The following is a 230340-nucleotide window of genomic DNA, read 5'->3' as shown; positions in this document are numbered from 1 at the left end:
GCTAACATCCAAGAGCGTCAACTGATCAACGCAATTGATAAAACGACACCAGACGTGGATAACAAACCAGGCCCGGATGTGGATAATAAACCAGGCCCAGACGTGGACATCGATGCTCCTCGTGATGTTTACTTAGTTAGTCACGGTGACACCGCGCATATGTTTGTTAATGGAGAAGAAGTTCGCACTGCAACTCTCGATGTAACCTCTGAAGGTAACTACACAATTACTGGCTCAGAGGGCGCTACGTTCCACGTAGTTGGTAACGACGTTTTAGTAACAATGGTGAACGGTGAAAGTGTTAAACTTCATAATGTGAATCGTACAGACGATCGCAATATTTCATTCTCTGTCAACGGTGAAAATTACAACCTGCACCGTACTTACAATGGTGAAGTTTGGGTTCAGAAAGAGCAAGGTAACGGTACTGGTAACTGGGCAACAGTTAAGACTGGTGCAGATGTATTGGCTAACATCCAAGAGCGTCAACTGATCAACGCAATTGATAAAACGACACCAGACGTGGATAACAAACCAGGCCCGGACGTAGATAATGGTCCGATCTTGCCTGAAATTAGCGGTGGCGAAGGTGCGCAAGAGTTAAAAATTGTAGATGGGGGCATTTTCTTTGGTGGAGAAAAAATTGGTTTTATTGCATCTGACGGCAACGTAAATCTATACAAACACGGTAAGGTCGGGACGGCGGTATATAATGGTGAAGGTACATTGACGGCTATCAAAGGTGACAATGGTCGTGAATTAGCACTCCGTGATGATCGTGTGACTCTGGTTGGTGAACGCGGCTCAGTAACGATGATTCGTGAGGATGGTTCAATTCGTATCGACCATAACTACACTAATCTAGTAGAAGATGGTGCAGATGTGAAACAACTCGCAAAGAATATTGACCGTTCTAAGCTACAAAACATCAAAACTAAAGTTATGAGCAAACTAGCTAAGTAATAGCTCAATCACTTTTGATATTAGAACGCAGGCTGCCTCATGGTAGCCTGTTTCTAAATTGAATGTTTAAAAAACTGATCTAAAGAGTTCATGTAGGGCAAAGGATTGTCCACCCCTTTTTAAGCCTATTAAGTCTGCCTTAATAGGCTTTTTCGTATTGCTCAATATTCCAATTCTTTCGCTGCTTATATCATTACTATCAATACATAACAGCTCTCATGGATTGAGATCTAAATACGGTTTCAACATGAATAAAATATACTCTCTCGCACTTATTTGTTTCCCTTTTTCTGTACAAGCTGATTGGCAAGATGTTGTTGATTACGTGGGGGACACTTTTAATATCTCCATTAGCAAGCAAAACTATATCGAACAGAGTATTGATAACGAACTGACCTACACACTATATGGTTCACATAACTTTAATGAGACTTGGCGTGTATTCGGACAGTACGATAGCGATCACTTTGGAGAGTTAGGGATTGGCTATTCCTTTATTCTTGCTGATTTAATCTACAATGAGGTGACCGTTGCCGCTGGTGGTAACTTGGACAACGTAGAGGTTTACAACTCTGGGTTGTTTAGCGCTTTTGCTTGGGAGGATGCTATTTTTTACTCCGACTTTACCATCCAGTATATAGATCAGGATTGGACGAAGAACTTAAGATCCGAAAGCATTTCCTTAGACAAAACTCTTGGCAGCTTTTATGAAGTGAATGACTGGTTATCCCTCTCTCTTTCTTATACGCATCAAATGACTCACTACGAAAAGTTTACCGTTAGCCAATTTAGTTGGTACACAGACCGCGGTTACTCTCACTACTTGAGCCCTGGTGTCACCATCTCTGTATTTGGGGTCAAACCAACGGTTTCATATAACTATTACGTTGATGAACCAGATCGTAATAGTATTGATTTCAGCCTAACATTTGACTTTTAGTTGCTCAACAGTCGGTAGAACTTCTGTAATCGAAGCTAAAGCCTAAGCAAGACAGATATTGAAAAGCGAGCCCAAGTGGCTCGCTTTTTTGTGTCTGGTTAAGGTGCGTCTGAACGTTTTAACTGGGCGGATAGCCTACAAGGCCATCGTTAAACAGTTTTAGAACAGAGTTTCAATTACGACTCATCGGGTACTCTGGAAGAACTAAGGTTATTTAGTCCCTGAGCGGTAGTTTGGATCTGTCCAGCATCGAGGTAACTCTTCCCCTGACATAAACATCAGTTCGGACTTTTTAAACATCTCAGGGTCTTGCTGTTCTTCGCCAGCTTGAAACCGACCTTCGATACTGTCCTGAAATAAGTTGGTTAATTTGGTCATTTCAGTTACATCTACGAGGTCACCGCTCTTTTTCTCTTTTAGAAACATTTTTTTGCCCTCAATCTAATCGGTCACCCCTAATTATAATTGCTATTTGGAAAATGAGAGTCTTTTCAATTCCGCCACTCCTTGACTAAGCAGACCTCAGAGCTACGCTTATGATCATCGACAGATCAATCGATCAACAAACTCATCCTCAACAAATAAATGGAGTCGCGATGTCATCTGCCCACATTGCAAACAATCTTAGTGAACTCATCGGCGATACCGATCTTGTTAGAATCAACAGCCTTTCAGAGATATCAGGTTGTGAGATTCTTATTAAGTGCGAACACCAGAACCCGGGTGGTTCGATTAAAGACAGAGCGGCACTTCAGTTGGTTATGGATGCAGTAGAAGCCGGTAAGCTTAAGCCGGGAATGACAATCGTTGAAGGTACCGCAGGAAATACGGGGATCGGCCTTGCTCTAGTCGCTAAATCCCTTGGTTACAAAATGTTAGTGGTGATGCCAAAAGGGCAGGCACAAGAGAAAGAGCGCATGATCTCGCTTTATAATGCTGAACTGTTATTGGTCGACCCTTGTCCTTTTGCAAACCCTGAACATTTTTACCACACGGCTAAGCGGATTGGTGTCGAAAATGAGAATTATTGGTGGGCAGATCAGTTTGAAAATCTCAGTAATTATCGAGCGCACTATTTAAATACTGGACCTGAGATCTGGCAGCAAACACAGGGGAATGTTGATGCTCTAGTTTCAGTGGTGGGGACGGGTGGGACCATTGCCGGAAACTCACACTATCTATCTGAGCAGCAACCCAATCTCGAAACTTGGTTAGTTGACCCAAATGGGTCCGGCATTTATTCGTTTCTACGTAATGGACACTATCAATCAACGGGAAGTTCGTTCACGGAAGGCATAGGGATCATGCGAACGGTTGAAAATTTCAGGCAGGCAAAAATCAATCGTGCAATCACGCTTCCCGATCAGGATTTGGTGACGATATCCCGCCTTGTTGCGGAACATGACGGTATTCTTCTAGGAAGCAGTTCGTCGTTGAACGTAGCAGGTGCGCTATACGCTGCAGCTAGAATGGGGAAAGGGAAAACCATCGTTACATTTAGCTGTGACCTTGCTGAGCGCTCGTATTCGAAGCTGCATAACGAAGCGTTTCTGAAAGAAAAAGAGATACAGCTTAATAAAGAAAACCTTTCTCAACTATGGGCGCGTTATCAAGCCGAAGATGGCAGCATGGTCGTCAACGTATAGTCGCTTTAAGTTAGTAACAGCCAGTGGTCTGCCAGCTCTTTCGTTAGCACTAAACATCCGGTTAGAGCTAAACATACGTTAGCGCCAAATCCGGCACTATTGCTTGTTATTAGGGTAGTGAATCACATTATGAAATACGGCGTTTCCTTCACCGATATTTTTGTAGCCATGGCTCTGGTTAGCATTGAAGCGAACGGCTTGCCCTGCGCGTAACGTATGCCACTCATCATCAAACATTACGGCCATCTCTCCGGAAATACATAAGATGTGCTCAGTGACGCCAGCGTTATGTGGGGCGGATTCATGCTGATAATCGGGTGCTAGGGTGAGTTCGAATATTTCAAACCCTAGTGCTTCCTCAAAAGGAAACAACAAACTGACGAAAAAGCCAATGTTGTATTCCTCGTGTCTTAGTTCGTTTGCGTCTCTGAATAAACTCGTCAGTTCACTGTTTGGACTAGCTGCGATAAAGCTCGAAAGTGACACCTCGAATCCAGAAGCTATCTGCCAAAGCTTAGCGACTGTCGGGCTGGATTCTCCACGTTCAATTTGTCCTAGCATTGCTTTGCTCACGCCAGTTTCTTTCGCTGTTTTGTCTAAGCTCCAGCCTTTTTCTTGGCGAAGGCGTTTCAAGTTAACACCAACTTTAATTTCTGTTTGCATATTTTCTCTACAAGTTTTTTACAAATAAGTTGTGCGTTATAGCGCACAGTGCTAGGTTTGGTCTATGGACGTTATAACGCACGCAGGAATAAATTAACATGACTAAGCTAAAATTTTCTCACGTCAGTACCGGCTTTATCGCTGTTTTCATTGGTTATGCGAGCGCCGCGGCGATTATTTTCCAAGCGGCAATGAGTGCTGGAGCAACCGAAGAACAAGTGGCGTCATGGTTTTGGGCGTTGGGGATTGGCATGGGCGTAACCACAATACTGCTCTCGTTTTACTATAAGAAGCCTGTGGTTACAGCGTGGTCGACGCCTGGAGCAGCGTTGTTAATCACATCTCTTGAAGGGCTGACAATGAATCAGGCTGTAGCCGTGTTTTTGTTCAGTTCGATGTTGATCACGTTAGTTGGATTAGCGGGGATATTTGAGAAAGTCCTAAAACAGATCCCAACATCGATTGCCTCTGCGATGCTCGCGGGGATTTTATTGCAATTCGGTTTGGGTTTGTTCACGTCGCTAATGGAAGAAGCTCAAGTCGTAGCGGTCATGCTCGCTGTATTTATTCTGGCGAAAGCGCGGTTAGGAAATTTACTGATCCCAAGCATTTTCATTATCGCACTGGTTATGTGTGTGGGTTTTGGCAAACTCGATGTCAGTCAGGTGACTATGGTATTAACGACCCCAGTGTTCATCACGCCCGATTTTGAGTTCTTTTCATTGTTCAGTGTCGGTATCCCACTGTTTATAGTGACGATGGCTTCACAGAACTTACCGGGATTTGCGGTTCTAAAAGCGAATGGATACCAAGTCGATTCATCGAAGATCATTACCACCACCGGGGTGACAGGTTTGATCTTCGCGCCGTTTGGTGGCTTTGCGTATAACCTTGCAGCGATTACGGGCGCTATTTGCATGGGCCCGAATGCGGATAGTAATCCAAAGACACGTTACATGGCGGGGATCTGTATGGGCGGGTTTTACTTGTTAGCTGGCGTGATGGGGATGTCATTTGTGTCGCTGTTTAGCGCCGTGCCCTCCGAGATTGTCATTGCGGTTGCTGGCTTAGCGGTGATGCCGACCTTGATGAATTGTTTAGCTGTTTCGATGGCAGACAACCACTATCGAGAGCCTGCACTGCTTACTTTCTTATTCACTGCTTCTGGCACCAATTTACTGGGGATCGGCAGTGCATTTTGGGGTTTGTGCATCGGGTTGTTTTGTTGCTGGTTACACAATTACAAAGCTAAGTCGCGTGGAGCAAGCAAGACTTCGCAAACTTCGTCGTAATGAAACGACCCAAGATTAGGATCAGGTTCGCTGTGAATTAGAAACACCAGCAAGTTGTTTGAGTAGCAAGCCCAGTCATACTCGTGACTGGGCTTGCTTACAAAGGAATAAAGCTACTTAACTTCGTATCTCAGTAGCACTTCATTATCGAGAACGACATTTGTCGACCAGATAAAGCTTGCGCCAGCACCACTGAATTTTTCGATAAAGTTCATGTACGCTTTTTTATTGTTCACGCCAATATCGTCTTCTGAATATACCGATGCTTGAGGCCAAGATGTTGAATCGAACTCTTGGTTCATCCAGTTGTTTGGTGTTTCCCAATGAGCGGCGTAGGCATCTTGACCTTGGTCAGTTCCTTCCGTGGTGCAGCTTTCAGAAAGACGCTTCCAGTCCACTTCACTCAAACAAGTCAGGTCATAAATCGGTGAGGTATAAAAGGTTTGTGCTTGCCAGTCTTGACCTGTCACGGTTCCGTCACTAAAGCTCGCGATAAAGCCACCATCACCAGCGTGGTATGCCTTTCCGCGGTTATCTTCGCTGCCAAGACCTAGGTTTTCTTCCCAATCAATCACTTTCACGGCAATCGTGTAAGGCTTCTTCACCTTAAATTTGACGATGTTTGAGTTAAACGGTGTGAAAGGAACGGTGTCTACCGCGATTAACTTGCCGTTGATATAAAGTTCGAAATAGTTATCGGCAAAAATATAGCCTGTTATTTCTTCTCCGTCTTGATCCACTATCGCTACAGGTACAGAGCTTTGATCGACTTCGGCTAGGCTGCTTGGCGTGGTGTTTGAGCACTCTTCATAAAGACCAAAGGCTTTTGGCCCTGTCGCAAAGTTGTTCTTGGCTGGAACCGTCCAAACCTTTCCTTCGGAGTCCGTAATTTCCCCGACGCCCGCCACTCGGCTACGTCCGTTTGCACACTCAAAGAGATTCGATTCAACGGTGGTCGCCAACCCTTGAGTAATACTCGCTGAGCCTTGGTAATCACTGATGTTGCTGACCGAAGGCGTATCTGATGATGGTGAGCAGCCTGTTGCGAGCAAAGCAACCGATGAAAGGGCAAGGGCTTGATATTTTGTGATGATCATTGATTGGGTATCCGAGACGGGGTGATTTAAATAAGCGTGGTTCAAAATAAGCCAAGTGCAAGTAAGTTAATTGAAAACAAAGCTATTTCAAACAAATCCGAGCTAAGTAGCCAAGTAAGCCGTGAACTCAAAGCTGATAGCTGGAACGACGAAACTAAGCAAGAGCCAAAGCAATTGTGAGGTACCACGCTTATTGTTTGATGAGGCATATATTACCCGTACGAATGTAAACAAGCGTAAAGCTGAGTAAGCATGGGTAAAACAGCGCTTTTATCGAATGATCACATCAGCTTGCGCGGCGCTGGTAAAAATACTCAGCATGAAGCGGTTTCAGGTTGTGATTGAGATAGTATTTTGCTACAAAACGCGCATAATCTCGCTATACAACATTTAAAGAAGAATTTACCTATGACTACCTTTCAATACTACTTTCACCAACTGCCTTGCTTCGACTGTAAAAAAACGACAGTAAGTACTGATCTTGGTTGGTTAACGCCTGCGATGAAAGACGATGCTATCGCACAAGTGACAGCGACACTTGCACAAGGCGAGGTTACTCCTGATCTTTCTGCAGACGTGGTTTGCACGAAAGAAGAAGCTCGCGAGTACTTACTGCTTAACTTCTTTGGTTATTCAGAAGAAGAATTAGAAAGCGGAATCGAAGCGGATGATGAAAAAGAAGTGGCAGACGAAATCGCAGAGCTAGTAGAAGATGGTAAAGACACTATCACCTTCGAACATGAGATTGCTCTTCAGTGCTGTGCAGACTGCGATGTTGAAGACGAGTCAAACTAAGCTTTTGTATTAAGAGTATTAAACTAAGTACTCTTATTAAGGTTCATCATGCAGCTATGATGTTCTAATGATGAAAGGCGTTAGCGGATTGAAGTTCGCTAACGCCTTTTTTGTCTCTCTGTTTCTTATCTTTAAGTGGCATTCAATCTTAAGATGTTGTGCTTTCTATAATGCCTTGTTTGCTCAGTTGCGAAAGGATCTCTGCGGTCTTCTCTCTGAATAAATCTCTCAGTAGACGCACAGTCGGGGTGATGGATTGACGACTTGGACACACTAACCACAGCTCGGTAGGGGTCGGCTTAAATTCAGGCATAACTTTAATCACTTCGCCTGAAAGCAGATGAGGTGACATGTCTAGACAAGATTTTATTGCCACTCCTTTACCTGCGATACACCAACGTCTTACAAGGTCTGCGTCGTTCGAAGCGCGATTTCCTTTTAGTTTCACTTTATGATCTTGAGTACCATCGTTAAACACCCACTCGTCTTGCAACATGTCATGGAGTTGGTAAAGCAAACCATTGTGCTGAACTAAGTCACTCGGGTGTTTTGGTGTGCCCATTTCAGCCAAGTAGTCAGGAGCTGCACACAATATCCTCGGCACATCGCATATCTTGAAACCATACATGTTGGCATCGGTCGGGGAACCGTAACGCAGCGCCATATCGACGGAATCTCGGTAGAAGTCGATATTGCTATCGCTGATGCTAGTACGAAGCGTCGCCTTTGGATATTCAAGCAAGAACTCATCAAGCCAAGGTGTGATTAGGTTGCGCCCTAGATCCGATGAAAGCGCAATTCGAATTTCACCATCAAGAATACCGAGCTCTTCGCGCATGTTGAGCTTTGCTTGCTCCAACATCTTTAAGGCTTGTTCGCATTCCGGTAAATAACGTTCGCCTGCTGAAGAGAGCCTTAGGTGACGCGTGGTTCTTACAAATAACTCCGCACCGAGTGCTGCTTCAACACGTTTTACTGCTGCACTCGCTGTTGCTGTACGCATATCAAGGTTGGTGGCTGCAGCGGTGATACTGCGAAACTCCGCCACTTTCAAAATGACCTGTAAGTCTTCAAGAAGCATGTTATCTACCTGTATTGAATTATGTTCTAAACATGGCGTTGGGATATTTCCCCATCACAATCTGCAGATGGGTTATCTCTGCTTATCGCTTCTAAGTTAGCTTCAAACACTTAATTGTCCAAACTAATTTGATAATAATTCAAATGTGAGGCTGTTTTTCATTAGTAATTTTCTCACTATCATTTTCCCAAATCGACAACGTAGCGCAGTACGCACTGTATGGACGAAGCCTACGATCTAGGGGGATAAGATGACTAAGAAAATCACAATGGGTGTAACGGATTTGTCGTTCCACCGTACGACCGCATCATTGGTTGCCAATGTATTGAAAGCCATGGGTTTTGAGGTAGAGCGTATTTTCTCTCCACATCAAGAGAACTTTGAAAAGCTGAAAATAGGCCAAGTGGATATGCTTTCTTCGGCGTGGCTGCCATCAAGTCACGGTATCTACAAAGCGGGCGTTGAAGAAGTTGAGCCACTTATCGAGCTTGGACTTCATTATGAACCTTATGCTTTGTGGGGCGTACCAGACTATGTGCCTCAAGCGGAGGTTTCTGAAGTCTCTGATTTATTAAAAGCTGAAGTGATCGAGAAAATGAACTCGACCATCCAAGGCATCAACCCCGGCGCTGGTATTACACGCTTCTCTATCCAGATGATGAAAGATTATGGCCTGAGCGATGCCGGCTACCAGTTCTTTCCTGGCAGTGAAGACGATTGTTTCAGTGCCTTTGAAAGTGCAGTCGCAAATAAAGAGTGGGTGGTAGTGCCACTGTGGAAACCTCAGTTTTTGCACTATCGTTACGATATTCGTGAACTCAAAGAGCCAAAAGGCCTACTCGGAATTGTGGACAGAGCAGTGCTTCTTTTGAGAAACGACAAGCAGCATATGTTTAGCGAACAACAGATTCAGACGTTGGATTCCCTACGCTTCTCGAACGACATCATCGCAGAACTGGATTACAAAGTTTGCCGTGAAGGTAAACCACAAGATCAAGTCACACATGAGTGGTTGATTGAGAAAGGGATTGTTTAACCTCTAAGCCGTTGGTAATGCAGTTAGATGTCTGCATTACCCAGATAACGGCAACACCATTATCAAAAATTATTTGAGAATCATTCAAATATTAGGCGGTTTATCTAGAGTGAGAATTGACTAAGATTAACTCGTCTAATTCAAGGAGAAAGCACCATGTCAGTACCATCAAAAATGAAAGCGATCGGATTTACTCAATCACTTGCGATTACAGAGCAAAACAGTTTATTTGAGTTTGAAACGAGTCTGCCAGAACTAAAAAATAATGACTTGCTGGTAAAAGTGAGCGCGACTTCTATCAACCCTGCTGACGCAAAAATTCGTATTCGTAATGCCAAAGATAAAACTCTTGAGCAGCCAAAAGTGCTGGGCTATGACGCAGTCGGCGAAGTTGTTGGCAAAGGTGCTGACGTTGAAGGGTTCGAAGTCGGTGACCGTGTGTACTATGCGGGTGACGTAACACGTATGGGTGCTAACGCAGAATACCAAGCTGTGGACTACCGTATCACCGCTAAAGCGCCTAAGAGCCTTTCTGATGAAGCTGCAGCTGTTATGCCACTAGCAACACTGACCGCTTGGGAAGCGTTGTTTGATCGTCTGCGTGTTCGTCCTGAAGAGAAAAAGTCTATCCTGATCATTGGTGGAGCGGGCGGCGTTGGTTCAATTACGATTCAACTGGCTAAGCAACTGACCAACCTAAATGTTATCGCAACAGCTTCAAGACCTGAAACGGAGCAGTGGGTAAGAGATATGGGAGCGGACTATGTGGTGAACCACCGTAACCTTGTTGAGTCTGTCCGAGAGCAAGGCATTCAACATGTCGACTACATCTTCAATGTTGCTGATACAAAAGGGCACTGGGATGCGATGGTTGAGTTGATCGCACCGCAAGGCATGATCAGTTCGATTGTTGAATTTGACGGTGGAATTGACTTATCAGCGCTGCAAGGCAAATCAGCGGGCTTTGTTTGGGAGCTGATGTTCACACGTTCACTGTTCAATACAGAGGATATCCAGAAGCAGCAAGACATCCTGTTCCAAGCAGCGAATCTGATTGATGCGGGCCGTATTAAAACGACCCTAACCACGACCCTAAATGGCTTTAGTGTGGATATAATCAAAGATGCACACCAACGTATTGAAAGCAGTGCCTCGATTGGTAAAACAGCCATCAAATACTAATTGCTGATGTATTAATCCGCTGTTGTTTTGAATCGTTGACGGTTTAAATAGAAGAAGCCCCTGATATCTGATTGTTAGTCAAAAGGTATCAGGGGCTTTTGTTTTTTGTTTGTTTTCAGTTTAGTCAGCTTCTGGTGACCTGATAGGTTTCGATGTTTTGAAGTGAAGCTGTATTAGGTCTAGCTCAAAAGGCGATGCCTGTTTGTCTGCAATCAAAAAGCCGACTTGTTTGATGTCTTGCGCCTTAAGTTCCGGCGCATCGCTCAGCAGCCGACCTCTGAACACCGCTTGAAAATCATTGAAGTGGAACACCTTGTTAAGCCGTACTCCCTTTATCGTATCGAAATCGTGTTTGTATTGAACTCGATTACCATCTTTCGATGTTGTGAGCCTCAGTTGGTAAGTGCGACCATCACCAACGAATACTAGCTCTGCGCTATCTATTTCATGGGCTGGTGATTCAATGGAGCGCTTTACAGAACTGAAACCACCATTATTTTCTAACGATAGCTCGCCCTTAAATCGACTCATATCATCAAGATAAATGAGCTCGCCTGTTGAGATGCCACCCATTACATCGTCGTTGGTCACTGTCCAGTTTTGATGCTCACTCGCTTGTGTAAAGTCGATCATGTTTATCCCTGTTGCATCTGCCTTAAGACTTAACGAATGTAGGCTGAGTAGAAGGAGTAAAGGTGTGGTTAACCTAAGGGATAACCGCGTTTTACAATGGGTTCCGTTCATCATTTTCTCCACTGCTTCCCATAGGCTTTGCGTGGTTTATTTATTAGCGATGGATAGTTTATGGAGAGGGTTCAGTTTCAAGCATAGCTAAACATCGCTTGATGAAGTCTTCATAGTTCGAGGTTTTGTCGTATTCGATCTTCAATGAGCCGTGGAACATTAGGGTCACGGTAACGTCTCGGTAGCTCAACCAACAGGTGTAACCATCGTAATCATGCCACGCTACCATCTCGCCCAATTGATATTTGCTATCCGATTGCTTGCCCGAGGAGCGAATGCAGTCGAACACTCTGAGAAACTCTAAAATGGTGATTCTGTTGTCCATGTACCACTCCCGCTGGGCAGTCGATGAAAAATGCTAAGTGCTTGTATTCGAATTAACTACGGTTTGGTTCTGCATTGCGATCACTGTGGGGAGTCGAGCACTCAATCGCTGTGGCTGTTTGGTCAAAGGGTTAAGATAAACAGAAGAAAGGCGTTAGTAGACCTGAGTTTACTAACGCCTTTTTATTTAGTGTTTTTTAGATTAAGTGTCTTTAGCTGGCTCTATAGATTTTTGACTCAAACCGTCAGTTAGAAATCATAGAGCACAGCGGGGTGCCTAGAAATAATGAAACACCGGAGGCTCATGCATTAAGAAGTTTTGATGCGAGATGTTCCAAGCATAAGCGCCTGCTAGAGTGAACACCACATAGTCACCGATATCGACCTGCTCGATATGTTGATTTCGTGCCATAACATCTTTTGGCGTGCAAAGTTGTCCAACTAGTGTGGCGGTAGCATGGCTTATCGGATGTGAAATGGTGGGTTGTTGATTACTTTTTACGATAACAAAAGGGTGATCATGGTTTTGTGCAGCCGGTGTACGGAAATGATGTGTTCCACCACGTGCAATCACGAAGTTCTCACCAAGGTTTTGCTTAATATCCAGTACCTCCATCACGTAATAGCCGCACGGTGCCGAGATATAGCGGCCACATTCAAAACGTAGCTTCCAGTCTTGCATATGTTCTTTAGCAATCAAGAACTCCAACTTGTCGCAGAACTCCATCCAAGGAAAGTGTTGCTGCGGGTTTTGGTAATTGATTCCCATCCCTCCACCAAGGTTGATGATCAGCTCATCGAGTGAGAACGTCTTTTGCCACTCTTTGACGACTTGGAAATAACGTTGCATCAAGGCGAGGTGGCGATCGACTTCAAGTTGATGCGACATTAAGTGGAAGTGGAAGCCTTTTAGCTTGATCAAGGGAAAGTCGCGCAGATACATCAAGGCGTTATTGAGTTCACCCTCATCGAGTCCAAACGGAGTGGGCTTTCCCCCCATGGCTAACTTGCTAAGTGTGATGTCACCAATGTCTATGTTCATACGCAAGAAGATCGAAGCAGGTCGATTTAACCTCTGAGTTAAAGCACCAATGCGTTGTAACTCAGTGAGGCTTTCGACATGAATAGCATCGACATCGAGTTCAATTGCTTGCTCCAGTTCACTTAGCATTTTCCCTGGGCCACCAAAGATCAGTGGTTTATTGAGTTGTTGCTGGTGGAGGTGTGTAAGCTCTCCGCCTGATGCCGCTTCAAAACCATCAACATAAGGGGCTAAAGTGCGCAGTATCGGCGCTGAAGGGTTCGCTTTCGCGGCGTAAAATAGTTCAACGTTTTTCGGCAATACATGGCGCATCTGCTTAATGTGCTGCTCCAATGCATCGAGATCATAAAGATAAGCACATAATGGTTGCGTTTGTTGCTTGGCCAATTGCTGAATTTCTTGGTGGATGCTCGCAGGAAGTTGAGGTGAATTAAGCATGGTGAACTCCTTTTGAATGAGTAGGCCAAGGCGCGACTACTTGGGTGTACCCAGACTCTTTATCAGCATTTTTCATCAAACGGGTTGTGAAGTTATTTTTGCTAGGGAAATGACCATCGTTGAGCAACGACATAAGTTCGGGTTGCTGACCATTGATCGATTGCCAGCGGACGATAGCGTCTTTTAAAGTACCCCATAACGTATTCTCTAGTGCCGAGTTACCTTCAGCGATAAAGAAAATGGCCTCGCTGATATTGTTTATGAAGGTGCAATAGCCAATACGGTTCCAACCTTGCTCACGGCTGTAGTAAACCGATTGACGAGCACGTTCTGAAAGTTGCTGAAGTGTTTCTGATGGCCAAAAGTCGGGTAGCAGCTTGGTGCCTTCTAAGTCTCGAATCCACACACAACACGGCATGCCTTTTTCAAATCCAATCAATGTATTTTGTAAGTGCGGTTCAAACGCAACTCCGTGTTTGAAGTAGTAGTTAAAGACACCAGGAATCAAACAATGCAGATAGCGTTCAAACCACAGCGTGGCGACATTTGCATATTGGGATTGTGTTGTTTGTGCTTTTTGTTTGAGTTGAGTGGCGATGCAACTGTTCCCGTCAGTGTCGTAAGCAAAGAGCGCACCCGCTAACGTTGGCTGCAAAATATCGGTTTCACTTAAACTGAAATTCTCTCGATATAAAATACCAAATGATTCTCGAGCCTTAATAACATCCGCATGTTCTTGTTCAGCCACAGATTCTAGATTCAATGTGGTGGCGTAAGGTTCTGTCATTACCTTGAATACTGGATTGCGTAGCTGCTCACTCTCTTTGATTGGATGAAGAATTGAGGTTAATTGAACGGCACTATCGAGTTCATACCATGCGTTTTTACGTACACAGTTGGTTAAACGTACATTGATAGAGAACTTAGCAAACCAATCCATATCTGGGTGATACAGAGTGCGCACGGATGAAGTAGGTAAGAGTTTTTTACCCCCTAATCCAAGGGGGATGATTTTGCCTTGTTCAATGGCCGTTTTGACCACCGGGTTTTGCAAAAGTGTGTAACTTTCCCAAGGGTGGCAAGGATAAAGCATGGTAGTTGCTGAATTGTTCTCGTCTGGCGCAAGTTGTTCAAGCATGGTCGTTGGTGAAGTTCGGTCATCTGAACTTAAGATATCAAGCAATTCTGTGTCGATCTTAAACCAATAGAGAGGAACCTTAGCGCCAACCTCAGGGGAACACGCGAGCAGATCATCGATACTGACACCTGATCGACTCTTTGGCGTTGGATGAAAAGTATGTCCCCAAAGTAACGATTGTTCTGATGCGATAAACGCATTGTGATACTGAGGTGAGCTGTCTGAGTTTAGGAACTGTTCGGTGATCAACAAACTGTTTTCCATTTGCTCGATCAATTCGTGATTGAATGGAATCGTCAGCACTTGTTTTAGGTAACTGAGTAGAAGCGTCAGGGTTTGCGTTGCGTCCAGTTTACACCAAGCTGTGCCGGGCATTTTGACCCAAGGTGTATCGTAGAGCTTCACTTTTCCCAGTTTGCTGGTGTATTCAACAGGTAAAACCATCAAGCCATTTTTCTGAGGCTGACTTTGGTGAGGTAGGTGAATGGCCACGCGCTGGTGAGCGTTGTAGTTTCTTTTCAAAGTTTGAGGCAGAGAGGCTGAACTGTAGCGCCAATCAACCTGCTCATTGGGTATCGCGTATTCACGTAAGTAACAGTTCACCACGCCCATGATGGTATTGAGTTGGGCTTTTTCTCGGTTTAGCAGTACTTTTTTACTATTTTGAAGAACTTGGTCTTCAGCGTAATACTCACTTGGAGATAATTGTTTCTGTAACATGTTGATGTCCAAATTTTGAATGGATGATCAGCGCGATAGCAGCAATGCCACTGACCAACATAGAAAGTATGAAAGGAACCTCAAGCCAGCCCTGGCTTGATATGAAAGACGCGCTCAATCCAGCCGCAACGCCACCCCATTTAGACATAGCGTCAAAGCGCGAAAATACTTTTCCGCTTTGTCGTCGATCAATTTGGTTTGCTAACGCTTGATGCAAGCCGTGATAACAGCAAACCATGCCAAGTCCGAAAACGATACGAGCAATAATCAACACTTCTTGAGAAGGAGTGAGATGCATTGCGGCACTGAGTGAAAGCAAACCAAAGCCCAGCCATAAAGTACGCTGCGCTTGATTGCGTTCAAGCTGGTGGCGATCAATCCATTCTGAGAACAGATGAACTTTCCCTGCAAAGAGCAGATAAACACCATGTGGGAGGGCATACAAAACCCCAACCCACGCTTGATTCGTCACGCCATATTGCTGCACATAAGGCGAGAAATAGGGGAACGTGACGACCATGGCGAAAGCAAAACTGAACTGCGCGCCAAACACCCAATAAAGAGTATTTAACGAATTGGCTTGGCTGCATTGAGCTTTATTCGATGCCTGACCTTTTATAATTCCCTTAGAGCTCGTTAAGTCATCAATGGGTAATGTTAAGGTGATCACTAGCGCGAATAGCGGCAAAGCAGACAGCCACAGATACGCGTTCAACGGGTTTGTTTCCGATAAACTCCAGCCAAGCCCTATCGGAGCAATAATTAGCGCCAGACGGGCAGAAAGCTGAGTTTTATTAAGTGACTTACCGAGTGTTTTCGCATCGTTAATTTGACTGGATAAGTAGCTGTTTGAGGCGGCCATGGTGCCACCAAAGGTTCCTTGAACGATAAGACCAAACACAAACATTGCGAGGTTATCGGCTAAGCCACACAGCGCGAAGCCTGCTGCAAGCCCGAGTTGAGCACGCAATAGAGATCGACGTCTGCCATATTTATCAGCAAACTGACCCCAAAAGCGCGCCGCAACGGCAGTGCAAAAGGTCGGCAAAATAAACAGTACCCCCGCCCAATCCGAAGTAATGTTTGCATCCAGTGTTGGCAATACCATCGGCAAAAACAGCGGCATTCCTAAGGCTGCAAACGCGGCGATAAAGTGGCTTAAAAGCACGCAATAGATGAGTTTGGTCATGATGGGTTAACTCACGCTCTGCTTGATGTTTTCAAGGTAAGCGTGTTGTGCTTCTTCGCTGGTTAGCCATAAAAAGTTCGGTGCTGACAAGCCATAAAATTTATTGATATCGCTTGCGCCAGATGCCTCTTTAGACAACAAGCTCCCCGAGCTCAATAGATACTTAGCGTATAGGTTGGGTGATTCAAACAACATCTCGTTTGCGAGCTTGGTGTTGTGTCCTTGTTTGTCCAACTGGCTAAGCTGTTGGGAGAGGCTATTGGCGACCATTTCATACAGATAAGCTGACGTGGCGATTCCTTTCGTCGCCATTGCTTCCACAATCGCGGCAATGTCTAACTGCAAAGTAATGGTGGTAAACATCTGACCAAGAGCAAGCTCGCTGTCTACTGTGATGCGTTGATCTAAAAGGTGATCGCATTTTACAGGCGATTGTTGCTCAAACGTTTGGAAACGCTCTGGCCAAATACGCGCTGCATCGTTGTCTTTCATGGCTAAGGTCATCTTACCTTGCTCATCGAATGCGATGATGGCGTTCTGTTGGTTAGACTCCAAAGCGATACCGTAACGAATCCACAATGTAAGGTGCACTTTGCATAGCAGATCAACGTAATCTTTAAACCAAGTCAGCGTATCTTGCTGATAATACTGCTCGGCGAGATGTTCCAAGAACAAACGTCCATCAGGCATTGGACTAGCAAGGGCAGCCACAGGCACCAGTGCTTTGTCTTGGAAGTAGCTCTGCGGGTATTCACGCACAATATAAGCAAAGGTCTTATCGTCTCCAACATGGCCGCCATGCTTCTCATTACAATGGAAAAGTGTGCCGTGTAAGTCTTGATCTGTTTGTTCTAAATGCGTCAATAAACGTTCAAACCAATGCCCATCATAAAGTGTGGATGGTTTAATTAGGCGAATGTTTTTAGTACCTAAAGACCGCATGATCAGCGGCACCTTGATGTGGATCTGTGGTGCTTGATTCACGACCACAGTACGTACTGATAAAGTTGGAGTCACCTCTAGATATGCAACCGGAGCTTTGATAACACCGTCAGGAAGTCCATCAAGACTCCTTAGTGTCAATGGATGTGCGGGGAATAACTCATGGCTAAGAGCAAAGTCGGCGGGCAGACCCACTTGCTCCATCGTTGGCCAACATTCAGGTGGTGGACTGGTCAATGTAACCAGTGACTTTTCGATTGCGAGCCAACGAAGTTCAAAGCTTTGTGCAAATTCTGGCGCAAATTGTTCTAGATCGTGATCGCTTAAACCGAACTTAGCACGTGCTGTCGGGTAGTAAGGGTGGTCAAGATAGGATGCGATTTGATCGGCACGCAATAGCTTTTGCTCCCAACGCTCTAGTTGAGAAATCGGCAGCATGAGTGATTCGGATTGCTGACTGAAGGCGCTATCACACAATTCCTTGTGTTTTTCTGCGCATTCGAGTTCTTGTAAATAACCATCTAATAACGAATGCGAGCTTTCGTGAGCACCTGCTTTCAATAATTCGATCCAATCTTGATAGTGCAGCTGTGCTTCAACGACACCATTTCTCTCGATGAGCCAACCATCACCTTTCGAACCATCTGTTTGGCCGTATACCCAACGCTGCATGTAATAGCTCGGAGTAACGGGCAAGTAGAGTGTAAAGTCTGAACCCGCAAAAATAGCCCAAATTTGATTACGAGGATAAGAAGATAACTTGAGTGAACTCGGGAGCTGAGATTTAAATTGGCTTTGAGAAACTAATCCGAACAAATCTTCACGTAAGCAAGTATCGACTAAGCGTTGAGTGAGGTATAACGCGTTTTCATTCATGCTGTTACCTCGTTTTTTGATGTTAGATTGAAGTGAGAGATTGTCTGTTGTAGTGCGGGTTCTAGAGTTTGACCAGAAGGGGAAACGACCGAAATTCTCGCTAAGTAATCCTTGTTGGAATAACTTTGTTGGAACGTCTCACCAACCTTTTTAAGCACTTGCTGCTGAATGACAATATCGCCCTCTTGGTGAATGAAAGAGGCTGATGAGCCTTCAATTAAACCGCTTTGTTTGGCCACTACATAGTGCACATGGGCACTGCCATCAATACGAAATGTAGGGTCAAGCTTGTGACCCAAGTGAAGATTTAAGATGGTATTGAACCAATTCCCGCCACTGAGGTTATCAAGCAAAAATTCCCGGCCATCACCAATACTTCGATAGTTGATCTCGACCAGTACCGGCCCCGAATCTGTGATGATGAACTCGCTATGACAGACACCAAACCCCACCCCGAACTCTTGAAGCTGACGTATACATTCATCACGGTAGTGCACGCTGTTAATACCATTCCAACTCGCCGCTGTTTCGATGAAGTAAGGTGGCGCAGAGAGTTCTACATCGAACCCACCAAGTGCGATCAAATTTTCCCCGTCGCCGATGGTTTCGACAGTGATAAGCGGACCTTGTAAAAACGCCTCAACTAAAATGGGAGTAGTAGGGTACTTTTGCCAAAACGCATCGCAATAGTTATCCAGCTCAGCCGCAGAATCGCAGCGCTGCACGTCTAAACTAGCCACGCCTTCCTTGGGCTTCGCAACGACAGGAAAATCGAAATCGAATATAGGAGCGCTCTCTCGACTTAACAAAACACTTCGAGTATTAGGTAACGATTTTTCGTTGAGAACCTGACGAGTTAAGTATTTGTTTTTCGCCTTAATCGTCACGTTCCAATCTTTAGCGGGTAAACCAAAGAACTGTGCACAGATTGCAGTGGAAGTTTGTAGGTGGTCGCTGTTACTGAAAACAGCATTAGGCGCTAGATTTTTCTCGGTGATGATTTCGATGAGTTCAAGAGGGTTGAACACATCGCACTCTAGAATTTCATCTGGATTGAAGCGGTCATCTTCATTCGCCAGTTTTAAGTGGTTGAGCTTTTGGTCTGTGACTAAAACGACGTGGTGACCCATCGCTTTTGCTGTCGGCACGAAGCCATGAGTGACTGCGTCATTCACGACATGACTCACGATAATAATCGTAGATTTCATGGGCTTTTCCTAATTTTCTAACGTTGTTGTTACCTACTCACACATGACTTCCAAGCGGTCTCTTTCAAGGTTTAAGGAAAGAGTGTTTTGTTATAGCTTTGTTTTTATTGATTATTTTATCACTACGCTTGTTGCATAAGGGAAACAAATATAGATCATAAAATTTATATTGCAAACACAAATGATATTTGTTTTCATTCGCACTGTTGTGATTTTATAAACTAAAACGGAATTAGAAAATGAACATTAGATTGGCCTTGTCCCCGCTCGCTTTGGCAATTGGAGGCGCATTAACCGCAATGACCACTATGTCAAATGTAATGGCAGCAGAAGACGTCGCGGTAGACGAAACTCTGCAAGTTATTGGTCACCAGTACGAAGGTTACGCGGAGCATATGCCGCAGTCGGGTACCAAAACGGATGTTGAATGGTTGGATGTACCGCAGGCAGTATCAGTGGTCACAAAGACGGAAATGCAAGACCGCGGTGCTGTACGTTTGGTGGATGCTCTTGATGGTGTTGCCGGAGTTAACAATACCCTGGGTGAGGGGAGCCGAGACCAATTTGTGATTCGTGGTTTTGATGCTCTTAACGACATGTACCGTGACGGCATGCGTGATGACGGAACGCTTCAATCGTACCGAAGCCTAGCGAATATCGAACGTGTCGAAGTGGTAAAAGGCCCTGCGGGCGCACTTTATGGCCGAGGTTCAGCAGGCGGTATCATCAACTTGGTCACCAAGCGTGCTAACGGAGATAACTTCACTCACGTTAATGGCAGTGTTGGCAGCAACAATCTGTTTGTTGGTCAGGTTGACAGTTCGATGGCGTTGAGTGACAAAGTCAGCGGTCGTATCAACGTGGAAAGTCGACAATCGGATTCCTATGTAGACCACGTCGACTCGAATGACTTCTTTATCGCACCCACCATTCGTGTATTACCAGCGGATGGTCACACGATTGATCTCGATGTCGAATATGCTCACCAGGAGTTGGTGCCATATCGTGGTGTTCCATCAAAGAATGGTAAGCCTGTCGATGTCTCTGAAAGCACATTTTACGGTGGCACGAATGACTATCAAGAGTCAGACAGCATTCGTGTTGGCGTTAATTATGAATGGCTTTTGAATAGTGAATGGGCATGGACAAACCGCGCAGCATACAACCATATCGAACTTGAACAAAAAGGCACGCGTCAAGGCACGGTAACAGGGGATCAAGTATCTCAAACCGTGAACAACTTCGGTTATGATCCTCGTACCACGACAACACTACAGTCTGAGTTGGTTTGGGAAACGGACTCTAACCAAATGATGATTGGTGCCGATTACAACCAGATTAATATCGATCTCACTCTCGCAAGCGACAAAACCTTACCTTCGAAAGATATCTATAATCCTGTTGCAGGTCCAACACCTGATCCGGGTTTCAAACCTTTCCGTGATAACACTACCACGACCACTGGCGTCTACATTCAAGACGTTTACACCTTTGGTGATCTTTCAGTGATCGGTAATGTGCGTTACGACTCGATGGAGCTTGAACAGCAAAAAGCGGGCTCAGCAAAAGAGAACCTCGACGATGACAAAGTGAGCTACCGAGGTGGTTTGGTCTACCGAATCAACAACGATATGTCCGTGTACGCAAGCTTAGCTCGTTCATGGCAATTGCCTTACTCAGGTATCTACATCAACCCTAAATTAGCAGAATTCTTCCACACCGATCTAAAAGAAATTGGCGCAAAAGCTTACCTATTAGATAACGCTTTGATGCTGAATGCCGCGGTCTTCCAAATCGATCAAGAACAACCTGAAACCAATATAGACGGAGACGTTGTTAACAAGATCGAAGCGCGTCACCAAGGTATTGAATTAGAAGCTCGCGGTCAGATAACAGAGCAGTGGGACATTTCGGTTGGATATAGCTATCTCGATGCGGAAGACAAAGAGACAGGCAAAAAGCCAAATGATGTGTCTGACCACCTGTTCTCACTTTGGAGTACTTACCAGCTAGACGACAACTGGCGTTTAGGTGGTGGTGTGAAATATGTTGGCGACCGTTACGCAGGTAATGATGAAGCGGTAGCTCTGGGTGACTACACCACGGTTGACTTGATGGCAGCGTACACCACGGGTCGTCACAAAGTTCAAGCGAATGCTTACAACGTGCTTAATGAGAAATACATTCTGGGCGCAACCAACGGCACGTCGGGTACTAACCAGATTGGTTACGGAGCGCCAGCCGAATTTATGCTCAGTTACGGCTATCAGTTTTAAAAGCTAATTATGTTCTAAGAGCTAGTTCAGTTCTAGGAGTTAGCTCATTTCTAAGAGCTATTTTAACTCCAAAAACGATTGATTTATTCGCTACGAATGAATGAACAGTTGGCTTCATTTTGAGGCCGTTTAGCCCATAGGAGCAAAGCGCCCAATCGTAAACATGGCCTTTGATCCTAACTTGCCTATTTAGGAGATTTTCATGCCTTACCAGAATTTGGATGGTAAACCCTGTACTCAATCACATCAAAAGTTGCGTCTAAGTGCCCTTGCGATGGCCATCGCTTCAGTGACTTCCATGGGCGCATTTGCCGCGTCTGATCCTCAAACGACAACAATGGAAACGGTTGTCGTGACGGGCAGTTTGATCGGTAATTCAGAGCTTGAGGATGTGAAAGAATATCCGGGAGCTCGTACCGTCCTGACTAATGATCAAATTAAAAAGACCGCAGCACTCTCGATTGATTCGGCATTTCAAAGCGTGCCGGGCATTAAGGTTCAAGACGAAACGGGCACCGGTGTTTTGCCTAACATCTCAGTGCGTGGTTTGAAAGCGAGTCGCAGTGGCCACGCTCAATTCCTCATGGATGGTGTTCCTCTTACACTGGCACCGTATGGTCACACAGGACAATCAATTTTCCCTGCAACGCTGTCGATGCTTGATCGTATTGATATTGTGCGAGGCGGTGCGGCGGTTCAGTACGGACCAAACAACGTCGGTGGTGTGATCAACTTGGTGACCAAGCCTATTCCACAGGAGTGGCAAACGGAAATCAGTAATCGCTTTACTGTATTCGAGGATGGCGATACGCCGCTCAACGACTTTTACCTGCGAACGGGTGGTTGGTTAACCGATACGCTGGCACTTCAAGTCGAGGGGAACTTCTTAAAAGGTGAAAGCTTCCGTGAGCACTCCGACACAGATGTCAAAAACTTCCAGGCGAAGTTGCAGTGGTTACTGAGTGATACTCAAGAGCTACAAGCTTTCGTGCAGCGTTATGATGCAGACACCCAAATGCCCGGTGCTTTATCGCCGGATGATTATGGCAAAGATCGTACTCAGTCGAAGCGCCCATACGATGAATATCAAGGCACTTCAACGCGTTGGAGCTTGAAGTATTTGCATGATTTGAATCTTGCAGATAGCGCCGAATTAGAAATACTGACGTTTGGCCACCGTTCTGAGCGTTTCTTCCAATGGGGCTTTAATAGCGCTGGCGGTCACTGGGCGGACCCTGCATTACCATCAACCGACATTCGTACATCACCACGTGAATTTGCTGTTTATGGTGTTGAACCTAAACTCGCGATGTACTTTGACGGAAATACCGTAACGCAAAACGTGATTGTGGGTGCGCGCTATGTTAACGAAGACATTGACTACAAGCTGACCCAAACACCAATTGCTGGTGGTGCTACAACAACCCCACGTGATTGGCACTTAGATACTGACGCTTTTGCTGGTTACATCAGCAATGAAATCGGCCTGTTCAATGATGTACTGAAAGTTACGCCGGGTATTCGTTATGAATCGATTGATATGACGTTTGATGATCTGGGCACAGCACAGAGCACAGACAACAAAGTGACGGAGTGGCTGCCGGGCTTAACCGTGGCATACCATCTGACTGAACAATGGGTTGGGTACAGTAATGCACAGAAATCTTTGCGTGCACCACAAATTGCTTACATCCGTGGTAAAGGTGAAGAGGGCAGTGAGCTAGCGTGGAACTACGAGTTGGGTGCCCGCTACAACCAAGATTCAACCAGCTTTAATATCGCACTTTACCGCATTGATTTTGAAGATCAGCTGCAATGGCAAAGTGCTACCCAAACTTTCGATAACATTGGTAAAACCCTTCACCAAGGTGTTGAGCTCTCTGGTCGTTATATTCCTCAAGCGATGCAAGCTTTGAGCCTTGGCGCTGGTTATAACTACTTAGATGCAACGTTAGAGGAAGAGGGTGCAAACAAAGGTAATCAACTTCCTTATACGTCTAAACATCAATTTAGTTGGGATGCGACTTACGCCTTCAGCAAGGTAGATACGACTTTATCTGGTTACTACTTTAGCGAATCTTATTCTGACAATGCGAATACAAGTGCCGAAGATGCAACGGGCGCGACAGGTAAAGTGCCTGCCTACATGGTCTGGAACTTTAACCTAGGTTCGGATTTGTACAAGGATGAAAACAGTAAGCTGCGCATGAACCTTGCGGTGAACAACTTGTTTGATGAGGACTATTACTTCCGCGGTATTGATACCAGTCCAGTTGGTCGTTATCCAGCCCCAGGACGTTCTTACACTTTGGATCTGAATTATCAGTTCTAATACGTAATTTATTGAAAGTAATAACGAATAAAAGTCGCCAATACTCTTGGCGACTTTCACGGTTCTAGCGTTTAAGGAAAATTAAATATGGAAAACAGCTCTCGCCTTTTGTTTTCGAATCCATTACTGCTGTCGAACGGACTGCTGTCATTCAATAAGCAGTGTTTATTCAGCAGGATAGCGATAACCTTAACTTTGCTGATTTTAAGCTTGTTCTCACTCTCCAGTTCAGCACAAACCAGGATCATACAAGATGAGCAAGGTCAGTTTGAGATAGCGACTACCCCACAACGTATTGTGGTGTTGGAGTTCTCATTTGTAGATGCGTTAGCTGCGGTGGGTGTTTCTCCTGTTGGTGTTGCGGATGACAATGATGCTTCGCGAGTGATTCCGGCGGTACGCGAATTGGTTCAACCATGGGAATCGGTTGGCATGCGTTCTCAGCCTAGCCTAGAAGCCATTGCGATATTAAAGCCCGACCTGATCATTGCAGATGCAGAGCGTCATCGTACGGTCTATCAAGATCTACAACGCATCGCACCAACTCTGCTGCTCAAAAGCCGTGGTGAGAATTATCAAGAGAATTTGGAGTCTGCGCTCAAGATTGGCATCGTTCTCGACAAGCAATCGTCAATGGAACAACGAATTCAACAACATCAACACGCCATGGCTGAATTCAAAAGTCATTTCTCGCTCAAACAAACTGTCCAATTCGCTGTCGTGTCGGATAAAGGTATGTGGTTACATAGCCCAGCGTCTTACGCAGGAGGCGTGCTCACCACATTAGGCATTGCGAGCCCTATTGTGAAACCAACAGAGAAGGCATATTTACCAACCAGCTTTGAGTTGTTGTTGAAAACCAATCCGGATTGGTTGCTCCTTGGCGCTTACTCTCATCCAAATATTGTTGATGATTGGCAGAAAAATCCGCTATTCAATGTACTAACCTCTGCTAAAAATCAGCAAGTTGTAGAAGTGTCACCGGCACTTTGGTCATTGAATCGAGGCATGTTAGCGGCAGAACAAATGGCGAAAAATCTTGAGCAGATCTTGGATCCATCATGAGTACAATGTTGTTCTCTAAAAGTAAGCGATTCTGGCCAATACTGTCGTGGCGAGTCACGTTATTTACGGCATTCGTGTCGTGTTTGGCACTGTTTGGTTACGCGGCCTCTATGACCGGGTGGTCTAATTTCTCATTAACATTGAGTGACTTGATTGACTACTGGTTTGCGTTTGATGAAAGCAACATGACTCATCAAATATTGGCGACATTAAGAGCACCAAGAGCTTATGCGGGGCTATTGATTGGTGCGAGTTTGGCCGTCGCTGGGTTATTGATGCAGGGATTAACGCGTAATCCACTCGCGTCTCCGTCGATTCTTGGTATTAATGCTGGCGCAACCTGTTTTATGGCGTTAGCTGCGATAGGTATACCCGTGATCAGTGAGCTAAACCCAATCCTTAACGCGGTTCTTGGTGCATTGCTGAGCGGCGGTGCTGTGATGCTTCTAGGCGGTTTTTTCTCTGCACGTTCTCATCCGTTACGTTTGGTTCTCGCGGGTATCGCCATTACGGCGTTATTGCTCGGACTGACACGAGCGGCGCTGATTCTTGCTGACGATATGGCTTATAGCGTCTTGCATTGGCTTACTGGCTCACTCTCTAGTGTGGATGATGGGCAATGGCAACGGCTTTGGCCGCCTGTAGTGATTGGTTTGGTGTTGGCAATGAGCCTTGCTCGCAACCTCAACTTGTTGGCACTTGGCGAAGAAGTTGCTGTGGGTTTGGGCAGTAATATCAGGTTTACTCGCTTCGTGAGTGGACTGACGATCGTGTTGCTTGCCGGAGCAAGCGTCGCTATCGCAGGGCCAATTGGCTTTGTTGGATTGTTAGTACCTCATTTGGTTCGACCTATGGTTGGGCACAATTACCATTTACTGATTCCCATTTCAGCATTGGCTGGCGCAGCATTAGTGTCTTGGTCAGATGCGCTGTCGCGAGCGATTGCTTTCCCGACTGAAACACCCGTTGGCGTTATTACTGCTTTGCTCGGGACACCTTGTTTTATTTTGATTGCGACGAGGAGATCTTAATGCATCATCAAACTAAGATAGTTTTGTTATCTGGGATTCTCATATTAGTGGCATCCGCAGGTTTGTTTGTCGGTGCAGCTTCGCTTTCTGTTTCTCAAGTCATCGAACATTTGGTCGCGTTTTCCAGTGACGACTTTGTTATCCATCAGTATCGGCTACCACGTATGCTACTTGCAATAAGCGTGGGCGCAGGGTTAGGGCTTTCAGGGGTATTAGTGCAAGGCGTGATACGTAATCCGTTAGCATCGCCTGATCTTATGGGTATTAGCGCTGGGGCAGGACTTGCTGCGACAGCGAGTTTAGTTTGGTTCCCAAATGCACCAGTCAGTGTGCTTCCTGTGGTGGCGATGTTGGGTGGGGTATTGGCTGCTGGGTTGATTGCTGCATTGGCCTGGTGGTCAAGGCCAACACCCGCCAAATTGGCGCTGATTGGTATTGCGGTGAGTGCGTTTCTGGCCAGTTGTATCGACTTCTTGTTGGTCACCAACCCGATAGAGATCAACACGGCCATGGTGTGGCTAACAGGCAGTCTTTGGGGCAGAAATTGGCAGCAAGTCCCGTTTATTTGGAGTGCTCTGCTCTTGTTGTTACCCATGGCATTATGGTTGGCTTGGCGATTAGATGTGATGGGGCTTGGCGAGGAAAGTGCGACCACATTGGGTACTAAGCCAAAACAGATTCAGGCTCTCGCGTTATTTGCCGCTGTATTGCTTGCCAGTGTTAGCGTTTCTGTTGCGGGAACGATCAGTTTTGTGGGTTTATTGGCACCTCACTTAGCACGCTTGTTGTTTGGACATAATCATAAGTTGTTAATCCTAGCATCTGCACTGGTAGGGGCAATTCTGGTTACCGGCGCTGATGGGTTGGCCAGAGGTCTACAACCACCTATTGAATTGCCAGCAGGCGTTCTCACGTCTGTGATTGGCGCGCCATATTTCATCTTTCTTCTCTATCGTTATCGAGGTTGGTAACCATGCTTAAAACGCAGAATCTTTCCGTCGCGTACGGCAAACAAACGATCATACCGAACCTGTCGGTTTCTGTCCCTAAGGGAAAAATCACCGCATTGATAGGACCTAACGGGTGCGGTAAATCCACCTTATTAAAGACGTTAATAAGAATTAACAAGCCAGTGGCTGGAGAGGTGCTGTTTGAAGACAAACCGCTATCAAGCTATGGCGATAAAGCGCTCGCTCGTTCGTTGTCACTTCTTCCGCAAATCTTGGTCAGCCCAGAAGGGATTACGGTCAGAAAATTAGTCGAATATGGCCGTTCGCCCTATGTCTCTCATTGGGGAAGGTTAGGGCAGGACGACCAAAGAGTTGTCGAGCAAGCAATGCGAGATACAGGTGTGCTTGAGTTTGCTGATAAGCCTGTTGAGTCACTGTCTGGTGGCCAGCGTCAAAGAGCATGGATTGCGATGGTAATTGCACAAGATACGGACGTAGTGATGTTGGACGAACCGACCACATACCTTGATATGTCACACCAGGTAGAATTAATGAACCTGATGCAACAGATGAATGCCAAAGGAAAAACAGTGGTTGTTGTGTTGCATGACCTGAACCAAGCCAGTCGTTATTGCGACCATTTAGTGGTTTTGGAAAAGGGATGCTTAATCGCAGAGGGCTCGCCTGATGAGGTGATGACCGAAACTATGCTCAGTAACGTGTTTGATCTCAAAGCGAGCGTGTTTCGAGACCCTATTTCAAATACACCAATGTGTGTCGCGATTTAGGAGAATATACTGATTGTCATTTTCTTGAAATTGACTCAAACAACAACGCCTTTCACAAAGCTGCGAAAGGCGTTTTTAGTTTTACTTCACTTTAACTAGAGTGCTTGAATCTGTATGAGCAAATGCGCTGTCGTAGATCTCTAAACCTGTTGTTTGAGAGTACGTCAGCGTGTCGTCTGAAATGCTAATGTTCATCGTGAAGCCCGTGGTGGTTGCGTTGTCCGTCATGTATTCGGATTCAGCGATACCACGCTTAGACGCGACTAACGTCATTGTATCGCCAGCAGGGCCTTCTGCGGTGACACATGTGGTGCGTGGTACACAGTAAGAGTTGTAGACGATCTGATTTTTTTGATCGTAGATGAAGTAGCCACGTTGATCGTGGAATTTAGAGTCGTCGGCCTTTCTGAATACCTCTTGCTTGTAGTACAGAGCAACCAGGTATTGATCGCTGGCGTTGGTTGCATCTGCCGCAACCTCAAATGTCATCACTTCATAAAATGGTGTGACCGCGGGGCCACCTTTGCCCACTTCTGTGCCTTCTTGACCTGGAGAAATATCAACGCCGCCAGTTTCTACTGATTTCCATGTGCCGACTAACTTTGCGAGTGGACCAAAATCCATACCATTGATTGTGCTGTGGTCGGCTACTGCTGGAGCCGAGATTACTGCTGCGATACCAAGTGCTAATAATTTTTTCACTTTAACTTCCTTTTTATTAATTATCTGACTCCAATAAAAATAAGGTTATTGTGAAACCAGTTTATTAACCCAGATCAGTGTTGTTGGCTAATATGAAATCGAATTGTAACTTGATGTATCAGTCAATAAGGGGATGTTAATATGTATATATTGAGTAAAAAGGAGTGGTTGGCTCGTCTAATCTCAGTGATAAACCATGGGTTTGCTGACTCTTATGACTGAGTTCAGTCACATTGGAATAGGTCGTCTAAACTTAAAGCTTGTATCGCTGCAAATACGACAATTTGGGCTCTAAAAACGTTCTCGAAATAAATGCAAATTAGTGCTTTACCTCAACTTAACTTGAGGTATTAGGATATGCAACGTTGCTTACGAGAATACTTTAAGGAGAGAAGAATGATCCAACTTGAACATGTGAATTTAGTGGTAAAAGATATCCCAGAAATGCTGGTTTTCTATAAAGCGGCGTTCCCTCATTGGTATGTCCGTGATGAGGGAAAAGGAGAGTGGTCAGGTAAGCCACGTAACTGGCTGCATTTTGGCGACGAGTACCAATACATAGCAATAAGTGATCACGGTGAAGGTGAAAATAGAGATTTGGCTGGGCATTCTGTTGGCCTCGCGCACTTCGCTTATGTGACCAATAATATCGAAAGTGTCACTCAACGGCTTGTTGATGCGGGCTTCCCAATTGCCAAACCCGGCGCCGAAGAACCTTATCGAAAAAACGTCTATTTTGTGGATCCGGCAGGTTTTGAAATCGAGTTTGTTGAGTATCTGAGTGATGATCCCAAGTTACGAAATGCCACGAGTTAATCACGTAATACTGCCATGAAAACGCGCTAGAGAACATTTATAGACAAGGGCATTGTGGAATCATCCGCAATGCCCTTTTTAGATCTATTTGATCGCTGATTGGCTAACTGATATTGAGCTCTTTTAGCTGGTGTTTACTTAGCTTTAAACGGCACCAACAGTTGTTTACCAAACACATTGATTAGCGCGCCTGTTACGATTAGGCCACCACCTAGGTAAGTCCAAACTGATGGGATCTCATTGAAGATCCACACACCTAATAGCGCTGAGAATACGATTTGAACGTATGAGTAAGCCGAAGCCTTGCCTGCAGCTTGGGTTTGCATCGCTTTGGTCAAACCGTATTGGCCTATCTGAGTGAAAATACCGACTAACACGAGCATCACGGTAAGGAATAGACTTGGCCACACAAAGTCGTTCCAGATAAGGGCGGTTGAGATTGGTAGAGCAACCAGTGGGAAGTAGAAGATGATGACTGAACTGTCTTCCGTTTGGCTAAGCTTTCTCACAATTACATAAGCAATTGAGCTACCAAATGCGCCACATAACGCCACCATTATGCTAAATAGCGGTAACTCGCTGCTCGCGCCACTGTTCATGCTTGGCTGTACCATTACTAATAGTCCCGCTAGGCAGAACGCAATGCAGATCATGGTCGATTTTTGGACGCGCTCTTTCAGAAATAACACGCCAAGTAGGGCGGTAAATACAGGGTGAACGTATTGTAGAATGGTCGCTTCTGCTAATGGCAAGGTGGTCACAGCGTAGTAAACACACATTAAGGCTGCTGTGCCAACTGCGCCTCGAACAAACAACAAAGGTTTGTTATTTCCCCAGATCGAAATGCCTTTTCGCTTAACGTCGATATAACTGATGATCAAAGACACCAAAGCCCTTGCTGCAACAATTTCGAATACAGGTATGCCGTAGTTGCTGATGTATTTCACACACGCAGACATCAGTGCGAATCCAAAAGCGGAGAGGATCATGAATCGAACCCCAACAGGGATCATTGAAAAAGAGAAAGAGGGCATAAAAATATCAATCGGTTGAGGGAACAGGAATCATAACTTAGTTTAGAAGAGCCGACCAAAGTCTTTGTCTTGTTCTAGTCAACTTGATTCAATTAATTCTCATTTCCTAACGATTCGTTTTTATCCCACATAATATCGGCTATAACACAATTTTATAAAATCAACATCAACAGAAGGTGACGCTAATTCAACTCTGATTTATCGGTCGTTTTAATTATCTTTCTTAGTCATATCATTCTCGTGAATTTATAATAAGAGATATGTTCTATGAAACCAATAAACACCCTACTCATATCCACGCTCGCGCTTTGCTCTTTCAGTTCAGCTACTTATGCAGACACCATTTTGCATGCTTTCAATTGGAAGTATTCAGATGTGACAGCCAACGCCAATCAGATTGCGCAAGCCGGTTATAAAAAAGTACTGGTTGCTCCGGCAATGAAATCGAGCGGCAGCCAATGGTGGGCGCGTTACCAGCCTCAAGACCTTCGAACCATTGATTCTCCTCTCGGCAACAAACAAGATTTGACCGCAATGATTGCCGCACTCAAAGGTGTGGGTGTTGATGTCTATGCCGATGTGGTTCTGAATCATATGGCGAATGAAAGCTGGAAGCGAAGTGACCTAGATTACCCTGGTACTGAAGTGCTAAACGATTATGCGAGCCGTTCAAGCTACTATGCTGACCAGACTCTGTTTGGTAATTTAGCGCAAGGTTTTGTATCCGCTAACGATTTCCATGCCGCGGGCTGTATTTCAGATTGGAACGATCCTGGTCATGTTCAATATTGGCGCTTGTGTGGGGCTGAGGGTGATGTAGGTTTACCTGACCTTGATCCGAATAATTGGGTGGTTTCACAGCAGCGCTTATATCTGAAGGCATTAAAGGATATGGGTATCAAAGGTTTCCGAATTGATGCCGTCAAACACATGAGCCAGTACCAAATCGACCAAGTATTCACGCCTGAAATTACAGCGAACATGCATGTGTTCGGTGAAGTGATTACCAGTGGCGGGGCAGGGAACAGCGGCTATGAGTCGTTCTTAGCGCCTTACCTGAATAACACCAATCACTCCGCATATGATTTCCCGCTGTTTGCGTCGATTCGAGCTGCATTCTCGATGGGCGGTGGTTTGAATCAGTTGCATGATCCAAAAGCGTACGGCCAAGCACTCGATGACAACCGTTCGATTACTTTTGCGATCACACATGACATTCCAACCAATGACGGCTTCCGTTACCAAATTATGGATCCACAAGACGAGCAGCTTGCTTACGCTTACATCCTTGGCAAAGATGGCGGTACGCCGTTGATCTACAGTGATGATCTACCGGATTCTGAAGATAAGGATAACGGTCGTTGGGGTCATGTTTGGAATAGCTCGAACATGAAGAATATGCTGAGCTTCCATAACGCGATGCAAGGTAAATCAATGACGATGATTTCGAGCGACCAATGTACTTTGCTATTTAAGCGTGGCAAAGAAGGTGTTGTTGGAATTAACAAGTGTGGAGAAACGCGTGGCGTGACAGTTGATACCTACCAACATGAGTTCAATTGGCATGTTCAATACAAAGACGTATTAAGCAGCGCGACAGAAACCGTGACTTCTCGTTACCACACCTTCAACTTACCACCCCGCAGTGCGCGTATGTTTAAGCTTTAATGCTTATTCTCTAGAGCGAACACCACTGGTAAAAAGCATAAGCCGTAGCAAGTTCTGCGGCTTATTTGTATCTAAGCTTAAGGCTTATCGTTACTGTTGATCGCTAATAACACCAAACCAATGATTCTGATGAGACAGTACTTTCAGCAACTCGATCTCTTTCGTTGTCTCTTCTCTAAGCCATTCAATAAGGTCGTTGATGATAGGCGTGTGGCTACGCTGGTGGATAAAATAAGTCCAAGCACTGTGTTGGATCTTTGCATTCTTAGGGCAGTACAAGAAGCCTCGTTGGAGATCTTGTTGAACTAACAACAGATCCGTGACCGTAACGCCTTCACCTGATAAACAGGCACTGAGCGCCATATCTAAAGACAAGAAACTGGTATTCCTGACAGGCTTCTTTGGTGGGAATTCAACATCGGCCAACCACACTTTCCAGTCGTGATGATCTAAGGTTGGATGGAGTCTTGGCAAGGTTAAGATCGAATCAAGGTCGGTGTCTTTGGTGGTTAAGCTAGTAGAACAGACCGGCGCCATGAACTCTTCACGCAAGAAGGTGATGTCTGGTGCTTTGTCATAGCGTTTTTTGAAGCGCGTGTGGAAGATCAGTAGGTCATATTCGCTGCTATTGATTGATTCGTCTTCCTCAATTACAGGAACTATGACGATTTCATGATCTTGATAACGCTCGTTTAACTCCCTTACTTTGGAGATCAATACGCGCGTAGCGAAACTCAGAGTCGCTTTGATCACAATACGCTTCTGCTTGGGCTCACTCCAAGAGGCGATAACAGCTTCGATATTGGCGTAGCTTTCTCGTAAAGCCACATACAAATCATGACCTTGTACCGTTAATTCAATAGCTCGATGCTTACGAATAACCAGTGATGTGTTTAACTCATCTTCAAGCTGTTTAATCTGTCGGCTGATCGCACTTTGTGTCACATGCAGCTCTTCGGCAGCCAGAGTAAAGCTCATCAGCCTTGCGGCAGCTTCAAAGGCTTTTAAGCCATTATGTGATGATGGCAAGCTAGGATATGGGGTCATAATTCGTTCGCATGAGTTTATGGAATGTTAGAGTCGCAAATTTATCAATTGAACGCTAGCCTCATCGATCGTATTTTGGGCGAAATTAACTGAGGCGCTCATGAAAAAAATACTCACTCTTGCATTCCCTTTGATCATTTCACAGCTGATCTCCATGGCGTTAGTCCTTACTGATGTTTGGATGATGTCGCGTATCAGTGTGTCAGCCCTTGCGGCTGGTGGCTTAGGCGCCTCTATCTACTTTTTTATCTTCATTATTGCGAGCAGCACTGTAGGTTGTGTCGCGAACTTGATTGCGATCGCTTATGGACAGCGCGTCGCTCGCCCAGAGTTTGGTAATACTCAAATCAGATTGGCGGTGAAAGGCGCAACCATGCTGGCATTCGTGCTCAGCGTGACCTTAATGGCGAGCTTCTGGTTTGCTCCGTTGGTGTTAGAAGCCGCAAAACAGCCGCCAGAAGTGATCATTTTAGCCATGGAATATGTCCATGCTTTGAAATGGGTGATGTTGCCTTCGCTTATCTTGTTGGTACTGCGTGGCTTAACCAGTGCGTTTGGCAATGTGCGTTCTATTCTGGTGATGTCTATTATCACCGTAATTCTGAATGTGCCTGTGAGCTACTTCCTAACTTTCCAATTAGACATGGGACTAACAGGTTTGGGTTTAGGTACGGCTATCGCGGCATTTATCGTGATGGTCGGATACACGGTTTGGGTATTTAAGCGTGATGAATTCAAGCAGTTCGCCCCTTGGTTAAACACAGAAGAGTATTCAATCAAGTTGATGAGCCCGCTTTTAATGATGGGTTTACCTATCGGCTTGGCAGCACTACTTGAGCATGGCCTTATTTACGGTGGCACCTTGATGGCGGGCACGATCAGTATTGCTTCGTTAGCATTGCACCAAATTCTGCTGCAATGCTTAAGCTTTACTTGGAACTTCAATTTCGGCTTCTCACAAGCTGCGGCGATTTTGGTTGGTCGTGATTTTGGCGCGGGTAACTACGAAGGGATCAAAAGAACCTCGATTCAAAGCTTCATATTGGTGTCGGTGTTGAGCGTGGCGTTGTCCGCTGTGTTTATCATATGGCCTGAGATGATCGCCTCTATCTTCAAGTTAGACGATGGTACGGGTGCGATGACTTCACTATTGGCTTCAGTTATCTGGGTAGTGGCGTTGTGCTTTATTGTTGATGCTTGGCAGCTACTGGCGATTAACCTGCTAAGAGGTATGAAGATTGTCTCTATGCCAACCGTGATGACAGCTATTGGTTACTGGGTATTTGGCCTACCTGCCGCTTGGTATTTGATGCCAAAATTTGAATTGGCAGGGATTTGGGGCGGAATCGGTGTTGGTTTGGGCGTGACAGGGATTCTATTGCTGATTCATTTAATGGTCGTGCTTAACAAGAGCAGCAAGACACCAGACTTAGATTGTTCAGCTTACTCTTAAGCGAAATTGAAACGCAAAAAAGCCACAGCAATGTCTGTGGCTTTAGTTTATCTCATTTGATTCTTGGGGGGAGTGAATCAATATCAGGATGTAGCGAGTACCTATTGATTATAAGGTAGCTTTATTACCAGACTACTTGCCACCAGAGAGCGCAGATTTCATCATCGTTTTGAATTGCTCTTTTTGTTCTTCAGTTAACACGTTATAGATGTTGTTCTTTAGACGCATTTCTTGCATCACCATCGACTTCTCGGTTGCTTGAACCGTATCAATGATCTTTTCCATCTCGGCTTCGTTGAAATCAGGTTGAGTCACAAGGCTAATCTGTTTCTTCTTAAGCTCTATTGCGCTCTCCATATCAATCTCTGTTCGATCGGATTGATAATCTTCAACAAGAGAGAATACTTCCGCTTGTTGCTCTTCGGTTAGATTCAGAGAAGCAATAACCATTTGCAATGGGCTAAGCGCCGGCTGTGGCGGTTGTTGTGGTGATGAAGCACTCACAAAAGGAGCGGTAACGAGTAGAGCTGAAGCAGTTAATACACAAAGCGACTTTTTCAGTGATTTCATTGAGTTTCTCCTGTTAGTGGAAACATGAGTATAGGTGAGTAAGCTGAACTCGATATGAACATGTCGTTCAGTTTAATTCGCCGAGCTCATTTCGTTCACTTAGTTACCTTCATCTAAGCGTGGAAAGAGTTAGACCTTGGTCTTACAGAAACCGAGCTAAAAGGTGACTAGAATGACTTAAGTCGCTCACCGTTTTATCAAGGAATACACAAATGGAAGTTGGATTGTTCTGGGCTGAAAAAGGAATGCTAGTGCTTGGCGCACTGTTTGTTTTGACGAGTATGATGCAGTACGGAAGACGCAGTAGCGATTGGAAAGGCGTGATTACGATGTTCTACAAGCGTATCCCAATGAACATCGCCGAATACAAATGGTACCGTTTGGGTATCGCTCTGTTGGTATTTGCTGTGATCATACGTTTCGCATTGCTGATTTTATGGCCTTCATATCAGTTCTAGTTCTTCACACTATCTCTCTTATCATGGGCACATAAAGCCGATAAATGAATGAGTCAGCCGGGCCTTAATAAACCCGCTTGTTAAGGCTGCTGTTAAATAAAATAGTGCTATTACTCAACAGTAAGGAGTGGCTATTACCTTTGTAGCATATTGTTTTTCATGAAGAATAATGCGAAATAATAGCTTACCCACCTGTTTCATCATTCTTACTAATAATCTGCACATAAATCCATTCAGCCCGTACCTGATACCATAATGTTCTGTTACACTCGTTCGAATTAGCTTTAATTTGTCAGTGGTGCATTTATGTCGTTCCCAGTTCTTATATGTGATGATTCTGCGTTAGCAAGGAAGCAGATGGCTCGGTCACTGCCTAGTTCTCTAAATGCAGATATAACTTTTGCTGTTCATGGGCTTAATGCACTTGAAGAGCTCGCTAAAAACCAGTTCAAATTAATGTTCCTCGACCTCACCATGCCGGAATTAGACGGCTATGGCACATTGGAAGAGATGCAACGTTTAGGTGATACCACGCCTGTTGTCGTTGTTTCTGGTGACATACAACCAAAAGCGCAACAGAAGGTGCTGGATCTCGGCGCCAAAGCGTTTTTGCAAAAGCCGATCGATAAAGAAGCGCTAAAAGCGATTTTACGTGAGCATGTTGAGCCGCCAAAACAACCTCAAATCATTACCCCAACCGCTTTAGAACTGCCAATACTTCGCAGACGTGATGTCTATATGGAAGTCGCGAACGTAGCGATAGGCCGTGCCGCTGATGCGCTGGCTCGTCACTTTAATGTGTTTGTTCACCTACCGCTACCGAACGTCAACATCTTCGAAGTGAGTGAATTGCACATGGCACTTCGCGATCTAGCCGACAACGACCAAGTATCAGGTGTTTGCCAAGGCTTCAGTGGAGAAGGCATTGCAGGTGAAGCGCTAGTTTTGTTGAGTGACTCCAGTGTGAGCGACCTTAAGAAGCTTATGAAGGTGCCAACAGAAAGCGAGCAGCTAGAAGAACTAGAGTTACTGATGGATGTATCCAACATCTTAGTCGGCTCATTCTTGAATGGGTTAGGGGAGCAATCAGAAGTTCGTTTCTTCCAGAGCTCTCCTGTGCTGCTAGGGCAGCATATCTCGATCGACTCGGTCATCGAAAATACCAGTGGCTCATTTAAAAAGACCATGACGTTCGAAGTCAGCTACAACATCGATGGCACTTCCATCCGTTGTGACCTTTTGTTTATGTTTGTTGATGAGTCTCTGCCTCTTCTAGACAACAAATTGGCCTACCTAATGGAGGAGTTTTAATATGCTGAATCTTCCTGCTGAATTTGAACAGTTCCACTGGATGGTGGACATGGTTCAAAACGTTGATATGGGGCTGGTGGTTATTAACCGTGATTTTCAGGTGCAAGTCTGGAATGGCTTTATGACTCACCATAGCGGTAAGCAATCGCATGATGCGATTGGTAAGTCGATCTTTGAACTGTTCCCTGAAATCCCAGAAGAGTGGTTTAGGCTGAAAACCAAGCCAGTCTATGACTTAGGCTGCCGCAGCTTCATTACATGGCAACAAAGGCCTTATCTGTTTAAGTGTCGTAACGTTAGGCCAGTAACCCAACAAGCTGATTTCATGTATCAGAACGTGACGCTAAATCCGATGCGCTCACCAACAGGGCAAGTGACCTCATTGTTCCTGTCAATTCAAGATGCGACTGCAGAAGCGTTAGTCTCTCAAAAGAACTAGATAGCTCTATTCGCCAAACAACGCTTTTCTATACGCGTATTAGCATCAGTGTAATCAGCGAATAAAATGGCTAAGGTTAACCACCTTAGCCATTTTTTTGCTTTCTATTCTTCAAATCTTAACTTTTCCCCAGTTCTTAACGTCAACCAATCCTATTTTTCTGTGCGCTTTGCAGAGTCTTCTAGGTTAAATGAACGAAAGGGCTGGGACGAAACGTGCTTTTGGAACCGTAATGCTACGGGTTAAAAGAAATTGGATTTATAAAGTGCAGGCTGGAAAGGGGCATTTAATGGAGTGTGAAGGTCGAATTATCAAACCCAAGTGAATATTGGTCTCTAGATTGAGTCTTTATCACTCTACTTTTCTTAGTTGATGCTAACCAACAGCACCATGAGTTTGTCGAATTTGGTCGAAAAAAGAAAAAATTAGGAAAAAAATCGAATTTATTTAAGAAAAAAGGCATTTTTTTGTTGGAGAAAAGTGTGATTTTTATGTGATTTCGAGTCACTTTCTTCACATATTTGCATTATCAGGGCGATATTGTTTGAAAAGGGGAGGAAAACGATTGCGCAATAAACCGACAGCGTTTGCGTAATTGGTTAGCTAAGTTATTAATTAGTAAGAATTTAGTGGAAAAGTGTAGCTAGGGGAGTTTTAGCGGATATGGAATCTTTGAGAGGATAGCATAAAAAAAAGTGAAATATCAGACTTGCTGTTACTAAATCACGACCTATAATGCTGAAAACCGGAGCGTCTGCCAACGCTCCGGTTTTTTTGTGTCCGAAGAAAAGTAAACCCGTCTGCCAACGGTTTTACTACGCATTTCGCGAGAGACACATAATTTTATGAATCAAGGAAAACACCATGCGTATCGAACAAGAACTTAAGTTAGGTTTCAAAGATGTACTCTTCCGTCCGAAGCGTTCTACCCTTAAAAGCCGTTCTCAAGTTGAATTAACCCGCGATTTTACATTCAAGCATAGCGGTCGTCAATGGTCTGGTACTCCAGTAATTGCAGCGAACATGGATTCGGTAGCAAGCTTTGAAATGGCAGCTGCTCTAGCAGAGCACGGTGTTATGACTGCAGTACACAAGCACTACACAGTAGAGCAGTGGGCTGAGTTCGCTAAAACAGCAGACAAGAAAACACTGAACAACGTATTTGTATCAACGGGTACATCTGAAGCTGAGTTTGAGAAAACAAAGCAAATCATGGCGCTTAGCGAAGACTTCGTATTTATCTGTATTGATATCGCTAACGGCTACTCAGAGCACCTAGTTGAGTACGTACAAAAAGTACGTGCTGAATTCCCGGACAAAGTTATCTCTGCGGGTAACGTTGTAACAGGTGACATGGTTGAAGAGCTAATCCTAGCGGGTGCAGACATCGTTAAGGTTGGTATCGGCCCTGGTTCAGTTTGTACTACACGTGTTAAAACAGGCGTAGGTTACCCTCAACTTTCTGCAATCATCGAGTGTGGCGACGCGGCACACGGCCTTGGCGGCATGATCATCGGTGACGGTGGCTGTTCATGTGCGGGTGACGTATCTAAAGCGTTCGGCGGCGGTGCTGACTTCGTAATGCTAGGCGGCATGCTAGCAGGCCACTCAGAGTCAGGCGGTGAAGTAGTAGAGCAAGACGGTAAGCAATACATGAAATTTTATGGAATGTCATCTCAGTCAGCTATGGACAAGCACTCAGGTGGTGTTGCTAAGTACCGTGCTGCGGAAGGTAAAACTGTTTTACTTCCATACCGTGGTTCAGTTCACAACACAATTTCTGACATCCTTGGTGGTGTACGTTCAACTTGTACATACGTAGGCGCAGCAAAGCTTAAAGAGCTAACTAAGCGTACGACTTTCATCCGTGTACAAGAGCAAGAAAACAACGTATTCGGTAAAGAGTAATCTGAACGAATTCGAATAGTTTGAAAATCAAGAGCCGCTTTTTAGCGGCTCTTTTTGTGTGGGGACTTGCAAACACATTATTGCCCCATTATGTTTTAGTGACACTTTTAAGTGATAGATCTCGTTTCAAGTTTCCCCTACATTTTCTTATTAACAGGCCTATAGCGAATAATGAACTAAATTTCCCCAAACGTTATGAAACAGAGTTTTCAACCGTTAAATGTTAGTTACATCGTTACGCACTTTGCTGTAAGCAAATAAAGCCATTGGATAAAACTGAGTTATAGTGGTTCGGTATTATGCGATACGAGAAAACTTGAGGAGTAACCATGACGTTAACAATTGGGAAACTGGCAAATGCCGCAGGAGTTAATGTTGAAACCATTCGTTTTTACGAAAGGAAGGGGTTAATCACCCAGCCACAGAAACCTATTGAGGGCTTTCGTCAGTATTCTTCAGAAACCTTACAGAGATTATATTTCATCAAACGAGCACAGGATTTAGGTTTTACGTTAGATGAAATTTCTAGCCTTTTGAAACTTGGAGATTCGGACTGCGAAGAAGTTCAGGCTATCGCACAACAAAAGTTGGTATTGATAAGAAAAAAAATCATTGATCTTCAACATCTTGAATCTAACCTTAGCCACTTAATTGACCAATGCTCTAGTGCCTCTAACTCATCATGTCCCATTGTAGACTCTTTCAAGGAATAGCCAGCTGACTCCGTACCTAAGTACGGCTGCTACATTTAGTTAATGGTATGTAGCAACTGGAGAATTTCATGAATAAGAATCCATCCATTCCTTTGATTGGTGGAATAATTGCAGCTATTGGAGCCAGTCTATGCTGTGCTGGCCCTCTGATATTACTCTTGCTAGGAGTTAGTGGGTCATGGATCAGCAGCTTAACAATGCTAGAACCATATAGGCCTACCTTCATAGTTTCAGTCATTATTGCCTTTGTCTTAGCTGCGAGTCGTATCTACCGTCCAATAGATGAATGCAAAGAAGGTTCCTTATGCGCTATCCCTAAGGCTCGCAGGCGTCAAAAAATGATCTTGTGGGTAACTTCAACTGTCGCTTTAATCTTGGTAGTAAGCCCATACTGGATACCAGTGTTTGTTTAAAGGAGCTGATATGAAAAGATTCGTATTAACGCTACTCAGTGTTGTGGTTTTGAATCCTGTTACAGCAAAAGAGCAAGTTGTTGAGTTAGACATACCTAGTATGACATGCCCTGTCTGCCCAATAACGATAAAGGCTGCGTTAAATAAAGTTGATGGTGTATCAAGTGTTGAAACATCATTAACAGATAAGATCGCACGCGTTACTTTTGATGACGAGGTTACTGACATTGCTAGTTTAGTGATAACTACAACTGAAGCAGGATACCCCTCATCAACCAAAACGGAAAATAACAATGAATAAAGTTACCTTAGAGTCTGAGATAACTTGTCCATATTGTGGAAGCAAAAAAATAGAAACGATGCCAACCAACGCTTGTCAGTGGTTTTATGAGTGTGAGAAATGTCACAAGCTTCTAAAACCTAAACAAGGTGACTGCTGTGTATATTGTTCCTATGGTGCAGTCCCTTGCCCTCCAATACAGGAGAGTCTGTCAAAGAAGGGAAAACGCAATTGTCATTGTTGAGTTTACGAAAAGCAACGATTTATCATGGCTTTATTAAATAAGGAGTTTTCATGTCTGATTGCTGTTCACAACCCAATAGTTTAGATTCTTTTCCTAGAAAATCGATTTGTCCATTGAATGGTAAAGAATATGGTTTGGTATCTACCGATACAATTAAACATCATGTTAAAAGCCCTTGGATATTACAATCTAAGACACAAGGTTACTATTTCTGTACCGATCCTAATTGCTCTGTAGTTTACTTCGCTCAAGATAGTTCAGTAATCAAGCATGATGAGTTGCGAACTGTAGTTGGGATAAAGTCTAAATCTATTGATGCGCTTATCTGCTATTGCTACGGAATAACAAAGGCAGAGGCAATTAACGACCCTCTTACACGCCAGTTTGTAGTACGAGAAAAAAAGAGTGGTAATTGTGCATGTAAAGCGCGAAATCCATCGGGAAAATGTTGCTTAAGAGACTTCCCTAGAATTAGAAATTCATGAACCTGCCATTAAATTATTTAATGTAGTGGATGAGAGAATTTGACAGTTAGGCTTGAGGCTTTGCAATACCCTAGGTAATCCGTTCAATATTAATTAAGCAAACTGTATAACTCAGAAATGTCCAGAAGAGTGTTTGAGGTAAGTTGCTAATTACGAATATAGGATCTTGATATCAAAATATTAGAGATGGAATCGCGTCAGTAACTTTCTTGCCGCTAGCTTTATACTTTTTTGTATCAATGCACAAAATATCAACTGGTGACTTTTCAACATAAAGAGCCGCTTTTTAGCGGCTCTTTATGTTTGAGTTCTAGCTATCACTCAGTAGAGCGTTAACTTTCAATTTTTCTACTTCGCATAATTCGAAGGAAACAGTGCTCGTTTTGCTTCTTCATCACGTTCGGTTTTAAATTCAACATCCTTACCGGTTTCGCGAGCGCGCAGGGCGGCTGGGCGAGTGTTGATTGCGTTAAACCAACGCTTCAAATTCGGGTAAGGTTCTAGGCCTTCTTCACCAAGCACGAAAGGTGCTTTATCAATCCAACCCCATGCAGCGACATCGACAATGGTGTACTCATTTCCGACGATAAATTCACGACCTTCCATATGCTTTTCTAACACTTCGTAATGACGTTGTGCTTCACGTAGGTAACGGTTCACAGCGTAGTCTAGGCCTGCTGGCGCTGCATGACGGAAGTGTACCGATTGACCTGAATAAGGGCCAAGGCCGCTCGCGATAAACATCATCCAAGATAATAGTTCTGCTCTGTCTTCTGGCTGACCAGCTAGCTTGCCTGTTTTCTCAGATAGGTACAGCAGGATAGCGTTAGAATCGAACACGCGCTGTCCATCGTCTTCAATGGCTGGTGTTTTTCCGTTCGGGTTTATTAAGCGATATTCCGGCGTGTGTTGCTCGCCTTTTAAGGTATCGACAGGAACAAGTTCAAAATCTAGGCCTGTCTCTTCTAGAAACAGAGCGATCTTCATTGGGTTTGGTGTTTGGTGAAAATAGAACTTAAGCATGGGGTAACTCCTTGTTTTGGTCATTCATTAAAGCACCGCTTGAACGATCGTTCAATAATTGATTTTTGAATTTTCTGTGAATTGATCGATTTGATATCAAACTCTGTGCCTTTTGAACTTGGCTATGTGAGCGTGAACTAGCGTGGATTTGTAAGGGGGGTAGCGTTTTAAGTTACTGAAATACTGAACATAAAATGCTCATTTAGGTTTGATGTTGAGCTTCGAAATTTACGGGTTTAGATAGAATAGGCAGGTGAGATTCGAAGTTAAATATTCCAAAGACATCAAGGGCGCTCCTCATAACTCGAAGCTATCTGGATATTTGAGCTTACTCTGGCGCATAAAATCGTGATCTGCAGCCACACCTTATGCAACAAATGAATATCAACCTTGGAGAGTAAGGTTTGGTTCACGGTTTTTTAATCTTGGGGGCTTACATTGGTGAGCAAATCTGATGTGAACACTTAACGACACAGGATCTTTCCATGAAAAAGAACATTATCGCCCTCGCTCTTGGTGGCATGCTCGCTTTTGGCGCAACACCTTATTCTTTTGCTGCTAACGATGGCGCTGTACAGGCTTCTGCGGATTACGCGCAGTTGGTGACTAAGCGACAAGTTGTCGACCAACTACTTCTTGATGCGTTGCAGGCGTTTAAGTCTCCGGCAAGAATTTCACACGCGGGCTTCACGGCTAAAATGCCAAGCAACATGGAAATTGTGACCAACCGATTGTTAGAAGCGTACCAGTTAGAACCTTACCGTACTGACCTGTTGATCTCGGCAGCGAACGCTCAGATCTACAATAAGAATGCAGAGCGTGCGATTGAGTTGTTTGAACAAGCATTGACGGTTGCGCCAGATGATGTCGACTTGCACGCGTATCTTGCGGTTTGGCAGAGATTCGAAGGCAATGACAGTGAATCCAACAAGCACATGGAGAAACTGGAAAGCCTGAATAAGGGCAAAGCAGAAGACATCAAACGTATTTTTGCTACGGTAGACCGCGTGTTAGAAACACCACTTAAAGAGTCGGCGGACAAAGGTTTATTGGATGAACACGGTGCCATTGTTACTTTGGGCTACGCGCTTAACCCAGATGGTTCTATGCATCAAATCCTGATTGAACGCCTTGAAACCACATTAGCAATGTCGAAAGCGAACCCAGATGCGATGATCGTGTTAACGGGTGGCGTGCCAAAGAACCATAAGACTGAAGGCAAGTTAATGGCGGATTGGCTTATTGAAAAAGGGGTAAGCAAAGATCGCATCATTGAAGAGAACTACGCGACCAGCACGGTAGGTAATGCCTTATTCAGTAGCTATGCGCTTGCTCGTCATGATATTAAACATGCGACCATTATTAGTTCGGCAAGCCACGTTCGTCGTGGTCAAACTCTGTTTGAAATTGCGAGCTGGCAAACGGGTCCTCAGGGCATTACCTTCGATACGGTTTCTTACCCAGACAAGCCGCTAGAAGATCTTAAGAAAGCGAGCAGTGGTGAGCTATTAGGTATCTACCGTGACGCTCTCAGAACTTATGGCATGTGGAGCTACCGTTCTTACCCACTAGAATCTCGTTAAGCCCAAGCATTATTTGCGTTTGGGAAAAGTGCGGTTCGCGTTAAACCAAAGCGTCACTTGTTAGTACAATCGAGCACAGCTAGATGATATGCTGTGCTCCTATTTAATTTAGTGTTTCAAAGGCAAAAAAATGAACCCGATTTTAGCGATGTTGAAAGAGAACAATATTAGCGACGAGCAGATCAGTGAGCTATTTAAAACGCTGACAGAGAACCCTCTTGCAGCAATGGCGACGATCAGCCAACTTGGTTTACCTCAAGACAAACTTCAAATGCTGATGGGTCAGGTAATGCAAAACCCTGCACTAATCAAAGAAGCAGTTGAAGAGCTTGGCCTAGATTTTTCTAAGGTTGAAGCGGCCAAAGAGCAACTTCAAAAATAAGTGAATTTGAATGAGCTAATATCGAATTAGCTTTATCCACATTCAATAAAAAGGTCGTTTAAGTTCAGCAATAGGCTGTCTTAACGGCCTTTTTTGATCTTGGTGGCGATTTTTGACTTTGATTTGAGTGCTTTCAATCATCCTCTCCGACCCTATACATACCGACCATTCCAACACAATTGACAGCAACCTTGCCAAATATGTGCGACTACTGACAATTTACTTACTAGACTTAATTAACCTATGTGCGACCTGAGATGTGCACCTTGATGAACAGAGTTTTTGGATGAAGACAGCCCTAAATAATAGGGCTAGCCGATTTGGGCCATAAACGCGGTTTGTCTATGAGTCACATTAAGGAAAAGAATAAGAGGGCAACAAACTAAGCCCTTTATCGAGCAGTGATTTATAGGAAATTAGTTATGAAGTATTTAAAGGAAACCGCTTTAGCGAGCCTTGTGCTGGCTGGGCTTGTTGGTTGTGGCGGTGATTCAGGTTCATCAAGCAGCACGACACCAATTACTTTGAGCGTGAGTGATGCGCCCATTGATGATGTTAAAGACGTAACTGTGACATTCAGTAAGGTCGCTTTGCTTCCTCAAGGGGGAGGTTCGCCACTGATTTATGATGTGTATAAAACGGACGAAAACGGCGATTACGTTGATGAAAATGGCGATCCATTGCCAGATGGTGAGGATCCGATTCCATTAAGTGTGAATTTGCTGGATTACCAAGGCAGCGATGCGCTTCCTTTGATTGAAAATGAGGTCATTCCGGTAGGCAGCTATAAGTTGTGTGTGTTTGCCAATGATGGCGATCACCCAACAGATCCATCTTACGTGATAGAAAACGATGATATGACCCGTGAGTTAACAGTGAAAGGTGAAGGCGCGTGTCCGCAAGGTGTGGGTAAAGAAGACAACGCTGGCGTACTTTACTTTAATAACTCATTTAATGTGAACCAGCAAAGTAACGATTTTGTTGTCGAGTTCGATCTTCGACGCGGCCTAAAGAACAGTTCGACATATCCTGATTACACTATTCAAAGAACGTCTGTAAGCCTTATCAATACGGTTGAGACAGGAAACATTGAAGGTACCGTTGCGAAGCAAACCTTTGATGCTTGTAGGCTTACAACCGATAATACATTTGTTCAGGCGGTCTACTTGTATGAAGGCAACATCGACAAAGATGACATGACACCGATTGGTGGTAGTGAGGAAGTAAAACCAGTCACTTCAGCTTCCGTTGTGCTTGGTGAAGACCAAACTAATTTTGAATTCTCACTGGGCTTTATTGATCCAGGTACTTATTCATTGGGTTATACCTGTACTGCGCAGCATGACAGTGATGAAGACAATGCAGCGCCACTAGCCGCTGGGTTCGCAATATACGAAGCTCAAAATGGCGTGCAAGTAACTGTTGGTCAAGACAGCCAAGTGTCATTCTAAGCTTTATGTGAATGACGCTTTTTAATCAAAACGGCCTCTTGTTTGGAGGCCGTTTTTGATCATGTCACTTAGCTAGCATGAATTTGACGCGCATTGAGTGTGACTCTAGGGAAGTGATGATGTAACGTTGTGTCTCTTACTTTAACCTAGCGAAATGTACTCCGGCGTTGCTCATGAAATCTAGCTTAAGCATTCGATCTTACACCAAGCAATTTAATACCCATGCTCATGATGACCATCACCAATTGGTATTGCCAATCCAAGGCAGTATCAATATCGAGATGGTGGGGTATATCGGCAAAGTGGCCGTGGGCGAATGTGTGGTGATTCCGGTAACCACAGCGCATGCGTTTAAGGCGGATGAAGCCGCGCGGTTTATTGTCGCGGATATGGCGGAGTTGCCGCAGCACTTGTTGGAGCATGAGCTCTCGGTTTTCACGATAACACCACCTTTGATGAGCTTCTTGCTGTTTGTTGAGAAGCAGCTGGAGTATCAGGTCGATAGTGGTATTGAGTCATCAATCTTGGATGTGTTTTCACTGCTGTTAGAGCAACAACAAGTGAGTAAGAGCATCGACCCAAGAATCCGTGCCGTACAAAGGCTGATCGCGGATAACTACACCCAGCCGTTATCCATTTCACAACTTGCTGAAACGGCCTGTTTGAGTCCCACTCAATTCAAAAAACGCTTCAAAGAGTGCCTGGGGATCAGTGCCCTTAAATACATCACTCGATATCGCATGGAGAAAGCCCAAGCCTTGCTAACCCACACCGATTTACCGGTTCAGTTGATAGCCGAAAATGTGGGTTATAGTGATGTATCTGCTTTCAGTCGTCGCTTCTCTCAGCACTTTGGTATGTCCCCAAGGGCGTTTCTAGGCTCAATGAAAGAGAGTCTTTAGAAACAACAATAGCGTCCTTTCGGCAAACTAAACTTTACCAATCTTCACTATTATCTATTTCAGAACTGAAAATTGGGTAATAGAAATGAATCTTGCCATCAATCGCGTTAACGAATTCCAAACGGGCACTTTAGCCATCTTGTTTGCTTCTATTTTATGGGGCACGACAGGCACCGCCGCAAGCTTTGCTCCAGATCTAAGCCCATTGGCGATTGGTGCTTTCTCTATGGGCGTCGGTGGTCTAATGCAAGCGGGCTTGGCGTATCGAAAAATTCTATTCGCGTTTGACAAACTTTTGCAGAACAAGAAGCTGTTGGCAGCGAGCGCTTTGGCTTTGGCGGTCTATCCTTTAGCTTTCTATTCTTCAATGAAATTATCTGGCGTGGCGATTGGTACAGTGGTTTCGATTGCGACCGCACCTTTCTTTTCTGCATTGTTAGAGTGTCTGATTAGCAAAAATAATAATATCAACAAACGTTGGCTCACTAGCTTTTCGATTGGTGTGGTAGGTATTGGGTTGTTGGTGTTTTCAGAATCTTCATCTACGAATGAATCCGGTGATGATCTCAAGCTGTTGGGTATTGCTTTAGGTTTGCTCGCGGGGTTGTGTTACGCCATTTATTCTTGGGCGACAAAAGCACTGATCGATAAAGGGATTAAGTCGCAAGCGGCGATGGGCAGTATTTTCGGCCTCGGCGCGATGCTGTTGCTGCCAACGCTCTGGCTTACGGGTGAGAGCCTGTTTTCCTCGCAGACCAACGTATTAGTCATCAGTTATCTGACCTTAATCCCACAATGCTTGGGCTATGTCGCCTTCAGTTTTGGTTTACGCCATGTCACCGCGAGCAGTGCCAATCTGCTGACTCTGTTTGAACCGGTAGTTGCAGCGGTGCTTGCCGTCTGCGTTGTCGGTGAGCTGATACCTTTTACAGGTTGGCTAGGTATGTCTCTGATTGTGCTGTGCTTGTTTATACAGTCGAAGCCAGCTAAAAGAACGCTATAAGTATTTGTTTTGTTGTGTCTAATTGAAATTTATTCATGCGTAATTCTTATAATTGAATAAAATCAGTATCTCAGTTGTGAGAGTGCTGTTACTATCGCTATCAATAGTCGGGGGGCATATACCTTATTGGTGTTTGCTGAGATCGTTAATCGAGACCCGTTGAACCTGATTCAGTTAACACTGGCGTAGGGAACTATAAGCACTCGATCTACGTCTGCACTCATGAAGACAATTCATGAATCCAATGCGACTTCTCTTTCGATCGGTGTTCGTTCTCCTACGTCTTGTAAGATAGTAGGAGCGACAATGACACACAGTTCTATTTCAAAAGATTTAACGCCAAAAGCCTCAGCTTCACAGCATTCTGTGGATGGTTCGATTCGCACGAACACTCCGATTGTATTGACGATCGCTGGCTCAGACAGTGGCGGCGGTGCCGGTATTCAAGCTGATATTAAAGCCATGTCTGCGACAGGTAGTTTCGCTTGTTCGGTAATTACCGCGATCACATCTCAGAACACGCAAGGCGTTTCCGCCATTTTTCCTATTCCACTCGACCATGTTGCTAGCCAGTTAGATGCGGTTTTTACTGATCTGAATATCGTGGCTGTGAAAGTCGGTATGTTGGCCGATTCGCAAATCATCAAAGTCGTCGCGGACAAAATCAAACAATACCAACCTAAGCACTTAGTGATTGACCCTGTGATGGTCGCGACAAGTGGTGACCTTCTTCTAGAAAACTCAGCTATCACGACGCTAAAACAAGAGCTGATTCCGCTGGCAGACATCATTACTCCTAACTTGCCAGAAGGCGCGGCGCTAACAGGAAAAGCAGTACCTGAAAGCGAAGCCGAAATGCAGGGCATGATTGAAGATTTACGCGCACTGGGTGCTAAAGCCGTTCTTCTCAAAGGCGGTCATTTAGAGAAAGATGAAAACAGTAACGATCTACTGATTCTCCCGACGACGTCTGCATTGATTAGCGCGAAGCGTTTCCCGACTAAAAACACCCACGGCACGGGCTGTACGCTTTCATCTGCCATTGCTTCTTTCTTGGCTCAGGGCAACACGCTGGCAGAAGCTGTTGACCTAGGCAAACAATACATTTCTCGCGCGATTGCTCATGCTGATGAGTTGCAAGTTGGTCAAGGTCATGGCCCGGTAAATCACTTCTTCGCTGGACACGGTAATGTCCGTTAATACGGTTGGCGTTCAACTCAGCAACGCGACGTTACGTTACCGAGACAGCGAGCACGCAACCTTATCGGGATTGTCGCTTAGCCTAAACGCAGGTAAGTGGACGGTATTGCTAGGTCGAAGTGGCTGCGGAAAAACTACGGTATTGCGTTATCTGGCAGGCTTGCTGGACGACAAGGTGGAGTGGCAGGGCACATTGGCAACGTCTGATGAATTGCCTTTAACCGATCGCATCGCTTACATGGCGCAGCAAGATTTGTTACTGCCATGGCTATCGGTCATCGACAATGTTTGCCTGAGTCACCGTTTTCAAAATTCAGCTTCTGACAAAGCACTGCAAACCAATCAAGCACTCGAGTTGCTCGCTGCGGTTGGTTTGGCTGATCACGCGGATGCTATGCCGGATCAATTGTCTGGAGGTATGCGTCAGCGAGTTGCTTTGGCTCGCACCTTAATGCAAGACAAACCTGTTGTGCTGATGGACGAGCCGTTCTCTGCGCTGGATGCGGTAACAAGACACAAGTTACAGAGCTTAGCGTGTGAACTGTTAAGAGATAAAACCGTTGTGTTGATTACTCATGATCCACAAGAAGCGGTGCGTTTGGCGGATAACTTGTATGTGTTGCAAGGCACACCGGCGAGCGCTCAGTCTTTATCTGTGCCTAACACTGCTACACCACGAGTGTTAGATGGTGAATGTGCTGAGTTACAACAAGCGATCTTAGATCAGTTGGAGCGTGATTATGAATGATCTAACGCGAAGCGAAACTGTGGCTCATTCAACTAACGCACAGACTACCACTGCAAGCCCTCGTCAGATGAATCCTGTTGTTCGTTTACTGATCAGCAGTGCTGTGATTCTCGGTTTATGGCAGTTAGTTGTGGTTGTCTTCGAGATGCCGAGCTTCATTCTGCCAGCGCCTGCAGAAGTCTTTATTAAACTATTCGAACGCTACGATGTATTGCTCAAACACACTTGGGTGACTGCGCAAGAGATCTTACTTGGCTTGCTACTCGGTTTGTCGATGGGGCTATTTTTCGCCCTGCAGATGTTGATGTTCGAACCACTAAAACGTTGGCTATTGCCTATCTTAATTGCCAGCCAAGCCATCCCTGTGTTTGCGATCGCACCAGTGTTGATGTTGTGGCTGGGTTATGGCATCGCGTCAAAGGTCGTCATGGCGGCGATCATTATCTTCTTCCCCGTGACCACTTGTTGTTACGACGGTCTGCGAAATACTCCGACGGGTTATCTTGATCTTGCTAAGACGATGGGTGCATCGAAATGGCAACTGCTTCGCCATATCCAACTTCCTGCTGCACTGCCAACCTTAGCGTCTGGCATTCGTGTGGCGGTGGTGATTGCCCCAATTGGCGCAGTCGTCGGCGAGTGGGTGGGTTCGAGTGAAGGGCTGGGTTACCTAATGCTGCAAGCCAACGCACGCATGATTATCGATGAGATGTTTGCGGCCTTATTCATCTTGGCTGTGCTGTCCATCTCGCTCTACTTCATCACAGACAAGTTACTTAAAAAAGCTATCCCTTGGGAAAACCAGTAATGGTTCGATAACACTTGTTTAATAAAGCTTCGCTCACGCTATTTATCTAAACAAAACTTCGTTAAAAATTAGCTCTATAAACACAATAATAATATTCAAAAGGAAAGGTTAACTATGAAAAATACCAAATTGGTAGGTGCAGTGGCACTGCTTGCTTCGTTAGTTTCAGGTCATGCTCTAGCGGACTCTGAACAAAAGAAACTGACATTGATGTTGGATTGGTTTGTAAACCCGAACCACGGCCCGATTGTGATTGCTCAAGAGCGTGGTTACTTTGCTGACCAAGGCTTAGAGGTTGAAATCCAAGAACCAGCAGACCCAAGCACGCCAGCGAAACTTGTCGCAGCAGGTAAGGTCGATTTAGCGGTAACTTACCAACCAAGTTTAACCATGGATGTAGCGGCAGGTTTACCTCTGGTTCGTGCATCTACTCTTATCGCAACGCCACTGAATACGTTGATGGTTTTGGATAATGGCAAGAACGATTCGTTAGCGGATCTGAAAGGCAAAAAGATCGGTATTGCGATTGCGGGTAACGAAGAAGCGACTATCGGCACCATGCTAGCACAAGAAAATGTTGCGTTTACAGACGTGCAAACCATCAATGTCGGTTGGGCACTTTCATCTTCATTGGCATCAGGCAAGGTAGATGCAATCTGGGGTGGTCTACGTAACTTCGAAACCAACCAGTTAGCCCTTGAAGGCTTTAAAGCAAAAGCGTTCTTCCCAGAAGAGCACGGTGTGCCAGCTTACGATGAGCTTATTTTTGTTGCGAACGCAAAGCAGCACGACGATGAAGCGATCAAAGCGTTCAACAAAGCATTGGAACAAGCAACAACTTACATCGTGAACCACCCACAAGAGTCATGGAGCGAGTTTGTTGCGTATTCACCAGATACGTTGAACAACGAGCTTAACCAACGCGCATGGAACGACACGCTAACTCGTTTTGCACTTCGCCCTTCTGCTGTTGACCTGAAACGTTACGACGATTACGCACAGTTCATGTTTGACAAAGGCATTATCAAATCACTACCAAAAGCCGCTGACTACGTACCGACTTTTGACTAAGGAATCTCATGAAATACCAAGACTTAATCCAAGCCTGTCAACAAGATTGGCAAGACTACACTGAACATGATTTTGTTAAAACGTTGGCAAACGGCACTCTTGCTCAGCCGTGTTTTCTGCATTATTTGAAACAAGATTTTCTGTTCTTGAAGCAATATGCTCGAGCTTATGCGTTGGCGATTTACAAGGCGAAAACCTTGGCTGATATGCGTCGTGCGCTGCCAAGTGTTCATGCTCTGCTAGATTCTGAAATCTCTCACCACGTGACTTACTGTGGTCAGTGGGGTTTAACCGAATCTGACCTAGAAAACGAACCGGAAGATTTCGGTACAGTGGCTTACACGCGCTACGTTCTGGATGCAGGCATGACGGGTGATCTTGTCGATCTTTATGCGGCACTGGCTCCGTGTTCCATTGGTTACGCTGTGATCGGTAAAGCGTTGTTAGAAAGCAGCGATACTGTTTTAGAAGGCAACCCATACGCAAGCTGGCTACAGCTTTACGGCGGTGAAGAGTTCCAGTCTGGCGTAGCAACGGGCGCGGAATACTTCAATCAACTGCTTGCTGAAATTGATATCAACAGCGAGCGCGGTCAGAACATCGTTCATATCTTCAAAACCGCAACGCGTATGGAAGTGGCTTTTTGGCAGCAAGGTCTGAATGCACTTAATGACTCAACAGCGGTTTAGAGCGACTTTCACGAATAAGGATTCCCCCATGCTAACTGAACAAATTATTCAATCGCTGCGCGCAGTACGAGAGCAAAAGCCACTGGTTGTGAACATCACCAACTACGTCGTGATGAACAACACAGCCAATGCGTTATTGGCGATTGGCGCTTCGCCTATCATGGCGCACTCGCAACAAGAACTGGCTGAGATGATGTCTTTCTCTGGCGCGCTTGTGATTAACATTGGCACGCTCGACAGTGTTTGGACACCAAGAATGTGTTTTGCTGTTGAGCAAGCCAACGCGAACAACAAGGTTGTGGTTCTTGACCCTGTGGGTTGTGGCGCAAGTAGGCTGCGTACCGAAACTTCTCGTGAAATTGCACGCTTAGCCGAAAAGTTAATCATTCGTGGTAACGCGTCTGAGATTATTGCATTAGCGGGCGAGCAAGCGCAGAGCAAAGGTGTGGATGCGCTTGATAGCAGTGATGCTGCGTTAGGTGCTGCACAGTGCTTAGTGGCTGAATACGGTGCAAATGTGGTGATATCTGGTGAGACAGATTACGTTGTCACGAAAGACAGTGTTGTGACGTTAAACAATGGTCATCCAATGATGCCGTATGTGACAGGCATGGGTTGTACCTTAACTGCATTGACGGGGGCGTTTGCTGCTGTTGGTGATGACAGTGGTTTGGCTGCTGCGGCAGTTCTGGGTGTGGTTGGTGAAATAGCGGCTGAGAACTCTCGTGGCCCAGGTAGCTTGCAAATGAACTTGCTTGATGAGCTGTATCAACTCGATGAAGAGACACTGATTCAGCGTCTGAAGATTCAGTAGGCTTAATCTAGTTCTAAGCTCAAAACTGATTGTTCGAAGTTAATAGCTCTTAATTTAAAGCTTTTAACTAAAAGAAAGCCCCCGACACTTATGTGTTGGGGGCTTTTTATTCTTGGTTCGGAACCGTGTCAGCTGTGTTAAAGGCTGATTTCGTTAGGTTCTAAATCGATTTACTTGGCTCTCTAGATGGTGAGCAACCTCAGTTAAGTCGCTCGCTGCACCTGAAATGCTGCTGACCGATTCTTGGTTGCTTTGTGCGATGGTATTGGCACCTTGCGCATTTTCACCTAGTGACTTGGTTAAGCAATCTTGCTCATCAACGGATACTGCAATTTGGCTGTTGGCTTGATTCAAATCTTGGATGTGTTGGTTAATCACATGCAGGTTCTGAGAAGCTTGTTGTGCCTGAGTGGAAGCATCTGAAACCGTGCTGTGACTCTCTTTGATCGACTCTAACGCATCTTTAGCGCCACGCTGTAACGAGGTGATGAGTTCATCAATCTGGCTCGCAGAATCTTGAGTACGCTTAGCTAGCGTTCTCACTTCATCGGCTACCACGGCAAATCCACGACCTTGTTCACCCGCACGGGCGGCTTCAATGGCAGCGTTCAATGCCAGTAGGTTGGTTTGCTCAGAAACGCCCTTGATTACTTCGAGAATGGCACCAATGTTCATAGACTCTTTGTGTAGGTCCGTCACTTTCTGGCTACTGACCTGCATGCTTTCATCGGCACTGCCAATTTCATGCAGTGTTTTGTCTACTTCTTTGAGTCCCATCGCGACATTCTCGGTTGCTTGGTTGGCAACTTGAGAAGCGTGGTTAGCACTTGCAGCAATTTCTGATGTGCTGGAAGCCAATTGATCAACGGCAGAAGAGATGTTGATCATTTCACTGTTCAATTGTGTTGCGTTGGTCGAACTGTTATTTGTCACCTGATTGAGTGACTCCGACATCTCACCAATGCGCACACTAGAGCGGTTCACTTGGCCAACAATATCGCGCAGAGATTCAATGGTGATCTCCATATTAGTCAGCAGTTCGCCAATCTCATTCTTGCTCTCAATGTTCACTTCCACATTCAAGTTACCTTGAGAAAGCTCGTTGGTGATCTGTTTAACCTGCGCGATGCCTTTGGTAATAGAGCGAGTCACCAACACGGCGCTCGTCATACCAATAACTAAAGCCACACCCGTCAGCAAGATGATGATTTGAATCGAACGCTTTTCACTGGCTTGCAGTACTGGCGTGAGCGCTTGTTTCTGTTGCTCGAGAATACTTTGAGCATCCGCGACCGCAATCGCTAAGCTGTCACCAATAGAGGCGAGGGTAGCGGTTCTTTGGGTGTTCTCAATCATCTGTTGATGAACTTGCTCAAAGCCTTTTGCATACGCTTCGCGTTGGTTCGAGAAGTCCTCAATCAGCTCACTTTGATAAGGCGATGATTTGAGAGACTCAATATCGCTTTCAATACCTGGTAGCGCGTATTCAAAGATATCTTTACCCGCTTCATAGGTTTTGAGGTCGTTGTTGTTTGAGTAACTGAGTACGGTGATCTTAGCTGCGAGAAAGTTCTCCATCAACATGCCCGCGTATAAGCTCGCGTTTGGATCGTTGTTATTATATGACTCATACAACAAGCTCTGAGCCGCTTTCAGTGCGTTAGTTTCTCGTTTGACCATCTCAACGTTTACCAGTTGGTCAATGAGGAGCTCACTCTGTTTCATTGACCCATAAGCCACATCAAACGCCGCCACGCTGTCTTGCACTAATTGCAGGCTAGCTAGGCTATCGGTTTTGGTAGTGGATTGGATTAAGTTGTTGAGCAGATCATCAATCGCAAGTTTGCTTGATTGATAATTCGTTTCGTACTGTTCATCCAATGACTCTAAGTAACGTTCAGAAGCTAAACGCATCTGAAGAAAGTGCACTTGAATGTTGCTTGATAATGTCGCTTTTTGGCTGAGTTCACTGTATTGGCTAAAGCCGTTCGACAAGGTTTGAATCCCTTTGTAACTCACAAAGCCTGAAATGACGAAAAAGAGCAAGCAGATGGCATAACCCAGCTTGATCTTGAGCGCTATAGAAAGGTGGCGCATAACTATCCCTATATTTACCTGATTCCTTCACTGTGGAGTATTTCATAAAACAGCGTTCTGGGCATGCTTGAAGTGAATTCTTTGTGTAATAAGTAACGCTTTAGTTAAAAAATTCAGGTTTTTCGGCATGCTTTCAACGAGTTGCGTATTTGATGGCGCGTGTGTCATTGGGCTAATTTAGTATTAACTTCCATGCACATGATGCGATTTGTCGGTAAAATGGTGCAACGTCAATTTTAGACATCGACTCCAAAGGTACGAAATGAACCCTTATAAGCTCTATTTAGTAACGGATGACCAACAAGATTTAGAAACGCTTAAGTTCGTGGTTGAACAAGCGGTTGCGGGTGGCGTTACTATGGTCCAAGTAAGAGAAAAACATGGGGACGTAAGAGCCTTCATTGAACGAGCACAAGCGGTTAAGTCGATTCTGGCTGGCTCAGGTGTTCCGCTGATCATCAATGACCGAGTGGACGTTGCATTGGCTGTTGACGCTGATGGTTTGCACTTAGGGCAATCGGATATGCCTGCAGAGTTAGCACGCCAGTTGATAGGTCCAGATAAGATTCTTGGGTTATCCATTGAAACTGAACAACAGCTACAAGAAGCCGATAGTTTACCGATTGATTACATTGGCCTCAGTGCGCTTTTTGTCACACCAACCAAGACGAATCTAAAGAAACATTGGGGTTATAAAGGCATTCAAATGGCTTTGGAAACAACGAAGTTGCCGATTGTGGGTATCGGTGGAATCAACGAGTCGAACATTCCGCAGTTGGTTAAGACAGGTATTCATGGATTGGCTTTGGTGTCAGCGATATGTCACGCAGAAAGCCCAAAACAAGCGACGCAAAAACTGCTATCTCTAATGGGAGAGTGAAGGGGGAGTAGATACTAGAAAACAAATGAGGTTGGTCATCTGTTTTCTAGTGAAAGCACAAGCATGGATGGGTGCTAGATGTGCTTATCGATAGAGTATTTAAGGTGCTCTATCTAACACATTGTTTGGCTATTGAATGCACAGAGCAACCGTGCCGATGACCATAAGAACAATCGCCGCGTACCAACCGTATTGTGCAGTTTTATCAGCAACAAACACCTTAATGTAGTTGATCTCTTCATGCGCCATTGCGATGAAGTCCGTGTAGTTAATCGACAACTCACGGCTAGCCTCTTTCAGGTCTTGTTGAAGCTTGTTGAAAGACTCATCGATGAAGCCCTTTGTTTCCGAAGCAGACGGAGTAGCAGTTAACGCTAGGCTATTCCAAACCGCCATACGCGATTCATATTCGCTTTCACTGACACAATTAAGTACGCGTAAATCATACTCTCGTTTGTTACGCTCTTTACCCATTTTCTCAGGGCAAATATTTCTTAAAACGTTCACGACAAATTTTCCAAAAGGTTCATTTAGATATAAAAAAGCACTCAAAGAGCGCTCATAAACTGGGTGCGAATTAATATTCAAAAAGTGATCTATTTGAAACCGATATAAGCAACGGCAAGGCTGAGCGCTTATCTGGGAGATTTGAAGTTGGGTCAGTGGTGTTAAAGAGCGATTTGGGCCTGTCTATATTCGTTTGAAAAGACAAACCCGTTGGGATCGCATAGTAGTTATGTCACTTTGGGACATCAACTAGGGTGTTTTATCCACACGACAAAGATATTTATCGGCAAGATAAGCAGAAATGAGGTAGCGGTGGTGAGTTCAGCGCCGATATTGAATCTATGAATTGACGATGTGTGAAGAACAGGGGAGGCTAGTTAGCCTGCCATTGATTGTATTGCAGTGAGTGTCCCTTAAGCTTCTCAATAAGGCTGGTGAGTACTGGGCCGTTGATGTGGCTGCGAGACACCAAACATCCCACTGGAGTAATCCAACCCCCATGCTCGTGTGAGACAGGTAACGCCACAAGGTCGCCTTTTTGAATGCCTTCCATCACCATCATCTCGGGCACATTAGCCCAACCCACGTTCTGTTCAACGAGATCAACAATGGTCTTGTGGTTGTTGGCATACCAAAGCATCGAGCTAATACCGTAGGTGAACCACAGTTCGCGCTGCTTTGAGCTGCGATGCACACATTGGCGATAGCGCTTGAGGTCTGAGTCTTGTACTACCGACATTTGGCTGAGTTCATGAGTGGCAGAGCTAACTGTTAGGAAACGCGCTTGGCCCAGCAAGAAGAAGTCCATATCGACTTTAAGTTCGCCGTCCGCGTAGATAATACCAATCTGTGCTTTTCCACGTCTTACTAGGTCTTCAACATCAAAGGTTGAAGTGGCAATGATATCGAAGTGTGTGATCGGGAATTGATCGGCCAGTGAGCTGATTATCTTAATGAAGTTCTTGTCTATGATGCTTTCATCAACCGCAATGATCAGTTCGTGCTCATCTTCTTGGGTCAGCGATTCTACTTTTTGATCGAAGTACTTTTGCTGGTCAAGAATGGACTTAGCCACAGGCAATAACGCTTTACCTTTACTGGTTAAAACGGGGATGTTTTTCTCTCTGTTAAACAGCTCTTGGTCAATGGCAATTTCGAGGTTAGCGATCGACTGGCTGACCCCAGACTGAGCGCGTTTCAGTTTGCGAGCGGCGGCAGAGAAAGAGCCACTTTCACACACGGTGACGAAGACTTTTAGTTGCTCAAAACTGTACATGTTATCTCTCGGTCAATACAAAATGGGGTACTTATACTTAAGCTATCACTAATCGTGATGGCTGTTAACTTTCTCTTATTGTTTTCGGTGACATAATCTCGACCAATCCAGCACGTAATAGATTATTTAGAGGAATGTATGAGTACGTTAGAAAGAGTGTTTCACTCTGTGTTATTTGAAGTATTGGCCGTCACACTATCAATTATAGGCTTAGCGATATTTACCGATCATGATGTGAATACCTTATCAGGAACCATGATAGTTGTTGCGACCATCGCGATGATTTGGAACTACTGTTTCAACCGCATTTTTGATCGCTACTTCACGGGTGAAAAATCAAAGCGTTCGCTAAAGTTACGTGTTTTTCATGTCGTGCTATTTGAGGCAGGCTTGCTGGTGGCGACGATCCCAGTGATGGCTTACTTACTTGATGTGGGGATTTGGCAGGCATTTTTAATGGATATCGGCGTGACCATTTTTATTACCATTTACGCGTTTGTGTTTAATCTGATTTACGATCATATACGAGCATTCTGGGTACGCAGAGCGGACTTAGCCGTTCAGTAATCTACCAAGTCAGTAAACACGAGTTTGGCTACTAACCGTTTGTTTATTCGTTATTTTGACGGAGACATCCGGTTAGTAGGTCTAGGTAACGCGGCGTTTGTTCTGCTATCTTAAAAAAGGTGATAATTTGAGTTCGTGAACGAATAGATAAGGGAAAGGATGCCAAATACCCCTCAGATAATGACAGTTGTCGATAAGAAAGAAGTCGAAGTGTTCGCGGAACTGTTCAAACATATTGATGGTGAAATCTACACCTTACTACGCAGTGCCCAAATCCCTAATGATATTCTCACCAGTAATGACCATTACGATTATCTCCCTGAGACAACAGTTAAAAACGTGGTCAAGATTATGGGGGAATCTGCGTCGAGAGAAGAGTTTTCGCTGTTTATGTGGAGTTTTTGCAAGCAAACCTATGTGCCAAGGTTTGTGGCTAAGCTAAGCCAGCAGGATTCATTGAAAAACGCGCTAGACCAATTTGGTGAGCAGTTGAAGCTCGTATCCAATGGTGCGAATGTCTATACCAAGCAATCCGGAGGCAAGTGGTGGTTGGTTCGCGAGAAGCCATTTACTAACGCACCTTGGTTTAAGTTCGCTGAACTGTTCTCTGTTATTTTCATCAACGAGCTACTTTCAGTATTAACGCAAAGTCGTTGGAAGCCGTCTGAGGTTGGCATTCAGAATGGCGATCTCGAATGCTTTCAATCTCTACCACAAATGGGCAGTGCTCAGTTTTATACGCATAGACCGGTCACTGCCTTTGAGATCCCTGAAGACATCATGCTTGCACCGATTGTTTTACCCAAAATTGCTCAAGTATCAGATCTCACTAAGCCTTTACCTAGCTCATTCCTGAGCGCTTTTAAGCTTGTTATTAAACCTTATCTCACGATGGGGAAACTCCCAATTAGCTTAGCTTCTGAGATTCTGAATATTCATGTCAGAACAATCCAGCGTCGGTTGGAAAATGAAGGGGTGGTCTACAAAACCTTGATTGAAGAGATGGTTCTTGAGCAGGTCTTGGAGTTGCTAGAGCAGTCCGATCTATCGATCACGCAAGTGGGCGCGAAGATGGGGTATTCCGATTCTTCCCACTTTACCCGTGCCTTCAAACGACAGATGAACATGACGCCAAGACAGTACCGAAAAGAGCACAGCTAACGCCGGTAAGCAGCAGTACCAAGCTACCAGTAAGAGCTTCGGCAATAACCGCTCCGCAGCGAAACTCTAGCCAGTAAGTAAAAATTCCAGCCAGTAAGCAGAAACCGTAGCCTGAACGCATAATTATTTATTGTCACCAAATGGCCATTTATCAACCTTGAACACTGGCAGTATCACTACTAAGTTATTGAATGTTGATGAGTTGTTTTTGCCTCGATTTTTTCCCGGAATTTTGATTAGATTTTTGTGATTATCGCGGCTAACAAAAACACCTTTGAAACCTCATGACACTCATTAGTAGTTACGGAATCGTTATGGGAAGTGGACTCCACTCATAAACGGAATCAAGGTGTATAAATGAAAAATGCAGGCTTAAAACTCTCTGTTGTTGCTCTTTCGTGTTCATTTGCTCTATCTGCAAATGCGGCATCAACGTTATTTACCAATGTTGATATTTTCAATGGTACAGAAAACAAACTTTACGAAGATCATCACGTACTGGTTGAAGACAATCTAATCAAACAAATTTCGGCAAACCCAATTGAAGCCCTTGAAGCTAAAGTGATTGATGGCGAGGGCAAGACGTTAATGCCCGGCTTAATCGATGGCCATGCTCACGTTATGATGAACTATAATTTTGGTGACATCGAAACCAATAAAGATCTCACCGACATCTCTATTCATGCAACGCAAGTGGCTAAGCGCTACTTAGATGATGGTTTTACAACCGTCCGTGATATGGGCGGACCTGCTTTCGGTTTGGCTCGCGAAATTGAGAGTGGCAATGTCGTTGGTCCTCGAATTTATCCGTCTGGCGCATTTATCTCTCAAACATCAGGTCACGGTGATTTCCGAGATAGAAGTGATCCCGGTTTCACGCCTAATTTGGTAGGGGATATTTCTAACTTCGAAAGAATGGGCATTGGCGCTGTAGCCGATGGCGTGCCTGAAGTACTCAAAGCGACAAGGCTGAACTTACGCAATGGTGCGACTCAGATAAAGATCATGGCCGGTGGTGGTGGTTCATCTCGATTTGACCCGATTGATACAACTCAATACTCGGTAGACGAAACCTGCGCCATCGTTGAAGCAGCAAAAGATTGGAACACTTATGTTGCTGCGCATACATTCAATGATCGCTCGGTAAATCGTCTGCTTGATTGTGGCGTAAAAACCTTCGAGCACGGGTTCTTTATTAATGACGACACGATGAAGAGAATTGCAAAAGAGGGTGGATACGTTGTTCCACAGATGTGGGGACTATCACCAGATCTAGCAAAGAATCCACTTATGCCTGCAGAAAAACTGCCGATGGTTGCTCAGCTTCAAGAGCAGTATGGTGACTACGGTAAACGCCTACTTGAAAATAACGTGAAGGTTGTTTTTGCATCAGACTATGTAGGTGCAGACTCGGATGCCGAGAGAGCTCGTCGTTACGAAATTTACTGGAGAACAGAAGCGTTTGGTAGCAACTTCGAAGTGCTGAAACAAATGACTTCTACAGCTGGTGAAATGTTAGCGATGTCAGGTCCTAGAGGCACAACCCAAGGTAAGTTAGGTGTCATCGAAAAGGATGCCGTTGCAGATATTCTACTGGTAGATGGTAATCCACTGGAAGACATGACGGTATTAGGTGCGACCACCGAGTGGTTCGACGCTGATCCTGAATACAAGACTATCGATACGATTAAATTGGTAATGAAAGATGGCGTTGTATATCGCAACGAAATGTAATCTTTGGTTTGATGTTTAATAGTTAGGTAGGGGGAATTTCTCCTCTACCTAACGTAGTTTTACGATGTTTGTGTGAGGTAAAGTGTCATGGTTATTTTGAAGCCAATTTGTTCTCTGTTTGTATTGTGTTGTTTGTCATTTTCATTATTGGCTAGCGAAGTGAAAGTTACATACTGGGACGAGTTAGTTCCAAGCATGGAGTTGATAGAAGACCCATTTCAAAAGCTTGATCGAAATCAGATGTTTGATATGGCGACCATTGCTCGCTTTAAAGACGCGCAAACTGAAGACGGTTTTGTCGCAAGTGACGAAGCAACGCAAGAAATAATTGAAGTGACAGAGAGATTGAGAAAGCAAGACGTCGATGTTGAAGCGCTGTTTGTTGCTCGTGAGCAAATTATGAAGCAACGAGAAGCGTTAGGTTCTAAACCAAATAATGAGGTTGTCGGTAGTAAGCATCGAATCCCTGGCTATATCACTCCGATTGAAATGGACGGAACTAAAGTTACTAAGTTCTTCTTAGTGCCTTCTGCAGGAGCTTGTATCCACACACCACCACCTCCAGCGAATCAATTGGTGCTGATAGATTACCCTCAAGGTATTGAATTGGTGAGCTTAATGACGCCAGTTTGGGTTGAAGGTGAGTTAACAGGGCATCAATCGAAAGAAAATGTGAATTACTCTGACGGCGCAGCCAACGTGCAGTCGGTCTATGCGATGAAAGCGGACGGTATAGAGCAGTATCAACCTTAAGCTAGCGCATCTAGTGCGCTCCAATCTCATGTTGGAAGTATTTAAATCACCCCGTGTCATCAAATGACAATTTTCAATGTGAGTAATAACTAAAATAAAACTAACTTAAAAAGCACTGGTGACATGATGAACTCAAGATTCTCTAAAATAAGTATGGCTATTGTGATGGCGGCAAGCCCAATGAGCGGCGTTGTTTACGGCGCTAACTTTGAAGGCCCAGATTCTGTTGAAAATACAATTGCAGAGCAGAAAGCACAAAAGAAATCTTGGAGGGAGTCATTAGCTGAAGATGGTTTTACTTTTGGTGCGGATTACTTTGCTTTGGGGCTGACCTCAGTGGATGGGGTCAACGGCGATAGCGTTGATGCATCGTCGGGTGTGGCACGATTATACGGCTCATGGCATCTATTCGGAAAGGACACACAGAACTCAGGTAGCTTAGTTTGGAAGGTGGAACATAGGCATGCCTATGGTGATACTGCGCCAAAAGACTATTCATTCGGCCCACTTGGCTATGTCGGTTCAATTGGCCCTGCATACAGTGACCAAGGGTTTCGTGTTACGGACTTAAATTGGAAGCAAAAAATCAACGATGGCAAAGGCACTATTGTTGTCGGTTGGCAGGATGTAACGAACTACGCCGATGTTTACGCTCTAGCAAGCCCATGGTCTGGTTTTACTAACTTGGCATTCTCGACAGGCTCTGGTGCGATGGGCTTACCTGATGATGGTGTACTTGCGCTTTCTGCTGGTCATATGTTGGGCGAGAATTTTTATGTCGTCGGTGGTATCGCCGATGCAAATGGTCAGTCAGATGATATTTTTGATGGCTTTGATACCGTTTTTGGCAGCGATGCCTCTTACTTCACAACACTGGAGTTAGGCTGGACGGCTTCGCAAGAGCAGATCTACACCGATAACTTCCATGTGACGTTATGGGATTTTGGTGACGATACGCGCCACAGTAATAGCCTTGCTGCGGAAGGTGGCTCGGGCGTTAACTTCTCATGGAGTCAGTTCATGACTGATCAAGTGATGCCGTTTGTTCGTGGTGGTTTCTCTGAAGGAGATGTTGCCCTTTACGATAAGTCGATTTCTGTTGGTATGGGGTACTTTGGATTAGGAAAACCGACCAACAACCTTGGTGTAGCGCTAAACTGGGCGGAAGTGAATGGTGATTCTTTTGCAGCTGATGCGAAAGCAATAAGCGGTAGCACAGAGCAATGGACAGCGGAGATCTACTACAACATGCAGTTTGGTGACCATTTCCAAGTAACGCCTGACATCCAGTACATAAAGGATCCTGCATTCTCCAATGAAAGCAGCGCTTGGGTGTTTGGTATTAGAGCGAGAGTATTTATCTAACAGCTTTGCTTGTTAATCGCTGAAACGTAAAGAACAGATGTAAAAAGTGAGCCTTGATAGGCTCACTTTTTTGTCTTAGGTCTGAATCAAAAGCGGCTATGCTTTCTCGGCTTTGGGCGTATCATCAAGTGCGAAGTAGATCTTTGAAACAATAATCTCTGCGACCAAAATAGTGAATACCACAGCGAAGAACGCCACCACACCATTCCAAGGGCCTGTGAAGTCTACCTTGTCTCCAAATAAGATATTGATGGCTTCCAACATCACAAACTTAGAGCCCACCAAAATCACGTAACTGGATAATCCGCGATAAATCTTAGGCGCAGTCCCCGGTTTAGATTTGAAGTAATCCGCCAGCTTATGTTCTAAGCCAATAGACAGTTTGAGCAGGAGTTGTAGCAGAATCGCAGCTGCAAATGAGATGGTGAAAGACTCGATATTGACGAAGTCCCAGTATTCATCAAAAAAATTAAGAACGGTTAAATCGACGAGTACCGCAAGCGTGTATCCGACAAAGAGTCGTTGGGGCGTATTAAATCCATATACTTTTTCTATATTGCTCATCTACTTCTTCCTGAGTAAAGGGTTATAAAAAACTTAGGAGTTAATCCTATAATTTTCAACCGCTTATTGTTTTATATGCGAAACAGGTCTTAAAGTCAGTTTGGCGCATTATGGTAAGTAAGGGTTTTAAGAATGATCCAAGATAAGACTCCAATTTAGACAGAGGCGCATATGATTATTCATTTTAGAATCCAAGACGTAGAAGAACTTTGGGGAGCCATCGATTTAGCAACGCTCTTGCAGTTGGAACTGAGAGCAGTATCAACCACACCGTTAACTCTCTGATTGAATTAGTTAAGTTACCAATTACACTTAAAGCATAAGTTTGAATGGAGTCAACTTAATGCTTTCACCCCTATCGCACTATCCCCGTTATATTATTCTGCTCTTAATGGGCCTCAGTTCTTCCTCGGCCTATGCATCCAATGAATTGATTCAGAACCGCTTAGAGAAGATATTTTCTGTGTCAATTGCGCTGACTGACAGCGATGCCATTTCAATTGGCTTTGTGGATTTTGATCCTAATTCGTTTATCAACTTAAACGACAGTGGTTTTGGATCCGATAAAACCATCGATACTCGAAGCCAAGTGAGTGTGGGCTCCATCCCTTACTCTTCCGTGATTAAAACGGATGACCCTGACTTTGACCTTATTTGGTCTGTGCGAGGGTCTTATGCGCTTTCTGAACAGGATATTGAGATCTCATCAGATGTGACTCCTGACCGTCGTGTTAACCCAAATGAAGACTCGGTATTGAGCCTGTATGGCTTTTTTGGAGGGCAAAACCATTTAAACCAACATTGGTCTATCGCCTATGGCTTAGGCACTCACTTGCTCTATTACCGCAATAAATACGAATACAACAACAGCTACTCTCAAGCATTTCAATCTCAGCTAGACGGCTACGCGTTGAATACATCAGCATGGGCGCTTGTTGCAGAACCTTCAGTCAAACTTCAATACTTGCAACCAAAGGAGTGGGGCAGTTGGAATGTGTCTTCAAGAGTTCGTTACTTTTATGGAACAGGCTGGGGCGAAGCGAACGATGGCGATATCGGTAACCCAGAAGGGATGCGATTCATTAATGAACTAGAGTTTAGGCAAAATGTAGCGCTCGATGCTTGGTCGCTGAATAACCCTCAAATCCACTATAACTTAACAAGAATCGATGTCGCGGGTGATTTGACGGCTCCTTTAGATACGCACTATTACTATGAATTTGGGGCAGGATTAGTATTTGATGTGCCTTATGACTCTTACTTTTTTGACAACTTCGGGATTGGAATTAACTTCAATTATGGCAGCTCACTCAGTGGCGGTAGCTTGCTATTCTTACTCAATAATTAGCATAAGTTGTTGATCTTCAAAGTACTCATATAATTTGAATTTGTATGTGTCGTAAAATGGTAAATATCTTAATCAAAACTTAGCCATCATAGTCATTCGCCCATCATCAGAGCAAACTATGAACAAGTTAAGTTATGACCGAAAAATGCCGCTATACGTGGTGTCTGCACTTGTCCTCAATATGGCATTTAGCTTGTGGTTGCTGAGTATTGCTTCTACGCCAGCCATGGTTTTTTCGGTGTGCGCCTTGTTTTTACTTAGCACTCTGATTACCGCACGCCTTTATCGACATGAAATGGCTCAAAGTAAGAATAACTTGTCGGAAGCGATCATTGATGGTGTCGCAGGTTTTATCGTCCTCGATAGTCAATTGAGAGTCATACAAGTCAATCAACAGTTCTCTCGGGTTTCAGGTTATGCCTTTGACCAAGTTGAATCTCGTCCGATTTCTGATCTCTGTTTTATGAATAACAGCAGCCTAATCGCGACCATTACTCGCTCACTAAAGGAAAACCAGAGATGGAAAGGTGAGTTGAGTGGCGTCAGTCGACTTGGTGAGCAGTTTACCGTTAACGTTGTAGTGGAAAAACTAACCGAAATCCTGCCGCATAATAATAAGTACGTGGTGACCTTTACGGATATAAGCCGACGCAAGATATTGGAGCGTCGATTAAGAATGCTGGTCGAAACCGATTCACTGACAGGGTGCTGGAATCGACGCCGCTTTGATAACGACTTAAAACATTATTCAAACCTGGCAGAGCGTTATGGTTACACGCATTCCTGTTTGGCGTTGATCGATTTAGATCACTTCAAGGCTATCAATGATAATCACGGTCACGACCAAGGTGATTCAGCGCTGAAAGAGGTCGCTGAGCTGCTGAGAAACAATAGCCGAGACACTGACATCGTTGCGCGAGTAGGCGGAGAAGAGTTCGCTATCTTGATGCCTGAAACCAATTTAGCAGAAGCGTTTGAGGCGATGTATCGATTGAAAGAAGTGATTACCAAAGGGACTACATTGAATCTGACCGTGAGCAGTGGTGTGTCTGAAATACAGGCGCAAGCCGAAGCGACCTATCGCAGTGCAGATAAGGCACTTTACCGCGCTAAAGGTAACGGGCGAAATAGAGTGTGTAGCTCTAGCTCAGGCTGTGCGACCTCCATAGCGCTTGGCTAAGAGTTGGTCGCACTTAGCTAATCGGTGAGAGTGGTATCTAAGCCGAGATTGAGCGTTGGTAAATCTTCGGCGTAAGGCCAGACACACGCTTAAACGCACGGGAAAAATGAGAGATGTTGGTGTAACCGAGCTGGCTAGAAATGTAGGTCAGCGTGTGGCCTTCTTCCATCAGCTCGCAAGCCACAGAAAACATCAGGTTCTCTTTGATCTTTCGATAAGTGGTGTTTTCATTCTTGAGTTTGCGTTGGAACGTTCGCACTGAAAAGTTGAGCAGCTCTGCCGCCTCTTCAAGAGAGAGGTCTTGCTCTTTCATGTACGGTTTTAGAAGCTCATAAATACTATCGGTAAAGCTGGTATGCCACTCAATAAGTGTCGGCTTTGCACTGAGGTCTTTAGACGTAAGACGGATTGGGAGTTGTAAGATCTCATCAGGAATCTGCACAGCAGTCGACGAATGATCAACAAACAGTTGGCAGTTACTTGATACCAGTGTTTTGACGACATCGATGTCATGCCCTTGCAAGCGAACCTTAGTCGGTAACCATGGTGATTGCGACAAAATGGTTATTAACTCGATGATATAAATAACAGCGAAAGCTTCGCCCCATTGAAACATGGGAGAGTTGTCTTCCGGTGCTGTGCGGCAAAACCAGCTCTGACCGTGTTCTTGGATAAACTCGACTTTGCTGCCTGGTGAATCATAGGCAAAGATTGAATTGATCTGTTTTAGTGCATCACCAATGGTTTCGAATTCGGTAAATTGATGCAAGACATTTGGGATGATTCGACGTCGAAATGCGAGTCCGAGAATATCGGTGAACCGAGAAACACCAAGTTGTGCGGATGTCAGATAAATCAAACGTTTAATCGATTCTGATGGCACGAAGTCGCTTTCTGATTCGATGAGATCGGGCGGCAAACCAGAATCTTTGAGCAAAAGGTGAAGGTCGAGACCATAGTCAGAAAAAACCTGAACCAGAATTTTGGCGTAGTTCGTTTGAATTACCGGGACTTGGTAGTGACTAGAGCTCATTAGAATACAATCCTGTATATATTGTCGCATTATTAGACGTGCATATCATTTGCAACGTTTTGTTTACTAAATCTAACCCTATTTACTTGAGTTTTCCATTACCGGGTTTATTTTTAAAGTATTAATTTTGTTGATGTTAGTTATCTAGAAGGGAGTCCCATGTCAGAAGTCAACGGGAATACGCAAGAAGCCAAGGAAGAAGTTGGCCAGCAAGAAAATGGAAAAGACAAAGTAAGAAAGGTCACCAACTACTTATTATTGTTCGTGGCGTTCATGTTGATCTTCAGTATTATTTCAGACCGCATCATTCCTATTACTGATAATGCTCGTGTAAAAGGTTATATCGTTCCAATCAAGCCTGAGGTGTCGGGTAAAGTACTCGATATTCTTGTTCAACCTAACCAACTCGTTAATCAGGGCGACAAGTTAGCCATTTTAGATGAGTCTGATTACCAAATAGCCGTCCAGCAAGCCGAGCAAAATTTAGAGATCGCTGGCCAAAATGTCGGTGCGCAAACCGCGAGCATTGCTTCAGCCCAAGCAAAACTCACTTCAGCGATTGTTGAAAGACAAAACACCAAACTGCAAGCTAAGCGTGTTTTAGAGATGGCCGATAAAGGTGTCGTTTCTAAATCAGATGCAGATAAAGCGCGAGCAGCATTAGCAACGTCTCGTGCGGCGGTTGTGAATGCAGAAGCTGACCTTGACCGTGCTAAGAAACAAATGGGTAAAGAAGGCGAAGAAAATAGCCAAGTGAAAGCGGCGTTGCTGGCACTTGAACAAGCTCAATTGAACCTAGAGCGCACTGTGATTACTGCACCGACACAAGGTGGTGTCTCTAACTTTAGCCTGTCTGAAGGTTTCTATGCATCAGCAGGGCAAGCAATCATGACCTTTGTTTCAACCGAAGATATTTGGATTGAAGCTTATTATCGAGAGAACAGCCTAGGTAATGTAACGGTCGGTGATGAAGTTGAAGTGGCGTTAGATTTCGCACCTGGCAAAGTGGTAAAAGGGCGCGTAAGTAGTATCGATTGGGGTGTTGATTGGGGGCAAAATGACCAAGCAGGTAAGCTTGCTCAAGCTAGCCAACAAACGGGTTGGTTGCGCCAAACACAGATGCTTCCTATCACCATTGAATTTGATAATGAAGAAGTGACAGGCATGCTCCGAGTCGGTGGCCAAGCGGATGTGATTGTTTATAGCGGTGACAACTTTGTGTTCAACGCGATAGGCAAAGTATGGATTCGTTTGATTAGCGTATTGTCTTATGTCCGATAAGCCGATTCCTGACCAACAAACACAGCAACGTATCCTGCGATTTACGGTCGGGGTTACGTTGGCTGTTTTCTTGGCGGCGTGGATAAACTGGCCACTTGCGTTTGTGGCGCCAGTGTTCACAGCTAAGTTCTTAATTGATAAACCAAATCTCCATAAGGAAACGGTCTACGAATTGCTCTTGGCCGTTGTGGTGACAATGGGGTTAGGTTTATTGCTGTCGCGAGGAATTACCCATTACCCAATCCCATTGCTGATTTTAGTGGGGCTAATGATGCTTTGGGGCTACTACTTGTTTGTCGACCCCAAATGGAACCTGTTCGCCACCATACTGTTGATTGCGGTCTTGATGTTGCCATTCATGGCGATTGATAACCCTGGCGTTTCAGTCATGCTGGCCTCTGGCTTAGCGACCTCTGGTGTGGTTTCAGTCATGCTTTTTGCGTTAGTGCATGTGTTTTTCCCTGAGCCTAAATCGGCGTTTTCTGGCTTCGCTGCTGCGCCACTCGAAAAGAAACAGCGTTGGTATGCAGCCTTTAGGGCGATGATCATCTCCTATCCAGTGGTTTGTTTTTTCTTTATCTTTCAAATATCTGAAGCTTTACTGACAATGATGTTCATCGCGTTGTTATCGTTGATGATTACGTCAGAGAAGTCGATAAAGTTGAGCGCTTTTCTGGTGATAAGTAACGGTATCGGAGGATTGCTGGCGATTGCTGCTTTTTCAATTCTTTCTATAGTACCCAACATTGTCTTCTATTCTTTGTTTATAGGACTTATTGCCATTCTTATGGCTACCAAGATCTACACGGTTCCCGAAAAAGCACCTATTTTCGCCACTGCATTTAGTACGTTGCTCGTACTTGTTGGTAGCACATTGATGAGCTCCGGTGACATCGATAGCAACACCCTTATACGCATATTCCAATTAGTGTTAATTGGCATATATATGATTTTGGCTTCTCTATTCCTAGAAACACGGAATTGGAAGTTCCTACAAAATCAGCCTTAATTTTGTCTAACAAGGACGTCTCATGAAGTTAACCGATGATTTTTCAAAACAGGCGATAGACGCTGCCATCAAGATCGCAGCGATTGCCATGCTCGTGTATTGGTGTTTTTCGATTTTGCGCCCATTCATTCTTTTGGTGATATGGGGTGCGATCATTGCGACTGCGTTGTATCCAGTGGCGGTCGCAATTTCAAATAAAACCGGGATGTCGAAAGGTAAAGCCAGTGCATTGCTGAGCTTTATTGGTGTGATTCTTCTATTTATTCCTTTGGCGGCGCTTTCTTCTGGTATCTACACCAGCGCGACTGACCTGATGACAGGCCTTCAAGATGGCACATTGTCATTGCCTAAACCGAAGGAGTCTTTACAAGATATTCCATTAATAGGGGAAAAGGTTTATTCAACCTTGGTTGCCGCCTCCAACAATATTGAAGGCACTTTCATAAAGTATGCAGATGAAGTTAAACAGTTCGCGACGAAAGCCGCTTCTGTTCTTGGCTCTCTAGGTGGCGGCTTTATTCAGTTCATTATCTCCACCATCATTGCTGGTGCATTCATGAGTAATGCCGATAAATGCAAAACCGGCGTGACTCACTTAGTGGCGCGTTTGACGGGCGGTAAAGGTGAAGAATTGGTAGAGCTCTCTAAATCGACCGTGCGAAGTGTTGTGCAAGGTGTGATTGGTGTGGCTGTGATTCAATCCATGATGTCGGCAATCGGTTTGGTGATTGCAGGCGTTCCTGCGGCTGCGTTTTGGGCGCTAGCTGTGCTGCTCATTGCGATAATCCAACTGCCACCGATTCTTGCTCTATTACCTGCGATCATCTACATGTTCAGCGTTGAATCGACACTGGCGGCGAGCTTGTTCTTAGTGTGGTGTATTTTGGTGAGCGGCAGTGACGCTATCTTAAAGCCAGTATTGCTGAGCCGTGGCTCTCACATTCCAATGTTGGTTATTCTATTGGGCGCGCTGGGCGGCATGGCGATGTCAGGCATCGTCGGTCTGTTTGTCGGTGCTGTGATACTGAGTTTAAGCTATGAGCTTATGATGGCGTGGCTTGGACTTGAAGAGAAAAACCAAGAAGAAACTGAGGAAAAACCTGCAGAGGTCGAGGAAAAATAGATGAAGCCAGTCTCTAAAGACGACAACTTCTACTTCTTATTCTATGCACTGTTGGTGTTGTTTTTTGGTTGCGCGGTGATGCAGCAGTTTTATCCGCAAGGCCAAAAAACAATCCTATTTCTTATCATTATTACGTTGGCGAGTTCAATTGCAGGTATTCATAAAGAGCGAGCCTTGTATCGCTCTTGGTACGGACTGTTATTGATTACGGCGCTCGTGTCTGGTGTGTTTTCGTTTTTGGAAGGTTATAACCTGTCGATAGTGACGCTATCGGCGCTGGCTGTGTTTTTGTTTTCACACATTTACTCAGCGTTGAAGCAGGTGATGAAAGCAAAAACGGTGACGCCTAATCACATCATCGGCTCAATCTGTATCTACTTGTTGTTAGGGTTTGCTTGGTCGACCATCTACTTGTTAATTTTAGAGATCTTTCCGAATGCCTTTAACGGGTTAGAAGAGCAAGTCTGGCTGACAAACTTGTTCAATGCGATGTACTTTAGCTTTATCACCTTGACTACGGTTGGTTACGGCGACATATCACCAGCTCTGCCTATTGCTCAGTTCTTCGTTTTTATGGAATCCATTATCGGCAGCTTTTACTTAGCTATCATGGTGGCGAGTTTGGTGAGCATTCGACTTGCACAGTCTCAGTCCCAATAGAGCATTTACAAATAATAGAGCACATACAAACAAGCCCGACAATTGCCGGGCTTGTTCTATTTTATGAGCTTCAAAGTCTGTCTAAGTTTGAACTCTTTGCGGGCGATGAACCTTAAGCTTCAGTACCTTGAATCTTCTCTAATTCAGCAATAGTCGTTTGCGATACAAGCTGACCATCCATGTAATAGGTAACGTTTTGACCGTCTTTGATACCCGTTAGAGTCGCTGTTTCACCAGACGTATAGACGATGTCCATTTGAATCGTGTTTTCGTCGATCTTAATCATTTCACCCGTTTCAATGGTGCGATTGTTTGAAATTGGGCCGACAGGGGCTTCTTTCAGGCTTGGGTCCAGCTCATCGTTCACTTTGAAGTGCGTGTCTGTTTTTGTATCAAATACGTGTGGTGAACCGCTGATAGGGTTTTTACCTGTCCAGAATTCAAGTGAGTTAAATACCACATAGTCTGCTGCGGTTGTAATACCGTATACAGGCGCTAATAAGAAGTTTACACCTGCACGAGCATAGCGGTTATCGACAACTTCAACGTTAAATTTCATCACTTTCCCTGTTACGGCGTTACTACCGATACAACCAGTTAGCGCAGAAGCCAAAACCGTTAGTCCTACAATTTTAAGTGCAATCTTTTTCATTTTAGTACCTGTATAAGTTAGAAGTCTGTTTCGTTGGAACAGGTGTAGTATGGTTTTTATTCGATGGTCAGTTTTACCATTTGGCGCCACTGACGATATAAAATGCACTCGGACTTTTGGCATAAATCTAGGTATAAAGTGAGGTATAAAAATGGGCACAAAAAAAGCGCGACCTAATAGGGCGCGCTTTGGGGTATTTAGATAAGTCGCAATGAAAACAACGACTCCAATATAGAGTTACTTCATCACGTAGGTATAAGCCGATACGACAAGCCAGCGGAAAAATCGAAATAAAAGGGTAGTGGCTTTAAAGGCAAACTTGGCAATGGATACCATTGCTTCTGCACCAATGCTTACGAACTTATGCAAATCGGATTCTTTGTATTCTGAATAGGTCATCTGTTTTCTCATTTCTCGCGGTTGTCTTTCATATGTAAGTAACGACTCCTGTCTGGCGATATCCCCTGAGGCGTAATGTACGAATTTTCGCCGGTGGAGATTTACCATTTCATGCCATATAGATTAATAACTAGCCAAAAGAGAAAGGGCTGGGAGAATTTAACGGCATAGCGAGGTGTAACTGATCAAGTTACCGAAAAAACGAGGGTAATAGTGGTATGATCGCGGGCTCAGCACCATAAGTGATAAAGAATAGGAAACAGAATGACTCACCTTACCGAACAGCAAGAAGCTGCAATGGCGACGTTTAAGGAAAACTTACACCTTCCAAATGGTGGTTTTCATAAACTGATTATCGAGCTAAGTAAGGAATATCAGCTGCCTTTCCAAAAGGTGCGTGCGGTTTTAAAGAAAGCTCAAAAAGACGTTGAACGACAAATACGAGAAGACTTTACCAGTGTTGATGACGCAATACTGAGCCAAGCGAATTGGGTAAACATCATTAAGTCGAAGCTTGTTGAGTTAGCGGAAGAAAACCAAACGGTTATGGATAAGCTGCAACAAAACCTGAAGTATCAAAAAGTGTTGTCGGCAACCGAGGGTTCAATCGCAAGTGAAGACGAACGTGACGAGTTGATTGAAGAGTTGATTCAAGCTTATGAGAAAGAGGTGTTCAAACCGTTACTGGCGATGCTGCATACAACGAAGCTGTATTGGAAGCTAATGCTGGTGGATGAGACATGTAAGATGAATGAGGAGAATCGTGAGAAATTCAGTGATTACCCTCAACACATGCAAGCTGCAGAACACTTATATACTCTTGATCAGAAGTTAAGGTCGATGCCGTTAACTTATTAGTCCATGAATGCACTGATAATGACTCAGTGGTGATTCAGAGTTCGATATAAGTTGGTTTCGATAGAAGTACGATAACCTAGCTAGCGTTAGCCGCGTGTGAAATGCAAAAAGGGCTAGGTTTCTGATCTGTTTTACTTCTACTCTATTTTGTTCTGCTAGAGCGAATTGAGGGTGACATCTTTTACATCTTTGGGACTAGATGGTGTTTCTTTTGTAGCCTTTGGGAAATGCTATAGGAGTGTGAAATGTCCTAGGGTGTTTCCGTTGCCTGAAACGATAGTTCCGATGCTTTCTCGTTCATTAAATTCAAAGTCGATGAGATAACTGTGATGTTGTAGCTTGGGCAATATGTGGCGGTGGAGTATATCGCTATTGAGCTGTCGAATCTCGGTGACCCATGAAATCTCTTCTTTGTGTAAGTCTATTTTAATCTTGAGCATTTATTACCTTTTAGTTTATTGACTGTTTTTTCGCGTGATAGTTGGTACCAATGGGTTTGTCGTGTTGTTCTGCGTGACATAACTGTGCCTTGTGTTTATTACATTTGTATTTAAGTGATCGATCTATTCTGACTTCGCTGACAAAAGAGCAAATGACGAATAGAACGGTAGTAGGATCGAATTTAAAAGCTATTGAATGACTATCTGGGTGAAAGCTGACGCAGAGATGGTGTAACGAGGGAATCGAGAACTGTCTATGTGGAACTTGGACTTACTTTAGCATTAACAGCTCTATAGATTAGAGCCAGATGGCGAACTATACGCCTAGTTTTTAAAATTACAACCCTAATTTCAATTAAATTCAAAAATATTTTTGGGTGATTTACCATCGCTTACTGAAGGTTAAATGAGCGAAGGTCGGCGGATTTACCATGATATCAGACTGAGGTTTGGTTTTTCATCTATCCGTCTTAAGTGTAATTAGTGATTTAAATTAAATGGCAAAATCAATCAAGCTTAAGTGGCTGTTATATATCATCTTTACATTGTAAATCACAAATCGTAACTTTTGGGCTAAGTGTTGTGATTGCAGGGCTTGAGGGCTTTGTTTACACTTAATGCTTATGGATATATTAGTCGTATTTACCCTTTATCTGATCTACGGTTTGGCTTTCTTCGCCATCGGTTTTTCTGTTGTCTTTAGAAACTATAAAAACAGCCAGATCAGTATCTCCAAACTTCTCCCGATCCTTGCCATCTTTGGCTTTGTTCATGGTGTTCATGAATGGTCTGAACTTTATTTGATTCTCTATCAAGACCAATTTCAACGTTCTCAGTCGATCGAACTCTTCAAGGTTTTCAAGTTACTCTTTTCTTACCTCGCCTTAGGCGCTTTTGGGTGGAAAATGCTGGATCTGTTTGACTGGCGTTGGGTGAAGTGGGGCAAGATCTTCATTGGGCTGTTGCTGGTCGCGTTTACTTTGAGCTTGGTTGATCGCTTTGATGAGCAAGCATTTACCGACTACATCAACATCAGTAATAACCACATCCGAGTGTTGTTCGGCTTAGGTTCCGGCCTGTTGGCTGGCGTCACCATGATCATTTACGGCAAACAGTTTTATGATGTTGAACACCAAGCCGCGTCTCCTTTTGTTTATACCGGCGCTGCGTTGATCTTCTATGGTATTACTTCGGGCATTTTGAGCTCTGAATACGGCATCTGGGTTATCTTCTTAAGAACAATGTGTGCTTTGGCAACGCTTCATTTCTTGTGGAAAGCGCTGCGAGTGTTCGATAGAGAAAGAGAACTGCAAATTGAAGCCATGGTGCATCGCTCCTTTCAAGACGAAAAGCTTAAGGAATTAGGCGAGCTGACTTCAGCTGTTGCTCATGAAGTAAAAACACCGCTGAGCAGCGCAATGATGAGTTGCGACTTACTCGAGAAAAGACTGCCTGATGATGAGAATGTGGCTAGGCAATTGGTGAGGATCCGCAGTGGTATCGAGCGCGCCGCCCATATCAGTCAAGAAGTGCTGAATTATGCCCACCATCGAAAGGTGTCATTCAAAGCGGTGGGTGTGCGAGGTTTATGTCAATCGTCGCTTTCGCTGGTGGAATACCGACTGTCAGACTTTGATATCGAATTGGATGTTAGTAAGAAATTGCAAGTGCATGGCGACGCGATTCATCTAGAAGAAGTGCTCGTCAATATACTGGTAAATGCTGTTGATGCGAGTGAGCATACCAAGAGTATTTCTATCTCGGCGTATCCATTGGGCTCTAATGTGATCATAGAGCTCACCAATCGTGGCCCTGCTATTCCGGAAGATGTGATCGAGAAAGTGATGCAACCTTTCTTTACCACTAAGCCGGTAGGAAAAGGGACTGGAATGGGGCTGGCTATCTGTCGACAAATCATGACGCAACATCATGGTGAACTTACCTTGCATAATATTGAGAACGGTCTCATGGTGCGACTACAACTACCTAAGGCAACCCAATGAAATTAAAGCTATTGCTTGCAGAAGATGATGAGCAATTAAGAGAAGTGTTGGTCGAGGCGCTGGCACTCGAAGAATTTGACGTTGTTGCGTTTGATAATGCAGAAGATGCGTTGGATGCAGCAGGGGAGGAGACGTTTGATCTTGCCTTGTTTGATGTGGTGATGGGGGGCATGACAGGTGTTGAAGCCTTATCTAACTTGCGCCGATTGCAACCTAAAATCGGGATTGTGATCACCACGGCGTTCGCGACTGTGGATGTTGCCGTTGATGCAATGAAAAAAGGGGCGGACGAGTTCTTAACCAAACCCTTTAATTTGGCGGCACTGTCGGTAACGCTTAGAAGGGTTTATGCGGAACGATCTCCGCAGACTCCTGTGGAAGAGCGCAGTAACGACCAGGTGTTTAGTGCATTAGCTAACCCAATTCGACGTGCGGTGTTGAATCACTTGAGTATTCATCAGAAGTTAAAATTTATGGATTTATGCCGCGTTGTGGGAATTGAAGACCATACCAAGTTCAATTTCCATTTAAGGCAATTGGTGAATAGTGGATTGGTGAAAAAAGGAGAAGGCCGTATTTACTCCCTCACTCGTCGCGGAAAAGAAGTGCATTCGAGCATGCTCAAGTAAACGCTGAGGTTTTTATTATCTTTTTGATAAATAAGGATTAAAATCTAAATTTCTTACCAACCGTTTTTATGGTTCACGCAAAGAATATCGTGGGCCATTGGTGTGTTCTGTTCTTGGCTTCTCCATTCCATATCCTCGTTATATCGCCGTTTTTGTACATTCATACCTGCCATTGTTAGCAGCCTAACAAAATATGAATACTCACTTTTACGTTTCTGAATAATAAAGTTGTTGTGTCGCCAATTTAGTGCAAATATAATTGATAATAGTTCTCACTTGCGTTACAAGTTTGTTGTCAATCCAATGACAGACTTTAAATTATCGTTATTTAGCAGTTGTGTACGCCCCATGCTCGTCTATGAGTAATGTGACTTTCATTGTCATGAGTGGTGGTTTGTCTCAATGGCAAAGGAAGAAACATGAAGAAAACAATCAATTCAGTTCGCCAGTTATTGAGCGGGCTTGCCATCGTTCTAGCATCATCATTCATGATGACCGCGCATGCGGAAACCGTCACCATTGAGCATGTAAAAGGCACTGCGCAGTTTACTGAAGTACCACAGCGAGTGGTGGTTCTAGGCCACGGTAGCTTAGACGTGCTTGATAAAATTGGTGTGCAGCCAGTTGGCGCGCCTCATAGCTTGCTGCCTGATTACCTAGCTTCTTACAAAGATACTACGGCAAATACAGGTTCATTAAGCGAACCTGATTTTGAAGCTATCTACATGTTGAAGCCTGACATCATCATCGCGGAAAACCGCATGCTTAAGGTTTACGACAAACTGGCACAAATTGCTCCGACCATCATGTTCTCTATTGAAGGCGACAAGTACTGGGCTGATGCTCAGCAAAACTGGCGTGCGCTAGGCGACATCTTTGGTAAGCAAGCTGAAGTTGAAGCGATCATTAAAGAGACTCAAGCTTCTATCACAGCGGTAAACGACAAAGTAGCGTCTGACGAAACTTCAGCAATGATGCTAATGAACAACGGCAACAACATTGCGATGTTCAACAAAGGCAGCCGTTTCTCAATCATCTTTGATGACTTTGGTTTCGTGGAATCAAAGAGTGCAACCGTGGCTCCGATCAAGGGAACACACGGCAACCTAATCTCTTTTGAATACATTGCTGATGCAAAACCTGAAGTGCTTTACGTGCTTGACCGTGAAAAAGCGATTGGCAAATCAGAAGGTCGCGCTCAACAACTGTTTGATAATCCACTGGTTGCGGCAACACCTGCAGCGCAGCATGGCAACATCGTTTACCTTGATTCAAGTGCTTGGTATCTGGCTGGTGGCGGTGTGACAGCGATTCACAGAATGCTTGGTGACATTGAACGTACGATTCAATAGTTACTAACTATCAGATTTTCGGGCTTATAAGAGTGTTCTTATAAGCCCTTTTTCACTTTTTTATACGGGTTACCCGAGACCTACCTTTAGTATTATTTCTATGTTGAAACCCATTGCAGCTGCTGTATTTCTTGTTGTGTTATGCGTTGCGTCATTGATGATTGGAGTCGCTGAAATCAGTTTTAGTGACTTCTTCAATGGCAACCAACACGCCAACTCTATTTATATTGTTAGTCGGATCCCTCGACTACTCGCGATCGTGCTTGCCGGAGCGGGATTGAGTGTTTCTGGTTTGATCATGCAACAAATCGTACAGAACAAGTTTGCCGCGCCTTCGACGATGGGCACCATTGACTGTGCGATGTTGGGCTACATAGTCGGCATTCTAGTGCTAGGCAATGCTGCGCAATGGAGCTACTTAGGCTTTATCTTCGCGTTTGCAGTGTTTGGCACCATGCTATTGGTTCGCTTCCTACAACACCTTAAGTTTAAGAACGCGGTATTAGTGCCTTTGATTGGCATCATGTACGGCAACGTGGTTTCAGCGTTGACCACATTTATCGCCTACAAACACGACTTAGTACAAACCATGTCTGCATGGACGATGGCGAACTTTGCGAGCGTGTTGCAGGGCAGCTATGAAATCCTTTATCTCGCAGTGCCTGCTTGTGTGCTGGCTTACTACTTTGCGAGCCAGTTCAGTGCGGCGAGCATCGGTGAGAGCTTCGCGAAAAACATCGGCTTGAATTATCAGAAGATTGTCTTCATTGGTGTTGCGCTGGTTGCTATCTGCGCATCTTCTGTGGTGATGATCGTTGGTGTAATCCCATTCCTTGGCCTTATCGTGCCGAATATCGTGTCGCTGATGATGGGCGATAACATGAAGAAGATTCTGCCTTGGACGGCCTACTGGGGCGTGATCTTGGTGTTGGCTTGTGATCTGTTAGCTCGAATCGTCATCTTCCCTTATGAGATTCCAATCTCGATGGTAATCAGCATCTTTGGTGGCTTGATTTTTATCTACCTAATCATGAGAGACAAGTCGAATGCGTGATTCAGTAAAAATTGCGATTTTGGCTATCGCGTCTTTGGGTATGACAGCGTTATTCATCGGGCAGGGGCTGACATGGGATAACTACGAGTTCTTCTTGTCTCTGCGACTACCAAAACTGCTGTCGATTGTGTTGGCGGCAGTAGCGATCTCTGCGTCGTCACTGGTTTTCCAAACCATCACTAATAACCGAATTCTAACCCCATCCATCTTGGGCTTTGACAGCTTGTATATGCTGGTACAAACGGTACTTCTGTTTGTGTTTGGCAGTGCGAGTTTCTGGGTGATTGATTCAATCGCAAACTTTTCGATGTCTGTGACTGTCATGATTTTGTTCTCGTTTGCTCTGTTCCATTTCTACTTCAAGAGCAAGCGAAATAACGTATTCACACTGCTTTTGATTGGCATCGTATGTGGCAGCGTATTCTCGAGTTTGTCTAACTTCTTGGCGATGTTGATTGACCCGAACGAGTTCGCGGTGCTGCAGAATGTGATGTTCGCAAGCTTCAATAACGTGAAAGGCGAGTTGGTTTACCTCAGCCTTATTCCTTTGGGTTTGAGCTTGCTTGGCCTTTGGTTGCTGGCGCCTAAGCTTGATGTACTTTGGCTTGGTGTTGATAACGCGACAAGCTTGGGCGTGAACACCAAGCGACTGACTCAGATTACTTTGGTGATTGTGTCAGTGATGGTCGCGGTGTCTACGGCTCTGGTTGGCCCTGTGCTGTTCTTTGGCTTGATCACCGTGAGCTTAGCTCGCCAGATATTCCGATCTTATCAGCATCGTGTGCTTATCATCGCAAGCAGCTTGTTAGCGATCGTTTTATTGGTTTCTGGCCAATGGTTTATCGAAAAAGTGATGGCGTTTGAAACCACAGTGAGTGTGATCATTAACTTGGTCGGCGGTTTGTATTTTATGTTCTTGTTGTTACGCACCAGAATTCAGTAAAGGTAGTAAGTAGTGATTAAATTAACAGGTTTAAGTAAGAAGTATGGCAAGTCACTCGTGGTGGATGATGCCAGTGCTATGTTCCCGAAAGGCGAAGTGACTTCTATCATTGGCCCAAATGGTGCGGGTAAAAGTACACTGCTTTCAATGGCGAGCCGCTTAACCGACAGCGACGCGGGTGAAGTGGTCATTGGCGATAAGTTATTGGCTGAGTGGGATACTAAAGAGCTAGCGAAGCACCTTGCCGTGTTAAGACAATCAAACAACATCAATATGCGATTTACGATTCGTGAGTTGGTCTGTTTTGGTCGTTTCCCACACTCTCAAGGTCGCTTGAAAGACGAAGATCATAAGATCGTCGACACAGCACTAGAACACCTTGGCATTACTGACATCCAAAACAAATACCTTGATGAGTTGAGTGGCGGTCAGCGTCAAATGGCGTTTATCGCGATGGTTGTGGCGCAAGATACGGATTATGTGTTCTTAGATGAGCCACTGAACAATCTTGATATTAAACACTCGGTCGAAATTATGCAGACGTTGCGTCGTTTAGCGCATGAGTTCAATAAAGCGGTCGTTATCGTGATTCATGACATCAACTTCGCTTCTTGTTACTCAGATAACATTGTTGCGATGAAGAAAGGCAAAGTGGTTAAGTCGGGTAAGGTTTCGGAAGTGGTTGAAAAATCAGTGATGGAGTCTATCTACGAGATCCCATTTGAGATTCGTGAGTTCGATGGTGTTCGAATCTGTATGTATTATTCTGGTCGTTAGATTACTGAATAACTCGGTTGTTTTGCTTTCTAGCCGTTGAATGAAAAGAGCTCCCATATGAGGAGCTCTTTTTGTTTTCGGATAGTGTTTTTGTTGTTAGTGAAATGTTGCAATTCAAAGGTGGTTTCCCTTGTATTATAATAACTTAACTGACGTAATATTGACTGGTCGTACTTCTAATAACGCCAGTTTGAAGTCACTCACAGATCTACTCTTCATTTTTGAAAATCAATTGCTTTTTTTTCTGCTTAACCTCTAAAAACCCATCTACACTATGGTTATAACTGTTTGATTTGTATACGAGGTATCAATGAGTCGGAAACCCATAGTGTTAGTCGTGGATGACACCCCAAGTAACTTGGATGTGTTAACGGCAATACTCAAAGATACTTATCAAGTGAAAGTAGCGATTAACGGCACAATTGGTATCAAGATTGCGAAGATGGTGCCGCAGCCTGACCTTATCCTCCTTGATATCATGATGCCTGATATTGATGGTTACGAGGTATGCCGCCAACTTAAAGCTCAGCCGAATACGGCTCACATTCCTATCATTTTTGTGACCGCTAAAATTGGCCCTGAAGCCGAAGTGAAAGGATTATCTTTAGGCGCTGTCGATTACCTAACAAAACCTATCACGCCTGAAATCGCGCTCCAGCGTGTCAAAACCCACATCGCGTTGTATGACCAACAACGAGCACTGTTCCATCAAGTGAAAGACAAAACCGTCGAGATCAACCTAGGTAAACTTGAGACACTCAATATCTTAGGTCGAGCAGCGGAATTTAAAGACAACGAAACGGGTATGCACGTTAAGCGCATGAGCCACTACTGTGAAGTGTTGGGCAAGGCGTTGGGCATGACTGACGAAGATGCCGAAACGCTCCGAGACGCGGCGCCAATGCACGATATTGGTAAAATAGGTATCCCTGACAACGTGTTACTTAAGCCCGGAAAACTCGATGCGGAAGAGTGGGCGATCATGCAGAAACACGTCGAGTATGGTGTGGAGATTTTAGGGCAGCAAAGTGATTCAAAACTGATGCGCATGGCGATTCAAGTGGCGCAGTATCACCACGAGAAATGGGATGGTTCCGGTTATCCAAGTCAAGTGGCAGGGGAAGACATCCCATTGGTTGGCAGAATCGCTGCTGTGGCTGATGTGTTTGATGCACTGACTGCAGAACGCCCTTATAAAAAAGCTTGGAGTGTCGAAGATGCTTTGGCCTTAATCACTGAGCAGAAAGGTAAGCATTTTGACCCGACTATCGTTGATCTGTTTTTCATTAAATTGCCTGAGATTCTAGAGATAAAAGAGAAGTTCAAAGATGAGTGACCTCTGGCAGATGTGGGGTAAGTGGGGTAAGCGTTATGTCATCGCCATAATTTTGTTTGTTGTATTCGTTGTTCGTGCCGCTAGCGTCAACGCAGAGGCGGCTCCAGAGCAACAACCAAACCTATGGCACGACCCTGATCGTGAAATCACGTTTGTTGCGCTATCCAGTCATTATCCTTACTCATTTATTGGTGATGACGGAAAAGTCGACGGGATTATTCGAGATTGGGCTTACGATCTTGAAGAGCGTTTCAACGTAAAAACCAACTTCATCAGCGTAGATTCTCACGCTGAAGCAAAGCAAGCTTTGTTAGACGGGAAAGGCGATGTGTTTCCTTTTCAACAGTTTGATCCCAGCGAAGGAGGTCGTTTCCTTCAAACCGATCCTTATATCTCGTACCAAATTGCCGTCATTCTTCCTACCGATGACCACCTCAACAATAAAATTGAGCAAGAGGCCAAGAGACGAATTGCCATGGTTCGTGAAAGCATCGACCTTGAGCGATCTGGCGTGCAGCTTAGTTCGATTGAGAGAGTTGAGTTCGATACGGCCATTGATGCTATTCGTGCATTAGAAGATGGGTCGGTTGATGGCTTACTGGCTGAACCTGTAACCACCATGGATCTTGCTCATAAAAGCGGAGTAGAGAATTTAGCGGTCAACCATGTACTTGATCGCTGGAAGAGTATCAAAGCAGCCATGGTTATTCGTTCAAACGACAATGAGTTGCTTAATTTGTTGAATCAACAGATTGCAACGTTTGATATCGGTAAAAAGAACCGTATTTTATCTAAATGGTTAGATGACTCACCTTATCGCTCTCCCATTAAAGGTGTATTTGGATTCGGCAACCCGCCTTACATGTACCCAGACAGTACTTCTGTCGGCTTAGAGCATGACATTATGCAAAGGGCTTTGAACGATATGGGGTATCGATTGGGTGACGTTGTCACCTTGCCTCGTAGTGCGGCTCGTCAAGCCATTGATAGCAATAGCTCAATATCGTTTGTTTCTGGCGTTCAACTGGATGACTCTTCATTGCACTTTGTTAGTGACAAGGTGATGGATGTTGATTTTGTGCCAGTGTCATTAAAGAGGCGTAAGCTGGATTTGAAGTCGGCAAAAAATTTGTCATTGGGAGCTTTGCTGTTCGATGAAACATCGCCGATTAAAAACTCCGTAGAAGTGTTGGAAAGCCAATTGAGCATTGATCGGATAGATGATCTCGACAGCTTAGAGTCGGCGTTTTCCCAACTGAGAGCTCAAAATGTTGATCTCCTGATGGTGGAAAGGCGCGTGTTAACCTGGTTTGTCACCAATACCCGGTTTATTGAAATGCGCGAGATTCAACTCCATGAGGATTATAAAGTCAGCTATCCCATCTACGTGGATTTCAGGGGGGCTGAACTAAGAGACCGCTTCAACGCCGCATTGGCAAACCTGAAAAGGGAAGACGGTGAGTTTGAGCCAATCCTTAGAAGACAAATTAAGAACGACCTGACTCCGGTTCTGAAGAAGGCCGATATTATTGCTCAAATCTCAGCGTACTTTATCGTCAATGATCGCTTTGATGAATTGCCTAAGATTTTTGACATATTTGATGCAGATAATACCTTCACGGTGATTTCGGCACTGGCTGATAATAATAAGCGACCGCTTGAATCTTGGTTCCTAGGAGATGTATCAACGTCATCATTGGACAAGAAAAACACCTCTAAATTGTCATCCGTGACGAAAGGCGCTGGCTATAAAACGCAGACGGGCAGCACCAATGCTGGGTTTATGACCTTCTATTTCGATGTGGATTCCGTGGAAGGGAGCTATGTTTATTTCCCAGCCATTGAGCAGTTCAATTCATTCGGAGATGGTGCAAAACGCTATATTTCAGATATTTATCAATCAAACAGTTTAGCCGGTGAACTTCTTAATCTTAGTCAAAATGAACGTCAGTGGATAAAGTCTCATCCAGTATTAAAAATCGGTATTGATCCTAACTCTTTGCCTTATGAGGCCGTATCTAGCAAAGGGGAATACATCGGCATGATCGATGATTACCTAAAGCTGATCGAACAGAAAACAGGTTTACGCTTGGAACATGTTGATGTCGGCAGTTGGCAGGAGACTCGACGACTTGTTGATCATAGAAAAGTGCACCTTGTCTCGGCCGCTGTGGAGAATCGTTCACTTAGCGAGAGTGTGAAGGCGGGTAAACCGTTATTTTCTAGTCGCTTGGCCATAGCCTCAAGACGAGATGTGAATAGCCTTGTTTTAGAAGAAGCTGCCGGATGGAAAATAGGTATTTTAGAGGGCGGAGCCAACACAGGAGCTATCGTGGATAGTTACCCTGAGATCAACTGGGCGATGGTGTCCTCGACTAATGACGGCTTAGAGCTCGTGGAGTCGGGTGAGTTTGATGCGATGATTGATACCGTTGACGTCCTAACTTACCTAATCGACTCATTTGGCTATCGAGGGATTGGCATTATCGGCCGATTAGATTTCTTCCTGTCGCCAACTCTGCATGTCATCAAGTCTGAACCATTACTGTTGTCTATTGTGAACAAAGCGATAGGCAGTATCTCAGCTGAAGAACACCAGAAGATCTCAGCAAAGTGGGCTGCACCCAAAGCGATAGAAAGAGTTGACTATCAATTGGTTTACACCATTTCGGTTTTCTCTCTGGTGATCCTTCTTCTTATTATTTTCTGGAATCGTAAATTAGCGAAGCAGATCAGTATTGCTAAGGAAGCGACCGAAGCTCTGGAAAAGGCGCAGAACCAACTCTACAACATGCTAAATAGCTCTCCAATTGCAGCCAGCGTGGTATTTGAAGAAGAGGTTCGTTACGCGAACGATACGGCAAAACGTTTGTTTGGTGTGGAAGATCAGGCGTTGTCTTCTATCGACGTCGCTGCTATCCATGACTCGCTGAGCGTTCGTGATGACGTGCATAAAGAGCTCGACCTTGACGGTAAAGTTGAGAATAGGGAGTTGGTACTCAGAAAGTCTGATGGAACCCGATTTGTTGCTTTGGTCAGTTATTATCTTTTTGAGATTGATGGGGAAGTCGCCACACTATTTTGGGCATTCGATATTTCAGAAATGAAGCGCCTTAACGAGCAATTGGAAGAAGAGAAACAGAGAGCCGATTTGGCGAGCCAAGCTAAATCGGAATTCTTAGCCAATATGAGCCATGAGATAAGAACCCCAATGAACGCCATTATTGGTTTGTCTTATCTGGCGATTGGCGAAATATCGAATCCTGTCGCTCGAAATTACATTGAGAAAGTGCACCGTTCTGGCCATTCGTTACTCGGCATCATCAATGACATCCTTGATTTTTCAAAGATAGAAGCAGGGCAACTTGTTATTGATAACGTCCCGTTTGATCCCGTAACGACCTTTAAAGATGTGATTGAGTTGATGGAGTCGAAAGCGGCTGAGAAACAACTCAATTTATCGATGGTCATCGACCCAGAATTAGACACGCCATTGCAAGGCGATCCATTGAGGTTGTTCCAAGTCATACTCAACCTTGTGGGCAACGCGATTAAGTTTACGGAAAAAGGCAGCGTAGCGTTAAGTGTGGAGCATGTTGACTCGAACGATAGCAGCCTAACCATGAAGGTGAGTGTGATGGATACCGGGATAGGCATCTCGGATGAGAACCGTCACAAGCTGTTTGAAGCCTTTAGCCAAGCGGATACCACAACAACACGTCGGTTTGGCGGTACAGGGCTTGGGCTCAACATTAGCCAGAAATTAGTGCATGCGATGGGCAGTCAAATTACGGTGGAGAGTGTTTACGGGCAAGGCAGTGAGTTCTCCTTTGTGCTGACATTGCCACGATCAAGCTCGGATGCGTTAGCCGACTTCAAAGCCCAAGAGCTGCAACTGGATTATCAGATAGAGTTCAAAGGCCAAAGAGTTCTACTGGTTGAAGACAATGAGCTGAACCAAGATCTCGCCTTAGCATTTTTCAGTCGCTCTAAATTAAATGCCGATCTTGCTGAAAACGGAAAGGAAGCGCTGGAGCTAGCTAAAAACAACGACTACGAAATAATCTTCATGGATCTTCAAATGCCTGTTATGGACGGCTTTGAAGCTACCCGTTTGATTCGTGAATTCAATACAGATGTACCGATTATTGCAATGTCGGCCAATGTTTTTTCTGATGCGAAACAACGAGCGAGGGCGTCGGGCGTCACGGACTTCTTGGATAAGCCAATTGTTATTGATAAAGCGATGTCTTTGATTACTCGCTACATTGTTCCTGAGGTATTAGTTGAAGGTCGAGCGCCATCAGACACGCCTTCAGATGCGATCCAGACAGGTGATTCTGACGAGAGTGCGGAATTACACTCCGATACTCACATAGAACCGCCTGTTTTCTCTCAGTCGAGGTTTGAGCAACTGACTTATCATGATGTGCAGCTGCAAGCCAAAATGCTTGATAGGTTCTGCCAAGGCTCGCCAGACATGATGTCGGAAGCTTTCGATAATTTAGTACAAGGTGAATGGGAGACGTTAGAGCGTAATCTTCATACCTTAAAAAGCATGGCAGCTGCGATTGGTGGATTGCGATTGGCAGAGTTACTCAGTGATTTAGAAAGCAAAGCTCATAACAAGGCGTGTGATGAAGAAGATCTTAAGCAAGGCGAACTTAGGTTAATCGAACTGACTAAAGCAGTTGAGATCAGCTTTGATGTGTCTGGTGTTGAGGGATTCAATACAACAAGTACTGAAGAAGCCGATTCGAGTCTTGCTGATACCTCTGATTCACCGAGCATCACGTCAGAACAGCATGCTCAGTTGCTATCACTGCTGGAAGCTTATGATAACGATGCAACTCAATATGTGACAGAGTTACTGGCACAGTATCCACATTCTGTTGTTCTCAAAGATGTTCAAAGTGCGTTAGATAATTATGACTTTGAACGAGCCAAAGAGGGGCTTGGCGCTTCTGAGTAGTTGTCTTTTATAAATATCACTTCAACATTAAAGCCTTTAGCTCTTACAGCGAAATAACGGGCTAGCTAAAGGCTTTAAATCTATCTATACCGAACTAACCACTCACGTTCTGTTTGATTAGCTCAACAACCGTATCGTATCGGTGCGGCAGTTTTCGGTTTCGTTTTTGAACCAAATACAGCGTTTCCTCAACTTCTACCTTTGGCGGAACAACGTGTAGCTTGTCTCGTTCTGGGAAGTGTTCAACCGCGCCAGCCGGTAACACGGTAAAACCTAGCCCTTTTGATACGGGTAGCAAGATCTGGTGAAGCTGATTGATGTAGCCAGATCTTGGTATCTCATTAACGTTGATGTTCGCTAAATCTTTATCTCCGCAAAGGTCGAAATACAAAGACAGATAGTGTGCAGAATCTGGGTGCGCAATCAGGCCAATGTCATGAAGTACTTGCGGCGTTATCTCTAAGTCAGCAAGGCTGTGATGGACAATAAGACACAGCGCTTCTTTGCCGATGACTTGGCTTTGGTAGTAGCTGTCGTTCGGGGAATGCCTAACAATGCCGATATCGGTAGTGCCTTCGATTAGGTCATTCAATATCTTTTTGTTTGGAGCGGCTTCTAAGTTAATGCTGAGCTCTTGGTGTTGCTGTTGAAGCTCAAGAAGCTTGGGATACAGACGCAAAGAGAGTGAGCCAGAGCAAGATAAGTGACATTGTCCAGCATAAGGATTATCAAAACTCAGAGACTCAAAAAGAGCTTCTTGGTCTTTCTCTAGCTTGAGCGCATAGCGATACATAATTCGACCTTGTTCGGTCAGCTCGAAGCTCTTATTTTCTCGAGAGAGCAGGTCACAATTACAAGCTTGTTCAAGCTTCTTGATATGTTGGCTGACTCCAGGTTGTGTCATGTACAACTTTTCGGCAGTTTGGGTGAAATGGCCAACTTCAACCAGAGTCTTAAACGTATTGAGCCAAAGTGGATTAATCATACTCACCTTCAAATGCTAAAGCCTATAAATAACAAGACTTATAAATCACAGAGCCTGTAAACAACAAAGCCAATAAATAACAGAAAATTATTATTATCTTAAGTAATGATAATTTCAACTCTAGCGTCTTAAGTCACGCTAATCAAAGTCATAGGGTGGTAACACTTTATATTGGTCTATTGGCCGCTTTGTAGAGTTGCTATGAGTAACAAAGTGTTGCGACTTTGTTGAATTTTTGGTCTATTGACCAACTGTGCTCATATTTAGGAACGAAGATGAATAGAAATGTTTGGCTGCTCTCACTGTGTCAGGCCTTGTTGATGACGGGTAACATACTACTGATCTCTGTGATTGGTTTGATCGGTAAGCAGATTGCGCCCAGTGTCAGCATGATTACCTTGCCGGTTGCACTGCAGTTTTTGGGTTTAATGGCAGCCACTATTCCTGCGTCTTTAATTTCTGGCAAGTTAGGGAGAAAGCGAGGGTTTAGCATTGGTAATGTGGTTGGCATTACAGGAGCTAGTCTTGCCACCTACGCACTGTCTCAACAACACTTCTATCTGTTCTGTTTCGCTACGTTCTTACTTGGGATAGGCATAGGTTTTGGCACGCTTTATCGTTTTGCTGCAATCGAGGTGTGTGATGAAAATGCCCGTCATCGAGCGATATCTATCTCTATGGCTGGTGGCGTTCTAGCAGCAGTATTAGGGCCAAACTTGGCGATTATGTCTCAACAGTGGTCGCAAGATGGCTTGTACATTGGTGCTTTTGCTTCTTTGATTGGATTGAACATTCTTGCGTTACTCATCTTACAAACCATTCAATTCCCAAAAGTCTCTTTTAATAGTCAGGCGCCTAAATCCGATCCTCTCAGCGTGATAGTGAAATCGCCTAACTTTATTGGTGCCGTGTTTGCTGCCATGGTCGCTTATGCGGTGATGAATATCCTGATGACAGCAACGCCATTGGCAATGATTGGTTGTGGCTTTGACTTTACCAAGGCGGCGGGCGTCATTGAGTGGCACGTGCTGGGCATGTTTGTTCCTGCATTCTTTACTGGCTCACTTATCGAGAAGTTTGGCTCACGAATGATGATCTTGGCGGGCGGGGTGCTGTTCGTTGTCTGTATCGCGATTAACATTCATGGCGAATCTATTTGGCACTTCAGAGCGGCCTTGGTTGTGCTAGGTGTCGGTTGGAACTTCATGTTTATCGCGGCAACGGGTTTGTTTAGTCAGTCTTACCAATCGCAGAACAAAGCCAAGGCACAAGCGTTTAATGAGTTTGTTGTCTTTGGGTGTGTGACGATTACCGCCATGCTTTCTGGTTGGTTAGAGTCAACAGCTGGATGGCAGAACCTCAATATCTATGTATTACCATTCGTGTTAGCTGTTATCTTGTTGTTCGCGTTCAGCGCACGTAAATCACACATTCAAAAACAACCGGTTTAAGGACCAGTTGAACGGCTGAAAAATTGAACGTTAGTGCTGCGGTAACCGGTTTACAGTGCTAATAATGCTATCCAAGCACAGACCAATAAAAAGCCCTACCAATAAGGTAGGGCTTTTGCTTACGGCTTAAATAATAACGTTTTCTTAAAACTGCTGTCGTGGCTTATATCCTTTGACAACAGTACTTAAGCTTGTGTTGTAAATACGCATGACAGAGCCTGCGATGATTTACAGGTCGACCAAAATTGTCTTAGTCGTAATCCCACCTTGGTCATCGATTATCTTCAGTGTCACCTCGTGCTTTCCGTATGAAGGGAAGATTGATGTGAATGTGCGACCTCGTTTGACCTTTCCATTTGGAAGTGTCCATTCGGTATCAACAATACGACCATCGCTGTCTGAACTTGTAGACCACATGGTTACCCAGCGACCCAAGTGAATGTACTTCGCGCTCGCTTCTGGAAGGGCGTTTGGAGATTCAACACTCACTACGGAACTAAATGAATCGGTAGCGCCTTTGTCGTCAACAACAGTCAAGTTCACCGTGTATTCACCGGCTTGCTCGTAAGACCAAGTTGGTGCCACTTCGTTACTTGTTGTGCCGTTGCCAAAGTCCCATAGGTAACGGGTGATCTCACCGTCTCGGTCTGAGCTGAAGTTGTTTACAGAAACATTCAGGCCAGTCACATTCAGCTCGAAGTTCGCAGTAGGAGCGGCGTTGTGTTGGCTTACTTTAGATAAGCGAACCACGCCGTATTCGTTGTTATCACTTTGATTCACAATATCGACCGCTAAACCAAACTCCGTCAGGATACGTCCTGAATCTGGTGCTTGAGGCGATGTGTAATCTTGGTCATCCGAGAAGCTAGCATTGCCAACCAAACTGGTATCTTCGAGTACATCATTGTCGCTGTTTACAAGACGCATTGGAGTATGATCTTTGAGTGAAAACGCAGCGTCTCGAACTTGGTAGCGTGTTTGAGCAACTTCACCAGAGTTTGCCCACACCATGGCATTTTGATCTGCATCGACCACGCCTAACCAACCTTCACCAGGGTGTTTACCTACCCAGTTGTCAGTTAGTGATTCGTCGACGTACCAAATGATCAAGCCAGGGTCGAATGACATCAGTTGTCCCATGCGTTTGATGTTCGCTAGGCCTTCATCAACGTCCATGTGGCTGCGCCATTGCAGTAGATAGTAGTGCTGCGCTTGATGGAATCCATTACTCAGCTTGTAACCATTAAGGGCGAAGGTGGAGTTGCTCTCACCATCATCTATATCGGTCACTTCACCATCGACAACCACAGCAAGGTTATCTAAATAGAAGCCTTCCATTGCTAAGCCGCCATCGGTGATGTATTCAAAAGACAGCTCAACTTGTTGGCCTGCCCATTGTGAAACGTCGAACTCAGCGTCAACCCATCCGCCAGATTCGCCGCCAATAGCAGGAACGAGGCCCGCGTTGTATGGGTCGTCCATTGAGGTAATGTTGCCTGCAATGGCTTGTCCGTTGATTAGCACGCGCGCAAAGTCGTAGTCTTTTTCAATCTCATACCAAGTTTTGAAAGACAGAAGTGCAGAATCACCCGCTGGGATCAGCAACTTGCGAGTCATACTGTTTTTCAGGTCATCGCCTTTTTGAGAGTGGAATGAATACTCGCCCTCAAAGGGTTTCAGACTTTCAATCTGCTTTTCAGGAAGATCCACTTTAATCATGTTGGGACGGCTATTATCCGTTGTTTGGAACAGCGTATAAACTTGTGGGGTGTCTTCTAGGTCATCAATCGAGATCTGATCATCGTTAATCCAACGTCCGCCAATCGATTTCTGTAGGAAGTGTTTTGCCCAAGAGCTGAATGCCGTTGGTTGTGTACCACCAATTTGACCAGCCCAACTGCCCGAAGACATGATTGACCAGTAAGATACAGGTTCGCCTTTGCCTGTGTATTGCGTGTCGTACTCGTCTGGTAAGCCTAAATCATGGCCATATTCGTGGGCACAAACACCAGCAGCCGCATCAATCGGTTGAATGGTGTAATCGAACGCCGCGTATTGGCCACCAAATCGATCTGGAAGCGAGCTAGAAGTACCTTCCAGTACATGAGTGCGACCAAGGTTGAATCGGTGAGACCAAATCGCATCAGGGCCTAACACGCCACCACCGGCTTCTTCGCCTACCGATGCATGAAACACCATCAGGTGATCAATCACACCATCGGGTTCGCGGAAATTTCCGTCACCGTCGTAATCGTAACGATCTTCGATGTCGTAATCGGCAAGGTTGATACTCGGGTCTTGAGCCAGTTGATTCAGCGCTTCACGAACCAGTTCTTGTGCGTTTAAGTCGTTGTCGGTGGTAGGGGAGTTACCACCATAGAATGACGCAGGCTTAGAGGCGCGATACCAACCCGCAGCTTGACCTGCAACGCTGTAACTGTCACCTGATTCGCTTTGGTAATATTGGCGCATCGAGATTAGGTTCTCGCCGTTGGGCCCCGTGTAGCCAGAATTTGAGAACAACAGCTCTTGATAATGCTCTGGGTTGTAGCTCTCGTAGAGCATCTGCGTGTGCTCTTCGGTCAACTTGTTGTCATCCCAGTTCAAATCGGGGAAATCGACCAATAGAGCGAGTACTTTGTCGGTACGCTTGGTGCCGACTTCTAAAGCAAAGACACTCGCTTTTTTAACACCAGACCCTTTTCCTATGGCTTTGAGTATTTTTGCGCGTTGCTCGAGTGCTTTTTTTCCGAATTGAGCATCGCCTTTAAAACCGGAATTGATTTTATTTTTCAAGTAACGGTCAAGCGCATCGTGCTTTGCCGCATCGGTTGCATCTTGGTCGACTAAGCCTTGTCTAACTAGCATTTCAATGAGTTTGTCTTCATTAACTACGCCTAAATCAATAGGTGTTTTTGCATAACCACTGACGCTAAATAGAGTAAGCATTGCTGAAGCCAACAATGTTTTTCTCATCATTTTCATTATATTTCCTTTTTATATTTCCATGTCGATATCAGTATCAACTTGCCTTATTCGGATCTGTTGTCCGAGTTTGGCCTAATACACTCTTGTGGTGTCTTATTTAACTGACGTGTGTTTGTTGTATGTTTTTTACCTTCTATCTCTTTTGTATTGGTTGTCTCTTTTCTATTTTTTGAATCAAACGAAGTGCTCTTCACTTTTTTAGCGTTGAGATAGATACGCAAAGCTTCTTGATTTTCCTCATAGGTTAAGCCTGAACAGATAACACCTCGTTTAATCAATGACTTCAGCAATAGTTCGTCGTTCTCAATAGTGGAAGCCTGTGACAGTGAGGAAAAAATTAGAACCATTAAAGCCATTGTTTTGTGTGACATTCTTATATCAAGCCATCAGTTTTGATTATGTAACAAAATATATTTATAAAATTTACCAATCAAATGGATAATTATTACAATTAATTATTCGTTCCGGTTTCAACATTTAGAGTTAATATAGAATAAGGAGTGTTATTTATTCTATTGTCAGTTATTTAATGGGTTTTATTGAATGAATAGTTGATAGTTTGGATGTTTAATAACATTGATTAGGTCGTGGTTATTATTCTGGAGGGCGCTTTATACAAGGCGTTGAGTTCTAACTAATAAGATGATTTTTTATTATCGGTGTTTTAAAATACGCATGTAATAACTGAGTCATTAGTAAATACCCATGCTCAAATTATTTTTACTCAAAATATCAATAATTAGGGTATTGAGAGTAACTTTCAGTGTTTCAATGACGCGAAATTTAACAATAGCGGCGGTGATAGGATCGGCGAGTAGCAAAAAGAGCCCGTGTTTGAGCTCTTTTCCTTTTAGTCTCGTTGGTATTTTTACTTATGACTGAGAGACATCGCGATAAAAGTAACGTTCACAAGTGCTTGGATTCATGCGTTTAATGACGTTGGATATTAAAGCGATAACCAGCACTGAGAATACTAACCTTCCCCAAAATATGGTGTAGAAGTCAGCCCCAATGAGCATGATCAACAACGTATCTTCAATCAAACTGTGGAGCAAGTTGAGCAGCATGATTGCTGTGAATACATCCCTCGCGGAGATATGTCCTTTCTTGGCTTCGTTGATCAATAAGCCACCGCCAAACGAAAGACCAAGCGTGATTCCTATGATCGTTAAATTGGTTGCGTCCTTGCTGATTCCTAGCAGTCTCAAGAACGGTCTTAACAATATTGCCATGAGCTTTTCAATGCCGAGAATCTTTAAAACTTTGAGTAGCAGTAATAGAGCTGAAATCACCATGAAGATAACCGCAAAGCTCTTGAGCTGTTCAATAGCCCAACCCAAATAGCTTGTGTCTCCTGATACTTCAGGCTGCCAAAGTACGGTTGCTGGGTAATTGAGCAAATCCCCATATTGATAACTGAGATTAAGTAGCCATGCCAGCACCAAGCTACCACCGACTCGCACCGACAACGTAGCCAGCCAGCTCACGCCTGCCTTTTTGGCTATCGCTCCTTCAATCGGCAGAGAGTGGGCGAGAAGCATCATACTGCCTAAAACCGAGGCTTGAGCAACCGTTAAGGGAGCGTCGGAATTGATGAGAATAATCAGCCCCGCATAGATGTTAGTGAGTATGGTGGTTGCCCATACCAAGCCCATTTCTTTCGGTAAGCCGACGCTTTCCATTATTGGGCTCAGCCATTCGCTAAGAATCACGATGCCGCCGAGCTCTTCAACGACCTTTATCACGATGATAATTGGAATCATGATTCGGAAAAGAGTCGAGGTGACATCGAAAATCTCTCTAAGGAGTTCTTTAAAAAATTGATAGGTTGATTTCATAGTTACGACCATGGTTCGATTGTTTGGTATGAGAAGATCTTACCGTGATTGTTGTGATTCAGATTTCTAAATTGACCATTAAAGTTGTGATAGATTTTTTAATTATCGTAGTATTAAAAATTATAAGTCATAAATGTATTGGTTTGAGAAATTATGGTAATTGACCGTATAGATAGAAGCATTCTGGTTGAACTGCAAAAGAACAACCGAATCCCTAATCAGACATTGGCTGAGCTGGTCGGGTTGTCACCGCCTGCTTGCTTAAAGCGAGTGAAACGGCTGAGAGAAGAGGGCGTGATAGTCGGTGATGTGTCCATCATTAATCCAGAACTGACCGGCAGTAAGATGACTTTGGTTGTGTCCGTGGAAATGGAGCGTGACCGAGGGGATATTTATCAGATCTTTCGCCATTCTATTTCTAAGGCGTCAGAGGTCACGCAGTGCTATCAGATATCGGGCAGTTTTGACTTCATGTTGATTGTGACGGTCAAAGACATTCAAGCCTACGAAGACTTTGTGGAGCGAGTACTACGCAAAGATCTGAATATTCGTAAATTCCATACCTCTGTCTCAATGAGAACCGTGAAATTTACCACTGCCGTAAACTTAGATGAGTCGTGACTGTTAGCTCGAGAAGGTATGTGAAGTTATTAGCTTTGTGAGGTACTTAGCTAATATTTGTATAAATAGCAGGCATTTACACAAAATGTGACGTTCACATTTTGTCATAACTTTAATAATTGTATATATTCCTCGCCTAAAATAATAATTAACCTAAGTTAATATAATGACTGTCAGCTCATCTACTCAATCTCGTGAAACGCTTCTCAGCGAAAACGAACAACTTGTCTCTACCACTGACTTAAAAGGCGTGATTACGTACAGTAATGATGCTTTTTGTCGTATAGCGGAATACAGCCAACAAGAATTGCTAGGGCAACACCACAATATCGTAAGGCATAACGATATGCCGAAAGCCGCTTTTGCTGATATGTGGGTTAACCTAAAGCAAGGTAAAGCGTGGCGTGGCATCGTAAAAAACAAAACCAAATCCGGCGGGTTTTATTGGGTCGATGCTTACGTAACTCCGATTTACGACAATGGTAAGGTCAGTGGCTACCAGTCTGTTCGTGTTAAGCCAAAGAATGAATGGATACAAGTTGCAGATAAGGCTTATCAAGGCTTATTGAAGGCTGAAAAGTCGGGTCGCCAATGGTCCTTAAAGATCAGTGACAGTGTTCGTTACGCCGTGTTGCTAGGCTCTTTGGCTGCGCCTCTGGTTTCAAATCTTATCGAAGTAGGGCAAGTATCCCAATGGTTGTTGAGCCTACTTCCTGTTTCAGCATTAGCTCTGCTTTTCCGACAAGAGCTGATAGATACTCCACTGCAGTTGAAAAAGCTGCAATCGAAATTCGATAGTGTCAGTCGCCTGGTCTATTCAGGTAATAGTCAGTTCTCTGTAGCCGATTTTCACTTAAAGTTATTGTCTGCAAGAATCCGCACCGTATTAGGTCGTATGACAGACTCTGCTAAGCCGTTACAAGACTTGGCTGACAACCTGAATGCCACGTCATTTGAAGTATCTGAAGCTTTAGATCAACAAACAAAAGATATTCTTCAAGTGCGAGAGGCGACTGAAGAGGTTGAAGTCACGGCCAATGAGGTCTCTTCTCGCACAGAAGAAGCGCACCAGATTGTCGATGTGACTTTGCAAACTTGTGCTGGCGCTAAAGAGAGTATTAATCAAACTCATCAAAACTTAGAGAGCCTAGCTTCTCAGGCCGAAAAGGCGACTCAAACGACTTACCAACTGAGCGACCAAGCGCAGAGCGTAAGTAAGATAATGGAAGAGATTGGTGGAATCGCCGAACAAACCAACTTGTTGGCCCTGAACGCTGCGATTGAAGCGGCGAGAGCGGGCGAGCAAGGACGAGGTTTTGCTGTCGTTGCAGACGAAGTCCGTGCGTTGTCGGGTCGAACCTCAAAGGCTACGGTTCAGATCAAAGAGAGCATCGATACCATGCTAACGACGATTGAAGGGTGGCAAAAAGATATTCTGGCGAACCGAGAGCAAACGGACGCGTGTGGTGATGTTGCGAAGGTGAGTGCAGAGCGTTTGTCGGAAGTCGAAAACCTAATGCAATCCATGAATGAACTCATGCAGTCTGTTGAAAGTTCTGCTCATAAACAACGTAAGCTGTCGAGTGAAGTTAACCTGCATATGCAGTCTATCGCGTCTACGGCAGAGCAAAATTTGGTTGCCACGCATTCTGTGAAAGACCACTCCACAGAGCTAAAAGAACAAGTCAATGAGTTCTACCAACTGGCGAAGCGTTTCGAAGAAAAATAGCCGTTAGATTCAAACTCGAATGAGAAATAAGTGACAAAAAAAGCCCCGCATTTTCATGCGGGGCTTTCTGTATGCATCAACCCATTTAAGGGCAAGACAATGTATTCAAGATTAAGCTAGAAGCTCTTTCGCTGTGTTTACTACGTTTTCAGTAGTGAAACCGAACATCTTGAATAGCTCACCTGCTGGTGCAGATTCGCCGAACGTTGTCATACCGATGATCTTGCCACCGAAACCAACGTACTTGTACCAAAAGTCAGCGATGCCAGCTTCTACAGCGATACGTGCTGTAACGTCAGATGGAAGTACAGACTCACGGTACTGCGCGTCTTGCTTGTCGAACGCGTCAGTCGCAGGCATAGAAACTACGCGTACTTTCTTACCTTCAGCTGTTAGCTCAGCAGCAGCGTTAACCGCTAGCTCAACTTCAGAACCCGTTGCGATAAGGATAAGCTCTGGCTTGCCTTCACAATCTTTCAGGATGTAACCACCCTTAGCGATGTTTGCTACTTGCTCAGCGTCACGAGCTTGTTGTGCAAGGTTTTGACGAGAGAAGATAAGTGCAGAAGGACCATCTTTACGCTCGATTGCTAGTTTCCAAGCCACTGCAGACTCAACTTGGTCACATGGACGCCATGTGCTCATGTTTGGAGTTAGACGTAGAGAAGCGATCTGCTCAACTGGTTGGTGAGTTGGACCATCTTCGCCTAGGCCGATAGAGTCATGCGTGTAAACTTGGATGTTCTGAGTTTTCATCAGAGCAGCCATACGCATAGCGTTACGAGCGTATTCCATGAACATTAGGAACGTTGCGCCGTATGGTACGAAACCACCGTGCAGAGCGATACCGTTCATGATAGCCGTCATACCGAATTCACGTACACCGTAGTGGATGTAGTTACCAGAGAAGTCGTTTGCTTCAAGAGACTTAGAACCAGACCACATAGTTAGGTTAGAAGGCGCAAGGTCAGCAGAGCCGCCCATGAATTCAGGTAGCATAGCACCGAATGCTTCTAGAGCATTTTGAGATGCTTTACGTGATGCGATGTTTGCTGGGTTAGCTTGAAGATCAGCGATGATTGCCGATGCTTTCTCTTCCCACTCAGCTGGTAGGTCACCGTTTACGCGGCGTTTGAATTCAGCTGCCAGCTCAGGGTATGCTGCTTCATAAGCTGCAAGTTTCTCGTTCCACGCTGCTTCCTTAGCTGCGCCTGCTTCTTTCGCATCCCACTCTGAGTAAACTTCCGACGGAATTTCAAAAGGACCGTGCTCCCAACCTAATTCTTTACGTGTTGCTGCAATTTCTTCAGCGCCTAGTGGTGCACCGTGACAGTCGTGCGTACCTGCTTTGTTTGGAGAACCAAAGCCAATTACTGTTTTAGTACAGATTAGAGTAGGGCGAGGATCTGCTTTAGCCGCTTCAATCGCTGCGTTGATAGCGTCAGAGTCGTGGCCATCTACTGCTGGGATTACGTGCCAGCCGTAAGCTTCGAAACGCTTAGGTGTATCGTCAGAGAACCAACCTTCAACTTCGCCATCGATAGAGATACCGTTGTCATCCCAGAAAGCAACCAGCTTACCAAGGCCTAGCGTACCTGCTAGAGAACATGCTTCGTGAGAAATACCTTCCATCAGACAGCCATCACCCATGAATGCATAAGTGTAGTGGTCTACGATGTCGTGGCCTTCTTTGTTGAACTGTGCAGCTAGCGCTTTCTCAGCCATAGCCATACCAACAGCGTTAGTAATGCCTTGACCTAGAGGACCAGTCGTTGTTTCGATGCCTGGTGCGTAGCCGTACTCTGGGTGACCTGGAGTCTTAGAGTGCAGTTGACGGAAGTTCTTAAGGTCTTCAATTGAAAGCTCGTAACCTGCTAGGTGCAGCAGAGAGTAAATCAGCATTGAGCCGTGGCCGTTAGACAGGATAAAACGGTCGCGGTCAGCCCACTCTGGGTTTGCTGGGTTGTGGTTTAGGTGAGAACGCCAAAGTACTTCAGCGATGTCAGCCATACCCATAGGTGCGCCTGGGTGACCAGAGTTTGCTTGTTGTACGCCGTCCATGCTTAGAGCACGAATAGCGTTAGCTAGATGTTTGCGATTCATAAGAACTTCCGAATAAAAATTAAGAAAAACAAAATTGATAAAAGTAGGGGAACTGAACGTTCCCCTATTTGAATTTGGTAAGAGTGATTACAGCTTAGCTGCGATCATGTCTTCTAGTTTGCCTTGGTCAACGGCGAAGTTGCGGATGCCTTCAGCCAGTTTCTCAACAGCCATTGCATCTTGGTTGTGGTCCCATAGGAACTCAGCGTGAGTCATCGCTGCTGGACGCTCTTTAGTACCGTTAGAGTCGATAAGCTTCTCTACTACTTCGCCTTCTGCTGCTTCTAGGTCAGCTAGAAGTTGAGGAGCGATAGTTAGACGGTCACAACCAGCAAGTTCAAGGATCTCGCCGATGTTACGGAAGCTTGCGCCCATAACAACAGTTTTGTAGCCGTGGTCTTTGTAGTAGTTGTAGATATCTGAAACTGAGATTACGCCTGGATCTTCTGAAGCTTCGAAATCACGACCTTCTTTCGCTTTGTACCAGTCCATGATGCGACCTACGAAAGGAGAGATTAGGAATACGCCAGCTTCAGCACAAGCACGAGCTTGAGCGAAAGAGAATAGAAGCGTTAGGTTACAGTTGATGCCTTCTTTCTCTAGGATTTCAGCAGCACGGATACCTTCCCAAGTAGAAGCCAGTTTGATAAGGATGCGGTCGTTAGTGATGCCAGCGTCGTTGTACATTTTGATAAGTTGACGAGCTTTAGCAACGCTGCCTTCCATGTCGTAAGAAAGACGAGCATCTACTTCAGTAGAGATACGGCCAGGTACAACTTTCAGGATTTCTTTACCGATGTTCACGTTAAGCATGTCGCAAGTATCTTGAACTTGCTGTGCTTTATCGCCGCTTTGCGCTTTTGCGTATTCGATAGAAGCATCGATTAGAGGAGCGTACTCAGCAATTTGAGCAGCTTTAAGAATTAGAGATGGGTTAGTTGTTGCATCTTCAGGAGTGTACTTGCTGATAGCTTCGATATCGCCAGTGTCAGCTACAACAGTTGTTAGTTTACGAAGTTGCTCTAATTTATTGCTCATTTTGATCATCCTATGTATCGCATAACACCTCGTTAATGGGAGAGGTGTGGGCATTTGCAAGCTAACTAATGAAGTTCTCAATGGTTGTACCAGTGAGCCAAACTTACATTAATTTAAATTTTTCTCCGAACGAACATTTGCACAGAACATTTGATCGCTCGATGAGTAAATGATGTAGCCATATTTATCCGATCTAGCCCCAAAGTCAACGGTAAATAGTGCTGTATGGTGACTTCAGTCAAATATATTTCGCTCTAGTAATCATGGGGTATGCAAGCAAACGTTTAACGAGCAAAGTGAGGTGAATTAATCAACAACAAAACCATGGTTATGATGGTGATCAAATGTTCCTTGCTGTTACATATGTTCGGAGTGTAAACTTGTGTATCACTTGCTTAAGCATCGAACATTTGTTCTTCAAGCAGGTAAAATAATTGTTAAATATTGGTTGGGTGGTATATGAGTAAGAATATCCAAGATGTTTCCGAAGAAAACACTGATCTCCTCACTGAAGTCGCTGTTGCCTATTATCAAGATGGTGCCACGCAAGAAGAGATCTCCAAAAAGTACTCTATCTCCCGTGCAAAGGTTGGTCGAATGCTCAAACAAGCCAGAGATGAGGGCATTGTTGAGATCACCGTTAAATACCACCCTGTCTTTAGTGCGAAGATCGAGCAACGTCTGATCGAACGATTTGGTGTAAAGCGAGCGCTTGTTGCACTAGACCAACCAAATGAAGAGAAGCAGCGATTACAGGTTGCTGGTTTAGTGTCTAACTACCTTACCAGTACACTGAAAAACGGCATGGTGGTGACAGTAGGACAAGGGCGAAACGTATCGTCTGTTGCTCACCACACTGGCGTAATTACGCCACGAGACTGTAAATTCGTGTGTGGTATCGGCGGTATTCACCCAAGAGGCGGTATGTTTAATGCCGACCATATATGCAGGCAGCTAGCCAAAAAGTACGGTGGATCTTCTGAAACCTTGTATGCACCTGCTTATGCCGAGAATAAAGCGCAAAAAACCGCATTCATGGAAAACAGCACCGTTAAGCAGACCCTCGATCTCGCTCGAAAAGCCGATGTCGCTTTAGTCGGTATCGGTGATATGAGCGAAAACAGTTATATGGTCGACTTAGGTTGGTTTACCGCAGGTGAGGTCGTTCAATCTCGTTTATTACAAGGTGTCGTCGGTGACTTTGCGGGTTATGACTTTTTCGATGTTCACGGTAAAACAGCAAACACAGTAATGAGTGACCGTGTGATTGGTTTGGCCTTGGAAGAATTCCGGCCAATAGCAGAAGTGATTGCCATCGCAGCAGAGAACAGTAAACCTCTCGCTTTGTTAGGTGCACTAAGAACTGGCGTGGTCGACGTGATCGCAACCAGCGTAAGTAATGCATTGACGGTACTTAACTTGGACGAACAACTTAGCGTGAATAAACCAAACGGCAGTGAATCGTAAGATATTTGTGCTTCGTTGAATTCACTATTTGAGTAATCATGGCAATTCCTCCCTAATGAAACCAGTGCAATAAGGGGGATAACTATTAGATATGACTCGAATAGTGAATTTGTTCAGCGGTTGAAAGAATTATCACTCTTTAATGTTAAGCCACACTAAAGGAGATAATTATGAAACTGTCATTTATCACACACGCTATTTCTAGCAACAGTGACCAATCAAGTTCTATCTTTAAATCTATTTCTATCTTTGTAGCCGCAGCTTGTATGCTCACACCTACAGCACATGCCGATGATAAAGTTGTCGCAGGGTATTTTGCGGATTGGCAATATCTGAATAAAGACAACCCTTATACCGTTGACGACATACCAGCAGACAAGCTCTCACATATTATTTACGCCTTTTTGAGCATGTGTGGTCCTCATAGCGGTGCTGGTGAGCCAGTTCAAAAACAAATTCAGCAGCAATGTGCAGACAAACAACCATATACCGCGATTATTGTGGATAAAGAAGCTGCGTTAGAAGTCGATTTCGGAGACGTGGATGTTGATGTTGCCTATAAAGGTCACTTTGCCCAGTTAGCTCAACTGAAGGCTGACAATCAAAAAATCAAAATATTGCCATCATTTGGTGGGTGGACAATGTCTGAACCTTTTCATGCGATGGCGAAAGATCCTAAAGCCATTGCGCACTTTTCAAAAACTGCTGTTGAGTTGATCCAAAAATATGACTTCTTTGATGGTATTGATCTTGATTGGGAATACCCAGGAGGAGGCGGCTTAACCACTTCGCCTTGGAACCCAGAGACTAAACTAACGGATGAGCAGAAAGCGCAAGAGCGTGAAGCTTTCACACTTTTAGTAAAAACAATCAGACGTGATTTGGACGCTCTATCAAAGACGACTCAAAGAGATTACGAGCTTTCAACGGCTGTCGGTGTTGGTGCTAAGGCAGCCCAAATAGATTGGAACGCAGCCAGCCCATATTTGACGAATATGTTTGCGATGACGTATGACTTCCTTGGAGGCTGGGGAACTCAAACAGGTCACACAACGAACTTACATGCCACAGAGCGCAGTTGGTGGGGAATGGGAGCTGACGTCTTCATTAATCAGATGATAGAGCAAGGTATTCCTAGCGAGAAGCTCGTGATCGGGGCGGCTTTTTATGGTCGAGGTTGGCAAGGGACAAAAGACTTTGCTGGAGAGCTACCTAAAGGTGACCTAGTTTCTGAACAAGGGGCACAGTTTGGTACTGGTGAAAACGGTTACTTTATGTTCTGGGACCTTATGAATAACTACAGCAGCAAACAAGGTTATGAGTATAAGTACGATGAGCAAGCTCAAGCACCTTATTTGTGGAACCCAGATAAAAAAGTATTCATATCTTTTGAAGATCAGCGTTCTATTAAAGCAAAGGCAGAATGGGCGAAGAAATCAGACCTAGGCGGCATTTTTACTTGGGAATTATCAGGAGATCCTTCCGGACAGTTGATCGATGTTATGCATAGCGAAATGAATAAATAGTGAAATGAATAAATAACCGATCAGAAAATACCTAGAAAATAAGGTAGGTGTTTATCCGCCTACCTTATTTATTTTGCTCGTTTATTTAACTTAACTCGCGTTCTTAAACAGAACATTCCGCGTGCTCGGTCACTTGCTTGTTTAGGTGAGTAGCCAGCTCATCATAAGGAATAGGGCGAGAGAAGTAATAGCCTTGCATTAAGTCACATCCACATGCCTTTAGAATAGAGAAGTGCTCGTTCGATTCTACGCCTTCTGCCAATACCACCATGCCGAAGTTCTTACCGATTGCGATGATGTTTTGCACCATTGTGAGTGATTGCTGATCGACAGCAATGTTCTCGATAAAGCTCTTATCGATTTTAAGCTCATCGATAGGCAGTGCTTTCAACATGCTCAGTGATGAATAGCCTGTCCCGAAATCATCTAAAGAGATCTTTATATTCTTCTCTTTGAGGGCTTCAAAAGTCGGTTTCACCAAGGTCACATCTTCAATGAACAAGCTCTCCGTAATTTCTAGCGTTAAACAGCTAGGAGACAGTTGATACTTTTCTAGTGTCGCGAACAAGTGCTCAGAGAAGGATTGATGAGAAAACTGACGCACTGATATGTTGATCGACAGGCCGATCTTTTGTTCTGTTGTTCTGTGCAAGTGGGCGATCTGCATAATGCTGGATTCAATAATAAAAGTACCCAGTTTTTGCATTAAGCCTGTGTTCTCTGCTATCGGTATAAAGACATCTGGCGGAACAAAACCCAATTCGTCATCAATCCAGCGCACGAGTGCTTCTACACCGTGAATACTCTCATTTGCTCGAACCAGTGGTTGGAAAACCATGAACAGCGTTTGTTTCTCAATAGCGATGCGTAGCCTTTGTTCTACTTTCATTTTGTAGAGGTGCGCGTCTTGCATTTCCGTCGTGAAAATACTGTACGAGTTTTGCTGCTGTTTCGCTTTGTACATCGAAATATCGGCAGAACGTAATAGGCTATCTAGATCTTTTCCGTGTTCAGGGAAACGCGCTACGCCGATGCTGCAACCTAACAAAAATTGAGCGCTTTCAACTTCATAAGGTTGAGAAAGCACTTCAATAATGCGCTTGGCGAGTCGTTTAATTTCAGCTTCATTCGACAAGGGCGTTAAGAACAAAAACTCATCACTTGATTCACGTACCAATAGGCTGAGGCGAGATCGGAACCTCATCAAACGCAAAGCGATCTGTTTGAGAACCTTATCTCCAAAGTCATGCCCGTGGGTGTCATTGACGCATTTAAAGTTATCGATATCGATAAACAACAGCGAAAACGGCTCTGACTCATCGTCTATCCATTTGCCAATGTTTTTACGCATGTACAAACGGTTTGGCAGAGAGGTTAATGGATCATGGTTCGCTTGGTAAATGAGTTGGCTCCGAGTGCGTTGTTCATTCTTAGCAATCGACTTAACCAAAAAGTAGAAACCAAACTGAAGAAAAATAAAGGCAACGAAAAGAATGCTGAACTCTTGTATGAATATACTATCGACGTGAGTTAGATCCGTACGTCCTACCACCCATAATTTGTAGTTTGGGATGTATTTTGCGCTCATTAAAGAGTGGTATTGTTCATCGTCGACGACAAAAGAGTAGGTTTCTTGCCCATTCATCGCTTCTTGCACGCTAATTCCGAAGCGGTCGGTAAAGATACTTGCAATACGCTGTACGACATCTTTGCCTACTGGAGAGGAATACGCACTCTCAGATTCGATATCACTCGAATAAAACTGGCGATAGCTGTCTTTTCTGATCAGGCTTAGTGTATTGAAGCTTCCGGCGTGAGCATTATTTTCAAATACGATCGTGGCGTCTAATCGTAGCCCTGCAGTCATTACTGCATCGGTTTTCTTGCCATCGATTGAAATGGATTTTCGCAATGGGATAACCAAGCTATTCAACGATTCTTGAAAATAGGTACGACCAAGCACCATGCTACTGCTTGATAGGGCGTCTAAAAAGGAGTCTCTTGTTGGCGCGTATTGCAGCAAGTTCCTTTGATTCGCAAGTTCAAGATTTGAGCTGATCGAGAGGTAGTCGCCATCGGTATTCAACAAGCCAAACGCTGCAATCGCAGGGTGGGTCTCAAGTAGCTTGTCTAAAATTGGCCTAATTTGGATAGACGCAGTACGTGTGAAATCAGATTGTTGAGCCAGTTGATGGCCAACCACTTCTAACAAGGCTTCTTGACTGGTCAGCAGCGAGTTGACGGAGCTAGAAAAAAGCTCAACCTGGATGTGTTGCTGCTCTATGAAGTCGTCTCTGTTCGCTTTCCAGTTTGTTATTCCCAACGCGGCGAAAAGTATCAGGGTCAGTAGTACGATAAACGCGTACAGCGACCAGATATTTTTCTTAAATAGAGCCATGAGATGCCTTTTGTTGGTTACTACTTTTAACAGACTGCAAATGACAAACTATTGGGTTGTCAGTGTGATTCATGCAACGAAAGATAAAAACACAAATGGTGAAAGTATCAATGATTAAATAGTGTAACGACTATGAGCAGAGATTCTTGAGTGAAATATTAGTATTCATAACGTCGATAACGATTAGTTTATGATTAATCACAAATTATCGTTAGCAACTTAATATGGGATATAAATCAAACGTCATGAATCGAGTCTTGGTCTCAAATGAACATAGCGTTAACTGCGACATAAAAGCTTACTTCATGAGACGTGAGGCCATCATTATCAGTAAGCTCTTTATGCATGCGCAGTATATTCTAACAGTGGCAGTAAGCGAAGTTGAATTACTTTTTAGTCACGGCAATAGGCAGTTTGTCGTTAGCACCCCATTCCGTCCATGAACCATCGTAAACGCCCATTTCACCAGTATAGCCAGCGAGCTTAGCGGCTAATAATATGATGCAGGCTGTTACGCCAGAGCCACAGCTAAAGAACATAGGCTGAGAAGGCGTTAATTCTAACGTTGAAAAGATATCAACAAGCTCTTCTTGAGGCTTTAACTTGCCGTTATCGAGTACTTGGGCAAATGGTAGGCAAATCGAATTCGGTATATGGCCACTACGTAAGCCTTCACGTGGTTCAGGAACTTCTGAATCGAATCGAGCTTGAGAACGCGCATCTACAATGTTTGCGCTCTTGTCAGTTGAGTAACCTTCAATCTGCTGAGCACTGACAAAGTAGTTGTCTTGAATGTGGCCTTCAAAATTGCCCGCTTTTACTTCGGTGCGATAGTCAGTCTGGGTCTCATAACCGGCTTCGATCCAAGCTGGCAAACCGCCATCTAAGATGAATACGTCGTTGTGTCCCATTGCCATAAACATCCACCACGCACGAGGAGAAGCGAAGGTTCCGGAGTTATCGTAAATCACAATCGTACTGTCTTGATTTATGCCAATTTCTTTTGCGCGAGTGTTGAAATGTTTTTCGGTCGGGAACATGTGAGGAAGCAGAGTATGCTTGTTACAAAAGTCTTTGTCGTAGTCAAAACGAATAGCACCAGGAATCATTTGTCCTTTGATCTTCTCTGACTCGCTTGGAATTTGAAACTCGATACTGGCGTCGAGGAGGATGATGTTGTCTTCTGCTAGCAAACGTTGTTGAAGTTGTTGTGGTGAGATGAGTGGCTGATTCATTATTGTTATATCCATTCTTGTTGTTTTAGCGATTCTTGCTGTTATAGCAAATACAGTGTTAGAGCGATTACTGTTGCTTTTGCGAATACAGTTGCTTTTACGAATACCGTTGCTGTATCGATGGCTACTGTGGTGCTCGACAGTGGATGAACTGATAACTGCTTTGTCCGGTTATTTGATTGTTTAATGTATCAAGCGCGACCACAGAATCAATAGGGCAGTCAGTGGTAGGAGCAATAGAGACCCGAAATACGTCATTATCTTTTGTCTGAACCGTCAGATAACGCCTGTGCCCATCTAAGGATTGAGTCAGCGTGTTCGAAATGACTTTGGCTTGAATGCGTTGTCCCGTCTCAGATGTTAGCGGGAAATAGGCAAGGGCAACTAACAGACCCAACCCGCACATTAAGATAAATAGACCTATTTTTAACTGTTTCATGAGAGTAAGTCTTTGAAGGTTATCTTGAAAATATAAGTGAGATTGCTGGTAAAGTGAATGCTATTCGCTAAGAAAGCTGAATTAACTGCTCTTCGACGAAAATAAAAAAGTGAGCATTTCTGCTCACTTCTTACTTACAAACAATCAACTTTGAATCTATTTCGTCAGAGATCTCGCTAACGACAAGTTACCTGCTGCTAAACGACTTACTGCCAAACAATCTGAGAGTCACCGCTAGAAACCACTTGTTGTAATGGAGGTTGACCATCGTAGAACCAAATCTCTATCAAGAGTGCTTCATGGTTTACCGGCGCCGCAAAGTTGGAGGCGAACACACCATTATCTAGTGGGCCTGCAATGACTTTACTGGAGTAATCCGGCTTCAAGGTTGAGTCATCTCTTGTACTAAATCGGCTATAAACGGTCACAAAAGAACGGTCTGTCGAAATGCTGCTGATGTCGATGTCGAGATCAAACTGTTCAACAGAGTTGTAGTCAAACCCGTCAGGTACCACCAAATCACTCATCGTATAGCTTTGCGCTGCTGCCGCACTTGTCGCGGGAGACGGCGAAGGCGTTGCTGTTACCGGAGTCGACGGGGTTGCAGGTGTCGAGGGTGTAGATGGCGATGGAGTCGATGCACTGCTACCGCCACCACCACCGCCCCCACAGCCGGCTAATACTAATGGAGCTGCTGCTAAAATAACGGCTAGTGACTTCTTCATGTTCCAAGTGCTTTGTACAGACATACATTTTTCCTCAGAGAGATTGCGACTTGAATTGACGCAATGATTGTCTCGATATTGTTTAGTGTGAATAGTCATAACGTCTCTCCTTATGGTTCGTAACGTTGGTTGTCTGCAGGTGATTGGTACCATGTCTGGTTCGTTTCACCGCCGGATTCTGCGTATGGTTTAAACTCTGGGTAAGCGGTAACAATATCGACGTACTCTAAAGGCCACTCCCATTCGTCATCCGAAGTCACTATTAGTGCCCAAGGGTGATTTTCTACTGTTTTGAAGTATTTACCTGTTGATGGATTACTGTCATCGACGCCTAAACCAGCTTCAAAGAGGTTAGTGGTATCAAATGCTTCTGTTGGCGCTTGGTCTGGCAAGTGAACCTCCCAGCTGCGTCCTGGATGTAGAGGTAGGTTTTCACCGTGATAATACCCAGGCGTTGCGAAGATGAACGGGTCGTAAGGCATATCGGTCCAACTGCCTGTACTCACACCGTCTCCGGCTAAAGTAATACCAATTTGGAATGAGAACTGCTCATCCTCTTTACATCCATTACTGGTGCGGTAGAAGGTACAGCCAGTGCTGATTTTTTCTGTCAGGTCATTGGCGATAACAAAGATTGCTTCGCTACGTCCATCTTCTAGGTCGAGGTCAGTGAATACACCATTGTGCTTCATGTAAGAGCTTCCACTACTCACTAAGCTCGGGGCTAAGTTGGGAAGTCGAACTGCAAAACCATTTCTGTACGATGCCCCGACAGCAGCTAAGCGTCCGTCGATAGTAGACTTAACGACTTTTCCATCTTTAAGGATTTCGGTAATGCGATACATAAGAACAGCGTCGTTCATGTCGTAGTCAGCTTTATATGGCCAGTTATCTTCGTACGCGAGCGTTGCGTAACCGGAAGCACTTGGGAAGTAACGAGCGGTGGCACCATCGTTAAGAACATCGACTTGAATATCGACCACCTCACCAGAGGTTGAACCGCCAAAGTAACTTAGGTTGGTTTGTTGACTGAATCTGAATCGAGCCCACGTCGTACCGGTTAGTGCGTTGATATCGACATTTAGGAACAGATCGTTTTCACCAGCATCTAACAGGTAATCGGTAAACACTTGCTCGTTGGCGCCATCGAAGCTGCCATCTTGGTTCCAGTCTATCCAAGCCGAAAGGTAACCGGTTGTTGAAGCTTCAATCACTACTTTTGAATCAAGTCCGGCTTCAAGTGCGGTTACAAAACCGATACCACCGTTCGCCCATTCATCATCAATGCCCACACTTTCATCCGATTGCGGTGTTACGTAGCCATCAAGGTCAGCGTCGGGCGCGTCTGTACCTAACCAAGTCACGCCATCCAGTTCATGTCGAGGACCGTTACTTGCTAATAACGTTAGGTAAGTATCTGGAGCGTCACCGAAGTCGATGTTGGAATCTTCATCCACAACAGGCGCATTCGCACAGCGAGCACCATCATTTTGATTAGAAGAAGGGCCATTCGATACAAACTCTACAGCAGGAACGACACCTGCAGCGATATTTGCAGCGTTATCTGGGGACAGGTTGATACGGTAGATCTTACCGTCTTGATTTCGAGATACGTAATAGTAGCCGTTTACATCGAAATAACCTGCGCCGAAAGTGCCTGTTTCTCCGGTATCACCAATGTAGGTTTCTGCGCCTGTGGTTGGGTTGAATTGGTACAAGCCGCCCGAGTTATTATCGATACCATATAAAGAACCATCACTTGGGTGGAAAGCAAAATCGGTCAGTCTTACGGTTGCCGGGCTACCAGCTATTTTGTTAACTGTAACAGTCGCGTTTGGGTCGGAGTCTAGCGGAGATAGGTCAACGGTGAATAAGCCTTTCCCTGTGCGGTAAAGGTAATACACATGGTCATAGACGTCGCCGACATAGAAAGTGTGGTCAGTTGGCAATCCACTTGTGTTGATAACTTCTGCTTGGAAGTCTTGGCCAAGACGCACTAAGCGTTTGTTGGTGGTGTCATAGCCATAAATATATCTGTCTTGGAAGTCGAAACCGACACCATTGATATTGGCATTCATGCCCGTATCGTCTTCTAACAGAGTGGTTGAGCCGGTTACTAGGTTCACGCCCCAAACTTGCACAGGGGTGGACTGAAAAAGATACGCCTTACTCGGGCAAGTATCGAATGGCGCTGCGTTGGCGACCAGTGGCGCACTTAATAGCAAACTTAACGTTGTAATTCTCATATCTACATCCTTGTGATGGAAGGTCTAGATATTCAATCAAGTTATATGCCAGTTTTAAGTATTTGATTTAGTGCGTTTTTATTATTTATCGAGTTCAGTTTCCAATTTGAGTGTCAATATGAAAGTGTGCCATCCAAATAGCCAAAGGCCTTTATATTTCTAGAGCTAAGGATACAAGAGCTTAGGCGGTAATTACGAGTGATTGTCTAATAGGCTCTGTATGTATTCACTCGTAAATGGAACAATATCTGAAACAACTTTAGATGCCAAAATACTTTCTGTGTTGGCTTTAATTCTTACATAACGAAAGTGTTTGCCATAAATTTTTACTCCTCCAAACGGCAAAGCCTCACCTTTGTTAATCAATTCACAGTCTGAGTTTGATTCATAAAGGGAATATCCCTCTTGATCGTGGCAGTTGACTTGTAAATCTTTAACATTGATGTTTTTTCGCAATATATCCAAGATCATTAAAATAATGGTCATTCTTGGCGATGCCAATGAACTATAAGCCGAGATGATATACACGGTTAAGTTGGTGTCTTGGTGTTCCTCAGGAAGGATAAACTGACATTCTGATAGCTTGTCAGGGACGCATTGTGAGGACAACTTCGAAGTATCTAGGAATCCATAAAGGAGGTGTCCAATTAACTGACCTGTTTCGTCAACAAATACCTCAAGCATTAAATTTCGACTTTGGAAGTCCGATAATTCTATATTCATCCCTAAGTAATCAGCATGGAATGCTTGAAGCTTCTGACATAACTCTGGGTTGTCAGTTAGCGATTCATAGTGATAGGTCTTAAACTTATATGAGTTCGAGCTATATGGATTAAGGCTTCTTGATCGTACTTGTTCGAAATTATTTCTTTTTTTAATTGGTGCTTTGGCATCGGGGTCGATTAATAGCGCAACGTCGGCACCCATGCTCCGCGCTATGAGTAGCTGCTTTGCTAATTTTGGGGTTGTAACACCGCGCTCCCAGCGGCTAAGTGTAGTGAGATCGAGTTTAGATAACGTCGTATCTGACTCGATAAGCAATTCAAGCATTTCCTGTTGGGTTAAATCTCTATTCTTCCTGACTTGCTCTAAAAAGAGTGCAAATGTGAGTGGCATTCCCTTACCTTAAATATCTTTATTAATATTAGTGTTAACAATGATCTTAGTATTGATCCGTTGTTTAAGTGTATCAACCATTCTTTGAATTTAAGTTTAATCTCACACGTAATGCTAGACATCCTCTTTATTTCAGATGAAAAGTAGCTAGCTCGCCACTTTAATTGTAGGTGGTTTTTTCAAATTCGGCATGTTCATTAAGCAAAATTTTAAAATGCCCAATATTTCTTTTCTAGTATTCCTCAAAATGTGCCTCATCTGCTTACCGACGAGCGATGGACGCTCAAAATCATCGGGTCCAGATTACTATTTAATAAATTATTTAAAGGAAAGTGAAATGTTTAACTTAAAAAAAAGCGTACTAGCATCAATTCTTCTAACGGGTATGGCTGTAAGTGCAGGCGCTAATGCAGCTCCAAATGCAATTGTCACATGGTCCGGTCCTGTTCCAACAACTAACGCGTCAGATGACCTTATCATCACTGGCTTTGATGGTGATATGACAGCGCTTACCGGTACTATCGAACCAGACACACAAGGTGTGTTTGAAAGCGAGGCTATCAAACTAGAGGCTCGCACAAATGACGGTGACGCAGCGGCCCCTATTGTTGGTGCATTAACTTCAACTAACTGGTCTATTGATACACCATTAGTAAAATATGACAATGCCTCAAACCCTGCTCAAATTGTTGAAGTTTATGTCAATGACGCACTTGTAACTCCTGGTGATGTTATTTCTGGTGAAGAGACTATTGGTGTTAAAATTAAGCAGACTGTTGCATTACCTGAAGCTGAAGTAGGTAATACTAATGTTACAGCATCAGTAACAGTTATGGCTGACGTTGTTTAATTTGTAGAAGATTCCCGATTAAAGGCTTGTAATAATTACGAGCCTTATTTTTCTGCAACGGTAGTCAATATGAAAAAAGTCTTAATACTATTAGCTTTCATAAGTATGAATGCTAACGCCTATTCTAAAGTGCTATACATTAACACGACCTTAGATGTAGGCGAACTTTATACGCATTCAATTACTTCTGTTGAATTTTCCCCCGCGGTTTTGGAGTTGACGTCAAATCAAGATAAAAGAAAGTTTGATGACGCTGAAACCAAGTTAAGAATTGAAACCGATATTCCGTCTGAGTCCTCGGATATTCCTTATGTTTCAACGTTAACGAAAAATATGTCAACTTGTACCGACTACTCCGGGGTGAGTAATGTTCAGGATGATTTCGTTCAATTAACGATTGATGGGCAAATTATATCGGAGGGAGAATCCGTCTCTTTTTCAAATTTCGATTTGAATGATGGTGCTAATAAGTACAGTGAGCATGACATTATATTAAGTTTTAAATCATTTAAAGATATCACCACAACAGGTCAGCCGGAGAGGTGTAATGGTGAGATAGAGTTCAATATTGAGGTAGATATATAATGTTAAGGTTCAAACTATCGACAATGGCAATTTTAGTTCTATTACCTTTGTTTTCGTATTCAAGCTATAGCCAAAATATTCCTGAAGGTTTTGAAGAGCTGTTTGAATTGAAAGAATCAGAAATTCGTATGCGTAACTTAGATGGTTCCATGACTTCACCGATCCCATTTTTAACGTCATTTAACATGTTAAAATTAGACTCGCATAATAAAAAAGCGATCGCACAGGTATCTGACTATTTAAATGATAATTCGGTGTCGGTTGAGTATCAGCGGAAGATCATAGATCAATTAATGGTTGGTATACAAGATCAGTCTGAGTGTTTAGGTAAGCTCGATGAATGTGAATTGTATCCAGAGACGTTTGAAATTGTACAAAACTATAACGATCAAGAAGCTTACCTTTTTGTTTCTCCACAAGTATTGTCATACTCGCTTGTTAATGAAGAACTGCCATACCACTCATCTCTGAGTCAACACAATGGTTTAATCAACTCATTTGATCTGTACGTGAGTGAATATCAAGATCAAGACTCAATCGTTTCTTTAAATAATAAAACGACACTTGGGTTGCCCTACGGGTACCTCAAAACTGATTTCAATGCCAACAACAGTGATAGCGGTTCTGAATTGTATGAAGCGGCGTATCACTTAGATATCGATTCTTACTCAATAAAAGCGGGTCATTTTGAATTTGAACCAGAGGTTAACTCTACCGACTTCCTGAATAACACCGCCCGTGTTGCTCAAAACTCGCTCACGGTAGGTACCTCTAAAAAGTTGCTCGTAGGTGGATATAATAACGATAAAGTTTTGAGCTTTTATGCGCCAACAAGTGGCGGTGTACAAGTTTCTCGTGATGGTAGATTAATTTTTCAAGATAACGTACCAGAAGGGCAGAACTCAATTCCTTATAGCAAGTTACCATCAGGTCGCTATGAAGTCGTGCTTGAGGTGACAAGTGGTGGGCAAGTTATTAGTACCCAGACATATCAAGTATATAATACCAAAAGTGACTCTCTGACTCAGGGGGATTTGGATTTCGTTGCTACTGTCGGTATGTTTTCAGGAAGCCATTACGACTACACAGAACATGGTATTCAAAACGTTGAAGACGATGTTTATGGCAAGGCATTAGCCAACTACCAGTTCACCCGTTCGTTGCAAGTAGGCTTGGGCGGCTTGGTGACGGATAGTGGCACAATGTACACCGTTGGTGGTGCATATAATCTGATTGATTGGGACTTGAGTGCCGAAGCTGTGTACAACCAATTCAAAGATGCATCTCACTTGAGCGCTAATATCGGTATTCCTTATTTGAGTCTATCTTATGAGACTCTAGATAATGAACTTGGAGATCCAGTTGCTTCTTATATGTACGGATATGCCGATTATTCACGTCTATCGTTAAATTCTTCGTACAACCTCTATGGGGGACAGTCCATATATGCGGTTTATTCACTACATAACGATAAGTCACTTGATCGTATCGGCGGGCTGGATGAAGAGTCACAGTTTCTTTCAGTTGGTTACAGCACGCCTACGATCTTGAATTCACGAGTCAATATTAACGTCGATCATGCAGTTGAAACAGATGATACATCAATCAATTTATTGTGGACTGTTCCGTTGTCAGACACTGTAGAAACCATCATGGGACTGACGAGTGATAGTGACGACATTAATCAATTTAAAACAACAGTAAGACGAAATCAGCTAATTGACTCAGACGCTTTTAATACGTCGCTTGAGGTGAGCAATACCTACGAACGACAACAAAATGATATGCGTCAAGATGCACTTTTGGCGACGAATGGTGCGACTAAATACGCTCGAATGAATGCCTCTGCACATACGTCAACCAATGGCACGAATGGCATCAATGTTGGCTTGTCTAGTACTCAAATTGTGACGACTGACGGCGTTTATATTACCGATAAAGCGGCAACATCCTATACGCTCGTCGATATTCATGAGTCGCAGAACACAGAGCAGACGCTTGATGAAAAAGGTTACTTCTCTCTTAAGAAAGAAGGGCGAAACAACAGTAAGTTCATCGTATATAACGATGAAACCATTGTGCCTTTGGAAGACTATAGTCAATATCGCGCCAATTTTGATTCAGAGAGCGTTGACCTTTACAACTCTGGTGATAGCAACGTAACTGTATTCACACACCCAGGAACAGTTGCTTCTATAGAGCCAAGAATCAGTCGTATCGTTTCGTTTGTCAGTGCCTTTAATGACATCTCAGAACAACCTATTACCGAAGTAGAATGTCATGGAGAAGGTTGTATTGAAGTCAATGAAATGGCCGATGGTGTTTATCGGGTAACTGTATTGGAAGGCATGAACTTTGAATTGTCAGCGAAAGAAAACCAATGCTTACTGCCTTATGAACTGACTTCAACAAATCAGATGAATTTCGGTCAGAACTATTGTTTACCAATAGCCCAGGACAAGCAAATAGATTTGATTGATTCAAATGAACAGCTAAAGGCGATGTATTTAGGTGCATACGAAAGCTCTACCGAACTGAATAAAGCACTTGAAAAGCTCGAATCACATGGCTACCGAATTATTCAGAAAGAAGTGGGTTCGTTTAAGGCAATCTATATAGCTCATGAATCTATAAACATGGCGGAAACAATAGCTCTTTATCAAAAAGATATCGATCAGTTAAAACTGTTGGCAAGACGCTTTTATCGCACCAATGTTATTACATACCCTGTCGCACAAGTTAATTAAGGAGGGGGAAATGAAATTCAATAAAGTTCTACTAAAATTAGTATCACTCATCGCCGTATCGTTATCTATAAGCGTACAAGCCTTTACGGTAGATAAAATGGTTATTGTCTCTGATGATAGAGGTAACGGTATTATTACGTTAACCAACGACGAGTCTCAACCTATTTTTGTCCAAGCGAAGGTGGATGAAATAAATATTGTAGATGGAGAGCATGTAGAAAAAAAACAGTATACAAGAGAAAATTTAAACGATTGGAAGGTATCGCTAACGCACAACAAGTTAGTTTTGAAACCTGGAGAAGAGACAGACGTTGGTATACGTAGTTTATGCCACAACACTACATGCGATAATTCACGAGATTTGATGTTTATGCTGTCTTTTTCTCCAAGTAAATACAGGCCTGGTGAGATAGCGAGTGGTGTGGAAGTTAATTACGGATTCGCACCTGTTTATATTATTCCCACAACACAACCAACTTATGATTACGAATTAACCAACAACGGTAATAGCCTGAGAGTCGAAAATAAAAGTAATACCATGCTCAACCTTTTTATCGATGCGTGCAGCGCTAAAAATACAGCCCAGTGCAAGCAAAATTTTACTATTGTAGCGGGAAGAAATAAGACGTTCCCTCTAGCCAAAGCTATGAGAAATAACGAGTTGACCGTTACCGTGACATCTCACGACAAAAGCTATTTAAAGAAAGAAACGGTAACGAGAGGGAAAATCTAATGCCTGGACGTACCCTATATACTGCGGCGCTTATTACATTATTGACCTCAAACATGGCTCAAGCAGCGTTTGAAGTCCGCGCGGAAGTGAAGGCTGGTGGTGTTCGTTGGGACAATGTGACACGTTACAACGGTAAAATGCTTCCAAGTACGTGGGAAACTCCTCCTATGCTGCAGGCTTCAGAGGCTTGGGCGGCCGCGACGTTTTCGGGTGCAACTTCAACCGAGATGACTTTAGTTGGCGGGAATGGGAATACCTCACCATTGATACCGATAGATCTCTTGGGAATGCAATACAATACCACTGGAATTGAATTAACACCGTCAGCGAATCTGGTGGGCGGAGGAGGGTGCACATTTGATGAAGTCTCACTTCCTATTATTACTGTTGAAGGCGCGAACTGTGTTTCGTCAACTCTTTTGACTAACGAGCAAAAGTCGAGCCCTTTTATTTTCCTGAGACCTATTTTTGATATTAACGAAAATGCAATAGTCTCTGCATTAAGTGGTCTACCAGAGGGGCAATATTCCTCATCCGTGCCGGTAAATATTCGTTACTACTATGAAAATGACGGCATTACGACTTATCGTAACATCAATGAAGTGATGCTTTTTTCATTTGATTACCAGCCTGTTCAACTAGACAGCATTTTTATATCTGGAAATGGGGACATGACGCCAGAATACGACACAATTGCTAAAAGAATAAGATCGGAAACGTCATTCGATATTACAGCGAACGGTTATTTTAATGACGGAATTGTTTTAACCATGCCTCAAAAGTCATACGAATTAGTTAATAGCGATGATGTGGTTATTCCTTATAGCATTCGTTGCGATCTGTGTAATTCTGGTAACTTAGTCACTGACGGACAATTAATAAATCAAAAAACAGCTATTGCAGGAGATGCTGGAGTGCAAACAAGTATTAAGTTTACTTTAGACTTTGATTACGATATCGAGGGCAGCTCGGTTGTTTCCGGGGAATATTCTGATGACGTAATGATAATGTTGGAGCCTGGTATTTAAGATGAAAAAAATGAACCTAATACCATCGTTTATTGTACTCTTCTTATCTATTAGTGCTAGTGCATCTGCAGATCAATTGCCAATTCAGATGAGTGGCGGCATGACGTTTTCTGCATTTGATGACAACATGGGACAGACTGAAGCGCTCGGTTATCGAGCGTCGATGGGTTACCATATTAACGAAAACGTAATATTTGAACTTGGCTATGCTGATTTTTCTGCCTTTTCTGACCCTGAAATAGATAGCTTACGTGCCGTAATGGTTGAAACCGACTTATTGCTACCCGTCAGTGATTTTGCCTCTTTCTATGCTGGACTAGGGGGAGCGCTTTCAAGTAACGATACAAATCTAACGGCTTCACTTGGTCTTCAGTATCAATTGAGTCAAAATTGGTATGCCGACCTTGGTTACCAAGGCGTATTTGATTTGGTACGCCAAAATGATGATTTATATGCATTTAATGTACAAATGATCTATCGTTTTTCGAGCAATAATCCCAAAGATGACATTTCAGACTTTAGCCCAAGGCCAAGTGTAGAAAAGCAAATTGAGGAGCCAACCGAGTTACTAACGCCAGAACCTCAAGTGGCACCTATCGTACCAGTAAAAAAGGAACCAATATGCCAACAAAGCTTAATTGAATACCGAGTGGCTAGTGGAGACCATTTGTATCAACTTGCACGGAAGTTTGAAATTTCATTTGATGAATTGATTGAAGAAAATAAAAATCTAAATAATCGTGATTTGAACCTGATTTACCCCGGAGAGATAATAGTTTACACGAAAACTATTTGTTTAAATTAAATTGGCTGTTTAGATTAAACTCCCTTCCTTTAAACAGCATCACTGTCTTTTTTAGGCAGTGTTTTTTTATCGGTTGTTAAAATTTAACCAACACTAAATATCACCTGTTAGAAATAATTTTTATTAATTCTATTTAGTTTGGTTGAAAGTTATCTATAATTGGTCTTCTAGTCAATTAAATTTAGAAATGGAATGATGAAAATCAATTATCTACTTTTTTATAGCATTAATCTCGCATCTCGCATCTTTGAAATTCAGGAATGCCCAATACCTTTAAATCCGAACTTGCCATAATGCTTGCCAACCGGGTTACTGACCTGAAAACAGTTTGGAGTTTGTCAAGATTTTCTTTGATTCCGAAACTTAGGCATTAAGACTAAATAAAAGAGAGTTAAATTATGGTCGGACCTAATATTTTAAATATGTATGTACTTATTGTTTTCGCGATTGGTGTTATATATGCACTGAGTAAAGTAGATGAGTAACTTTTTGAATTTAGTCACTTTTATAAGAGAGCAATATGAAGATTGAAATGAGGCTATTCATAACATTCGCGATCTCTATAGCGATGAATTCTACGTCTGCCAACGCATTTAATGTAGACAAAATGGTCGTGTTTTCGGATCAAAAAGGCAATGGTATTATTACGCTTACTAATGATGAGTCTGAGCCAATCTTTGTTAGTGGGAAAGTAGAGGAAATTCGAGTTGTCAATGGTAATAAGATCGTTCGTAATAGCTATACAAGAAGCAACTTAGATGATTGGAAAATATCACTAACACACCCTAGGTTAGTGCTAAAACCTGGTGAAGAGAAAGACGTGGGTATTCGCAGTTTATGCCACAATGCATCTTGTGATGACAGTAAAGACTTGATGTTTATGCTGCCATTTACGCCTAGTTCTTATAAAGAAGAAGGGGGAAGAGCGATTGGTGTGAAAATTAACTATGGTTTTTCGCCTATTTATATCATTCCAACCCAAAAGCCAATTTTTGATTATAAAATTATTAATAATGGCGATGAACTACGTATAGATAATAATAGTAACACTCTGATCAATGTTTATGTTAATTCATGTACCACAGATAATAATAAGCAATGTAAACAAAAGTTTACCGTTATATCTGGCAGGGATAAAATATTCTCTCTCGCAAAAGATACACAAAATGATCGACTTAATGTAACGGTAACGTCTCACGATAAAAAATACTCTAAAGAAATGGTATTGGCAGCTCAGTAAGAGAACTGGATTTAATTGAAATAATTAGGGCCTTCAATTAAACCAGTGCTGTCCAAGGTTTATTTTCCAAGTAGTGATAGTCGTTTTTATTCGACATGGCACTACCGCAGTCTATAAAAACAAAATGCCCAATACAATGTTTTCTACTACCAATAGAATTATTGTAATAAATTAGTGAAACAAGATTAAAGAGAATCAATATGAACCTTTTAAATAATAGGTCTAGAGGGGGGGCTCCTTTGGGTGCCGCTCCTTTGGGCGTAGTTGTCTCTATTGCTCTGACACTTTTTGGGTGTGGTGGTGAAGGCAGTGAGGGAAGCGTCACAAGCAGTGCTACTTCTCAAAATGCAACGGTTTCAGCTCAAGATGCTACGTACTCGACTGGTTATGCAAATTTGTATGAAGTTGATCTATCGTCAAAAGTACTCTCATCGACTGGTGGTGGCTTTACTCTTAATGAGGTAGAAATCTTATCGCATGATGATAGCTGCCAAATAGAAAGCAAGACAGAATCAGGTTTTGTTATTCGAGCTGAAGACACCAAAGTGTGTGATTACCGATATCATGTGTCACCTAAAACATTATCGTCCATGAGTGGCTCTGGCGAAGCACCGATGGCAATGAGTGATAGTAGCTCTGAAGCTTCGAGCTCTGCGATCACTCGTGTTGCTGTAAGTAGTGATCCGAGTGCGACGGAACTGATTCCGATAAGTGAAACAACGCTGGTTAACGAATCAGTGGGTGTTTTGCTGAAAGAACAGTTAGCTAAAACGGGCTACTCGTTAGATGATCAGTTCGTATTAACAGAGATTACGCTTCCATACGATCTTGGAAGTGTAGCGACAATCGATGAGAACGATTTGCAGGTTATAGATTATACACCGCCAACCGATTTTACGGGTGTTGACCGCGTTCTTTATACCTTAGAAGATGTTAGTAATAATCTTGTTTTGATGGGAGTTTTGGATATTGCCATAGGCTATCAAGCAAACGAAGGTTTTACTATCGAAGATAACCTTATATACCCAGACACGGTTGAGGTTTTGGTCTCAGAAGATATTGATATCAGTGATTTTGTAACGTCAGATGATGGTGATGATTATCAGTTGGTTTATGTTGAAGCTTTTGACGCAGAAGTTACAGCAAAGAATCCTTTGGCTACCAACAACAAAATTATTGAATTTAAAGCGTACTCTGCTGGCTATCACTACATTAGTTTTGGGGTGAGTGATCATAACGGTGTTTATGATATGGGGTTGATTCGTGTTGATGTAATAGATCCAAACCAATCAGCAAAATGGGGCGACATTTCGTACCTGGCGGATCTATATATTGGGCCGCCTACCGCGGTAGATGCTACAAATGCAGGTACTGTTTATGATCAGTTGCTCGTAGACGACGGTTACAGCCCAGCGGTCAACATGGCAGGTTTTCGTTATCCGTCAGCCGTAGCATACTGTGAAAGCCAAGCTGCATCGCTACCGACGGTTGATCAACTTAAGCAGATGACCGCTAATACAAATGTCCAAGTGTTACATGGCTGGCCGACTCAAGCAACATACATTGCTTATGATGATGCAACAGAACTGCCTATGTGGGTTGATATGGCCGACGGCGTAAACAATTCAGGTGCTGTGGACTTTACCGATGCTTATTATGTCACATGTATTAAGCAAGGTTTAATGACTCTGTTGCCTGGCTCAAATACGCAAGCTGTCGCGGATGGGGTTGATGTTGCTTCTGTAATTGTTGAATTAAAACTCGGCCAAGAATTGATGTCAGGTGTCAGTGTTACGGCTTCTGTCGATAGCGCAAATGTGTCTTTGGCAAGTGACAGTGTTACTACAAACAGTCTTGGTATAGCAGAGTTTGACTTAACCAGCTTTAAAGCGGAAACCGTCACATTAACTCTTGATGTTACTGGCATTACTCAAGCTTATGACGTTACGTTCATTGGCGATGAAACAACGGCTAAAGTGACATCACAAGCAACGATTGATACTGTGGATTATCTGTCAGTGGAAGGTGCTCAGGTTACTGCAACCTTGACCGACCAAAATGGAAACCCAGTAGTAGGTTACTCTGTTATTTCAACGGTAAGTCCAGAAGTGCACCCAGACACCGGAGAATCGGTCACTCCGATTCTTGAAGCGAAAACGCCTCAAACCGATGAATCAGGAGAGCAAAAAGTGCGGGTAAAGTGGGATACAAACTATCAAACCCCAACAACGACCATGACCTTTGATGTGACCTCATCTTACACCACAACAACCAATACACAGACTGACGCGATGAGCCAAGTTACCTATACTGGGTATAAAATATGTGGTGGCCAGGTCGGGGACAATGATAAACAAAACGCCGCAGGCGACTGCATTAAAATAACCAAGAACAACGGGCTACTGTATACCGGTACTCCAAGTACCAATTTTTTACAAGCGATAAACTACTCCAACTATAATTTATTGTTTACTGAATCTGGTCTATATGGCCCTGATCATGGCGTATTCGGCAGATTTACACAATCTGAGGCCAGCCAACTTTGTACTCAATATAACACAATTAAGCTCAACGGTAAGAGTGATTGGCGTTTAGCAACACGTAGTGAGTTATCGAGGCTTCACACTGACCTAGGTATGATGTTCAGTGCGAAGGGTTGGGCGGTCAGCTACTACTACTGGTCGTCGACGCCGGATGGTTCCGACTTCTACTACGCGGTCCTCCGCGATAGCAGCAACGGCAACGGCAGCGGCTCGCCATCCAGTCAGGGCTACGCCTCGTGCGTATCAGATTCTTAAGGTTTAATGTTCAACGTCTAGAGTTTGCGGCCCGCAGGGCCGTTTTTTCTTTTTATAGAGGGTAGCGGTTTATTTTTTTAACTCAGTAAGGATTAATATGGATATTGAAACAAAACTCAAGAGTTGTTTTATGGGCTTATTCGGAAACATGACCCATAGGATAAACGATTCATACAAAGCACTCTAATAGGTAGAGTCTCTTTGTTTTCGGCCGTAGGCCGCTCAGGCGACACCGTCGCCGGTTCAAAATCTGTGGGTAGAGTGGATAAACCAAAGCACCTCCCATTCTTATCGTATCAAATCCCTCGATAACCTGACCTGCAGAAGATATCACGATAAGAACGGGCCCCCACTTCTACTTACTATCTGGTAGCACAGCGATACACTCCGAAGACGCGTTGATATCACCGCCTATTTTACTCGCTACGCTCGCGCATTCTGGCAAGGCGAGGGGCAAGATTTAAGCCATAGTGACTCACTGTGCGACCTTTTTTGTGAAAAGTGCGGCGGTCAATATTTTTTCGCTTTGCTCATTCTGTATGTCGTCGCGCGCTCCACCATGGACCGATTGCTGTACCTGGTGAACGTTATGGGGTTATAGAGGAGCCTGAAATATGAAGAGGTTTATTTAAAAGCTTACACGACACTTCGTGAAGCCGAGCTTGAAATCGGCAACTACATGATGTTTTGTAATGGATATTTTGACGTCGTAATTGTGAGGGTGGACCTCAATTTAACCATACTTTAACAATAAGTTGGCGTTCCCCATTACAATATGCCCATTCATATGAAAAAGGAAAAGCGATGAAAGCAGTTTGGTTGGCCGCAGGTGCATTGGCACTGAGCGGATGTTCGACAATGGACTCAGCAAATGACGTATCTCGCCCATCGTCAGAGATGTTCCCTGAGATGGAGAACATGACGAAGCACGTTTTCTATGTAGACCCAGCAAGCAACGAGGCAGATAAGCGCGTCGAGCTTGTGGTAGGTAAAATGATGGAAACAGACTGTAACCGAGTTTCTCAGGGCGGCAGTGTGAGCGAGCATTCTCTAGAAGGGTGGGGGTACACTTACTACCAAGTAGACGTTTCTCCAGCAGGCGGCATCTCTACATTAATGGCTTGTCCTGAAGACATGGAGAAGGTAGATACTTTCGTTCAAATGCCAACACGCGACCTTTACCGGTACAACAGCAAGCTACCTGTTGTGGTTTACGCGCCAGCTGATTTGGATGTGAACATTCGCGTTTGGGCTCCTGAAGAATGATCGCTAATCAGGCAAAAACAGCACTGACATTAGGGGGTTTACTTGCGCTTGGTGGCTGTTGCTCTACCGCACCAGAGTATCAATACCAATGTGATGATGGCCATCAGTTCGCTGCTAGCTTTTTTGGTCAGGAAAAAGCGCTGATCACTGTTGATGACGGGAGAGAGATTGAACTCAAACGAGTTCGCTCTGCATCTGGTGCAAAATATATGTCTTATGACCAGATGCTAGTACTGCACACTAAAGGTGACGGAGCGATTTTGGTCGTCAACGAGATATCCCAAAGTTCATGTCGCGTTATGAAGTGATCGTTAAATTAAAAAGGCTTGGTATTAACCAAGCCTTTTTAAAAGGACATACCTTTAGAGAGTCAAAGGCGATTCCAAAAAAGCGAACATTAACGTGGTTTACGAGCCGGTGAGAGGCAGGAGTTAGAGTGCGTCAATGGCTTTGTTTCCTAATTGGATCTCAGATAAAAACGGCCAGTATGGGTGATTATTAAGCTATTTCTATCGTTTTAGGCATACCTAACCCTGTGAGCTTATTCAACGCTTTAATCATGGCGTAGGTTTCACCAACCTGATAATTATAGTTTCTTAAACTTAATCGCCCACTAAACAGTATCTTTACACGGAACATGGCCGTCTCTGAAATTGACCGTTTATGGTAATCGTACTTCTTTTTCCAATGTTTATTTGAGCCGTATAATTTCTGGCAAGCTACCGCCAGATTACGAGGGTGACCTCGCACCCAAAAAGCAGCACCTTCTCTCGGTGGAATAAGTGGAACAGCTTGTTTAATACGTATGGCTTCGTAGCATTGTCTTGTGTCGTAAGCTCCATCACCAGATATCTCATTGATTCTACGACGAGTTTGAAAACAGAATCGATGAATCCTTGTAACGCTCTCAACGGCATCGCAAATACTCGTTTAACCATGAGGGCGGTCGTAATGGCTAAGTCACTAAACAATCGAGGTCTACCTCGTTTACCTTGCTTGAGTTGCTTCCACTGTTGAATCGCTGCTTCATCAATCCAGAATGTCAGTGAACCACGATTGATTAGGGCTTGGTTATATTGTTTCCAGTTAGTTGTTCTGTAGCGAGGCTTTGGCATTGATCTAAGTATGTGAGTGAACTTAGATGATCTGATCGTAGCTTTAAGCATTAGTTCCCTGATTTAGGAAACAAAGCCCTAGCGATTCGCAATGTAGTAATAGCGAATCTACAAAATAAATCAATGACGGCAGGAAAAGAGTGCGCCGTAAGTTTGTTAATGGAGGTTAATGCTTCGCTAGAGACTATCTCAGCACTGCTGTTATTAGCTTGGGAAATGAAGTTCCTCTCTCACGGTGCGCTGGCTGTGCTGACCGAATGCATTGCTCATATTCAAAGGCAAGTTGTAGGTTGGCGGCGCTGGTTTTTGGACGGGCGTGTTTAAATTCACTGCAAAACACATATTTCGTCAGTTTTATTTAAACTATAACCTACCTTGTAAATGGTATTGATTTCTATCCACCCACCTAGCCTAAGAAGCTTCTTTCTTAAAGACATGATCACCATATTCAATGCATTGTCACAGACGAATGAATTGGGCCATCCCATTTTTAGTAGGTGGTGTTTGGTTAAATGCTCCCCTTGATGAGTGAGTAACTCTTTTAGAACTAAAAATTCACTGAGTGTGAGCTGGATGGGTTTTATCGTTGGGTGGTCGGCTAGCGAAATTCTTAGCGACCCTTTATGTAAGATTAAGTGCATAAACAAACAGCCAGTTTAATTATCATACCCGTATTATTTATTTGCTGCGATTACATGCAAGGTCAGGTTGAATATTAATCTGGCTATTATGCCTACTTAATGGGTTTTCCTTTCATATTACACATCAAACGAAACCATTTTATTTGCTGTTTTTGTATTAGTTATTTCAGTTTGTTTAAGTTCAACCTTACAACGTTCGCTTTGTGAGTTGAACGTGACTTGATTACTTATAGGGTTTGAAGCGCAGTTTGAGGTCGGTACTTTCCCTGTCCAACGCAGAGTGACATTAGCAGCCGCCGAGTGAAAAGAGATAAGAGTTGATAATACTGCTGTTAAAATAAAGAGTAATGAACGCATACCTAGGCACCTTTTATTGAGATTGTGTTGATATGCCTAGTTTGGTGGTGATAGGGCAGATTGTAAAATAAATAGTTATAAATCCAGCTCAGGGTTGTTTACACACTTTCGAATAGTCGTTCTAACAAACAAGGTGAATCAGATAAGGAAATGGTGATGACAGTGAGGTAGGGCAGGCCTATCAAATGAACAGGTAGGCCAATGCATGATAATACTGAGTGTTAAGTAACTTAGCGGGACAGAGCCTTGAGTCAGTGAACTGTCGCTTTCAACTATCTGTCACTTTGAATTAACAGTAGCTTTGAGCTTGAGTTCGCAATGCACTTTTTAACTGAGTGGGCAGTTGTGAGCGATGTACGCCTTGGATTGCCCCTTCTATAGACCAAAATAACTCGATGGTTGGCTTATGGCGGGTATGCTGTTGGATAGCCTCTACAGCACCAATCGTGCCTAGGTTTTTGAGTTTCTCAATGGAATTGATGCCCGCTTTCTCAAGAAGTTGTTCGGTTGAGAATCGCATGTTGGGTAAGTCTTTGAGCCTTTCTGGCGCAGAAGGATAACTGCTACGTGATCTCTTTATTTGGTTTAGTGCGACTTCCGCTTCACATAGGGTCAAAGAATACTTGCTCCAAGGGTTTGCTGGTAACTTGTAGTAATCCGCATTCTGACATACTCCAAGTGTGCTTGCATTCACCTTGGGGTAACCCTTGTTAATAAAGTAGCCTTCTTGTGCCGATGTACCTCTGAGGTACAGCTCCCCACTTTTATGTAGCACGAGCAGAACGTTATCTACATAGAAGGCCGTTACGCCAAATATTTGTTTTATAGACACTTTCCCTAATGGTTCCAAGCGCTTAAAAGTCTGTCTGAAAAGATGAGTCATGTATTAGTCGATAATTGTGAATGGTGTGATCTATTGTCCAAATATAGCCTTATAGTGAACATGGCATAAGTGTAATTAAAAAAAGATAAATGCTATTGAGCAGGGCATGTCGGTTATTTAAATCCTCGATCTGCCATATCGGTTTTGTAACAGACGTTCAAAACTAAGGGGATGTACAAAGATGGGAGAATTAGGCATGTATAGCATCGACACAAAGGTATTTTTTATGGCCACTGGTAGCGATTTTCAATCGGATATCGGCGTTCGTTTTCGTCAGATTGCCATTAGGAGTTTACTCCAAGTTAGAGATGATATCCTTAAAGGAGGAGAATCTAATCGAGCGCTAGCCCATAAAATTAAGGGTATTGCATTATCTTGCGGTGCAATGGAGATTGCAAGAATTTGTCTCAAGTTGGAGCACTACGACATGATAATCAGTGAAAATGCTGGAAAAAAAATTCTAATGGATGTGTCTAACGCCATTATTCACCTTTGTGATGCTTGAGTGTGTAGGAGGGATGACATGTCTTTTAAAAATAAAATCATTATCACTAACGCAGCAATACTTATTCTATTTGTAGCATTGCTAACGTATTCCGCCAAAGAGATCGTACAGGTTTCGTCACAAAATCAATTTCAAAAGATCAAAGAAAGTATTATCGGTAATAATAAAAAGATTCTATTTACTTTTGTGAAAGCTCAAAGTGTTAGTCTTGATAAAGAGGTTGAGTTGATTACTCAGGAAATTGAGCACATAGCGATTGATTTTGCTCATGAATTTGTTGATAAGCCGAAAGACGAAGTACTTCGTAATGAACAATTAGTTCATTTCAGCACAAGACTTAAACCTTATATCAAAAATTTGAGTTTTATTGACGTTGTACATAGTGAAGAAGTGTCAGTTGTCGGCAATGATCTGGTCAAGCTCCCTATTTCGATTGATCTAAGTCGTATGATTCACCATAAGGATTTTTATATAGAGAAGGAAAAAGAAAATAATCACATCACCAAGTTTTCAATTTATATTCGCCCTCAACATTGGGATAACGCGTTACTTAAATTTGATATCGATTTAGAGTATTTCTCTCGTTCACTAACCTTTAAAGATATGATTGATGAATTTAAGTATCGTTATTTCTTAATAGACGACAGCGGCAAGCTTATCGCTTCGAATCTACAGCAAAATGTCGATCAGTTGATGTCTGAGAATGTTTTCGATGAACAAGTTCAGAGGAGTGTCGAAAATCATATCATGTCACATGACTTGGGTAGCTTCGCAGTGAGTGGTCAGAAAGGGATGTTTAATGTGACTTTTGTCAAAAACCGTCAAACTGGATGGCGACTAATTTTAGTCACACCGGAGCATGTGATTCGTTCAAGCTATGCGACCACCAAAGAGCTGGTTTTATCTGGTGATAACTCGTTTATCAAACACCTAATACTAGCCTATATCGTTTTACTTGTGCTGTTTTTAGTGATTAATTCTTTGGCAGTCAATAATATGCTCGCACCAATCTCTAAATTGATTGCGCAAGTTAAATATCTAAAGCTCCGTGATTTTGATAATGCTACACATATAGTTTATAGCAATGGTGATGAAATTGAGCAGCTCTCTAAAGCGTTTTCTGAAGCTGGAATTCAGATAAAAAATTTAATTGAAGGGCTGGAGTACGAGGTAGAAGAGCGAACAAAGCAATATGAAGTCGCCGCGCAAGAGGCGAGTGATGCGAATAAACAGAAAACGGTGCTGCTTTCAAATGTTTCTCATGAGATCCGCACGCCTCTGAATGCGATTATTGGCTATACGTATATGTTAACGCATAACAAACATTTTAATGCTTCTAAGCACGAGTTGAATGGTATTTCGAGCGCGAGCAATACCATTCTAGGTATTGTTAATGACTTACTAGATTTCGAGCGTATCAAGGCTGCAAGTTACTCATTAAACCCTAAATGTCTTTCGGTAATGAGTTTAATGAGTGAAATTGAAGATACATTTTTGCCTCTCAGTAAACCCAAGCAATTGTCGCTTGATATGATTTGTAATATCGATGCTTCAATTACATTGATGATTGATGAACTTCGTATAAAACAAGCGATCAGTAATCTAGTTTCAAACGCAATCAAGTTTACAAATAAAGGTGGAGTAACCATCGAAGTTTCAACTGATGGCAAAGCATTCAATATATCCGTGAGTGACACAGGGGTTGGTATCCCTAAAGATAAATTAGAAGCAGTATTTACTGGTTTTGAACAGGTCAATCACGAAGACCAACAGTTTGGTTTTGGTTTGGGATTGGCTATCACCAAAACGATTATTGAGCTAATGAATGGTACGTTGCGGGTTGAAAGTGAGATTGGTGTGGGCAGTACTTTTGTAATTGCACTTCCAGCGCCAGAAATTATGAATGTTTTTGAATGTTCTAACGGAGTTGTAGAGCAAATAAATAATGTCGGGCAGGGGCTAGACTGCACAAATAAAAAAGTTCTGATCGTTGATGATGTCGAGTTCAACCGAGAAATTCTAGAGTTTCACTTAAACGCGTTGGGTTGTGAATGCATGACCGCGAATGATGGTTTGGAGGCTTTGGCGCTCGCTTCTGAACATGAGTTTGATGTTGTACTTACGGATATTTCTATGCCGGTTATGGATGGTATTGAGCTTGCTTCTGAGTTGGAAAAGCGTAAGCCATCGTTACCTATAATTGCCGTTACGGCACGAGCCACCGTTCAAGAAGAGTCTAAGATGAACCAATACTTTTCGTGTTATTTAACCAAACCGCTCAACCCGAACGATTTAAAGCTAAAGCTTCATTGCGCTTTATCAGGTGGTACTTGCTAACGTAGTTAAATACTCCTGGCGATAATCTGAGGGTAAGCTATCTTCAGATTTTCACGTGTTATTTTCATTTATATTTCTGAGAGTTATGAGCATTGTCATAAAGGCAATGCTCAAACTGATATGAAGATAACACTCACCCAACCAGTATTGAGTTCGGTTGGGCATTTCTAAATTATTCAATCACAGTCTGCCCTTAGCTTTTGTTCGTGTTTAATTAAAAATAAGCTAAATCACAATAACAAATAAGAAAGCAAAGCTATGTTTGGAAATATCATACGTACGTTTCGTGTCAACAACGGTTTATCTCAAACTAATTTTGTTGATGTGATTCAAAGGAGCAGCTCTAACTTCAATAACCTAGATGTCGTAACATTAAGCCGTTGGGAAAGAGGAGTTACAACCCCTCACTTAAAACGTCAAAACGAATTACTAGACCTCATTGGAGTCAACATATTTGATGTTTGGGAAGTAAACGACTCACAAACAGTTCTCACAGGGTTAACCAATAAATTTAATAACAACGGTTATATTGACATGAAGATGCACGTCCAAACAGAAGTTACGACGATAAACTCAAATAACTCCTTTCTTTTGGGGAAAATAACCCAATTAATTGAAGTTATATTTGAATATGAAGATAACGTTATTCTCAGTAATTTAGAAGATTTAGGTCTGAGTAGAAAGGCAATTATTGAAAAAATAATAAATCAATATTCAGGGGAACTAACGCTTGTTACGGTTAATGGGCAATTAATTGGGCACTTATTAAGTGCCAACTATAAACTTGTAGCAGATTTTTTGGAGACAGTCTTAGTATCTAAAGAAGATAGAGCACATTTAGTGGTTACTTTTAACTGTACTCATTATTCGTCATTTACAGACACAATGGGCAGAGAGGCGTACAAGTATCTACAAAGCCTAAATCCAGATAAAGAGCTTTATATACTATTGAAAAGTAAGAGAATTTTTGATTTATTCTTTTCGTTAGGCTGTGAGTATCGAAGTGTCAGAAGTAACGATAGATCAATGAAGGTCATGAACTTGGATTCAAAGAAAATGAAATCACAACGCTCTTGGATGGATATTATTGCAAACTATAAAGGTGAAGAGAATGAATAACACAGTATTGATTGTTGACGATGTTGAGCTATCAAGAGAAGTCATTAAAAATGCGGTCTCTTTATCTAATACAAAAACATCCGTACAGTTTGCAGAAAATGCGTTCGATGCAATGAGCAAAATGCAAAACGCATCATTTGATTTGGTTATTATGGATATCATGATGCCCAATGGCGATGGATTTGAACTTTTGAGTATGATGTCGCAACAAAGTATTGAGTCTAAAATAATCATTACTTCAGGTTTGGATAAATCCATTGTTAGCTCGGTGAGTATGCTTGGAAAGCTCTATGAGTTAAATGTTGTTGCTTCACTAGAAAAACCTATTTGGGCTAACCAAATAAGCGAGTTGGTTGATAAAACACTTGACGCTGAAACCATGACTAAAGGTGAACCTGACTTTGATCATCGTGCGACAATCATCGATGACGATTTTCCCATAAACCTTGTTTATCAGCCGCAAGTTATTTCGGATATAAATGTTATTTCGGGGTTTGAAGTGTTGTCACGATGGTCTGATGAGAACGGGACCTTACTTCCACCGAGCTATTTTTTGCCAGTAATTGAAGAACTCGGAAAGCAAAAGGTGTTTACTAATGTCGTGATAAATAAATTCATTCAGGATTATCACCTTCACTTCAGTGAACTGGATAAATCGTTGAGGTTTTCGATTAATATCGATCCTAATTTGCTGATTGACGAATCTGTTGTTGGTAACCTACTTGATATTTATAAGCAGGGTATTGAACATACTATCGTTGTAGAGCTGACGGAAAAGGCCCTTTCAAGCAATATTGAAAAAGAACTGTTGGCAAATATTTTACGACTTAGGTTGAATGGTTTTGAGATCTCTATAGATGACTTTGGTATAGAAGCGTCGAATATTGAACGTATTGTCAAATTGCCCATTAGTGAGATAAAAATAGATAAAACCATTACATGGGGCCTTTGCGATAACATTGATTACATGCAGAAGATCGATGAAGTTAAGAAGCTCGTTTCGGTAAAAAACGCACGTATTATCTATGAGGGTGTTGAAAACAAAGACACCTGTGCGTTTCTGGAAGCTCTAGGCGGCTTTAACCAGCAAGGTTTTCTTCATGGGGTTCCATCACTACCAGAAATTGTAGTTGAGATGCTCGCAGAGCAAAAGGAACTAGATTACGTCGCTTCTGAATATACTTCTAATCATTAACAACGTATTAGTGTAACTAGCCAAAGCCAACTCTATGGGCTTTGGCTCTTTTATTACTATCCACACACCGAACAATTAGGCATCTTCATTAAATTCATTTCACGCCAGCTATGGGACATGGCATCGAGAATTAAAAGCTTGCCTTGCTTTGGTTGTCCAAACTTAGCAATAACCTTGATAGCTTCCAAAGCTTGAGCCGCGCCCACCATGCCAACAACAGGCGCCATCACACCGGCTTCAACACAGCTCAGAGCAGCGTTGCCGAATAGAGCGCTTAAACACTGGTAACACGGTGCGTCAGCATCTTGATAAGTGAATACGCTAATCTGACCTTCCATGCGAATCGCTGCACCTGATACGAGTGGCGTTTTAGAGACGTAACACAAGCGGTTGAGTTGATTGCGCGTTTCAACGTTGTCACTAGCATCAAGAACAAGTGAATGTGCTTCAATCAACTTGCCAAGTGCTTGGTCATCAAGCCTGTGGTCAACAGTTTCAATCGTCAGGTGAGGGTTCAGTATCTGTAACGATTCAGCGGCAGAATCGACCTTCTTCTTACCAATATCAGCATCGGTGTGAAGTACTTGTCGCTGTAAATTTGAAAGCTCGACAATATCATCGTCGATCAGTGTCAGCTGACCAATGCCCGCCGTCGCAAGGTATTGAGCAGAGGCACAACCCAAGCCGCCGGCACCCAGTACTAAGATTGAGCTCTGTTTCAGAGCTTCTTGGCCTTCAAAATCAAACTGTTTAAGAATGATTTGGCGGTTGTAGCGAAGCATCTCAGCATCAGACAGTATTTCCATCATCAAGCCTCGTTAGTAAAGCGTCGAGTTAAACAGTTGAATCTGAACCGTTTCACCGACTTCAACACGGCCACGTTCACGCTCTAGAATCACAAAGCAGTTTGCTAAGCTCATTGAGCGGAAAGCGCCTGAACTTTGGTTACCTGTTGTTTCTACTACAAACTGACCGTTTTCAATCGAGTAGATACCACGTTGGTAATCAGTACGGCCTGGGCCTTTTTTGAATGCAGACTTAGTGATAGCAGGAATCGACTCTGGTGCTGTCCATGCTGTGTGACCAGCCAGTTTAGCCAGCATAGGTTGAACCAGTACGTACATGGTCATCATTGCCGACACTGGGTTACCCGGTAAGCCACAGAACCATGCGTTATCTAATTCACCGAATGCGAACGGTTTGCCCGGTTTGATTGCCAGTTTCCAGAAGCCGATTTGGCCGAGCTCTTCCAAAATATCTTTGGTGTAATCCGCTTCACCAACACTCACGCCACCAGAAGTCACAACAACATCTGCGAGTTCTTGAGCTTTCTCGAAGGTTTCTTTAAGCGTTGCAGGGCAATCAGGGATGATGCCTAGGTCAATCGCTTCACAACCAAATGCTTCAATCAGCGGTTTGATACCGTAGCGGTTACTGTCGTAGATCTGACCGTCTTCAAGAGGCTGGCCTAATGGCTTGAGCTCATCGCCAGTAGAGAAGAAAGCGACTTTAGGCTTGTGTGCCACAGTTACATGACTCACACCGAGCGAAGCAATCATTGGAATGTCACGAGGTGTTAAACGTTCGCCACGGTTAAGAACGATATCGCCTTGTTTGATGTCGTCACCAGTAGGGCGAATGTTATTGTTCAGCTTGATGTCGTCTTGCTGAATCTCAATGCCAGCGTCAGTTTCAGCCGTGTTTTCTTGCATGATTACGGCGTCACAACCTTCCGGGATCTTTGCGCCAGTCATAATGCGAATACAGGTGTTTGCAGGCCATTCACCTTCAAATGGTTGACCTGCAAAGGACTTGCCCGCTAAAGGCAGTACTTTACTGTTCTCTAGGTCTGCTAAGCGCAGTGCATAGCCGTCCATTGCTGAGTTATCAAAAGGAGGGACGAAAATTGGGGATAGAATATCTTCAGCAAGTACGTAACCCAATGCTTCTGCCAATGGCAGTGACAAGGTCGTTTGAATAGGTTTAATTGGTGATAGCAGCTTATCTAGTGCTTCTTCAATTGGCATCAAGCCCGGAGCGTCGCAACAGCCCATAATTGAAATCCTTTGATCGTTATTATTTTGATTTGGTGGTTGGCAATAGGGATTCAATAATTATCAAATCATGATGGTTCGCCAACGAAATTGCAGCCACTTTAGCATAGTTTAAGCCCCGTAAATAATGACCTCCCTTAAAATATGGGTGTATTTATTCAAAATTCCGAGTATCCTTGTTTGCCATCCAGAAGGGGTATTAAAAGAGGAAGTTCAATGTCAGGTCTTAGCGAATCAGCGAAGTTGGTTAAAGATGCGCTAGCAAGCCGCGGATTAGAGACACCAATGCGTCCTAATCAGGTTAGCCGAGAAGAGAAAAAGGAACGAATCGAACACCATATGCGTGAGATTCTCACTCTCCTTGAACTTGATCTTACGGACGACAGTCTGGAAGAAACACCGCAACGTATTGCTAAAATGTACGTGGATGAAATTTTCTCTGGTTTGGATTACGCTAATTTCCCTAAAATTACTGTAATCGAAAACAAGATGGGCGTTCGTGAGATGGTACGAGTAAAAGACATTACCGTGACCAGTACTTGTGAGCACCACTTAGTGACGATCGATGGTAAGACTGCGGTTGCTTATATCCCGCGTGGGAAAATTATTGGCCTTTCAAAGATCAACCGTATTGTTCGATTCTTTGCCCAGCGTCCACAAGTTCAAGAGCGTATGACTCAGCAGATCCTTGTTGCATTGCAAACGCTACTCGAAACCGACGACGTTGCTGTAACCATGGACGCCGTTCACTACTGCGTGAAGTCTCGTGGTGTGATGGACGCGACTAGTGAAACGACAACTACAGCACTGGGTGGTATTTTCAGATCAAACCCAGCAACGCGCCACGAATTCTTACACGGCCTGCGTTAATACGTTTCGTTATTGGATGAACGCGATTTAGCCTCTGTAAATTGATGTTCGTTGAAATATATTCTAAGCCTCGCTTTATGCGGGGCTTTTTTACGCCTGTAATGAAGTTAATTGTAATGGCTGCGAATGCTGTTATTCCCTAGAGTGAAGAATGAGCGAGTAGAGAGTCTGTTTATCTGTGTAGTTTCTGACTTGGTATGAGATCCCCGATCCAGTCGTTCCTCCTTCTCGAGGATGACGAAGAGTGTGGGGGAATTAGCTCAATAGTATTTCACCTAAAGCGGTTTTTGTTTCTGTTTATGTCTAGGCAAACCGAAACGTTGAATCTAAGTAACACGAGTCCGTCATTCCCTAAAGTGAGGAACGAACGTAATAGGGAATCTCTGGCGGCTAAGCAGAAAAAGCACGCTCTATAAAAATATAGAGCGTAACTAGAATCAGTCGCTGGTGGAGTGCTTAAGAAAGATTAAACAGACGCTTTAAGTGGTGAACAATACCGGATGGCTTGTTCTCGGCTTGATAGATGTTCAAACCATCATAAAAACTCGCCATGAACTCTACGCGAATCTCATCATCACTGCTTCTCGATATACGAGACAGTAGCGTAGCGGCTACAGCTGCGTGATCATTGGCTAGGCTGTAATCCATTCCTAGTCGTCCTTGAATGAACAACCACAAATGCGTGACTAGTCTTAACTGTTGAGCGTTAGAGTTTTGAAACTTGTCGCTGTGCTCAGTGCCTACTGTATTATCGAATACATTTTGCATCGCCTCATTCGCTTCTTTATTGCTTTCAAAGCGATAGCTTGCATCGATATGTACTTTAGTTAGCAGGCCAAGCAACGTCTGACGTGCAGAGTTGTCCGGCTTGTTCTCGCAAGCGTGTTTAAACAAAGCGTGGTTTTCATCAATAAATGACGACAGCTCTTTCTCGTAGCCTGTCGAGAGCGCTTTGACTGAATCTAAACTTGCTTCTTTTAAACACTGGTGAAGCTTGGTTCTAGCTTGTTGTTTGGCTTTGATTTCTTGCTGCGCGTCGGCTTGCTGCTTGGCTTCTTCTTGCAGGCTAGCTTCTGTTTGCGAACTGTTCGGGGTTGGACGCTCAGTCATTACTCTGTAGCTCTTCCCAAGTTACTTCTGCAGATTGAGTATCGCTGTTTACGAAAGCAGAGTTACCCGACAGCATGACTGAAAGATCCATCGTTCGTTGTGTCATCGCTGCTAGCTGCTCAATGCCACCGTTGTCTAGACGAACGATCTGAGCTTTTAGGTAACCGAATTTACCTTTGTTCTGCTCCCACCAAACGTTTGATTTAGTGTTGAAGCTGAATACACGCACTGATTTAGATAGGCGAGTTGCCTTCTTAACACGCTCTGGATCAGGTTCGCCTACATCAACCCATTCTAGGATTTGATCGTCTAACGACTTCTGCCATAAATCGGGTTCTTCAATGCTAGACAACCCTTTAGTGAACTCAAGTTCAGGAGATGCATTGATACAGAAAGCCATGATACGAGCCATCATTCGCTGTTCTGTTTCAGAGGGGTGTTGTGCAACCGTTAGATTAAAAGAGTCGTAATAGTCGCGATTCATATCGGTTAAAGAGATACGAAACTTGTAGATTGTCGGTTTAAGAGCCATTGAGAGGGTGTCTTAGGTAGAAATAGTGAAGGGGAATATTACCTTAAATCTCTGAATAGCGGGTAAAAAAATAGCCAGCAGAGGCTGGCTATTTTTAGAAAGCTTTAAAATACTAAATTAAAGTACTTTGATGCTGTCAGCTTGTGGGCCTTTTTGACCTTGAGATACTACGAACTCAACTTTTTGGCCTTCAGCAAGAGTTTTGAAACCGTCGCCAGTGATAGCAGAGAAGTGTGCGAATACGTCTGGGCCGTTTTCTTGTTGAATGAAGCCGAAGCCTTTAGTTTCGTTGAACCATTTTACTGTACCAGTAACTGTGTTAGACATGATGATATCCTAAAATTAAATTTTTATTTTGAGCCAATTGTGGCACTGATAGCGCGGAAAAGTTTATTGCTATTGCGTACAACACAACGGGGTTACTAGTAATCCAACGAAATGTTTATATACAAAGAACTTTCTTTCTAGCCGGAGTGAAGTCTAAATCAAATCAGGGGATAGTCAATCGAATCCATAGTGAAAGGTTGCAGAAACTTGGGGGTAGTCAAACTTTGCATTCCTTAAATATCATGGAGTTACAGTTGTATGGTGATTTGTTGTAGTTTTTGTGAAAAAGGTGGTCGAAATTGATGACGAATTTGGAGTAAATGCACTGTTTTAGCGCATTCATTTTTGCAAATTTAAAGCCGCTAATTAGGTGTTGAACCCACTTTTAACGGCTTATATTTATAAATGTCGTTGTAAGGTAAATGTCTTTACTTGAACGAGGTCTCGGCTACTTTTTCAAGCGGTACAGGTTACCATTATCGGTGCTGAAGAAGATGTCGCCGTTTGGTGAAGTTTCGATGTCTCTTATTCTTTCGCCCAAGTCCTCTAAAATGCGTTCTTCCTCGATTGCCTCACCTTGTTCATTGACTGTCACAATATTGATGTGAGTAAGTTTTAGTGCGCCAGCCAGCAGTTTGCCTTTCAGCTCTGGGTACTTGTCTCCTTGGTAAACAATCAAACTGCCCGGAGCGATTGAAGGAACATAGACTTTTGTAGGCGCTTCAATACCATCTTTGGTTTCAGATTCGCCAACGCTGATAGGGCCCCAATACTCTTTTCCGTGTGAGGTGACTGGCCACCCATAGTTGGCACCTGCTTTTATTAGGTTGATTTCATCACCACCGCGCGGTCCGTGTTCAATTGACCAAAGCTTTTGAGTCGGGAAATCGTAATAAAGACCTTGTGGATTGCGATGGCCAAAGCTCCAAATTTCATTGAGCACCTTGCTGTTATCCGAGAGTGGGTTATCGCTTGGTGTGCTTCCATCGGCATTCAGTCGTAATATTGAGCCAGCATGAGTCATGGTGTCTTGGCCGTTGTCTCGATCACCTCGATCACCGATTGAAAAATACAGGTGGCTATCATCAAAGGTGATACGGCTACCAAAGTGACGTCCGGTGTCCGTTCTGGATTTAGATACAAACACGTCTGTCCAATTGGTAACTTCATTATTGTTGTAATTAGCAGAAGCCAGTGTTGTTACACCTTCACCATCGACGTCTTTACTGTAAGTGACGTAAAACTTTTCGTTTTCAAAAGGGGAGAGTGCGATATCCAATAATCCACCTTGGCCTTTCGCCCATACATTGGGCAACCTGAACAGTGTGTTTTGATCGCCTGTTTTTAAATCGACTTGTTTAATGACGCCTGATTTTTCTGTGACTAGCATCGACTTATCGTTGACATAAGCCAGCCCCCAAGGGATCACGAGTCCGTCGGTGATCTTCTCTGCCTGCCACGCAAAGGCTGAGGTTATAGGACCAGAGGCAAGCAGCGCTAAAGCACATGAAAAAATACGGTGATGAGTGTTCATTGAAGTCCCTTGATTATGATCATCTAGTGTTAGTCTAGCGCTAGTCACCGATAGGCGGAAAGCCGAGGTTGCTGAAAAGTGACTATTCACATATTTAGTTGAACGCCTATTGTATGATTATACAAGCTCACGTATGTTTACTGTGCCTTTCTCTATTTGATCCCGTCGGAGCACTATGAACAACTCGCCAGCAGCATTTTCGCTATTTTCTCAGTTTTTATGTTGTGAGTTAGATACGCACGATTTTTCTTCGAATGGACCTATTAAACGATGAGTCGTGGATTTGATTTTAAATCGATTTTACTTGCGTGTTTGGTCATCAGTATCGGCCAGCTCAGTATGGGTTTGGTGTTTCCTTCTTTACCTTGGATCGCAAAAGATTTTGATGTCTCACTAGAGCAAGCTCAGCTTTTGGTGAGTGTGTATTTATTAGGCTTTGGTCCTTCCCAGTTTATTTATGGCCCTATTTCCGATGCTTTGGGACGCAAGAAGGTGCTGTTAAGCGGTTTGTTGATTGCCATGCTGGGTCTCTTGATGATCATCTTCTTCAGTCACTCGTTTACTAGCATGGTGATGGGGCGATTCCTGCAAGGCTTAGGAACCGGTTGTTGCGCGGTACTTGCTCGTGCGTCTACGCGAGACAGATTCAGTGGGGCAGATTTGCCGCTCGCGATGTCTTACATTGCTATGGTTGCGTCTATTACACCTTTGATTGCGCCGGTTATCGGTGGATTCATTAACTTCCACTTCGGTTGGAGCATGGTGTTCATCTCACTACTTGGCTACGTCTCTTTGGCTTGGGTGGTATTGGCGTTCAAATTTAAGGAAACCGTGACTCAGGTTTCGGTGATCCCTTCACCGAAGAAAATGGTTTCTCAATATAAAGAGCTACTCACTTCTCGTTATTTTATGAGCTTTGCGAGTATCGGTTGGCTTAACTTTAGCTTGATGATCACCACTGTTTCGGTGATGCCGTTTATCATGCAAAACCAGATTGGTATGACGTCAGATGAATACGCGATGTGGGCGGTGATTCCTGCATTAGGCATGCTGGGCGGAACAAGCTTATGTAACCGAATTCGCCCTATGCTGGGTAACAAGAAAACACTGTTATGTACGCCTGTGCTACACATCTCAGCTGCGTTGTGGCTTTTCTTCTGTCCACTCGAGCCTTTGTATCTGATGCTTGGCCAGTTTTTGATGATTCTTGGTAATGGTATTGCGTTACCTTGTGCTCAGGCGTTAGTGATGTTGCCTTACAAGAAGAATGCAGGCGCGGCGGCAGCGATGTCTGGCGGAGGTCAAATGGTTGTGTCTTCTATGGTAAGTATGGGGCTGGTTCAGTTAGGGCTAGGGGAAGCATGGCACCTATCGATCGTGATTACGGTGTTCACACTGATTACTCTGTTTAATATTTTACGAGGCTTTAGTAGCCAAGAAGCAAGAGAGTCTCAGCTTAATTAGTGAGTAGATATTCTAATAAGGCCATTGAAGTTCTCTGATTTCAATGGCCTTTTTTTGTTGGGTGTTGGGTGTTGGGTGTTGGGTATGGTACTTGGAATGAAAGCCTGAGCTATTCGCAGACCACCGCAACTTTCTCACTTGCGGCTGTGCTAGCTGGAACTGGATGATCGATCAATCGGATAGGGGACTCGTACAAAGCAGACAAAGCTTCTTCATCGAGCAACTTGTCGGCACTGCCTTCAAATGCGATCTGTCCTTTTTTCAGGGCAACAATGTGTGTCGCGTAACGCAGCGCTAGGTTTAAATCGTGCAAGATGACGATCACCCCAACATTTTCATTTTTGTTGAGCTCAGATAGCAGACCCATAAGTTGGAACTGGTGATGAACATCGAGTGCCGATGTTGGTTCGTCGAGAATCAATACTGGTGACTGTTGTGCCAGCAACATAGAGACCCACGCGCGTTGACGTTCACCACCTGATAAATCATCCGCTAATGCCTGTGAAAACTCGGCGACACCAGTTCTTTCCATTGCCTGTTGAATGATCGACTTATCCTCAGAGTTCCAACGGCCTAATGCGCCTCTCCAAGGAAAACGCCCTAAGCGAACCAACTCTTCTACGGTTAAACCTGCAGAAGCGGGAAGCTTTTGCGGTAAATAGGCAATTTTTTTTGCTAAGTCTTTGCTTTTGAGTGAAGAAAGAGAAGATCCCTCGAACTCAACGATGCCGTGATCCGGTGACATTTGTCCTGATAGCAAGTTAACGAGCGTGGATTTGCCAGAACCGTTATGACCAAGAACTACGGTCAGTTCATCGGTCGGAATAGTGAGATCGTCAACTGAGAGAATGGTTCGGTTGTCTCGAACGATGTTGATGTTTGAAAGCTGGAACATGTCGGTCCTGTATCGAGACCAATAGCGATGCTTAATGAAAGCAAATCTGTCGCACTGGTCTTTAAAATAGTGGTTGTTATTTGGCCGTTTTTTTGTTGTCAGGGTGCCTAGGACAATCGTCGCAATACTTTCTTGAATCGCACTTATAAACGAGGCAGCAACTGACTCTGATCAGTTTTAGCATTCCTGATTGGGCATCGACCTTAAGGCTGTCTAAATGACTTTCAGGCAATTGGCATGCTTCTAACCAAAGCTTAGCTTGCCCAGTGATATAATCATTAGTCAGGCTTGGCTCGTGCTGCTGAAGTTTTATCAAACTGCCTAACAATAGATCGGCCAATAAATGATTGGTAAATCCTGGGCGAATACGTGTCCATTCACTGATCTGGCTGCGATAAAATTCAGTCAATGTAAGAATGGCTTCACTAGCCTGTGGGATAAGTTGTTCAGGTGAACCATGCTGATGATCACCATTAAAAAAGCGATAGCCAGTAATGAACTCTTTGTATCTAAACTGACCGATGTTCTTGATATCGGGCAGAGAATGAAGCCCATAGATAGAAATGAAAGTCACATAGATAGGCTGCCAGCACACGAGATCCCACGTACGCGTTAACCAATACGCTTTGCCTGCTTCAGGGTGGCTTTGCGCAAGCCCATCGTAAACTCGTTTGAGTTCTTTATGGCTATTCTCATTTGTTACCGCAATGCTTTTGCTATTAAGTGCCCCAAAGCTTCCGCTTAAATACGGGGTAACTTCTTTTGAGTAAGCGAAGATTTTTTGATGTAGAGACGGGGCTTTCCGACGAGTGATAATATTGTGCAGTTGGGGAAGCATCTTAAATCAATAAATGAGAATCAGTTGCGTTATCATAACGGACATAATCGAGGATAACCATACAAAATGGAGCATCTACTCGGTGCTTTTGACGTTTTTGAGATTTATAAAGTGTGGGTAGGCTGTACATTTTTAAGTGATAAAAGCCTTTTTAAATGATAAAACTATTGGTGAACCTAATCTTTTGCTACTTACTATAGAGAATATGAAAGCTTGAATATGAACACACCAGCATTTGATCGTATCAGCCGCGTTCTGGCTTATATCCATGCGAACTTAAGCTCGACATTATCGCTAGAAGATATTGCGAAACAAAGCTGTTGGTCTCGCTGGCAACTGCAAAGAGTGTTTCAAGCCGAAACTGGGCTTACTGTGGCGAACTATGTGAGAGAGCTAAAACTGAGTCAGGCTGCCGAAGAGCTACTTGATGGAAGAGAGCGGGTCATTGATGTTGCACTCGGGCTTGGGTTCAATTCAGAAATTAGTTTTAGTCGTTCCTTTAAGCAGATGTTTGGGGCAAGCCCAAGCCAATACAGAAAAGCGGGTAAAAGAGTAGGGCTAAGGAAGCCGATACAAGTATCTGAAACCGTCAGTGCGGAAGAAAAAGGCGCTCTGAGTTTTGTTGAAGTTCGAATCGACGAAAAAGAGTCGTTTCTTGTTAAAGGCATGACGTCAGAAATCAGCGGCTTGTTTTCACTGACCCAAGATTTTGCACAAAAAGTCCCTCAGTTATGGTCACGCTTGGAAAGTGAGGTGAGTTTGCCCGATGATAATGCACTGCAGTTTATTGGTGTTGTCGATCTCACTCAGTCATGCTTCGACGGGACTAACATTCATTATTGGGCAGGTGTCGAGCTTCATGACGAAGTTTCAATTCCGCAACTACCAAGCCTCATTTCTGAAAAGTTAGAAGTGCTGACCATCCCCAAGCAAACCTATGCCGTGGTGAAGCACTGCGGGCCTATCGAGAATCTGCGACATACCTTGAGTTGGTTTGTGCTGAATTGGATGCCAAGTTCCGGCTATCGTGGTCTTGATGGTTATGAGCTTGAAGTGTACCCATTTGGCTATCAAGCTCATGCTGCTAATGCAGAAATGGAGTACTGGATCCCTATTATTAAATCGTAGTCATATCCTCGTCATTCCCTCCCTAGCAAAGCCTTCTTGTTGAAAGGTTAATTGTATTTTTAATCATCAATTGACCTGTATTTCATTAAAATAGGCCAAGTTCTTTTTGAACTTGCACCAAATTGTTAATTATCCCATTCATAGATACATACAATGCAAATGAGATTTATTATTATTTATATTAAGCATTGGTACCGAGGGAATTATGACCACTCACACTCGTTTTAAGTATTCATCATTGGCAGTCGCTTTGTTGACTGCGTTCTCAGCGCAAGCGTTGGCGAAAGAAACCGTTACTGCGGCAGATTCGAATGTAGAAACTGTCACAATTATGGGCAAAGCGTATCGTAATACCGCAACGAAATCGGCACTTGAGCCAGAAGAAACGCCTCAAGGTATTACTGTTATTGATGAAGAACAGTTAGAGCAACGAGGTGTTCAATCTTTGAACCAAGCCCTTCGTTATGCACCTGGTGTTGTAACTGAAAACCGTGGTGGTTCTGTAACCATGTTTGATTCTTACTCTATCCGCGGATTTAACACCAACAACGTTAACTACTACGATGGTCTTTCACTTCAATTTTTGAATGGTTGGAACCTACAACCGCAGATTGATCCGATCGCAATGCAGCAAGTCGAGATCTTCAAAGGGCCTACCTCTGTGCTTTATGGCGCAATGCCTCCGGGTGGTATGGTGAACATGATTGCTAAAGCTCCGCAAACGGAATCGTCGACTAAAGTTGGTGTAGCAACAGGCTCTCGCAATCTACAAGAAGCGTCTATTGATACCACAGGTCAGTTTGGTGACAGTGATTTTTCTTACCGTTTGATCGCACTTGCTCGCAAGCAAGACAGTCAAGTTGATAATGCAGAAGAAGAGCGTTACTTAATTGCTCCTTCTGTCGATTGGCAAGCAACCGACAACACATTAATCAACTTCAATCTGTACTACCAGAATGATCCTTCAATGGGCATCAACTCGGCAATGCCACTCGATGTGCTGAAAGCAAGCGATCCGTCTGTTTCTATGGGTGATAAGAACTGGAGTAAATTCGAACGTGAAGTGTTGATGGTTGGCTATAAGATTAACCATGACTTCAATAACAATTGGACGTTCTTACAGAATGCTCGCTATACCGACGCATCTCTATATCAAGAGAACACTTACCATGTGAGTTACGATCCAAGTACGCCGAACCAGCTAGACCGTTACTTGTACTCTACTGATGAGAGCTTTAAAGGTTTTGTTATTGATAACCAGTTGAGCGGTATCGTTAATGTTGGTTCAGTAGAGCATAACTTATTACTTGGTTTAGATTACCAAGACCTAGATGGCAATGTTAACTACTCGTCGTACAGTGCGAATGGTAGTGGTTTCAATAGCTTTGATCCATTGAACCCGAACAATGATTTACTAGACCGTAGTGATGTGACTAAGACGGGTGAATATCTAGATGACACGACGTCAAGTCAGCTAGGTTTCTATGTTCAAGACCAAGTTCGTTTAGATGCATTAGTACTGATTGCTGGTGCGCGATTTGATCACTACAAATCTGAGAGTGATTACTACGCTCATGAATCTGATCATAAACAATTTACTTACCGTTTAGGTGGTTTGTATCAGTTTGATAATGGGTTAGCGCCATTCGCAAGTTACGCGACGAGCTTCGAGCCAGCTCCGGGTGTTGATAAATCGGGTAATGAGTTTGATCCAGAGAACGCACAACAAGCAGAGGTTGGTGTGAAATACCTGTCTGACGATATGTCGAAAGAAGCAACGGTTTCTTTATTCCATATTGTTAAGCAAGACATGTTGATGACAGACCCGACAAACGTTTATGGTCCAAGAATCCAAGTAGGTGAAGTTGTATCGCAAGGTGCAGAACTATCTGGACGTTGGTTTGCGACAGAAAACTTCGATATTGCGGCTTCATACACGTATGTTGATATGGAAATTACCGAAGACTCTAGCAACGGTTTAGAAGGTACGACACCAATCTATGTGCCTGAACACACAGCTAACATGTGGGCTAACTACAACGTATTTAACGGCATGCTAGCAGGCTCTCGATTCAGTGCAGGTGCTCGTTACGTTGGCGAAATGCAAATGGACGCAAGCAATACTCAAGGTAAAGTTCCGTCTTACACGGTTGTTGATTTGTCGGTGGGGTATGATTTGGGTGCAGCAAGCGATACGCTATCTGGCGCAACAGCGAACCTAGCCGTGAACAATATTTTCAACGAAGAATATTACGCGTGTTACGACCAATCGAACTGCTGGTTTGGTGCTGAGCAGTCTGTAGAGCTAAGCGTAAACTATGAATTCTAACTAGGTTAGGGTGATCAATTTTAAAGCAGCCTTCACTGGGCTGCTTTTGTCGTTTGAAGAAATATAGAATTTAGATTGAGTAGGCAACAGTATGAATTTACAACGAATAGCTTCCCATTTTTCTAAAGTAAAGTGCTTGAATGCAAAGCTTGTAGTAACCGTATTAGCGAGCGCTTTATCGTTTAATGCGATGGCGGATTTTCAAGTTGAAGACAGTGAGGGTGTTAAAACCCTTGAAGCTCAGCCTGTTAGAGTTGCGGCGCTGAACTGGGACATAGCTGAACAAGTGATTGAACTCGGTGTAACGCCAGTAGCAGTACCTGATATTGCAGGTTATACCGATTGGGTTGTTCAACCTGCAATTCCAGAAGGCGTGGCGGACATTGGCACACGAACAGAGCCTAATTTTTCCGCTTTGAAGAAGCTAAACCCTGATGTGATTCTTATCGCTTCACCGCAGAAAGATCTTCAGGAGCGACTTTCTGAAATCGCGCCCGTGCTTTACTACCAAACGTACAGTGATCAGCACAACAATGCAGCGGCTGCTATCGAGAACTTCAAGAAGATCGGTCAGCTGCTTGGCAAAGAAGAACAAGCGAATCAAAAGCTGGCCGCAATGGATGAGCGTATCGCTGTTCTAAAAGCTGATTTAGACCAAGCGTACCCAGGCGACAAGCCGAAAGTGACCTCTTTCCGTTTTGCGAGCACCAATTCGGTATACATTTACGGTGATAACTCGATTCCACAATATGCACTTGAGCAGCTTGGCTTTGATAATGCGATGGATCTGCCTCCAAGTCAGTGGGGTATCAGTCAAAAGCGTATGACCGAGCTTAAGAACGTGAAGAAGGGGATTGCGCTTTACTTTGAACCTTTCCCGTATCAAGACAAGCTGGACCGTTCTCCGGTTTGGAAGAGCATGCCCTTTGTTCGCAATGGTCAATTTAGCCCAGTCGCAGCAAGTTGGAGCTACGGCGGTGCAATGTCGATCTTGTATAACGCAGAAGCCATGGCGCAATCGTTGTTGACGCTAGCGGAGCAGTAATGAAATCCAGTGGTTTTATGATGGGGGCTGCGCTGCTTTGTGCTGCCCTTGTTCATTTATGGTTAGGGCAGTCGGAATTTGGCCCTATTGGTGAGTTGCTTCAGCAAGCCTCACAGATCAGTGACATCGCGACATTCAACTCAATGGTCGATGATTCATTCGAGCTGATGGCGTTAGCCTATGTCAATTTACCTCGCTTGGTGATGGCAATCTTGGTTGGCGGGACACTTGGCACTATCGGCAGCTTGTTTCAACAACTGACACAGAATCGCATGATGTCCCCGTTAACTTTGGGTACATCATCAGGCGCTTGGCTTGGTCTGGTTATTCTGAATGTGGTAGCGCCGATGTTGGTCGCTCAGTATTCAGTTTGGTTCGCTCTAGTTGGTGCGCTGCTTGCGATGGGGCTGATTGTTTCGATTGTTGGCATCAAAAACATGAGCGGCTTGCCAATTGTATTAGCGGGTATGGCGGTCAACTTGTTGCTAGGTGCATTTGCAACGGCAATTATTCTGCTTAACGACCAGTACGCACAGAATCTGTTTGTATGGGGAGCGGGCGACCTAGGACAGAATGGCTGGGAACAAGTACTGTGGTTAATGCCTAAGTTATTGCCGATCTTTGCCATCTTCTTCTTGGCGCCAAGAGTTCTGACTTTGCTTTCGATCGGTACTGAAGGAGCCGCAGCGCGCGGTCTTAACATCGGTACTACCTTTTTTGTATTGATGGCTATTGGTGTTTGGTTAGTTTCAGTGTCGATTACCTCAGTGGGTGTGATCAGTTTTATTGGCTTAATTGCTCCAAATATCGCAAGGCACTTAGGCTTCTTAAAGGCGAAATCTGAACTCATCGCAAGCTGTGTATTAGGTGCGTTACTGCTGTGTGTCACTGACAGCTTGGCTATCTTCTTGGCGCAGTGGTCTTTGGACATGATTCCAACAGGGACGGCAACTGCAGTGATTGGTGCTCCTGCGTTGATTATTATTGCTAGAAAGCAGTTATCTGCTCAAGATCAGCTGTTTTTCTCGATGCCTAAAGGGCCAAAGTTTATTTCACCTTTGGCTTACTTCTTGTTAGGCACAATGATCTTAGGTTTGTTGGCGTTAAGCACGTTGTCACAGCCATCTTCTGATATAGGCTATTTTGTTATTCCAGACGCATTTGAATGGTCGATTCGTTGGCCGAGAATGCTAACCGCAATATTCGCTGGTGGCGGCTTGGCGGTGGCTGGTGTGATTTTACAAAGATTGGTCTACAACCCGCTCGCCAGCCCGGACATTCTTGGTGTGTCGGCGGGGGCGGTTCTGGCGTTGATTTTCAGTAGCTTATTCATGGGCTATTTGATTCACTCATTGAGCCCTTGGATTGCTTTCTTAGGTAGTGCGATTGCGCTTTGTTTATTGCTGTTCCTTGGCAAGAAGCATCAGTTTGCGCCATCGATTTTGATCCTCACTGGTATTTCGTTGACCGCAGTTTTGGAAGCTTTGGTGCAATTCTCTTTAACGCGAGTGGGAGAGGGAAAATACACCTTATTGGCTTGGTTGGCCGGTTCTACCTATCGTGTTGAACCAGAGTCAGCAATGATTATGACCATGGTGATAACGGCTTCTATCGGGGCTGCTTTGCTGTTGAGTCGTTGGGTGACCTTAATTGCGACGGGACGTCAGTTCGCGAGTGCCAGAGGGTTGAATATCAATATCGCCTACGTGGCATTGTTGTGTATTGTTGCGATCTTATGTTCGGTCGTGACAACTACCATGGGGCCTGTCGCGTTTGTCGGCTTGTTGGCTCCGCATATCGCCGCAATGGTGGGTGCGCGTTTGGTTAAAGAACAGATCATCTTGTCGTTTTTAATTGGTGCTGCACTCATGCTATTCGCAGACTGGTTAGGGCAAGTGGTGGTATTCCCAGCTCAACTCGCTGCAGGGACGTTAGTTTCCATTATTGGTGGTAGCTACTTCATCTTCTTGTTAGTGAAATCTCGAAGAACATAGGTTCTACCAAAACTGAGAGTCCTTGATTATAAAAGATACGAATGAAAAGCAGTGAATGGAGCGATCCGCCACTGCTTTTTTATTGATGTCGTTTGTGTAAGGGGGCGGCGTTAAGCAACACAGGTCTCGCTTCTTAATGTGCAAGTTTGGCATATGTTAATAAAATGTATAATCTAAAGGTCTGACCACTTGTAAGGTAGCCACTATGCCAAACCTCGAACGTATTACTTGTTCTATCGATGAAAACCAAATTGCGACGGTTGTGTTGAATCGACCCGATAAGCTCAATGCTATTGATATGGCAATGTTTGAAGCCGTTAATGACATGATAAGTGAGCTCAAGAAGAACAGAGATATTCGAGCTGTTATTGTTAAGGGCAGTGGTTCCGATTTTTGTTCTGGCTTAGATGTTAAATCGTTATTGAACAGTAAAGTTGGGGCGATGAAGCTTTTGTTCAAATGGTTACCGACATTACCTAATGCTGCGCAGCACTTTTCGCTTGGTTGGCGAGAGATCCCATGTCCTGTCATTTTTGCGATTCATGGTCGTTGTTGGGGAGGCGGCCTTCAATTAGCCAGTGGTGGTGATTTTAGGATGGCCAGTCCAGACGCGACTTTCTCGATATTGGAAGCCAAATGGGGTTTGATTCCTGACATGGGAGGCGCCATCGCATTTCGAGAGTTAATGCGTAAAGATCACACCTTAGAAATGGCGATGACCGCTAAAGAGATCGACTGTGAAACAGCGAAAGACTATGGGCTGGTAACCAAGATTGCCGAAGATCCTTACGCTGAAGCTTATGCGTTGGCACTTGAGTGTGCGAATCGGTCGCCAGATGTTGTCGCTGCTAATAAGAAACTCTACAACAAGACTTGGTGGTCAAGCCCTGGCATGGCAGTGTTTTACGAGACCTGGTATCAGATAAAGGTAGGGTTAGGCAAGAATAGAGCAATCGCTGCTCAACGTGAAATTCATCGAGACAAGCCACGTTCATACGTCGCGAGAAAGTTCAAATAGCGTTTGTACAGGAATAACGGATATTCCATTTGTTTATGGGGCTTTGCGGTAACCTTAGAGCAATTTAATGTCTAAGGCTAAATGAGCAATCTGATGAACAAAACTTTTACTTACTCGCTAGCTGCCACCGCAATTTTTACAAGCTTAAATGCTTTCGCAAGTGGTTTGTTTTTACAAGAAGCTGTTGTCGCCAATGCCGGTACTACTGGTGCTGGTGACGGTGTTTATACTCGTTCGGCTGCGGCGATGTGGACCAATCCTGCCACTATGTCTCATATGGGCGAAAGCAAAACCACGATCAATACCATGGCGTTTGATCTTGAGATGCAATATCAAGACAACGGCGACAAGCAAGATGGTAAAGCTCATTCAGTCATGCCTTCATTTGGCGCCTTCCACGCGCATCAAGTCACAGACAAATTACACCTTGGTATCGCGCTTGGCGCTGTTGGTGGTTCTAGCCTTGATTACGGCAGTGAGTGGGCGGGAGCTGAACTCTTAGAAGATATCACCCTCACTGCGATGCAAGTAAACCCATCACTAAGCTACCAACTGAATGACCAGTGGTCAGTAGGCGCGGGTGTGCAATTCAGCTGGGCAGCATTTGAGCAGTCAACTTCTGGGTTTACAGCTAAACAAGATACCGATTGGACCTATGGATATAACCTTGGTGTGATGTATACACCAACGGATAAACTTAAGTTGGGTGCTAGCTACCGCTCGAAACTAGAACATGAGTTTAAGAATGAGTTAAAAGGCCCATTACCTGGTAGCAATCGTTCTTTATCTACGGATATTGCGTTACCTGAGATTGTCGATGTCAGTGCGAGCTATGCCTTGAACCAACAACTTGACCTATTGGCAAGTATTCAGTTCCATCGTTGGAGCGCGTGGGACGAGACAGTACTAGACTTTGGTGCATCAGTTGGTGGTGACCCTGTAGGCGGAATTCCAATCAAGCGTGACTGGGATGATGTTTGGAAATTTGCGGTTGGTGCTGATTACCAACTTAACTCAGACTGGCGTTTAAAAGCGGGCTTCTCTTACGAGACCTCACCACAAGATGATCCGTCAATGCAATGGGTTGACCTCCCTGTTGGCGAACAGTATCGCTACTCAGTAGGTGCTTCAACGTATTGGGATGATATCTTGATCGATGTGTTCTACGAATACGCTGACTTGGGTTCGGTTGAAATGGATCGTCTAATGGTTGATGGTTCGTTCGATGGCCGTATCCACTTTGTTGGCGTTAGTGCGACCTTCTAATGACATTACGTAATCTATTACTTGTTGCTGTGGCAACGTTCGGATCGATGGGTGCTTTTGCTGAAGAGAAGCACCCTGATGATCCGACTAAAATCGTGACAAAAGCTGGCGTTGCTTATAACGAAGATTTGCAGTTCTCAGGCTCTATTGGTTTAGATGAAGCGCGAATGATCAATGCTCGTGTCAATGCAGACGGTGAAGAGTGGCGATTAGGCGGTTCATGGCTGTTGCCTATGGGTATTGTGAACTTCAACTTTAGCCGTTCTGAATATGACAACGATGCTTATAAGAACAACTACAGTATTGGCACATTTATACCACTGAGCTATTTCGATATTGAGCCGTTCGGTTGGCAAATCTTCCCTATGGCTGGTTACAGCTATAACGACGGTGAAGTAGCTGTTTTTGATGACGATAATGTTGGTTCTGACTATGTGTTGATGCCGAGTTCAACACACGGTGGCTACATTGGTGCGTTTGGCTTAAAAACGATTACGGATGAATGGTCTATCATGGGCTTCGGTGGTGGTTCGATGGGGTCTGATGATTATTCAGGGTATTGGGCTGGCGTCGGTGCTAGCTACAAGTTGAGTGATGCTCAATCATTCAACTTCTTCACTATTTTTGCTGAGGACGATTTCGGTGAAAATAACAGTGTTGGTGCGTCTTACACCTATGAATTCAAATAGTTATTCTCATATATCGTCTTAGATAAAAAGAACTGAGTGTAGGTCCACTAATTTAGTGAATCTACACTCAGAACTTATCGCTTTTCTATGATCTTTCTAGTGTTGAGGTCGTGTTAGCAAGCCGCTTCGTAACGTTCAACATAGCTCTGCATTACCGCGTTCATCGCTTTCGTGATATTTGTGTATTGTGCTTCTTCTAGGTTCGCGAGAGACACACGCAGAGACCACGTTGGCGCATCAAAACCTGCCCCCGGCATCACAATCACGCCATGTTCTTCAGCAAGGCGAACCAAGAAATCCAGCGGCTCATACGTATCTTCTAACCATGCGAAAAAGTCGTTGCTGTGAATCGTTTGAGCAATCTCTTTTAGATCAATCTCCACGTAATAGAACGCACCGGTTTGATCGCCTTCAGCAACGATTGGCGCGGCTAGATTCTTCTGCATTAGAGTGTGGTAGCGACGACGCACTATCTGTTTTGCGAGTCGTTTGTACTCTTCGCCATCCTTCATCAAAGACAGTAGCGAGAACATTGTCATTTGAATCTGCTGAGGTGTTGAAAGACCGGCAGTATGGTTCAATGCCACTGCGCGGCTGTCTGCCACCAAACGGTCAATGAACTTAATCTTACTCGGCTCAAGTGCAATGCCTTGGTACCGCTGAGATAACGTGCTTCGAGTGTCTTCAGGAAGATCTCGAATCATGCGGTCGAAATTATTGTCTTCATGCACGCCAATCACGCCTAAACGCCAGCCTGTTGCACCAAAGTATTTAGAGTACGAATACACTAGAATCGTGTTCTTCGGAGCCAGCATTGCCAGTGATGTGAAGTTATCAGCGAAAGTGCCATAAACATCATCAGTAAGTAGGATGAGGTCAGGGCGACGGTTAGCCACCTCTGCAATCTTATAGAGTATCTCATCGCTTAATCGAACCGAAGCAGGGTTGCTTGGGTTAACAAGGAAGAAAGCTTTAACACTTGGATCGTTCAGTTTTTCTAATTCAGAGTCTGGAATTTGCCACGCAGACGCTTCATCCGCCATGATTTCTACTTTGTTGAGCGCGTAATCTTCTAGCTCTGGCATTTCGATATACGGAGTGAAAATCGGCGCACCAATCGCGATGGTGTCACCAGGGTTCAATAGTCGGTTGCTCTTTAGCGTGTTAAAGATGTAAACCATGGCCGCTGTGCCACCCTCAACTGCGAACAAGTCAAACTTTCCTGCAGGTAATGGCTGCGAGCCCGCCATTTCTTGCTCAATGTATTTGCGAGCAATAAGTTCTGAATATTTGAGCATGCGATCAGGCACTGGGTAGTTGTTACCTAGAATTCCCTCAACCCATTCATAAATAAGCGCATCACCGTCTACCTGATATTGATCCGTAATAAACTGGAAGGCTTCAATGAGGAATTGCACACCTTCTTGGTCTTCGTATTTTTCACAAAACTGAAGAAAGCGCAGGCTAATATCCTGTTGAACTCCCATTCCACCAAAGCCTTCATACCCTGAGAAATTCGATTTTGATTCTTCTAGTGCAAACATACCTAATTGGAAAAAGGCTTCACGTGGCGCTGTCGCGACCCAGTTTGGGTTACCACGACCAGCGTTGATCATGGTTTTCTCATGTGAATGCTGAGCAAGGTCGATCAGTGTGTTTTTTACTTCGAATGGGCTTAGTGTTTCTAGGCGTTTTTCATCTGTGCGTTTCATAGTCGGTTCTCTTTAAACTTGTTTAAGATCCAAGTTTGTTGGATATATAAGTAAGTTAATTTCTTTGAGCAGCTAGCCTGCTTGGCTAGCTACTGTGTTAAATCGTTAATGAATAAGTTGAATCATCAATTGGCTGATTCGGTGTTGATTACGAGATTTTGGTAATTAGGTTGATGATGATCGGACCCCATAAGGTGAGGAAGATATTGGCAACCGCATAAGTCATCGTGAAACTCGGTACTGGTGTGCTGTTTTGTGTTTTTTCTAGTAGCGATGCGAATGCAGGGTTTGCACTGCGGCTACCCGCGATAACCGCTAGCGCTTCTACTGGGTTTTTGATTTTGAGTACGTAGTAGTTGAATAGGAACGTCAGTACTTGAGGAATTAGAGTGACCAACACACCTAGCAGTAAAAGCGTTACGCCATTCTCTTTGATTGCCGTCAGCGCTGGAGCGCCTGCATTAATACCAACAACCGCAACAAATACTGCAAGGCCGAATGTCTGCATAAAGTTGGCTGCGCCGTGGTTAACACTGCCTAAACGAGGTGTGCGCATTCTTAAGTAGCCAACCAATAGGCCAGAGACCAAACAACCTAAACCTGAACCTAGAGCGATATGAGAACCGCCGATGGTGAAACCAATCTCGCCAATCAGATAGCCAAGCACCATGCCAAAAGACATTGTTACGAAGTCAGTTACGCTTGGAAGCGGGCTGTTGTAGCCGACTTTTTTGGCTACTTTGGCTAGGTCTTCTTTTTGTCCAACTAAGGTGATTTCGTCACCAATGTGCAGTTCAGTTTCTGGCAATGTCGAAATATCATGGCCCATGCGTGATAGCTGAGTGATATAAACACCACGACGAATACGTGCGTTCGTTTCATCGTGAAGCTTACGTAGCGTAATACCCGCTAGTTTCTTATTCGTGAGTACGACTTTCTGTTGTGTTTGGACAACATTGCTTTCTTCACTAAATTCACCGAGTTCGATACCCAACGAGGTCACTTTAGGAAATGCCTGAGTCAGACCAGTAAGGTAAACTTTGTCATCCGCCGCTAAAATAGGGTTCTTCGCCAAATCTAACGTTAATTCTGTGTCTTCGTGTGAGCGGTAAATAGCTTCAATTGTGAGGTCGGCATCGAATGCTTCTTCTAACTCGACAACACTTTTTCCAACAAACATAGAGTTCGCGGTCACTTGATAAGCACGAGAAGATACGCGGTTCAATGCAGAGAATTCACCCTCGTTTAGCTGCTTGCTGCCTGCGCCCATTTTTTCCGCAAGCTTTTTCGCTTCTTTGGTTATGTTCCAACCCATTACCATTGGAATGAGTGACATCATTAGAATCGGACCAAGAGAGCCGAAGATGTAGGTGATCGAGTAACCCACAGCCACGTTTGTTTTAAGTGTTGAGGTGACATCTGGCGCTAGGTTCAGCTGATCGATAGCATTACCTGCAGTACCTATGATTGCCGATTGTGTTAAGCCACCAGCCGCAAGGCCCGCCGCTAAACCTTTATCTAGTCCTGCCCATTTAGAGAGCAATACAACCGTGATTAATCCTACAAACGTCATCACAAACGAAGCGAACAAGCGGGTTAGCGATGAAAGGCGGAATGACGAGAAAAACTGCGGACCGCCGTTGTAACCCACCATAAAAATAAATAAAGCAAAGAAGATGCTTTTTACTTCGTTAGAGATCGCGATACCGCCGATCTGACCAAGTGCTACAGCAACAAGCAGTGAACCTGCGATTCCACCTAATTCAAACTTACCGATTTTAATTTTACCGATTAAGTAACCGAGACCGAGTGATAAAAAGAGCGCTATAAACGGATAGTCTCTAAGTTGTTCAATAATAAATGACATAGTAATCCTTGAATGAAATAGCATCATCATTGACTCGCTATTTCATTTTTTAATTTGGTTTAACGTTTGATTAAGCATTAATCAAAATTTGGTTGATGAACTGATCTAATGCTTTATTTTTAATAATCTGGGCTTCATCCAGTCTTCTACTTTTTATGATGCAGTCGCGATGATTTTTTATGGTCATGCATTTTATCTTTGTGATGTTTATCATGATGACCATCAGAATGGTGATTGACTAAATGCTTATGACCTTCTGGGTTGCCACCATGTTGACCAGAATGAGAGGGTTGATGTTCTCTATATTCTGAATGGTCTTTATTATGTTTATGGGTAACATCTTCTCCATATATACGTTTCATCTTTTCTTTAATAGCGACTTTAGTGTGATTAATTTGATTCGACATAGTTAACTCGTTTATTTGTTTAAGGAACGATGAGAATTATATCGATCGAGAAAATAGATAAATCATGTTCAAATAAAATAGCAATAAAACAAAAATTGAGTGCCGATTGATATTTTTATTTTAAGTGTTTGATTTTTAAGGTTTGATTTTTATTTTATATAAGATTGGGTGGATGTTATATGAGTTTGATTTATTGGCAGTGTCGATAGATAGAATGACCAGACTTAAAAAACAAGGTGAACACATGAGTAAGTATAAAGGCGTTATTGTCGGGTCAGCTCTTTTTATATTACTGTCTTTTGTATTTGGCTTTCATTATGTAAAAGGTGAAATGATCAAAGAGAAGGTCGCTAATTTTAAATTGCCAGCCATATCTGTAACAACGGAAAAAGTAAATCAAGATACTTGGGATAAAAGTTTAAAAGTCATTGGTAACATTCATTCTAATCAATCTATTGATGTGACGAGCCAAATGTCTGGCCAAGTAAAAGAGATTCTCTTTACTTCAGGTCAGCAAGTAAATAAGGGTGATGTTCTTGTTAAATTGGATGATGCGTTATTGAAGTCCAACTATAAGAGCCAGCTATCCAAAGTTGAATTGGTAAGAGTCGAATTGATGAGAAATAAATTGCTCCTTAGAAATAACAGTGTTTCAAAAAACTCGGTTGATAAGCTACAAGCTCAATTTAATGCTGAAGGTGCAAAGCTGGAATATATTGCTACGCAAATTGACTACATGAAAGTGAAAGCGCCATTTTCTGGCAGTGTTGGGATTCGCAATATCGATGTGGGTGATTTTATTAATTCGAGCACTGCGATTGTCGAGCTGGAAGACAAATCAAAGCAGTATGTCGATTTCTCTATTCCAGAGCTTTATTTACACGATGTGAAGGTAGGGCAGGATTTACAGTTTTATTCAGAAGCAACCAACGACGAAGTCTTTCACGGCACGATTTCTGCCATTGAACCGAGCTCAGACAGCAACACGCACAATATCGAATTGAGAGCCATGGCTAACCAAGCTGTGCCGTTAGAAGCGGGTATGTATGTCGACGCTACGTTAATCACATCGGAATCGGACACTATCGTGGCAGTGCCTTCTGTTGCGATCAGTTACACCTTATACGGGAACACCGTGTTTGTGTTGGATACGTCGACCCAAAAGGCCAGCGAACACACAAGCAAAGATGCATCACCATTCTATGAATACAAGGTTGTGCAACGCACTGTCGAAGTCGGCCCTAAACAAGGTGGCTATGTTGGCGTGGTTTCGGGCTTGAAAGCAGGGGATATGGTTGTGACTTCAAACCAACACCAGCTTAAGAATGGTGGATGGGTTCTGGTTAATAACCAACATCCGCTGATCACTGACAAAAGCACTAAGCAAAGTAACTAGGAAACTCCCATGACATTTACTGATGTATTTATCAAACGTCCAGTTTTGGCTACGGTATTAAGCCTTGTACTGTTGGTGTTAGGTCTTAAAGCCTTCACCTCACTGCAAGTGCGCCAATATCCAGAAATTGAAACGGGCGTTATTACCATTACAACGAGTTACCCAGGTGCCAGTGCATCCAGCGTTCAAGGGTATGTGACGCAGCCACTGCAGGCAGAAATTGCTCAAACAGCGGGCATTGATTACATGACATCGGATAGTGCTCTGGGTAAGTCGGTTATTACGGTTTATTTGAAGCTAGGGTATCCATCGGACAGTGCTTTGACTGAGATTTTGTCTCTCGTGCAGCAAGTAAAATATAAGCTGCCATCGGGCGTATTGGATCCAAGTATTCTTAAGTCGACGTCTCAGTCTCCGATCTTATATGTTTCATTTTCGAGTGACACATTGAAGACGGAGCAAGTCTCGGACTATGTGAGCCGTGTGGTTAAGCCGACTTTCTCTACTGTTGAAGGGGTGTCAAAGGTCGACATGTTGGGGCAAGAAGATTTTGCAATGCGAATTTGGCTGAACCCTCAACGACTGGCTTCATATGGTCTGACGGCTGAAGATGTCCAAAACGCGCTTCGTGCAAATAACATTGTGAGTGCGGCGGGCAAGCTGCAAAATCCTTATATCGAAGTTGATATTAACGCTCATACCGATTCAAGTTCAGTAGACGATTTCAAGAACATGTCTTTGAAGACGCATGATGGGCAACTGGTGCACTTGAAAGATGTGGCGACGGTTGAACTAGGCGCAGCAAACTATGACTCAGACGTTGAGTTTAATGGTGTGACTACCGTATCAACGGCGATCAGCAATACGGCAACGTCGAACCCGTTAACCGTTGTTGAAGGCATTTACGAATTGCTTCCGCAGATCCAAGCAGGCCTACCTGACGGCATTAAAGCGGACGTAATCTATGACTCAACTAAGTTTATCGAAACCTCAATTGATGAAGTAGCGAAAACCTTAATGGAAGCTGGGCTGATCGTTGTCATCGTTATCTTCGCCTTTTTGGGCTCAATGCGAGCAATGTTGATACCACTTGTAACGATTCCTTTGTCATTGATTGGCTCTATGTTCTTCATGTTGAGCATGGGCTTCAGTATTAACCTGTTGACGCTGCTTGCCATGGTATTGGCGATATCGCTGGTGGTTGATGATGCCATCGTTGTTGTAGAAAACACCTTTCGTCACTTAGAAGATGGCACCAGCCCAATTAAGGCCGCAATAGACAGTGCACGTGAAATTGCAGGCTCGGTTATTGCGATGACCATTACATTGGCCGCAGTGTATGCGCCTATTGGTTTCATGGGAGGACTCACCGGCAAGCTGTTTACGGAGTTCGCATTCACCTTGGCGGGTTCAGTATTAATTTCGGGTTTCATCGCCTTAACGCTAACGCCGATGATGTGTTCAAAACTGCTTAATAAATCGGTTCTCGACGGAAAACTGGTTAAGAAAATCGATGCGGTAATTGAAGGCGTAACAGAGCGCTACCGTAAAGTGCTCGAACATGTGTTGAACAACCGTGTTTATATTTGGCCAGTGGTAGGAACGTTGCTGATCAGTTTGGTGTTCATGTTCATGAATACTTCATCGGAACTGGCACCTGAAGAAGATCAAGGCGTGATGATTGTGATGGGGCAAGGTCCTGCACAAGCGAATACCGATTACATTCGCCATTTTACTCCGGCTCTGATTGACTCTATCAACAAGAACGATGAAGTCGAAATGACCATGCTAGATAACGGTTACATGAACAACAATGCGTTCTTTGGTTTAGGTGTATTGAAAGATTGGGATTCACGCGAAGCAACGGCAAAAGAGGTGATGCAACGTTTCGAAAAAGAGAGTTCTGTATTACCGGGTTTGCAGGTGTATACCTTCTCCCCACCAGATTTACCAGGTACGCCGCAAGGTCTGCCATTCCAGATGGTTCTGAAAACGCCAACGGGTTCTTATCAGGATCTCTATCAATACGCTGAAAAACTGAAAGAGTACGCGCAAAAGAGTGGCAAGTTCATCTATGTACAAAACGACCTGAATTTTAATAAACCACAGGTAGAGATTCGCATCGACCGCGATAAAGCCGCTCAGATGAACGTGAACGCTCAAGACATCGGTACCGTGTTGTCTCGCTTTATCAGTGAAGGCTTCGTGAATTACTTCTCGATGGATCAGCGCAGCTACCAAGTTATCACTCAGGTACCTAACGAGAATCGTAACTCTTGGGATGATTTGAAGAACTACCACGTACGCTCTAACACCAATAAGATGGTACCGCTGGCGTCATTGATTGAAATTAGCCAATCAGTGCAGCCATCGAAAGTGGATCAATTTCAACAGCTTAACAGCGCCATGATTGAAGCGAAAATGATGCCGGGAATCAGTATCGGGGAAGCCTATAAAGTGATGGAAGAAGGGGCGGCGAAGATATTGCCTAAGTCTTATACGACGGATACTTCAGGCCAATTGAGACAGTTCCTACAAGAAGGCTCTTCACTGGTTACGACGTTCTTCCTAGCGCTTGTGATCATCTACTTGGTATTGGCAGCGCAGTTCGAAAGCTTACGAGATCCACTAGTGGTATTAACCAGTGTGCCACTGTCTATCTTTGGTGCCCTGATGCCACTGTATTTGGGCATTGATACGCTCAACATATACACCGAAGTGGGGCTGGTGACCTTGATAGGCTTAATCAGTAAGCACGGTATTCTGATTGTGGAGTTTGCAAACCAAATGCAACAGGAATTGAAATGCAGCCGACGCGAGGCAGCTATTCGTTCTGCGACTGTTCGAATGAGACCAGTATTGATGACCACAGCAGCAATGGTTGTCGGTGTTGTACCGCTCCTGATTGCAAGCGGAGCTGGCGCTCAAAGCCGTTTCTCGATTGGTTTGGTCATCACGGTTGGTATGTCGGTGGGTACATTATTCACCTTGTTCGTTGTACCAACGATATACACCTACTTGGCGGCGGATCACCGCGGGCAAGAACAAGGCGTTTAGTCCGTTATCTGGCTGGTTACTTTAGTCGGCCAATACACATAGAAGCTTAATCAACACGAATCCCAATTTATGAGCCTTATCGCTTAGGGATTCGTGCACTCAAAATTTAGAAAATTAGAGGTTCACATGAAATTACATTACCTATTCCCATTGATCGTTTTATTCACTGCTGGTTGTTCAAGCAACATGCCAAATAAACAAGAAATCCAGAGCGTCGACTCAAACCACTACTTCATTGATAGCCAGTTTGATGACGACATGAAAGGGGTATCGTGGATAGCCAAAGACAGCCGTTCACTTCACTTTAATGAGTTTGAATTTACTACTGTTGGCATAAAAAGTTCGGGGATTGACAAGCGAGTATCAAAGCAGGTTCAGTCTCAATTCAAAACACAGCTCCACAAGAAAATGGACGAGAAGCTGGCGACTAAATTACAGGGCTACAAGAACGTATTGTTGGAGAATAAGGAGCTCGATATTAGCGTGATGCTCTATGACATCAATGATATTCCAGAAGACATGCGTGTGACTGAGTTTATCCCTGTGGGCTCTGTTATCGGCGCCATTAAATATGCGGCAGGCACTCGAGACCGTTCGATTCGTATATTGGCGAGTGTGGATTTGAAAGATCATGATTCATCTCAGCTCATTGGTCGCCGTATTTTCGTCGTGAACGATAATGGCGTACTTGAGAACGACAAATCAGAAATCACCATAGATATGCTCGATAAAAACCTGGAGCAAATTACCCAACAAGCGGTCGACTTTGCTTTTGAAGTGACTTATCTCGATAAAAAGCAAGGGTAGTGTGATGCAAGCTCGTAAACAGAACAGCGCTAGTCAACGCATCGGGATTGGTGAAAGTCTAGCTAGACACAAAAACACGCTTGCTCTACTTGTTATCGGCCTCGCTGTGAATGCTTCAGCGTATGCCAATACTGGCGGTGCTGATGAACGAGCAAGCTATGAGCAATGTATCTTGTCTTCATTGGCCAAAGCAACCAATCAACAAAGTATTGAGTGGTTAAAGCAGCAATGCGCATCCCAAGAAGCCGTTACATCAAACAAAACACCCGAAAATAAGTTCTCGGGTGAAACCAGCGAAGACGGTTTAGACTCAATCAGCGAAAGTGCACTTGAGTCTAAAGTCCCGCGATTGAAGATGGAGTACACAACCGAAGATAACCCGTTTGTAATAACGCCTTATCGCTTGAACTACATTTTGCCCGTGACTCACATGACCAACGTGAATACACAGCCATATGGGGATGAGCGATTCGGAGGTAAAGCGGATGACCTCAGTGATGAAGAGATCAAACTGCAATTAAGTTTAAAAATTCCGGTGGTCGATGATGGTGTGTTTAATCAAGCAGATAAAATCTATTTTGGTTTTACGCTCAAATCATTTTGGCAGGCGTACTCTTCTGATATCTCGGCACCGTTTAGAGAGACCAACTATCGCCCAGAACTCTTCTATGAAACACCTTTAAATATCGAGTCAGCTGATGGTGTTTGGTTCTCGCGCTTAGGTTTAGAGCATGAATCTAACGGACGAACGGCAGAGCTTAGTCGTAGCTGGAACCGCGCTTATGTTGGGCTAGGGTATACCGAAGATGATTTTGCGGTTTACTTCCAGCCTTGGTACAGAATCCCAGAGTCGAGCAGTAGCGATGACAACCCTGATATTCAAGATTATCTCGGTCACTACGAATTGTCTGGCGCCTACAAATGGGATGGTTTCGAGGTTTCAGCATTGGGTCGTTATAACTTTCAAACCGGGTATGGCGGAATACAGACATCACTCAGCTTTCCTCTGTATGGCCGATTACAAGGGTATGTTCAATATTACAAAGGTTACGGAGAGAGCTTGATTGATTATGATTACAACAGCGAAAGGATTGGTGTAGGTATTCTGCTAACCAATGCGTTGTAGCGGTTATCGTTTTTTTATCAAAGATTTTATCGCTTTTTATTAATAGCTTAACGATTACTGATTTATGTGAGAGCAAAAAACACACCGCCTGAGTAAGCGGTGTGTTTGCCGTATTAATAGTTATTGGTTGATACCCAATTTGGATTCAATTTCGGTGACGTTACTTTTGAAAAACAGTGTTTGAGCGACTTTCAAAACCACAGGGTGGCCAGATTCTAATATCGCTTCATAGTAATACTCTTCCGCCATTGAAGGGTTACCTTGAGATTCTTCAATTTTTGCCAAGATAATCATAGACATCACACTGTATTCATTCCTCGGAATCAAGCTTAGATAGTATTCGGCTTGGTCAGGGTTATCTTCAGTGAGGAAGTAGGCTGCTAACGCGTCATAGACTCGATAAGAGTTAGCATTGTTCTGAGCATTGAGTAACTGTTTTTTGAATTTCTTATTGAGCGCTTCAACCTGCTTATTCTTATTCTTCGATCTCATTATAAAAATGTCGGCAAGCTCATACATGTAGCGACTCGACATAACAAAATGGTTGTCGGGTTCTAGCTCATTGGCTTGGGCTATCTTAGATAAGGTGTCGGTTCTGTCTAACGTCATGAAGGTGAGCCCAAGCGATTCAAGGGTAAGTTTTAAGGCTTCTTCTTGTTTGGGCAACTCAGATATTTGCTGCTTCAATATCGATTTTTGAATATCCAAATTAAATGAGTCCAATAGGTCATCGAGCATTGAACGCATGGTCGTGTGGAGTGAGGCTGGGTCAATCAGGTAATCTCGACCTAGGTGTCTGAAGTTAGAAATTCGGTTGAAGTAGGTGATATCAAGGTATTCTCTGTCGCCATCAATTTCGCTCTTGAAACTGATCACATTGGCTGAATTCGGCACCAAGGTTTCATCGACTACGACACGAAAATCGCGATAGGTGGTCAAGTAGCTCATTAATTTATGGATAATCCCACGCTTAAAGGCATCTGTCTTCAAGTTGTCATCGATACTTACGTAGATATATCTAGGTTCTAAAGACAAGTAGTGAACAGATTCGTGTGCTTTATGGGCTTCTATATTTTGACTGCTTGCAGTCTGGTTAGATCGGCTTTGTTCAGTTAACTGATTTGAGCCAGCGAGTGGTTGGTTTGATTCATTAGCTGCGGAATTTAAACCACTTAAATTCAAGTCGTTTGATGTAGAGCTGGTCGGCTTTAACATCCACCAAATTAGCCCAAGCGCGATAACTAAAACGCCGCCGAGCATTAATGCACGTGAAGGTGTTTTCTGAGGTTTATTTGCTGCGATAGGCGCTTGTTTGTCGCTAGCCGTTTTATTTACGGGTGAGTGTTGAACGGCCTTAACTGTACTCGAATCGGTATGGCTTGAATGGACATGGCTCGAAGCACCTTGGTTCGAGTCGCTAGATTTTGAATCAACAGGCTGAGTTGACTCTTGCGAAGCCGGTTGTTCTGAGAGGTGATCGACTGAATCCTCTTTTGGCTCGACTTGTTGTTTTTTATCCTCCCCCAAAACTGGCGACGTATCTGGTGCTTCTGACTGAATTGAAGGAGAGGGCTCTACATCTGCAACGGACACGGTGTTTGTCGTGACACTAGCTGGCACCAAGATGGTTTTGTGAACATCAACATCCAATTTATAACCGCGTTTGGGCACGGTGATGATGTGTCCCATGGAGTGTCGTTCAGCCGCTTTGAGTATTTTGCGCAGTTCAAAAATGGCTTGCGTGATCACTTGATCCGTCAAGATTGAGCCATTCCAGACTTCATTAATCAGCTCATCTCGTGAGAATACGATCTTAGGATTTTGGCAGAAAAAGTTGAGCAGCTTAGACAAGCGATTGTCGATAATCACGTCTTCTTCGTTCATGATGAGTTTGTCTTCATCAGGAATAAATAACCACACGTCGAAAGAATATTGAATGCGTTCTTTTTTCATAACCACCGAGACTAAGTCATTGTATTAAAATTACTTTAGTAGACATGTTGGGGCAATTCAATTAACCAATGTTTAAATATGATGCGTGGTCGTGCTTTTGAGTAGATTAGTGAGAACCAGTAAAAAATTAAAAATAATATTGAGACTTATTCTCATTTATTGATCTCGATAAAGGAACGGTTTAAATTGTCTGGTTAGTATCACTAGAACATGAATATTATGAGGTTTTTTATGAGTACGGTCGTTGTATGGGGAGCAGGAAGTGGTCTAGGTGCTGCAATTGTTGAGCATTTTCACAAACAAGATTATCAAGTGATAGCCGTTGCGAGAAACCCAGAGAAGAACACGCGTTTAGCTGAACTTGGTGTCACCACACTTCTCTGTGATGCTACCGATAAAGAACAAGTTGAATCTGTGGTCGCTCAGTTACCTAAATCGGCACTTATCGTTTCTAGCATGGGCAGCTTCAGAGCTGACATTCCTGTTGATTACATTGGACACCGATATCTAACAGATGCGCTTGAAGCCAATGGCATCGCTCGATTTGTGCTGGTAACGTCGTTGGGTTGTGGTGACTCTTGGCAGTATTTGTCGGAGCGATCTAGAAAAGGGTTTGGCGCAGCGGTTCGTGAAAAGTCGTTGGCTGAAGCTTGGTTAACATCGAGTTCTCTGGATTACACCATCTTACGTCCGGGTGGCTTGTTAGACGGCGAGGAGACTGGCAACGGTGAGCTGTCCCAGCAGGTCGAAGTTCATGGTGTGATTTACAGACAAGAAGTGGCGCGCCTTATCGAAGCCTTGTTAACCAATGAAGCGAGCATTGGGCAGATCTATCAGTGTGTTGATCCTACGGTTCAATATGGATAACGCTGTTAAGTCTGATTTTTAGTAAAGCCTTCAATCTATAAATCTATAAATCTATAAATCTATAAAGCTATAAGCTTATAAATCCCTGAAGTCGTTTAGCTAAACTAAGCGGCTTTTGTTTGCTTCCTTTGTTTTCTCTAATTCCTGCCTTTCTGATCTTTTGCTGTCTCTTTCTGCCTTTTTCTCAGATGAGAGTGGCGCTCTCTTAATCTAGATTAAGTTTTCCCTAGTTTATTCTCTGTAGTATCCGCCTGAATCAGTGCCCATGCTTAATGGGTAACTTGCGTAACACGATTTTGAGAGGAAGACACTTGAGCACTTTGTTTACAGAAACCCACATTGGCAAGATGACACTAAAGAACCGCTTCATGAGAAGTGCAACGTGGGAAAATATGGCTACCGAAGATGGGCATATGACAGATAAACTGTACGCTATCTATGAAGAGTTGGCTCAAGGTGAAGTCGGCCTGATCGTAACGGGTTACGCGAACATCGTTGAAGAAGAAAAGCCAAATGCGGGCATGATGGGGATGTATAACGACTCATTCATTGAAGAGTATCAAAAGCTGACTCAACTGGTGCACGACAACGACTCTAAAATCGTGATGCAATTGGCTTATGGTGGCACGAAAACCACGCATGATCTTGGCGAACGAGTGATCTACGCACCAAGTGAGGTTCCAGAAAAAGGCACTCAAACACTAGGCAAAGCGATGACCAAAGACGAGATCGACTACATTGTTGATGCGTTTGCTCAAGCGTCTTTGAGAGCACAAAAATCAGGCTTTGATGGCGTTGAAATTCATGCTGCTCACACTTACCTGATTAATCAGTTCTTAAGCCCTTACTACAACCAACGTGAAGATGAGTACGGCGGTAACTTAGAAAACCGCATGAGATTTTTGTTAGAGATCTATACCGCGACGCGTAAGTTGGTGGGAGATGATTTCCCTATCTTAGTTAAGCTTACAGCTTCGGAGTTTTTTGAAGGTGGCGTGACCTTCGACGAAACACGTATTGTGTGTAAAAAGCTTGAACAAATGGGCGTGGATGGCATTGTCGTGTCAGGCAATATTCATGGCAAAGCGGACACTATGATTGGCGAGTCGCACGATGGTTTTACCATTCAAGCTGAAGGCTACTTCCATGAGTATGGTCACGCGATCAGCCAAGACGTTAATATCCCAGTTATCACGGTTGGTGGCCTGACAGATTTTGATGCTATCGAAGCGATTGCAAACAACACTGGCATTGAATACTTCGCGCTTTCAAGACCGCTGCTTTCTGAACCGCATTTAGTTAAGCGTTGGAAGGAAGGGGATAGAAGCCCTGTTGAATGCGAACGATGCTCTAAGTGTCGCACTAAGCGCGGTAACTTCTGCGTGGTGAATAAAGACAGAAAAGTACAGCTTGCTCGCATGTAGTCGCTGAACCCAGCTCCAAGCGTGAGCCGAAATTTATAGCTGAGTCTAAGTTTGAGCCTGTGTAATCGCGCAGGCTCTTGTTCATTCCGTATTCCACGAAACGAAATTTGAAACCTTATTACTCACATCTTCCTGTCAAATTGGCGCGACTAAACAGTTACAATACGCCTGTAAATTATCCAACCAAGTTATCGATAAAAACTGGGCAAACTTTGAAACTACTTCCTCTTCTTAAGCAACCTCGAATCCACTGACGCCTCTTTAGTTTTAGCGACATTGCTATGATTTAAGCGTGATACTCACTATTCATCCCTGTGAACCCTGTGTTTATAGGGCGTTAGTTTGTGCACCTTGGATTTGCATCGTCGAACATTTTGATAGTTAACGAATAAAACTTAATAGATCATTCAGAGGTAAAAATGCAAAAGAAGCATTGGTCCAAATTCGAGTTGCTGCATGAAGTCGTAACCAACCCCAATATTCACGTAAAAGGTCAACACAGTTATTACAGCGATTGCTGGGATAACGGTTTTGAACAATCGGTAGTGCGTTATTTACACGGCGACGAAGTCAGCCGCCAGTGGGAGCCTCGATGGGAAATCGACGAACTCCATATCGGTGATTATGTCTGTATTGGCGCAGAGGTTGTGATTTTAATGGGCGGCAACCATACCCACAGAGTTGATTGGTTTTCACTGTATCCATTTATGGATGTCATCGACGATGCCTACATTGGCAAAGGTGACACTCACATTGAAGATGGGGTGTGGTTAGGCATGAGAGCGATGGTGATGCCCGGTGTGACGATTGGCGAAGGCGCTGTAGTTGCAGCGAATAGTGTGGTGACTAAAGACGTCGCTCCATACAGCATTGTCGGTGGTTCTCCAGCTAAAGTCGTCAAATACCGCTTTGATGAGTCCGTTATTGACGAGCTCATGTCATTCAAAATATACGAGTGGCCCTTAGATAAATTTGAAGCGCTGAAACCGTATTTATGTAACTCAGACTTTTCAAAGCTAAAGCAGGCGATAACGGATTACGACAATTGTTTGTAAGGAGCGCTTGTAACGAGCGTTTGTAAGGTACGGGTATAGCCACAGATTTGTGTAGAAAGATCTGTGTCATATTTATATTGAAAAACACGTTAAATCAGTTCGTTACCTTGCAATACTCAACATGGTGTACCAATCTTATTTCATAAGCATGGATAAGGATTGTGTATGCCCGCAAGTTCAATGAAAAACAAAGGGGTGGTGGGGAAAGTCCTACTGCCTTCTTTACTCATAAATCTTCTCTCTCTCGCCGTTCCGTTAACGGTTTTACAAATTTACGATCGTATTTTACCTAACCAAAGTTACGGTACTGCCACTTTGTTGTTGGCGGGTGCAGCGTTGGCTGTTGCCATGGAAGCATTGATCCGGTTTGTGCGTACTTGGCTTTTGTCAGCCGCGGCCAGCAATACCGAGAAAGCGACCTATCAAACCTTGGTTGAAAGAGTAACAACGGCTTCATCAGGCCATCTCCGCCAAATTGGTGTTGGCGGCGTGGAAGAGGGGCTGGGCTCAGTATCAAAAGTCAAAGATTGGTATTCCGGTGGTGTGATTGCAGGCTTCATTGATTTGCCTTTTGCCTTGATCTTCTTGGGCTTGGTGGCTTACATCGGCGGTGAGCTGGTGGCGATACCTTTGGCAGTTTGGCTGATTACTCTCGGAATCGTTTGGTTATCTTCTATTCGCGTTAAAAGCTTAAGTGAAGAAGCTTCCCAAGATGAGCAGGAGCGAAAAGCGTTCTTGATTTTACTGAGCCAAACCATTCAGGGAATCAAACGCCAGGCTGTTGAGTCTCGAATCTTCAATCAGTTTAAATCCCTCAATAATGTTCGCTCTCAGTCTAAAGCGAGAGAAGAAGAACAGAACGCCTTCGCCCAAGAATGTATTCAGCTTGCTGCATTAGCCACGTCAGTTTTACTCGTGATCACTGGCAGCTTATGGGTGTTGAATGGTCAGTTAACTACTGGTGGCTTGGCGGCATGTTCTATCTTATCTGGCAGAGCGGTTGCGCCTTTGAGTGCTCTGGTTGGGGTTAGAATCAAGCTTAATTCAATACACAGTGCCAATCAGGCAATAGAAAAATTGAGTGACTTATCACTATCGGAATCTTCAGATTCTGAGCATGCTGAGAACCACTTATCTGACTTTGAGACGTTGGAAATCAAGCAAGCGACCGTTGAAAGATATGGTGAACTCTCTCATGCAGATGTCACACTGAATAAAGGTGAGTTGGTATTGTTAGAGAGTGAAGATCGCCACACCAACAGTCATTTATTGTCGTCGATTGCAGGTATTGATGATCTAAAAGCGGGTGAGTGCTTCATTAACGGAGCTGCAGTTTCAATCGCATCCGTAACCAATATTGTGGCCTACTGTGGCGTTAAAGGGCAGTTGGTGTCGGGTACTATTCTCGACAACTTGTGCGGCTTTGACCCTGAGAAAACGCAAAGCGCCAGTGACTATGCAAAGCGTTTGGGTTTAACCAAAGAGATTACTCGATTACCCGATGGGCTCGAGACACAAATTGGCCATACGAGTGCTTCTTTGTTGAGTATGGGTAACGTGAAAATGCTCAATATCGCGGCTCAATTGGCAAGTGATAAACCCATAATCATGTTGGAAAGGCCGGATTCTTCACTTGATTTAGACGCCCTTGGGGATCTAGCTAAGGTGTTGGAAGAAGAAGTAACGGCAGGACGCACGATACTGATGGTGAGCTACCATTCGAAGCTTCGCGAATTTGCTAATCGAATCATTACAGTGGAAAGTCGAGCTATTACGGTCGACAGCGAGAGCAATCAGGAGGCCGTCGTATGAATCGTTTAGATATTGGTAACCCTTCAGGTACGAACAACCGTGCAGATACCAGCGGTCGACAAGAGGTGATGAATCATTTAGAAACCGAGAGCCTTTCCGTTCTTAAGCAGTTGGAAGTTAATGCTAATATCCAGTTGTTCGCGCATCAATGGGTCGATGAAAATGGCATTGAATCAATCGACGATATGTTTGCCTTGTTCGACAGGCTTGCACTGCCTTATCGCTTGGTTGCCAACCTAGATGAAGTTGGTGAACATAAATTGGTCTTACTGGTACTTGGTGAACATGAGCTGGTCTCTGGTCATTTAGAATCCAAACAATTTGTTTCTTTTAACGCCAATGACGACATCACCGATGTCCCGCAGTTTTGCATCGTTATCGAAGGACCACCATTGGAGAAGGCTTCTCCTGATTGGGTTGGCGAAAGGTTACATGCGTTTCGTCCCATCATTCCTAAATTGTTGTTGGTCAGTTTTATCACCAACTTGTTTGCACTTGCCGTCCCCTTCATCACGATGTCGATTTATGACCATGTGATTGGGGGTGATGCAGGGCATGAGTTGCAAGGTATCGCCATTGGCGCGGCATTGTTGTTTGTAATGATGGGTTGGTTGAGAACATTACGTAGCCGAGTGTTTGCTTCAGTTTCCAACCGAGTAAGTCGTGAGATTTCTCAATCCCTCGTGCAGCGTCTGCTTCGAAATAGCTATGCTCAAAATCAGCAAACAGCCTCTTCTAGTCAACAAAACCAAGTGATGTTGTCGGAGCGTATTTCAGGTGTGCTATCGGGGCCATTAGGAAATGCGTTATTTGACCTACCATTCATTCTTATTTTTGTACTTGCGATAGGTGTTTTAGGCGGATGGTTGGTACTGGTTCCAGTCGTTTCTTTAATCCTTTATTACTTGCTAGCAAAACGTTCGATACGCTCTAGCAGCAAGCGCTCGATGCAGTCGACAGTGGCAGGTACGAATCGTCAAAACATGACTAATGAGCTGTCATCCAAGCTTGCCTTTATTCGCAGTGCTGGATTCTCAGAGCACTGGATTCAACGCTTCAAAAAGGCCAATCTTCTTGCTTCAACAGTGACCTTCAATCAATCGGTTCTCCAGAGTCGGTATACCTCGATTTACTATTTCATTGGGGTTGGTTCGACATTAGCTGTGATGGGATTGGGAATAGGGCTTATTTTTGAACAAGTGATGACCCCTGGTGGTTTGATTGCTTCAATGATGTTGATATCTAAGGTGACGGGTCCCGCTCAGGTGTTGGCAAACAGCGCGATGCGCTTTAATAGCTTTAATCAATCCAAGCTGCAAGTGAACCGTATTTTGTCTCAGCCGTCTGAGCGTGAATTCAGTTACCAGCATCACCCGTTACCCGTGGTAGCGCCTAACTTGAAATTAGACCAAGTGACACTGCGTTATCCTAAACAGAGTCGCCCTGCCTTGAATGGTGTGAGTTTTGATATTGAAGCCGGTGAAATTGTCGCGATTACCGGCCCTTCTGGGAGCGGTAAATCAACATTAATTGAAGTGCTGTCTGGCTTGCAGCCTATCCAAAACGGGATGGTCGAGCTTGAAGGCGTTAACCTCGTTCAATACGATCCGCAGCTTTATCGCCACTGGTGTTTCATTCGAGCCGCATATCCTGATTTGCTTACGCTGAGTATTCGAGAGTGGCTAAACGACGGTCACAAAGTCGAAGATCAGAAAATGATCTCTGCAATTGAAATGGTCGGCGGAAAGCGTTGGTTCGAGACATTATCAGGTGGGCTCGATACTTCCATCAGCAGTATTCAGCCGGACAGCCTTTTTGACATGTTGTCTGGCAGCGTCGCGCAGATCCTCATTGACGCGAAAGCGCTGGTTTATGACTACCCAATGTTCTTAATGGATAATCCTGTGCCTGATGCTCACCCAAATGCTAAACGTATATTTGGTGAGTTTGTGCAATCGAAAAAAGGAAAAGCAACGGTGATTTACACGTCCCACGATCCGGATTTAATCAAGCTTGCCGATAAAGTGGTGGTATTAAATGAAGGTGCAGTGGTTTATGCAGGCCCATTAGAGTCGGAGCAGTCTTTGAAGCAGGAACAGCCTTCAGAGCCTCAAGCTTCTCAAGAACCGCAGTTATCTGAGCAACCGTTATCTCAAGAGCTACAGCCGTCAACTCAAGAGGCTTCTGCTCAACAAAATGCAGCCCAACAAGAACAATCAGAGTCTAAGCAAGGAGTCGCTAATGACTAAACAATCTATCGAGAAGGGCAAGCGCTACGGTGAACTTGTTGAATCACAAAATACGGCTCGTACATTGGCGCTGGCCACATGGTCGGTTGCCTTATGTGTTATTGCTTTTGCCACTTGGTCTGTAGTCACTCAAGTTGATGAAATAGCCAAAGCCAAAGGTGCTGTGATTCCGGAAGGCGAGAAGCAAGTATTACAAAGCGCGATTGGCGGGAAGTTAAAGCAAATTCTCGTTAAAGAAGGGCAGTTGGTTGAGAAAGGCCAGCCGCTTGTTGAGTTTGATGCCACTTTCCAGCGTACCGCCCTTGAAGAGCTAAAGTCCCAACAAGTGACGCTTCTAGCCAGTGTGGAACGTATGAATGCGCTGCTTGAGCAACGTGAGCCTAACCTTGCTGAGTTTGAGGTCGATTACCCAGAGATCGTCAGCCAACAAAAAGCGCAGCTGAACGCGCAAAAAGCCCTCTACTTCCAAAAGCGTGTGGTGCTTGAGAAAGAGAGCGAGCAAATTGCGGAGCAACTTCGTAGCGTGGAAAAAGCCTTACCGAGTTACGAAAAAGAGTTGAATGCGACTAAACAAGAGTTAAACATATTAGAAAAGGGCTATAAATCAGGCAATATTTCACGTTTACGCGTGCTTGAAATGCGCCAAAAGCTGGCCAGTATCGAACAGAAAATCGAAGAAGCTCGTGGTAAGAAAGCGGTGCTAATCAAACAAGCAGACAGTACTGAACAAAAAATTGAACAGCTTCTTGCTGAGGCAAAGGCGAAAGTGAGTGCTGATCGTTCCAAAGCCGTGTCAGATTTATCTGCATTGAATGCCAGAGTTCGTTCAAGCCAAGCGAAATTGACCAACACCATGTTAGTGTCGCCGCTACAAGGTTTGGTGCAAAGCCTGCCAAGCACGCAAAACGGTGGTGTTATTCAGCCGGGTGGGACAGTGGTTGAAATTGTTCCTGTTGGTGGGAAAGCCGACTTTAAAGCTCGTTTGTCGCCAAGAGATATTGGTTTTGTGAGTGTAGGGCAGCCGACTCGTATCAAAATTGATGCGTTTGATTACAGCCGCTTTGGGGCGCTAAAAGGGGAGGTTGAGAGTATTTCACCGACCACGAGTCAAAGCGAGCGTGGCGAGATCTATTATGAAGTCATCGTCTCGGTGGATGTTCCTTATTTCCGTGATAATCCTGAAAGTTTCTCTATTTTACCAGGTATGACGGGCGAGGTAGATATTACTACTGGTGAGAAATCTGTATTCCAGTACCTGTGGAAGCCAATTTACACCAATGTCAGTGTCGCATTTGGTGAAAGGTAGTCGTTATAAAGAGTCGCTGAGAGTAAACGAATAACAACAGAAGATAATAAAAAGGGAGCACATTATGTGCTCCCTTCTGTTTGGTCTCGTTATCGGTTAACTATTAGGATCAATGTCCGGCAGCCCGTCTACGTCGTTGTGATGATGGTGCTCATCATCTTGGTTATGGTTGATGTTCGCATCATGGTGTTCCAGCGCGTCTGACATATCCAAGTGCGCTTGGTCATGTGTTGCTACATCTGGTTGGTCGACTTGTGCAAGTATGATATCCATATCCGCAGGTTGATCGTGAACCGTTGTCGATGTTGCATCGGGTTTAATGCCCAATGCATCCAGATAAGCGGCTGCACCATGGTGGCTGGTTTTCTGATCGGGTTCTTGATGGGTCTGCAGGGTTAAATCTAGATTACTATCATCGCTTAGTGTGACCGTAAAGTCGGCTTGCGAAGCCATGTCTGGCTCGTCATGTTGTACAGGAGGCGGTGGTGGGGGAGCTGGGTGTGATGTATGGACCAAAGGTGTGATTGTCATATCAACCACTTCAGTTCCAACTGTCAGCTTTCCACTATGTCCAGGCCCATGACTGAGTATCTGGATATTCACATGGGCGACAACTTCATCTTGATTTGTCCCTTGCAATGCTACTTCAAATTTATCTTCATGTTGACCTATACCAGAAGCGCTGCCATGAGGGCCCGTGTGAACTTGGGCTTGCTCTTGATAATGTAAATGACCAGTCTGAGGGTCAATGGTTAATGTACCGTATTGGCCATGATGGCTAGTGACGTACTGTCCGTTAGGTAAATGGATTCGCCAACCGCTTTGTGCTGTTGGTACCGGAGTTAATGAAGGTAATAGTGGTGGAACCCCAAGCGTGCCAGATACTTGGTGGCTTCCGGATGGTGGTCTGACAATGATAGGTTCAGGAATAGCGCTTGCAGCGAAACCTTGGCTACCTGCGGTATTACCGTGTTCGTCAGTCATTGTTGCTTGTACATTAGAACCGGGATGAACTTCAATTTGTATTCCATGCTGAAGAGTATGAGCATCTATTACATGATCCTGACCGTTAACGACAAGATGCTCACCGATTTTTGCATCACCGGGAGGCGTAACGGTTGCTGTGATCGTGTTTGCCTGTCCTCGGGCGATTTCAGCTTTACTGTATAAGTTGTCTCCCCCTGCGTTTTCAAAAGTAATCGTAGGAACGCTAACCTGTGTATCGACTTGGTAAGTAACATCTGCAGTGGCATGAGCGCTATTACCTGCGGTATCTGTTACCGCTACTGATGCCTCTATTTTTTGGTCAGCATCAGCGATGAGTTCACTGCCAGGTATGGTAATTGAATAGTGTCCTTTTGTATCTACCGTGCCTGTATGTTGTGTCCCATTTACATTTAAAGTCACAATGTCGCCTGCATTATAATCGCCAGAAACGGATCCGGTGATGTCAATGGCGCTGTTGGATTCTTGAGCATTAATCACATTGTCGGCGGTAATCGGGTCTGTTTGAATACCGACGTGTACTTGCGTATCAATATGGACAGAAAGAAGCGAAGACGTAGCTGGTAGCACTGACGAAGGAGCCAGTGCTTTGGCTGATAGATTATGATCGCCGTCCGATAAGCTACTTACCGCAACACTATATTGCCCAGATGCATCAGACAGCGCGTGTCCAACGGGTGTTGAACCATCGTAAACGGTCACTTGCGAATACGGAATATCAGTGTGTCCGGTAATCGTTGGGGTAGTGTCGTTGGTAAGGTTGTCAGTGTTCGATGAACCTGAATCGCTTGTTGATGCAAGATCCAGAGTGACGGTGTTCGTTGGTGCGACAGTGTTGACCATCAGCAAGGTTGGTAGTGTCGTTGTAACTGTAGGTTGTTGAGGCACTGTGGTTGATGTGGTCAAGCCACCTGTTGGGGACATGGTGACATGTCCTGAGGCATCAAAGGTGATGAATTTCGAATCCTCAGTATGGCCGTCGCTGACTTTTACTTCGAACACATCAACACCATGATAGGTGTTGGTGGCAGAGTTATAACTCATCCCTGTGATAGACGTATTTGGTGTGTAGACGTAGTCACCAGTGTTTGGATCTACCGACAATGAACCGAATTGACCCGCAGAGCTGACGACAGAGAACGTATGAGTGTCATTAACGTCTACATCTGTCTCTGTTAATGTGCCTGTCGTTGATGATGTTTGGTTAACGCCGAGAATCGGTGCGTCATTGGTTCCGGTAATGGTAACCACGATATCATGGTGCGTGCCATCTGCAGATTGAACCGTGATGGTTTCAGTGTCTGTCTGACCTTCGCCAAGCTGTTGAACTATAGGATGGTTGTTATCAAGGTCGTAAGTCCAGTGACCATTTACATCGATATGAACGTGCCCATAGCCTTTGCTTCCGGCTATTCCAGCTCCACCCTGTACCGCGGTAAACCCTGCTGTTCCATCAGGATCACTCGCCGTCAACGTACCTGAAGCTTGAAGTGTTATGTCTTCTTTGGCCACTCCTGTGGAGTCTCCACTGAATGTTGCAGGGTCAGCGACACTCGCTATATTAATGAGTATTGACCCTTCTTTTGAATCAAGATGACCATCGTTTGCGGTAAATTGCACCCCTCCTAATCCGCTGACACCAGAACTAAAGTAGTTGTGAGTTGGGGTGAAGATGAGTGATGAAACGTCGGAGGCGCTGACGTCATCACCAACATTCACTGTGGTGCCATTCAGCGATAACACGCCATGGGCGACATTGGTAATCGTGATGTGGTTTAACGCATCTCCATCAATATCAGAATATTTAAAGTCTGCGGTGGTGAACGCATGAGGCTTATCTTCTAAAGAACTAATAAAACTCGATCCAACGATAGGTGCATCATTGACTGCACTAACATCCACTACCATCGTTGCGCTTGCCGAATTTTTATGGCCATCATTCGCAGTAAATGTAAATTGCGCATAGTTGGCGCCGTTTTCATTAGTGATCGGCGTAAAGGTTAAATGGCCTGCGTCTAAGTCAGCCTTGCTGATTTGCTGGTTGGCGGTTACGGCGTTACCGTTTAGAAGTAATAATCCATGGCTCGGTATGCTGCTAATAGTCACGAACTGTAACGTGTCGCCATCTTGATCACTGTAACCAAATTCACTGGTTGTAAAGGTTCTGGTGATGTCTTCATTTGTAGAAACGGTTTGCCCTGTCACCGTTGGCGCATGTTGTAGAGGAGGGGTGACTTCAATAGAGAGAGAATTTTGAGAAGAATCTCCTATTGGGTTACCACCATCATCGCCGACACGATAAACCATACTTGGCACTTTACCTGTAAAGCCAGCTTCCGGGGTGAAGGTATAATGACCATTCGCTTCGATCGCGAGTGTACCGATACCGGCCATAGTATGTGGTTGCCCCGGCCTTACCGCGACATAACCTGACACGGGGTCTTTTATTTGAATATCTTGCAACACCAGGTGTGCGTTGGAATCGGTGTCTGTTGCTGCACCACTCAATCCTTGATCCGTCCCAGAGCCAGTAAGTAGATTCCCTTCAACTGGACCACTATGTTGAACACCAGAATCACTAAGGCTGTGAAGAACAGGATCATCGGTGGTCCCATTAATCGTGACGGTTATTGAATGCTTGGTACCGTCTTTTGATGTGACTTCAATGCTATCTGTGAGTGTTTGTCCATTGTCTAAGTCTTGAATAGGCACACTATTGTTGTCTGCTTTATAAACCCATCTCCCACTGCTAGTGATGTCGAAATGACCATAGGTTCCATCAAGAGATATTTTCTGTTGCCCCTTAAGATCTAATGCAGCTTCGCCATGACCATCAGCGTCAGAAACAATCAGGTGCCCATGACAAAAAAGGGCATCTGGAATGGTTGCTGACCCGGTGGTATGCAAGTTGTGGTGAATGTTTGTATCTTCTCTTATGCTGCCTGAATCACCAGTAAATGTTGCGACATCATTAACAGCAGCAAGAGACGTGTTTGCTCCTGTATGAGTCGTTCCGCCATGCGCATCTGTGACGTCATAGCTAAAATGAACTCGGCCGTTATAGTCTTTGGTTGGAGTAAAAGTGTAGGTGCCGTCTTTGTTATCGACTACAGAGCCGTGATCGACTAACAGATTCGCAACGGTGAGTTTGCCTAGGTCGTTGCTATCCACGTCTATAGTGTTTGCTAAGAGTTCGGTGGCCGTGATGGTTTGCGCGAGGTCTTCTTTACCGCTGTTGAGCTGCACTTCTGAAGAGCAGTATGGACGGTCGTTGTCGCCATGAATGGTGATAACAATATCATGAGTAGTACCGTCTTTACTTTGTATCGTTATCGTATCAGTGAGTGTCTCATTTGCACCAAGTTGATCAATCGTCGATCCTACATTTGTTGTTAATCCACCATTTACATCAGCAGTGCCGGTTGCAACACCATAAAACCATTTACCATCTGTATTAAGAATCAAATGGCCATATTTTCCATGATAGGTATAACCAATACCTTTAGAATGAAAACTATTCTCGCCGGTATCTGGATCGATGATTGTTAGTTGCCCCTCAACATGAATCATACTATTAGTTAAATGCGCCATACCTGGCTGGGCAAAGTCTGGCGACATATCAGGGTTTCTGTTTTCATAAACATCGCCAGTATCCACACCTGATATAACGGCTTTATCTCCCACCGCATCAATATGAAGTGTGTTGGTAGCCTCTGCAGAGTCGGTATGCCCATCGTTAACAGTATATTTAAACTGAACATCGCCATTAAAATCTTGCGCAGGAACGAACTGAAGCTTACTGATGTCAGCTGTAGGGATCTGTTGTCCTGCTGTAACATCGTGTCCATCAAGTAAAAACTTACCTTGTGTTGCTGGCGGAAGATCTGTGATTGCTATGAAATGTAGCGTATCGCCGGAGTCGATATCATTGAATCCAAATTGGCTGGCTTGCATTTGGTAGTGCGTGTCTTCACTGCCATGTGCAAGTGTTGTCGCAATGATGGTCGGCTGATCATTGGTGCCTGTCACCGTTATTGTTATATCGTGGGCAGTGTGGTCTGCAGAATAAACACGATATACAACCTTTTCTACTTCACCTTCAGCTAATGATTGCAAGCGACTGTTTGAAACCTCATACCCCCAACTTCCAGCTGGAGTTATTCTTAGATCTCCACCAAAGGGGTCATGTATCGCTTTCTCACCAAATTGGTTAAACCGGAAATGATCTTCGCCTGTGTCAGGATCAGTTACAGACAAAGAGCCTGATATTGCAATCTTTTGAGCTGAGCTGTGCCCGACATTATGATCTTCAATAATCGTTCCTGCATCATTGCCAGAAATCACAGCAGAATCACGGGTGGGAGTGAGAGTTATTGAGGCTGATGTAGCGACACTTCCACCATGTGTATCCTGCACATCATAGGTAAAGGAGACGTTGCCGTTGTAATCTTGTGTAGGATGAAAGCTGAAGGTTCCGTCATGGTTATCGGTGATATTGCCATGGTCGGCGGTGAGATTGGCCACAGAGAGTTGCCCTGCATCATTATGATCAATATCTGTCGCATTGGCTAACAAATCAGACGCGTGTAGTACAACATCCGTATCTTCAGTTCCAGCCGTAAGTGTAACTGCGGAGCTAACAACTGGAGCATCATTGTCACCTTGGATAGTGACTTGAATTTGATGAGGCGTACCATCAGCAGAACGTACAGTAACAGTATCAATTAACGTTTCACTACTACCGAGAGATTGAATCTTTGCGAGGCTATTATCAATTTCATAGCGATATGAACCATTGGATTGAAGAATGAGTTTTCCACCTTCCTGTGTTGTATATCCGGTATCCCATGTGCCTGTTTGTTGGTTTTGATGAAGATTCCCATCAAAATGATCTTCTCCAGCATCGGCGTCAGTAATGGTCAATTGGCCGTTGTATATGATCGTATTACCTGAGTTTAGGGTAAGGTTATGATCCTCTTGAACAGTAAAGGTGTCTTGTCCGCCAATTGTTGCACTGTCATTCGTTCCGTGTACAACTAACGTTAGAGTCTTCGTATCCGTACCACCATTATGGTCATCCACTTTTACCTGAACATGTATAACTTGGTCATTGTTTACTCCCAAGTTTTGATAACTTGCATGGGAGGGGTCAAAAGTGTAACTACCATCATTGTTAAAGGTTAAGCCATCTACAGGTTTATCAATAGTGAATGTATGCGTGTCTTTTGTATCCACATCCGTGGCATGCATCTGACCAGATAAAAGGGTTCCACCTTCAGTTACCGATTGTGATTGGGCAGAGAGGACGGGTTTATCATTGGTCCCCTCAACGGTAAACTCCACTTTGTGTTGAGTTCCATCAACGCTGTGAATGGTATACTCCTCTTTGAGTGTTTCTCCCTCTGAGAGATGTTGTACTAAATAATTACTTATATGATAGTAATAGTTACCATTACTATTCACCTGAAGATCTCCACCATGAGACCCTTGATAAATACCACCATAGAGCACATCTGGGAATTGCGACTGTGCAGGACCATCAGGGTCAACAACATGGAACACACCAGAAGCTCCAAGGAGATGCCCACTCGAGATATCCACATTGATATCCTCTTTAACCCCAGAACCGGAGCCTGTAATAACCGCTGCATCACTGGTTGGTGCTAACGTCATACTCGCTGAAGTCGCTGTACTGCCAGCATGTGCATCTTTTACATCATAGCTAAAAGAGACTTTCCCATTGTAATCTAGGGCAGGATGAAAGGTAAAAGTACCGTCATGATTATCGGTGATTTTGCCATGGTCGGCGGTGAGGTTGGCCACTAAGAGTTGCCCTGCATCATTGTGGTCGATGTCTGTAGCGTTGGCGAGTAAATCAGAAGCGTGTAGAACGACATCTGTATCTTCAGTTCCTGCAGGAAGAGTTGTTACCGAAGAAACCTTAGGGTCATCATTTGTACCGTGGATTGTGATCTGAATTTCATGACTTGTTCCATCGACACTGTGGATTGTCACCTTATCGACAAGAGTCTCTGTTGACCCAAGATTTTGAATTTCTGGTTTACGATTATCAATTGTATAAGTATAAGTACCATCTTGTTGTAAAAGTACCCACCCACCCATTTTTGTATCATAGCCAATTCCGTGATAGGTGTGGCCTCTTTGAATATCAAACTGAGCTTCACCTTGGTCGGGGTCAACAATATCTAATTTTCCATCAAAATGAAGATTATATTGTGTATCAATATAACCACGATCTTCTGTTACATTCCCTTGATCAATTCCAGTAATAGTCGCAGCATCGCCAGTTGCTTGTAAGTGTAAATTCGCGCCTGTTGCAGTGATACCACCATGCGCATCTGTCACGTCATAAGTGAAGTGCACTTGGCCGTTGTAGTCTTTGGTTGGTGTGAAAGTGAAGGTACCGTCTTGATTATCTAGAATAGATCCATGATCGGCATGAAGATTCGTAATCGTCAGTTTGCCTAGGTCATTGGTATCTACATCTATGGTGTTTGCCAATAGCTCAGTTGCAGTGAGGGTTTGGGCAAGATCTTCTTTTCCGCTGTTGAGCTGCACTTCTGAAGAACAGTATGGGCGGTCGTTATCGCCATGAATGGTGACAACGATATCGTGTGTGGTGCCATCTGCAGATCTAACGGTGACAGTATCGGTTAGTGATTCACCTTTACCCAGATGATCAATAGCTCTGCCGGTTGCATCTTGGCCGATGGAAGCATAGTAGGTCCAGTCCCCGTTAGTTTGAAGTATGACACGACCATGAGTGCCGTAATAAGTGCCTGTTTGGGCATAGCTTTCACCGGCATCAGCATCCACTACCGATAGGTGGCCATCGGTATGGATTTCATCGTTCCACAATTTCCCTATGTTTCCGTGCTGATGATCAGGTGAACGGTCATCAACATAACCGCCAGTCATACTGCCGTCTGGCGCGGTAAAAGTGTGTCCTTCATGGACATCGCCTGTCGATGTCCCCATTATCACCGCAGTATCATTGGTGCCATTCACTGTGATCGTTACTTGATGTGACGTCCCATCAGCAGAATGAACGGTAATAGTATCGGTGGCGGTTGCTCCTTTTCCTAACGCTTGAACTGTAGGATTTGTGTTATCGAGGTCGTAAGTCCAAGCACCAGAATCGGTCAGATGTAGAGTCCCTAAGCTGCCTGCAACATCTGTGTTTGAGAAGTGTGCTTCGCCAGTATCTACATCAGTGACAGTCAACGTACCGGATGTTTGCAATTGAGATTCTTCGGTTACCGCACCTGAGTTGGTGCCACCAATCACAGCAGTATCATTGGTGCCATTTACCGTAATCGTAACTTGATGCGGCGTGCCGTCAGCAGAATGGACAGTAATAGTATCAGTGGCTGTTTTATTCACGCCTAACGCTTGAACGATAGGATTTGTGTTATCGAGGTCGTAAGTCCAAGCACCTGAGTCGGTCAGATGTAGAGTCCCCAAGTTGCCTACTATATCTGTGTTGGAGAAATGTGCCTCGCCAGTATCGATATCAGTGACAGTCAACGTACCGGATGTTTGTAATTGAGATTCTTCAGTCACCGCACCTGAGTTTGTCCCACCGATTAAAGCAGCATCATTGGTGCCATTCACCGTGATAGTCACTTGATGAGGCGTGCCATCAGCAGAATGAATCGTAATAGTATCGGTGGCGGTTACTCCTTTTCTTAATGCTTGAACTGTAGGGTTTGTGTTATCGAGGTCGTACGTCCAAGTACCAGAATCGGTCAGATGTAGAGTCCCTAAGCTGCCTGCAACATCTGTGTTGGAAAAGTGTGCTTCGCCAGTATCTACGTCAGTGACAGTCAACGTACCAGAGGTTTGAAGCTGAGATTCTTCGGTGACAGATCCTGAGCTTGTTCCACCAATAATTGCTTTGTCGTTAGTGCCATTCACCGTAATCGTAACTTGATGCGGCGTGCCGTCAGCAGAATGGACAGTAATAGTATCAGTGGCTGTTTTATTCACGCCTAACGCTTGAACGATAGGATTTGTGTTATCGAGGTCGTAAGTCCAAGCACCTGAGTCGGTCAGATGTAGAGTCCCCAAGTTGCCTACTATATCTGTGTTGGAGAAATGTGCCTCGCCAGTATCGATATCAGTGACAGTCAACGTACCGGATGTTTGTAATTGAGATTCTTCAGTCACCGCACCTGAGTTTGTCCCACCGATTACCGCAGCATCATTGGTGCCATTTACTGTGATAGTCACTTGATGCGGCGTGCCATCAGCAGAATGAACGATGATGGTGTCGGTAGCGGTTACTCCTTTGCCCAATGCTTGAACGTTAGGACCTGTATTATCAAGATCGTACGTCCAAGCACCTGAATCGGTCAGATGTAGAGTACCTAAGTTGCCTACGATATCGGTGTTGGAGAAGTGTGCTTCGCCAGTATCTACGTCAGTGACAGTCAACGTACCAGAGGTTTGAAGCTGAGATTCTTCGGTGACAGATCCTGAGCTTGTTCCACCAATAATTGCTTTGTCGTTAGTGCCATTTATCGTAACCGTAACTTGATGCGCTGTGCCATCTGCAGAGTGAACAGTAATGGTATCGGTAGCTGTTTTATTTGCGCCTAACGCTTGAACTGTAGGGTTAGTGTTATCAAGATCGTACGTCCAAGCACCAGAATCGGTCAGATGTAGAGTCCCTAATCTGCCTGCAATATCGGTGTTGGAGAAGTGTGCTTCGCCAGTATCTACGTCAGTGACAGTCAACGTACCAGAGGTTTGAAGCTGAGATTCTTCGGTGACAGCTCCTGAGCTTGTTCCACCAATAATTGCTTTGTCGTTAGTGCCGTTTATTGTAATCGTTACTTGATGGGTGGTGCCATCTGCAGAGTGAACAGTAATGGTATCGGTAGCTGTTTTATTTGCACCTAACGCTTGAACTGTAGGGTTAGTGTTATCAAGATCGTACGTCCAAGCACCAGAATCGGTCAGATGTAGAGTCCCTAATCTGCCTGCAATATCGGTGTTGGAGAAGTGTGCTTCGCCAGTATCTACGTCAGTGACAGTCAACGTACCAGAGGTTTGAAGCTGAGATTCTTCGGTGACAGCTCCTGAGCTTGTTCCACCAATAATTGCTTTGTCGTTAGTACCGTTTATCGTAATCGTTACTTGATGGGTGGTGCCATCTGCAGAATGAACGGTAATAGTATCGGTGGCGGTTGCTCCTTTTCCTAACGCTTGAACTCTAGGGTTTGTGTTATCGAGATCATACGTCCAAGCACCACTGTCAGTCAGGTGTAAAGTACCTAATGAGCCTTTTATGTCGGTGTTGGAGAAGTGTGCCTCGCCAGTATCCACATCCGTTACCGCAAGTGTGCCCGAGGTTTGAAGTTGGGACTCTTCGGTTACCACGCCGGCACTGGTTCCGCTTATCACGGCTTTATCATTGGTGCCGTTAACGGTAATCGTGATTTGATGAGGAGTGCCGTCGGCGGAGTGGATGGTTATGATATCTGTTGTCGAAGAACCTTTACCAAGAGCCTGAACTTGTGGATTTTTATTATCTAGATCGTAGGTCCAATCGCCATTGTCTTTAAGGTGTAAAGTACCCAGTGTCCCCTTGAGGTCGGAATTAGAAAAATGCGCCTCTTTTGAGTCGATATCGGTGATGTTGAGATGGCCTGAAACCGTTAGGTCTTTATCTTCAGTAACTTGGCTTGAGCCATTACTTGTCCCGATAGCGAAAAACGAACTTGGCGAATTTGCTGTACTACTCGTGATTACTGCATGGTCGTTGGTGCCATTGATCGTAACCGTAACTTGATGCGCTGTGCCGTCGGCTGAGTGAACAGTGACGATGTCTGTCGCAGTTGAGCCTTGGCCAAGCCCTTGAACTACAGGGTTATTGTTATCTAAATCGTATGTCCATGCACCGTCTTTGGTGATGCTTAGCGTACCGAAACTACTAGTCACTTGTGAGGCTTGAAAGTGGTCTTCTCCAAGATCAGAGTCCGTTACCGAAAGCTGCCCTTGAACTTGTGTCGTTAAATCTTCAGTTAACGTGCCAGTATCCACACCTGTGATAACGGCGTTGTCGTCGTTCCCACCAATCGTCATATCGATGGTTTGCGGTGTGCCGTCTTTGGTGTGAATAGTGAAGCTTTCGTGCAATGAAGTGGCTGCGGTTAAAGCTTGAACATTAGAGAGCGAGTTATCAACTTGATACTGCCAATGTCCATCAGCATCGATAGTTAATGAACCATATTTACCTGAGATAACTTCCGGTGTAACCGAACTTTCATTTTGGTCAGGGTCTATGACATCGATTTTGCCGTTCGCATGTAACAAGCCTTGTGAATCAATATTGTGATCTTCTGTGACGACACCTGTTAAGTCTCCAGAAATACTTGGCGTGTCTTGCTTACCTGTGACCGGAACTTGAACAATGATGCTCGAGCCATTAGATAGATGTAACGCAAAATGGTCAGTACCTGTTTGGTGCTGATTTAACAGTATGTATTGAGGAGAATTTGGATTCAATACGAATGTGTATTGACCATTTGCATCAACATGAAGCTCTCCGTACGTACCTTTTATGACTTCTGGCATAAAGGTGACGGGTAAAGCGGGCGTCGTAGGCGCATTCGAATGAGTCGGCTGACCGTTACTCCCTGAGGAGATAGTAGGCATCGATACCGAAGGAATGTAATGGACTTGCGGGTGAGAAAGCGTCGATAAATGATGAGAAGGAACCAAGTGAGAGCTCGAACCATGGGGAGTGTGGCTTGCACTTAAGGTCGAGTTTACGTCGCTGTCGCTCGTTTGAGCCTTTTGATGAGTAACCGCTGATGAGTCGGTTTTTCCATGGTGGTCGCTGGAATCTTTTGCTGTCACGTTATTTGCGGTTACTTGATCTGCGTTATCACCGGAATTGTCTACATCCTCGGCAGCCGCGTGTTTAGCCAATGATGGCAGTATCATCATGAGTGATTGAAAAAGTGGGATATTAACTTTTAGGTGTGAATGCAGTCTGAGCTTCTTTTTTTTTGTTGGTTTCTTTTGTTCTAGCTCGTTACTTTTCTTATTTTTGATTTCTGTATTTTTCTTGTTTGCTTCGACGTTTTTTTTGTTAGCCATTTTTCTCATCCGTGAATCGTGGTTGCACTATTTTAAGTAAAATACACAGATAGAGGTTTCGCTAGCTAATTGGATAATTTTTAAAGAAAAAACTGTAAAGTTGAAGAATTATCTCGTTTTGATGTAACGAGACGAAAGTGAGGAGGGCACTTAAGGAAAGATACAGTGAGAGGCAGGAACCAAACGTCCATGTTTGGTTTCGGTGTTTTAACTAAGCGGGACTAAATTAAAATGTACGACTCACTTTAAGAGGTACGACTAACTTAAAGCGTGCGACCTACTTCAAAGCCATCCCAGATAGCGGCCATGATCGTTCTTGCTTTTTGGCTGTCACCGATATTGAATACTTCATCAACATCCAGTTGATTCGCAAGTTCTTCATGCAAGTGATCTTCAGCTTTATAGCCAAGCGCTAGCACAACGTGATCGGAAAGCATTTCAACACTGCTGTTTTCAATGTTTAGACAAACGCCCGTATCGGTGATTCGCTCTAATCGTGTTGAAGTAAGAACGTTCACTTGTTCTTTGACTAGAAGCTCTTTCAACATCTGGTAGTTAGCAAAACAGGTACCGTGAGGGCCGCCAATGATATCGTCTGATGCCTCAACTAATGTGACAGCTTTACCTTGTTGAGCCATCCATAGAGCGGCTTCTGCGCCCACTAAACCCGCGCCAATCACACAGACTTTGTCGCCTGTAATTAGTTCAGGGTTCATCAACATATTTTCGGCAACTAAAACGTGCGGCTTATCTTTTCCTTCCAACCAGTTAGGTTGAGTTGGGCGAGAGCCGGTAGCGAAAATAACACTGTCTGGTTTTTCGCTTTCAATCGATGCTTTGTCTGCCGCTGAATTGAGTTTTACGTCTACCTTGTGTCGAGTCATTTCACCGCTGAACCACGCAATTAAGGCTTTATCATCATGCTTGAATGGAGGTTGGCTTCCCGGGATGACATTGCCACCCAGTTGGCTGCCTTTTTCGAAAAGGACTACATCATGTCCGCGCTCAGAAGCAATTCTAGCGGCTTCCATTCCCGCAACACCACCACCGACAACGACGACCTTTTTGGTTTTGTGCGTTGGTAGTAATCTGAACTCTTCTTCTCGTCCACAGCTTGGGTTAACCGCGCAAGATAGGTTACCCACTTCAGCCATACGACCTAGGCAACCAAGGTGACAAGATAAGCAAGGACGAACTTCTTCAAAACGACCTCGTCGGATCTTATTCACCGTGTCTGGATCGGCGAGCAGGGGTCTACCCAGTGACACGCCATCACAAATGCCATTTTGAACAGCATGCGAAGCGAGGTCTGGGTTCTCCATACGGCCAGCCATTAATACGGGAATATCGACCACTTCTGAAACGGCTTTGCAGTAGGGTTTGTACATGCCCGGTTGGAAGTAGTTTGGCGGGTGATTCCAGTACCATGAGTCATAGGTGCCGGCATCAACGTTCAGAGCGTCGAACCCTGCGCTTTGCAGGTATTCAGCCGCTTTGAGGCCTTCTTCCATATCGCGACCCACTTCTTCAGCGCGCTCGCCCGGAAGGATACCTTGGCCGAAACCTTTCATATTGCCTTTAACGGAGTAGCGCAGTGAAACTGGGAAGTCTTTGCCACAAACAGCTTTGATACCTTCAACAATCTCTACCGCAAAGCGATAACGATTTTCGAAGCTGCCACCGTATTGATCGGTACGTTGGTTGAAAAATTCCATTGTGAATTGGTCAAGTAAGTAGCCTTCATGAACCGCGTGTATTTCTACACCATCAAAACCTGATTTTTGAGCAATAGCAGCCGACTCAACAAACTTAGAGATGAAATATTTTACTTCTTCAGTAGTCAGTTCTCGGTGAGTGATTGAAGGGTCGAAGCGGTTCGGCGCTTCAGAAGGCGCAATGGATTTGTCTTCAGGCGTGAAGCCCGGAATGCAAGAGCGTCCCCAACCAGCGGTTAGCTGCGCGAATATTTTAGTACCGTAGGTATGAACACGTTCGGTCATCTCTTTTGCGCTGCGGATATAAGCGGTTGGATGGTTGGTTGGGCATGGAAGGGAAGGCATAGGGAACTGTTCAAGTTCATTTTCTACCATTTGCACACCGGTAATGATCAGGCCAACACCACCACGTGCACGAGCAACGTAATACTCAACGCCACGGCTGTTATACGCACCATCGCCATCGACACAACCTAAGGTACCCATCGGGGCCATAGAGTAACGATTATTTAGCTTTAAAGAGCCGATCTTCATCGGTTCAAAAAGCACGTTATGCTCTTGTTTTAACATAATCTAATCTCCAATAATTGAATGCATTGGGTATTAACCAAAGCAAGTACTGGTGATATTAAAGCAAGGGATGAACGTACTAACTTTGCACTTTAGGACAAAAGTTTTGCCGAATATGCCATCGAAAGTAACGTTGATTTAGATCAGTCTTTACCTAGGTGATATTCTGACTTCGCCTTAATTTTATAGGACTTAGCCCCGTCCATCTCTTAAAAGCACGTGAGAAAGTGCTCAAATCAGCAAAGCCGAGTTGATAGGCAATCTCGGTCATGTTGATGTGTTGGTCTTCTAGCAAGTGCAGTGCTTTTTCTAACTTGTATTTTTCGACTGCGCCTCGATAGTTTGTGTTGAGTTCAGCAAGCCTTCTATTCAACGTTCGGATGTTCATGTTGAGCGACTGAGCAAGGCTCTCACCCGAAACATTCTCCAAGTTATTCGCTTGATTGAGCGCATTGTAGATCTGGAGAATCAGGTCGCCTTTCTTTAGGGACTCTGCGTCTTTTCTCAGTAGGTTCAGTGCCGAAAAATAGATCCCTTCATCGTAATTATCTAAGGGTTTATGAAGATGCTTTTTGTCGATAGCGATCTTTCTTATAGGGTGTCCGGCGGTAATTTTTGTTCCCGTTAACTGCTCGAGTTGTTCGGTGCGCTCGGGAGAGAATTTGTGCTCAATCAGTTTGACGCTCACATCGATGTCTTCGCTGAGGATCACATGCTTGATGATGTAAATGAGTGTGGCGATCAGCATCGTTACGCCAAGGTAGGTGACGTGGCTTTCTTGGCTAAAAGGTTCGCTGTTGAGTACCCACAACTCGGCGCTACCTTGTTTATTTTCTCGATACTGAAGCCGGATAGGTGACGCAATAATGAACGAGAATTCAGCCGCAGTTTTTAGCATCGCTTCAAGGTCTGGAGCGGTCCATAGTGCTAGGGAGTAACTGCCAAAGGTTAAGGGAGTAACGTGCTTCGCGGCTCTTACGGGAATCAGCTCATCATCGGTATATTCACACAGTTTTACTAACTCTTCACGAAGGTCGTGGAAATGCAATCGGCCATCTGAATTCTTACGCTTTGGCGGAAAAAATTGGCTCTCCACTTGATGCTCTTTTGCTGTTAAAGCGAGCAAGGCTTGCCAGCCAGCGTGAACTGAAAGGGAGTTATGAAAGCGTTGTTCCAATGCCATTTTATGACCTTATAAATCGGAGATGTGATCAAAAACACAAAGTGATTAATTGTCCAGAATAGTGAATTTCTTGTCCTGAATTGCAAAGTTAAAGCCTAGGGAAATTGTATTCTGAATGCCGTGAAAAGGATATTTACCTGTACCCTACGTTCATGCATAACATACAAGTTTTGGTTTTAATGGAAAAGTAATATTCAAAATTTAGCCTGTTATGCAAAGTATAATGAGAACTACATAATGAATAATTGGCAAGAGATCCATGGCGAAAAACTACTCTCGTTAGAGTCTGCGGTAGGCAAACTCGCATCAGGTGACAAAATCTGGGCAGGTGGCTTACTGTCCATTCCAGTTGTTTTTCTAAAGGAGTTGGATAAACACCTCGACCTATTCAGTGATTGTGAAATCTACACAGGTTTGATGACGACTCCCTTCGAGTTCTTGAAGCCTCAATATCGATGGAACTTCAAGCATATCAGTCTCTTCATGGGGCCAATTGAAAGAAAGCTGCAAAGCTCAGGCAACGTAGAAGTGACGAACTTTCATTTCTCTAATTTCGAAAATATTTTTGAAAAACTGCAGCCGAATACGGTTGTCGTTGAAGTGACACCACCGAATGCAGACGGTTTTGTGAGCTTAGGCGCGTGTGGCGGCGTTGCAACGAAGGTGGCGCTGAAACATACTTCTAAAGTAATTTTTGTTGTTAATGAACAGCAACCTTTTATCGGCAATGAAGACAATATCGTGCATGTCGATTGTGCGGACGCATTAGTCGAAGGCCATCATAGTATCGCGTCACCTAAAGCTGGCCAGCCTTCAGAGCTAGAGACCGAAATTGCAAAACACGTTAGCCCATACATCAAAGATGGAATGACGGTACAAATTGGTATTGGAACCATCTCAAATGCGATGGGTATGGCGCTTCGAGACCGTAAAGATCTAGGTGTTCATACAGAGATGTTTACCGAATCTCTCATGGAGATGTGTAAAGCCGGTGCGGTGTCTGGCACTCAAAAGAATCACATGCCAAACAAGATCGTCGCGGCATTCGCGGCGGGCCCGCAAGAGGTCATGGACTTTCTGCACAATAACCCAGACATCGAGATGGGCTCAATGAGCGAAGTCGTTAACCCGTATGAAGTCGCTAAGAACGATAATTTTGTTTCAATCAATACGTGTTTGATGATCGACCTTGTGGGTCAAGTGGCATCTGAAGGAGCGGGTTTTAGCCAGATTTCAGGCTCTGGTGGTCAGTTAGATTTCGTACGCGCCGCGAACATGGCGAAAAACGGCGTCAGCATATTAGCCTTGGCAGCAACACGTGAAGGTAAAGACGGCTTAGAGTCGAATATTCGTTTGTCATTGCCAGTGGGCACGCCGATTACCACGCCTCGTAACGATGTACATATCGTGGCGACGGAATACGGCTCAGTAAACCTGCGTGGTATGACGGTCTCTGAACGCGTTCATGCGTTAGCTAACATCGCACACCCAGATTTTCGTGAGTCGTTACTGGCTCAAGCAAAACAACATGGCTTAGTGAAGTAGGAGGTAATTATGTTTACAGGACAATTTTTCAAACTCGCATTTATCGAAGATTCTAATCGTATCGTTGAATTGGTTTTCAACGCAGAATCTGATTCGGTTAACACACTCACTAAGTCGGCACTAATTGAACTTGAAAGCTGTGTCGAACAACTTGAAAACAGTGATGCTGCCGGTCTGATCATCCGTTCAGGCAAAGCGTTATTTAGCGCGGGTGCGGATGTAAAAGCCTTTCGCTCTCTGTTTAGTGACGGTGATGCGGCCATTACCGATTACTTATCATGGGCGCACTCCATTTATAACCGAATCGAAGATCTTAACCTTCCTAAAGTCGCGATCGTTAATGGTGTCGCGGCTGGTGGTGGAGTCGAGCTTTCACTGCTTGCGGATTATCGTCTTGCGACGACTGATCTAAAAATGAGCCTGCCTGAAGTTAAGCTTGGCATTATGCCAGCATGGGGTGGGGTGACTCGATTACCGCGCATCACAGGTGTGGATACGGCTCTGCAATGGCTAACAACGGGTAAAACTTTTAAGGCGCAGCAAGCGTTAGAACATCACGTTGTTGACGGTGTGATCGATGCGAGTAAGACAAACCCAATCGAAAGCGCGTTAACCATGCTTGAGTCGTGCATCTCTGGTGACTTTGATTGGCAGCAGCGTTATGCAGAAAAACAAGCGCCACTGACTCTGAATGACGCGGAACTGGCGATGTCGATTAATGTGGCTAAAAGCATGGTCGCGAAAGCAGCTGGTCCACATTATCCGGCACGAGGCATTATTCTGAACACGATTTCTCAAAGCGCTCGTTGTTCTCGTGATGAAGCCTTAAAACTTGAGCAAGCGGGAATCATCAAATGTGTCGCAAGTGGCGTAGCAGACGCTTTGGTAAATGTTTTCCTGAGCGACATGGCAGTAAAAGCGACAGCAAAAAAACACGCTAAAGGCGGTAAGAAAACCGAAGAAGTGGGTGTGGTCGGAGCTGGCATTATGGGCGGCGGTATCGCTTATGTTACCGCGGATAAAAAGCTGGATGTGGTACTTAAAGACATCAACAAACAGGGCTTAGCGTTAGGACTAAATGAAGCGAATCAACTGCTTTCAAAGCAAGTGACTCGCGGTCGTAAGAGCCCAGAGGCGATGGGTGAAGTGCTCAACCGTATCGTGCCGACTTTGCACAATGCAGCGTTAGACAGCTGTGATTTAGTGATAGAAGCGGTCGTTGAGAATCCAATCGTAAAAGAAAAGGTGCTAGCTGAGCTTGAACAGGTTGCGCCAAATGCAATGATTGCATCAAACACATCTACTTTGATGATCAGTGGCTTAGCGCACTCATTAAAGAATCCAGAGAACTTCTGTGGCATTCACTTTTTTAACCCGGTGCACCGCATGCCGTTGGTTGAAGTGATTAAAGGTGAGCAAACATCACCAGAAACCATTGCAACCGCAGTTAACTATGTTCTGGCACTTGGCAAGACGCCGATCGTGGTGAACGACTGTGCTGGCTTCTTGGTTAATCGCTGCCTAACGCCTTACTTCTTGGCTTTCAACCAACTGTTGGTTGCGGGCGGTGATATTGCTCAAATCGACAAAGTGATGAGCAAAGGGTTTGGTTGGCCAATGGGGCCAGCGCATCTGCTTGATGTGATTGGACTCGATACCGCAGACCACTGCATTGATGTGATGAGCGAAGCGTTCCCAACGCGTTTAGCCAAGCCTGAAGCAAATCTGATCGCGGAATCTGTGGCGAAAGGACGTTTAGGACAAAAAACAAAAGAGGGTTTCTATCTGTACAAAGCGGATCGCAAAGGTCGCTTGCAACCAGAAAACCATTTTGAAACCACTGCGCTTATTGAACGCCTTTGTGATGCACCAATCTCAATGGAGCCTCAAGACATCACAATGCGAATGATGTTACCGATGATGTATGAAGCGATTCGCTGTTTAGATGACGGCATTATTTCTTCAGCTGCCGAGGGTGATATTGCGTTTATCTACGGCACTGGATTCCCGGCATTCCGTGGCGGAATCTTCTACTACATGGATAGCATGGGTCTAGATAAGTTGTTAGAGATTGCCCAACAATATGAAGACTTAGGTTCTTTATATGCTATCCCTCAAGGTCTTCGTGACCGTGTTGAACTGAACCGTAATTTTTACGCGTAACCTGGAGCAAGAAATATGAAAAACGTAGTGATTGTAGATGCGATTCGAACTCCAATGGGGCGTTCAAAAAATGGTGTATTTCGACATGTTCGAGCCGATGATCTTTCGTCTCACTTAATGAGTGCCATGCTAAAGCGTCAGCCAAAGGTTGAATCTACTCTGATTGATGATGTGATCTGGGGTTGTGTGCAGCAAACAGAAGAGCAGGGCGTTAACCTTGCAAAGGTCGCAGCACTGCAAGCTGGGCTGTCTGAAGAAGTACCAGCAACAACGGTGAACCGTTTGTGTGGATCGTCGATGGATGCTTTGCACATGGCAACGCGCTCGATCAAAGCGGGTGATGCTGATGTTGTCCTCGTTGGTGGTGTTGAGCATATGGGTCATATCCCGATGACAAAAGGCATCAACCTAAACCCATACAACCGCAATATGGCACAAGCTTCTGCCATGATGGGTTTAACGGCGGAAGCACTTGGGCAACTGCATAACGTTTCGCGTCAAGAGCAAGATGAACTGGGCGCTCGTTCACATCGACTCGCGCACGAAGCGACACTTGAAGGTCGCTTTGATAACGAGATTGTCCCAACCATGGGTCATGACGAAAGCGGTGCGCCAACCTTGGTTAAGCATGATGAGGTGATTCGTCTTGAAACCACCGGTGAATCTTTGTCTAAGCTTCGCCCTGCGTTTGACCCGCGAGGAACCGTAACGGCAGGTACGTCTTCGGCCCTGTCTGACGGCGCATCTTGTTTGCTGGTGATGAGTGAAGATAAAGCCATCGAGCTCGGCATTAAACCAAGAGCTAGAGTTATCTCTTCTGCCTCTGCGGGAGTGCCAGCGGCGCTTATGGGTTATGGACCAGTACCGGCAACCCAAAAAGCGTTAGCGAAGACTGATCTAACGATCGCAGATATCGATTTTGCTGAAGTGAATGAAGCCTTTGCAGCGCAAGCTATCCCGTGTTTAAAAGATTTAGGCTTATGGGAGCAGCGTGAAGATAAAGTGAACCTGCATGGTGGAGCGATTTCACTGGGTCATCCTTTAGGATGTTCGGGTGCTCGCATCGTCGGTAGCCTTATCAATATTATGGAACAGCGTGGTGGTCAATACGGGCTAGCAACTATGTGTATTGGTATGGGGCAAGGTATTGCGACGATTATCGAAAGAGTGGAGTGAGTCACTTGATGGTTCGAGATGAGCTCGTCATCTAGGTGACCAAGACAATAAATTAGGGTAACGATTCAAGCCTTCAACCTGTGTTGAAGGCTTTTTTAGTGAGTTGCACTTTTTGCTTATCCAGAACTATCATTGAAGGACACACATGCCTTAAGTTCAAATAATCGACAAACCATGGTTATGAATGAATGTTTTTTCAACGGTCAGGCAAATATCGGCACAATGGCATTGACCTTACCCTAAGGGTAACGTTTATAGTTGCGGTGTAAATTCAAAGGTAAGCTATGACAAACACATTCCGAAAAACTTGGATTATTGTTTTCAGCATCATTGCGATGTTGATGTCTAGCTATGCCTCAAGCTCTTCAGCCATGATGGCTAATATCATGGCAACGCAGATGATGTCGAATAAGTCTATCTGCCAGCACAACGATTCGCCGAGCGATCCTGATGCCGCAAATCAATTTGCTGCCGGTTGCCATGTGACCGTTAGCGATCCAGACATGAGCGATCATGTTCATGCAAGCACGCCGAATGGCGACCAGTCTGTTCATGGAGCTCACTCTGCCCATGATGAGCACGCTATTTATGTTGAGCTGTCTGCTGATGACAAGATGGCTTCGCATCAAGAATCAATGGATGCTCACGGTGAGCATGTAATGGGCAACAACTGTTGTGGCGGTTCGGATTCTGCTCATATCTGTTGCTATTCTGTTTGTTCTACCGCATCACACACAATTCAGGCGCTCCAAGCCAACTACCAAATTTCCTCTTCATTCGCACCTCATCACTCTGTGACCATTGGTCAAAAAGTGACTCGTGCACAATCTTTGCTACGCCCACCTTCCGCATAAATCTATATCTAAAAATACAGCTATATCAGTTAGATAAATCTGATAAGCCATTCTTTTTTATGCGCTAATTAGCGCTAGATATGGACATTCATTGTGAATATGAAACCAACAACCTCTGTGTTTGTCATGAACACGAGCTTAGTGGTTGCTGCTACCTTGCCTATGGCCTTGTTTTCAAGTGCTACGCTCGCGGCTACCACGGCGTCAGCTTCAAATGCTCAACACATTTCAGCACATGACCAAGCAAGCTCGACGCAGCAACTCAATACACTGATTGAGATTGCGTTAAGCGAAGATGGAAATCGCAAACAGTACTTTGCTCAGTCTCAAGCGATGCGAGAAACGGGCATTGCCAGCTCGACCTTAATGGATCCTAAATTAAAAGTTGGATTTGGCGGTTTGCCTGTCGATAGCTTTCAATTCGACGAAGACCCGATGACCAATATATCGGTAGGGCTGATGCAGCAGTTTGAGCGTGGCGATACACTTAACCTTCAACAGAAAAAGGCAGGCCAACAGGCAGATGCTTTAGCTTTGCAGGTGCAAGCAAGAGAATTGACGGTTGCGAATAGCATGACGCAGCTTTGGCTTGAGTTAGGTTATCAGCAAAAGGCTGAGTCGGTGATTCGTCAAAATCGTCGTTTGCTGGTTGAGCTTGAAAACTATGTACAAACCAATTACTCGATTGGTAAAAGTGAAGCGCAAGATCTGCTTAATGCTCAGCTTCAAGTGAGCAAGCTTGATGAGAAACTACAGGCAAACCAGCAGGTTCAGCGCCGCTTAATCTCTCAGCTTTCTGAATGGTTGGGTTCTGATTGGCTAGGCTCTCAGGTTCTTGATTCTCAGGGCACACTGAATGCAACTAACCAAATCGATTGGTCGTTGTTGGAAAGCAAATTAGCGACCAATATCGATTCAACTAAGCACTACCAGCTACTGACTGACCATCCGTTGGTTAAGATCTCCGATGTCAGTATTTCCTCCAATCAAACTCAGGTTGAGTTAGCCGAGCAAGCTTATACCCCGCAGTTTGGGGTGGAAGTGATGTATGCACACCGTCAAGCCAATAACATGGCGGGTGAACCAGCTTCTGATCTGGTGAGTGCTTATCTGACAGTCGACATCCCGCTGTTTACAGGGAACCGACAAGATAAAAACTTATCGGCTGCTCAGTATCAAGTTGGTGCGGCTAAATCTCAAAAAGACACCTTACTTTCTCAAATGAACGCGCAAGTGAATGCATTGCTGGTGGACAGATCAAATCTGATCCAGCGATTAGATCGCTATCAAACGTCCTTGCTTCCTCAAACCGCAGCCCGAATCAGCGCGGTTGAGAGGGGCTATCAAAACAATACCGCCCAGTTTAACGATGTCATTTTAGCAACGACCGATGAGCTGGCGCTTAAGTTAGAGCAACAACGTTTGATCACCGATCTCAACATCGTTAACAGCAAACTGGCGGCGTTAGCCAGTGGCTTTGAATACCAAGTAAATCAACCACAGCTTGTAACCACAGAGAATCAGTAAGGGATAGATAATGAGTTCAGTAAAAGTAGCAACAATCGCTTTATTGGTCGGTGGTGCATTGGGTTTTGGTGTGAACCATTTTCTAATTAATCCAGCACACGACATGTCAGCAATGGCAACGAGTACAGAAGCCAGCGATGAGCCTTTGTATTGGGTAGCTCCGATGGATCCAAATTATCAGCGTGATAAGCCGGGCCAGTCGCCAATGGGGATGGATCTTATCCCTGTATATGCTGACGATGTGAACGGCGGAGCCAAAGATAAGCCCGGAACCGTGTTTATTGATTCTTCTGTGGAAAATAACCTTGGCGTGAAAACCGCACAAGTCACAAGAGAACCGCTATCACCGCGCATTGAAACGGTTGGCTACGTGGCATTCGATGAAAGTACATTGTGGCAAACCAACGTCAGAGCAGCTGGTTGGGTTGAGAAGCTCTACATCAACGCAGTGGGTGAGAAGGTAAACAAAGGTGATGTGCTTTTCACACTCTATTCTCCAGAGCTTGTTAAAGCACAAGAAGAGTTGATCAGTGCTTATAAAACGGGTCGTAAAGGTTTGATCAAGGGCTCGACTGAACGCTTAATTACCTTGGGTGTTGATAAGACTCAAATCCGCGCTATTACGCGCAAAGGTAAAGCCTCGCAAACCATTGAAGTCAAAGCGCCAGCCGATGGTGTCATCGCAAGCCTGAATATCCGAGAAGGTGGTTACCTTTCACCGGCACAAGCGGTGATCAGTGCTGGCCCATTAGGCGAAGTATGGGTTGATGCTGAGGTGTTTGAGCGTCAAGCGCACTGGATCTCGTCAGGCAGCAATGCAGTGATGACGCTAGATGCCATTCCTGGCAAAGAGTGGTTGGGTAATGTCGATTACGTTTACCCAATCCTTGACCCAAAAACTCGAACTTTGCGCGTTCGTTTGAAGTTCTCCAATCCAAATGGCGAGCTTAAGCCAAATATGTTCGCCAATATTGCGCTGAAACCCATCAGTGATGAAGCCGTTCTTACTATCCCAAGATCTTCGGTTATTCACTCCGGTGGTATGACTCGAGTGGTGATGTCAGAAGGTTCTGGCAAGTATCGTTCTGCTCGTATTGAGGTTGGTCGTGAAGCTGGCGAAAAAATAGAGGTGCTTCAAGGGCTAGAGCAAGGTGAGAACATTGTCACTTCTGCACACTTCATGTTGGATTCTGAATCGAGCCAATCAGCTGATCTGTCACGCATCAATGGTGTTGAGGAGGAAGCTGAAACCGTATGGGCAAACGGTGAAATTTCCGATGTTATGCAAGGCAGTCGCATGGTGACGATTAACCATCAGCCTGTTCCTGAATGGGATTGGCCGGGTATGGTGATGAACTTCACCTTTGCGGAAGGCTTGGACATGAGTGACGTGCAACGTGGTAAGGCGATTGATTTCGAGATGAGAAAGACAGAGTCAGGGCAGTACGAGGTTGTTGATTACAAGGTCAACAAACACAAGATCGCCGGCGAAGTTTGGGTGACGGGTGACATCACCATATTGATGGCAGATTTTGGCATGATCACCGTAAAACATCAGCCAGTCCCTGAGTGGAATTGGAAAGCGGGTGAAATGAATTTCCAAGCCAGTGATGACCTTGATTTATCTGAGTTTGCCGAGGGTCAAACCATTCGGTTTCTAGTGGTGAAGCAGGGTTCTGATTATGTGCTCAAATCTTTAGAAGCGGGTGAGGGCGAACTATGATCAATGCAATCATTCGCTGGTCTATTAGCAACCGCTTCTTAGTGCTAGTTGCTACTTTAGCCATCGTATTTGGCGGCTTATACAGCGTTAAAAATACACCGGTCGATGCTATTCCTGATCTGTCTGATGTTCAGGTGATCATCAAAACCAGTTATCCGGGGCAAGCGCCACAAGTGGTTGAGGATCAGGTGACTTATCCATTAACCACCGCCATGTTAGCTGTACCAGGAGCAGAAACGGTTCGTGGTTACTCGTTCTTTGGTGATTCCTATGTCTATATCATCTTCAATGACGATACCGATATGTACTGGGCACGTTCACGAGTGCTGGAGTACCTAAGCCAAGTTGCACCTAACTTGCCTTCGAGTGCTAAGCCAACACTAGGGCCAGATGCAACCGGTGTGGGCTGGGTTTACAGTTACGTGTTGCAAGATAAAACCGGTCAGCACGACTTAGCGGAACTTCGTAGTTTGCAAGATTGGTTCTTGAAGTATGAATTGCAAACCGTAGAAGGTGTGTCTGAAGTGGCGACCGTTGGCGGCATGGTGAAGCAGTATCAAGTACAGATTGATCCTGCCAAGTTACGTGCTTATGACCTAACGCTTCAGCAAGTCAACAAGGCAATTCAAGATGGTAATCAAGAAACAGGAGCGTCTGTTGTTGAGATTGCGGAAGCCGAACATATGGTTCGTACCACCGGTTACCTGACAAGCATCGAAGACATTCAATCTCTGCCGCTAAAAGTGACCGACAAAGGTACTCCGTTGCTATTAGGTGACATTGCTGACATTAACCTTGGCCCACAAATGCGTCGTGGTATCTCTGAACTTAATGGTGAAGGAGAAGCGGTTGGCGGCGTTATCGTGATGCGCTTTGGTGAAAATGCCAGTGAAGTGATCGACTCGGTGAAATCCAAGCTCGCTGAACTGCAAGCTGGCTTGCCTGATGGTGTCGAGATTGTCGCGACTTATGACCGCTCTACTTTGATTGATTCAGCCGTTGAAAACCTTTGGAAGAAGCTGGCTGAAGAGTTCATCGTGGTCGCTGTCGTGTGTGCGCTGTTCTTGTTCCATATCCGCTCATCACTGGTTATCGCGCTAAGTCTGCCTGTTGGTATCTTAGGTGCATTCATTGTGATGCATTGGCAGGGTATCAACGCCAACATCATGTCTCTTGGCGGGATCGCGATTGCGATTGGCGCCATGGTGGATGGTGCCATAGTGATGATTGAGAACGTTCATAAACACATTGAACGGACTCCGCTCACTGACAAAAACCGTTGGCAAGTGATTGGTAAGGCAGCAGAAGAAGTCGGCGCACCGCTGTTCTTCTCTCTGATTATCATTACCTTGAGTTTTGTGCCTGTGTTCGCGCTAGAAGGGCAAGAGGGCAAGATGTTCTCGCCACTTGCGTTTACCAAGACGTATGCGATGGCCGCAGCCGCTGGTTTGGCTATCACGCTTGTGCCTGTGCTAATGGGTTACTTCATTCGCGGCAACGTGCTACCTGAACACAAAAACCCAGTCAACCGCAGCCTAGTGGCGATGTACAAACCGCTTCTGAACCTAAGCTTAAAATATCCAAAGGTGATGATTGTTATCGCACTTGGCTTAATGGCGTCTGCTTATTACCCAACCAGTAAGCTTGGCAGCGAGTTCATCCCTCCTTTGGACGAAGGAGATTTGATGTACATGCCAACCACGTATCCGGGCATCTCAATAGGTAAGGCTCGTGAGTTGTTGCAACAAACCAACAAGCTCATCAAAACCATTCCAGAAGTCGAAACCACGTGGGGCAAAATTGGTCGAGCAGAGACAGCAACCGATCCTGCACCTTTAACCATGATTGAAACCGTGATTCAGCTTAAACCGCGAGATGAGTGGCGTGACGGTGTCACTACGGAGTCTCTGCGTAAAGAGTTTGATGATCTGATTCAGTTCCCTGGTTTAACTAATGCGTGGGTTATGCCAATCAAAACTCGTATCGACATGTTAGCGACCGGTATCAAAACCCCAATCGGAATCAAAATCGCTGGCCCAGAGCTGAGCGTGATTGAAGATATTGGTTCGCAACTTGAACCCATCCTCAACAGCGTGAGTGGTACGGCTTCTGTCTACGCCGAGCGTGTTGCGGGTGGTCGTTATGTGACGATAGACATCAAACGTCGTTCTGCTGCGCGATATGGCTTGAGCATTAAAGAAGTGCAACAGGTTATTTCGACTGCGGTTGGTGGCATGAACGTGGGCGAAACCGTTGAGGGGCTAGAGCGTTATCCAATCAATGTTCGTTATCCACAAAGCTATCGTGATTCTGTCGTTAAGTTGCAGAACCTGCCGTTAGTGACACCAAATGGAGCGCGAATTGCTTTGTCTGATGTTGCAGATATTCGTTATGAAGATGGACCGCCAATGATTAAGACGGAGAACGCGCGTCCTAATGGCTGGGTGTTCGTTGACATCGAAGGTCGCGACCTTGGTTCTTATGTGGCAGAGGCGCAAAAAGTCGTTACAGATCAAATCGTCTTACCTGCGGGTTATTCATTGGCGTGGTCTGGTCAATACGAATACATGGAGCGTGCGAAGGAGCGTTTGAGTGTCGTTGTACCAATCACCATCGCCATCATCATGTTGTTGCTCTACCTGAGCTTCCGTCGTGTCGGTGAGGTGATGATGATCATGCTGACATTGCCACTCGCAATGGTGGGTGGCCTATGGCTGATGCATGTCCTCAATTACAACTTCTCCATTGCGGTGGGTGTGGGCTTTATCGCCCTTGCCGGGGTTGCTGTTGAGATAGGTGTGATCATGTTGGTCTACCTAAACCAAGCATGGCACTACAAGAAATTGGATGCGGAGCAGAACCAGCAAGCACTTAAGAGTGAAGACTTAACGGATGCGATTCGTGAGGGCGCAGGACTGCGTGTTCGCCCAGTGATGATGACGGTACTTACCGTGATTATCGGCCTCATTCCAATCATGTATGGCGAGGGTACGGGCTCAGAAGTGATGCAACGAATCGCAGCACCAATGATAGGCGGTATGGCTTCTGCGCTGTTGCTCACCCTACTGGTGTTGCCTGCAATCTTTAAGCTCTGGAAACAGCGTGAGATTACGCATAACCAAAACGAGACAAACAAATAACGTATTGATTATTAGCCCTTACCTACCAAAAACAGAGTGGGTAAGGGCGTACCACATGAACATGTGAAACTAACAAATAAATAACTGAATTAATCTAAGGAACGATCATGAAAAAGACACTTATTGCGATTGCACTGACGTTAACTACTGCAACGGCTTTTGCTGAAATGGACCACTCAGCTGTTGACCATTCAAGCATGGAGCACTCGATGATGAAGAGTGGAGAGATGGACCATTCTAAAATGGATCACAGCATGATGAAGGATGGAAAGATGGACCATTCGATGATGAATATGGAAGGCATGTCTGAAGTGGGTATGCCTGCGACAGGCGCAAAGCCGGATAAAGTGGTTCATGTTCTGTTAAGTGACGATATGAAAATCACATTTAAGAACAAGGTTGATATTGAGCCGAACGACGTGGTGCAGTTTGTTGTGATGAACACAGGCAAGATTGATCACGAATTCTCGATTGGTTCTGCTTCAGAGCAGTTAGAGCATCGTGAAATGATGAAAAACATGGGTAATCACGCCCATGACTCGGGTAGCACAGTTACAGTTAAGCCGGGCAAAGCGAAACAGATGCTTTGGCATTTCCATGGTGATAATAACGTAGAGTTCGCGTGCAATATTCCTGGTCACGCTGAAGCGGGTATGGTGAAGTCGTTAACGCTATAAGGTGATACACAAGCCATATCTAGTTCAAAGGGATGAGTGCTAGGTATGGCTACCTTGTTTTAGTGCTATTTAGGTATTAGCTTTAAAAGACTATAGGAATAGGAGTTTAAGGATGAATAAGACAGTTCTAGTACTTGCAGTAACGGGTGCTTTAATAACGTGGTCGACCCACAGCATTGCTGCTAAACCTGAGTGGGCTGGTAAAGGTAAGCCCGATTTAGAAGAAGTGAAAACGCTCGCTGAGGCTAAAAAAGTTGAAGGCGAAATTGATGATCGTGAGAAGCAGCTTGATTCAATGATCGAAGAGAAAAATAAGAAAGCGAAAAAAAGTAAGAACAAAAAAGATAAGCAGAAACTAGATAAAGAACTCGACGATTTGGAAGACGAGAAAGAAGCCCTCGAAGAGAGTAAAGAGAAGCTCAAAGATAAGAAAGAAAAGCTTGAAGATGATATGGATAATGACGAAGAAAAGTCGGGATTAGAAAAGCAGAAAGACAAGAAAGCGGAACAAGAGCGTAAAGAAGAAGGAAAAGGGTCAGAGAAAGGCCAACAGCAGCGTGAAGAAAACAGCAAAAAGTGGTGGAACTTCTGGGAGTAATGCGAGGGCCTTACATCACCAATTCATTTCAACCTATCAGAACAGCTTTGTGTGACCGCTAAGTCATTGGTTAAACATTGTGACCAGTTAAAGATAAGTCTCAACCTGTTCAGGAATACATGAACTAACTTGTATTGGCTGAGGCTTATCTGTAGTTAGAATCACTGTAGTAAGATAGAAGTTTCAAGCAGGTGGTGTGCCTCGCCGCTTAGGTGCGGTAGCTCTGACATGATCTTTTTAAACTTGTCGTCGATTGATTCTGCTTCATTCAGCGATCGAAAAGCCAGTACAGCCTGTTCAGGCTCGCTGTTCACATAACCTTTCAATGTATCTAGCTGAATTTTGTTCGCATTTTCTACTTTTGACAGTGCGACATTAATTGCATCGATATTAATTGTTAACTCATTGCTTTTAAACATTTTTTATTATTTATGGGTTGTTGCTAATGCGCGCACATTACCACAACTGTTTTTCCAGATATTGACCAAGATTATTAAACCCGCACTTTTATGAAATCTGAGTTTAATTGAGAGGCACTAGCACAATATCGTTTTGTCTATCCATGCAATTGATTCATGAGCTTGTTCCTTAGTGTTAAACATCACAAGAAATCATAATATTTATTTTTACGAGTCTATTTTTTGCGAATGTTAACTCTCTATTATTGAATCTATTTCGCTAGTTTCCTTGGAGATATGAAACATCTTTAAGGAATAATGATGAAAAAAGGAACGTTATCTCTCGCGGTTTTCATGATTTTATCTTCTGGAGTAACTTACGCAGAAGAGCAGATTAGGAATAGTCACTTTAAAGGCAATATGGATGGCTGGTGGAATGCCGGCGCCAACATAGCAACAGAAAGTAATGAAGCGTGTATTGATATAAAAAACCCAGGAAAGAATTCTTGGGATGTCATTTTTGGCCACAGTGGCATTGGTTTAGAGCAAGGTCAAAGGTACCAAGTATCGTTCGATGCATATGCAAATATTGATACTGAGATGAAAGCCTTGATCCAACATGAAGGGCCTCCTTATACGCATTATTTCCTAAGTGACGTGGGTATATCAACAGACAAGCAAAGCTATACGTTTGATTTTGTACACGAACTTGATAGTGACGCCGATACAGAATTCCAGTTTCAATTAGGCGCACAGAAAACTGGTGTCATCTGTGTTGATAACGTTTCTGTTGTAGGTAAGCCATTTGTAAAAATAGCGACTAAGATGCCTATTCGAGCTAACCAAGTTGGCTTCTTACCGAAATCAGATAAATATATCTTTGTTGAAAATACCTCGACGACACCTTTGAAATGGACATTAGTCTCTCAATCAGGGATCAGCCTCGACCTCGGTAAAACAGAAGTATTCGGTTTGAATAAAGCGTCGGGTGAGCACATTCACCGAGTTAACCTTTCAAAATATACAGACACGATGAGAGGTTTAACGGTCAAGGTCGATGACGATGTCAGCTATCCATTCGATATTCGAAATGATGTTTATAGCAAGTTGAAGCTCGATGCGTTGTCTTACTTCTATCAAAATCGCAGCGGCATTGAAATAAAGCCAGAGTTCGTTCAACGTGAAGATCTTGCGAGGCCCGGTGGCCACATGTCCGATACTGCAACCTGTTTTGATAAAGTTGATAGTTGGGGAAATAAATGGCCTGGCTGTGACCTGACTATTGATGCGACCGGTGGTTGGTACGATGCAGGCGATCATGGTAAATACACGGTGAACAGTGGCATCTCAACATGGACACTTCTGAATTTATACGAGCGAAGTCAGTTCCTAGAAAACAAATTGCTTCCTTTTTCTGAGGGCAAAGTGAAAATCCCTGAAGCAACCAATGGCGTTAATCCGTTGTTGTCTGAAGCGCGTTGGAACATTGAGTTCATGTTAGCGATGCAAGTCGACTCTGACACGCCTATCTCTGTCCCTGTTGGTAATCAGTCTGCCAGTAAACAGCTAAAACTTACCGAGATTAACGCGAGAGGGCTGGCTTTCCATAAGATCGCGGATGAGTCTTGGACTGGCATGCCATTACCGCCACACAAAGATACTCAGAAACGTTATGTTGGTTATCCTACTACTGCGGCTTCATTGAATCTGGCGGCAATCGGTGCTCAGTGCGCACGTATTTGGAAAGATATCGACAGTGATTTCTCACAGTTATGTTTGGATTCAGCGACCAAAGCGTGGAACGCAGCAAATCAACATCAAGATATCTATGCTTACGACAACTTCACAGGTTCTGGGCCGTATGATGATATCGAATTGAGTGATGAGCGATACTGGGCTGCGTCCGAGCTCTTTATCACAACCCATGATGAGGTTTACAAAAAAGTATTGATTGATTCCCCGCACTATCTTGAAGTGCCGAAGGGGAACATTAATGCGGATGGTGACATGTATTGGCAGTATATAGCGCCTGCGGGCACTGTGAGTTTAGCCGTGGTACCTAATTCATTAGACAGCCAAGTCATTGAACAAGCGCGTAAGAATATTATTAAAACGGCAGAATCTTATACAAAACAGCTGGTAAATGAAGGCTATCACATCCCTTATACGGTAAATGAGTATTCGTGGGGCTCAAACTCCAACCTTGTAAACCGAAGTATCTTTTTGATTTACGCTCACGATTTTTCCAATGATGTTCGATACATCAAAGCGGCGGCTAGTGCGATGGATTATATCCTCGGAGGTAACCCGATGAATATCTCTTATGTTACTGGTTATGGGACGAAACCTGCAGAGAATCCTCATCATCGATTCTGGGCTTACGCTGCTGATGAAAGTTCACCAAAACCAGCGCCGGGTGCGTTAATTGGAGGCCCAAATTCGGTAAGTTTTAGTGATCCTATTGCCGCTGTGATGAAAGGCAAGTGTATTGGACAAACGTGTTACAGCGATAATATTGGCGCTTGGACGTTGAACGAGATAACCATCAACTGGAATGCGCCGCTAGTATGGGTTACTTCTGCTTTAGATGAAGGGCAGCTTGATTGAGGTAATCAATTAAATTAATAATATTCAAAGAGTAATATCATTTGGTATTGCTCTTTTTAATACAATAAATCACACAATGAAGTGCGCAGTTTTAATTGTTTTAGACTTTAAGCTAAGCGGAGATGGTGAATCTAAAGGGGTATTGTAACTAAAGAGAATTTGAAACTAAATAGAGATTGGAGCGTGCAGCGGGAATCGAACCCGCATCATCAGCTTGGAAGGCTGAGGTAATAGCCATTATACGATGCACGCACACTGTCTTATGAGTAAGACTGAGGCATTAAGATATTTGGAGCGTACAGCGGGAATCGAACCCGCATCATCAGCTTGGAAGGCTGAGGTAATAGCCATTATACGATGTACGCTTTTCTTAGGTATCTCTTGAAAGCGAAGTTATCATGCCACAGTTTCCAAAAATTAAAAGGACTAAATCAATGTTAAGTGTTTGTTTGCGTGCTTTTTGTTCTCCATGCTCTTTAATTGCTCATTCCCTCCACTAATCAACCTGAACTTGTATGTACTCAAGTATCAAATGTATATTGGAACCTTTGATATGCAAAAAATGCGGATGCGATAAAAAGTACTGCAAGTAACAGAAAACTGAGCTGCAACTTCCCTGATATCGAGAGTTTCATTCTTTAACTCATATATTTAGCTTGCGGAACAAAATAGCGCTATTAATGAGATTGATAAATAGATGTGAGCGTATTTTCTTCACTTAAAGTAGTGTGTGTTAATTATTTGCGGGATTTATAGTTAAGCAACCTTGCAAGACATTGATGGTGAAGATAATAGAGAGCAATTGCCTCTCTATTATTTATCGTTTAAAAGTTGTTAAACGCAGCTGAAAATATCGAGTGTTTTCTCTGTGAACTCATCACTTTCCAACGCTGGAAAGATGTTTGTTATATCTTCATTCCTTAACCCCAACCAACTCAGCAAGGTAGCGTGCACTTGATCGGTCGACGTGGTCGGTATAACCCGTCCCCTCGACAATAAATGATCGCTTCCTTCTTCTAGGCTTGGGTATGCGCCCACAAAACGTTTCCCTGAAACCGCACCGCCAATCACGAAAGAGTGACTGCCCCAGCCATGATCGGATCCGCCATTTGCATTGGGGATCAAGGTACGACCGAATTCAGAATGGGTAAAAGAGGTAACTTGCGAATCTAGTTTGTAGAGTCGTAGTGCTTGATGGAAAACGGTAATGGCTTCACTGTACTCCATTAGAAGTTGAGACTGTTGTGCTAATTGATTTGAATGCGTATCAAAGCCACCCAACTTGCAGCTGAAGTATTGCCTTTGCTGACCAAAGGCTTCTTGATTCAGAATCAATTTAACGACCGCTTCAAGTTGTCGGCCAATGGCGGTCTCTGGGAACACAATAGACGCATCGAGAACGGTATTGAAGATATCGCTCATTTTACCATGCGTATCTGGCGCATTAGCCGCGAGCTTGGCGTAATGGCGTTGGAACACATGTTGGTAATTGTTCTGTTGCTGTATCCTTTCAAACAACCGCTTGTCACGATTGCTTTCATTGTTAATAAAGATATCGTGTGGTGCAGAGCTGCCGACTTTGTTGGATTGCATGTTTAAGTTGTTCGTCCACTCTTGCCCGCCACCGATATCGAACAGAGGAGAATAGCCTTCAAACCCTCGAGAGGTTGACCCTAAAGCTATCTCACCATTGGCACCAAACCCTTGCTTATCGAGACTGACGCGGGACGATGTTTGAACCATGGCCGATTGGTGATTGTGGCTAAATAAATGCGCGGGTTTTAGCTCGTCGGTCAGACCGCTCTCTCCTCTAGGCACAATCAAAGGGCCAACATTCAAAATAGGTAATAGCTCGTTTTTGTTCCACAGTTCCGCCATCGCGTCTAACGCAGGGTTTAGATTGAACTCGTTTGTCAGATTTTCTCCATCGCCTTTGCCTATTTGTAGGTTTCCACGTAAACGTTGGTAGTTTGTATAAACACTGTCTGATTGAGGAATGATCATATTGAACCCATCATTGCCGCCCGCAAAATCTATCCCTATCAGCGCCTTGTAACGTCCATCATTACAGTCGTTAAATAGGTGAGCATATGCTGGCATTGAGGTGAAGTTCAGTACGGTTACGCCTGCCGCGGCTGCGGTACCTTGCAAAAATCGTCTTCTTGAAATGGACATAAGGTTACCTCTGGACAATAAATTCTGGTGAAATAACAAGATTCATAACGAGCGCACGAATATCAGCGTAATAACTTTCGTTATGTCGAGGGCACTCTTCTAGAAACGCCAGACATGCGCTTTTTGTCGTTGCTGTCATTTGTCCAGCAAATAAGCGGTCATCAAACGCGTTGATCAGGTCCAAATCGGTTTCTGGTGTGTTCTTCCAATAGAGGTCGTCCCATTTGCTATCAATTTCCCACCCTTTTTGGTGATGATTGAATTGGACGACTAGTTCTTTAATTTCACGGCCGTACTGGTAGATATTGTTCCACTCATAGATGTTAAATTCGGGTGCAAAATGTCCTTCTAACGCGGGATCAGACGGGGCATCGTCGTGTTGATAGTAATAGAAGACCGAAGGTGCACTCATTGGTAACATTCTGTCGTACCAGTTAAAGTTTTTCGCCCACACTGACTCTCCTCGAGAAAGCTTTGCCCCCAATGCACGTAGAGAGTGAGTGAACACAATGAGAGGATCTCGAACCTTGCCATCGGTATCGCTACTGTGTAACGCAACTTGGTCGGTTAATATTGCGGTGATTAGCGTTTGCATATCTCCACCACTGTTTATAAAAGCATTACGCACCCTTCTTACATGGCCCGGTTTGGGGTTACTGGTGACCATTTTACTGATAAAGAAATAGGCGATGTAAGTGTATAGATTACTTTGATTCATTAAATGTTCGACAAAACTGTCGAGATCTTCCGAGGCCGATTGACCCGCTGGAAAGGTTTTCCCAAGAATGCGTTTTTCATCCTGATTGTGCTCACCAATCGGCTCTAATGGTTCCATGTAACGTTCGTGACCACTTGTCCTCTTTGCAAACTTCCAGCCGGTAAATACTTTGGCCAATTGCTCGATGTCTTCCTGTGTGTAAGTCGGCACAGGCCTCCCTTCGCTGTCAAGAACCGGCTTGCCATTGCCTTCGAGCTTGACGGGACCAAGAGTAAAAAGCTGCAGTATCTCTCGGGCGTAGTTTTCATCGGCTTGATGAGCCTCGTTTGACATGTTGTCAATAAACGTTAGGTACTCCCCCATAACAGGAGATGTGGAAACAAATTTTAGTAGCTCGCGGAAATTACCAAAAGCCCGTTCTGATAACCCATCAAAATAGAGGCAAAATGCGGAACGTCTTGCAACAGGTGAGAGTGCCGGATCTCTTGTACTTACGACAAACAGTTGCGTCAGAATATAAGCAACACGCTGCCTTAAGTGATCAACGTATTCTTGCTTTTCATAATCACTGTCTAGCGTCAGTCCTGTCCAACTTGTCGCGTATAACACACCATCGCGGTGGTCACTTCGGTTCTGGTCTCGTTCAAAACGTTTATACCAACTGCTTATCGGTTTGTTGGTTTGGCTCTCGATCCACATTTCGATGGAGCCACTGGATTGGAGCTCTCCGATATCGGTTTGATTGGGCCCAAACGTACACTGACAAAGCGTACGATAGGCAGATAAGGTGTCGATACTCATTGCTCTTCCTTTTCGTTATTGACGTTATGCAGGCATACTTTCTACCCGCTTTTTTCGAAGAGGAGCATCGTAGATGACAAAAATCGATTTATGTCAGCCTTGAGTGTTAGTTTGTTTAGATATTACAAAGGTGATATATCGATTCCACAAACCACCGTCACACTGACATTCGCCATGATTTGCTCCCACTTGAGCGTTGTAACATCTCAAGCTCAATTTACCGCTGGTTAGCCCTTTATATCGAGACATTGCGGTCTCAGATATTGAGCGATAGTGGTAACCAGGCTCCGATTTCCACTCCGCTATTGTTCCATTTTTCAGAGCCTCTACAGCTTCGTTTCTGGGATGCCTATCTTCCCAAAGCGCCGCATTCTTTCGAGGCGGTATTAACGGAGTACAGCCCTTATTTTTCAGAGTCTCATGGCAGTTTTTAGTGTCATATGCTCCATCGGCAGATACGGCAATGACCTTTCTGCGTAGTGGATTGAGCAACGTCGGTAGCACTCCACTATCGCCAACATTTACAAGGCTGACTTCCGTACTAATCGTTTCGTGAGTATATACATCAACAGCTAAGCGCAGTTTGCGCCATGTTCTACGTTTTTCTGCACCATGCTTTTTCACTTTCCACTCACCCTCGCCAAAGACTTTAAGACCAGTCGAATCAATGGCTATATGGCGAATAGCTCCTCTGGATTTATTACGATATTTGACCTGAACTGTCTTCGAACGTTTACTGATACAGGTGTAATCAGGGGATGTCAGCGGAACATCTAATAACTCAAAGAGAGAGTCGATAAAGCCTTGAAGAGCACGCAATGGCAGAGAGAAGATCCCCTTAATCATCAAGGCGGTTTCAATCGCTGTATCAGAGTACTGAAAGCCTCTACCTCGCTTGCCATGATGGGTTTTGCATTTCCATGCATCTATGGCTGAGTCATCTATCCAGAACGTAACCGAACTACGTTTACACAGAGCCTTATTGTATTCCGCCCAGTTGGTAATCTTCTTTTTCGCTTTGCCCATGTCACCACCGTTCTAATCATCACAAAGGTTCAGATCGCAGATCTTGGAAAAGGTTCAACTGATTTAGGCAACAGCGCCTATTTGGAGTGTTAACATAAACTGATTTTTAATCGTGTTTTGGCGTCCGTTAATAACAATCTGAATGCATAAATTTAACTTATTAATTTGTCAAAACATTCAGTAAACTAATCCCAAATGAGTAGAGTTATAGAGACTTCTAAGCCTTTGCAGAAAAAAGTAACGAGTTCAGTTGATAATTTACGCAAAAGTCTCGTCATTCCATCTATCGTTTGGTACATTTGCCGCACATTTTGTCTCCCCTAAAATACCCATGCCTTCTCAGTTCCGAATTAACAAAATTGTTGAAATTGGTGACACTCTTCACCGCAGTGGTTGCGCTCCGTATAAGCTTGAAAAATATACACAATATTATGCTAAAAAGCATGATGTGGATGTGATGATCCAAGCAACGCCAACTGCGATTAACTATCAATTTCCAGACGATAACAATGCCGTTATTCTTAAGCGTCTAAAGCCTGCGTCAATTAACCTGAGTTTGTTGGCCAATACGATCATTCGTATTAACCAACCGAGCAGTGAGCCAGTACCTGAGCCTGTCGGCTACTCTAAATTTGTGACGGCACTTGCCAATATGGGTATTCCGCCTGCGTATTTGATGCTGGTGGGCAGTACGTTGGAAGCGGTCGGCTTTTCCGCGTTATTGGGTTTGATGGTGTGGGTATGTCAGCAAGTTCTTCATTCACGTCGCGCTATCGCGGTTGAATTCATCTCGGCACTGTTAACGGGTATCTTTGTGGCGTTTCTGGCGAGTACAGGGTTGCCGATTCCGGTATGGGCGTTGTGTATCGCTTCGATTGTCTTGTTTGTCCCCGGGTTATCCATAGCCAACGCATTAGAGTGTTTAGCCTTTAATGACTTGGTTTCTGGCACTAGCTTGCTAGGGCAGAGTGCCTTAACGCTGATTAAGCTGTTTGTCGGGATTATCATGGGGCTCAATATTGGCGAAGCGATATGGGGACAAGCGGTCTCCATCGACTATACCAATGCGGTACCGATGTGGATGCACATATCTGGCTTGGTGCTGATCTCTGTGTCTATCGGTGTGATGTTCAATGCTCGTCCTAAAGACATCTTACTTGGTTTGCCAGTTGCCGTTCTCGGTATGTGGGGACCGTTCTATCTAGGTTTTGATAGTGGTTGGGTTGTCGGTACTTGGGTTACGACGGTTCTTATTACTTTGTACGGAACTTGGATTGCTAAAAAGATGGAGCTCACGGGTTCTATTTATATCGTGCAAGGGATCATCATCTTGGTTCCGGGTAGCCGAGTATTAGTGAGTGCCAGCCAGTCGGTGTTTGAACAATCGATTCTGCCTATTCCGAGTATTGGTTTGTCGGCGTTATTCATGTTCTCTGCAATCGTGGCAGGGCAAATCACCGCTTACTCGATTTACTCACCAAAAGTCGAACGTTAAGCCGTTCCGCTTTTTAAACCTCTAAACAAACACAGCTTAGTGGCTGTGTTTGTTCGTTTTAGGTATTGTTCTTTTTTTAAAGACAATTAACTCTTCGTAAAACTTGTTAGATTTATGCTCGCTAAGCCTGACAAGAGCCATTAAAATGGAACAAATTCTATTTAAATGAAGTATTAACGTATGTCTTTACCTCCTTGCCCGCAATGCCAATCTGAATATGTCTATCCAGACCAAAACAACCTAATCTGCCCTGAGTGTGCCTACGAATGGAACCCAGAAGAAGAGCGTTTAGAAAGAGAAGCCGCGCGTGTTAAGGACGTGAATGGCGTTGTATTGGAAAGTGGCGATAAAGTTACCTTCATTAAAGATCTAAAAATTAAAGGCAGTTCTAGCGTATTGAAAATCGGCACTAAAGCCGTGATTCGACGCATCAATGAAGGCAAAGATCACCAGCTAGATTGCAAGCTGGATGGTGGTGGTGAAATGCTGGTTACAGCGAAGTACGTTAAGAAGCAATAGTCGATAATGGGTCAAAATAGCGAGTCACTCCTGAACTTAATAGCGTAGGCCGTTGGAGAATCAACATCATATGGACATGGTTAAAGCTGCTCTTTCACATTCAACGGCCTTTCATCACTATGTGAACGCGTGCGCTGAGGATGGGTTAGATATTTACACGGGGATTTCCGATGGCAGTGATGCCTATTTAGAAAGACGAATTGCTTATTCAAAAGGTGAGGGTTTGCCTGAAGGGTGGACGCCTGCTTCTACCTATTTTTGTTTCGAGTCTGGGCGTATTCTTGGGGTGATAAGAGTTCGTCATGGTACCAGTCCGTACATTCACGATGTCATAGGACATATCGGATATGAGACGCTGTCGCAAGCCAGAAGGCGGGGTATCGCAAGTCATATGTTGTCTTGGATTCAACGACACGTATTGACCGAAAGCGTTATCATTACCTGTGAGAGGGGCAATATTGCTTCGCAAAAAGTGATTGAGAAGTGCGGTGGACAATTCCTGAATACCTTTTATTCAGAGCAAGATAAACACGAAGTCTTACGTTACCAACTAGAATCAAAATGAACACTAAAGCATGGCACTTGCTTATGTTCACTTACTTTCCTTTAGCGAGATTTTATTAAATTGAAACCACCATTGATGGTGGTTTCTTTGGTTATAGTTCATCGATTATTGTTGGAGATATTTTGAAGTATTCGACAAGACCTGCTCAGTCATCAGATCATGAATTTCTGTTCGAGCTAAAAAAGGCAGCTGAATTTGAACCTATCAAAGCCGTATTTGGCTGGGATGAGCAAACTCAACGAGATATACACGCCGAAGAGTGGGCAGAAGAACGACCTGAAATCATTGAATATCGAGGTAAAGCGATTGGGAGTGTGTTGTTGCAAGACAAAGGCGAGCACTTCTATTTTTGTCGATTCTTCTTGCTGCCTGAGTATCATGGAAAGGGCATTGGCAGCCAAGTATTGAAAGATTGCTTAGCTAAGGCTGACAGCCTCAATAAACCCGTCGAACTTTGTTACCTGCAAGGTAATCGAGTTGGGGAGTTGTATCTTAGGTTTGGCTTCGAAATCACTTCGCAAAACGATCAGTTTGTCTATATGTGGCGTCAGTAACCCCAAGCGTTAGTTATAACCTCAACGGCACAATGTGCCGTTGTGTTGTCATCGTCACTCAATAGGCAAAGACAGTACACTGCCATTGAGTTTGACTTGTTTTAGCCATTCGGTTGGAATTCCACCGTCTTCTTCGTAGAAACACGCCGCTAATACCGCACCAATCACAATCGCACGACCGCAGCTGTCACCACCACACAAGATATTGTCGCGAATGCCTTGTTGATAACTCTGAGCACCCGCAATGATGCGTATCAGCAAGGGGAACGCAGCGCTCAATTCACAATGCAATCCAAACTTCTTCGCGGCATCTGTAATCGAAAGCTCTGGATCAGCCAGTGCTTCGTCGATTTGATCGTGTATGAACTTGCTACAAGTTTGTCGCACCATTTCTACCGATTGCAGTGGCGAGTTGCCCTGAATTGCTGCTTGAATCAGTAGGGTGATGGCTTGCGCCCATTCCACGGCTTTGTCGTTGTTGTTGGTCACTCGTACCGCGCTCTCTACCATCGCTGGCAAAGTGTGAGAGGTATAAGTACACGCCACTAATGGAATGATCTTTGAGACTGCGGGGAGCTGTGTATCATCCGCGCCACAGGCTGTAATTGGGGCGTTTGCCAATTCTAATTGATGGATGTTCAACAAGCTCATACGAGTCGCTTTATCAATGTAGCCTCGCCAACTACCACCAAAATCAAACCAGAAGCGGAAGTGTTTGATGTAGCTCGCTTCATCGTATTTTTGGTTGTCAACTAAACTGTCGACCATCGCCAATAGCTGAGCACCATATTGCGATTGTTCACCTGCGGTTTTTCCTTGGTGCGCAAAGTAGCCTTTGTCTTGATAATCGAACCGATTCGGTGAGCGAAATTCAGGCTCAAAACCAGCCACGTGTAAGATCCTCTCTTGGTCATACAGCCAGTGCAGCCCCATTGAAGCGGCGTCTCCAACCAATGCGCCGACAACGGCGTAAAAAGCTCTTTCTTTATGATTGTCCATGTTGAGCAATGTCCTTGAGATGAATCAACGTAGTTCGATACGTTAAGTATAGTGATTAGACGAGTATTTTGCTGTGTTTCTAAGAAGAAATATGAAGGAATAAATCCTGATTGGTCAATAACTTAAACCAATCAGGTGAAATGGGTAAGGGTGATGAATAGTTGGGCGAGTCGGTACTTCTGATTAATGACGTTACTGATGGTTAAGGTAAGCACTAGAACGTTGCTCAATTACTTTGAACAGGCGTGAAAGCACAAAGCATAAAGCAAAATATACGAAGCCTACAATCAGCCAGATCTCGAAGATCAAACCTGACGAGTTTGCCATTTCAGTACCAACGAAAGTCATCTCTTGGATCGAAATCAGAGACACAATCGACGTGTCTTTAACCAAAGAGATTGCTTGGCCAGCCAATGGCGGTGTGATGGCCGTTAATACTTGCGGGCCAACCACAAATCGATACTTAGACAACGCCGATAAGCCGAGCGAGTCAGCCGCTTCCCATTGCCCTTTTGGAATACTTTCTAAGCCAGCTCGAATCACTTCTGCGATGTAAGCCGAAGAGAGCAAACCAATACAGATAACACCAGACGCTAAGTTTTCCCAAAGGTTAGCAGGACCAAACAGAAAGGCTTGAACAGCGTTAATATCGCCGTTGTGTTCACGCAAGATACTTTCTAAACCAAGTAATGGAATCAGTTGGTTAGAAACGAAGAAATAGAATATGAAGACAAAGACCAGTGGTGGAATATTTCGAACCAACTGGATAAAAATCAGCGCAGGTGTACGAAAGAAAGCAATTTTAGAGTGCCTTGCAACGCCAAGTAATGTGCCAAAAGAGAGTGCTAACACCATGCTCCAGACACTCAAGCGCAGTGTGGCGATCAAGCCTTGGAAAAAGTACGGGACGTTACCTTCGGATGGCGGAATAAAAATCAGGGTAAACGCATCTTCCCAGCGCCACTGGTAGTTAATACCAACAGCAGAGCGATAATAAAGCCAGCCTGCAAACACACAAATGACAGCGAGTAACACACCATCTAAAAGAGTAAGGCGTTGATACCAAGGCTTCATATGAACGTTGGGCTTAGGTGTTGTTAATGCGCTAGTACTACTCACGTCATTCCTGTTTAAACATTAATTATTATTGGGTTGTTGCTTGGATCTAAGACGAATCAAATAAAGCTACTTAAAAAGGCTACTTAAATCGTCGATGAGAAGGCAGTGCAAACAGTGCACTGCCTTGATTTAGATTCGACAGATTAGCTCATATTAAAAAGTGAGCTCAACTTCAGATTACTGACCTTGAGCAATCTGGTCTTGCCAATCTAAAGTAGAGAACCAGTACTCGTAACGCTCTTTCAACCAACCGTCTTCAGTACGTGCTTTGATCCATTCGTTGAAGAACTCTGCCTTGTCAGTTTCACCCAGGCGAACTGCAAATGCTTCGTTACCTTTGGATAGACGCTCTTCAAATGGAATAAATAGCGTGTCTGCGTTTTTGATCGCTTCGTGTTCTGGTTTCGGGCTAGACGCGATAACCGCGTGCGCGTTGCCGTTTAACACTTCTTGGAATGCTTGAGCATCGTCATCGAACTGTAGAACTTTCGCTTTAGGGAAGGTTTCACGAGCCACTTGAACTGTGAACGCACCACGACGAGCAGCAATTTTCACGCGACGAGAATCAAAATCAGAGATCTGAGTAAAACCTTCCGCTAGCTCTTTATTAGCAGCCAGTTGAACACCAGAGTGCGAGTAAGGTTCAGTGAACAGTACGCTTTTAGCGCGAGCTTCAGTAATAGACATACCGCCGATGATCACATCAAACTTGTTCGAAAGTAGAGAAGGGATGATGCCGTCCCATGCCGTAGGAACGAATTCGACTTTCCAACCCGAATCTTCGGCAAGGCGCTTCGCTACATCGATTTCAAAGCCAACAAGATCGCCTTGTTTGTTACGCATCGCCCAAGGAACAAATGTCGACATACCAACGCGTAGAGAGCCACGTTCGTTGATTTTGTCTAGGTTAGGCGTTTCAGAAGCAAGTGCAGGCAAACTGACGGCAAGCGCAAGTAGGGCTGTAATTGCGGTTTTAAATAGCTTCATGCTGATAAATCCTTATTGTGTTCGCCAGTTAGCTCCGAGCTTATGCTCAAGCCAAGCTGCAACGGCAGAAAGTGAAAGTGTAAGTGCAAGGTAAATGATCGCCACAGAGAACCAAATCTCAAATGGCATCGCGGTTTCAGAAACGATGTTTCTGGCTTCGGTTGTTAGGTCAAAGATAGCCATGACACTCACAATCGAAGAGTTTTTGATAAGAGAGATCACTTCATTAGTCAAAGGTGGCAAGGTGCGTTGCACCACCTGAGGAAGAATCACATCCCAGTAAGTATAGGTCTTTGATAAACCCAAAGATTGAGCTGCTTCAAATTGTCCTCTCGCAATACCATTTAAACCAGCACGGAAGATTTCGGCGGTGTAAGCACCTTGGAAAAGTGCCAAGGCTAAAACGGCAGTGCTAAAACGATCCAGCCCTAATACGGGGCCAAACACAAAATAGAGCAAATAGATTTGTACTAATAACGGCGTGTTACGAATCAACTCAACATAGCTGGTGGCTAAGGTGCGTCCAACCACAGAATTTGAGTTTCTCAATAGCGCCGTCGTTAAACCAATGATCAGTGTCGCGACCAAAGAAATCAGAGAGATATTGATGGTAACCAGTAGTCCTTCAACTAACTCCGCAGGCCACCATTCGCCATCTTCATAGAAAGCAATATAGTCTGGCACGCGCTCCCATTGCCAGCTGTATCCCATGGTTTGTGCGCCAGAATCGAGAATCCAAACAACAGCGGCCACTAGTACAACAATTTGTATTAGAGCGGAAAGGGCGGGTTTAATAATTCTAATCAACATCAATAAGTCAGGATCTGATTTAGGAACGCTTGAGTACGTTCATGTTGAGGGTTTTCAAAGAGCGCTTGTGGAGTATTCGATTCCACAATTTGTCCTTCATCCATGAAGATAACGCGGTCGGCCACTTGTTTTGCAAAGCCCATTTCGTGGGTGACACACACCATCGTGATGCCTTCGCTCGCCAGTTCAACCATCACATCGAGCACTTCGTTGATCATCTCCGGATCAAGCGCTGAAGTGGGTTCGTCAAACAAGAGTAATTCCGGCTTCATGCACAGAGAACGGGCGATAGCCACGCGTTGTTGCTGGCCGCCAGAAAGTTGCACTGGGTATTTGTTGGCTTGTTCTGCAATGTGCACACGCTCGAGATAGTGCATTGCTATCTTTTCGGCTTCTTGTTTGCTTTTTTTAAGCGTACGAATTGGAGAAAGAGTAAGGTTCTCAAGCACGGTAAGATGGGGGAATAAATGAAAGTGCTGAAACACCATTCCGACTTGGCCCGGTGTGTTGAACTTACTCGGGAGTACTTGCTCTAGCACGGAAAGTTCGCCACTTTCGAAAGGTTCTAGCTGATTGATGCAACGGATCAAGGTTGATTTACCCGAACCAGACGGCCCGCAAATCACCACTATCTCTCCTTGTTCAATATTTAAATCGATATCCTTTAGGGCATGAAAATCACCATACCACTTGTTAAGTGACTTAAACTTAACCATTTCCTTGAGATTGTTCAAATCGTTGTTCATACCTAGTAAAGAGACAGGTTTACCTTAACAATATAGAAATATGATTGCACATAAAATTAGGGACTTATGAGAATTTAATAGCATCTTGTAGGGCAAATTAAAAGCAGCGCTCAAAATGAACGCTGCTTCTGTTGTACGAAAGAAAAAAGTAATGGGTTCAGTCAGATGTGAAAATTCATCGTTGTATGACCACTATCTTTGTTTTCATTCTTTTTCCCGATTTTTAGTGAATCGCAGACTCTAGAATTTCACGTGTTTTCTCAGGTGTGATTGCTTGGTTTTCGCCAAGTTGCAGGTAACCGTGTGATTCAAGTTGAGCGACAACGTTGTCAATCGCCGTTGCTTTGTTTGTTTCGTAGCCGTCGAACATGGTTGCTACGTCTAGGCTGTGGTAGAACGCTTCGATTGCAGCGATTGTGCGTTCTGCTAAATCAGCACCCGCTTCTAGGCCAAATACGTTACGACCCATTTGCTCTAGCTTGCCACGTTTCGCTTCGATTTGGTTACGAAGTAGTGAAGGTTGAACAATCGCAAGTGAGCGCGCGTGGTCTACGTGCCATAGTGCAGTGAATTCGTGGCCAATCATGTGTGTTGCCCAATCTTGAGGAACACCCGTCCCAATCAGGCCGTTAAGCGCTTGGTTTGCTGTCCACATTAGGTTTGCACGCCATGCGTCGTTGTCACGCTCGTCGTATTGCTTACCCAGTACAAGCAGGTTCTTAAGCAGTGTTTCTGCGTAACCGTCCTGAACCATCGCGTCTGTTGGCATTGTAATGTATTGCTCACATACGTGAACCCACGCATCAACTAAACCATTAATCAATTGGCGCTCAGGTAGAGACTTCATTACATCTGGGTCCATAACTGCAAACTTAGGCTGTACTGCAGGGTTAAGGAAAGCAAGCTTCTCTTGAGTCGCTTTACGCGTGATTACCGCGCCCATGTTAGATTCAGAACCTGTCGCAGGAAGAGTCAGTACCGCGCCGATTGGCGTCGCTTCAGTTACTTGGTGTTTGCCCGTTAGGATATCCCAACCGTCGCCGTCGTATTTAGCCGCTGCAGCAACGTACTTAGAACCGTCGATTACTGAACCACCGCCAACAGCGATAATGAACTCTACGTTTTCTTCTTTAACAAGAGCGACTGCTTTGTCTAGCGTCTCTTTGGTTGGGTTTGCTTCAATGCCAGAGAACTCAATCCAAGAGTGATCTTTCAAAGATTCTACAACTTGGTCGTAAACACCGTTGCTCTTGATTGAACCGCCACCATAGATGACCAGTACTTTCTTCGAAGTATCAACCGCTTGGCTGATAGCGTTGATTTGGCCTTGGCCGAAATGGATAACAGTAGGGTTAACGTAAGTAAATTGCATCAGAGATTCCTTGTGTAAAGCGAAATTTGTTATTTTGGTTTATTGCTCAATTTCTATATTTGCATATTAGTACAGTAATCTAGGTCAATGAAGAGCTGTTCCTCCAAATAAATTGCCTATTTCTACAAAGTTGATATTCTTCCTCTGGTTTAGCTTACTTACTCTTAGCACTTGGAATGGAAAGTCGCCACTTATGAAAACACTCGCTCAGTTATTACAGTCTTATGTAGAACACAAAGGTTGGGATGATCTCGAAGGGATCAGAGAAACTGAAATTAGCGGCGTGTGGTTGTATAGAAGCAGTGGCGGGAATCAGCGTCAGCCATTTACTTACCAGTCTGGCATTATCATGCTCGGACAGGGCAAAAAGAACATCTACATTGGCGAAAGGCCAGTGACTTACGCTGCGGGTGATTATCTTGTGGTGGGTGTGCCAATGCCGTTAGAGTGCGAAGCCTTGCCTGTTAATGGTGAACCATTGCTTGGCTTGTCGATTAGCATTGATTCCCAACGCTTGCATAGCTTAGTCAAAAAGCTCGAAGATCAAGGCTTCTTAGAGAGCTACTGCAACAAGCACAAGCAGAACTCGAGCGGCTTAGAATCGACGCCAATGGAAGAGCAAATGCTGGAGAGCTTTACCCGATTGGTGAAAACGCTGCATTGCGATATTGAGGCCAACATATTGGGTGATGCTATGGTGACAGAGATTGTCTACCGTGCATTAACCGGTTCAGAAGGGCGTGTGCTGTTTGATTTGGCCCATCATGATGGCCATTACGCTCGTGTCGCCAAAGCGCTATCTAAAGTGCATGAAGAGTACGACCAAACCATCACCGTTCAATCGCTTGCTGACGAAGCCAACATGAGCGTGTCTGCCTTCCACAATGCATTCCGTAATGTCACGTTTGAGTCACCACTGCAATATTTGAAGAAGGTCAGGCTCAACAAAGCCAAAGAGCTGATTCAACTAGAAGGCCTGCGAATCAGCGATGCTGCACGTCGAGTCGGCTATTCGAGCCCATCCCAATTCAGTCGCGAATTTAAGCGCCACTTCAATACTACTCCAAGAGCGGTATAGTTTTTTATATTGTTGATTGGCGGGAGAAAGTAGAAGGCTTCACCGCTCTAACGAGTTTGTTTAGCCTAGTCCCATAAAATTAATCGCTAGAATGCCATACCAATAGAGACGTTAAACGTATCCTCATCAATGTCATAAGTTATGTCCTTACCCTCATACTTACCGCTATCCACTTGGTAGTTTCTCCACTCCATTTTGAGCTCTGCAAATTTCCATTTAGTCGATACACCGAGGACGTTGAAATAGGTTGCGTCAGGGTTGGCCGCGTCATTAACCTCGTCGCTGAGCTGAGCGCCACCTATGCCGAAATTATAATAAGGGCGAACCGTGATGCGTTTAAGCGGGAAGCTGTAACCTGCGCCGACCTTTACAAACGCCATGCCGTCACTGATCGCGTCTTCGTTAGCGTCTTCCAACATGTCATCGCGCTTTCTATGCTGGTACTCACCGCCAATCTCAAATAGGTCACCACGAAACATCAGGTCAACGTATTGAGATGAGAGTTTATCACCCTCCTGATACCCCAAGCCGAACGCAATATCAGCCATAGAGGGAGCTGAAAACCCTGCCAATAGAGCCGCTAACACTCTTGTTTTAATGAGCTTTGTCATGGCCGAATCTCCTTAGTTCAGGGCGTTATATTTCTTATCAATCATGCAGTTTCTCAACACCGTCGCATACATGGCTTTGTTATCTTCTTCAGCCTGAGCCCCTGCTCGTCGGCCGCTAACTCTACCGGATACCACACCAATCGCCGCACCAGTCTTGGCAGCGTCAGATCCAGAGCCACCAGAGATAGCGCCAACAGCAGCGCCAGCCGCCGCCCCTTTCGCTGCGCCTTTTACGCCGCTTCCTTTCTTGGTTTCTGTAGGTGCTGTCAGCGTTGACTCAGCAACACCTTGGCATGTTGCAAGTTCTTGCTGAGCAACCTCAAGCGTCACGTTGTCGTAATTGAATGAAATGTGAGTGGTTGGGTCTGTGATGTAGCCACCACTAGCAAGAGCAGAGAGGGAGGTCATAACTAGGCTCAGGCCTAACAGTTTCGTTCTTTTGTTCACTTTCTAATCCTCAAGTTGACCAAACAAATTCGTTTAATCATTGATATTGAACTCTCTTCGAGGTCGACAAATAGATTTAAACGTAATGAAGCGATAAGTTATCTTCATGTTGTGTGCATACTATCTTGGTGGGCATATGTTGGATAATGACCTTGAAACATAAGAGTTATTTGTCTGATGCATAACATGTTTCAGCTATGAGCTATTTACTCAGGCTGTAGTTGAGAGAGCGGGCTTAGAAAAGGGAAACTTGTGAGAACATCACCCCCTTGTTAATCAAGATGAGCAAATGTATTGAATTGTAGGTAATTTCAGTATGTTGGTATTTGAATTTCTAATTTATTATTAATGTATTTATATAGTAAAAGTGCTCTAAAATAATTAGTTATTTAGGTTAAGACTTTATGCACGTATATAAGAATAAAAATCAAACAATACAGTCAGTAAGCGGTTTTTAAGAACTTTAGTGTGAACGACCTATCAAATTCTTTCTAAATTACCAAAATTATCCCTCACTCTATCTGAGAGAGTATTCATGATTGTTGAATATATCTGAAAATAAAAAGAATTTATTACTCGGTTAGCGACCGTATTGCGGATAATTAGTCGTGTTGTGACTAATTATTCTGTAACGTGCTGATTTATAGTCAAGTGATAGCCTGACGGTTATCACGTTTCTCTTAAAACAATTAAACTAACATGGCGCTACTTTAATCATTCTTCAAAATACGATTGTTAAATATAAATACGTATACCTATTTTATTAAAAGGATAATACCGATGAGTAGCGATATCATTAAAATTTCAAGAAACACTGAAAACGCACCAATTAATTCTGTATCTACACAAACGGTCGCTTTTTCTCATTATAATAACTTTTCTGCTCAACTTCCGATTGACCCTAAAACGGGTGAAATAGTCGTCGGTGATATTAAAGATCAAGCCGAACAATGTTTGAATAATATTAAATCGATTGTTGAAAGCATCGACCATGTTATGGATGATGTCGTGAAGATTAATGTTTTCGTTAAGAATATTTCTGATATCGATGCTATTGATGAAGTTTACAAAAGCTTCTTCCACAACAGCCTGCCAACACGCAATGTCGTGGGTGTCGCTGCACTGCCAAACAGCGATGCGCTGGTTCAAATGGATGCTCTCATTTCTAACGGTGAAGGCACTAAACCACAAGCACCTTGCGCACTAGTTAAGGTATCAAGAAATACGGATAATGCACCTCAAAGTACTGTGTCCACGCAGACTGCAGCCTTTTCTCACTACAACAATCTTTCAGCTCAGTTGCCTATAGATGTAACCACAGGTGAGTTGGTTGATGGTGGTATCGAATCGCAAACAGCACAATGTCTATCAAACATCAAAGCTATTCTAGAAAGCATTGGTCATGTAATGAATGATGTGGTTAAAACGACTATCTACCTAAAAAATATCGCAGATGCGGAAGTGGTAAATGAAGTATGTGCTAAATTCTTCCCAAGCTACGTTCCTGCTCGTACCGTTGTTAACGCAGCTGAATTACCAATGGGTGCTTTAATTCAAATTGATACATCCGTTTCACATGGCGACGGTACACCGCCGCAATTACCAGAAGACACTCGCTTACTGGTGATTGAAACCAATAATACTGTTTCTGCACCATTTATGCCTTATTCGCACACAGTGGCTTTCTCTCACTACAATCATATTTCAGGACAATTACCTTTAGATCCGAAAACAAATGAAATTGTTGCTGGTGGTGTAAAAGAACAAGCTGAACAATGCTTAAACAATATTAAGGCGATAATTGAAAGCGTTGACCATAGCATGGACGATACGGTGAAAATTAATATTCAACTTAAGGATATTTCAGATATTGATGCGGTAAACGAAATCTACACCACATTCTTTAATGCTGAGCTGCCTGCAAGAACGGTAGTCGGGGTTTCAGAAATCCCAATGAATGCTCTGGTACAAATTGATGCTGTCGTTTCTAACTGTGAAGGGACACCTCCACAAGACGTTGTTGCTTAAATCAATTGAACCCTTCTCGATAATATCGATCAGATCTCGGTTTAGCTTCCAAATAGGGAGCAAATTTAACAGGCCGTGATCTGATCCGTTCTCCTCATTACTCAAGTCCATCGAAGCGACACACCTAAGCTTATCCCGTAAAAATGGTATTTATAAGGTTGAAGTGTTTTAATATGAAAAACAGACGCTTAACGTAATAAAGAAACCCGTTTATGCAATTTCGATCCATTTTACTGCTATGCCTTACCCTAATAGGGTGTTCGTCCAATCAAGAGTTGGTACCCGACCCAACAACCATCACGCTATTTTATGGTGATACATCCATCTCCGCAGGTGTTTTAGAGGATAAAACATTCAATTCAGTCCTTGCCGATAGGGTTGAAAGCGTTACGTTTTCGGGCTCAATATCAAAGCAAGACTCAGGCTATTTTGTCGATATGTTAGTGATTCGAGAAACAAAAGAGCCACGTTCAACACGACAATTGAACACCTCGCTTCTAATGAAACCGGGAGAGTTAGTAGATGTTGGCGGCGTGAATAACGATGTGTTCAGGGTAATCCTCGAGTAACAAAAATAAAGTGTTCAATTAATCTGATTTTTTTCTTTACCTCAACCTAACTTCAAGTCTTAAGCTTCTCTTACTGATTAAGAAGGAGCTTATTATGCAAAATAACTACGTAAAAGAACTCGCCGTTAAAACTTACCAAGAAGAGCTTGAGAAAGAGTACATTAAATCTCGGGCTCAGCCATTCCACGCCCCAAGTTTTATCGGTGGGGTGCTGTTGTCAGCTGTATTGGTAGGACTGTTTTAATTTATGCAGAATCTTTGATCCATTACCAACTCTCAACATATCTATTTGATGCACTTTAATGCATACGGCACAATCGCTTAGGTTGAATTGTGACGCTAATGTCGAGAGGAGGTGAAGTATGGCAAGTCCAAGAGTATTAAAGTCACAGATTACTGATATTACCTGTGGCGAGAATGTCACTATTATCGAACCAAGTAACGTTTATAGCTGTGAGCTTAAAGATGATGTGTTCGTTGGCCCCTTTGTTGAGATTCAAAAGAACACCGTGATAGGTGCGAGAAGTAAGATTCAATCTCACACCTTTATCTGCGAGTATGTGACTATTGGCAGTGACTGCTTTGTTGGTCATGGAGTCATGTTTGCCAACGACTTATTCAAAGAGGGCAAACCAGATCCTAACCCAAACAGTTGGGGTCGTACCTTGATAGCTGACAACGTCACGATCGGTTCTAACGCTACGGTTCTGTCTGTCAGCATTTGTGAAGGTGCAGTAATCGGCGCGGGCAGTGTGGTAACGAAAGACATCACCGAAAAAGGTATCTACGCAGGTAACCCAGCCAAGAAGTTAAGAGACTTACCGTAAGTCTGAATTAATAAGCCGTGGTTCATGAATCATAAGGTGCGGCTTTTTAGGGAAACATTAGAGTATTTGTCATGGATGTATTTTTACACTTACTTCAACTGAATGACGCAAGTGCGCTCTTGGATTTTGAGGTCGAAAATAGAGAGTGGTTTGAGCAACTTGTCCCAGCTAGGGATGATAGCTTCTATTCAAATGCAGGTGTGACCGAGCAAATCACGAGCTTTCTCACCGAATATAAGAACGGCGAGATGATCCCTATGTTGATCAAAGACGCCAATGGCATTGTCTGTGGAAGAATCAACATTCGCGATATCGACCAAAGCTCTGAAAGTGGAGAGCTAGGCTATCGAGTTGGTCATTCCTTTGCTTCAAAAGGCATTGCGTCTAACGCAGTAAAGCAGCTTCTAGATTATTTGGTGGAACAGACCAACCTTAAATATGTTGATGCCTATGCGTTAGTGGGCAATGTCGGTTCCAACAAAATCTTATCCAATACAGGTTTTGAATTGGTCGAGCATGTTGAGAACTACGCGGTGTTCAAAGGAGAACATCAAGATGCCAATTATTATCGTAAGTCGTTATCTACTTAAGTAACGATGCAACTGTTTGATATTTATTATTTGTCCTATGATCAATGAGATAATAGGTTTAGACAAGATGAGCTCACACCAATTGTGGTGCGAAACAATACAGAGATCAGTTTATGAACATTGTGACAGTCTATAGTGGCAATCAGCAGGTATATGCGAATTTGTATCAGGGCTATGCGGCCGAGTTTTCAAAGATCATCGGCGATAAGCCAGACGAGTATGGCTTGTTTGAGATTTATCCGACGCTTGGCGATACCGTAACGGGCTATTTACTTTACATCGACGGTGTTCCTGCTGCATTAACAGCCATTGAAACTAAAGCCCCAAATGAGTTTGAGATTTGCGACTTCTATGTGGTGCCTTATTTTAGAAAAAATAAAGTCGGCAAGCAGTTTATCTGTGAGTTGTTTGAACATCTCCAAGGCAGTTGGGAGATCAAGCAAGTACTGGGCGCAGAGCATGCAGTTAAGTTCTGGAGAGAGGTTGTTAGCGACTACACCTCAGATAATTACGTAGAAGATCAATACCAAGACGAAAAATGGGGATTGGTAACGAGACAGCGCTTTAATCACGATACTAGTGCAAAGTAAATCTTTATACATTAGAAGCTGGCAGCGTCCTTCTAGCCAGCTTCGAGCCTTTTTATTTCAAGGTTTAAGGTTACTTCTAGGTTTACAGTTATTTCTGAGGTTTATTCCGTTCGATTACGCTAATTGCGATCGCTAAAAACAGGATGTCTTTCACTAAAAAGAAGTTAGTGACTAAGATGCCATCCGATACTTTCCAAGCGTTTGGCGTTGTAATCAGGAAGCTAAGTGTCACAACAAAGATAGCCGCTGCCGCAATGCCTGAATAGAAAGCTACTGTCGGCTTCTTAAATCCAACGATCAATCCAATCGCGACAATGATCTCCGCGCCACCCACCATGTTAGACACAGCTTGGACTGAGAACAGATTGTAAAGCCAGTTCATTGCAGGATGATTTGCGATTAGCGGTTCAATGAGCATCGCTTCAGTTGGTGTGAACTTGTAAATACCAATCCAAGCTAACACCAATGCTACGCCAATCACGCCTAGGTTGTATCCCACATTACTCTGTTTTAAATCATAGGTTTGAACATGCATAAAAATACTCCATTTAATAAAATCCCTGAATATGACCGCAAGAGCTCAGATTAAATTTCGCGCCGTGAATAATACTTAATATATTTATCTAAAAACTTAATAGGTAACGACTTATTGTCTCGATAGGAACTTAAAGGCTAGTGATGTTGAAAGCCAAAGCAATGGGTAGGCGATAGTGCTGTTCAAAAGGTACCGCGAGCTTTGCAATTTTTGTTTTCAACATTCGCGATTTGGATTAGATTACGCTGATGTTCATCCTAATTATAAGAAGAGTATAACCAGTGAAAATTCATAGAATTAACCCGACCAAACGTTGGTCTGATGTAACTGTTTTTAACGGTATCGCAAGCTTTGTGGAAGTGGCAGAGACGGATACAACGGCAGGAATTAAGAGTCAGGTTCAGCAAATCTTCGAACAAGCTGAAGAAATGATGAGTTTGGTCGATAGCGACAAATCTCGCGTATTGTCGGTGACTATTTACCTAACGGATTTCGCTAACTTTGATGCACTAAATGAAGTTTGGGAAGCGTGGTTCCCTGAAGGCTGTGCTCCAAGCCGTGCATGCGTGAAAGCAGAGCTTGCTAACCCTGAACTATTGGTTGAAATGTCATTCATGGTTGCTGCGGGTGAAAAGTTTCAATAAGGCGAACTATCGGTAGAAATTAGCTTCGTCGATATAAACGCTAATCAGCCAATCAATTAGACAGCGAGCAGATAAAACAAAGCCACTCGGGTGAATCACTTGAGTGGCTTTTTAGTGTTCTATGCTATCCGAAACTAAATCGGATTAGGCATTAAGCGAGACCTTGATCTCTTGCCATCTGCTTCGCGATCTTCGGAGCGTGCCATAAGCATGGCAGTAAGATGAACGAAACAGGAACCGCAGTGATTACAATGAACGACTGTAGAGCGGAGATGCCGCCAGAGCCCATTGAGATGAGTGCGATCGCTACCGCACCCATGATGATACCCCAGAAGGTACGTACGGCTGCGTTTGGCTCTGTTGTTCCTGTCATTACCACACTGATTGTGTAAGTCATTGAGTCACCTGTTGTCACGATGAACGTGGTCGTCAGGATCAAGAACAAAATCGCAATCAAAGTAGGAAACGGCAGTTGTGCTGTAATTGCTAGAAGAACAGCTGGAAGGTTAAAGCCTTCGAACGCGCTAGAAATCACACCTGGGTTCTCTAATTCAAACGCTAGACCACTACCACCAACGATGCTGAACCAGAAACACGTTACAAGCGGTGCAACGATGCTGATAGAAACGATCATTTGGCGAATAGTACGGCCACGTGAGATGCGAGCAATGAAGATAGCCATCATTGGGCCATAACCTAAGAACCACCCCCAGAAGAATACCGTCCAGCCGCCTAGCCATGCTGTATCTTGGCGGTATAGCGCCATTGGGATGAAGTTATCAACCATTTCGCCCATACCTTGCAGGTAGCCATCAACGATGAAGCTCGTTGGGCCTACTAGCAGAATGTAGCCGATTAGGCACACTGATAAGATGATGTTGTAACGGCTGACCAGTTGGATACCTTTGTTCACGCCACTCAATGCAGACAGTGTGTACATTGCGATAGCAAAGATAATAACAACACTCTGAGTTGCAAAGCTGTCTGAAATGCCAAACAGTTCGCTTAGCGCGTAGCTGATTTGTAGGCCAAGGAAGCCGATAGGGCCGATAGTACCTGCGGCTACAGCCACGATGCTGCATGCGTCGACAACGTTACCAACCCAGCTGTTAATCGCTTTGTCACCAAGTACTGGGTAAAGCAGCGTGCGTGGCTTAAGAGGAAGACCTTTGTCGTAATGCAGGTGCATTAACACGATGGAAGACAAGCCACCTAAGATTGCCCATGCAAGGAAACCCCAGTGCATGAAAGATTGTGATAGAGCATTGAACGCCATCGCTTGAGGATCTGCGTTGCCATACAGTGGCGGAGCTGAAACAAAGTGAGCGATAGGCTCTGCGGCTGCCCAGAACACACCACCGCCGGCTAGCAACGTACATAGGACGATAGACATCCATTTAAAGGTGGTCATTTCAGGTAGAGCAAGCGTTCCTAAGCGAACGTGGCCGGTGCGACCTAGTGCAAGCACTAAACCGATAATGAAGTTGAGAAGTAGTAGGACTTGCCAGAAAGCACCGAACCATTTAGTTGAATAACTAAAGCCGATGTTTACAAGTTCGGACAACACGGAGGTGTTGGTGAAGGCTAGGATGACAAAGAGGGTTAAAAAACTGCCACTAAGCCAAAAGACTGGGTTTCCGAGTTCCAGTTTTTCACCCAAAGATTGAGCTTTATTGAAATCGATAGAAGTAGATTCTGCGTTGATGTTTTCGTTGGCGACTTGCGTCAAGTTGGACATTATTTCTTCGCTATATTTGGCTCTTTCAAGCCTATGTATTTCTCCCACACTTGCATAGAAATGTGAGGTTCGTCAAAAAAGCCGCCGATACTAACACATTTGTTATCAAAAAGTGGGCGAATTCCCAAAAGAATCCCAAATCGCCTTTAAATCACTACTTTTTGGCTAGTTTTGATACGAATTTTTTTCTCGAATCCAAATCACATTTCTGATTTTTGAGACGTTATTTTTTAGCTTTCCGAAATAAATTAATATTAGTTGTTGGTGCAAAATAAGTGTCGACTCATTGCATGCTATAAACAAATTAATGCGAGTCATTTTATAAATACTGAATATTTTAGGTGTTAAATTGGCGCTGTTACCTACAGTTGTTTTGCGAAGAGATTTAAGTGGCGAGGAAAGTCCCATTTAAATTAAACATCTTGAAACAACAACTTAAGGGATAGCTAACATGCACCTAAATCAAGGAAGAGTGGCCAAGAAGGTTTTTACACTCAGTACGCTCACCGCGTCATGCTTAATGGCGTTCAACAGCTATGCGGCTGTGGATTGCTCAACGTTAGAAACGTGGGACTCTGCCACTGTATACACAGGTGGTGATCAGGTTTCACATGACGGCAGTGCTTATACGGCAAATTACTGGAATCAAAATAACAACCCAAGCCAATTTGAAGGCGACTACGCACAATGGAAGAAAGTCGATGTGTGTAGCGGCGACGGAGGTGGCGGTACGCCAAATGAAGTACCAACGGCTTCATTAACGGCACCCTCTGCTTCTGACGTGATTACTGAAGGCGATAATGTTGTATTGAGTGCAACAGCACTAGATTCTGATGGCAGTGTGGCTTCGGTTGAGTTCTTTGTTGATGGCACATCAGTTGCGGTAGTCACAGCGGCACCTTTCGAAGCGACTTGGGCTGCAACGTCGGGTAATCATCAGGTTTCTGTTGTTGCAACGGATAATGAAGGCGCAGCAAGTGTTGCAAGTGCGGTTTCTGTCTCTGTTGATTCAGCACAACCAGGGAATGAAGCACCGACAGTTTCAGTTGCACTTTCAGTGACATCTGTTGATGTTGGTGGTGTAGTCACACTGACAGCAACGGCAGCAGATAGCGATGGCACGGTTGATAAGGTTGATTTCTACGTAGCGGGTGCTCTTGTGGGTACAGCAGCAACGAGCCCTTACACGTTAGATTACACAACGACTCAAGCGGGTTCTTTAGCGGTTTACGCAAAAGCAACAGACGACCAAGGTGCGACTGCAGATTCTGCGTTGGCATCGTTGACTGTGAATGGCGCTCCAACAGTGAGCACATGTCGCCCTGATGGCTTATATCAAACTCAAGGTGTCGATGTTCCTTACTGTACGATTTACGATGATGAAGGTCGTGAGAAAATGGGCGCGGATCACCCACGTCGTGTTATTGGTTACTTCACAAGTTGGCGTGCAGGGGATGACCCACAAGCGGCTTACTTAGTAAATGACATCCCTTGGGAACAACTCACACACATTAACTACGCTTTTGTGAGCATCGGCTCAGATGGCAAAGTAAACGTCGGTGATGTGAATGATCCTGAAAACGCAGCGGTTGGCAAAGAGTGGCCGGGTGTGGAAGTTGATCCTGCATTAGGCTTCAAAGGTCACTTTGGTGCATTAGCGACAGCGAAGAAAAAACATGGCGTGAAAACGCTAATCTCAATCGGTGGTTGGGCAGAAACCGGTGGTCACTTCGCGACTGACGGCAGTCGAGTGGCTGATGGCGGTTTCTACACAATGACAACCAATGCCGATGGCTCTATCAATCATCAAGGTATCGAAACATTCGCCACTTCCGCGGTTGAAATGTTGCGTAAATACCAGTTCGATGGTCTGGATATCGATTACGAATACCCAACCTCAATGGCAGGTGCCGGTAATCCATACGACAAAGACTTCATGGAGCCGCGTCGTCAATACCTATGGGCTTCGTACCAAGTGTTGATGAAAGTGCTACGTGAGAAGCTTGATGCAGCCTCTGCGCAAGATGGCAATCACTACATGTTAACGATCGCGGCGCCTTCTTCTGGTTACCTGTTACGCGGTATGGAAACATTCGATGTAACCAAGTACCTCGATTACGTGAACATCATGTCTTACGACCTTCACGGTGCGTGGAACGATCACGTAGGTCATAACGCAGCCTTGTTTGATACAGGTAAAGATTCAGAGCTAGCGCAATGGAACGTTTACGGCACGGCGGCTTACGGTGGTATTGGTTATCTGAACACGGATTGGGCTTACCATTACTTCCGTGGTTCTATGCCAGCAGGCCGTATTAACATCGGTGTGCCTTACTACACTCGTGGTTGGCAAGGCGTAACGGGTGGTGAGAATGGTCTTTGGGGCCGAGCAGCACTGCCAAACCAATCTGAATGTTCAGCGGGCACTGGGGAAGGCGAGAAAAACAACTGTGGCCATGGCGCTATTGGTATCGATAACATGTGGCACGATACCGATCCAAAAGGCAACGAAATGGGCGCGGGTTCTAACCCAATGTGGCATGCGAAGAACCTAGAGAAAGGTATTTGGGGTTCTTACGCTGAAGCTTACAAGCTTGATCCAGTGAATGATCCTTCAGATGTTCTAACTGGCACTTACACGAGAAACTATGACAGCGTGGCTGTTGCGCCTTGGTTGTGGAACGCAGAGAAGGGCGTATTCCTTTCAACGGAAGATAAACAGTCTATCGACGTGAAAGCGGACTACGTTATCGACAAAGAGATCGGCGGCATCATGTTCTGGGAACTAGCAGGGGATTACAACTGTTATGTACTCGATGCGAATGGCAACCGAACCTCTATCGATACGACTGAGCAAGCGTGTAATAGTGGTAACGGTGAGTTCCACATGGGTAACACCATGACGAAAGCTATCTACGATAAGTTTAAGTCTGCGACTCCATACGGAAACAAAGTAGCGACGGGTGCTATTCCAACAGAAGCATTAGATATTTCGGTATCGGTTGGTGGCTTCAAAGTGGGTGACCAAAACTACCCAATTAACCCTAAGATCACGTTTACGAACAACACAGGGCAAGCTCTTCCGGGTGGAACTGAGTTCCAATTCGATATCCCAGTATCTGCACCTGATAACGCGAAAGATCAATCGGGTGGTGGTTTGACCGTGATTGCTTCAGGTCATACTCGTGCGGATAACATCGGTGGACTAGATGGAACCATGCACCGAGTGGCGTTTACTTTGCCGACATGGGAAGAGCTTCCAGCTGGTGGTGTGTATGAGCTAGACATGGTGTATTACTTGCCAATTTCTGGCCCTGCTAACTACGCGGTGAATGTCGGTGGCGTTGATTACGCGTTTAGCTTTGAGCAGCCAGATCTACCATTAGGTGATATCAGTTCAGGTGGCGGTAACCCTGGCGATGGTGGCACCAACCCAGGTACATGTGATACAGCAGGTTTAGCGGTTTACCCAGACTTACCTCAGAAAGATTGGGCGGGTAACCCAAGCCACGCAAACACAGGCGACCAAGTGGTTCATAACGGTAGTGTTTATCAAGCAAACTGGTGGACAAGTTCTGAACCGGGTAGCGACGGTAGCTGGACTCAAGTTTGTTCTTAAT

185 protein-coding genes, 2 tRNA genes, 2 pseudogenes and 1 riboswitch are annotated in these 230340 nt (G+C 44.2%); of the genes and pseudogenes, 118 read left to right on the top strand and 71 right to left on the bottom strand.

From position 1 onward, the window contains the following. On the top strand, positions 1-963 hold a 963-nt coding region (locus MSG36_RS11150; RefSeq protein WP_248367807.1), incomplete at its 5' end, for a hypothetical protein. Between the two features lie 247 nt (positions 964-1210). Next, the gene (locus MSG36_RS11145) at positions 1211-1903 is read left to right on the top strand and encodes a hypothetical protein (RefSeq protein WP_248367804.1); all 693 of its coding nucleotides are present in this window, start codon (positions 1211-1213) and stop codon (positions 1901-1903) included. Positions 1904-2113: 210 nt separating this feature from the next. On the opposite strand, the gene MSG36_RS11140 is transcribed toward MSG36_RS11145, so the two are convergent. Then, positions 2114-2329 (bottom strand): hypothetical protein, encoded by a 216-nt coding sequence (locus MSG36_RS11140; RefSeq protein ID WP_017067490.1) that lies wholly within the window; start codon positions 2327-2329, stop codon positions 2114-2116. A 170-nt stretch (positions 2330-2499) separates the two neighbouring features. Here MSG36_RS11140 and MSG36_RS11135 point away from each other — a divergent pair, with 170 nt between their 5' ends. Further along, positions 2500-3549 carry a cysteine synthase A gene (locus tag MSG36_RS11135; RefSeq protein WP_248367801.1) on the top strand — a complete coding sequence of 350 codons (1050 nt, stop codon included), beginning with the start codon at positions 2500-2502 and terminating at the stop codon, positions 3547-3549. Positions 3550-3645: 96 nt separating this feature from the next. On the opposite strand, the gene MSG36_RS11130 is transcribed toward MSG36_RS11135, so the two are convergent. Continuing rightward, positions 3646-4212 carry an XRE family transcriptional regulator gene (locus MSG36_RS11130; RefSeq protein ID WP_050646648.1) on the bottom strand — a complete coding sequence of 189 codons (567 nt, stop codon included), beginning with the start codon at positions 4210-4212 and terminating at the stop codon, positions 3646-3648. A gap of 98 nt (positions 4213-4310) precedes the next feature. Between MSG36_RS11130 and MSG36_RS11125 the strand changes: the two genes are divergently transcribed. Then, positions 4311-5504: a benzoate/H(+) symporter BenE family transporter gene (locus MSG36_RS11125; RefSeq protein WP_248367799.1), complete on the top strand. Its 1194-nt coding sequence runs from the start codon at positions 4311-4313 to the stop codon at positions 5502-5504. A gap of 113 nt (positions 5505-5617) precedes the next feature. Here the strand turns inward: MSG36_RS11125 and MSG36_RS11120 are convergent, their stop codons facing one another. Then, positions 5618-6601, bottom strand: a complete 984-nt coding sequence (locus MSG36_RS11120; RefSeq protein ID WP_248367797.1) for a hypothetical protein — start codon at positions 6599-6601, stop codon at positions 5618-5620. A 408-nt stretch (positions 6602-7009) separates the two neighbouring features. Between MSG36_RS11120 and MSG36_RS11115 the strand changes: the two genes are divergently transcribed. Next, positions 7010-7396 carry a hypothetical protein gene (locus tag MSG36_RS11115; protein ID WP_017068428.1) on the top strand — a complete coding sequence of 129 codons (387 nt, stop codon included), beginning with the start codon at positions 7010-7012 and terminating at the stop codon, positions 7394-7396. Between the two features lie 148 nt (positions 7397-7544). Here the strand turns inward: MSG36_RS11115 and MSG36_RS11110 are convergent, their stop codons facing one another. Further along, entirely contained in the window at positions 7545-8477 is a 933-nt protein-coding gene (locus tag MSG36_RS11110) for a LysR family transcriptional regulator (protein ID WP_248367795.1), read from the bottom strand. Positions 8478-8745: 268 nt separating this feature from the next. On the opposite strand from MSG36_RS11110, the gene MSG36_RS11105 reads away from it, so the two are divergent. Together MSG36_RS11105 and MSG36_RS11100 are read left to right on the top strand one after the other, a co-directional pair. Then, positions 8746-9513: a glycine betaine ABC transporter substrate-binding protein gene (locus MSG36_RS11105; protein WP_248367860.1), complete on the top strand. Its 768-nt coding sequence runs from the start codon at positions 8746-8748 to the stop codon at positions 9511-9513. Positions 9514-9669: 156 nt separating this feature from the next. Then, positions 9670-10695 carry a zinc-binding alcohol dehydrogenase family protein gene (locus tag MSG36_RS11100; protein WP_248367793.1) on the top strand — a complete coding sequence of 342 codons (1026 nt, stop codon included), beginning with the start codon at positions 9670-9672 and terminating at the stop codon, positions 10693-10695. 120 nt (positions 10696-10815) lie between these two features. Here the strand turns inward: MSG36_RS11100 and MSG36_RS11095 are convergent, their stop codons facing one another. The 7 genes from MSG36_RS11095 to MSG36_RS11065 form a co-directional block, all read right to left on the bottom strand. After that, on the bottom strand, positions 10816-11451 hold the full coding sequence (locus tag MSG36_RS11095; RefSeq protein WP_248367791.1) for a CIA30 family protein: 636 nt from the start codon (positions 11449-11451) through the stop codon (positions 10816-10818). A 46-nt stretch (positions 11452-11497) separates the two neighbouring features. Beyond that, a complete protein-coding gene (locus MSG36_RS11090) occupies positions 11498-11764 on the bottom strand; it encodes a DUF3081 domain-containing protein (protein WP_086968505.1) in 267 nt (88 codons plus the stop codon). 276 nt (positions 11765-12040) lie between these two features. Further along, entirely contained in the window at positions 12041-13243 is a 1203-nt protein-coding gene (locus MSG36_RS11085; protein ID WP_248367789.1) for a type III PLP-dependent enzyme, read from the bottom strand. After that, the gene (locus MSG36_RS11080) at positions 13236-15101 is read right to left on the bottom strand and encodes an IucA/IucC family protein (RefSeq protein WP_248367787.1); all 1866 of its coding nucleotides are present in this window, start codon (positions 15099-15101) and stop codon (positions 13236-13238) included. The genes MSG36_RS11085 and MSG36_RS11080 overlap by 8 nt, the downstream gene beginning before the upstream one ends. Further along, positions 15073-16290 (bottom strand): MFS transporter, encoded by a 1218-nt coding sequence (locus MSG36_RS11075; RefSeq protein ID WP_248367785.1) that lies wholly within the window; start codon positions 16288-16290, stop codon positions 15073-15075. Before MSG36_RS11075 ends, MSG36_RS11080 begins: the two co-directional genes overlap by 29 nt. A gap of 6 nt (positions 16291-16296) precedes the next feature. Then, entirely contained in the window at positions 16297-18108 is a 1812-nt protein-coding gene (locus MSG36_RS11070; protein WP_248367782.1) for an IucA/IucC family protein, read from the bottom strand. Then, positions 18105-19316: a hypothetical protein gene (locus MSG36_RS11065; RefSeq protein WP_248367779.1), complete on the bottom strand. Its 1212-nt coding sequence runs from the start codon at positions 19314-19316 to the stop codon at positions 18105-18107. The genes MSG36_RS11070 and MSG36_RS11065 overlap by 4 nt, the downstream gene beginning before the upstream one ends. 239 nt (positions 19317-19555) lie before the next feature. On the opposite strand from MSG36_RS11065, the gene MSG36_RS11060 reads away from it, so the two are divergent. The 6 genes from MSG36_RS11060 (at position 19556) to fecE (ending at position 27758) form a co-directional block, all read left to right on the top strand. Next, complete coding sequence (locus MSG36_RS11060) at positions 19556-21592, top strand: TonB-dependent siderophore receptor (RefSeq protein ID WP_248367777.1); 2037 nt, start codon at positions 19556-19558, stop codon at positions 21590-21592. Positions 21593-21794: 202 nt separating this feature from the next. Continuing rightward, positions 21795-23924, top strand: coding sequence for a TonB-dependent siderophore receptor (locus MSG36_RS11055; RefSeq protein WP_086775082.1), 2130 nt, complete (start codon positions 21795-21797; stop codon positions 23922-23924). A gap of 87 nt (positions 23925-24011) precedes the next feature. Then, positions 24012-24989 (top strand): Fe(3+) dicitrate ABC transporter substrate-binding protein, encoded by a 978-nt coding sequence (locus MSG36_RS11050; RefSeq protein WP_248367774.1) that lies wholly within the window; start codon positions 24012-24014, stop codon positions 24987-24989. Next, positions 24986-26020, top strand: coding sequence for an iron chelate uptake ABC transporter family permease subunit (locus MSG36_RS11045; RefSeq protein ID WP_248367771.1), 1035 nt, complete (start codon positions 24986-24988; stop codon positions 26018-26020). The genes MSG36_RS11050 and MSG36_RS11045 overlap by 4 nt, the downstream gene beginning before the upstream one ends. Further along, positions 26020-26991, top strand: a complete 972-nt coding sequence (locus MSG36_RS11040; protein ID WP_050620538.1) for an iron chelate uptake ABC transporter family permease subunit — start codon at positions 26020-26022, stop codon at positions 26989-26991. The genes MSG36_RS11045 and MSG36_RS11040 overlap by 1 nt, the downstream gene beginning before the upstream one ends. Positions 26992-26993: 2 nt before the next feature. Further along, positions 26994-27758 (top strand): Fe(3+) dicitrate ABC transporter ATP-binding protein FecE, encoded by a 765-nt coding sequence (gene fecE, locus MSG36_RS11035; protein ID WP_248367769.1) that lies wholly within the window; start codon positions 26994-26996, stop codon positions 27756-27758. Positions 27759-27839: 81 nt separating this feature from the next. Here fecE and MSG36_RS11030 read toward each other — a convergent pair whose 3' ends face one another. Next, complete coding sequence (locus tag MSG36_RS11030; protein WP_050632950.1) at positions 27840-28460, bottom strand: heme-binding beta-barrel domain-containing protein; 621 nt, start codon at positions 28458-28460, stop codon at positions 27840-27842. A 396-nt stretch (positions 28461-28856) separates the two neighbouring features. On the opposite strand from MSG36_RS11030, the gene MSG36_RS11025 reads away from it, so the two are divergent. Beyond that, positions 28857-29276, top strand: a complete 420-nt coding sequence (locus tag MSG36_RS11025) for a VOC family protein (RefSeq protein WP_048614864.1) — start codon at positions 28857-28859, stop codon at positions 29274-29276. Positions 29277-29410: 134 nt separating this feature from the next. Here MSG36_RS11025 and MSG36_RS11020 read toward each other — a convergent pair whose 3' ends face one another. Further along, positions 29411-30310, bottom strand: a complete 900-nt coding sequence (locus MSG36_RS11020; RefSeq protein WP_081090052.1) for a DMT family transporter — start codon at positions 30308-30310, stop codon at positions 29411-29413. Between the two features lie 267 nt (positions 30311-30577). Between MSG36_RS11020 and MSG36_RS11015 the strand changes: the two genes are divergently transcribed. Beyond that, complete coding sequence (locus MSG36_RS11015; RefSeq protein WP_248367767.1) at positions 30578-31978, top strand: alpha-amylase family protein; 1401 nt, start codon at positions 30578-30580, stop codon at positions 31976-31978. A 90-nt stretch (positions 31979-32068) separates the two neighbouring features. On the opposite strand, the gene MSG36_RS11010 is transcribed toward MSG36_RS11015, so the two are convergent. Continuing rightward, positions 32069-33025 carry a LysR family transcriptional regulator gene (locus tag MSG36_RS11010; protein WP_248367765.1) on the bottom strand — a complete coding sequence of 319 codons (957 nt, stop codon included), beginning with the start codon at positions 33023-33025 and terminating at the stop codon, positions 32069-32071. Between the two features lie 100 nt (positions 33026-33125). On the opposite strand from MSG36_RS11010, the gene MSG36_RS11005 reads away from it, so the two are divergent. Further along, positions 33126-34478, top strand: a complete 1353-nt coding sequence (locus tag MSG36_RS11005) for an MATE family efflux transporter (protein ID WP_248367763.1) — start codon at positions 33126-33128, stop codon at positions 34476-34478. Positions 34479-34610: 132 nt separating this feature from the next. Here MSG36_RS11005 and MSG36_RS11000 read toward each other — a convergent pair whose 3' ends face one another. Next, positions 34611-35048: a Spy/CpxP family protein refolding chaperone gene (locus MSG36_RS11000; RefSeq protein ID WP_059017318.1), complete on the bottom strand. Its 438-nt coding sequence runs from the start codon at positions 35046-35048 to the stop codon at positions 34611-34613. A gap of 212 nt (positions 35049-35260) precedes the next feature. Here MSG36_RS11000 and MSG36_RS10995 point away from each other — a divergent pair, with 212 nt between their 5' ends. The 8 genes from MSG36_RS10995 to MSG36_RS23855 all read left to right on the top strand — a co-directional run bounded on the left by MSG36_RS10995 (position 35261) and on the right by MSG36_RS23855 (position 40814). Further along, complete coding sequence (locus tag MSG36_RS10995) at positions 35261-35506, top strand: hypothetical protein (protein WP_010430578.1); 246 nt, start codon at positions 35261-35263, stop codon at positions 35504-35506. A gap of 306 nt (positions 35507-35812) precedes the next feature. After that, a complete protein-coding gene (locus MSG36_RS10990; protein WP_050620532.1) occupies positions 35813-36817 on the top strand; it encodes a response regulator in 1005 nt (334 codons plus the stop codon). A gap of 1 nt (position 36818) precedes the next feature. Next, positions 36819-37256: a PAS domain-containing protein gene (locus tag MSG36_RS10985; RefSeq protein ID WP_048606084.1), complete on the top strand. Its 438-nt coding sequence runs from the start codon at positions 36819-36821 to the stop codon at positions 37254-37256. 864 nt (positions 37257-38120) lie between these two features. Continuing rightward, on the top strand, positions 38121-39164 hold the full coding sequence (locus MSG36_RS10980) for a GMP reductase (protein WP_248367761.1): 1044 nt from the start codon (positions 38121-38123) through the stop codon (positions 39162-39164). Between the two features lie 329 nt (positions 39165-39493). Beyond that, the gene (merR, locus tag MSG36_RS10975) at positions 39494-39877 is read left to right on the top strand and encodes an Hg(II)-responsive transcriptional regulator (protein ID WP_248367759.1); all 384 of its coding nucleotides are present in this window, start codon (positions 39494-39496) and stop codon (positions 39875-39877) included. 68 nt (positions 39878-39945) lie between these two features. After that, on the top strand, positions 39946-40290 hold the full coding sequence (locus tag MSG36_RS10970; RefSeq protein WP_248367756.1) for a mercuric transporter MerT family protein: 345 nt from the start codon (positions 39946-39948) through the stop codon (positions 40288-40290). A 10-nt stretch (positions 40291-40300) separates the two neighbouring features. Next, positions 40301-40591, top strand: coding sequence for a mercury resistance system periplasmic binding protein MerP (merP, locus tag MSG36_RS10965; RefSeq protein WP_248367754.1), 291 nt, complete (start codon positions 40301-40303; stop codon positions 40589-40591). Continuing rightward, positions 40584-40814 (top strand): GDCCVxC domain-containing (seleno)protein, encoded by a 231-nt coding sequence (locus MSG36_RS23855; RefSeq protein WP_154398407.1) that lies wholly within the window; start codon positions 40584-40586, stop codon positions 40812-40814. The genes merP and MSG36_RS23855 overlap by 8 nt, the downstream gene beginning before the upstream one ends. A gap of 833 nt (positions 40815-41647) precedes the next feature. Here the strand turns inward: MSG36_RS23855 and MSG36_RS10960 are convergent. Then, on the bottom strand, positions 41648-42322 hold the full coding sequence (locus MSG36_RS10960) for a glutathione S-transferase family protein (protein WP_248367752.1): 675 nt from the start codon (positions 42320-42322) through the stop codon (positions 41648-41650). Between the two features lie 485 nt (positions 42323-42807). Between MSG36_RS10960 and MSG36_RS10955 the strand changes: the two genes are divergently transcribed. From MSG36_RS10955 to thiM, 11 genes are all read left to right on the top strand, one after another. Further along, positions 42808-43905 (top strand): YdcF family protein, encoded by a 1098-nt coding sequence (locus MSG36_RS10955; protein WP_050632958.1) that lies wholly within the window; start codon positions 42808-42810, stop codon positions 43903-43905. A 130-nt stretch (positions 43906-44035) separates the two neighbouring features. Further along, on the top strand, positions 44036-44287 hold the full coding sequence (locus MSG36_RS10950) for a DUF2999 family protein (RefSeq protein WP_004731647.1): 252 nt from the start codon (positions 44036-44038) through the stop codon (positions 44285-44287). A 422-nt stretch (positions 44288-44709) separates the two neighbouring features. Beyond that, positions 44710-45738: a DUF4382 domain-containing protein gene (locus MSG36_RS10945; RefSeq protein WP_248367750.1), complete on the top strand. Its 1029-nt coding sequence runs from the start codon at positions 44710-44712 to the stop codon at positions 45736-45738. A 173-nt stretch (positions 45739-45911) separates the two neighbouring features. After that, positions 45912-46640, top strand: a complete 729-nt coding sequence (locus MSG36_RS10940) for an AraC family transcriptional regulator (protein ID WP_248367748.1) — start codon at positions 45912-45914, stop codon at positions 46638-46640. An 85-nt stretch (positions 46641-46725) separates the two neighbouring features. Beyond that, on the top strand, positions 46726-47643 hold the full coding sequence (locus MSG36_RS10935) for an EamA family transporter (RefSeq protein WP_248367746.1): 918 nt from the start codon (positions 46726-46728) through the stop codon (positions 47641-47643). Between the two features lie 98 nt (positions 47644-47741). Beyond that, positions 47742-47852, top strand: a riboswitch (TPP riboswitch). Positions 47853-47949: 97 nt separating this feature from the next. Next, on the top strand, positions 47950-48843 hold the full coding sequence (thiD, locus tag MSG36_RS10930) for a bifunctional hydroxymethylpyrimidine kinase/phosphomethylpyrimidine kinase (RefSeq protein ID WP_248367745.1): 894 nt from the start codon (positions 47950-47952) through the stop codon (positions 48841-48843). After that, positions 48833-49591: an ABC transporter ATP-binding protein gene (locus MSG36_RS10925; protein WP_248367744.1), complete on the top strand. Its 759-nt coding sequence runs from the start codon at positions 48833-48835 to the stop codon at positions 49589-49591. The genes thiD and MSG36_RS10925 overlap by 11 nt, the downstream gene beginning before the upstream one ends. 67 nt (positions 49592-49658) lie before the next feature. Next, positions 49659-50399: an ABC transporter permease gene (locus tag MSG36_RS10920; RefSeq protein ID WP_348983445.1), complete on the top strand. Its 741-nt coding sequence runs from the start codon at positions 49659-49661 to the stop codon at positions 50397-50399. Positions 50400-50513: 114 nt separating this feature from the next. Further along, a complete protein-coding gene (locus tag MSG36_RS10915; protein WP_017081987.1) occupies positions 50514-51470 on the top strand; it encodes an ABC transporter substrate-binding protein in 957 nt (318 codons plus the stop codon). An 8-nt stretch (positions 51471-51478) separates the two neighbouring features. After that, positions 51479-52159 carry a thiaminase II gene (gene tenA / locus MSG36_RS10910; protein WP_248367742.1) on the top strand — a complete coding sequence of 227 codons (681 nt, stop codon included), beginning with the start codon at positions 51479-51481 and terminating at the stop codon, positions 52157-52159. A 28-nt stretch (positions 52160-52187) separates the two neighbouring features. Then, positions 52188-52973, top strand: coding sequence for a hydroxyethylthiazole kinase (gene thiM / locus MSG36_RS10905; protein ID WP_172378822.1), 786 nt, complete (start codon positions 52188-52190; stop codon positions 52971-52973). Between the two features lie 153 nt (positions 52974-53126). On the opposite strand, the gene MSG36_RS10900 is transcribed toward thiM, so the two are convergent. Further along, positions 53127-55070, bottom strand: a complete 1944-nt coding sequence (locus MSG36_RS10900) for a methyl-accepting chemotaxis protein (protein WP_086968361.1) — start codon at positions 55068-55070, stop codon at positions 53127-53129. Between the two features lie 262 nt (positions 55071-55332). Here MSG36_RS10900 and thiE point away from each other — a divergent pair, with 262 nt between their 5' ends. Then, positions 55333-55950 (top strand): thiamine phosphate synthase, encoded by a 618-nt coding sequence (thiE, locus tag MSG36_RS10895; RefSeq protein ID WP_248367741.1) that lies wholly within the window; start codon positions 55333-55335, stop codon positions 55948-55950. 129 nt (positions 55951-56079) lie between these two features. On the opposite strand, the gene MSG36_RS10890 is transcribed toward thiE, so the two are convergent. Together MSG36_RS10890 and MSG36_RS10885 are read right to left on the bottom strand one after the other, a co-directional pair. Then, on the bottom strand, positions 56080-56424 hold the full coding sequence (locus tag MSG36_RS10890) for a hypothetical protein (RefSeq protein ID WP_017064409.1): 345 nt from the start codon (positions 56422-56424) through the stop codon (positions 56080-56082). Positions 56425-56830: 406 nt separating this feature from the next. After that, positions 56831-57733, bottom strand: coding sequence for a LysR family transcriptional regulator (locus MSG36_RS10885; RefSeq protein ID WP_248367739.1), 903 nt, complete (start codon positions 57731-57733; stop codon positions 56831-56833). 138 nt (positions 57734-57871) lie between these two features. Here MSG36_RS10885 and MSG36_RS10880 point away from each other — a divergent pair, with 138 nt between their 5' ends. From MSG36_RS10880 to MSG36_RS10860, 5 genes are all read left to right on the top strand, one after another. Continuing rightward, the gene (locus MSG36_RS10880) at positions 57872-58300 is read left to right on the top strand and encodes a PACE efflux transporter (RefSeq protein WP_065681706.1); all 429 of its coding nucleotides are present in this window, start codon (positions 57872-57874) and stop codon (positions 58298-58300) included. 180 nt (positions 58301-58480) lie between these two features. Next, positions 58481-59461, top strand: a complete 981-nt coding sequence (locus MSG36_RS10875) for a helix-turn-helix transcriptional regulator (protein ID WP_348983444.1) — start codon at positions 58481-58483, stop codon at positions 59459-59461. Between the two features lie 357 nt (positions 59462-59818). Next, the gene (locus MSG36_RS10870; RefSeq protein WP_048606124.1) at positions 59819-61195 is read left to right on the top strand and encodes an amidohydrolase family protein; all 1377 of its coding nucleotides are present in this window, start codon (positions 59819-59821) and stop codon (positions 61193-61195) included. 159 nt (positions 61196-61354) lie between these two features. Then, positions 61355-61948: a DUF3299 domain-containing protein gene (locus MSG36_RS10865; protein ID WP_248367735.1), complete on the top strand. Its 594-nt coding sequence runs from the start codon at positions 61355-61357 to the stop codon at positions 61946-61948. 153 nt (positions 61949-62101) lie between these two features. Next, positions 62102-63313 carry a carbohydrate porin gene (locus MSG36_RS10860; RefSeq protein WP_248367732.1) on the top strand — a complete coding sequence of 404 codons (1212 nt, stop codon included), beginning with the start codon at positions 62102-62104 and terminating at the stop codon, positions 63311-63313. A 96-nt stretch (positions 63314-63409) separates the two neighbouring features. On the opposite strand, the gene MSG36_RS10855 is transcribed toward MSG36_RS10860, so the two are convergent. Further along, complete coding sequence (locus tag MSG36_RS10855; RefSeq protein ID WP_004731619.1) at positions 63410-63877, bottom strand: hypothetical protein; 468 nt, start codon at positions 63875-63877, stop codon at positions 63410-63412. A gap of 343 nt (positions 63878-64220) precedes the next feature. Between MSG36_RS10855 and MSG36_RS10850 the strand changes: the two genes are divergently transcribed. Both MSG36_RS10850 and MSG36_RS10845 read left to right on the top strand, forming a co-directional pair. Beyond that, complete coding sequence (locus MSG36_RS10850) at positions 64221-65225, top strand: Solitary outer membrane autotransporter beta-barrel domain (RefSeq protein ID WP_248367730.1); 1005 nt, start codon at positions 64221-64223, stop codon at positions 65223-65225. A gap of 118 nt (positions 65226-65343) precedes the next feature. Next, positions 65344-66405, top strand: a complete 1062-nt coding sequence (locus MSG36_RS10845; RefSeq protein ID WP_050632972.1) for a GGDEF domain-containing protein — start codon at positions 65344-65346, stop codon at positions 66403-66405. Between the two features lie 37 nt (positions 66406-66442). On the opposite strand, the gene MSG36_RS10840 is transcribed toward MSG36_RS10845, so the two are convergent. After that, positions 66443-67438 (bottom strand): helix-turn-helix domain-containing protein, encoded by a 996-nt coding sequence (locus MSG36_RS10840; protein ID WP_248367729.1) that lies wholly within the window; start codon positions 67436-67438, stop codon positions 66443-66445. Positions 67439-67597: 159 nt separating this feature from the next. Here MSG36_RS10840 and MSG36_RS10835 point away from each other — a divergent pair, with 159 nt between their 5' ends. From MSG36_RS10835 to MSG36_RS10820, 4 genes are read left to right on the top strand one after another with little or no spacing between them, the layout of a single operon-like run. Next, positions 67598-68719, top strand: a complete 1122-nt coding sequence (locus MSG36_RS10835) for an HlyD family secretion protein (protein ID WP_009844846.1) — start codon at positions 67598-67600, stop codon at positions 68717-68719. Next, complete coding sequence (locus MSG36_RS10830; RefSeq protein WP_048606138.1) at positions 68709-69728, top strand: DUF2955 domain-containing protein; 1020 nt, start codon at positions 68709-68711, stop codon at positions 69726-69728. The genes MSG36_RS10835 and MSG36_RS10830 overlap by 11 nt, the downstream gene beginning before the upstream one ends. Before the next feature lie 22 nt (positions 69729-69750). After that, positions 69751-70851 carry an AI-2E family transporter gene (locus MSG36_RS10825; protein ID WP_048606140.1) on the top strand — a complete coding sequence of 367 codons (1101 nt, stop codon included), beginning with the start codon at positions 69751-69753 and terminating at the stop codon, positions 70849-70851. After that, entirely contained in the window at positions 70852-71511 is a 660-nt protein-coding gene (locus MSG36_RS10820) for a potassium channel family protein (RefSeq protein WP_017064414.1), read from the top strand. It begins immediately after the preceding gene. A 112-nt stretch (positions 71512-71623) separates the two neighbouring features. On the opposite strand, the gene MSG36_RS10815 is transcribed toward MSG36_RS10820, so the two are convergent. Then, the gene (locus tag MSG36_RS10815) at positions 71624-72163 is read right to left on the bottom strand and encodes a DUF3332 domain-containing protein (RefSeq protein ID WP_017061899.1); all 540 of its coding nucleotides are present in this window, start codon (positions 72161-72163) and stop codon (positions 71624-71626) included. A 237-nt stretch (positions 72164-72400) separates the two neighbouring features. Further along, positions 72401-72562, bottom strand: a complete 162-nt coding sequence (locus tag MSG36_RS10810; RefSeq protein WP_248367728.1) for a hypothetical protein — start codon at positions 72560-72562, stop codon at positions 72401-72403. 264 nt (positions 72563-72826) lie between these two features. Here MSG36_RS10810 and MSG36_RS10805 point away from each other — a divergent pair, with 264 nt between their 5' ends. After that, the gene (locus tag MSG36_RS10805) at positions 72827-73420 is read left to right on the top strand and encodes a hypothetical protein (RefSeq protein ID WP_248367727.1); all 594 of its coding nucleotides are present in this window, start codon (positions 72827-72829) and stop codon (positions 73418-73420) included. A gap of 230 nt (positions 73421-73650) precedes the next feature. Here MSG36_RS10805 and MSG36_RS10800 read toward each other — a convergent pair whose 3' ends face one another. After that, positions 73651-73860 carry a hypothetical protein gene (locus MSG36_RS10800; RefSeq protein WP_004731601.1) on the bottom strand — a complete coding sequence of 70 codons (210 nt, stop codon included), beginning with the start codon at positions 73858-73860 and terminating at the stop codon, positions 73651-73653. 623 nt (positions 73861-74483) lie between these two features. Here MSG36_RS10800 and MSG36_RS10795 point away from each other — a divergent pair. The 8 genes from MSG36_RS10795 to MSG36_RS10760 all read left to right on the top strand — a co-directional run bounded on the left by MSG36_RS10795 (position 74484) and on the right by MSG36_RS10760 (position 86926). Next, entirely contained in the window at positions 74484-75863 is a 1380-nt protein-coding gene (locus MSG36_RS10795) for a HAMP domain-containing sensor histidine kinase (RefSeq protein WP_050619684.1), read from the top strand. Further along, a complete protein-coding gene (locus tag MSG36_RS10790) occupies positions 75860-76492 on the top strand; it encodes a response regulator (RefSeq protein ID WP_248367726.1) in 633 nt (210 codons plus the stop codon). The genes MSG36_RS10795 and MSG36_RS10790 overlap by 4 nt, the downstream gene beginning before the upstream one ends. Positions 76493-76911: 419 nt before the next feature. Beyond that, positions 76912-77844, top strand: coding sequence for an ABC transporter substrate-binding protein (locus MSG36_RS10785; protein WP_048610912.1), 933 nt, complete (start codon positions 76912-76914; stop codon positions 77842-77844). Positions 77845-77944: 100 nt separating this feature from the next. After that, entirely contained in the window at positions 77945-78898 is a 954-nt protein-coding gene (locus MSG36_RS10780; RefSeq protein ID WP_048606150.1) for an iron chelate uptake ABC transporter family permease subunit, read from the top strand. Continuing rightward, entirely contained in the window at positions 78891-79841 is a 951-nt protein-coding gene (locus MSG36_RS10775) for an iron chelate uptake ABC transporter family permease subunit (RefSeq protein WP_136978264.1), read from the top strand. Before MSG36_RS10780 ends, MSG36_RS10775 begins: the two co-directional genes overlap by 8 nt. 12 nt (positions 79842-79853) lie before the next feature. Continuing rightward, positions 79854-80618 carry an ATP-binding cassette domain-containing protein gene (locus tag MSG36_RS10770; RefSeq protein WP_017061894.1) on the top strand — a complete coding sequence of 255 codons (765 nt, stop codon included), beginning with the start codon at positions 79854-79856 and terminating at the stop codon, positions 80616-80618. 310 nt (positions 80619-80928) lie between these two features. Beyond that, positions 80929-81954: a two-component system response regulator gene (locus tag MSG36_RS10765; RefSeq protein WP_048610920.1), complete on the top strand. Its 1026-nt coding sequence runs from the start codon at positions 80929-80931 to the stop codon at positions 81952-81954. 10 nt (positions 81955-81964) lie between these two features. After that, complete coding sequence (locus tag MSG36_RS10760; RefSeq protein ID WP_348983443.1) at positions 81965-86926, top strand: transporter substrate-binding domain-containing protein; 4962 nt, start codon at positions 81965-81967, stop codon at positions 86924-86926. 94 nt (positions 86927-87020) lie between these two features. Here the strand turns inward: MSG36_RS10760 and MSG36_RS10755 are convergent, their stop codons facing one another. After that, positions 87021-87911, bottom strand: a complete 891-nt coding sequence (locus MSG36_RS10755) for a LysR family transcriptional regulator (RefSeq protein ID WP_248367724.1) — start codon at positions 87909-87911, stop codon at positions 87021-87023. A gap of 275 nt (positions 87912-88186) precedes the next feature. Here MSG36_RS10755 and MSG36_RS10750 point away from each other — a divergent pair, with 275 nt between their 5' ends. Further along, a complete protein-coding gene (locus MSG36_RS10750) occupies positions 88187-89362 on the top strand; it encodes an MFS transporter (protein WP_248367723.1) in 1176 nt (391 codons plus the stop codon). A 228-nt stretch (positions 89363-89590) separates the two neighbouring features. Here MSG36_RS10750 and MSG36_RS10745 read toward each other — a convergent pair whose 3' ends face one another. The 3 genes from MSG36_RS10745 to MSG36_RS10735 form a co-directional block, all read right to left on the bottom strand. Then, positions 89591-92347 (bottom strand): immune inhibitor A domain-containing protein, encoded by a 2757-nt coding sequence (locus MSG36_RS10745; protein ID WP_248367722.1) that lies wholly within the window; start codon positions 92345-92347, stop codon positions 89591-89593. 47 nt (positions 92348-92394) lie between these two features. Continuing rightward, entirely contained in the window at positions 92395-92721 is a 327-nt protein-coding gene (locus MSG36_RS10740; RefSeq protein ID WP_248367721.1) for a hypothetical protein, read from the bottom strand. A 501-nt stretch (positions 92722-93222) separates the two neighbouring features. Further along, on the bottom strand, positions 93223-94188 hold the full coding sequence (locus tag MSG36_RS10735; RefSeq protein WP_050619692.1) for a hypothetical protein: 966 nt from the start codon (positions 94186-94188) through the stop codon (positions 93223-93225). Positions 94189-94341: 153 nt separating this feature from the next. On the opposite strand from MSG36_RS10735, the gene MSG36_RS10730 reads away from it, so the two are divergent. After that, positions 94342-94809 carry an Lrp/AsnC family transcriptional regulator gene (locus tag MSG36_RS10730; RefSeq protein ID WP_248367719.1) on the top strand — a complete coding sequence of 156 codons (468 nt, stop codon included), beginning with the start codon at positions 94342-94344 and terminating at the stop codon, positions 94807-94809. A 166-nt stretch (positions 94810-94975) separates the two neighbouring features. After that, positions 94976-96538 (top strand): PAS domain-containing methyl-accepting chemotaxis protein, encoded by a 1563-nt coding sequence (locus MSG36_RS10725; RefSeq protein ID WP_248367717.1) that lies wholly within the window; start codon positions 94976-94978, stop codon positions 96536-96538. A 111-nt stretch (positions 96539-96649) separates the two neighbouring features. Here MSG36_RS10725 and tkt read toward each other — a convergent pair whose 3' ends face one another. Both tkt and tal read right to left on the bottom strand, forming a co-directional pair. Further along, positions 96650-98641, bottom strand: coding sequence for a transketolase (tkt, locus tag MSG36_RS10720; RefSeq protein ID WP_248367715.1), 1992 nt, complete (start codon positions 98639-98641; stop codon positions 96650-96652). 87 nt (positions 98642-98728) lie between these two features. Beyond that, entirely contained in the window at positions 98729-99679 is a 951-nt protein-coding gene (tal, locus tag MSG36_RS10715) for a transaldolase (RefSeq protein WP_009845571.1), read from the bottom strand. Positions 99680-100138: 459 nt separating this feature from the next. Between tal and MSG36_RS10710 the strand changes: the two genes are divergently transcribed. Beyond that, positions 100139-101146 carry a sugar-binding transcriptional regulator gene (locus tag MSG36_RS10710; RefSeq protein ID WP_086774785.1) on the top strand — a complete coding sequence of 336 codons (1008 nt, stop codon included), beginning with the start codon at positions 100139-100141 and terminating at the stop codon, positions 101144-101146. 170 nt (positions 101147-101316) lie between these two features. After that, complete coding sequence (locus tag MSG36_RS10705; protein ID WP_248367714.1) at positions 101317-102672, top strand: glycoside hydrolase family 18 protein; 1356 nt, start codon at positions 101317-101319, stop codon at positions 102670-102672. A 103-nt stretch (positions 102673-102775) separates the two neighbouring features. Here the strand turns inward: MSG36_RS10705 and MSG36_RS10700 are convergent, their stop codons facing one another. The 6 genes from MSG36_RS10700 to MSG36_RS10675 all read right to left on the bottom strand — a co-directional run bounded on the left by MSG36_RS10700 (position 102776) and on the right by MSG36_RS10675 (position 110831). Then, the gene (locus MSG36_RS10700; RefSeq protein WP_248367712.1) at positions 102776-105070 is read right to left on the bottom strand and encodes an EAL domain-containing protein; all 2295 of its coding nucleotides are present in this window, start codon (positions 105068-105070) and stop codon (positions 102776-102778) included. 386 nt (positions 105071-105456) lie between these two features. After that, the gene (locus MSG36_RS10695) at positions 105457-106305 is read right to left on the bottom strand and encodes a sulfurtransferase (protein ID WP_248367711.1); all 849 of its coding nucleotides are present in this window, start codon (positions 106303-106305) and stop codon (positions 105457-105459) included. Positions 106306-106429: 124 nt separating this feature from the next. Continuing rightward, complete coding sequence (locus MSG36_RS10690) at positions 106430-106744, bottom strand: hypothetical protein (RefSeq protein ID WP_248367710.1); 315 nt, start codon at positions 106742-106744, stop codon at positions 106430-106432. A 206-nt stretch (positions 106745-106950) separates the two neighbouring features. Beyond that, positions 106951-107568: a hypothetical protein gene (locus MSG36_RS10685; RefSeq protein WP_248367709.1), complete on the bottom strand. Its 618-nt coding sequence runs from the start codon at positions 107566-107568 to the stop codon at positions 106951-106953. An 11-nt stretch (positions 107569-107579) separates the two neighbouring features. Next, complete coding sequence (locus MSG36_RS10680; RefSeq protein WP_248367708.1) at positions 107580-109715, bottom strand: LruC domain-containing protein; 2136 nt, start codon at positions 109713-109715, stop codon at positions 107580-107582. Positions 109716-109907: 192 nt separating this feature from the next. Continuing rightward, positions 109908-110831 (bottom strand): helix-turn-helix transcriptional regulator, encoded by a 924-nt coding sequence (locus MSG36_RS10675; RefSeq protein ID WP_248367706.1) that lies wholly within the window; start codon positions 110829-110831, stop codon positions 109908-109910. Between the two features lie 337 nt (positions 110832-111168). Here MSG36_RS10675 and MSG36_RS10670 point away from each other — a divergent pair, with 337 nt between their 5' ends. From MSG36_RS10670 to MSG36_RS10625, 10 genes are all read left to right on the top strand, one after another. After that, positions 111169-111681: a hypothetical protein gene (locus MSG36_RS10670; RefSeq protein ID WP_248367704.1), complete on the top strand. Its 513-nt coding sequence runs from the start codon at positions 111169-111171 to the stop codon at positions 111679-111681. A gap of 69 nt (positions 111682-111750) precedes the next feature. Continuing rightward, positions 111751-112266: a hypothetical protein gene (locus MSG36_RS10665; protein WP_060980399.1), complete on the top strand. Its 516-nt coding sequence runs from the start codon at positions 111751-111753 to the stop codon at positions 112264-112266. A gap of 23 nt (positions 112267-112289) precedes the next feature. After that, on the top strand, positions 112290-115013 hold the full coding sequence (locus tag MSG36_RS10660; RefSeq protein WP_248367702.1) for a TcfC E-set like domain-containing protein: 2724 nt from the start codon (positions 112290-112292) through the stop codon (positions 115011-115013). Positions 115014-115023: 10 nt separating this feature from the next. After that, positions 115024-115746 (top strand): hypothetical protein, encoded by a 723-nt coding sequence (locus tag MSG36_RS10655; RefSeq protein ID WP_060980398.1) that lies wholly within the window; start codon positions 115024-115026, stop codon positions 115744-115746. Beyond that, positions 115746-116774 carry a hypothetical protein gene (locus tag MSG36_RS10650; protein WP_248367699.1) on the top strand — a complete coding sequence of 343 codons (1029 nt, stop codon included), beginning with the start codon at positions 115746-115748 and terminating at the stop codon, positions 116772-116774. Before MSG36_RS10655 ends, MSG36_RS10650 begins: the two co-directional genes overlap by 1 nt. A gap of 1 nt (position 116775) precedes the next feature. Next, complete coding sequence (locus MSG36_RS10645; protein WP_248367698.1) at positions 116776-117579, top strand: outer membrane beta-barrel protein; 804 nt, start codon at positions 116776-116778, stop codon at positions 117577-117579. 520 nt (positions 117580-118099) lie between these two features. After that, positions 118100-118819 (top strand): hypothetical protein, encoded by a 720-nt coding sequence (locus MSG36_RS10640; RefSeq protein WP_248367697.1) that lies wholly within the window; start codon positions 118100-118102, stop codon positions 118817-118819. A 200-nt stretch (positions 118820-119019) separates the two neighbouring features. Continuing rightward, entirely contained in the window at positions 119020-121617 is a 2598-nt protein-coding gene (locus tag MSG36_RS10635) for an Ig-like domain-containing protein (protein ID WP_248367696.1), read from the top strand. Positions 121618-122421: 804 nt separating this feature from the next. Further along, the gene (locus MSG36_RS10630) at positions 122422-122883 is read left to right on the top strand and encodes an ecotin family protein (protein ID WP_248367695.1); all 462 of its coding nucleotides are present in this window, start codon (positions 122422-122424) and stop codon (positions 122881-122883) included. Then, the gene (locus MSG36_RS10625; protein WP_248367694.1) at positions 122880-123191 is read left to right on the top strand and encodes an MliC family protein; all 312 of its coding nucleotides are present in this window, start codon (positions 122880-122882) and stop codon (positions 123189-123191) included. Before MSG36_RS10630 ends, MSG36_RS10625 begins: the two co-directional genes overlap by 4 nt. Positions 123192-123381: 190 nt before the next feature. Here the strand turns inward: MSG36_RS10625 and MSG36_RS10620 are convergent. Then, positions 123382-123998: pseudogene (locus MSG36_RS10620) on the bottom strand (transposase). Positions 123999-124121: 123 nt separating this feature from the next. On the opposite strand from MSG36_RS10620, the gene MSG36_RS10615 reads away from it, so the two are divergent. Continuing rightward, entirely contained in the window at positions 124122-124322 is a 201-nt protein-coding gene (locus MSG36_RS10615; protein ID WP_248367693.1) for a hypothetical protein, read from the top strand. 2 nt (positions 124323-124324) lie between these two features. Here MSG36_RS10615 and MSG36_RS10610 read toward each other — a convergent pair whose 3' ends face one another. The 3 genes from MSG36_RS10610 to MSG36_RS10600 all read right to left on the bottom strand — a co-directional run bounded on the left by MSG36_RS10610 (position 124325) and on the right by MSG36_RS10600 (position 125879). Continuing rightward, positions 124325-124639, bottom strand: coding sequence for a helix-turn-helix domain-containing protein (locus MSG36_RS10610; RefSeq protein ID WP_248367692.1), 315 nt, complete (start codon positions 124637-124639; stop codon positions 124325-124327). 117 nt (positions 124640-124756) lie between these two features. Next, the gene (locus MSG36_RS10605; RefSeq protein WP_248367689.1) at positions 124757-124996 is read right to left on the bottom strand and encodes a hypothetical protein; all 240 of its coding nucleotides are present in this window, start codon (positions 124994-124996) and stop codon (positions 124757-124759) included. A 289-nt stretch (positions 124997-125285) separates the two neighbouring features. After that, positions 125286-125879: a TfoX/Sxy family DNA transformation protein gene (locus MSG36_RS10600; protein ID WP_282452215.1), complete on the bottom strand. Its 594-nt coding sequence runs from the start codon at positions 125877-125879 to the stop codon at positions 125286-125288. 226 nt (positions 125880-126105) lie between these two features. On the opposite strand from MSG36_RS10600, the gene MSG36_RS10595 reads away from it, so the two are divergent. The 4 genes from MSG36_RS10595 (at position 126106) to MSG36_RS10580 (ending at position 131035) form a co-directional block, all read left to right on the top strand. Continuing rightward, the gene (locus tag MSG36_RS10595) at positions 126106-126384 is read left to right on the top strand and encodes an Hpt domain-containing protein (RefSeq protein ID WP_248367685.1); all 279 of its coding nucleotides are present in this window, start codon (positions 126106-126108) and stop codon (positions 126382-126384) included. Positions 126385-126402: 18 nt separating this feature from the next. Next, the gene (locus MSG36_RS10590; RefSeq protein WP_248367682.1) at positions 126403-128721 is read left to right on the top strand and encodes an ATP-binding protein; all 2319 of its coding nucleotides are present in this window, start codon (positions 126403-126405) and stop codon (positions 128719-128721) included. Positions 128722-128979: 258 nt separating this feature from the next. Next, the gene (locus MSG36_RS10585; RefSeq protein ID WP_248367680.1) at positions 128980-129840 is read left to right on the top strand and encodes a helix-turn-helix transcriptional regulator; all 861 of its coding nucleotides are present in this window, start codon (positions 128980-128982) and stop codon (positions 129838-129840) included. After that, on the top strand, positions 129833-131035 hold the full coding sequence (locus MSG36_RS10580; RefSeq protein WP_060981155.1) for an EAL domain-containing protein: 1203 nt from the start codon (positions 129833-129835) through the stop codon (positions 131033-131035). The genes MSG36_RS10585 and MSG36_RS10580 overlap by 8 nt, the downstream gene beginning before the upstream one ends. A 56-nt stretch (positions 131036-131091) precedes the next feature. Here MSG36_RS10580 and moeB read toward each other — a convergent pair whose 3' ends face one another. Continuing rightward, positions 131092-131841 (bottom strand): molybdopterin-synthase adenylyltransferase MoeB, encoded by a 750-nt coding sequence (gene moeB / locus MSG36_RS10575; RefSeq protein ID WP_248367858.1) that lies wholly within the window; start codon positions 131839-131841, stop codon positions 131092-131094. 12 nt (positions 131842-131853) lie between these two features. Beyond that, positions 131854-133089 carry a molybdopterin molybdotransferase MoeA gene (gene moeA, locus MSG36_RS10570; protein WP_248367678.1) on the bottom strand — a complete coding sequence of 412 codons (1236 nt, stop codon included), beginning with the start codon at positions 133087-133089 and terminating at the stop codon, positions 131854-131856. A gap of 216 nt (positions 133090-133305) precedes the next feature. Here moeA and folE point away from each other — a divergent pair, with 216 nt between their 5' ends. Continuing rightward, positions 133306-133959, top strand: coding sequence for a GTP cyclohydrolase I FolE (gene folE, locus MSG36_RS10565; RefSeq protein WP_048659985.1), 654 nt, complete (start codon positions 133306-133308; stop codon positions 133957-133959). Between the two features lie 456 nt (positions 133960-134415). Here folE and MSG36_RS10560 read toward each other — a convergent pair whose 3' ends face one another. The 4 genes from MSG36_RS10560 to MSG36_RS10545 all read right to left on the bottom strand — a co-directional run bounded on the left by MSG36_RS10560 (position 134416) and on the right by MSG36_RS10545 (position 137462). Then, positions 134416-135069 (bottom strand): hypothetical protein, encoded by a 654-nt coding sequence (locus MSG36_RS10560; protein ID WP_248367675.1) that lies wholly within the window; start codon positions 135067-135069, stop codon positions 134416-134418. Beyond that, positions 135062-135601, bottom strand: a complete 540-nt coding sequence (locus MSG36_RS10555) for a YaeQ family protein (protein WP_050648175.1) — start codon at positions 135599-135601, stop codon at positions 135062-135064. The genes MSG36_RS10560 and MSG36_RS10555 overlap by 8 nt, the downstream gene beginning before the upstream one ends. A 117-nt stretch (positions 135602-135718) precedes the next feature. Then, on the bottom strand, positions 135719-135928 hold the full coding sequence (locus MSG36_RS10550) for a cold-shock protein (RefSeq protein WP_010430417.1): 210 nt from the start codon (positions 135926-135928) through the stop codon (positions 135719-135721). 448 nt (positions 135929-136376) lie between these two features. Then, a complete protein-coding gene (locus tag MSG36_RS10545; RefSeq protein ID WP_248367673.1) occupies positions 136377-137462 on the bottom strand; it encodes a PQQ-dependent sugar dehydrogenase in 1086 nt (361 codons plus the stop codon). Between the two features lie 270 nt (positions 137463-137732). Here MSG36_RS10545 and MSG36_RS10540 point away from each other — a divergent pair, with 270 nt between their 5' ends. Beyond that, positions 137733-138926 carry a multidrug effflux MFS transporter gene (locus MSG36_RS10540; protein ID WP_248367672.1) on the top strand — a complete coding sequence of 398 codons (1194 nt, stop codon included), beginning with the start codon at positions 137733-137735 and terminating at the stop codon, positions 138924-138926. A 109-nt stretch (positions 138927-139035) separates the two neighbouring features. Here MSG36_RS10540 and MSG36_RS10535 read toward each other — a convergent pair whose 3' ends face one another. Together MSG36_RS10535 and MSG36_RS10530 are read right to left on the bottom strand one after the other, a co-directional pair. Beyond that, entirely contained in the window at positions 139036-139821 is a 786-nt protein-coding gene (locus tag MSG36_RS10535) for an ABC transporter ATP-binding protein (protein ID WP_122081081.1), read from the bottom strand. Between the two features lie 76 nt (positions 139822-139897). Then, positions 139898-140659 carry a siderophore ferric iron reductase gene (locus MSG36_RS10530; protein ID WP_248367670.1) on the bottom strand — a complete coding sequence of 254 codons (762 nt, stop codon included), beginning with the start codon at positions 140657-140659 and terminating at the stop codon, positions 139898-139900. A gap of 219 nt (positions 140660-140878) precedes the next feature. Between MSG36_RS10530 and MSG36_RS10525 the strand changes: the two genes are divergently transcribed. The 7 genes from MSG36_RS10525 (at position 140879) to MSG36_RS10495 (ending at position 150128) form a co-directional block, all read left to right on the top strand. Continuing rightward, positions 140879-141787 (top strand): helix-turn-helix domain-containing protein, encoded by a 909-nt coding sequence (locus MSG36_RS10525; RefSeq protein WP_248367667.1) that lies wholly within the window; start codon positions 140879-140881, stop codon positions 141785-141787. A 205-nt stretch (positions 141788-141992) separates the two neighbouring features. Next, positions 141993-144116, top strand: a complete 2124-nt coding sequence (locus tag MSG36_RS10520) for a TonB-dependent siderophore receptor (protein ID WP_248367664.1) — start codon at positions 141993-141995, stop codon at positions 144114-144116. A 91-nt stretch (positions 144117-144207) separates the two neighbouring features. Next, positions 144208-145161, top strand: coding sequence for an iron-siderophore ABC transporter substrate-binding protein (locus MSG36_RS10515; RefSeq protein WP_248367661.1), 954 nt, complete (start codon positions 144208-144210; stop codon positions 145159-145161). After that, positions 145161-147155, top strand: coding sequence for a Fe(3+)-hydroxamate ABC transporter permease FhuB (fhuB, locus tag MSG36_RS10510; RefSeq protein WP_248367658.1), 1995 nt, complete (start codon positions 145161-145163; stop codon positions 147153-147155). The genes MSG36_RS10515 and fhuB overlap by 1 nt, the downstream gene beginning before the upstream one ends. Positions 147156-147360: 205 nt before the next feature. Continuing rightward, positions 147361-148173 carry a crotonase/enoyl-CoA hydratase family protein gene (locus MSG36_RS10505; protein ID WP_248367656.1) on the top strand — a complete coding sequence of 271 codons (813 nt, stop codon included), beginning with the start codon at positions 147361-147363 and terminating at the stop codon, positions 148171-148173. A 93-nt stretch (positions 148174-148266) separates the two neighbouring features. Next, the gene (locus MSG36_RS10500; RefSeq protein WP_248367654.1) at positions 148267-149439 is read left to right on the top strand and encodes an outer membrane protein transport protein; all 1173 of its coding nucleotides are present in this window, start codon (positions 148267-148269) and stop codon (positions 149437-149439) included. Next, positions 149439-150128, top strand: coding sequence for a hypothetical protein (locus MSG36_RS10495; protein ID WP_017077542.1), 690 nt, complete (start codon positions 149439-149441; stop codon positions 150126-150128). Before MSG36_RS10500 ends, MSG36_RS10495 begins: the two co-directional genes overlap by 1 nt. 113 nt (positions 150129-150241) lie before the next feature. Here the strand turns inward: MSG36_RS10495 and MSG36_RS10490 are convergent, their stop codons facing one another. The 3 genes from MSG36_RS10490 to MSG36_RS10480 all read right to left on the bottom strand — a co-directional run bounded on the left by MSG36_RS10490 (position 150242) and on the right by MSG36_RS10480 (position 154114). Then, entirely contained in the window at positions 150242-151840 is a 1599-nt protein-coding gene (locus MSG36_RS10490) for a bifunctional aspartate transaminase/aspartate 4-decarboxylase (protein ID WP_248367652.1), read from the bottom strand. Positions 151841-151988: 148 nt separating this feature from the next. After that, the gene (gene aspT / locus MSG36_RS10485) at positions 151989-153707 is read right to left on the bottom strand and encodes an aspartate-alanine antiporter (protein WP_248367650.1); all 1719 of its coding nucleotides are present in this window, start codon (positions 153705-153707) and stop codon (positions 151989-151991) included. Between the two features lie 146 nt (positions 153708-153853). Beyond that, positions 153854-154114, bottom strand: coding sequence for a hypothetical protein (locus MSG36_RS10480; RefSeq protein WP_086968269.1), 261 nt, complete (start codon positions 154112-154114; stop codon positions 153854-153856). Positions 154115-154286: 172 nt separating this feature from the next. Between MSG36_RS10480 and MSG36_RS10475 the strand changes: the two genes are divergently transcribed. From MSG36_RS10475 to MSG36_RS10460, 4 genes are all read left to right on the top strand, one after another. Continuing rightward, the gene (locus MSG36_RS10475) at positions 154287-155510 is read left to right on the top strand and encodes an efflux RND transporter periplasmic adaptor subunit (protein WP_348983442.1); all 1224 of its coding nucleotides are present in this window, start codon (positions 154287-154289) and stop codon (positions 155508-155510) included. A 9-nt stretch (positions 155511-155519) separates the two neighbouring features. Further along, positions 155520-158567: an efflux RND transporter permease subunit gene (locus MSG36_RS10470; protein WP_248367646.1), complete on the top strand. Its 3048-nt coding sequence runs from the start codon at positions 155520-155522 to the stop codon at positions 158565-158567. A 126-nt stretch (positions 158568-158693) separates the two neighbouring features. Further along, on the top strand, positions 158694-159374 hold the full coding sequence (locus tag MSG36_RS10465) for a DUF3313 family protein (RefSeq protein ID WP_086774802.1): 681 nt from the start codon (positions 158694-158696) through the stop codon (positions 159372-159374). Between the two features lie 4 nt (positions 159375-159378). Continuing rightward, positions 159379-160500, top strand: a complete 1122-nt coding sequence (locus MSG36_RS10460) for a phospholipase A (protein ID WP_248367644.1) — start codon at positions 159379-159381, stop codon at positions 160498-160500. A 120-nt stretch (positions 160501-160620) separates the two neighbouring features. Here MSG36_RS10460 and MSG36_RS10455 read toward each other — a convergent pair whose 3' ends face one another. Beyond that, a complete protein-coding gene (locus MSG36_RS10455) occupies positions 160621-162453 on the bottom strand; it encodes a winged helix-turn-helix domain-containing protein (protein WP_248367642.1) in 1833 nt (610 codons plus the stop codon). A gap of 231 nt (positions 162454-162684) precedes the next feature. Here MSG36_RS10455 and MSG36_RS10450 point away from each other — a divergent pair, with 231 nt between their 5' ends. From MSG36_RS10450 to MSG36_RS10425, 6 genes are all read left to right on the top strand, one after another. Then, complete coding sequence (locus MSG36_RS10450) at positions 162685-163320, top strand: SDR family oxidoreductase (protein ID WP_248367640.1); 636 nt, start codon at positions 162685-162687, stop codon at positions 163318-163320. Between the two features lie 311 nt (positions 163321-163631). Continuing rightward, positions 163632-164744, top strand: a complete 1113-nt coding sequence (locus MSG36_RS10445) for an NADH:flavin oxidoreductase (RefSeq protein WP_282452214.1) — start codon at positions 163632-163634, stop codon at positions 164742-164744. Positions 164745-165163: 419 nt separating this feature from the next. Further along, positions 165164-165799, top strand: a complete 636-nt coding sequence (locus tag MSG36_RS10440; RefSeq protein WP_050650798.1) for a CatB-related O-acetyltransferase — start codon at positions 165164-165166, stop codon at positions 165797-165799. A 165-nt stretch (positions 165800-165964) separates the two neighbouring features. Beyond that, positions 165965-167611 (top strand): ABC transporter ATP-binding protein, encoded by a 1647-nt coding sequence (locus MSG36_RS10435; RefSeq protein ID WP_248367638.1) that lies wholly within the window; start codon positions 165965-165967, stop codon positions 167609-167611. Further along, complete coding sequence (locus tag MSG36_RS10430; protein WP_248367635.1) at positions 167608-169860, top strand: ABC transporter transmembrane domain-containing protein; 2253 nt, start codon at positions 167608-167610, stop codon at positions 169858-169860. The genes MSG36_RS10435 and MSG36_RS10430 overlap by 4 nt, the downstream gene beginning before the upstream one ends. Continuing rightward, positions 169853-171166: an HlyD family type I secretion periplasmic adaptor subunit gene (locus MSG36_RS10425; protein ID WP_248367632.1), complete on the top strand. Its 1314-nt coding sequence runs from the start codon at positions 169853-169855 to the stop codon at positions 171164-171166. Before MSG36_RS10430 ends, MSG36_RS10425 begins: the two co-directional genes overlap by 8 nt. A 96-nt stretch (positions 171167-171262) precedes the next feature. On the opposite strand, the gene MSG36_RS10420 is transcribed toward MSG36_RS10425, so the two are convergent. The 3 genes from MSG36_RS10420 to MSG36_RS10410 all read right to left on the bottom strand — a co-directional run bounded on the left by MSG36_RS10420 (position 171263) and on the right by MSG36_RS10410 (position 186769). Next, entirely contained in the window at positions 171263-183301 is a 12039-nt protein-coding gene (locus tag MSG36_RS10420) for a VCBS domain-containing protein (protein WP_248367629.1), read from the bottom strand. Positions 183302-183564: 263 nt separating this feature from the next. Further along, on the bottom strand, positions 183565-185586 hold the full coding sequence (locus MSG36_RS10415; protein WP_248367626.1) for an FAD-dependent oxidoreductase: 2022 nt from the start codon (positions 185584-185586) through the stop codon (positions 183565-183567). A gap of 154 nt (positions 185587-185740) precedes the next feature. Next, positions 185741-186769: an AraC family transcriptional regulator gene (locus MSG36_RS10410; protein ID WP_248367625.1), complete on the bottom strand. Its 1029-nt coding sequence runs from the start codon at positions 186767-186769 to the stop codon at positions 185741-185743. A 237-nt stretch (positions 186770-187006) separates the two neighbouring features. Here MSG36_RS10410 and MSG36_RS10405 point away from each other — a divergent pair, with 237 nt between their 5' ends. From MSG36_RS10405 to MSG36_RS10365, 9 genes are all read left to right on the top strand, one after another. Next, the gene (locus tag MSG36_RS10405; RefSeq protein WP_248367624.1) at positions 187007-188314 is read left to right on the top strand and encodes an acetyl-CoA hydrolase/transferase C-terminal domain-containing protein; all 1308 of its coding nucleotides are present in this window, start codon (positions 187007-187009) and stop codon (positions 188312-188314) included. 9 nt (positions 188315-188323) lie between these two features. Continuing rightward, the gene (gene fadB / locus MSG36_RS10400; RefSeq protein WP_248367623.1) at positions 188324-190477 is read left to right on the top strand and encodes a fatty acid oxidation complex subunit alpha FadB; all 2154 of its coding nucleotides are present in this window, start codon (positions 188324-188326) and stop codon (positions 190475-190477) included. Positions 190478-190492: 15 nt separating this feature from the next. Further along, on the top strand, positions 190493-191653 hold the full coding sequence (fadA, locus tag MSG36_RS10395; protein ID WP_248367622.1) for an acetyl-CoA C-acyltransferase FadA: 1161 nt from the start codon (positions 190493-190495) through the stop codon (positions 191651-191653). Between the two features lie 284 nt (positions 191654-191937). Continuing rightward, positions 191938-192507, top strand: coding sequence for a hypothetical protein (locus MSG36_RS10390; RefSeq protein ID WP_248367621.1), 570 nt, complete (start codon positions 191938-191940; stop codon positions 192505-192507). Between the two features lie 99 nt (positions 192508-192606). Next, positions 192607-194034, top strand: coding sequence for a TolC family protein (locus MSG36_RS10385; RefSeq protein WP_248367854.1), 1428 nt, complete (start codon positions 192607-192609; stop codon positions 194032-194034). Between the two features lie 10 nt (positions 194035-194044). Next, the gene (locus tag MSG36_RS10380) at positions 194045-195757 is read left to right on the top strand and encodes an efflux RND transporter periplasmic adaptor subunit (RefSeq protein WP_248367620.1); all 1713 of its coding nucleotides are present in this window, start codon (positions 194045-194047) and stop codon (positions 195755-195757) included. Next, positions 195754-198897 carry an efflux RND transporter permease subunit gene (locus MSG36_RS10375; RefSeq protein ID WP_248367619.1) on the top strand — a complete coding sequence of 1048 codons (3144 nt, stop codon included), beginning with the start codon at positions 195754-195756 and terminating at the stop codon, positions 198895-198897. The genes MSG36_RS10380 and MSG36_RS10375 overlap by 4 nt, the downstream gene beginning before the upstream one ends. A gap of 107 nt (positions 198898-199004) precedes the next feature. Next, positions 199005-199574, top strand: a complete 570-nt coding sequence (locus tag MSG36_RS10370) for a cupredoxin family protein (RefSeq protein ID WP_248367618.1) — start codon at positions 199005-199007, stop codon at positions 199572-199574. Between the two features lie 112 nt (positions 199575-199686). After that, positions 199687-200172, top strand: coding sequence for a hypothetical protein (locus tag MSG36_RS10365; protein WP_004731489.1), 486 nt, complete (start codon positions 199687-199689; stop codon positions 200170-200172). Between the two features lie 161 nt (positions 200173-200333). Here the strand turns inward: MSG36_RS10365 and MSG36_RS10360 are convergent, their stop codons facing one another. After that, positions 200334-200591: a hypothetical protein gene (locus MSG36_RS10360; protein WP_081230397.1), complete on the bottom strand. Its 258-nt coding sequence runs from the start codon at positions 200589-200591 to the stop codon at positions 200334-200336. 300 nt (positions 200592-200891) lie between these two features. Between MSG36_RS10360 and MSG36_RS10355 the strand changes: the two genes are divergently transcribed. After that, complete coding sequence (locus tag MSG36_RS10355; RefSeq protein WP_248367617.1) at positions 200892-203177, top strand: glycoside hydrolase family 9 protein; 2286 nt, start codon at positions 200892-200894, stop codon at positions 203175-203177. 177 nt (positions 203178-203354) lie between these two features. On the opposite strand, the gene MSG36_RS10350 is transcribed toward MSG36_RS10355, so the two are convergent. The 5 genes and pseudogenes from MSG36_RS10350 to MSG36_RS10330 all read right to left on the bottom strand — a co-directional run bounded on the left by MSG36_RS10350 (position 203355) and on the right by MSG36_RS10330 (position 207897). Continuing rightward, a tRNA-Gly gene (locus MSG36_RS10350) sits at positions 203355-203429 on the bottom strand. A gap of 38 nt (positions 203430-203467) precedes the next feature. After that, positions 203468-203542: transfer RNA gene (locus MSG36_RS10345), tRNA-Gly, on the bottom strand. 469 nt (positions 203543-204011) lie between these two features. Beyond that, positions 204012-205352, bottom strand: coding sequence for a DUF1501 domain-containing protein (locus MSG36_RS10340; protein WP_065677596.1), 1341 nt, complete (start codon positions 205350-205352; stop codon positions 204012-204014). Positions 205353-205356: 4 nt separating this feature from the next. After that, on the bottom strand, positions 205357-206871 hold the full coding sequence (locus MSG36_RS10335; RefSeq protein ID WP_065677597.1) for a DUF1800 family protein: 1515 nt from the start codon (positions 206869-206871) through the stop codon (positions 205357-205359). A gap of 122 nt (positions 206872-206993) precedes the next feature. Continuing rightward, positions 206994-207897, bottom strand: a pseudogene (locus MSG36_RS10330) (IS5 family transposase). 331 nt (positions 207898-208228) lie between these two features. Between MSG36_RS10330 and MSG36_RS10325 the strand changes: the two are divergent. The 4 genes from MSG36_RS10325 (at position 208229) to MSG36_RS10310 (ending at position 211030) form a co-directional block, all read left to right on the top strand. Then, positions 208229-209392: a threonine/serine exporter family protein gene (locus tag MSG36_RS10325; RefSeq protein ID WP_248367616.1), complete on the top strand. Its 1164-nt coding sequence runs from the start codon at positions 208229-208231 to the stop codon at positions 209390-209392. Positions 209393-209572: 180 nt separating this feature from the next. Continuing rightward, on the top strand, positions 209573-209911 hold the full coding sequence (locus MSG36_RS10320) for a zinc ribbon domain-containing protein YjdM (RefSeq protein WP_004731484.1): 339 nt from the start codon (positions 209573-209575) through the stop codon (positions 209909-209911). Between the two features lie 70 nt (positions 209912-209981). Then, on the top strand, positions 209982-210476 hold the full coding sequence (locus MSG36_RS10315) for a GNAT family N-acetyltransferase (protein ID WP_065677547.1): 495 nt from the start codon (positions 209982-209984) through the stop codon (positions 210474-210476). 122 nt (positions 210477-210598) lie between these two features. After that, positions 210599-211030, top strand: coding sequence for a GNAT family N-acetyltransferase (locus MSG36_RS10310; protein ID WP_248367615.1), 432 nt, complete (start codon positions 210599-210601; stop codon positions 211028-211030). 54 nt (positions 211031-211084) lie between these two features. Here MSG36_RS10310 and MSG36_RS10305 read toward each other — a convergent pair whose 3' ends face one another. The 6 genes from MSG36_RS10305 to MSG36_RS10280 form a co-directional block, all read right to left on the bottom strand. Then, on the bottom strand, positions 211085-212029 hold the full coding sequence (locus MSG36_RS10305) for an ADP-ribosylglycohydrolase family protein (protein ID WP_248367614.1): 945 nt from the start codon (positions 212027-212029) through the stop codon (positions 211085-211087). 192 nt (positions 212030-212221) lie between these two features. Continuing rightward, entirely contained in the window at positions 212222-213148 is a 927-nt protein-coding gene (locus tag MSG36_RS10300; protein ID WP_081230537.1) for an amino acid ABC transporter permease, read from the bottom strand. Positions 213149-213325: 177 nt separating this feature from the next. Further along, entirely contained in the window at positions 213326-214135 is an 810-nt protein-coding gene (locus tag MSG36_RS10295) for a transporter substrate-binding domain-containing protein (RefSeq protein WP_081230536.1), read from the bottom strand. Positions 214136-214147: 12 nt separating this feature from the next. Then, positions 214148-214945, bottom strand: coding sequence for an amino acid ABC transporter permease (locus MSG36_RS10290; RefSeq protein ID WP_017062664.1), 798 nt, complete (start codon positions 214943-214945; stop codon positions 214148-214150). Further along, entirely contained in the window at positions 214945-215691 is a 747-nt protein-coding gene (locus MSG36_RS10285) for an amino acid ABC transporter ATP-binding protein (protein WP_048606287.1), read from the bottom strand. The genes MSG36_RS10290 and MSG36_RS10285 overlap by 1 nt, the downstream gene beginning before the upstream one ends. 223 nt (positions 215692-215914) lie before the next feature. Continuing rightward, positions 215915-217063, bottom strand: coding sequence for an iron-containing alcohol dehydrogenase (locus MSG36_RS10280; RefSeq protein ID WP_248367613.1), 1149 nt, complete (start codon positions 217061-217063; stop codon positions 215915-215917). Between the two features lie 193 nt (positions 217064-217256). Here MSG36_RS10280 and MSG36_RS10275 point away from each other — a divergent pair, with 193 nt between their 5' ends. Then, on the top strand, positions 217257-218141 hold the full coding sequence (locus MSG36_RS10275; protein WP_017067592.1) for an AraC family transcriptional regulator: 885 nt from the start codon (positions 217257-217259) through the stop codon (positions 218139-218141). A gap of 86 nt (positions 218142-218227) precedes the next feature. On the opposite strand, the gene MSG36_RS10270 is transcribed toward MSG36_RS10275, so the two are convergent. Further along, entirely contained in the window at positions 218228-218752 is a 525-nt protein-coding gene (locus tag MSG36_RS10270; RefSeq protein WP_248367612.1) for a hypothetical protein, read from the bottom strand. Positions 218753-218764: 12 nt separating this feature from the next. Beyond that, the gene (locus MSG36_RS10265; protein WP_248367610.1) at positions 218765-219199 is read right to left on the bottom strand and encodes a hypothetical protein; all 435 of its coding nucleotides are present in this window, start codon (positions 219197-219199) and stop codon (positions 218765-218767) included. Between the two features lie 780 nt (positions 219200-219979). Here MSG36_RS10265 and MSG36_RS10260 point away from each other — a divergent pair. From MSG36_RS10260 to MSG36_RS10235, 6 genes are all read left to right on the top strand, one after another. Then, positions 219980-221227, top strand: a complete 1248-nt coding sequence (locus tag MSG36_RS10260) for a RidA family protein (protein WP_048613372.1) — start codon at positions 219980-219982, stop codon at positions 221225-221227. A 212-nt stretch (positions 221228-221439) separates the two neighbouring features. Next, positions 221440-221796 carry a hypothetical protein gene (locus tag MSG36_RS10255; protein WP_048613370.1) on the top strand — a complete coding sequence of 119 codons (357 nt, stop codon included), beginning with the start codon at positions 221440-221442 and terminating at the stop codon, positions 221794-221796. Positions 221797-221890: 94 nt separating this feature from the next. Beyond that, positions 221891-222040: a hypothetical protein gene (locus MSG36_RS10250; protein WP_248367608.1), complete on the top strand. Its 150-nt coding sequence runs from the start codon at positions 221891-221893 to the stop codon at positions 222038-222040. Between the two features lie 118 nt (positions 222041-222158). Then, the gene (locus tag MSG36_RS10245) at positions 222159-222623 is read left to right on the top strand and encodes an acyltransferase (protein ID WP_248367607.1); all 465 of its coding nucleotides are present in this window, start codon (positions 222159-222161) and stop codon (positions 222621-222623) included. A 71-nt stretch (positions 222624-222694) separates the two neighbouring features. After that, positions 222695-223213 carry a GNAT family N-acetyltransferase gene (locus MSG36_RS10240; protein WP_248367606.1) on the top strand — a complete coding sequence of 173 codons (519 nt, stop codon included), beginning with the start codon at positions 222695-222697 and terminating at the stop codon, positions 223211-223213. 113 nt (positions 223214-223326) lie between these two features. Further along, positions 223327-223803 (top strand): hypothetical protein, encoded by a 477-nt coding sequence (locus tag MSG36_RS10235; protein ID WP_248367605.1) that lies wholly within the window; start codon positions 223327-223329, stop codon positions 223801-223803. A gap of 88 nt (positions 223804-223891) precedes the next feature. On the opposite strand, the gene MSG36_RS10230 is transcribed toward MSG36_RS10235, so the two are convergent. Further along, positions 223892-224338 (bottom strand): DUF417 family protein, encoded by a 447-nt coding sequence (locus MSG36_RS10230; RefSeq protein ID WP_017108085.1) that lies wholly within the window; start codon positions 224336-224338, stop codon positions 223892-223894. A 281-nt stretch (positions 224339-224619) separates the two neighbouring features. Between MSG36_RS10230 and MSG36_RS10225 the strand changes: the two genes are divergently transcribed. Then, a complete protein-coding gene (locus MSG36_RS10225; protein WP_017062654.1) occupies positions 224620-224982 on the top strand; it encodes a RidA family protein in 363 nt (120 codons plus the stop codon). Between the two features lie 151 nt (positions 224983-225133). Here MSG36_RS10225 and MSG36_RS10220 read toward each other — a convergent pair whose 3' ends face one another. Continuing rightward, positions 225134-226720: a BCCT family transporter gene (locus MSG36_RS10220; RefSeq protein ID WP_048606304.1), complete on the bottom strand. Its 1587-nt coding sequence runs from the start codon at positions 226718-226720 to the stop codon at positions 225134-225136. Positions 226721-227171: 451 nt separating this feature from the next. Here MSG36_RS10220 and MSG36_RS10215 point away from each other — a divergent pair, with 451 nt between their 5' ends. Further along, positions 227172-230339 (top strand): glycosyl hydrolase family 18 protein, encoded by a 3168-nt coding sequence (locus MSG36_RS10215; protein WP_248367604.1) that lies wholly within the window; start codon positions 227172-227174, stop codon positions 230337-230339. Position 230340 lies beyond the last annotated feature (1 nt).

This window comes from Vibrio sp. 1CM8B, assembly GCF_023161685.1.
Taxonomy (GTDB): domain Bacteria; phylum Pseudomonadota; class Gammaproteobacteria; order Enterobacterales; family Vibrionaceae; genus Vibrio; species Vibrio coralliirubri.
Note: the sequence above shows the minus strand (reverse complement) of the source record. Positions and strands in the feature narration are given on the sequence as shown.

What these genes read in the sequence shown, in the direction of transcription:
- MSG36_RS11145 (WP_248367804.1), top strand. Translation starts at nt 1,211, where the DNA reads ATGAATAAAATATACTCTCTCGCACTTATTTGTTTCCCTTTTTCTGTA.
- MSG36_RS11140 (WP_017067490.1), bottom strand. Translation starts at nt 2,329, where the DNA reads ATGTTTCTAAAAGAGAAAAAGAGCGGTGACCTCGTAGATGTAACTGAA.
- MSG36_RS11135 (WP_248367801.1), top strand. Translation starts at nt 2,500, where the DNA reads ATGTCATCTGCCCACATTGCAAACAATCTTAGTGAACTCATCGGCGAT.
- MSG36_RS11130 (WP_050646648.1), bottom strand. Translation starts at nt 4,212, where the DNA reads ATGCAAACAGAAATTAAAGTTGGTGTTAACTTGAAACGCCTTCGCCAA.
- MSG36_RS11125 (WP_248367799.1), top strand. Translation starts at nt 4,311, where the DNA reads ATGACTAAGCTAAAATTTTCTCACGTCAGTACCGGCTTTATCGCTGTT.
- MSG36_RS11120 (WP_248367797.1), bottom strand. Translation starts at nt 6,601, where the DNA reads ATGATCATCACAAAATATCAAGCCCTTGCCCTTTCATCGGTTGCTTTG.
- MSG36_RS11115 (WP_017068428.1), top strand. Translation starts at nt 7,010, where the DNA reads ATGACTACCTTTCAATACTACTTTCACCAACTGCCTTGCTTCGACTGT.
- MSG36_RS11110 (WP_248367795.1), bottom strand. Translation starts at nt 8,477, where the DNA reads ATGCTTCTTGAAGACTTACAGGTCATTTTGAAAGTGGCGGAGTTTCGC.
- MSG36_RS11105 (WP_248367860.1), top strand. Translation starts at nt 8,746, where the DNA reads ATGGGTGTAACGGATTTGTCGTTCCACCGTACGACCGCATCATTGGTT.
- MSG36_RS11100 (WP_248367793.1), top strand. Translation starts at nt 9,670, where the DNA reads ATGTCAGTACCATCAAAAATGAAAGCGATCGGATTTACTCAATCACTT.
- MSG36_RS11090 (WP_086968505.1), bottom strand. Translation starts at nt 11,764, where the DNA reads ATGGACAACAGAATCACCATTTTAGAGTTTCTCAGAGTGTTCGACTGC.
- MSG36_RS11085 (WP_248367789.1), bottom strand. Translation starts at nt 13,243, where the DNA reads ATGCTTAATTCACCTCAACTTCCTGCGAGCATCCACCAAGAAATTCAG.
- MSG36_RS11080 (WP_248367787.1), bottom strand. Translation starts at nt 15,101, where the DNA reads ATGTTACAGAAACAATTATCTCCAAGTGAGTATTACGCTGAAGACCAA.
- MSG36_RS11075 (WP_248367785.1), bottom strand. Translation starts at nt 16,290, where the DNA reads ATGACCAAACTCATCTATTGCGTGCTTTTAAGCCACTTTATCGCCGCG.
- MSG36_RS11070 (WP_248367782.1), bottom strand. Translation starts at nt 18,108, where the DNA reads ATGAATGAAAACGCGTTATACCTCACTCAACGCTTAGTCGATACTTGC.
- MSG36_RS11065 (WP_248367779.1), bottom strand. Translation starts at nt 19,316, where the DNA reads ATGAAATCTACGATTATTATCGTGAGTCATGTCGTGAATGACGCAGTC.
- MSG36_RS11060 (WP_248367777.1), top strand. Translation starts at nt 19,556, where the DNA reads ATGAACATTAGATTGGCCTTGTCCCCGCTCGCTTTGGCAATTGGAGGC.
- MSG36_RS11055 (WP_086775082.1), top strand. Translation starts at nt 21,795, where the DNA reads ATGCCTTACCAGAATTTGGATGGTAAACCCTGTACTCAATCACATCAA.
- MSG36_RS11050 (WP_248367774.1), top strand. Translation starts at nt 24,012, where the DNA reads ATGGAAAACAGCTCTCGCCTTTTGTTTTCGAATCCATTACTGCTGTCG.
- MSG36_RS11045 (WP_248367771.1), top strand. Translation starts at nt 24,986, where the DNA reads ATGAGTACAATGTTGTTCTCTAAAAGTAAGCGATTCTGGCCAATACTG.
- MSG36_RS11040 (WP_050620538.1), top strand. Translation starts at nt 26,020, where the DNA reads ATGCATCATCAAACTAAGATAGTTTTGTTATCTGGGATTCTCATATTA.
- fecE (WP_248367769.1), top strand. Translation starts at nt 26,994, where the DNA reads ATGCTTAAAACGCAGAATCTTTCCGTCGCGTACGGCAAACAAACGATC.
- MSG36_RS11025 (WP_048614864.1), top strand. Translation starts at nt 28,857, where the DNA reads ATGATCCAACTTGAACATGTGAATTTAGTGGTAAAAGATATCCCAGAA.
- MSG36_RS11020 (WP_081090052.1), bottom strand. Translation starts at nt 30,310, where the DNA reads ATGCCCTCTTTCTCTTTTTCAATGATCCCTGTTGGGGTTCGATTCATG.
- MSG36_RS11015 (WP_248367767.1), top strand. Translation starts at nt 30,578, where the DNA reads ATGAAACCAATAAACACCCTACTCATATCCACGCTCGCGCTTTGCTCT.
- MSG36_RS11010 (WP_248367765.1), bottom strand. Translation starts at nt 33,025, where the DNA reads ATGACCCCATATCCTAGCTTGCCATCATCACATAATGGCTTAAAAGCC.
- MSG36_RS11005 (WP_248367763.1), top strand. Translation starts at nt 33,126, where the DNA reads ATGAAAAAAATACTCACTCTTGCATTCCCTTTGATCATTTCACAGCTG.
- MSG36_RS11000 (WP_059017318.1), bottom strand. Translation starts at nt 35,048, where the DNA reads ATGAAATCACTGAAAAAGTCGCTTTGTGTATTAACTGCTTCAGCTCTA.
- MSG36_RS10995 (WP_010430578.1), top strand. Translation starts at nt 35,261, where the DNA reads ATGGAAGTTGGATTGTTCTGGGCTGAAAAAGGAATGCTAGTGCTTGGC.
- MSG36_RS10990 (WP_050620532.1), top strand. Translation starts at nt 35,813, where the DNA reads ATGTCGTTCCCAGTTCTTATATGTGATGATTCTGCGTTAGCAAGGAAG.
- MSG36_RS10985 (WP_048606084.1), top strand. Translation starts at nt 36,819, where the DNA reads ATGCTGAATCTTCCTGCTGAATTTGAACAGTTCCACTGGATGGTGGAC.
- MSG36_RS10980 (WP_248367761.1), top strand. Translation starts at nt 38,121, where the DNA reads ATGCGTATCGAACAAGAACTTAAGTTAGGTTTCAAAGATGTACTCTTC.
- merR (WP_248367759.1), top strand. Translation starts at nt 39,494, where the DNA reads ATGACGTTAACAATTGGGAAACTGGCAAATGCCGCAGGAGTTAATGTT.
- MSG36_RS10970 (WP_248367756.1), top strand. Translation starts at nt 39,946, where the DNA reads ATGAATAAGAATCCATCCATTCCTTTGATTGGTGGAATAATTGCAGCT.
- merP (WP_248367754.1), top strand. Translation starts at nt 40,301, where the DNA reads ATGAAAAGATTCGTATTAACGCTACTCAGTGTTGTGGTTTTGAATCCT.
- MSG36_RS23855 (WP_154398407.1), top strand. Translation starts at nt 40,584, where the DNA reads ATGAATAAAGTTACCTTAGAGTCTGAGATAACTTGTCCATATTGTGGA.
- MSG36_RS10960 (WP_248367752.1), bottom strand. Translation starts at nt 42,322, where the DNA reads ATGCTTAAGTTCTATTTTCACCAAACACCAAACCCAATGAAGATCGCT.
- MSG36_RS10955 (WP_050632958.1), top strand. Translation starts at nt 42,808, where the DNA reads ATGAAAAAGAACATTATCGCCCTCGCTCTTGGTGGCATGCTCGCTTTT.
- MSG36_RS10950 (WP_004731647.1), top strand. Translation starts at nt 44,036, where the DNA reads ATGAACCCGATTTTAGCGATGTTGAAAGAGAACAATATTAGCGACGAG.
- MSG36_RS10945 (WP_248367750.1), top strand. Translation starts at nt 44,710, where the DNA reads ATGAAGTATTTAAAGGAAACCGCTTTAGCGAGCCTTGTGCTGGCTGGG.
- MSG36_RS10940 (WP_248367748.1), top strand. Translation starts at nt 45,912, where the DNA reads ATGAAATCTAGCTTAAGCATTCGATCTTACACCAAGCAATTTAATACC.
- MSG36_RS10935 (WP_248367746.1), top strand. Translation starts at nt 46,726, where the DNA reads ATGAATCTTGCCATCAATCGCGTTAACGAATTCCAAACGGGCACTTTA.
- thiD (WP_248367745.1), top strand. Translation starts at nt 47,950, where the DNA reads ATGACACACAGTTCTATTTCAAAAGATTTAACGCCAAAAGCCTCAGCT.
- MSG36_RS10925 (WP_248367744.1), top strand. Translation starts at nt 48,833, where the DNA reads ATGTCCGTTAATACGGTTGGCGTTCAACTCAGCAACGCGACGTTACGT.
- MSG36_RS10920 (WP_348983445.1), top strand. Translation starts at nt 49,659, where the DNA reads ATGAATCCTGTTGTTCGTTTACTGATCAGCAGTGCTGTGATTCTCGGT.
- MSG36_RS10915 (WP_017081987.1), top strand. Translation starts at nt 50,514, where the DNA reads ATGAAAAATACCAAATTGGTAGGTGCAGTGGCACTGCTTGCTTCGTTA.
- tenA (WP_248367742.1), top strand. Translation starts at nt 51,479, where the DNA reads ATGAAATACCAAGACTTAATCCAAGCCTGTCAACAAGATTGGCAAGAC.
- thiM (WP_172378822.1), top strand. Translation starts at nt 52,188, where the DNA reads ATGCTAACTGAACAAATTATTCAATCGCTGCGCGCAGTACGAGAGCAA.
- MSG36_RS10900 (WP_086968361.1), bottom strand. Translation starts at nt 55,070, where the DNA reads ATGCGCCACCTTTCTATAGCGCTCAAGATCAAGCTGGGTTATGCCATC.
- thiE (WP_248367741.1), top strand. Translation starts at nt 55,333, where the DNA reads ATGAACCCTTATAAGCTCTATTTAGTAACGGATGACCAACAAGATTTA.
- MSG36_RS10890 (WP_017064409.1), bottom strand. Translation starts at nt 56,424, where the DNA reads ATGGGTAAAGAGCGTAACAAACGAGAGTATGATTTACGCGTACTTAAT.
- MSG36_RS10885 (WP_248367739.1), bottom strand. Translation starts at nt 57,733, where the DNA reads ATGTACAGTTTTGAGCAACTAAAAGTCTTCGTCACCGTGTGTGAAAGT.
- MSG36_RS10880 (WP_065681706.1), top strand. Translation starts at nt 57,872, where the DNA reads ATGAGTACGTTAGAAAGAGTGTTTCACTCTGTGTTATTTGAAGTATTG.
- MSG36_RS10875 (WP_348983444.1), top strand. Translation starts at nt 58,481, where the DNA reads ATGACAGTTGTCGATAAGAAAGAAGTCGAAGTGTTCGCGGAACTGTTC.
- MSG36_RS10870 (WP_048606124.1), top strand. Translation starts at nt 59,819, where the DNA reads ATGAAAAATGCAGGCTTAAAACTCTCTGTTGTTGCTCTTTCGTGTTCA.
- MSG36_RS10860 (WP_248367732.1), top strand. Translation starts at nt 62,102, where the DNA reads ATGGCTATTGTGATGGCGGCAAGCCCAATGAGCGGCGTTGTTTACGGC.
- MSG36_RS10855 (WP_004731619.1), bottom strand. Translation starts at nt 63,877, where the DNA reads ATGAGCAATATAGAAAAAGTATATGGATTTAATACGCCCCAACGACTC.
- MSG36_RS10850 (WP_248367730.1), top strand. Translation starts at nt 64,221, where the DNA reads ATGCTTTCACCCCTATCGCACTATCCCCGTTATATTATTCTGCTCTTA.
- MSG36_RS10845 (WP_050632972.1), top strand. Translation starts at nt 65,344, where the DNA reads ATGAACAAGTTAAGTTATGACCGAAAAATGCCGCTATACGTGGTGTCT.
- MSG36_RS10840 (WP_248367729.1), bottom strand. Translation starts at nt 67,438, where the DNA reads ATGAGCTCTAGTCACTACCAAGTCCCGGTAATTCAAACGAACTACGCC.
- MSG36_RS10835 (WP_009844846.1), top strand. Translation starts at nt 67,598, where the DNA reads ATGTCAGAAGTCAACGGGAATACGCAAGAAGCCAAGGAAGAAGTTGGC.
- MSG36_RS10830 (WP_048606138.1), top strand. Translation starts at nt 68,709, where the DNA reads ATGTCCGATAAGCCGATTCCTGACCAACAAACACAGCAACGTATCCTG.
- MSG36_RS10825 (WP_048606140.1), top strand. Translation starts at nt 69,751, where the DNA reads ATGAAGTTAACCGATGATTTTTCAAAACAGGCGATAGACGCTGCCATC.
- MSG36_RS10820 (WP_017064414.1), top strand. Translation starts at nt 70,852, where the DNA reads ATGAAGCCAGTCTCTAAAGACGACAACTTCTACTTCTTATTCTATGCA.
- MSG36_RS10815 (WP_017061899.1), bottom strand. Translation starts at nt 72,163, where the DNA reads ATGAAAAAGATTGCACTTAAAATTGTAGGACTAACGGTTTTGGCTTCT.
- MSG36_RS10810 (WP_248367728.1), bottom strand. Translation starts at nt 72,562, where the DNA reads ATGACCTATTCAGAATACAAAGAATCCGATTTGCATAAGTTCGTAAGC.
- MSG36_RS10805 (WP_248367727.1), top strand. Translation starts at nt 72,827, where the DNA reads ATGACTCACCTTACCGAACAGCAAGAAGCTGCAATGGCGACGTTTAAG.
- MSG36_RS10800 (WP_004731601.1), bottom strand. Translation starts at nt 73,860, where the DNA reads ATGCTCAAGATTAAAATAGACTTACACAAAGAAGAGATTTCATGGGTC.
- MSG36_RS10795 (WP_050619684.1), top strand. Translation starts at nt 74,484, where the DNA reads ATGGATATATTAGTCGTATTTACCCTTTATCTGATCTACGGTTTGGCT.
- MSG36_RS10790 (WP_248367726.1), top strand. Translation starts at nt 75,860, where the DNA reads ATGAAATTAAAGCTATTGCTTGCAGAAGATGATGAGCAATTAAGAGAA.
- MSG36_RS10785 (WP_048610912.1), top strand. Translation starts at nt 76,912, where the DNA reads ATGAAGAAAACAATCAATTCAGTTCGCCAGTTATTGAGCGGGCTTGCC.
- MSG36_RS10780 (WP_048606150.1), top strand. Translation starts at nt 77,945, where the DNA reads ATGTTGAAACCCATTGCAGCTGCTGTATTTCTTGTTGTGTTATGCGTT.
- MSG36_RS10775 (WP_136978264.1), top strand. Translation starts at nt 78,891, where the DNA reads ATGCGTGATTCAGTAAAAATTGCGATTTTGGCTATCGCGTCTTTGGGT.
- MSG36_RS10765 (WP_048610920.1), top strand. Translation starts at nt 80,929, where the DNA reads ATGAGTCGGAAACCCATAGTGTTAGTCGTGGATGACACCCCAAGTAAC.
- MSG36_RS10760 (WP_348983443.1), top strand. Translation starts at nt 81,965, where the DNA reads ATGTGGGGTAAGTGGGGTAAGCGTTATGTCATCGCCATAATTTTGTTT.
- MSG36_RS10755 (WP_248367724.1), bottom strand. Translation starts at nt 87,911, where the DNA reads ATGATTAATCCACTTTGGCTCAATACGTTTAAGACTCTGGTTGAAGTT.
- MSG36_RS10750 (WP_248367723.1), top strand. Translation starts at nt 88,187, where the DNA reads ATGAATAGAAATGTTTGGCTGCTCTCACTGTGTCAGGCCTTGTTGATG.
- MSG36_RS10745 (WP_248367722.1), bottom strand. Translation starts at nt 92,347, where the DNA reads ATGAAAATGATGAGAAAAACATTGTTGGCTTCAGCAATGCTTACTCTA.
- MSG36_RS10740 (WP_248367721.1), bottom strand. Translation starts at nt 92,721, where the DNA reads ATGTCACACAAAACAATGGCTTTAATGGTTCTAATTTTTTCCTCACTG.
- MSG36_RS10735 (WP_050619692.1), bottom strand. Translation starts at nt 94,188, where the DNA reads ATGAAATCAACCTATCAATTTTTTAAAGAACTCCTTAGAGAGATTTTC.
- MSG36_RS10730 (WP_248367719.1), top strand. Translation starts at nt 94,342, where the DNA reads ATGGTAATTGACCGTATAGATAGAAGCATTCTGGTTGAACTGCAAAAG.
- MSG36_RS10725 (WP_248367717.1), top strand. Translation starts at nt 94,976, where the DNA reads ATGACTGTCAGCTCATCTACTCAATCTCGTGAAACGCTTCTCAGCGAA.
- tkt (WP_248367715.1), bottom strand. Translation starts at nt 98,641, where the DNA reads ATGAATCGCAAACATCTAGCTAACGCTATTCGTGCTCTAAGCATGGAC.
- tal (WP_009845571.1), bottom strand. Translation starts at nt 99,679, where the DNA reads ATGAGCAATAAATTAGAGCAACTTCGTAAACTAACAACTGTTGTAGCT.
- MSG36_RS10710 (WP_086774785.1), top strand. Translation starts at nt 100,139, where the DNA reads ATGAGTAAGAATATCCAAGATGTTTCCGAAGAAAACACTGATCTCCTC.
- MSG36_RS10705 (WP_248367714.1), top strand. Translation starts at nt 101,317, where the DNA reads ATGAAACTGTCATTTATCACACACGCTATTTCTAGCAACAGTGACCAA.
- MSG36_RS10700 (WP_248367712.1), bottom strand. Translation starts at nt 105,070, where the DNA reads ATGGCTCTATTTAAGAAAAATATCTGGTCGCTGTACGCGTTTATCGTA.
- MSG36_RS10695 (WP_248367711.1), bottom strand. Translation starts at nt 106,305, where the DNA reads ATGAATCAGCCACTCATCTCACCACAACAACTTCAACAACGTTTGCTA.
- MSG36_RS10690 (WP_248367710.1), bottom strand. Translation starts at nt 106,744, where the DNA reads ATGAAACAGTTAAAAATAGGTCTATTTATCTTAATGTGCGGGTTGGGT.
- MSG36_RS10685 (WP_248367709.1), bottom strand. Translation starts at nt 107,568, where the DNA reads ATGACTATTCACACTAAACAATATCGAGACAATCATTGCGTCAATTCA.
- MSG36_RS10680 (WP_248367708.1), bottom strand. Translation starts at nt 109,715, where the DNA reads ATGAGAATTACAACGTTAAGTTTGCTATTAAGTGCGCCACTGGTCGCC.
- MSG36_RS10675 (WP_248367706.1), bottom strand. Translation starts at nt 110,831, where the DNA reads ATGCCACTCACATTTGCACTCTTTTTAGAGCAAGTCAGGAAGAATAGA.
- MSG36_RS10670 (WP_248367704.1), top strand. Translation starts at nt 111,169, where the DNA reads ATGTTTAACTTAAAAAAAAGCGTACTAGCATCAATTCTTCTAACGGGT.
- MSG36_RS10665 (WP_060980399.1), top strand. Translation starts at nt 111,751, where the DNA reads ATGAAAAAAGTCTTAATACTATTAGCTTTCATAAGTATGAATGCTAAC.
- MSG36_RS10660 (WP_248367702.1), top strand. Translation starts at nt 112,290, where the DNA reads ATGGCAATTTTAGTTCTATTACCTTTGTTTTCGTATTCAAGCTATAGC.
- MSG36_RS10655 (WP_060980398.1), top strand. Translation starts at nt 115,024, where the DNA reads ATGAAATTCAATAAAGTTCTACTAAAATTAGTATCACTCATCGCCGTA.
- MSG36_RS10650 (WP_248367699.1), top strand. Translation starts at nt 115,746, where the DNA reads ATGCCTGGACGTACCCTATATACTGCGGCGCTTATTACATTATTGACC.
- MSG36_RS10645 (WP_248367698.1), top strand. Translation starts at nt 116,776, where the DNA reads ATGAAAAAAATGAACCTAATACCATCGTTTATTGTACTCTTCTTATCT.
- MSG36_RS10640 (WP_248367697.1), top strand. Translation starts at nt 118,100, where the DNA reads ATGAAGATTGAAATGAGGCTATTCATAACATTCGCGATCTCTATAGCG.
- MSG36_RS10635 (WP_248367696.1), top strand. Translation starts at nt 119,020, where the DNA reads ATGAACCTTTTAAATAATAGGTCTAGAGGGGGGGCTCCTTTGGGTGCC.
- MSG36_RS10630 (WP_248367695.1), top strand. Translation starts at nt 122,422, where the DNA reads ATGAAAGCAGTTTGGTTGGCCGCAGGTGCATTGGCACTGAGCGGATGT.
- MSG36_RS10625 (WP_248367694.1), top strand. Translation starts at nt 122,880, where the DNA reads ATGATCGCTAATCAGGCAAAAACAGCACTGACATTAGGGGGTTTACTT.
- MSG36_RS10615 (WP_248367693.1), top strand. Translation starts at nt 124,122, where the DNA reads ATGACGGCAGGAAAAGAGTGCGCCGTAAGTTTGTTAATGGAGGTTAAT.
- MSG36_RS10610 (WP_248367692.1), bottom strand. Translation starts at nt 124,639, where the DNA reads ATGCACTTAATCTTACATAAAGGGTCGCTAAGAATTTCGCTAGCCGAC.
- MSG36_RS10605 (WP_248367689.1), bottom strand. Translation starts at nt 124,996, where the DNA reads ATGCGTTCATTACTCTTTATTTTAACAGCAGTATTATCAACTCTTATC.
- MSG36_RS10600 (WP_282452215.1), bottom strand. Translation starts at nt 125,879, where the DNA reads ATGACTCATCTTTTCAGACAGACTTTTAAGCGCTTGGAACCATTAGGG.
- MSG36_RS10595 (WP_248367685.1), top strand. Translation starts at nt 126,106, where the DNA reads ATGGCCACTGGTAGCGATTTTCAATCGGATATCGGCGTTCGTTTTCGT.
- MSG36_RS10590 (WP_248367682.1), top strand. Translation starts at nt 126,403, where the DNA reads ATGTCTTTTAAAAATAAAATCATTATCACTAACGCAGCAATACTTATT.
- MSG36_RS10585 (WP_248367680.1), top strand. Translation starts at nt 128,980, where the DNA reads ATGTTTGGAAATATCATACGTACGTTTCGTGTCAACAACGGTTTATCT.
- MSG36_RS10580 (WP_060981155.1), top strand. Translation starts at nt 129,833, where the DNA reads ATGAATAACACAGTATTGATTGTTGACGATGTTGAGCTATCAAGAGAA.
- moeB (WP_248367858.1), bottom strand. Translation starts at nt 131,841, where the DNA reads ATGGAAATACTGTCTGATGCTGAGATGCTTCGCTACAACCGCCAAATC.
- moeA (WP_248367678.1), bottom strand. Translation starts at nt 133,089, where the DNA reads ATGGGCTGTTGCGACGCTCCGGGCTTGATGCCAATTGAAGAAGCACTA.
- folE (WP_048659985.1), top strand. Translation starts at nt 133,306, where the DNA reads ATGTCAGGTCTTAGCGAATCAGCGAAGTTGGTTAAAGATGCGCTAGCA.
- MSG36_RS10560 (WP_248367675.1), bottom strand. Translation starts at nt 135,069, where the DNA reads ATGACTGAGCGTCCAACCCCGAACAGTTCGCAAACAGAAGCTAGCCTG.
- MSG36_RS10555 (WP_050648175.1), bottom strand. Translation starts at nt 135,601, where the DNA reads ATGGCTCTTAAACCGACAATCTACAAGTTTCGTATCTCTTTAACCGAT.
- MSG36_RS10550 (WP_010430417.1), bottom strand. Translation starts at nt 135,928, where the DNA reads ATGTCTAACACAGTTACTGGTACAGTAAAATGGTTCAACGAAACTAAA.
- MSG36_RS10545 (WP_248367673.1), bottom strand. Translation starts at nt 137,462, where the DNA reads ATGAACACTCATCACCGTATTTTTTCATGTGCTTTAGCGCTGCTTGCC.
- MSG36_RS10540 (WP_248367672.1), top strand. Translation starts at nt 137,733, where the DNA reads ATGAGTCGTGGATTTGATTTTAAATCGATTTTACTTGCGTGTTTGGTC.
- MSG36_RS10535 (WP_122081081.1), bottom strand. Translation starts at nt 139,821, where the DNA reads ATGTTCCAGCTTTCAAACATCAACATCGTTCGAGACAACCGAACCATT.
- MSG36_RS10530 (WP_248367670.1), bottom strand. Translation starts at nt 140,659, where the DNA reads ATGCTTCCCCAACTGCACAATATTATCACTCGTCGGAAAGCCCCGTCT.
- MSG36_RS10525 (WP_248367667.1), top strand. Translation starts at nt 140,879, where the DNA reads ATGAACACACCAGCATTTGATCGTATCAGCCGCGTTCTGGCTTATATC.
- MSG36_RS10520 (WP_248367664.1), top strand. Translation starts at nt 141,993, where the DNA reads ATGACCACTCACACTCGTTTTAAGTATTCATCATTGGCAGTCGCTTTG.
- MSG36_RS10515 (WP_248367661.1), top strand. Translation starts at nt 144,208, where the DNA reads ATGAATTTACAACGAATAGCTTCCCATTTTTCTAAAGTAAAGTGCTTG.
- fhuB (WP_248367658.1), top strand. Translation starts at nt 145,161, where the DNA reads ATGAAATCCAGTGGTTTTATGATGGGGGCTGCGCTGCTTTGTGCTGCC.
- MSG36_RS10505 (WP_248367656.1), top strand. Translation starts at nt 147,361, where the DNA reads ATGCCAAACCTCGAACGTATTACTTGTTCTATCGATGAAAACCAAATT.
- MSG36_RS10500 (WP_248367654.1), top strand. Translation starts at nt 148,267, where the DNA reads ATGAACAAAACTTTTACTTACTCGCTAGCTGCCACCGCAATTTTTACA.
- MSG36_RS10495 (WP_017077542.1), top strand. Translation starts at nt 149,439, where the DNA reads ATGACATTACGTAATCTATTACTTGTTGCTGTGGCAACGTTCGGATCG.
- MSG36_RS10490 (WP_248367652.1), bottom strand. Translation starts at nt 151,840, where the DNA reads ATGAAACGCACAGATGAAAAACGCCTAGAAACACTAAGCCCATTCGAA.
- aspT (WP_248367650.1), bottom strand. Translation starts at nt 153,707, where the DNA reads ATGTCATTTATTATTGAACAACTTAGAGACTATCCGTTTATAGCGCTC.
- MSG36_RS10480 (WP_086968269.1), bottom strand. Translation starts at nt 154,114, where the DNA reads ATGTCGAATCAAATTAATCACACTAAAGTCGCTATTAAAGAAAAGATG.
- MSG36_RS10475 (WP_348983442.1), top strand. Translation starts at nt 154,287, where the DNA reads ATGTTATATGAGTTTGATTTATTGGCAGTGTCGATAGATAGAATGACC.
- MSG36_RS10470 (WP_248367646.1), top strand. Translation starts at nt 155,520, where the DNA reads ATGACATTTACTGATGTATTTATCAAACGTCCAGTTTTGGCTACGGTA.
- MSG36_RS10465 (WP_086774802.1), top strand. Translation starts at nt 158,694, where the DNA reads ATGAAATTACATTACCTATTCCCATTGATCGTTTTATTCACTGCTGGT.
- MSG36_RS10460 (WP_248367644.1), top strand. Translation starts at nt 159,379, where the DNA reads ATGCAAGCTCGTAAACAGAACAGCGCTAGTCAACGCATCGGGATTGGT.
- MSG36_RS10455 (WP_248367642.1), bottom strand. Translation starts at nt 162,453, where the DNA reads ATGAAAAAAGAACGCATTCAATATTCTTTCGACGTGTGGTTATTTATT.
- MSG36_RS10450 (WP_248367640.1), top strand. Translation starts at nt 162,685, where the DNA reads ATGAGTACGGTCGTTGTATGGGGAGCAGGAAGTGGTCTAGGTGCTGCA.
- MSG36_RS10440 (WP_050650798.1), top strand. Translation starts at nt 165,164, where the DNA reads ATGCAAAAGAAGCATTGGTCCAAATTCGAGTTGCTGCATGAAGTCGTA.
- MSG36_RS10435 (WP_248367638.1), top strand. Translation starts at nt 165,965, where the DNA reads ATGCCCGCAAGTTCAATGAAAAACAAAGGGGTGGTGGGGAAAGTCCTA.
- MSG36_RS10430 (WP_248367635.1), top strand. Translation starts at nt 167,608, where the DNA reads ATGAATCGTTTAGATATTGGTAACCCTTCAGGTACGAACAACCGTGCA.
- MSG36_RS10425 (WP_248367632.1), top strand. Translation starts at nt 169,853, where the DNA reads ATGACTAAACAATCTATCGAGAAGGGCAAGCGCTACGGTGAACTTGTT.
- MSG36_RS10420 (WP_248367629.1), bottom strand. Translation starts at nt 183,301, where the DNA reads ATGGCTAACAAAAAAAACGTCGAAGCAAACAAGAAAAATACAGAAATC.
- MSG36_RS10415 (WP_248367626.1), bottom strand. Translation starts at nt 185,586, where the DNA reads ATGTTAAAACAAGAGCATAACGTGCTTTTTGAACCGATGAAGATCGGC.
- MSG36_RS10410 (WP_248367625.1), bottom strand. Translation starts at nt 186,769, where the DNA reads ATGGCATTGGAACAACGCTTTCATAACTCCCTTTCAGTTCACGCTGGC.
- MSG36_RS10405 (WP_248367624.1), top strand. Translation starts at nt 187,007, where the DNA reads ATGAATAATTGGCAAGAGATCCATGGCGAAAAACTACTCTCGTTAGAG.
- fadB (WP_248367623.1), top strand. Translation starts at nt 188,324, where the DNA reads ATGTTTACAGGACAATTTTTCAAACTCGCATTTATCGAAGATTCTAAT.
- fadA (WP_248367622.1), top strand. Translation starts at nt 190,493, where the DNA reads ATGAAAAACGTAGTGATTGTAGATGCGATTCGAACTCCAATGGGGCGT.
- MSG36_RS10390 (WP_248367621.1), top strand. Translation starts at nt 191,938, where the DNA reads ATGACAAACACATTCCGAAAAACTTGGATTATTGTTTTCAGCATCATT.
- MSG36_RS10385 (WP_248367854.1), top strand. Translation starts at nt 192,607, where the DNA reads ATGAAACCAACAACCTCTGTGTTTGTCATGAACACGAGCTTAGTGGTT.
- MSG36_RS10380 (WP_248367620.1), top strand. Translation starts at nt 194,045, where the DNA reads ATGAGTTCAGTAAAAGTAGCAACAATCGCTTTATTGGTCGGTGGTGCA.
- MSG36_RS10375 (WP_248367619.1), top strand. Translation starts at nt 195,754, where the DNA reads ATGATCAATGCAATCATTCGCTGGTCTATTAGCAACCGCTTCTTAGTG.
- MSG36_RS10370 (WP_248367618.1), top strand. Translation starts at nt 199,005, where the DNA reads ATGAAAAAGACACTTATTGCGATTGCACTGACGTTAACTACTGCAACG.
- MSG36_RS10365 (WP_004731489.1), top strand. Translation starts at nt 199,687, where the DNA reads ATGAATAAGACAGTTCTAGTACTTGCAGTAACGGGTGCTTTAATAACG.
- MSG36_RS10360 (WP_081230397.1), bottom strand. Translation starts at nt 200,591, where the DNA reads ATGTTTAAAAGCAATGAGTTAACAATTAATATCGATGCAATTAATGTC.
- MSG36_RS10355 (WP_248367617.1), top strand. Translation starts at nt 200,892, where the DNA reads ATGAAAAAAGGAACGTTATCTCTCGCGGTTTTCATGATTTTATCTTCT.
- MSG36_RS10340 (WP_065677596.1), bottom strand. Translation starts at nt 205,352, where the DNA reads ATGTCCATTTCAAGAAGACGATTTTTGCAAGGTACCGCAGCCGCGGCA.
- MSG36_RS10335 (WP_065677597.1), bottom strand. Translation starts at nt 206,871, where the DNA reads ATGAGTATCGACACCTTATCTGCCTATCGTACGCTTTGTCAGTGTACG.
- MSG36_RS10325 (WP_248367616.1), top strand. Translation starts at nt 208,229, where the DNA reads ATGCCTTCTCAGTTCCGAATTAACAAAATTGTTGAAATTGGTGACACT.
- MSG36_RS10320 (WP_004731484.1), top strand. Translation starts at nt 209,573, where the DNA reads ATGTCTTTACCTCCTTGCCCGCAATGCCAATCTGAATATGTCTATCCA.
- MSG36_RS10315 (WP_065677547.1), top strand. Translation starts at nt 209,982, where the DNA reads ATGGACATGGTTAAAGCTGCTCTTTCACATTCAACGGCCTTTCATCAC.
- MSG36_RS10305 (WP_248367614.1), bottom strand. Translation starts at nt 212,029, where the DNA reads ATGGACAATCATAAAGAAAGAGCTTTTTACGCCGTTGTCGGCGCATTG.
- MSG36_RS10295 (WP_081230536.1), bottom strand. Translation starts at nt 214,135, where the DNA reads ATGAAGCTATTTAAAACCGCAATTACAGCCCTACTTGCGCTTGCCGTC.
- MSG36_RS10290 (WP_017062664.1), bottom strand. Translation starts at nt 214,945, where the DNA reads ATGTTGATTAGAATTATTAAACCCGCCCTTTCCGCTCTAATACAAATT.
- MSG36_RS10285 (WP_048606287.1), bottom strand. Translation starts at nt 215,691, where the DNA reads ATGAACAACGATTTGAACAATCTCAAGGAAATGGTTAAGTTTAAGTCA.
- MSG36_RS10280 (WP_248367613.1), bottom strand. Translation starts at nt 217,063, where the DNA reads ATGCAATTTACTTACGTTAACCCTACTGTTATCCATTTCGGCCAAGGC.
- MSG36_RS10275 (WP_017067592.1), top strand. Translation starts at nt 217,257, where the DNA reads ATGAAAACACTCGCTCAGTTATTACAGTCTTATGTAGAACACAAAGGT.
- MSG36_RS10270 (WP_248367612.1), bottom strand. Translation starts at nt 218,752, where the DNA reads ATGACAAAGCTCATTAAAACAAGAGTGTTAGCGGCTCTATTGGCAGGG.
- MSG36_RS10260 (WP_048613372.1), top strand. Translation starts at nt 219,980, where the DNA reads ATGAGTAGCGATATCATTAAAATTTCAAGAAACACTGAAAACGCACCA.
- MSG36_RS10255 (WP_048613370.1), top strand. Translation starts at nt 221,440, where the DNA reads ATGCAATTTCGATCCATTTTACTGCTATGCCTTACCCTAATAGGGTGT.
- MSG36_RS10250 (WP_248367608.1), top strand. Translation starts at nt 221,891, where the DNA reads ATGCAAAATAACTACGTAAAAGAACTCGCCGTTAAAACTTACCAAGAA.
- MSG36_RS10245 (WP_248367607.1), top strand. Translation starts at nt 222,159, where the DNA reads ATGGCAAGTCCAAGAGTATTAAAGTCACAGATTACTGATATTACCTGT.
- MSG36_RS10240 (WP_248367606.1), top strand. Translation starts at nt 222,695, where the DNA reads ATGGATGTATTTTTACACTTACTTCAACTGAATGACGCAAGTGCGCTC.
- MSG36_RS10235 (WP_248367605.1), top strand. Translation starts at nt 223,327, where the DNA reads ATGAACATTGTGACAGTCTATAGTGGCAATCAGCAGGTATATGCGAAT.
- MSG36_RS10230 (WP_017108085.1), bottom strand. Translation starts at nt 224,338, where the DNA reads ATGCATGTTCAAACCTATGATTTAAAACAGAGTAATGTGGGATACAAC.
- MSG36_RS10220 (WP_048606304.1), bottom strand. Translation starts at nt 226,720, where the DNA reads ATGTCCAACTTGACGCAAGTCGCCAACGAAAACATCAACGCAGAATCT.
- MSG36_RS10215 (WP_248367604.1), top strand. Translation starts at nt 227,172, where the DNA reads ATGCACCTAAATCAAGGAAGAGTGGCCAAGAAGGTTTTTACACTCAGT.